The organism is Sulfurospirillum oryzae, assembly GCF_025770725.1.
GTDB lineage: Bacteria > Campylobacterota > Campylobacteria > Campylobacterales > Sulfurospirillaceae > Sulfurospirillum > Sulfurospirillum oryzae.
Window position 1 is genome coordinate 1 of the sequence record NZ_JANZKZ010000004.1, and the last position, 213820, is coordinate 213820.

Consider the following 213820-nt stretch of genomic DNA (forward strand, 5'->3'; position numbering starts at 1 on the left):
AATTGTTTCGTTGCAGGCATCCATGTTGGAATACAGCCTAAATGGGTACAAAGCCCTATCATGACAGCATAGTGTTTATTGCCCGCTACAATGTCACGTTTCTCGTTCTTAGGCATATCCGCACTTTTTCTCAAGATGAAAATAGGCTTGCCCCTCCATTGGATCGTTTGCACTTCTCCTTCTTTCATTGGAGAGAGATCAACGGTGATGAATCCAGCAGACTGTACACTTGGAAGTGGATCCCAAGTCTTTTTCATAGCGCCAAGGGCTATGACCCCACCTGCCGCTGCAAAACCGCCGAATGCCATGCCTATAAAGTCTCTTCTGCTTGTTTCAACAGCCATTCTTTGTTCCTTTCGTGTAGTTTAATTTGTAACCATTTTATCGCATCATTTATTAAGAATCTATGACACACGTCAATTATATATTTGTTGCAATTTTATTTTTTATTAAAAATGTTGATATAAATAAAGTTTGATAATTTATATTTTCATATTTTGTTCCATTGTACACTATTTTTATATTGGCTGAGATTAACAATTGTAAGTAAAGCAGGTTTGTTTAAAAAAAAATAGTCTAATATATTTGCATTAAAGTTTGATAATGCGCAGAAATAAAATATTTTTCTTGATTAAGTGGTATAATTATCCAAAGGAGATAATATCAGACATGGAAGCAGATCATAAAGTATTTTCTCAGCGTAAAATAACAAAAAATTATCGCTCTGTTACAGGATCTTTCCCAAGTGTAAAAAATAAATCCTCTATAGCTTTTGAGTCACTTCTGGAAAGAAGTCTCTTCTTGACGCTAGAATTTGACAACTCAGTAGAAACTTACATAGAACAGCCACAACTTAAAATTGATTATGATGGTAGTATACGAACATACAGTGCTGATTGCCTCATTAAATATTGCAAAGATACTTTGAAAAAAGAGACTATCGTTGAAGTGAAATATCTTACTGAAATCAATAAAGACAAAGAAAAATTTGAACAAAAGTTTAAAAGTATTCAAGCATCCGTAGAATATATGGGAATGGAATTTATACTCTACACTGATGAAACTTTTCCAAAAAGTTATATTGAAAATCTTGACTTCTTATATCGCTATAAAACACAATCATTAGATACTAGAAATGATGAAAAAATTTTGGATTTTGCAAAAGAACCTATGACTGCTTTTCAATTAGCTAACTTGATTGCTCAATCCAAGATGGAATATTTGCAAGTTGCAAATGCTATTTGGAGCCTAGTGTCCAATGGAAAATTATGCACAGATTTTTATCAAGATGAATTGACTATGAATTCACTAGTTTGGATAAATCATGAACGTTATTAGCTTTAAAATTGGCACAAGCGTGTTTCATCAAGATAAACTTTACACGATTAAAGCATATCCATCATTTAATGAAGTGCTTTTGAAATCTGTTGAAAAGCCTTATAAAGAGTGCATTGTTAAGGTGAATACACTTATCAAAGAATCGAAAAATGCAACTTCAAAGGTTGAGCATCTAGTTGATTTGGATGACAAAGAATACAAAAAGGCACTAGAGCGATATCATATTATAAAACCACTACTTGATATTGAAAAACGATCAACCCAAGATATACAAACAGTTGCCGATAAACATAGCAAAGGGGTGGCTACTATTTATCGATGGCTAGAGAAATATGAAACCTATGGAACAGTGAGTTCATTGGCAACTGCATATAAAAATTGTGGTGGAAAATTGAAAGGACGCCTAGATAAATCTGTTGAGGCAATTATTGAGTCTGTGTTTGAAGATTTTTATTTGGATGAGCAACAATATCCTATTTCAGTTATCTATCAAAAAATAGTTGAAAAGTGTCGCTATGCCAATCAAACTCCACCTACTGATAATACTATTCGTACACGTCTAAAAAAAATACATCCAAAATTAGTTGCCAAATATCGTAAAAATGTTAGTGTGCGCGATACAAGAGGAATGCCTGGAAAATTCCCAAAAGTCAAAATGCCCTTGGATATTATCCAGATCGATCACACAAAAGTTGATGTTATGCTCGTAGATGAAATTACAAGAGAAACGATTGGCAGACCTAATATTACGGTTGCAATTGATGTTTATAGCCGAATGATTTACGGTTTTTATATTTCATTAGAATCAATTAATTTTTTTAGTGTAGGACAATGCTTACTGAATGCGATTTTACCCAAAGAAGATCTTCTGCATTACCACAACATTCAAGGAGAATGGCCAGTGTATGGCTTGCCTCGCAAAGTACACATGGATAATGCCAAAGAGTTTCGTTCAACCTCATTAGAGAAGTTTTGTCAAGAATACAGCATCGAAAATCAATACCGACCTGTAGCACATCCTGAATACGGTGGTATGATTGAACGTGTGATTGAAACACATATGAAAGCAGTGCATCAATTACCAGGAACCACATTCTCTAACATAAAACAAAAAGGTACCTATGATTCTGAATATCATGCAAGCATGACAATTCAAGAACTAGAGCAATGGTATCTTGACTTTGTGATTAATATTTATCATAAAACCGAACACAGCTCGCTTGGAATGAGCCCTGAGGAAAAGTTCTATCAAGCGTTTTTAGGTGTGGGTGATGGAACAATTCCATTTTTGCCATCAGCCCCTGCAAATACAATAAAGCTTCGCATGGCTCTTTTACCAGCTTTTGAGCGCACCGTTCAGAAAAATGGCATTACCATTGATTACATTACGTATTTTTCTGAAACACTTCGGAAGTGGATTGTTCCTTCGGAATATAAAAAACTCTCTGCTAAAATTCACACAAAATCTGTCATGTGCCGAAGAGATCCTAGAGATATTAGTAAATTATATGTGTATGATCCAGATATTAATGATTATATTATTGTCCCCTATAGTGATATTCGAAAACCAGCAATCAATTTATCAGAGCTTCGAAAATCTATTGCTGATGCAAAAAAAGAAGTGATAGGGCGAGAACTAGAGATGCATGATATTTTTAGAAGTTACGAAAGATTGAGCACCTATGTTGAAAAAGCAAAACGCGAAAAGCGTTCTACACTAAGGCGCAATAGTTCAAAGCAACATACGAAAAAGATACTTGAGTACGAAGAGAAAATCTTGAAAAAAGAGCCAATATCTCGTGATGAAAAGCTGATTATTCAAGAAATAGATGATGATGATGATAGAGAAGGGTATGATTATTACCCTGTGGATGAAGTATTATGAGTAGTCGACGTCTCACAAAAGCGGCCCTAAGCTATTTAGAAAAAAGTGATGCAGAAAGAGTAGCATATTGTAAAAAAGACCAGTGGATTACTTATGCTTCGGCAATGAAACTTCTTGAAATATTAGAAGATAAGTTTCATGAACCAAGTCAATTGAGAAATGAAGGCTTATTGGTCTATAGTGATTATAATAATGGTAAAACAGCTATTTTAAAAAAATTTTATACTAAGCATAAAGCCTCCTTTGAAACAATAAATGCTAAAGAAGAGTCAGTACATGAAATTCCAATTATCTATTTTGAAGCCCCATCCATACCCGATGAAGGTAGACTCTACTCTCTCATCCTCGATGAATTATGTGTTCCACATAAAGTCAGTGAAAAAGCTATGGAAAAAGCGCGCTTAGTAGAACATTATCTGCGTAAACTTAATACAAAAATGATATTAATTGATGAAATTCATAGCGCATTAACAGGCAACCTCAATAAACAACGAACATTTATCAATGATTTAAAACACATTAGCAATAAACTCTCTCTTGCTATTATTCTTGCAGGAACACGCGATGCTTTTTCTGCTTTAACAATTAATGATGAAATTGCATCGCGCTTCCCATCAGTAGAGCTACCTCGTTGGAGCAATAATAGAAAATTTCGTTCATTTCTTGCTTCGTATGAGAGTTGTTTACCGCTTAAAGAAGCATCAAATATAGCCGATAATCTACCTTTAGTGGATATTATTTACCAAGAATCAGAAGGATTAATTGGTAAGACTGTCAATTTAATGAAAAAAGCAGCTGTAAAAGCGATTAAATCGGGTCGCGAAAGAATAACTGCTGCTGAGATTGAGTATTTGCCAAAATTATGAGACGTAAGGGATGGGTTGATGGGTATGATTGCTTAATCATTCCTCATCCTTATCCTGATGAACTGTTAAGTTCATGGTTAACACGAACGGCTTTCGCTCATGGCTATTCTCTAACAACCTTTCTTTCTTTGTTTATCAAACATGATGGCAGTGCACTTAGTCGTATAGACTTAGATTTTAATGACACTAAGGCATTGATAAGCCAGCTTGCCTCCAAATGCCACTTGAATGTGCAAACACTCCAGTCATTAAGCCTACGCAGCGAAGAAGGGTATCTTTTTGAGGGAGATAGTGCTACGCTGTATCCGCCCAAGCAAATTCGAAAACTCAAAGATAAACGAACGCATTATGGACTGATGTTTTGTCCAAAATGTTTAGCTGAAGATTCCCAACCGTATTGGCGTAAGCAATGGCGGTATCTTTTTTATAATGCTTGCCCAAAGCATCGTGTATTTTTAATGGATCGTTGTTGGGTGTGTTATGAACGAGTTCGTTTTTCAAAAATGAAACCATCGGAAGAGATAGTGTATTGCAGCAGGTGTGAGCATGATCTCAGACAAACGCTAACGCACCCTATAAGTATGGAACAATCTTTTGGTATACAAGCGATTGAATGGTTTGAACAAGGATTAAAAGAGGGGTATTTTGAGATTAACAATACAAAAATATCCTCTTTATTTGTCTTTCATGTCTATAATCTACTTTATTACAAAATAGCTTCATTGAAAGATGCGCTGCGTTTTGAGGCATTTCCTATGATTGATGCCTATAATCAATTGTATTCAAAAGAAGCGCATTATCATTCAAAAAAAGCGACTTTGATTTATAAAAATTTTTATCTTACAGCTATGATTCACCAGCTATTTCAAAACTTCCCAATAAACTTAATACAATTTGCAAAAGACAATAACTTAACACATCGAGATTTCTTACACAGCACAAAGATAGCTCCTTTTTGGTTTAAAGAAGCAATCGATCAATCTATCCCTTTACAAGATACGGTTGGCAGAATTATCAGTGAAAATGAAGTCAAAGGTGCAATCAAATACCTTAAAAGTATCGGAAAAAATATAAATCAGAAAAATGTAGCGGATATTTTAGGCTGCCATTTTACGCTTCATAAACAGTTTGTGGCGTTGTATAAAACTATGGCATTGCGATATGGGAGAATATGAATATTCATCAAAGTATAATGTTTCTTTTGTAATAATCCAAAACACTTATTTCATTTCTATAATTATTATGTATATAGAAGAGAATTAAAAAAAGCAATACTCTTAAATGGATTAGGACAAATCAAAGTTGGTTTGATAAAAGTAAAGAAAGTAATCTACTAATTGCTACTATGTGTGAAATTATGTATTAATTTCTATGTTAAGAATTCAAATAATACAATATATTTTTAAACTACATTTATGAGTCAAAAAAGGGTAAGATATAAAATGATATTTAACAAAATATCCTTTTCAGGACATGAGAAATTTGATTGTAAAGCTTCTTGGCTTTGTTTAGCATATCGCGATGTAAATGTCATACAAGGACATATAGAAACTGCTATTGAGTTAACAGGGATAGGTAGCAATAAAGTTAAATCCTTACGTCAATGGGTACATAAATTAGGGTTATTTGATGGTGGAAAGTTTAATGAATTAGCAGTCCTTATTTTTTCTCAAGATCCTTATCTTGAAAAAGTTGATTCTCTTTGGATTTTGCATACATTTTTGACGCAGAATATTGAAAAGGCAACTCTGTATCATCTTTTTTTTAATCAATTCTTTTTCACAACATTTACAAAAGATTCTCTTCAATTAAAATTAGAAAAGTGGTGTAGTGAGCATCAAATAAGAATGTCTGTAACTACGCTAGAAAGTGATATAACTATTCTGACAAAGATGTATCTCAAAAATAATGATAAAGACCAATTTTCAGCAAGTCTATTTCATGATTTAAATATTCTTCACAAAGTAGATAATGAATACATCGTAAATTTAAAAAATCCAGCTCTCTTATCTGATAAAGCATTTTTATTTATTTTTTGTTATTTCATTCGGTATCATAAAGGTAGCACAATTTCTGTAAAAGATTTACAATTTGGACAGAATAGTTTACAAAACACTTTATGCTTGACAGAAGAAAAACTATTAGAAAAATTAACCAAGTTGAGTGTTCTTACAGATAATCAAATTGTGTATCAAGAAGCAGCAGGGATAAAACAAATTTACATTCATCATTTACCAACGCTCCAAGAAGCACTTGCAAATGTTTATGGCAAGGAAGTTGCGTGAAATATTCTGAAATTTTCAACATAGCATCAAATTTCCGAAGATCAACAAATATACTGTATGATACGAATTGTGACTCATATATTTTATCTACTTCTTCTGTTGAGGCGCTACGCAGAATCTTCATAGGTAGTGCATCGAGTTCTATCGCAATTACTGGTCCTTTTGGATCTGGTAAATCATCACTATTGCTTTTTCTTGAGGCACTTCTTTCTAAAAAAACTGAGCATGCAGTTTGTATTCAAAAGCTACATAATAAAGAACCTGAGATATATAAACATTATCAAGATCTTGTTGGAACTCATGTCAAAGGTTTTTTGACTATTAAACTGATCGGTGAACATCTATCTTTCAAAAAAATTTTCATTGCTGCTTTATATGCAAAAAAAGAGTTAAAAGCCACACATCAATTTATCAAGACAAATGAAGAAATATCATTTCTTTCTTTACTTGAAATTTTTAATGATGAAGTTATCAAGCTTGGATATAGTGGAATCTCAATTTTCATTGACGAACTTGGAAAAATTATTGAATATGCTTCTGAAAAATATCTTGATTCAGATATTCACGCTTTACAAGATTTAGCAGAGTTTGCAAATAAGCATAAAAATTATCGTCTAGTAGTTGCATTGCATAAGAGTTTTAAAGACTACGTACAAAATACGTCCAGTATATCGTTTACAGAGTGGGACAAAATTCAAGGACGTTTTGAAAATATTGTTTTTCAAGATGATTTTTATGAGCTTATGCATATTTTTGAAGAGGCAATTACTGTCACTAATAATGCAGCCATTACAAGTATTCAAGCGCATGTTCTTAAACTCTTTAAAGATTACAAAAAGCATGTTTCACATAAAAGTATTCCTGTCAACGAAGTATCATTACAAAAGCTAGCACCATTGCACCCATTTACGGCACTTGCGCTTTTTCATATATTCTCTAAATATTTTCAGAATCAACGTTCAGTTTTCTCATTTTTGTCAGCTCAAGAGCCTTATTCATTTCAAAACTTTATTTCCGAAGAACAAACAGAGTCATCTCTTTATACATTACCGATGCTCTTTGATTATATCAATTATTTATTGAATGCCTATCGCGTCAACATGATTGATCAAGAGTCCTGGAATTTGGCTAATGAGTATCTTGATAGTGCAAATATTTTAACAAATACACAGAAGAATATTATCAAGTCTATTGCACTTGTTTCTGCTTTTAAACTAGAACATCTAATTCAACTTGATGATTACTCTTTACCGTTAGCTTTACCAGGTTCACAGAATGTACAAGAGTCTATTCACGCATTATTAGACAAGGGTTTAATACTTCATAAATTGGCTACTAATGCCTATGCTCTAATTGAAGAAACAAGTATTGACATTAATACTGACCTTGCAGCAATTATAAAAGGACAAATCAAAACGGATTTCGAGGCTGAGATTAATAAGTTGATTCATGAAGACAAAGTCTTGGCTAAACGTTTTTATATCAATACAGGAACGGCAAAGTTTTTTACAAAAAAATTTATAGAAACAGATCTTACAAAAAGCCTCACTGATACTTTTGAGTTAATATATGTAAGTACTGATGTATCAGAAAACCAACTTATAGAAGCAAGCAAAAAAAATCCCACAAGTATTTATATTCCATTACCACTAACTCGACAGCTAAAAAGCATTATTGAACAATCAATAGCGATTGAGACGATGTTAAAACGCAAAGATGTACAATCAAATCAACTAGTTCGTAAAATTTTGCACAACATGCTCCACACAAATAAAAATGAAATAGATAAGATTCTAGAAATCAAAGAGCAAATGTATTTTAGCGGAAGAGTACATCCTTTTACATCAGAACTGCTACAAAAAAGTATTTCTGATATCCTTGAAAAAGCTTATATAAATATGCCAGTCATCATTAATGATCTTGTGAATACTATTAATCGTGAACTGTCTGTACCACCTGGTGTCAAAATGCTCTTTAAGCATATGCTAGAGTGTGAAAATGACGCTGATTTAGGTATAGATAAAACGCCACCAGAAAAGGCCATTTATTTATCGGTAATGAAAAGATCTGGTCTCCATTTATTCAACGTGAAAAATCAAAAATGGGAATTTTTTAATCCAGATCAATGTAATTTCGCACCATCTTGGCAAATGCTCATGAATCAGATGAAAAAGAGTCAGACCCTTAGCGTGGTAACACTGATCAATACATTGACTGAAAGTCCATTTGGCTTGAATGATGATGCTGCAAAGTTTGTTGTCTTTTTATTTTTAATTGTCAATGAATCGCGTATCCATTTTTTTAGAGAAAATACTTATCAATTTGATTTCGATATTGACCAAGTAATGGATATTTGGAAAAATACAAAACTTTATACTGTTCGATGGTATGAACTTTCGAAAGATGAAGAAGCAATTTTTGCACAATATATTTGCATCTTTGATCAATACTTTGATGCAAGTTATTCTAGGCAAAATATCAAGTTTGTCTTCCAAAAGCTCTTTACAAAACTTAACATGCTTCCAAAATACTGCCATCAAACTCAAAAGCTTTCTGATAATGCAATTAAGCTGAGATCTAGCATACTTTCTTCAAAAGAGCCTCATGTATTATTTTTTGAGCTATTCCCAAAGGCTATTGGATTTGATTCCCTTACAAGTGCCAATGTAGGTGAGTTTACTGATTCTTTTAAGCAAGCATTCAATGAAATCGTTTTCTCGTATAAATCAATGGTTCTGGAGCTTGAACAAACAATGGTAAGTGTCTTCAATTTTGCTAGTAAACATTACCCTTTTGAGAATGAACTTGACCATATTTTAGAGAAATATTTGAAACAAAATGATGATAAAAATATAAATGATATTTCACGTATATCTAAATCCGCAAATGATTTAGTTTCATTTCTCAATGGGATATCGCTTGTGTTAATGCATAAAAAAATAGATGATGCATTTGATAATGATGTCCGAGATTTGAAGCGAAAGATTAAATCATTTGCTCAACATATCCTTTCAAAACTTGATATTATTGAATTAATGAATGAACGACAGGTAGATGTTAAAAAACTAACAGTCTCTGCTCTCAATAGTGAAAATAATATGGTGGTTTCTGTGGATAATAAAAAGATATTAGAGCTAAGCCAGCACGCAGAAAATATTTTATACAATTTCCCACATAATCTATCAAAAGATGAAAAGCTTTATTTAATTGCATTACTCGCAGAAGAAGCTTCAAAGGAAAATAATGAATAGGATTCGGCATATTCTGTCTATATCAGGAGGAAAAGATAGTGCAGCGTTAGCATTTCATCTAAGAGACACTCGCCCTAATATTGAATTTGAATATGTTTTTTTTGATACAGGAGAAGAACTTCCTGAAACCTATGCTTATCTTGAAAAATTAGAACGTGCATTAGGTATTACAGTAAAAAAAATTTATCCAAAAAAAAGTTTTAGTGACCTTTTAAAACAATACAATGGATTTTTACCATCACCAACAGAGCGATGGTGTACACGTAATTTAAAACTAGAAGCATTAATTGACTATGTCAAAGAAGGTACAATCTATAATTATATAGGTATTCGAGCAGATGAGAATCGAACTGGACTTGTGCCCCATCGAGAAAATTTTTATACGGTCACACCATTTGTTGAAGATGGAATAACATTAAATGACGTCAAACGTATTCTTCATGAAAATGGTGTAGGATTACCTGAGTATTATACACCTGAATATGATAAAAAATTTGATATTTCCTATAATCGAACACGTTCTGGTTGTTATTTTTGTTTCTTTATGCGCCAAATTGAATGGGTATGGTTACTTGAAAAACATCCTGAAAAATATTGGGATGCTGCTAATTTTGAAAAAAATGGATACACATGGATTCGAGACATGTCTCTTGAAGAATTTGCAAAACCAGAAAATATAGATCGAGTTAAAGAGTCATATAAAAAATATGAAGAATATAAAAAAAGCCACAAGATAAAAAATGGCACCATGATGGAAGAGATGGCATTCTTAGCACGTCATGATAAAGATTTAGATGATTTTGAAAATGATCAATTTTGTAGCATGTGCGCGCTCTAGAAAGTAGTAAAATGTCTATTGAAAGACTTAAAGAACTTGCAATTTCTTTGAAATTAGATTGCCAAGAAAAAGAAAGCGGCATTACTCAGTTTTGGATTCAGGCAGGTTATTCTTTTATTGAATTAAAACATCTTTATAGTTATTTAGATAGTCTGTACGATATTTCCGATGATAGAGAATTTATCAATAAAAATGAATATTGTATCAGTCTCAAATATATTTTTAGATCATGGCATGCTAAAGGTAATAGAACTGATTTGAATGTAATTTCATCGATTATTACTTGTGTTTTTTTAAGAGTATGGCTTAACTCTTCATTTCATATGACTGAAATATCACATCCAGTTATTGAAGATGAGTTATATGGGGTAGAACTCATCCCATCTCAACCTTTTCATTGTGTATTGAATATAGAGAATAAGACTCATTTCAAGTTTCTCGAAAATCTTATAGTTAATTTTTTTATCTTGAATCAATCATTTTATTTTTTTACAGGATGTTTATTAAATATTAGCGATGAAATTAGTTATTCAAATGAAATATTAGATGAGTGGTTAAAATTAATTAATAAAAATAAGAATATTTTTTATTCATGTAATTCAAGGACTAATCCTAAATGGCTCTTTTATAAGGATGGCAAATATTCAATTATCAAAAGTAAAGAGTTGGTAACATCTTTGCAAATCATTCTCAAAGAATATAATATTGTGATTATCGAAGGAATCAATGGCTTACTATTTGTTGGAGATAATATTAATAATATTATCTATCATAAAGAGTACAAAAAAGCTTTGAGTTTACTTCACCGACTAGAAGAAAAACATGAGCATTCAACAATTGTAGCGTTAGACAATTTTTCCATACTCCTTGGGATTGAAAACATTGTTATCTTTAAAAATGATGGTTCATTAAAAAACTTCCTCGAAGAAAAAGAGTTACTGAAGGAACGACATAATAATGAAACCAAACTACTCTTTAGTGAATATGAAATTTCTATCAAAATCGATTCTCAAGAAGACACAGAAGAATTTGAAAATTTAATTCTTGATCTGCTAAAAAAGGAAAAATACATTTATTGGGCCAGGAAAGTTTCTCCTACAAATCAGCCAGACAATGGACGAGATATATTATGTAAATTCAATCCTATTTATAACAGTGAACATTTTATACAGGATAGTCCTACATTAAAATATGAAAAGATGATAGTTCAATGTAAAACCATTTTCAGAAAAAGTAAAAAACAGAGTATAGGTAAAACAGATGTAGATGTTGCTGATACAATTTTTGAATATAAACCTAAAGGATATATGTTAGTCACGAATACGCAAATAACAGCACGATTAACAGAATACTTAGAAACTATAGCTACAAGAGAAGGTATATATATCGACTGGTGGAATAAAGAAGATATTGAAGAACGAATAATGCAATATCCTGAATTAATACAAAAATATAATAACATTCTTATTGGAAAGAGGAGGTTATAGGTGGGATTAGCTCATTTTTTTAGACTTTTAGCAGCTTATGCGCCAACCTCTCAAAATAAAGCTGCCTACGATGAACATGTCTCAAAATATGCAAAACGTTTAGGTGTTGAAGAAATTAACATTGATAATGGTCTTTTTCCCAAACTCTTCCAAACATTTGCTATTCAGCCATGCTCAATCATCCTTTCTGGCTCTGCAGGAGATGGGAAAACCTATCTGTTGAGAAAACTTTTTGAACAAATTAGTGGTAATATGGACACTTGGGGGAATACTTACATTCCAGAAGCTGTCTATAATGAGTACAGCATTAAATTCATCAAAGATTTTACAGAGATTGAAAAAGAAGACAAGCAAGTAGTCCTTGAAGGGCTTTATCACTCGATATTGGGGAATTCTAAACAGCTTTATATTATTGCTGCAAATGATGGAATATTAACAGATACGTTGCGTGAAGCTATTCATGTTGAGAATGTTCAGCATTTTGGAGAGCTTTTAACACTAATCGAAAAACATATTGATGAAACGCATACTCTCGATGGGAATTTAATTCTGCTTGATCTTAGCCAAACATCTTCAGCAAAGAACTTTAAACTACTGCTCAACGCAATTTTGGATATGGCCGATCGCTATGAATGCAATTGCCCAAGCCTATCTAATCCAGCAATCTTTTGTCCCATTCATGCGAATATTGCATTACTCAAAAAAGAACATATTCAAAAGCAGCTACTGACCATTATTCGAAGCTGTGATCTCAACTATAATCACATCACATTACGTAAGCTCTTTATGCTCATTGCTAACATGATCCTTGGATACAAGGGTGAACAACGGGTGTTTTTAAGTTGCGAAGAAGCAATTGTACACTATGCAGAGCAATCTAATAGAGTTGATGCTTCCTTTTACAACAACATCTTTGGTGATAATCTTTCCCGAAGTAAGCAAGAAAAAAGCCCTTTCAAAGAGCTACTTGAGCTTCGCATAGGTTACGAAACAACCAATAATATCGATAATTTTATTCTGTATGGAGACATTCAAGCTCCTGAGTTGCATACACAAAGATTGACAAATCCATTTTTTGATTTCAACATATTTAATACGATCAAAGATAAGTACCTTGAAGAGGGAGATAATACAAAAATCCACGAATATCTTCTCTTTTTACGCCGACATCTTTTTTTCAACTTTGATGAAAAAATTCTCTGGAATGGTGTGACTATCAATGTTAATGAGCTTATGACCTATAAGTATGCCGAAGAGTTTTATATTAGTGTTATCACGCCACTTAAAAAAAAACAAAGCGTTTCAAAGCACATTATTAAAGAACTCGCTCTCGGGTTAAATCGAATTTTCCTAGGCGAACTTTTAAGTAGAGAAGGGAGTGATCGGCTTTATATTGGCTCATCATTGACAAGTGCTATGTCAAAGCTCTCATCCGAAGTCATTGCTCGTATAGAGTTTAACCAGCGGCATTTGAACCAGGGGCTTCATCTGAATATTGTCGAGGGGTTTGATGAAGAGTATTGCACAGTTAATCTAGAAATAGAATTTGCTGGAGAACGCATCGCATCTCTAGATCTTGACCTACATATGTTTGAATTTTTACGACGTATAGCAGATGGAATCCTTCCCACAAGTTTCTCTGCAGAGTACTATGAGCGCGTGTTGACATTTAAATCACAATTGGTGAACTATATGCTGCAGACACAAGAGCCAGACAATATTTTTAACCTCTTTATGCTCAATGACACTGAGGGAACATTGCAGTTTAATGAAATTCAAGTGGAGGGTGTCTATGTTCGAGAAAGCTAAATACTTAAAGTCATACGGCATCAAAACACCTTTTCTGCAAGAGTTAATATGGTTTCATCGCATTAACGACGACCAAGACAAAGAACTGCTTACCTTGGAATTTTTAAATGTGTGCGCTAATCATGCCAAAGAAGGCAGGCTATTTGATAAAGAGCTTACTACCGTCAATTACCGTAAAGATATTCAGCTTAGAACGATTCTTTACAATTTTCCTGAACTCGAAAGTATTCACAAAACCCCAGGAGATGATGCTATCAAATGGGAACACATCATATCCTGCTTACAGAATAAACTTGAGAAGCCGTTTGATTATAGTTATTTACGCAAACGATTTGATTCAATCGAAACATTTGTTTTCTCCGTATTGTTACTTCGTAAAGCGTCGTTAGGCATTAGCACATCAAGACGATGGACAAGTAAATTCCTTTTTCCCTTCTCTTTCGATACCTTATTTGTAGATATTGATAACCGTAAAGAGACTTTTTCTATGGATCGGCGTTTCTTCTCAAGAGGTGGAGAAGTGTTATACCTTATGGTGAGTAGAGGCAAAAATATTGATGAGTTAAAAACTTATATGAAACGTATTTTTGAAAACCCTTCACAAAACAAGCGATGGAATGCACTTACAACAGCTTTTAGAAGTGAAGAAGAAACCGTTAAAGAGCCTGTAAGGTTAGGCTTTTTACAGCTTAACTCTCATGAGATATACGATCAACTTGTGGATGATTTGATTACATTATTCAAGTCAAATATTCCAAATAACGATCTTTTCTACCATTTCGCATCTATCGCATCATTTTACATGGTACATTTTATTTTGACCGTTGCCGCACAGAACCTCAAAAGCAGTCTGATTCAAAATGAAATCCATAAAGTTGTTTATCCTATAGAATTACTCGCCCCTAGAAGCGATCATGTTCGTCGAGCATCACGTCAAATCTATAAAATCAATGAAGAGCTACCCTTAAAAATCTTAGAACTTGTACTCACCAATTATTTCCAAGAGATAGCCAATGTCGATGACAAAGATATCCTTCTGAAAATGCTTGATAATGATCTCAACTATGTAAACGAAGACAATCAATATACCGCTGATATTAACCTCGATGAACTCTTTAAACATATCTGGAACACTATTTCCCAAAAAGCCAAAAATGATCTTTTGCCAATTCATCGTGTACTTTTAAAAGGTGCAGGACTTGCAAGTGCTAAAAAGACTAACAGCTATCGTTATCTTGCGAATGATGAATGGTTGAAAACTCTGGTGCTCATTAATGTTTCGGAACGCATTCCATTTCATCAGTTTATTGATATTCTTTATGAGAAATATGGGTTCATTATCTCAAACAAGCACTCTTCACTTCTTATCGAAGCATATTCAGACAATGACTTCAAAAAAAATGAATTAAGACTTTTCGAACGCCTTCGCGCTCTTGGGTTACTCGAAAGTAAATCGGATGGATATGCTTATGTCTTAAACCGCCATGGAAGGAATCTGTCAGAATGAATCTCATAGCTAAATATATCTCCGAAAAAATTCTATCAGAAAGCTATTCTTCTACAGATGAACAAACGAGAGGGATGTTTCGTCTTTCTCTTTATGCTAAACATGTTATTGAGGATATTCTAAATTATTATCATGTAAATCATAACAATCATATTCTATTTTTGCTTGATAATGAATTTGGATTTACCCATCAACACAATTTTGCTATCCATGTTAATCGTGATGTTATGGCGCAATATCGAAATGAAAATCTCAAAGAACATCAAATTAATCTTGAAAAGATTAGATATCTCGTGTTCGTACCTTTTGAAGATGTTGATACTCTTCTCGACATTGATACAATCACACCTGATGATATTGCTAGAAATTTTGAATCTATCATTTCGGCCATTGATCTACCTTTCCTGGATCGCCATAGCAAAATAAAACTCCAAAAAGTTGCTAAAGTATTTTTAAAAGAGGTTGATGAACTTGATCCATTTCAAATGGAGAGTTTTACACAAACTACTCTTTGTCATTTAAATAATGGCAATCCTATAGAAGATGCGATGGGACTTTCACTCAATATTTTGAATGCATTTAAGTGTCACAAATTTTTTGTAAGTCTCAAAAAAAATGACTCTGTGCAAGAAGTTAAAAAGCTTGCGCAATCTTTTAAAACGTTATCTGCTGGATTAGCTAAACGTGTTGGCAATAAAACACTTGATACAGAAATATTGCTCAGCAAAAGAGATGAAAACCGTGAAGAGTTTGATCATCTTAAGGTGCTAGATGCAGCAAAGTATGAACTCATAAATAAATTTATTGTAGCAGATTACAAAGAACTGTTACATCGAAAAGCTGAGTTTAGCCAGCTTGACTGGCAAGAAGATTATGTTTATCGCCTTTTTGAAAAAACTCTATCAGATACGTCCAAAGCACTAGGCGCTGAAACCGTAGATTTGCTTGGGGCACTAGACATTGATTTGCATGAACATGAAAAAAATAGTCTGTTCCAATATGATGCACTCAAGGCGAGTGAGAGATTAAATCTACGCGATATTCTTGAGCCTATTTATAAAAAATATAAAGGCTACATTGAAAGCAATAAAGCATTGCGCAACAAGTGGGATAAATTTCTTTATCCATCGCAAACGAAATCAGATCATTTTATATTGGGTTTACTTGACACAATCAAAAAGCTCAAAGCGGATGTAGAAAATATTGATCATATTGAAGTAACGTTAAAGCAGACACAAACTGCTGCAATCGTACGAAACTACACCAAATATGCGATTGATTATCTACATAAACGTTATGCAATTTTAAACAGGGTATCCCAAAAAATACACTTTGATTTTAAATTTATTATAGATATTGATGAACGTCTTACAAAGCAAAAACTTTCTGCAGAGGATAAAAAATTTCGTAAAGGAAGTCTATCTAGAGCTTCTAATGAACTGCATTTTATCGTCTATGCTAAAAATGCTACTGGTGAAACTTTAAAAGAGCGAAAGTTGATTTGGAGCTATGATCCCAATACTCTCTTAAACGGTTACAAGGAAGACGTAGAAGCTATTCAAGATCATTTAAAAAATAAAAAGCTTTATTCCAATATCGTTTATCGTGCGAGTAGTTCCGAAAAAGGAGAGAAGAAACCACTTTCGCTCTATGATTTTTCTTCGCTAGAAACCCGAGGCAATGTCTCTGGATACCGTCTTTTTTCAAAGAAAAATGATCTCGGAATTTCTAGCAAAGACATTGCGTTATCAGCGCAAAAGCTACTTGATAGTGATTCATTTAACCAGTTTCAAACACTTTTTACTGCGTATATGAAGCAGTATGCATGGCTTCTAAAAGAACTAGATATCCTCTCTACCGTGGAAAAATCAGTCTTTGATTTTAATGGCGTTGAAAAGCTTAGCCAAGCTTACATTGCACTTTGTCATTTCCTTTATGACAATAGTAATCATGACGTATTTAAGTCTAATGTCATTGAACCTTTTTTGACTCTATTAACCATACGCGTTGGGCAAGAAGATACGGTACTTATTCCTGCTTATCACCCCTTACGACTCATTTCATATTTTGTTAAGCTCAAATATACCTTTGATTTTGTAGATAACTACATTACATCTGCAGAGACACCACTGATCAAAGAAGACTTGTTTTTCAATGATCTTGAGCAAAGTTTTATTACACCTTACTATCCTGAAGTCTTTCGCCTCTTTGATGTTGAGGGTAATGAACAGAGCATATTACATATCTCAGAAGCATATGATGACTATACCATCCTAGAGCCTGTTCAAAACTTCTTAAATAGCGGGCAAAGTGCAGATCCTTCTTCTCAGAGTGCGATATTAAGTAAAGTCATCGAAAACTATTTAGAACTTAACCAGCACAAGCAAAGCAGTTTAAAAGTTCTACTTCACGCCGTTAATAACTATGACTTCCCTGTGAAGTTTATGAAAAAATTGATGTCTCTTGATTTTACATCCCAAGAAAACAACTTTGAAATCTACCTGAATGATGTTGATGCAACGCATATTCGAAAAATGTACCGAGCATTTTTAGTAAATCAAAATAACCAAGATGCGGAAGAAGCACTTGAATACAATGAAGTCTCTTTCTTATCCAATATCAGGCTAAATGCTTTTGATCAAAGCTTCAAGCAACTAGATACCGTTAATGACCAACTGAATATTGCATTTTTGAATGACTTTGTGTCGTCCAAAGCAAAAATCGAATTTAGAAAACAATTACTTGAAAAACCTTATTCACTGTTTGACTTTCACCCTACAATGTGGTCAAAAAGAAAATATATGACGCAACAAGAGAGCAGTGTAGGCAAATATCTTGTCTCACCAGCCAAAAGTGAACTGACTAGTTCCTTTTATAATTTGCTCTATCTCACTATGAGTACGCATCGAGATGATTATACAAATAAGGTTCCCACGCTAAAAGTGGACAGACAGCATAAAAGTCTTCATTCCGACTTAGAAGCGATTCATAAGCGCACGGACTGGGTAGTAAACCTGGATGCCTTGTTGGATAAGAAAATTCTTGAGGAATTTGGTGCCAATGTCATTAAATACCGCAAGGCACGACATATCAATCGTAACCTTGTTATCTCCTCCAAGGCAAATACCATTCTACTTGAAAATCATCTCATGAAAAAATTCAAAGATTTTCATGTGCGTGAAGATATCGTCAAAACGACTGTCGAAAACATCATCAAATCAGCAAATGAATTATCTGGTGATGTCTTACTTAAAGCCATTGGAAAAGGATGTTTTGCCAATGAAATGCTTGGTCTTGTTTTGACTAAAACCATACTTGAAGGGTGTTCTGAAAATCAAAATATCCTTATCCTTATTGATGATTATGCTGATTGGTTTTTGTCGAGCATTAGCTCAGAAGAAAAGCTACTAATAGCACAGAATAATGTCCTGGCAGATATTCTTGCGATTACTCCAATCTTTGAGGGAGAAAGACTTAAGACCATTTATATTGATGTCGTTGAATCCAAGTTCTGTAGTGAAAGTAGTCGTGCACAAATGGCAAAAAAATCACTTCAGCAAACAAAAGATTCTTATACTCTTTTTAACAAAGTGTTTGAAGATAATACTTATGCCGATAGAGAATATTGGATTGCAAAAATTTCCGACTTAATTGTTGAAAACCATCATAAAAGTTTTGTTGGTAATTTAACATCAGAAGATATACGTAATGCAATACGTACTGACAAATCAATCAAATTCATTGTTCGAGGTATGTCATTTGTATGTGTGTATGATTACGAGGAAAATTATCAGCCTGAAACTGGTATAGAGAATGTTACACAATATATAATAGGATCTAAATCCATTGTAAAAATGATTGAAGAACTGCCACAGTTTAATCATATGTTGCCTGATATAACATTGCCAACTTATAAATTGCAAATGAAACAAATATCTTTTGAGATGAGTTCATGTGAAAATTCTTTGCAAGACACAATTATTGAAACAAGTGTCCCATTAAGCGAAACAAAATCTGAAATTAAGCAGATTACAACAGAAACTGTAATTGTAGATACAAAAAATAAAGATGATATAACCATAAGATATACTGAAGAAAAAGCGGCAAAAGAAGTTGCGGAACATGCAGAAGGCGCAACTGTAAGTACAGCAGTCAAACAGGTAGTTATGCACCATGGTTATCGAGCTAAAATTCTACGATATCTATTTACACCTAATGCAGTGCGGATTTCTCTTGAGCCAGAATTAGGCTGGAATGAGAATATTTTCTACAAAATGAGTAATGATTTTCTTGCTGTCAAAATGCTCAAGCTACTGCGTGTAGAAGTTGTACCTGGTTCCTATGAGTTAGTATTTTTACGAAAAGAGCGACAAGTAATTTTCTATGAAGAATGCCTCAAAGATAGGGAATTGAGTGATGGGGCCGGTAATACGAAGATTCTGCTCGGACGTAATGAAAAAGATAATGAAGTCGTTTACTACAATCTTGATAGTGAAGACCCACACGCACTTATTGGAGGTATGACGAAAAGTGGTAAGAGTGTGCTACTTAATATTTTCATTGTTGATTTAATTCAAACTAATACGCCTGACGAATTACGCTTGATATTGGTTGATCCAAAACAAGTTGAATTCACTCGATATAGGGGTATTCCATACCTCGATGATGATGGAATCATCATCAAAAAGGAGCTTGCTATTGTAAAGCTACATACCCTTGTTGATGAGATGGAAAGACGCTATTCGCTTTTTGCAGAAGCTGGTGTCAATGAAATCAATAAATATAATAGAAAAGTTGATACGAAGATACCAAGAATTGTCCTTATTTTCGATGAATTTGCTGATTGGATGCTTGATGATGAATTTAAAAAAGAGGCTAGTAGTGCCGTTCAAAGTTTGTCTGGGAAAGCAAGAGCTGCAGGTATTCACCTAATTGTTAGTACACAACGTCCTGACAACTCTGTTGTTGTACCTATTCTGCGAGCGAACTTAGGTGCAAAATTTGCATTACGTGTGGATAGTGAAAAGAACTCAGCTATCATTCTTGATGAACCAGGAGCAGAAAAACTACTCGGCTATGGTCATATGATTGCTAAATTTGCTGGGCAAAAACAATATATCCAAACAGCATTTATATCTGATGAGCTCATAGACTCCGTTCTAAAGAGTGTCATAACTTGTGAAAAAAAATGATACAACTAACATTATGACTCTATGTGCCTTAGCCATGCAGAAAGCTAAGCTGTCACTTGGAACACATTATTTGCGATTCCAATAAAAGATAAAAGGACTTTTTCATCAAATCCATTATATAGATGAAAAGAAATATGAGAGAAGATCCTCAAATGAATTAATGATAAGTGAACCTAGCTAGCGCATTATTTTAGCTTTAAAATTATCACGAATAAAATAGTGTTTATTAGTATATAACTAAATTTGAATCGTGAAAATCTTTATACCTTTAGCCTCTCCACTATAACCTAGAGCATTGGTGATAAAGCGTTTATCATCATGGCGAGTATAGTCATACGAGGTATGGTTATGTCCATAAATCCAAAGATTGGCACGCATCGTTTGAATCAACTCTTCTGCATTAAAACAGAAAAATGATGTGGTAGGATTCTTCTCCCATCTTGGTGTTTGATGTTTCATATCAATGCTTGGATTGTAATGACTAATCATGACATCACAGTGTTGATGGATACTTTCTAGTTTGGCATATTCTTCTTTATAGAGTTCATCGAAATAATCAATCTTCATGTGTTTCTTATCATTGATAGCTTCACCCCAAAGATCTTGTAAGAAAGCTTCAATATCACCATAGTAATAGGCTAAGGCTTGCATGGCTTTAAGAGCGTGTAGGTTTTTTTGAACGTAAGCACTGTTGTACCAACCCATAGCACCACCAAAGGTGATTCCCTCTAAAGTCACAGTGGTACCATCCAAGACAATAAAACCATTCTTGCGATAGGCTTCTTTGGCAGCTTCTGCTTTTTGAAGTCCACCTTTTGTATATGTGGTGATATATTCATGTCCAATGAGATAATAGTCATGATTGCCTAAGACCAGAATAATATCTTGATAAAATGCTTCTTTGAGATATTTGAGGATAAGAACATTTTGTTCAATACTGTGTCCAATATCTCCTGCTAGGATTAAATAATTTCCTTTTGGTTTAAATGTACGCCAAAAACCAATGACGGCATCTTTGGAAGGAAAAAAGGTAGGACTTTGTGTACGAGGGTAGCCAAACCAGCTATCAAAATGGGTGTCACTGAGAATATCAATTTTCATGAGAAGTCATTTCCTTATCTAAGCTGCCTAGCAGAGCTTTAAAGGCATAAATCGTGTGTGTTCCACACCAACATTCACACAGCGCTCATCTTCATTAATTTTAGAGTGAATATGCCCATGGTAGTTTAAATCACAGTGGCACCAATCAAACAGAGTTTCTAAAACTGCTTTTCTCTCATTTTCAATCTCTTTGGCATACACATCGTGATAAAAGCAAGGGTAATGAGAGAATAAAATACGTTTGCCTTGAAAGTCTTGAATCCAACAGATACAGGAATCCAAAAGTTCTTGAGAGAAAGTATCGTGTAAGCGTTGTTCAATCACCTGTTTTTCTTCCAAAGGGATATCAAGTATAATCGAATCAATCACTATTTCAAAACCATGTTCTTTTAAAAATGCTGTACTTTTTTTAAAATCATGATTGCCTTTTAAGAGGGTAATCTTTCCTTTAAGCACTTTGGCATAATCCCAGCCTTTGGACTTAAATGCAAAATCACCTAAATGCCACACGTCATCTTCATCAGCGACAACACTGTTCCATAAATCAATCATCATTTCATCATCAATACTTTCACGTAAGGGTTCATAGAGTTTAATATTGTCATGACCAAAATGGGTATCTGCAATAATGAATAGTGACACAACGTTACCTTTAAAATAGACGAAATGAATTAGCAGTTATTGTAACGAGGATATGATGAGGGCAATATTAACCTTAAATTTGTGATAGTTGGTTTTTAATATGTCTAGCTAAAAATTCTTTAGTGTAGTGTTTTTTATTTCATCTAAATTTATCATACTGTATTGGAATACTAGCGAACTCTATGGGGATAGTTGAAAAAGATTTTTTTATTTTATTATAAAGAGCTTGTATGGTAATTAGTGCATCTATTTTATCAATTTTAAAAACTAAATAAATTTTTGGACGGGGTATCATATCTATATATTTTTGATTATTTTGCAAAGTAAACAAATTTGGTAATGTTGTATATAAATCTACAGTGTTAGCTATAATATCCATCAAATCATTTTCAAATCTTTTTCCAATAGGAATACCGTGACAATGATACTCCCCATTCAAAATTTCAACAAAAATAATAAACGCTGAATCATTGATATCATGTATATTATCTATATCAAAATAATCCATTAGCGAGTTATTTTTTGCTGTTAATCTACCAATTCCATCAACAACTCTATATCCATTTTTATTATATGAATGGTGATAATTGGCAAAAGATGCTTTCATTACTTCATGATATTTATACATATATAATTACTTTATTTGAAATTATTTATTGTTAGATATTGTGTCCATTATTTTTATTGAAATATCGTAAAAAGGGGATGATAAATCTTGTAATATATCATCGACTTTTTCTAAGATAGCAAGTGAATTGAATTCTTCATTAAATGGCATTTTATTTAGTTCAATTAGCTTGGCCGCCTCTTGGGGATTTGATCTTATTATTAATTCTAAATATTTTATAATTTCTAAACTATGAGTTGTTATAACAACATTAACACCACTTTTTGCAAGATTATATAAAGTATCAACCAACAATACTTGCCATTCAGGGTGTAAATGTGCCTCTGGCTCATCGATAATTAAAAAAGAATTCTTTTTTATTATTTCATTTCTAATTAGCATACTAATTAGTCCCAAGTTAGCAACGCCCATTGCTGCAAGACCAATTGCTATTTTGTGGGAATTTTGATCTTCAAAAATAATAGTATTATTAAATTTTTCAATACTTACTTTACCTTGAATTCTTTTTTCAATTTCATTAGCTATCTTTTCAATTTCAGGATCATTACCTTTTAAAATAAACTCACCGTCTATATACTTATATAAATCATCAATATACTTCGGATATCCTTTTAATTTTTGATTGAAAAAACTAAAATAAGTATTTTTTACAAGTCCTTGTTTGATTTTTGTATAGACGGGTGAATCAAGATAAACAATATTGTTTAAAGATTGAATATTATCAAGCAAATCTGAACTGATTTTAAAATAAAAACGATCATTATATAATTTAATATTTCCTATGGTGGATAAATCAAATTCTATAGGTTGATCAAAATTATAATTTTGTAGAGCTTTTAATGATGTTACTTGGAAATTATTGAGAAAATTATCTTTTAAATTTTCTTCTATGTATTTGATTAAAACTTCTTTTGGACCTGTAAAAATTGATTTTATTGTATATAAGGAATCATTAATTCTTCCAGTAATATGTTGAACTTTATTAAATTTTGTTTTAGTATTTTTTAAGCTATCTTCATATTCTCTAAATGTATCAATAAATTGTGTAACTGTTTCATTATATATTTTATCTTTTGATAGTTCTAATTGAGAAAATGTATTTTGCTGCATTACATTATCTACTAAAATACTTAAATCTGATAATATAACTTTCAATGATGATATTGTTTTGAAATCTTTATTTGTATTCAAAATATCAGCCATTGCATTAAGACTTTCTGACAGAATATTATAACTTTTCTCTAATGAAGATGAGATGTGTTTAATATTCAGAGACGATAAAATACTATATAAACTTTTGGTGGAAAAAGTTTTTCCAGAATCATTAGGACCAGCAATAATTGTAAATGGCTTTACAGGTAACTGTAATTTCTGAATCTTTCCAAAGTTACTAATGTTGAAATCAAAATTCAAAATATACCCTTTAAATAACTTCATTTAGCTGTTTGCGGAAATTATAACATGTTTTCTTTAATTCTTAATGCGAGAAATAGCATTAATATTTTCATATGTATAAGATGTTAAAAGAAGTGTAAAGTATGGCAGTTTTTAGATTGAAAGTTTCAAATTGAAGTTTAAATTATATTTTAATCTTGACTACTTTAGTTTTGAAAATTTAGCTTCAAATCAAAAGATATGAAAAATTCTCAATAGCATTAATTTAAATTAGATGAACTAATAATCAATTTTATCACTTGATTGAATCTAAGATGCGATTGACAATTTCTGTAGCTTTTTCTTGATTGTGGTTTGAGCCAATACCCATCACCCATTTATCAATTTCATAACGGTCAAAAAGGAGTTTACCTTTTTTATAGTAGTGAACATCTTCTATGAATGCACTGTCTTTTAGCGAATAAATTCTATCTTTTGAATAACCAAGATAGGTGCTTAGTTCATTAACATTTAGCCATCGTTTTTGCGTAGCACTATCCAAACGCTGTTCAATGATAGTTAATTTTTCAAGTATTTGAGGTAGAAGTTCGAGATTTTCTAAAGAGATATTCACAGGGTACCCTTGTATTTGTCATAGCTTACTGAGGACGCCAACTACCCATTTCATTTTATCTGCGTCCGTTAGATTGAGATTTTTTTCATGATTTTTTGTTTTAAATTTGAATCCATTTGTCCCAGAATAAAGCTCTTTCATTTGATTTATGGTCATATCTTCATCTACAAAATGATGCAATAACCTCTCAAAGATTTCTTGTCCCAAAGGCTTTTCTGAAGAGATAACCCATGTGCTTGTTGGTGCATTGTTTTCTAACTCCAATAAGCCAATATATTTTGACTTATAGTGGAAGAGCGCGGTGATATATTGACGTGCTCTTCCTAATAACATACATTTTGGATTGACTCGGCTATCTTCTTTATAGACTAAAGTCATTGCTTGCACATTGTTCGTTACTAAGTTTTGAATTGTATTTTGAGTGCGCATATAAGAAATGTATTGGTTAAATTCAGCAAAATTGTCTATAGGTTCAGTGGTTTTTATAAACTCTTCTCCTTTTGTAGAAACTCGTGTTTTGCGGATTTTTTTCTTTTTTCCTTCTTCTGATGCATTGAGGCTTTGATCAGTTGTTTCACCTTCTAAGATTTCTTCTATAAGTTTTAATTTGGCAATTAAAACTTCCTTTTCAATTTTTTCGGTTGACATTTCAACATTCATCAAACTGCTGCACTTTTTTTTTCTTTTAGCAGTAATGGAACGTTGTTTATATTTTTTATTTCCATCTTCTGATTCTAAACGATCGGTTGTTTCTGCAGGTACATCAACAGGCATAGTTGGAACATTGTCTAAGTCTGTGGCATCTAGTTTATATGTATCTTCATAATAATAAGTAGTGAATTTTGAAAAACCGATGGGTGAAGTATCGTCTGTAATTTCATGAACGTAGTGGTAATGTTGCCCTTCATAATAAAAAATGGAAACTCGTGTAGAAATGAGAAACTTGCCTTTATAGGGGAATTTAGCTTTAATAGGAATTGTCGTAACTTCACTTGTTGGATTTTTATCCAGAAATGTTTTGATATAGGTATTAAGAAAAGTGCCCATGCTATCAAATGACTCAATGGCATCTTCTTGACACAAGAAACGATGTATAAAAGGTGCATCTTGGTCAGAAACATGATGTGGAAGAGTGATAGATGCATCTTGTGGGTTATCATCATAGCTAAGATATAAATTATCCAAGTCACATCGAAATGTTGCTTCTCTAAGCAACGTAGAACGATAGTAATAATAAATGGCAATCGCATAATGTGGGATAATCAGATGAATAGCACCAAGTTTGATATGATAACAACTAATCTTTTTTGCATCATCTAAATATGGTTGATAATGCCAGCCTAAAAGCTGGCCAATGAGTGGTTTCTCAAGTATATCACCAAGTTTAACATTATAGGAGTCGTTTGCTAGTTGAGGCTCAATGGGGTAATCATTTTCTTCAATAAATATATTTTTTTTGGATTTTCGTTCTTTCTCGAGTTTGCCCGCTTTATAAGCTTGATGAAATTTGTAATGCGTGAAAAAAATTTCAGGTGACATGGGTACGTGAAATAAAGAATTTTTTGTAATATTTTTAACCACTACATTAAAACAGCTATTGCCTATATTTTCTTTTAGGTCAGGTTTGAGATTGATAGGCATTAAAAACATAAAAGAATCATTCGGTTCATCCATCATAAAATGCGGAATAATTCTTTTAGTTTTTCCCATGTTTTATAAGTCCATTCTCAAACTTTATTACGTTTGTTATCAAACTTTGTTGGTCATTCTCAAACTTTATTTCTTTTTACAAAAAATTTTGATATACACATGTAAAATATCCAATGCTGCGGGTGTGATTCCGCTAATTTCACTGGCTGCAAAAAGTGTTGGAGGATTGAAGCGTTGCAACTTCTCCACGACTTCGTTACTGAGCCCTGAGATTGAGCTAAAATCCATCATTGGAGGAATCTTAACATTGATCATCTCTTTCATCGTGTCTATTTGATCTTTTTGTTTTTCAATATAATTTTTATACTTCGCTTCAATCAAAATTTGCTCTTTGGCGTCTTCGCTAAATTCTGTTACTAGTGGCGCTAATTTTTCCAGTTTTTCTACGGTAAATTCTGAACGTGCAACAATCTTTTGAAGCGTTACTTTATCGGTGATCTTCTCTTCACCAATATTGGCTAAAAAGGCGTTGTTTTCATTGGATGGTGTCAGCGTTGTCTCTTCAAGATAGGCAAGCCCCTCATTTAACTGCATCTGTTTTTTCACCACACGTTCATGGGTTTGCTCATCAATCAGACCAATTTTATAGCCGTACGGCGTGAGTCTTAAGTCTGCATTGTCCTCGCGTAAAAGCAGACGATACTCGGCACGACTTGTAAACATACGGTATGGCTCTTTTGTCCCTTTAGTGACCAAATCGTCAATCAAAACACCAATGTAGGCTTCATCACGTCTTAAAATCAAAGGCTCTTCATCTCTAAGAGAAAGTGATGCGTTAATGCCTGCCATCAAACCTTGTGCCGCAGCTTCTTCATAGCCAGTGGTTCCATTGATTTGACCAGCGCAATACAAACCTGAGACTTTTTTGGTCTCAAGCGTATGTTTCAGCTCGGTGGGATCAACATAATCGTACTCGATAGCATAACCAAAGCGGACAATCTTTGCATTTTCCATTCCCTCAACGGAGTGGATCATGCCAAGCTGTGTATCGGTTGGAAGAGAGGTGCTAAAGCCATTGATGTAGTATTCGGTAGCTTCTCTTGTTTGAGGCTCAACAAAAAGATGGTGGCGTTCTTTGTCTCGGAAACGGTTGATTTTATCTTCAATGCTAGGGCAATAACGTGGCCCTATGCCCTCAATCTGTCCTGTAAAAAGGGGCGCTCTGTGAAAGTTACTTTCGATGATGGTGTGGGTCTCTTCATTGGTATAAGCGATGTAACAAGGAAGTTGGAAAGGTTTAAATGTCGATCGGTCGGTTCTAAAACTAAACGGCAGAGGATTCTCGTCACCTGGTTGAAGCTCCATTTTGGAAAAATCAATGGTTTTGGCATCAATTCTTGCACAGGTGCCTGTTTTAAGGCGACCCATTGTGATGCCTAGCGATTTAATGGATGCGGAGAGTTTGACGGAAGGAAATTCTCCCACGCGACCTGATTCATGCTTGTATTCACCAATGTGAATGAGCCCTCGTAAAAAAGTTCCTGTGGTGATAATAATTTTTTGTGCATGGTAATGGTTTCCCATCGCGGTAATAACACCGGTTACTTTGCCTTCTTCAGTGAGAATCTCTTCGGCAACTTCTTGCGCGACACTCAGATTTTCAGTGTTTAAAACGACGGTGCGCATGTAGATGCGGTATCTGTCCATATCAATTTGTGCGCGGCTACCACGAACAGCAGGGCCTTTTGAGAGATTAAGCGTGCGAAACTGAATACCCGCAGCATCGGTTGCAAGTGCCATCTGCCCGCCAAGAGCGTCAAGTTCTTTGACCAAGTGTCCTTTGGCAAGACCACCAATAGCAGGGTTGCAGCTAGCCGCCCCAATTTGTTCCGCTAAAATAGAGATAAGAAGGGTTTTATGTCCCAACCTTGCGGACGCCAAAGAGGCTTCAATACCTGCGTGTCCACCACCAATTACAATAACATCATATTTCATAATACTAATACCTTCAATACATACTATAGTTTTTATCATTATACTACGAATTGACTGTATATTAAATTGAGAAAATAAAACTAAATAAATGGACATTGGCGCAAAACAAGGCGCATTAAATCTTTACATGTAAAAGCTTTTTTGTCATTTGATTATTTATTAGCCTCCTTATTTTAATCGAACTGTGATACCATTATTTCAAAATTTTTCTTCCGTTTAGGAGAAGGTGATGATCAAATTAAACTGTGATGCTGGCGAGAGCTTTGGCTCTTGGAAAATGGGGCTTGATGAAGCCATAATGCCTTATGTTGATATGGCGAATTTTGCCTGTGGCTTTCATGCGGGAGATCCTGTGATTATGGATAGGTCGATTAAATTAGCCCTAAAACACGGCGTTACCATTGGCGCACACCCTGCGTATCCTGATTTGGTGGGCTTTGGTAGACGCAGCATGGTCTGTTCTCTTGAAGAGGTTGAAACAATGGTCATTTACCAAATTGGCGCACTTCAAGCTTTTGTGGCGGCAAATGATGCAACGCTTTCGTATGTCAAACCTCATGGAGGGCTTTACAATGACATGATGAAAGATGAGCGCATTTTCAAAGCGGTAGCAACGGCAGTTGCACGTTTGAACCCAAAACTTAAACTGATGATTCTTTCCATGGTCGACACCTCAAAGCAAGAAGCGATTGCCAAAGAGCTTGGTTTGGAGCTGATCTATGAAGTCTTTGCAGATAGAGCGTATGATGAGAGCGGTTTATTGGTTCCACGTACTCAAAAAGGGGCTGTGTTGCATGATGTGGAGGCGGTCATTGAGCGGTTAAAATTGCTTCAAAAAGAGGGTGTTCTTGAGACCATTTCGGGTAAAAAGATCGCACTTCGTGCCGATACCTTGTGTGTGCATGGCGATAATGAAGAAGCCGTTAAAATGGTAGAAACTCTTAGGAAAAGCATGTGAGCCGCGTTTATAAAATTGCCTCAGAGTCGTCCGTTATTGTCTATTTTGGAAGTACCATAGAGCCTGCTATTTCGCAAGAGGTGCAAAAAAGTTATCTGGCTTTAAAAGCGGAAAAGTGTGACGGTTTTTTTGAGATTATTCCCTCTTACGCATCACTGATGGTTAGTTATGATGTGATTCAATTTGATTTTGACGGGGTGTGTGAGAAAATTGAGAAGATCATCCATCATGCCGAAGAAATCACGATGAGTGAGCCTAAAATCATTACGATTCCGACCTATTATGGACTTGAAGTTGGGCTGGATTTAGAGCTTCTCTCACAAGAGAAAAACCTGAGTGTGGAAGAGATTATCGCTTTACATGTAAAAGGGTTGTACAGTGTTTATGCCATTGGGTTTGCGCCTGGTTTTGCGTATCTTGGCGAAATCGATGAGCGTTTAGCCACTTCAAGACTCGCTAGCCCAAGGAAATCTGTTCCCAAAGGGAGTGTTTCCATTGCAGACAGACAAACAGCCGTCTATCCAACCCAAAGCCCTGGAGGATGGAAGGTGTTGGGGCGTACACCCACAGCCATGTTTGATGCCTCTTATGATGGACTTTCCCTTTTACATGTAGGCGATCATGTGAAATTTGAACCGATCTGTAAAGAGGAATTTTTAAGACTAGGAGGCACGTTATGAGTAGAGGCTTCTTCGTCGAAAATGGTGGTGTTCAAAGCTGTATCCAAGATGCGGGGCGCAGAGGTTTTAGCGATATTGGTCTTACCCAAAGTGGGGCTATGGATGAGATGGCATTTGGTTATGCCAACTTTTTAGTCGGTAATGATTTTAATACCCCAGCCATTGAAATAGCGTTGGGAGGAACAGTGCTCAAAGCACAAAGCGATATGTGCATTGCCATTTGCGGCGCAACGATGCATCCAAAGCTCAATGGTCACACCATTAGTTTGTGGCAAATCCATCAACTTCAAAAAGGTGATACACTCTCTTTTGGCTATGCCAGTGAAGGGCAGTTTGCTTACCTCTCCGTTGCGGGAGGTTTTCAAACGCCACATCTTTACGGTAGTTTTTCAACCAGTGTCAAAGAGGGGCTGGGTGGCATTGAAGGAAGAAAGCTCAAAGCGGGCGACCAACTTCCTACTTCTGGGGCGCGTTGTCCAAGGGATAGACGTAAACTTGAAAAACAGCATATACCACACTATCCGGATGAAATAACCTTGCGTTTAGTGAAAGGCTACCAAGAAGCTATGTTTGACAGCAAAGCACAAGAGACATTTTTTAACAGTGTTTACACCTTTAAAGGTGAGGGTGATCGTATGGGGTATCGTTTGAGTGGAGGAAAAGTAGCTCCCAGTGCAAGCGGAATTCTCTCTGAGCCTATTTGCTATGGGGCGGTGCAAATCCCAAGTCATGGTGAGCCGATTGTGCTTTTAAAAGAGCGCCAAACCATTGGGGGTTACCCTAAAATTGGCTCCGTTATTGGTGTGGATTGTTTCAAACTCGCGCAACTTCGAGCAGGCGGACGTGTTCGTTTCAAAGAGATAAGTCTTGAAGAAGCAAGGGCGATAACACTTGCTTTTTATCGCTTTTTTGGACAGAAGGGAGTGTAGAAACACTCCCTTTTATCAGGTTCTAAAGTTTTCTAAAACCCTGTTAAGTTTTTCGGTCAAGTCACTGAGGTGTTCTGTTGCACTACTGACTTCTTCCATACTGCGTGTATTACTAATCGTGATGGTATTGATCTCTTCAATCTTTTTCACGATGGCATCAACTTTAGTCCCTGTTTGAATATAATCTTTGACAGTGTTTTCACTTGAAATCGTGGCATTATCCATAATGACCGCTGTTTCATTGATATTTTTCTCCACTTCTGAAGCAATTTTTGTAAGGGTTTCCATGCTTTTAGAATTGGCGTTCATGTGATCACTCGCATCGTTGATAGCTTGGACGATGACATTAATGGTTGCATTGATCTCGGTAAGGCTTTTTTGGGTACGTTCAGCCAAATTTCTCACTTCATCCGCAACAACGGCAAAACCACGTCCATGTTCTCCCGCACGCGCTGCTTCGATAGCGGCATTAAGGGCTAAAAGATTGGTCTGGTCGGCAATATCGGAGATAACAGTTAAAACCCCTTTGACTTGGTCAGCGTCAGTGCTTAATTGGGCTATTTGGCGTGCTAATTCTCCTTCGGTATGTGCGCTGGATTGAACTTGGTCAGCCATTTTTATAATTTGATTTTTTGCATTAATCAGTTTTGAATGTGCTTCAGCAATCTCTTCTTCTGACTTTTTAGCTTTTTGAAGTGAGAGTGAAAGCTCTTCTTTGATACTTCGTGACATGGTATTGGTCTCATAAACAATAGACGATGTGTTTTCCGCACGTTTTCCTACTTCAAGAGCCGTAGAACTCAGCTCATTGGCTACCGAAGCATTTTCATGGCTGGACGATTTTGCCATGCTAACGGTGTTGCGCACTTTATCGATAAAGAGGTTAAATGCCACAGATGCAAGACCTATTTCATCGCCACTGAGAACATCCATTTTTTTGGTGAGGTCACCATCGCCACTGGCGAGATTGTCAGCTCGTGCTTTGAGTTCTTTAACCGGATCAATAACGGCTTTTTTCAAGGTTATAACCAACATTGCCATGATAAGTATAGTGATGATGGACATGGTAATAATAAGCTTTATTAACACATATTGTGCTTCATGTACAGCTGACTTGACGGCATCTAATCTTTTTGCAATGAGGACTTCACCAATGCGGTTGCCTTCAAAGCCTTTGATCTCTTGTCGAACAATAAAAAAGTTTGGTGTTGAAAAAGCGTGACCTTGACTTCCTAAATCTAAATCTTTTATTTCGTTAAAAAGAGCCATGTCGGTATCCGCTTTAGGCTGAGATAACGCAGTCTCTTTGGCTAAAAGCGCATCTTTGGCATCGGCACTGAGATTGAGGTGTTTTTTGTCCGTTAAAAAAATGACACGAGCATCAAGATCGTGTTTAGCCGTTTTGACAATGTCATCAAAACCAAGTATAAACTCTACTGAACCTAGATACTCTCCACCGTCGTTCAACACAGGGGCAAGACCGCGCGCTGACATACCAGCCACACCCATTTCAATGGCATACATAGGTGCTTTGGTCTCTTTAACTTTTTTGATACTTGGTCTAAAAGAAGAGAGGTCATCGCCAAATTTATTCGGGCTCCATTGGCGCAAGAAGCTTTTAATGTCTTTTGTATGAATATGAATCTGAGGGTTTTTGCTTTCAGCATAAGTCGTGAAAGATTTGACAATTTCATTGAGCCCTTTGAGCGCCGATTTACGATCACCTGTCTCTAAAGCATTGAGTACATTGTCATTGCTTCCCAAGACGATTGCATTGGTAAGACAGACCTCTTTTTTGGTTTCCATTTGGTTAGTAATATAAACGTCTAGGTTTATTTTCTCTTTATCGTAAACATTGTTTTCAATGTCTTTGATACTCAAGTAAGAAGAAAAAAGTATCAGTATAAAGCCAATTACAAGTCCTCCAAAAAGAGGAATGTAAATTTTCTGCGAAATTGTCCAGTTGCCCATCGTCAAATCTCCTAGTATCGTTTTAAATGATTATACTAAATCCACTCTATTTAAGTTGAATATTTCAAAAATATTCTCTCATTATAAGTAATTTAATTCTTGAAATACATACTACCAAGAAAAAAAGGGGAAAAAAGGGGGAAAATGAGAAGTATGTAATCACAACAGGTCAAATATAAGGGGTTATGAAAGAAGTCTAATCCTAAAAGCGTTATAATAAAACATAAGAAATGTAAAAAGGTTATGTATGTTTACAGGGCTCATTCGAGAATTTGCAGAAGTTGTGAGTTATAGCAATAATATTTTAACGCTTAAAGCGGCATATAAACCCAAGATTGGCGATAGCATCGCGGTAAATGGGGCATGCTTAACGGTGACGCATCTTTCATCCAGCGGATTTAGTGTGGAACTTTCCTTAGAAACAAGAGAATTGCTGGCACTTGAAAATCTTAATGGTAAAGTGCATATTGAGCCTGCCCTTGCGCTTGGAGATCGTCTTGATGGGCATATTGTACAAGGTCATGTGGATTGCGTAGGTGTGATACAAAGTTTTAACCAACGTGAAAATGGGCTTGATATCGAAGTTGGCATTCCTGAAAAATTTATCACGTTTGTGATTCCAAAAGGAAGCATTACCATTGATGGTGTGAGTTTGACGGTGAATGATGTCAGCAAAAAGAGTTTTCGTTTGACGATCATTCCACACACATTAGAAAAAACGCTGATAGGCGAGTATAAAATTGGGCGTAGGGTCAATGTTGAGACCGATATGTTTGCACGTTACCTTTACCACATGTTTCACAAAAAAGATGCGTTGGACTGGAATGGGGTTGATCGTATTATGGCGCTTTATTGATGCAGCATTTTTTTACCAACCGTTTTGGAGGCGTGAGCCAACCACCCTTTGACAGCCTCAATTTAGGATTACATGTAAACGACACGGCTTTACATGTAAAGGAAAATAGAGAGCGCCTTAAAGCGCAATTGGGTGTTTCCAAACTGGTCTTTATGGATCAAATTCATAGTGATAAAATCGTTTTGATTGAAACAGGCTATGAAACGCCAGAGTGTGACGCCATGATTTCCAATGTTCCTGATGTGGCGTTAGCGGTAATGGTGGCGGATTGTATTCCTATTTTATTTTACGATGGGGTGCATCAAGCTATTGGTGTGGCGCATGCGGGGCGTGTTGGAACACGCTTACATGTAGGGCAAAAAACGGCTCAGGCGATGTGTGAAACGTTTGGCTCATCTTTGGATGAGATGAAAATTTGGATGGGTCCTTCGATCCATTCATGCTGTTATGAGGTAGGCGTTGAGGCGACACTGGGGTTTGAAAAATTCTTACATGTAAAAGAAGGAAAGTACTTTTTGGATTTGCAAAATTATAACCGTGAAGCCTTTTTAGCTCTTGGCATTAAGCCAGAAAACCTTACGATTTCGGATGTATGTACGTGTTGTGATGCGGATTATTTTTCGTATCGCAGAGAAAAACAGACGGGACGTTTTACAGGAGTCATTGTTTTATGATACACAAGGGATTATCGCACTATCAGAGTGTGCAAAAGAGTGTTAAAGAGTTAGACAATAGCCATATCTTGGAAAAAATTATGGAAAAAGCGGCGATCTATGACATTGTTTTTTTACAAAATCGTTCTTTGATGGAAACGATTGTGAATTCGCCAGAGAAAAAAGTGGATGAACAGGTGATACTTCACATTGAAAAGCTCCTCTTGTGGCTTGTTCAGACGCAAGAGGAAGCGAAATTAAGCTAGATTACTTTGCGCCACAACCACATTTGTGCTCAGGTGTTGCGCTCTCTTTAAGGGCACACAATGCTGCTTCATAGTTAGGTTCTTCTGTAATTTCAGGACAGATCTCTTTGTAAACAACTTTACCGCTTTTGTTAACGACAAAAATAGCTCTTGCACTTAAACCTTTAAGTGGACCATCTACAATTAAAACACCATAAGCGTTTGCAACAGCTCTTTCTCTAAAGTCACTACCTACTTGTAGGTTCTCGATGCCCTCAGTGGTACAAAAACGTCCCATTGCAAAAGGAAGGTCCATAGAAACAACGGTGACTGTTGCGTTAGGAATGGCAGCAGCTTTTGTGTTAAATGTACGGGTCTCTTGCGCACAAACCGCTGTATCGAGTGAAGGTACAATAACGATAACTTGAGCTTTATCACTTGCTCCACCGACACTAATTTCACTTAAATCTTTTGCAACGACTTTAACACTTGGTGCGTTGTCTCCTACATTGATTTCACTGCCTGCGAGTGTAACAAGATTGCCTTTGAGGTTGGTTGTTGCCATGTCTGTCCTTTTTTATAGAAAATATACAAAAATTATAGCCAACTCGGATAAATTATGTCTTAATTAAAATGGTTAATCCCAAAACTTTTATTGCAAAATAACTTGAACTTGGTTGCGACCATTTCGTTTGGCGCGGTAGAGCGCTTCGTCGGATCGTTTAATGATGTCAAAAACCTCTTTGTCATTTTTGTGAAGACTGCTGATCCCAATACTTACGGTGATGGGAGGGAGATTTTTACCATTGCATATCATCGTCGTTTTTTCAATGCGATCACGAATTGTTTCGGCAAGGGTTGCTGCCCCTTCTAAAGTGGTATTTTGAATACAAATACAAAATTCTTCGCCACCTACACGTCCAAAAATATCGCTTTGTCGGATGATTTCTTTGACGTTTTTACAAAAAGACTTGAGCACTTCATCTCCTATTGGATGACCGTAGGTATCATTGACATGTTTGAAAAGATCGATGTCTAAAGAAAGAACATGAAGTTCCATGTTGTTACGTTTGGATGTATGAAAGTATTGTGTTGCCATAAGTAAAAAGTGTCTTCGGTTGTCTATTTTTGTCAGTTCATCGGTGTTGGCAAGCTCTTTAAGTTTGGTGTTCAAAAGACTAAGCTCGTGAGTCCGATCTTGGACTTCGTGTTCTAAGGTTTCATTAAAATGCTGAATTTCTTGGGTATGAGAGAGCAATTTTTTATTGAGGCGTTGAATGTAAGCCATAAAAAACAGAGCACTCATAAACGTGATAAAGAGCCCTAAAAAGAGATATTTATATTGTACCATAACATCTTTGAACGTAAAAGGTGACTGCTCATAAGGGTAGATATTAAACTCTTTGAGGATGGTGTGTACTTTAGAGTAATCCAAAGGTGTTTTGAGACGAAATGCTTGGTTGCTTTTAGGCGATGTAGAGAGTTTTAAAAGGGTACTCAGTACTTCATTGGTTAGGTATTCGGAGGTGTGGGGTATTTTGGCTAAAACCCATTCGGGGTAGAGTTCGGTGCTTGTCAAAAAAGGAAAATTAGGGTGTTGTTTAGCACCTAAAACTTTGACATCACGAAGTTGCAAAAGCCCTTCATCTTGCATTTTTTCTAAAACATCCGTTCGAATAATACCGGCATCAACGCGTCCTTCTAAAACAGCTTTTACAACATTATAGTGCGTATCTAAAAAAGTAATATGCTTGATGAGTGAAGGATCATTTAACTCTTTGACTCCTAAGAGATAACCGCCAAAGGAATGTGGCGAAACAGCACCAATTTTTTTACCTTTAAGATCACTATAATTTTGAATTTCTTTGGCACTTGCTTTGGTGAAAATAACGCTACCGTACTCACTATAATAGTGGTCTTTGTAGCGAGGGCTCAGTGTAGCAATACGGCTTAAGCCATAAGATTGTTCGAGTTGGATGGCATAAACAGGGTTTGTAATGATAAATTCGATTTCGCCTTTTTCAATGCTTTTTTGCATCTCTTCAAAACTTAAAGGCACAACACTAAATTGATGGGAAGGGAAGAGGGTACTTAAGTAATCTGCACTGTCACTCCACGTTTTTGGGATAACATCACTCTCTTCACGGCTGGCTAACATACCAATTTTGACCATGTCTTTCGCAAAATGGAGTGGATCGATAAACCCTTTTAAGTCGTAACCATTTTTTAAAAGACCACTTATTTTATAAGCATTAGCAATCTCATCAAATTTTTTAGCTTCAATCACTCCAAAAGGTTTTTCTTCATCTAAAGCAAATTTTTTAAGGGTTTCACCTTCGTAAATAAGCGCCTCAAGGCTTTTATTTTGAGTATTGTACTTTTCATAAATAAGCTGTGCCGTTTCGGGGATGTGCTCAAACGCCCACTCCCACCCCTGCTTAGTCGCTGTGTAAAAGCGTTTGGCTCGCTCTTTATGCAAAGAAATTTCATTTTCAGACGTAAAAAGAATATCGCTGTAAAAATCAAAACCATAATCTCTAGGGTTTAAAATGGTATGTGCAATGTGGCGCGAACTAAGTACAAAAGGCTCATTGGAGATATAACATGACATAGCATCGACTTTGCGGTTGATAAGGTCGTTAAGATTATAAGAAGGTGGTTGCAAAAAAATGTCCTCTTTTTGTACCCCATGACTTATGAGCATGGATAAAATAGCAACAGAACTAGACTCTTCTAAACTCATCATGATAGTACGATTGTAAAGATCTTTGGGGGTACTAATGGTAGGATTTGTGGTGATTAAAACAGAAGGAGAGTGCTGAAAAATTGCCATAAGGGCAACTATGGGTTTATGATTGCTACGGTCAATAATCAAAGATGATTTGCCAACACCATAGGTACTTTCTTGGGAGAGAACAGCTTCTACGACATTGGTTCCTTTTTGAAACTCTTTGATGGTGACATTAAGATCAAGCTCTTCGTAAAACCCTCTCTCTTTAGCAATATAAAACCCTGCTGCTTGGAATTGGTGAAACCATGTCAGTTGCACGGAGACGGGTTCAAGGGTATGATGTGCAACGAGTGTTGTCAAACAAAGGAAAAAAAAGATCAGTACTCGCATTTGGTACCTCTTTTAAAACATAATCGAATGAATTCTATCATAATGTCACACAAAAGATTGATAGGATTGTATGTTTTTTTACATGTAATGTTAAAGATGTACATCCTTTTTGTAACAGGTTTCAAAATGGGATTTTATTTTATCTAGAATGAGCGGATTGAGTTGATACTCATTTCCCATTTTTTGAAGTAAATTTGCTACTTCAAGATTGCCTTTAAAACTATTTTCATCAGCATTTTGAAGTAAGGTTTGTAATTTATGAGCGATCACCAAAATAGACGCTTCCAAAGGGATGGTTTCGTTACCATTTAAAGAGGGACACTCTTCTTGTTTTAAGGTTTTGTGATAAGCAAAAATGATTTGAACAATACGTTCAAACCCTTTAATTTGTCGCAAAATGATGTGTGCATCAAAACCTTGACGTCTTATTCTCACCTTTTCATCATCGCTCAAAGATATGTTTTTACCCATGATGGCATCGGGGATTCTAAGTTTACCAAGGTCATGCAATAAAGCAGCAAGTTCTATTTGCTCTTGTTCCCTAAGCGGCAAGTTGCATAACTCTGCCATGGTACGCGCTAAAGAAGCAACGATGGGCGTATGAGGTTGCGCTTCGCTTTCTTTTGCATCGACAATTTTGGCAAACATACCGGCAATGCTTTTAAGAAAATCAAATGGAACCGTTTCAATTTCTCCGTGTTCAATCCACTCACTAAAATAGTAGTGAATAGGATCAGCTTCTAAATAGTACCAAAATGTATCAGTAGCGGAAATTTCGCTAAAAGCTTGGGTTATTTTTGGTGCAAACATGGATGGCGTATATTTTTGAATCGTGGAGCGAATATACTCTTTTTCATGTGTCAAATGTGCTCCAAATTGTGATCTCATGGCATCAATGCGGTCACTGATAAAAATGAGATTGGCTGAGAGCTTAATGTCCTCGTCAATTTGGGGTAAAAATTGTTCCCAATGGGTATGATGAAATGCAATAACATCAGCAAATTCTTGGTACAGAGGGACACCTTGGAGTACGCTTGCTCCTTTGGCACAATGAATTTGTGAATCTTCCCAGTCAAGATGGCTGATAATTGAGTGATGCGCAACATCTGAGCTGACCCCACAATCATGGAGCATTGCCATAAGAATTAATTTATCCAGTTTGGATTGTCGCCAGCCAAGTTTTTTAGCGATTTCGCAGGCGATATATGCCACGCGTTTACCATGCATTGTATCATCTATGCCAACATAATCGAGTGCTTCTGAGAGTGCGTAGGTGACTTCTCTTAAGTTAATTTGATACAGCATGAGAACCTCCTTTTGAAAATCCTTTTGCTTAGTGAAATTATAGAGCTATTCTGTTGCAATGGCGTTATATTTGTTATAATCACGCTTCATAAAAAGGATGCCAATGCACGTTTATTTTTTATTAGTACTGTGTGTACTCTTTTGGTCTGCCAATTTTGTCATCGGACGCTTTGTCGCAGGTGCGATTGAGCCGTGGGAATTAGCGTTTTTCAGGTGGCTTGGCGTCTTCATTGTAACGCTTCCTTTTTTGCTTTTACATGTAAATAAAATCTGGAGTGCGTTGAAAAACCACTTTGGTATTTTAGTACTGCTTTCTGCTCTTGGTATTGCAGCATTTAACACGCTTTTATATATTGGGCTCCAAAAAACGACAGCGACCAATGCACTTTTGATTAACTCATCTATTCCGATCATTATTTTATTTCTCTCTTTTATCATCTTAAAGACGACAATCACTGCCCGTCAGATTGTTGGCATTGTACTCTCTACATTAGGCGTTGTTTTTTTAGTCCTGAAAGGCGATGTATCGAGTCTTCTTTCTCTGAGTTTTAACCAAGGCGATTTCTGGGTTATTGCTTCATCCTTGTGTTGGGCAAGTTACAGTGTTCTGGTCAAATTTAGACCTTCAAGCTTGAGTAGTTTTGAATTTTTTATAACGACCGTAAGCTTAGGCGTGCTTATGCTTTTGCCTTTTTATGTAGCACAAGGTTATACGTTGGAGCGTGAAGTGATGATCGTAACGAATCACTCATGGGTTATTGCGTATGTTGTGCTTGTCACTTCTATTCTTTGTTACTATTTATGGCATAAAGGAATTGCACATATAGGGGCCGATAAAACAGGGCAATTTACCCATCTTATGCCACTCTTCGGAAGTTTTTTAGCTTATATCTTTTTAGGAGAGCGGCTGGAGTGGTACCATTTGGGTGGTATCGTGCTTATTGGTGGAGGAATTTATCTCTGTTTATTTGTAAAGAAGAAAATTACTGTGCATTTATAGGAATTTCAGGGTTTGGTTTGCCAATGTGAAAACCTTGCGCATAATCAATCCCGATCTCTTTAACACAAGCAAGGACTTCTTCTGAATGGACATACTCAGCAATCGTTTTGATATTGAGCTCTTTGGCAAAGCTTACAATGGTTTTCGCGATAATCTTTGTCTCTTCGTTCTGATGGATATTTTTAATTAAACTACCATCGATTTTAATGTAATCAACTCTCAGTTCTGTTAAACGCTCAAAATTAGAGTATCCAGATCCAAAATCGTCAATGGCAATTTTTGCACCATAGGACTTGACTTGGTCAATAAACTTGGCAATCGCTTCGTAATTTTCAATACCATCACTCTCTAAAATTTCAAAAATAACCCATGGTCCTACACTAAATTCTTCAAGTTTTTCGATGATGAATGTGGTGGTAACGAGGTTTGTCATATCAAGGTAGGAGAGGTTGATCGAAAAGCCATTGGAAGAGATTTGAAATGTCTCAAATGCTTTTTGAATAAGCGACATCGAGAGCTTTGAGTAAATTTTTGAGTGTTTGGCAACATCTAAAAATTCTGCAGGTAGGTAGTAACTGCCATTTTCTTTTTTGATGCGCATCAGCGTTTCAAATTTTTCGATTTCATTGGTGTGCAAGTTAAGAATGGGTTGGAAAAAAGGAACAACATAGTCTTTTGCAAGCGCTTCTTTAAGCGTATGGTTCATCATCATATTGTGATGATACTCAGCTTCTTTATGGCTGCTTTTATCGTAGACCATGTACGGTAAACGTTTATTTTTTGCCTCTTTGCACGCAATGGAAGCGAGCTTTAAAAGGTTTTTCTTACCTTGAAATGCTCCAATGGAGAGTGTCGTGTCCACTTCGACATCATCGCAAATAATGCGATCTTTTGTAATTTTCATCGAGATTTTTTTGAGGTACTTTTTTAAATTATAATCATTAAAGGGCACGCGAATCAAAATAGCGTAAACATCAGCTTCGAACTTATAAAGTGTGGCATCCACGGGAGGAAGATTATTGGAAAGCCACTCGCCAATGGTTTTAAGAAATTTATCGCCAAAGTTATGCCCGTAAAAATTATTGGTGTTTTGAAACGAGTCTATATTGATAATAATGAGTGTTGAATCAATGTTAGGATCAAGTTTTTTTTTGTCTTGGAGAAGTTTTAGGCGGTTTGGAAGGCGTGTATTGAGGTCGATGTAGAGGTTTGTCCGCAGTTCATTCTTAAGTTTAGTATTGCTGTGGAGTACTTTGGTAACAAAGAAGAGACATAGAACCACAAGTGCTGTAAGTAAGATATAAGCAACAATAATATGATGATACCAGATAGCAAGATAGATGGGACATAATGAGAGCGCGAGGAAAAGTCCCGCTTTAACATAGAGCTTTTGACTATTCTCCACTACCTTCCCTTCATCCATAAATGCTTACAATTACATGTAGGGGTGGCACTTTAGCACAAAGGTTTTGAAAAAAAAATTAAGGGCACTTTATTATCAGGTTCATCACAAAAAAGTCACGCTATAATGTTTTCTAAGATGTAACTTTAGATGAAAGATTAATATGAGCAAAAAATGTTGCGATCACTGCCACCTAGAATACGAAACTTCGATGTTATTGCAAGATACAACTTTCGAAACTCCTAAATTTTTTTGCTGCAAAGGGTGTCAAGGTGTCTATCATCTCTTGAAAGAGGAAGGACTCGATACCTTTTATAAAAAAATGGGTGATATTACCTTAGATCCTCCCAAAACAAATCTAGATGACACCAGCCGTTTTGATTTAGAGGGGTTTGTCTCCAAGTATGTGAAAAAAAACAAAGAAGGTTTAAGCGAGATTGCGTTGATTATTGAAGGGATTCATTGTAGTGCATGTGTGTGGCTTAATGAAAAGGTGCTTTCCAAACAAGAGGGCATTGTTGAAGTAAACATCAACTACACAAATCATAAAGCTAAGATTGTTTGGGATGAATCCATCATAAAACTCTCAGGAATTATTGAAACAATTCGTAGCATTGGGTATAACGCGTATCCGTATGATCCTAAAAGCGGTGAAGAGAGAGCTACGGCACAACGCAGGGAGTATTACTCCAAATTGCTTGTAGGTATCTTTGCCACGATGAACGTTATGTGGATTGCTATCGCACAATATGCGGGTTATTTTACAGGTATGCAGAGCAACATCAAAAGTATTCTCAACTTTGCCGAGTTTATTTTGGCGACACCCACACTCTTTTACACAGGTTCGGTCTATTTTAAAGGGGCATACTATGGCATCAAACATCGCTATGTAACGATGGACTTTTTGGTTGCCACAGGTGCTACACTTACGTACGTATTCTCCCTCTATGCTATGTTTACTAGAAGTGCTGAGGTTTATTTTGATTCGGTGACGATGATTATTACCTTTGTTTTTGCTGGCAAGTATTTAGAAGTTTTAACCAAGAAAAAAGCGGTCGATACGCTCGATGCCTTTGGAAGTTCTATGCCGACGGAAGTGACTATTATCAAAGGTGATGAGAAGATACTTAGCAGTGTTGAGTCGGTTGAAATTGGTGAAATGATCGAGGTAAAAGCAGGGGATAAAGTCGCCATTGATGGTGTGATTGTCGAAGGAGAAGGTTCGTTTGACCTTTCTCGCTTAAATGGCGAATCTATTCCCGTTTTAGCCCAAAAAGGCGATAAAATTCTCAGTGGTTCGATCTGTTTAGACAGCGTGATTCGCTATCAAGCGACCAATACATTCTCTTCTTCCATGCTCTCCAAACTCGTTTCATTGCTTGAAGATGCCATGAATAAAAAACCAAAAATCGAAAAACTTGCCAATCAAATTTCAGGTTATTTTTCCAGAACCATTTTACTATTAGCTTTGTCGACATTGATCTATTGGTTCTACCAGAGTGGTTCATTTGAAACGGGGTTGATTATTGCCATTTCAGTCATCGTTATCGCCTGTCCTTGTGCGCTCAGTCTTGCAACGCCGGTAGCAACCATTGTTGGGCTTGGTTTGGCAGCAAAGCGCGGTATTTTATTTAAAGAGGCAGGATTTTTGGAGAGCATGGCAAAATGCAATACACTTGTGCTTGATAAAACAGGAACGATCACCAAAGGAAAGCCTGAAGTAACCGCACATGAGTATGGAGACAGTTTTGATCATTCATTGCTTTATGCGCTTGTGAATTCGTCTAATCATCCGATAAGCCAAGGCATTGTCTCTTTTTTAAAAGAGAACGAAACATCTTTACATGTAAAGAGCTTAGAGCAGATCAAAACCATTGAAGCTAAGGGCGTGAGAGCTCTTTTTGAAGGGCATCAACTCATTGGCGGTAATGCTAAAATGATGCATGAAGCGGGCATTGATGTCAAGGTGCCAGAACACTTTACTTCGCTCAGTCACTACTTTTTTGCAATGGATGGTAAGCTTGTAGCTATTTTTGGATTGAAAGATAGCCTCAAAGAGGGTGCGAAAGAGCATTTAGCAGACATTAGAAAGCTAGGAATTGAGATCGTGATGCTCAGCGGTGATCATCAAAGCGTTACCCAAGAGATTGCAAAAGAAGCAGGTATAAAGATTTATGAGGCGGCACTTTTACCGCATGAAAAAGCTGAATATATCGAAGCATTGCGCGAGAAGGGTAAAAAAGTGGTTATGGCAGGCGATGGCATTAACGATACGTTAGCACTCTCTCAAAGTGAAATTGCCATAGCCATGGGAAGTGGCGCGGATGTTGCGGTGGACGTAAGCGATGTAGTGCTCACAAACGATAGTATCAAAAGCTTGTATGAAGCATTTGTCATTTCCCGCAAGAGTTTGCGTGTGGTCAAAGAGAATCTCATGTTTTCTTTACTCTACAATGTTATTACCATTCCTTTGGCAATGAGTGGGCATGTCATTCCTCTTTTTGCAGCACTCTCGATGTCTCTTAGTTCGTTGGTGGTCGTAGGCAATTCAATGCGTATTAAAAATGTTTTAAAAAGGTCGTAGAGATATGGATGGTTGGCTTGTTGCGATGATGTTGGGGGCTTCAACACTGCTTGGAGCATTTGGTCTATGGGCATTGCTTTGGGGAATTCGAAGTGGGCAATTTGATGATCATAAGAAATTTTTAGATGGTGCACAGTTTGACAGCGAAGAAGCGTTGAATGATGCGGTGGTGATGGAGCGTAAAAAAGCGGAAATTTTAAAACAGAAAGAAAAAAGAGAGACGGGATATGCTCCACCTGACTAAGTCAATATTCTGCCTCGAAGAGGCAAGCTTTAGCGCCTCAGCGGCTAGCGTAGTTTTTAGAGCTTTGCTTTAAAAGCGTGTAAAAATAAGGCAGACGGGATACGCCCCGCCTGATTATATAGATAGCTACAAGAACTTTGCCCTTGTAGCGTGTAATAATGATAGGTTTATTTATATGAAGCGATTGTTGCAGATACAGCTTTAAGATCTTCATCACTTAAACCACTAGCGATTGGTTTCATAACACCTTTCATCGCTGCACCATAACTGCCATCTTTATAACCAACGACTGCTGCGCTAATTTTAGCCGCGTCCCAACCTGCAATGATTTGAGATTTGTTCAATGCTGCTTTAGATGCTTTTTCGCCATGGCAAGAAAAACATTTTGATTGGTAGATCGCTGCGCCATCGGCTGCCATCAAACTAGATACTGCTGCAATTGCTAAAATTGTGCATATTTTTTTCATATAGATACCCCTTTTTGAGTTGTGTGGGAAAATTATAACTAACCATACTTTAACCCCGCTTAGGTTTCCTTTGGTCGCTCAAAGTTCTATTTTCATTTCGGTAAAACTTGGATATAATCCAATTCATCTTATATTTTCAGGGGCTCATTTGTTTCGCGGTATCGTTGTTTTTCTTTGTACATTTGTGACACTTTTTGGAGCAACGCATAGTGTGTGTGTAACGGAAAGATCTGATACACAAAAAGCAAAAGAGGCGATTGAGACGATTCTAATCGCAGAGCCAACCAATACTGAATGCATGCTTCAACTTGCAAATATTTACCTTAAACTTGGCAAAATTGCTCAAGGTTTTGAACTTTTAGTAGATGCTTATTCGATCGATCCACACAATGTTCAAAATAGTCGCATCGCAACCGTTCTTCCTTTTGCGCTCAAAGTCTCCAACTTGAAGCTTCAAGCCAGTAAAACCAACGATAAAGAGACATGGAATAAATTAGGCGATGGTTATTTTGAAATGGGTATTTTTAATGAAGCTTCTGCGATGTATAAAAAAAGCCTTTTAGTGGATGAACTCCAACACATGGTACGCCTTAAACGAGCCCTCGCACTCCAAAAAAATGCACAAATCTATACCGCCATTGAAGAGGTTCAAATCGTACTTCTCAAAGAACCAACACACCTTTATGCTAATTATTACATGGGAAAATTCTTAGCGTATGATTTGCGAAATCGCGCGGAAGCAAAAGCTTTTTTTGTGAAAGCCAAAGTCTCTTTAATAGCACAAAAAGATGCGTTTGGTTACCTCGAATATACCAATTTACTGAGCGATATTACCAAAGAGATCGGAGAATAGGTGCAAAAAGCAATTTTCTTAGATCGTGATGGTGTGATCAATGTTGATAAAGCCTATGTGTCAAAGATCGAAGATTTTGAGTTTTGCGAAGGTGTTTTTGAGGCGTTGAGACATTTCCAATCTTTAGGGTATTTGCTCATTATTGTCACCAATCAATCCGGTATTGGACGAGGTTACTATAATGAAGAAGATTTCCAACAGTTAATGTCGTGGATGCGCCAAGAACTTTTACATGTAAACATTAAAATCGATGCTATCTACCACTGTCCTCACGCGCCTGAGGCAAATTGTGCATGTCGCAAACCCAGAAGCGGTATGTTTCAAGAGGCGATTAAAGAGTTTGGCATTGACGTAACTGCTTCGTGGATGATTGGTGATAAAAAAAGTGACATAGAAGCGGCATTTGGTGCGGGTATTGAAAAGACAATTTTCCTTGGCAATGCGCAAAACAGTGGGGCTAAATATTGCGTTAATTTTCTTTTGGATACAATAAACCTTATCAAAAAATAGGGTTTACCATGCATTATACCGAAACAAATTTCAATCATAAAAGTATTTTAATTACCGGTGGAGCGGGGTTTATTGGCAGCAATCTCGCTTTTTACTTTCAAGAAAATTATCCTACATGTAAAGTCGTTGTCTTTGACATTTTTAGAAGTGAAGCCACCTTTTCCAATGGCAATCTGAAAAGCTTTGGGCATTTTAAAAACCTCCTTGGCTTTAAGGGTGAAGTGATCAGCGGCGACATCAATGATGAAGAAGCGCTCAAAAAACTCTCTTCATACCACTTTGACTATATTTTTCATGAGGCCGCGATTTCTGATACAACGGTTTTAGATCAAGGTATTATGGTTAAAACCAATGTGAATGCGTTTAAAAATATCTTAGAACTTGCCCAAAAAAGCAATGCTGTTGTGGTGTATGCTTCAAGTGCTGCCACATACGGCGATGCTGCTTCTCCGCAACGTGTTGGATATGAACAACCTCAAAACGTCTATGGTTTTAGCAAACTTGCCATGGATCATTTAGCTCGTGAATTTTGTGCTCAAAACCCTACCATGAGCGTGATAGGACTGCGTTACTTCAATGTCTATGGACCAAGAGAGTACTTCAAAAATACAACGGCTTCGATGGTTTTACAACTCGGTCTTCAGATTTTAAGCGGTAAAACACCGCGACTTTTTTACGGCTCTGATAAAATTGTACGTGATTTTATTTACATTGATGATGTCATTCAGGCGAATATTAAAGCCTCAGTTTCAGGCAAAAGCGGTGTTTACAATGTAGGAACAGGCAAGCCACGAAGTTTTCAAGACATTGCCGACATCTTGCAAAAAGAGTTAGGCACAAGTTTAGGTACGGCTTATTTTACCAATCCGTACAGTGCCTATCAAATGCACACTGAGGCAGATATTTCTCTTACATGTAAAGCGTTAGGCTATGCGCCAAATGTTTCATTGGAAGAGGGCATTAGGGCGTATGTTCCTGAAATTAAACGTATTTTTAAAAGCGAAGTAAAACATGGATAGATTAAGAGCGTATCAGCCGTCCATTTTGGTCATTGGCGATTTGATGTTAGATCACTACTTGTGGGGAAAATGCGAGCGCATTTCGCCTGAAGCTCCTGTGCAGGTCATTGATGTTCAAAGAGAAAGCACGGTACTTGGCGGGGCTGGCAATGTGGTCAATAACCTTTTAAGTTTGGGTGCAAAAGTCAGTGTTTTAAGCGTTGTGGGCAATGATGAAAACGGCAAAGAGCTTCTGTGCATGCTTGAGACTTTAGGAGCTGATGCCAAAGGCATTGTCAAGCAAGAAGGTCGAAAAACAAGCAAGAAAAGCCGTGTCATAGCCTCACATCAGCAAGTGGTACGCTATGACAGCGAATCCAAAGATGACATCACAGAAACTTCAGCAAACGCTCTTTTGGCACAATGCGTTGCGTACATTCCCAAAGTAGATGTCATTTTACTCTCCGATTATGGCAAAGGGGTTTTAACAACAACCTTTACACGTAACGTGATTGAGTTGGCTAAAAAGTATCAAAAGCCCATTTTGGTTGATCCAAAAGGGGATGACTACCGAAAGTACAGTGGAGCAACACTCATTACACCCAATAAAAAAGAGGCGAGTATCGCTACAAAAATAGCCATTAAAGACGATGAAAGTCTGCAAAGAGCAGGGAATTTACTCAAAGAGAGTTTGGGGCTTGAGTACGCCATTATTACGCTCTCCGAAGATGGCATGGCGATTTTTGGTGAGCATTTTCTTAAAATGCCAACCGTTGCACGCGAAGTCTACGATGTCACGGGCGCAGGAGACACGGTTTTAGCAAGCCTTGGTTATGGTCTCTCGTGTGGTCTTAGTATGCAAGAAGCTGCCTCTTTTGCCAATTCTGCCGCAGCGGTTGTGGTTGGAAAACTTGGCAGTGCTACCGTAACTTTAGATGAAGTTGATGCGTACGAGCATAGTTTAAGAGCGGCTACAGCGGAGAGTAAAATCAAAACAAAACAAGAGATGTTGCATCTTTTGCAAACCAAAAAAAATCAAAAAATTGTCTTTACCAATGGCTGTTTTGACATTTTACATGTAGGGCATGTGAAGTATCTTGAAATAGCCAAAAGTTTTGGCGATATACTTATTGTTGGGCTTAATGCCGATGATTCAATTAAGCGTCTTAAAGGTGAAAGTCGCCCCATCAACCCATTGGATGATCGAGCATATATTTTAGCCAGTTTAGAATCGGTCAGCTTTGTTGTCCCTTTTGAGGAAGATACACCCTTTGAACTTATCTCTGCCATTAAACCCGACATCTTGGTCAAGGGTGCCGATTATGAAGGTAAAGAGGTTGTGGGAAGTAACATTGCCAAAGAGGTACGTTTAGTTGAGTTTGTAGAGGGCAAAAGTACCACAAAGATCATAGAAAAGGTACAACAAAAATGATGGAAATGATAAAGCGTGAGATGCTCTCACATCAATTGGTTATCGCTAAAACAATAGAGAGTTTACAAAGTCATATCTATACGGCATCTATTATTGCAACGGAAGCGCTTAAAAATGGGCATAAAATCCTTTTGTGTGGTAATGGCGGTAGTGCCGCAGATGCGCAACACATTGCCGCAGAACTCAGTGGTCGTTACAAGAGCGAGAGGCGAGGGCTTGCAGGGATTGCGTTGACCACTGATACATCGGTTCTTACCGCTGTTGGCAATGACTTTGGATTTGACCGTATTTTTGATCGTCAGGTGGAAGCTCTTGCGCGTGAAGGAGATGTCTTAATTGGCATATCGACCAGCGGACACAGTAAAAACGTTGTACGCGCACTCAGTCTTGCTCGTAACATGGGATGCAAAACAATAGGTCTGAGTGGTCGCGATGGTGGCGTGATGAATGAATTTTGCGATATTAATATTGTCGTTCCCAGTGACGATACGCCTCGGATTCAAGAGATGCACATTATGATCGGGCATATTTTGTGTCAAGCGGTTGATGACGCTCTAACAGGGAAATAACTTCTTCTGCTTTCATGCCCCTCATACATTCATGTGTTTTGATGGGGCACTCTCTTTTCATGCAAGGCGCACAGATAAGATCGTGTGAAAGAACAGTGCTGTTTGGATTTTGCCAAGGAGATGTCTCTTTATACCGTGTTGGTCCAAACAGAGCAACCGTTGGGATCTGATATGCAGCAGCCACATGCATTGGTCCACTGTCATTCGTAACAAAGAGACTCAGTCCTGCAATGTTTTGAATTAGCTCTTGAATCGTTGTTTTGCCAGCTTTGTTGGTGACATTGGTAATTTTATTTTTTTTGAGCTGCTCTTCAACTTCTTTTGCAATATCCATTTCATTGGGTCCACCAAAAATGACAATATCATAGCGATCTGCAAAATGAATAGCTACTTTTGCGAACTCTTCAGGATACCACCGCTTGGCGCTTCCGTACGTTGCCCCTGGATTAATCCCCAGTGTTGGTTTGCCAAAGTGAAAAGGTATTTGGTAAAGTTTTAAAGGAAGAGGCTTTGTCTTTACATGTAAAGATTTAGCTATAAATTGGGTATATTTTTCAACTTGATGACCCGTAAACATATTTTTTGTATAGTGAAATTTCTTTTTTGCAGAAATACACCATAACAAGAAAGACGATGTCAATGAACTTCTAAAACTAATCGCTTTATCAAAAGTACCCAACGTATGTGCTAGGGTGTAAAGCCAGTAAAACCGAAAGAATGCTTTTTTACTCTCATCTATAATGCAACGCGAAACTTTTGGATGACTCTTGAGCGCCTCGGTGGAAACAAATGAGCCAAACAGTGTAATATCTGCATCTGGATAGTGTTCGATGATATTTTCAATGGCAGGCGTTGTCATGATAGCATCGCCTAGCCATGTGGGAAGTTCAATAAAAAGTCTCATTTGATGCGTTTGTAGTGTTTTTTACTCAGCTCTAACCCAAACAAGTTTTCTAACGTGAGCATCATTCGGTGTTTTTTCTCTTTGCTTGTCAAAACATGATTTTTATCTGCTTGAAAAACACCTTTTTCTTTAGGCAACCACTCTTGTACAATCTTGGGATGCGTGCCTGTGAATTCTTGGATGATACGACCATCAATGTCTGCATAGTTAATGGTCTTATGCCCTTTGTTCCAGTATTGTTGAACTTTTTCACTTTTTAGATTCATCTGAGCTTCGCTTCTTACCCATCCATAATGGTATATTTTTGCGCCACACTCTACTGCTTTAGGGTATCTGCCTATTTTATTTTTATCTAAAACAAGCCAAAAAAGCCCATCGGGAGCATAGCTACGGATTGAATTTTTGATAATTCTAGGAGCTTTTCGGTACCAAGCAGGGCTCCACAGATAGCTATTGGCATTGCCATAAAAATGATAGTAATCAAAAACGATCGCTTCAACATCTGCGTCATCTTTATATTTTTTCATACATTCGTAAATTTTATCTAAATCATCTTCGTGAACAACTTCATCACCTTCAAGGTAAAAAGCCCAATCGCCTGTGCAATTAAATTGAGCTATCATTTTTTGTTGACCGTAAACATAACCACGATCTTTCATGTGATTGTTCCATTGAGATTCTATAATTCTTATTTTAGGGCTATCAATCGCTTGGATGATTTTGAGCGTATTGTCTTCACTTGCTCCAACATTGACAACAAATTCATCGATAATAGGCAAAATAGATTTAATGGATTCTACAAAAGGGTACCCTAGTATCTCGCCATTTTTGATAAAGGTAAATGCGCTAACTTTCATTATGTGACCTTTTGATGTATTTATCGATTCCATTGTTGCACCAAACAAGCTTTTGCTCAATAGTATTTTTTAAAATTGCATCATTTTGAGGAAGGCTGGCTCTCGTATTTTCTTTATGATAAAGATGATAGGCAATTGCATTAAAACGTATATCGTGTCTTTTGATGCCACTATGAAGGAGCCTGAGGGCAAATTCACTATCTTCTCTTCCCCACCCAACAAAGTCCTCATTAAACCCATTAATTGCAAGGCAATCCTCTTTAAAAAAGGCTAAGTTACAAGTCTTAATACCTTTGAGATGGTTTTTATGTGTTGAAAACAATGAGCTTAAAAACTTCGAATGGAGCGTGTTTTTGCGGTTTTTAATCCCTTGTGAGAAAAAATTTAAGGCGAGCTTCTTTGCCTGAAATATTTTCTGTGTCATGTGCTTTTCAACTAAAACGCGTGTTCCTTGCGTGAAAAAACCTTTTTGAGCAAAAGAGAGATGATCTTGAATAAAGTTTTGATGCAAGCAGATGTCCCCATCAATTAAAATAATATACTCACCGTTTGCTTTTGCAATAGCTCTGTTTCTACTCATGGAAGCGCGAAACCCAAGATCTTCTTGCCACGAATGGATAATATGCAGAGTAGGATTTTCATGTGCAAATTTTTCGATAACTTTTTTTGTTTTTTCAGAACTTCCATCATCGGCTATAATGATTTCATCGGGTAAAAGTGTTTGTGTCGTGCAACTCAGAAGAACCTGTTGCAGTGCTTCTTCCCAGTTGTAGGTTGTAATGATAAGGCTACACGTCATCGTTTGTTATTCTCATAGAGCTTGATATATTTGTAAAAGGTACCATTGGCATTTGAGATCGAAATGACAAGTCCTTCATAGCCATTTAAAAATCCTTTTTTTAAAAAATAAAATTTTATAAACGTAAAGAAGGCTCTTACAACAGCTTGCAAAGGAGATGCTCTCTTCTTACCTTTTTTATCTTGTGCCCAAAGAGTGGAATATTTCTGCATTTTATCGATTAACTCATCAGCACTTTTAAAAGAGTAGTGTTCCAATTCGTTATTGAGCTTTTTAATTTTTAAACCATTGTTCAAAAGGCTTTCATGCACTAAATCATCACTGAATTTTGTGCTTTGTTTATGAAAAATACGTTTCACAAAGTCATTATCCCAGCCACAGCATTGCATTTTTTTGGTGCCGTAAAAATTAGATCTCTTGATCGCATAAATGATGTTTTTGTCAAATTTTATGGATTGTATTTCATTTATTAAGGCAGGTGTTGCAATTTCATCACTATCTATGGAAAAAATCCAATCATTCTGGGCATACTGAATGGCAAGATTTTTTAAGGGGCCAAAGCCAATAAATTCATGTTTAACTATTTTAACATTAGGATATTGCTGTGCAATTTTTAAAGTGTCATCGGTTGAACCATTATCTAAAATGATAATCTCATCAAATGATTGAAGTGCTTCAAGACATTTCTTGATATGCTCCTCAGAATTCTTTGTGAGTATCGTAACGCTTATTTTAACCATTTTTGAACTTCTTGAAAAATAATGTTTGGATGGATGATCGCTAAACAGTCACTTTGTCCATGTTTATCATCACATCCTGCTTTTCCACAAGGAACACAAGGCATATTGGCTTGAAAAATAGTAATAGCTCCGTAGGTATAAAAAGGTGGAATCCCTATATCATACGTTCCCGTTTGATTATCCCACGGTGCCCACATGGAAGTAAGGGTTGGACCAAAAATAGCAAAGATACGTTTATTCTGGGCTGCTGCAATATGCATATTGAGTGTATCCATCCCAATATAAGCTTGAGAAAGGTGTGAAAGAGCAATGTACTCATGTAAAGACGTTTGTCCTATAAAGTTGTAGATATTAGTAAGGTTTGGAAGGCTTTGGGAAATTTCTTCATCAATGGGCGTTTTCCCTCCTGTAACAATGATGGCAATATTTAAACTATTTAAAAGTTCTAGAAGAGTGTTGCGAATTTTGCTGTTGAGCATTTTGTATTTATATTGAGCAGATGGGTGAAAAATAATGAAATTTTTAATGTTTTTTTTGTGCAATAAATTTTCTATATTTTTGACATCTTCTTCTTTGGGAATAGCGGTTATTTCTAATTTAGAGTGGTTAATTTTTAGCAAATCAAGGGGTGTAGTGTTGTTCGTAATAATATGCTTTGAAGTATCCAAAAAATAGTGTTGCGTTAATAAAAGTTTTTTCCACCATGATTTTTTGGCATCTTTTTCAATAGCAGCAATAGAATAGCTCGCTCCAAATGCAGCATATAAAACACTTCGATCACTGGATGTCAAACTAATGGCTAAATCATACTTTTTAAAGATTGATTTTATTAAGAAAAATTCTTTTTTGAGCCTTTGTATAACTGAGAATTTTCGCCAAGAATATTTATAAAGATGGATAGCATGGATATGCTCCAACGTCTTGGCAATTCCTAGAGTATCATCATTAATCAATAAATCAATTTCTGCCTTTTCATAATGGTGATATAAGGCATTTATTAAAGGAGAGCTTAAAAAAACATCTCCATTTGATCTTTGGATAACAACTAAGATTTTAGACTTTTTCACCGGAAAAGTCCTTGTAAAGAATGGCACTAAAATAAACAAATAATAGTGCTGTATGATGACCTAAAAGGTAGCTATCACTGAGCATAATGGTTAAAAATAAAATGGGGAGCGCAAGTCTTAATGGAGAGAGTGAATCATTTGATTTAAAAAATGATTGTATTTGCATATAAAAAATTGAAAGCATTAGCATAAGACCTACAATACCCGTTTGTGCTAAGACAAGCAAGTACATATTGTGAGGATTAACTGTAGGAAGGGCATTTGGCGATCTTTTGGTATTAACTTTTTCATATTCTTTAGGAAAATCACCTGTTCCAGCACCAAAAATAGGGTTTTCTTTGATAATTTGTAAGGTATTTATTGCAAACGTCATTCGTAGTCCAACACTGGTATTTGGATTTTTATCAATCATCTGAATGTCATTGAGTCCTTCATGAATTCGTGTGTTAAATAAGGTACTTGAAGAGTATGCTATAAAAAAAATGGCAGGTAAAACAACAAGGATCAAAAGTATTGATTTTAAAATATTTTTTTTAAAATACAAGATAAAAGCTAAAGATAATATGACAAAAAAGCCAATTTGTCCGGCCCTACCACCTGTTATAAAAATATTGATGGTCATAGTTGTTAAAAATAATAAAGATATTATTTTAGAAAAGTTGTTTTTATAGTTTTTGACGAAAAATATAAAGTAAATTAACAAAAAAATACTGAATGCCAAAAATGGATTGTATGAAATATGGCTCATAAAAGGCGTTGGATTTAGCATGGTAGAACTTTGAAAAGCTGGAATAATTCCAAACCAAATAAGATACGACAATACTTCTGATATGCTTATGGCTGAGAGGAATGCGATAATATAATATTGGATGTGCTCTTTTTTAACAATAGTAATGAAAATAAGAGGAAGCAACATACGCCATTCTTTACTAACGATATGAAGTCCCCATTTTAAATCTTCACTCCACAATAATCCGATAAGATGTATTATGAAAAAGGCTAAAAAAGCATGTGAAATTTTATTGTGCTGGATGATGGTAAATTTTTCTTTGAACTTTCCTTCTCCTAACCATAGAAGCATGATGCACCCTATAACAGCTGTTCCAATGGAAACGGATAAAGGAAATGTGAATCCTAATAAGATCAAAAGGTAGCTATTGATTGTTGGAATTTTTGTTTGAAATGATGAAAAATTATGAATCGTCACTTGTAGCATTCCTCGTATTGATTTTTCCATCTGCGGTGAAACCAAAACCATTCATCTGGTTTGTTTTCAATAATCTGTTGTGTTATATTGGCTTGTGCTTGAATACTATTGATGAGAGATTGTTCGCTATCATCAATAGGTGGTAGAATTGGATTGTAAAAGGTTAAATCAAAGTGCTCATGATCTTGGGTTGTAATAAATGCAGGGATAATAATACAGTCTGTTTTTTTTGCAAATTGAGCAGCTGCTGGGGTATGTCTTACCAGTTTCCCAAAAAAAGGAACAAGCACTCCCTCATTTTCAGAAGTATTCTGATCGACAAGTAAGCCTACACTTCCACCGTTTTTAAGAGCTTTGAGAATGCTTCGCATGGCACCTTTTTTATCTAAAAGCGTTACATTGAAGCGTTGCCTATTTTTTTCTAGAATGGCATTCATTACTTTAGAGTCTAATTCTCTTCCAATAATGCTGATTGGCCCGAATTTTGCGCCTACCGCTAAGGACATAATCTCCCAGTTGCCATAATGTGCAGTTTGAAAAATGACCCCTTTTTTGAGTTTTAAAGCTTCAACATAGATGTGCTCATTGTGAAAAGTCACTTTTTGAAGTAACTTCTCTTTTGAGATGGTTTGATTTTCTATAAAATCTTTGAGCAAGTAAAGTAAATTTTTATAACACTGCTTGATAATCTCTATTTTTTGCTCTTCACTCATGCGATCTTCAAAAGCAAGATCTAAATTTACTTTGGCAATTTTGGTGTGTTTTTTATCAACTAAATAGCCAATGGCTGCAAAAAGATTAATCAAAAATGTCAATAAAGGTTTTGGTAGTTTGGTCACGAAGAGTTTAAACAACCAAAAAGCTGATAGATAAAAATAATCTAACACGGGAGTAGTTCCTTTGCTAATGCAATAATTTTTTGAGGATCAATTTGTCGAATACAAAGATCATATTTGTTGATATCTCGTGCATTTATAGCTTTTTCACAATTTATTGTCAAATTAATAGCCGTTGTAACGGTGTTGCGCTCACTTGGAGTTGGACCAAAAATAGTAATACTAGGGCGACCTAATGCCCACGCCATATGCGTTGGACCACTGTCTGCACCTATGACAAGTTGGCTATTTTTAATGATAACTTTGAGTTCATTCAAACTCATTTTTGGAAGCATCGTTGCGTTGGTATGACCGCAAATAAACTGTGCATCGTTTCTCTCTTCTTCACTCCCCCAAACAATAAAACTTTTTACATGTAAAGCATTGAGGATGGTTACAAAATGCTCTTTGGGATAAACTTTACTTTTCCACGACGAACCTGTAATGACAAGAAGTGTTGGCGTGATGTCACTTATATGTGTTGAAAACAAAAAAGGCTCTTTGGCTTGAATGTCGGGTACCTCAATGCTCAGAGCTTTACATGTAAGCTTGAGATTACGCATAATGACATTTTCTTCATAAGGAACGTAAAAAGTACTGCTATAAAACAAAGAAGCAAGAGGTTCCCGAAGACTTTGTTTATCAAAACCAACACAGTTTGGGCTTAAAATTCTAGCGACAAGGGCAGATTTGATTAATCCTTGCAAGTCCAAAACAACGTCATAGTGATTTTGCTTTGAGATCGTTTTGAGCTTTTGATACTCTTTGAAAAAATGAATTTTATTATTTTTAAGATGAAGGGGATAAATGGTGTGGATATGAGGGTTGTTTTCTAAGATGCCGACAAATTTTTCTTCCACAAACCAATCAATCTGCGCATCTGGAATGTTTTTTTTGATGTATTGCAAAACGATCATAGCGTGAATAATATCACCCAGTGCCGATAGTTTTACAATCGCAATTTTCATTCCGTATCATCCCTTTTTAAATGAGTTAAGTTATAATTTTAACTAAATGTGACTTAAAGGCTGTTCAATGATCTGTGTGTTCGATATAGAGACCATCCCTGATACCAAGCTAATTCGTAATGTTTTGCATCTTGAAGGAGAAGATCTCGAGGTTTCTCTTTTAGCGCAAAAGGAGCAAGAAGAGAAGAGTGGTAGTAGTTTTTTACCGCTTTCATTTCATAAAATTGTGGCAATTTCGGCTGTTATTGCCGATGATTTTGGTATGTTTCGCAAGGTCAGTAGTATCGATGGTGCGAATGAGCATGAAATGATCAAGAACTTTCTAGGATTCATCAACAAACACAATCCTAAGCTGGTGAGTTTTAACGGACGTAGCTTTGATATGCCTCTTTTGATGCTTCGTGCCATGCAATACAACCTTACATGTAACGCCTATTTTGAAGTGGAAAACAAAGAGTTGGGTAAAAACAAGTGGGAAAATTACCGCGCTCGTTACTCAGACCGTTTTCATGTTGATTTGTTGGACCATTTATGTGAATTTGGTGCGGTACGAGGTATGAAATTAGACCATGTCTGCTCGATGGTAGGACTTCCTGGCAAATACGATGTCCATGGCGATCAGGTACTGGAGCTTTACTATGCAGGTGAGATTGATGCCATCAAGGAGTATTGTGAGAGCGATGTGCTGAACACTTATTGGCTATTTTTGAAGTATGAACTCTTAAAAGGCAACCTCATTATAGAGGATTATCAGCGCTCTTTAGCTACAATGCAGGAAAATTTGCGAGTCGAGAAGTCTTATACGGACGTCTTTGGCATCGCAATTGAAGAAGAATTATACAAGGAGAACCATTGAAAACGATATTTAGAGAGTATGACATCAGAGGTATCTACGAAAAAGAGCTTAACGAGCAAACGGTTAAATTAATTGGGTATTTTTTAGGAAAACAGATAGCTAAAGTAGGTAAAACGGTTGCCATCGGTTATGACGCACGTTCGCATTCACCGATTTTATGTGAGTATCTTACAAGCGGACTTAACAAAGCGGGTTGTAAAGTGCTTACAATGGGTCTTGTCGCAACACCTGTAAATTATTTTAGTAACTTTCAAGATTTTAATGGCGTGAACCCGAATGCTTCGATTATGATCACAGGTTCTCACAACCCAAGTGAATACAATGGTTTTAAAATCACCATCGATAAAAAACCGTTTTTTGGCGAAGATATTTACGCTCTTGGTCGAGAAATTATGCAAAATTATGAGCTAGAGATCGAAGATGATTTAAGTTCAACTTTTATTAATGCAAAAGAGCGCTATATTGCTTATCTTATCAAAGAGTTTGACCATCTTAAAGGCTTCAATCAGCCGTTTGTCTATGACTGTGGAAATGGCGTAGCAGGCGTTGTGGTACAAGATGTTTTCAAGGCTCTAGGCTTTACATGTAAAGGTTTGTACACCGATCCTGATGGCACATTCCCAAATCATCACCCAGACCCAACGGTAGAGAAAAATCTTAAAGATATTAAAAAAGAGCTTGAGGGCGAGTATGCGCTTGGGTTTGCTTATGATGGCGATGCTGATAGGTTGGCGTTTTTGACCAAACACAACAATGTCAAGGGTGACATCATGGCGATTCTTTTCTCAAGTGCTATGAAAAATCCAACCGTCATTGGCGAAGTGAAATGTTCTCAAGTGATGTACGATGAAATCAATAAGCGTGGCAAGGCGATTATGTACAAAACAGGACACAGTAACCTTAAAGTGATGATCGCTAAAACCAATGCTGATTTTGCAGCGGAAGTCAGTGGTCACCTCTTCTTTAATGACCGTTATTTTGGCTATGACGATGCGATTTACGCAACACTTCGTATGATTGAAATGGTGAAAAATGGTTTGGACGTGGATGCTGAAATCGCCAAACTTCCTGTCGTTTACTCTACCGAAGAGCTTAAAGTAGAAACCAACGAAAATGACAAGTTTCCTCTGGTTGAAAAAGTCAAAGAGCTTTTGAAAAACCCTCCAAAAGATTTTCCTGCCATCAAAGAGATTGTCGATGTCGATGGTGTTAGGGTTATCTTTAACGATGGTTGGGGTTTAGTGCGAGCAAGTAATACAACACCCGTTTTAGTCACACGTTTTGAATCAACGAATGCGGATAACGCGAAATTGTATGAGAAAAAACTGAACGAACTGATCGCGTACGCTAAAGCAGAGCTTCACTAACATGAAAGGCATCATCCTAGCAGGTGGAAGCGGAACGAGGCTTTATCCTGTAACACAAACGATCAGCAAACAACTCTTGCCGATTTACGATAAGCCGATGATCTATTATCCCTTGTCTGTTTTGATGCTAGCGGGAATTCGTGAAATTTTAATTATCTCTACACCTCAAGACATTGGTAAATTTGAGGCCCTTTTAGGAGATGGTTCACACTGGGGATTAACGCTTTCGTATAAAATTCAGCCAAGTCCCGATGGATTGGCACAAGCGTTTCTTTTAGGTGAAGAATTCATTGGAGATGATAGTGTTTGTTTGATCTTGGGTGATAATATCTTCTACGGTCAAGGCTTTACGCCATTGCTTCAAAGCTCAGCCAAACTTGAAAAAGGTGCAATTGTTTTTGGGTATCAGGTCAAAGACCCTCAGCGTTTTGGTGTGGTTGAGTTTGATGAGAATCAAAAAGCGATTAGCATTGAAGAAAAGCCTAAAAACCCCAAATCTAATTTTGCGGTAACGGGGCTTTATTTTTACGACAACAGCGTCATTGAGATTGCTAAAAATGTCAAGCCTTCAGAGCGAGGCGAGCTTGAAATTACAACGGTAAATGAGGCATACCTTAAACGAGGCGATTTACATGTAGAGGTTTTAGGGCGTGGTTTTGCTTGGCTGGATACTGGAACACATGATAGTTTGATTGAAGCGGGAATGTTCGTACAAACGATTGAAAAACGACAAGGTTATAAGATAGCTTGTTTGGAAGAGATCGCTTACAATTATGGCTGGATTACCAAAGAGCAAGTGCTAGAAATTGCAAAACCACTCAGTAAAAACGGTTATGGCGAATACCTCAAGGATTTGGTGAAATGAGTAAAAAACATATTTTAGTTACTGGCTGTGCAGGATTTATCGGCTCAAATTTTGTGCCGTACTTCTTAGAACAATACCCTGATTACCATCTGGTCAATCTTGATCTCTTAACGTATGCTGGTAATTTAGAAAATCTGTGCGAAGTTGAAAACAACGAGCGTTATACGTTTGTTCAAGGCGACATTTGCGATCGAACTTTAGTTGAATCCATCTTTGAAGATTATAATATTAGAGGCGTGATTCACTTTGCGGCCGAATCGCATGTGGATAACTCCATTAAAAATCCAGGTGTTTTTATAGAAACGAATGTTAATGGAACGTTCACACTTCTTGATGTCGCCTACAAGTATTGGATGGAAAAACCTTTTGTACTTTTAGAAGGGTATGAAGAGTGCCGTTTTCATCATATTTCCACCGATGAGGTCTATGGAACGCTTGGAGCTACGGGGCTTTTTACAGAGAGCACTTGCTATGCGCCAAATTCTCCTTATTCGGCGAGTAAAGCGGGAAGCGATATGATTGTCAGGGCGTATCATCACACGTATGGCATGAATACCGTCATTACCAACTGTTCCAACAACTATGGACCAAAACAGCATGATGAAAAACTTATCCCTACCATTATTCGCAAAGCACTTAGTCATCAAAAAATTCCTATATATGGTGATGGTAAAAATATTCGTGATTGGCTCTATGTCTTAGATCATTGCAAGGGAATTGATCTTGTTTATCATGAGGGACTTTCTGGTGAGACGTATAATATTGGTGGACGAAATGAGAGAGATAATCTCTATATCGCGCATAAAATTTGTGAAATACTCGACACCCTCAAGCCTAAAAGAAGTTCATATAAAGAGTTAATTACATTTGTGGAAGATAGAGCGGGTCATGATAGACGTTATGCCATTGACGCCACAAAAATTGAGACAAAACTTGGTTGGGCTGCTGAAGAGAATTTTGAGAGTGGCATACTTAAAACCATTGAATGGTATTTGGAAAAATATAGGACAGACGTATAAATGAAGCGTTTGATTGTTCTTTGGTTAATGCTTGCAAGTATGATGTTCGCGGCAAAGCCTGAACTTATGCTACTGCAAGAGTGGCAAGGGCAAGATGTTTCTGGATGGCTTATGAGTGAAAAAATGGATGGAGTAAGAGCTTATTGGGATGGACAAAAACTCATCTCTAGAAGCGGGGTTGAACTCTCTCCACCTGCTTGGTTTATTGAAGGGTTTCCTCCTTTTGCAGTTGATGGTGAATTATGGAGTAAGCGAGGAGATTTTGAGAATATTATCTCGATTGTCAAGAAAAAAGAACCTCATGAGGGGTGGAAAAATATTGCTTTTTATGCGTTTGACGTTCCCCATGAAACTGGTGGTTTGATCCAACGATTAATCAAACTTGAATACTATTTAAAACTCAATCAGGCTAATTATTTAAAAGTTGCTAAACAGATTACATGTAAAGATGAAGAGCATTTAAAAAGTTTTTTACAAGAGATCGAAAAAGGTGGTGGAGAGGGTGTTGTTGTTCGCAATCCTGACACAAAATACGTTGCAAAGCGTGATCCCGCATCTTTAAAAATTAAGAGCTTTCAAGATGCAGAGTGTGAAGTGCTTGAGCATCATAAAGGCGAAGGTAAATACAAAAACAGCTTTGGTTCGCTTACATGTAAAAACGATGAGGGTGTTATGTTTGATATAGGTTCTGGTTTTAGCGAAGCTGAACGTAAAAATCCTCCTTCTATTGGTTCGAAAATTACGTATAAATTTCAAGAAATAACCAAAGGCGGTAAGCCGCGATTCCCTGTTTATATGAGATTAAAAGAAGAGATTTAGGATAAAAATGATGGATAAAATAGCAATTATTGGACTAGGTTATGTGGGGCTTCCTTTAGCAGTAGAATTTTCAAAAAAATATTCTGTTGTTGGATTTGATATTTTTCAAGCACGTATTGATGAGCTTAAAAAGGGTCACGACAGAACATTGGAATTAACCACAGAAGAACTACAAGAATCCATCACCCAAGGTATCCACTTTAGCACTAACCTTGACGATCTTAGTAGTTGCACTATCTTTATCGTCACGGTACCTACGCCTATTGATGCGAGTAATCGTCCTGATCTTACACCACTGGTAAAAGCGAGTGAAACCGTGGGAAAAGTACTAAAAAAAGATGACATTGTCATTTACGAAAGTACGGTTTACCCTGGTGTCACCGAAGAGGTGTGTGTGCCTGTGCTTGAGCGTGTTTCAGGGTTTGTTTTCAATCGAGATTTTTTTGCGGGGTATTCGCCAGAACGTATCAATCCTGGGGACAAAAAGCATACGGTTAAAAATATTTTAAAAGTCACTTCGGGGTCTACACCTCAAGTTGCTGATAAAGTAGATGCCTTGTATCGCAGTATCATTCTTGCAGGAACGCATAAAGCTTCATCGATTAAAGTTGCAGAAGCGAGCAAAGTCATAGAAAACACTCAAAGAGACGTCAATATTGCCTTGATTAATGAATTGGCTCTTATTTTCAATACCATGGGCATTGATACGGGTGAAGTTATTGAAGCTGCGGCTACGAAGTGGAATTTTATTAAGCTCAAACCGGGTCTTGTGGGTGGGCATTGTATTGGGGTCGATCCTTACTACCTCACCTATAAGGCAGAAGAGCTCGGTTATAAGCCCAATCTCATTTTGGGTGCGCGCCAGATCAATAATGGCATGGGTAAATACATAGCCGATAAAACCATCAAATTGATGATCGAACACGATACAAAAATTAAAGATGCGAATGTTCTCATTTTAGGTCTTACCTTTAAAGAAGACTGCCCTGATATTCGCAATACAAAAGTTATTGATATTATAGAAGAGTTGAAATCATTTAAATGCCATGTTGATATTTACGATCCATGGGTTGATAAGGCTGAAGCAAAGCTTCATTATGGTTTTGAGCTTATTGATAACCCTTTTGAAAACGATAAAAAATATGATTCTATTGTTGTTGCTGTGGGGCATAGTCAGTTTGTTTCGCTGGGCACAGAAGATTATGCAAAGTTAAGCAGTGTTATCATTGATGTTAAAGGGATTGTCAAAAATCCTACTTGGAGGCTTTAAAAATGAAAAATTTTGCATTAATAGGTGCCGCTGGTTACATAGCGCCGAGACATATGAAAGCAATTAAAGATACTGGACATGATCTTGTATGTGCTTTAGATAAAAATGATAGTGTAGGTATTATTGATAGTTATTTTCCAAATGCTAGTTTTTTTACAGAATTTGAGAGGTTCGATCGTTTTGTAGATAAGTGGCATAGAGAAAAAGATAAAAAAATTGAATATGTAGCAATTGCAACACCCAATTACCTTCATGATTCCCATATCCGTTTTGCCTTGCGTAATGGTGCGCATGCAATTTGTGAAAAGCCATTAGTCCTTAATCCTCACAATATTGATCAGCTCAAAATAATTGAAGAAGAAAGTGGCAAAAAAGTTTATAATATTTTACAACTCAGGCTTCATGATTCTATTATTGCGCTGAAAGAAAAGATTAGTCAAGAATTAGCCTCTACCCCAAATAAAATATATGATATTGACTTAACCTATCTTACAAGTCGAGGTCAATGGTATTTTACAAGTTGGAAAGGGGATGCGACTAAAAGTGGTGAAATAGCTACTAATATTGGTGTGCATTTTTTTGATATGCTCTCTTGGATATTTGGACCTATTGAAGAAAATATTGTACATCTCAAACAAGCTGATACTAATGCTGGTTTTATGAAGCTCAAAAACGCAAATGTTAGATGGTTTTTGAGTGTCAATTATGACTATATCCCTGAAGAAGTTAAAGCGAGTGGTAAACGAACATTTCGAAGTATTTTAGTTGATGGTAAAGAATTAGAATTTAGTGAAGGTTTTACAGAACTTCATACCATGAGCTATAAGCATATTTTAGAAGGTGGCGGGTTTGGTTTAGAAGAAGCACGTAATTCTATCAATATTGTTTCAACTATTCGAAGATTAGAACCATTAGGTCTTAAAGGTGAATACCATCCATTTGCTTACAAGGTGTTACATTAATGGAAACTATCTCTTATTTTGTACATGAATCAAGTTATCTTGATAAAAATATTGCTATTGGGAAGAATACAAAGATTTGGCATTTTTCGCATATATTAAATGGCTCAAGCATAGGGGAAAATTGCTCTTTTGGACAAAATTGTGTAGTTGGTCCAAATGTTAGTATTGGCAATGGTGTCAAAGTACAAAACAATGTTTCTATTTATGAAGGTGTAGAAATAGAAGATGATGTTTTTTTAGGTCCATCTATGGTTTTTACTAATGTAATTAACCCTAGAGCATTTATTGTACGCCGTAATGAATTTAAAAAAACGCTATTAAAAAAAGGTTGTTCAATTGGTGCTAATGCAACAATTATTTGCGGTATAAGTATTGGAGAATTTGCTTTAATTGGAAGTGGCTCTGTTGTAAATAAAGATGTCAAACCCTATGCTCTTATGGTTGGTGTGCCAGCAAGACAAATTGGTTGGGTAAGTAAGTCTGGAAATACTTTAAAATTTGATGAGCATGGAGAAGCAATTGACATATTTGAAGGTAGTAGATATAAGATAATAGATGATAAAATATATAATTTAGATGAAAAGGACGTATATGCAGTCTAAATTTGCAAATATTTATTTTTACCCAACAGCAAATGTGTCAGAAAATTCAGAAATTGGGGTTGGCTCAAAAATATGGCAAAATGTTCAAGTTCGAGAAGGCGCTATTATTGGCAAAAATTGCAATATAAGCAAAGATGTTTATATAGACTTTAATGTTTCGATTGGAAATAACTGTAAAATACAAAATGGTGTTTCAATATTTCATGGAGTTACTATTGAAGATGACGTTTTTGTTGGCCCCAATGCAGTATTTACGAATGATAAAGTACCAAGATCTTTTAACTTAGAATGGAGTGTTGTTCCAACTTTGGTTAAACATGGTTCGAGTATTGGAGCAAACGCAACTATTGTATGTGGTATTACTATTGGCGAATATGCAATGGTAGGCGCAGGATCAGTTGTGACAAAAGATGTTAAGCCATATACTTTAGTTTTAGGAAATCCCGCAAAATTTTATTCTTACATTGATAAAATGGGAAATAAAATAGAATATGATCCATTGGATAAATGATGAGACCTTCTATTCAAAATAATGTTGTTTTGGTAACGGGTGGTGCAGGATTTATTGGTAGTCATCTTGTAGACCGACTTATTCTTGAAGGTGCGAAAGAGATTATTGTTGTAGATAATTTATTTTTGGGCAATGAGGATAATATAAAGAATGCTTTATCTAAAGGTGTCATTTTTTATAAAGATGATATTGAAATTACCTCATCACTTGATTATATCTTTGAGCGACATGAAATCGATATTGTGTTTAATTGTGCGACAAAAGCATTAAATTATTCTTTTGTAAACCCAAAAAATGCATTTGACACAAATGTAAATGGAATATTAAATCTTTTAGAGCATCAACGAAAAAAACATTTTAAGACACTAGTACATTTTTCTACTTCAGAAGTTTATGGATCTGCTATTTATGAACCGATGGATGAACAACATCCTTTAAATCCAACAACAACATATGCGGCAGGCAAGGCAGCAGCTGATATTGCTTTAAAAAGTTGGGTCAATATGTTCAACCTTGATGCATTTATTGTTCGTCCATTTAATAATTATGGACCAAGGCAAAATCATAAAGGATACCTTGCGGGGGTTATTCCGATAACTGCATATAGAATTTTGAAAGGGATATCACCAGAAATACATGGTACAGGACTTCAAAGCAGAGATTTTATTTATGTGCTTGATACAGTTGATGCAATTATTAAGCTTTATCCTTTAATGAAAACAGCTGATAGCATCAATATTTCAACTGATGGGCAAATTTCGATGAAAGATATTATCTATAAGATAGCTAATCTAATGGAATATAAAGGTGAAATTTTAAACAAACCTGCGCGTGGAGCAGATGTTGAATGTCATAATGCAAGTAATGAAAAAATAAAATCAATGATCAATTATCAATTAACGTCATTTGATGATGGAATGGTTGCTACCCTACAATGGTACAAGGAAAATATAAAATGATTAAATTAATTAAACCTTATATCTCATATGACGAGGTTCAAGATAACTTTAGAGAAATATTTGAAAGTGGTTGGTTTACTAAAGGCAAATTTGTTGAGCAATTTAGAGAAGAAATTAAAAAATATACGGGCGCAAAGCACGTATATTTAGCAACTTCTGCTACAACTGCATTAACAATGGCTTTGAAAGCAGTAAATATAAAAAATGGCGATGAAGTGATTGTTTCTGATTTTTCGTTTCCTGCAACAGCAAATGTTGTAGAAGATTTAGGAGCTATACCTATTTTTGCAGATGTGAGTTTAGAAACTTTTAATATGCTTTCTAAAGAATTGGAATCTAAAATTACACCAAGAACAAAAGCGGTAATATTTGTAGATGCACTTGGTAATCCAAGTGGTATTCACAAAATCAAAGAAATTTGTAAAAAGCATAGTGTTCCACTTATAGAGGATGGTGCATGTGCAATAGGAAGCAGTGAATTTGGTATTAAATGCGGTGGGGATATTGCTGATATTACATGCTTTAGCTTTCATCCAAGAAAACTTTTAACTACTGGCGAAGGTGGCGCTATAACGTTTAACGATGAAAAGTATGTAGATTTTTTTGAAGTAAAGCTCAATCATGGTGCTAAAGTTGAAAATGGAAAATTTGATTTTATAGATTTTGGTTATAATTATAGGCTTTCGGAGCTACAAGCTGTTATGGGAATAAAGCAAGTCAAAAAGCTTGATATTATTGTTAAATCTCGTAATACTATTAGGAATGAATATATACAAGCGCTTGAACCATTGGGGTTTGAGGTTCAGCAAGTAACTGATGGGATAGTTTATAATGTTCAATCTTTAGTTTTTAAAGTGCCAAAAGAAATAAATAGAAATCAGTTAATAGATTATCTAAAAGAAAATGGGATTGAAAGCACAATAGGTACCTATTGCCTTAGCGGAACAACTTATTATGCAAATAAATATAATAATGTTCAGCCTAATGCTGAATATTTAGAATTAAACGCCATAACTTTACCATGCTATGATGATGTAAATATTCGTTTTATCACATCTAGAATAAGAGAATTTGTAAATGCTTAGAAATTTCTTTTTACTATTGTTTGAAAAAAGAGATGAAATAAAGAAAAAATTCAAAAGAGTCTTGCCAATTGGGGATTATATTAGCGATAGATGGGAAAAAGCTCAGTATTGTGGTTTTGGAGAATTTACAAGCATTTATGATAGTAGTCTTGTTTTAGGTAATGTAAAAGTTGGTAAAAATTGTTGGATTGGTCCATTTACAATTTTGGATGGTTCTGGCGGTTCTTTATTAATTGGAGATAATTGTAATATCTCTGCGGGTACGCATATCTATACACATGATACTGTTGACAAGGTATTGTATGGACATGAAGTTAAAAAATTAGATACCACAATAGGAAATAATGTTTATATTGGTCCGAATGTGGTTGTGATAAAAGGAATTACAATTGGCGACAATGTTATTATTGGTGCCAATAGTTTTGTGAATAAAGATATACCAAGCTATTCCAAGGCATTTGGGACGCCCATAAAAATAATAAGTAGTATTAAAAAATGAATGAAGATTTAAATACAAATTTAATGGTATGCTCTAAATGTATTTATGATGAAAGAGTTTCGTATATAAAATTTGACGAAAATGGAGTATGTAATTATTGTCATCAACTTGAGATGTTAAAAAATGAATATGGTACTGGACAAAACAAAGGTGAAGAGAAATTCCTCAAGATTCTTGATCAAATAAAAAGAGATGGAAAAAATAAAAAATATGATTGTATTATAGGTGTTAGTGGAGGCACAGATTCATCGTATATGTTATATTTAGCGAAACAATGGGGATTACGACCATTAGCTGTGCATTATGATAATACATGGAATAGTGCTATTGCAACAGAGAATATCAGAAAAGTGCTCAAGGCACTTGATATAGATTTATATACACATGTTATTGACAATAAAGAAGCGGATGATATATTTAGATCATTTTTTTTTGCTGATGTATCTGAAATAGAAGCTTCTACTGATTTGGCTCTTGCTGAGGTTATGTATAGGGCAGCATGGAAGTACAAAGTCAAATATGTATTAGAAGGTCATTCATTTATTACTGAAGGGATTACTCCAGTTGGACGAAATTATTTTGATGGGAAATATATAAAATCTATTCACAAAATATTTGGTAAATTACCAATGAAATCTTATCCTCTTATGACGTTGAGCCGATTTTTATTTTGGGTAGTTTTTGCAAAAATTCAAAAAATTAGACCGTTTTGGTATATAAATTATAATAAAGAAGATGCACGGATATTTTTAGAAAAAAAATATAAATGGAAATACTATGGAGGACATCATTTAGAAAATAGAATGACAGCTTTTTTTCATAGTATTTATCTACCCCAAAAGTTTAATACAGATATGCGAAATAATACTTTATCTGCACTTGTCAGAAATGGTCAAATAAGCAGAATTGAAGCATGGAATGAATACATCAAGCCACCACATATTGAAAAAGACCTCGTAGAGTATTTTAAAAAAAGATTAGAATTAACAGATGAATGCTATAACGAGATTATGGCTAGAAAACCTAAGTCTTGGAATGAATATCCTACCTATAAAAGGATATTTGAATTCCTTAGACCTCTTTTTAAAGTTTTAGCAAATGCCAACTTAGTTCCTATGAGCTTTTATTTGAAATACTGTTTTCCAATGCCAAAGGGTGATAAAAAATGATTACAATTGTAGATTATGGTATGGGGAATCTTGGATCTATAAAAAACATGTTTAAATATATTGGAATTCAATCTACGATAGAAAGTGACGTTGATAGAATTAAGAACGCTTCAAAAATACTTTTACCAGGTGTTGGTTCTTTTGATACTGCTATGAAAAAAATCAATGAGGGTAGTTTACGAGAAGTATTGAATGACAAGGCATTAAAGGAAAAAGTACCTATTCTTGGAATTTGTTTAGGTATGCAACTTTTGACAGAGGAAAGTGAAGAAGGAAGGCTTGATGGACTGGGTTGGATAGCTGCAAAGGCTATGAACTTTAAAGATAGAATCGACATAAAATATCGAATTCCTCATATGGGTTGGAATGTGGTCAAAAAATCAAATCCAAGCTTATTGACAAATGGTTTTGAAAATTTCGATGAACCTAGATTTTATTTTGTACATTCATATTTTGTAAAAGTTGAAGATGAAAATCACTCGATATTAAAAACACATTATGGCGTAGAATTTGATAGCGCTATACAAAAAGAGAATATTTATGGTGCACAGTTCCATCCTGAGAAAAGTCATAAGTTTGGTATGAAACTTTTTGAAAATTTTGCAAGGATATAAAATGTTGCGAACTAGAGTGATACCATGTCTACTTTTGAAAAATGAAAGCCTTATAAAAACAGTAAAGTTTAAGGAGTACAATTACATAGGCGACCCTGTAAATACAGTGAGAATATTTAACGAATTAGAAGTTGATGAATTGATGTTTTTAGATATATTTGCTTCCAAGGAAAATAGAAGTATTAATTTTAAAATTCTTAAAGATATTGCAAATGAGTGTTTTATGCCTCTTAGCTATGGCGGGAATATAAAGAGCCTTGAGGATGCTAAAAGGATTTTTGAGATTGGTTTTGAAAAAGTTGTAATTAATTCAAATGCTTTTAATAATCCAAAGCTTATCGAAGAAATAGCACGATATTTTGGTGTTCAAAGTGTTGTAGGTTCAATAGATGTTAAAAAAACTTTTTTTGGTCATCTAAAGATGTACTCATGCCATGGGAGAAAAAAACAAAATATATCTATTCTTGAATGGGTTAAACAGCTAGAAAACGCTGGTATTGGAGAACTACTGATCACGTCAATTGATAGAGAAGGTAGTTGGGAAGGATATGATATTGATTTAATCAAAAGTATCTCTGAATCTGTACAAGTCCCCGTTATTGCCAATGGAGGCTGTGGTAACATTGAGCATATCAAAGAGATTGTTCACAAAACCAATGTTTCTGCCTGTGCTGTTGGTAGTATGGTCGTTTATCAAAAAAAAGGAATGGGTGTTTTGATTAATTTTCCTATTGCTGAAGATATAGTAAAACTATGAAAATGAAAAAGTTGAAAATTTTTATGGGACTTTCGAACCCAGCAGGTTATTTTACAAAGTTACAAGTGGGGTTTAATGAATTAGGGTTAGATTCTTTTGTATTGGATGTGAGCAATGATGTTTTTCAATACCAAAAACAATATAGCATATATGTAAAAATTTTAAAAAAATGTTTTATACAACGCACAAAAGGTCAATTATTTTATAAATTTTTTTTTGTTCTGATTTATAAATTGTTGCTACTTCCTTTTTTTATTTTTTCTTTATTTAGATTCAATGTATTCATTTTTGGGACAAATAAAACGTTTTTTCGTTTTGTGGATTTGCCAATTCTTAAGTTATTTAATAAAAAGATCATTTTTGTTTATTTTGGCTCTGACTCTCGGCCTCCTTATATGAGTGGTATTGATTTAAATATTAAAAAATCCTCATTGCAAACGTTAGTTCAAGAAGCTAAAAGACTTAAAGCAAAAATTATAAAAGTTGAAAAATATGCTGATATAATCATTAACAATCCAGCATCTGGACAATTCCATGAAAAAAATTTTATCAACTGGATGTGTATCGGTATGCCGACTGATATAGTTAAACTTACAGAGACATATAATGATTCTAATAAAATCATTATTGTTCATGCCCCTTCACGACCTATTACCAAGGGTAGTAATACATTTCGTGAAATTATTCAAAAATTGCAAAAGCAATATGATATTGATTACATTGAATTAGTTAATTGCCCTAATAATCGTGTTATTGAAGCTCTTCAAAAGTGTGATTTTATTCTTGATGAGGTGTATAGTGATGTGCCATTAGGCGGATTATCGACAGAAGCTGCTGCTTTTCAAAAAGTATCAATCGTTACAGGTTACTACTCATCTTTTCTAAGCAAAGATATCCCTAGTAAAAATTATTTGCTACCGTCGATTTATAATGAACCCGAACAACTTGAATCAGATATATTGTATTTAATACAAAATATAGAGATCAGGAAGCAATTAGGAGAAGCTACATATCAATATATCAATCAAAATTGGTCTTCTCTTGCAATAGCAAAAAAATTTATAATGCTTATCAATAAAGATTTTCCTCAAGAATGGATTTATCAAACAGAGAAAAATGAGTATATTTTTGGTTATGGTATTTCAAAAGACCAATTGAAAATAATTTATAAAGAAATAATTGATAATTATGGTATTGAAGGATTTTTTTTACAACATAATGATGCAATTCAAAGAAAAATTTTGGATTTTTTAAGTGATTAAATTTTTTCCAAGACAATATTTTGATTTAAGAGCTATTTTAAAAATGAATAGTTGAATTTTAGTATACAGAATTACTGAATGTTTTTTGACATTCAAAAGCTCTAAAAAATAGATATAGCATAATTATTTTGAATAGATTTTAGATATTCTTCGTAAGGCTTATGTTGTATTGAATTTAGAATTAAGTGAAAATAGCACATGGTATTTTTAAAAATTATATGAAAGTTAATCAAATAGCTATATGATAAAAATATTTTTAAATTCAAGTTTTATATATATGATTGGAGCTCTAAGTAGAGGTGTGACAATTTTATTAGTTCCTCTATATACAAGATTTTTTTCTCCGGCAGAATATGGAATTATAGAAATTTTTGCAGTTCTAGGAAGTTTTGTGAGTCTAACTGTAGCTTTGGAAATATCTCAGGCAGTAGCTAGATTTTATCATGAAATTCTTGATATAAAAGAGAAAATAAGTTACGTTTCTACTGCTTTAATATTTAGCTTTTTAGCTTACATGAGTTATCTGTTATTTTCATTTATATTTGCGGATTATTTAGTGATTCTTTTTTTGGATAATATTTCATATAAAAATATTTTTTACTTTGCAAATATTGCAATTGTGACATCAGGACTTTTTTACTTTTTACAAAATCAACTAAAGTGGCAAATGCAAGCAACAGATTTTGTCATCTCAGGAATAATACAACTTTTTTCAACAGCTGGTATTACAATATATTTATTGGCTATATATAACATGGGATTGCAAGCAGTTTTTTTAGGACAAATACTTGGTAACTTACTTAGTATGTTATGGTCTTGGTATAATGCACGTGAGAATTATTATTTAATTTTCAGTTTAAAGCACCTGCATAAAATGTTATCTTTTTCATTTCCTTTGATCTTCTCAAGTATCGCAGTATTTGTAGCTTTATATGTTGATAGAATACTTATCAGAGAAATACTTGGACTTGAAAAGCTCGGCATCTATGGTGTAGCATACAGATTCGCATCAATTGTAGGTATCCTTTTAGTTGGTGTTAATAGTTCTTTGACACCGCTTATATACAAACATTATAATGAAGATTCTACTCCATTTAATATATCTAAAATATTTAATATTTTTTCTCTATGTGCATTATTGCTTATTTCATGTAGCTTACTTTTTTCAAAAGAGATAATTTTTTTATTTACTACTGAGAAGTATTATTCAGCTATGGTTCTTATCACACCTTTAATAATATCTTTATTTTTTAGTAATATGTATGTATTTACTCCTGGACTCAGCTTATTTAAAAAGACAAAATTAATAGCTTTTATATCTATCCTGAGTGCATTTATTAATGTTATACTCAACTATATATTTATTTATTTTCTAGATTTGTATGGTGCGACAATTGGTGGGATGATAGGCTCTATCATAATATTTATTATACATATGAAGTTTAGTCAAAAATATTATATGATACCTTTTGATTGGAACCGTATAATGTTTTGTTTTTTTCTTACATGTGTTGGGGGATATTCAATGCAAATTATATTTGATAAAATTACTATGCTTAATATACTTTTAAAAATAGGGTATCTTGTATTATTTGGCACAGCAATAAATTATTTATTATTAAAAACTTTGCCTTTTAAAAGAATTTATAACATAATGAAAGAGTGGATAAAGTGAAAATCTTATTTATTACATTTTTCTTTCCACCGTATAAAACAGTTGCTTCTCTTAGAACTGGTAAAACAGCTAAAATATTATTTAAAATGGGTTACGATATTAAAATAGTATCTGCCAAAAATAATGATATAAAAGAAGAATTAGCGATACAAGTTCCAAGAGATGCTTTGTACCAAACTGATTGGTTTGATATGGATAATTTTGTATTACAGCTTCTTGGAAAAGGCAATAAATCGGTTCTTAGGGATACTTTGCACAAAGGAGATAAACAAACTATTAAAAGTTTTCTTTTAAAGCTTTTTTTTCGCATATATACTTTTTTTGCTTATACTCCTGACAAATATATAGGATGGTATAAACCTGCTATCCAAGAATCTGAATCTATTTGTAAAACATGGAAACCTGATATTATTTATGCTTCTGGTATGCCATTTACATCATTGATGGTAGCTGCTTCATTGAGTAAAAAGTATTCTATTCCCTTTGTTGCAGAACTTCGTGATCTTTGGGCAGATAATCATTATTCGAAACAGTATTTTTTTGGAAAATGGTTAGAAGGGAGGACGCTTCAAAAAGCATCTGCTATTATTAGTGTTTCACAACCTTTAGTTGAACGATTGTATACCAAGTATAAAATCCCTTGCTATGAAATACGAAATGCATTTGATGAGGAAGATTTTATTATCGAAAAAGAACAATGCACTCAAAATCATAAAATAGTTATACTTTATACGGGGATGTTATATGCTGGAAAGCAAGATCCAACTATTCTATTTCAAGCAATTGCAAGTGATCAATATTTAAAAGACAATGTAGAGTGTAAATTTTATGGCAATGCTTTAGACTGGGTTAACGATGTTGCTTTACGCTATGGACTTGCTAATGTCGTCGAAGTACATAGCCCTATAGAAAGATCAGAAGTCTTGAAATTACAGAAAAATTCTGATATTTTATTACTCTTGACATGGAATGACCCAAAAGAAAAAGGTGTATTCACGGGGAAATTGTTTGAGTATATTGGTAGTGCAAAACCAATTTTAGCTATTGGTGCGATGGATGATGTTGCCACCTCTGTCATTAAAGATAATGGATTTGGATTGGCTTCAAATGATATATCACAAATTGTAAATTTTATAAAAAATATTAAAAATGACCAATGTGTAGAAAAAATAAATAATGCCTACCAAAACAATAGAATGGCATTTGAACGTAATCTTCAAGTTAGTAAGCTTTCCCAAGTATTTGAGTCTATTTTATCAAAATGAGAAAATGAATGATTAAAAAAATTTGTATCGTAGTTAGTAGTGACATGACAGTAAAATCTTTTTTGCTAAAACATATAGAACTATTATCTCGTTCATATGAGATTTATATTGTAATGAATAGTAATGTAGATATTGCAAATCTTTATGGTGTAAATTGTAAATCCTACTATATCCCAATTGAAAGAAAAATTAGTTTTATAAAGGATATTACAAGTATAAAAAAACTATATAATTTTTTTAAGATAGAAAAATTTGATTTAGTTCTATCTGTTACACCTAAAGCAGGTCTGTTGGCTATGATTGCGTCTTTTTTTGTGAGCGTAAAACATAGAGTACATTTCTTTACAGGGCAAGTGTGGGTAACAAAAATAGGAGTATTTCGGCTCATTTTGAAAAATATTGATCGAGGGATATTTTTATTAAGTACGCATGTGCTTATAGATAGTATATCGCAAAGAATTTTTTTAATGAAAGAAAAGGTAGTTTCATCTAATAAATCATCTGTTCTATTGTATGGTTCAATTTCAGGCGTGGATACCAAAAAGTTTATACAAAACAATGACATAAGAAAAGAATTAAGACAAAAGTATCATATTTTAGAGGATGATATTGTTTTTATATTTATGGGTAGGCTAAATTTAGACAAAGGTGTTTTGGATCTCTATAATGCTTTCAGAAAATTAATTCTTGAACATAAGAATATTAAGTTATTTATTGTTGGTCAAGATGAGGAAAATCTTGAAAAATGCATCGCAGATTTAGTTCAGAATAATAGTGTTTTTAGGATTGATCATGTATTAAATCCTGAAATTATTTTGAATGTTGCAGATATCTTAATATTGCCTAGTTATAGGGAAGGTTTTGGGACTATTGTGATTGAAGCTGCTTCTATGGAAATTCCTTGTATTGGCTCTGATATTTATGGATTGAGTGATGCTATTCAGGACAATGTAACAGGTCTACTGCACAAAAAAGGTAATGTTGAAGATATTCGATTAAAATGTGAATATTTGATTCAGAATAGACATAAAATTAAAGAATTTGGTGTAAATGCACAACAGAGGGTTGATAAGTGCTTTCAAGATATTCAATTATCAAATGAATTAAAAAAATATATTGATGGATTATAATGTTGAAAAGAATATTTGATGTTTTATTGGCATTTATTTTGATATTATTTTTGTGCCCAATCTATATTCTTGTGAGTTTACTTATTTTTATGGCTATAGGAAGACCTATTATTTTTCGACAACTCCGTCCAGGTTACAAAGGAAAAATATTTTGTATTTATAAATTTTGTACCATGACTAATGAAAAAAATAACGATGGAGAACTATTACCTGATGAAAAAAGATTAAAAGGTATAGGTAAATTGATAAGAAGCACAAGTTTGGATGAACTACCTCAGCTTTTTAATGTTTTAAAAGGCGATATGAGTTTTGTAGGGCCTAGGCCTCTTCTTGTTGAGTATCTACCATTTTATAATGATGAACAAAAAAGAAGGCATGATGTTATGCCTGGTATTACTGGGTGGGCACAAGTGAATGGTCGAAATGCTATTTCTTGGGAAGAAAAATTTAATTATGATGTGTGGTATGTTGATAACCAATCATTTTTACTTGATATGAAAATACTCTGGATGACATTTTTGAAAGTTTTAAAAAGAAGCGGTGTTTCCTCTGGTTCATCTGTAACAATGGAAAAATTTAAAGGTTCTAAATAAGTGAAAAGTATTTATATTTATGGTGCAAGTGGACATGGCCTTGTTGTCGCAGATATTGCAAAAGCAAATGGTTATACCAATATTATATTTATAGATGATGGTGATAATGCATACCAAACATTCGAAGAAATAAAAAATAAAAATGATATACCTTTAGCTCTAGGAATTGGTTCAAATAAAATAAGAAAATCTATTTATAAAAAAGCTATACAGTATGGTTTTGATGTTATAACACTTGTTCACCCAAGTGCGATAATCTCAACTAGCACTAAGATTGATGCAGGGACTGTTGTGATGCCAAATGTTGTCGTTAATGCTTGCTCCTCAATTGGGAAAGGAGTTATTTTAAATACAGCATGTGTGATTGATCATGAAAATATTATAGAAGATTTTGTACATATATCACCAAATGTAGCTCTTGCTGGGAATGTTATTGTAAATTCAAATACTCATATTGGGATTGGTACATCGGTTATTCAAGGTCTAATCATAGGCGAAAATTGTATAATTGGCGCTGGATCTGTAGTTGTAAAAAATATTGCAAAGAATTATCTAGCTTATGGTAATCCATGCATCGCTATCAAGGAAATCAATGAATAATAAAATTTTTCTCTCACCTCCACATATGTGTGGCAACGAATTAAAATATATTGAAAAAGTTTTTGAAAGTAATTACATAGCTCCACTTGGCGAATATGTAAATAAATTTGAAGAAAGTATCAAACATTATACGGGTGCACCATATGCTCTTGCATTATCTAGTGGTACCGCTGCGTTGCATCTTGCGCTAAGAATCTTAGGAATAAAAGATGGGGATGATGTCTTAGCATCGACTTTTACCTTTATTGGTTCGATTAATGCCATCCTTTATGAACGAGCAACCCCTGTTTTTATAGATAGTGATCAAGAAAGTTGGAATTTATCTCCTAGATTGTTAGAAGAGTATTTATCAACAGCTGTGAAAAAACCCAAAGCTTTAATTCTGACACATCTTTATGGGCAGTGTGCAGATATTAAAAAAATATCAGAAATTTGTCAACAATACGAAATTTATTTGATTGAAGATGCGGCAGAGTCTTTAGGTGCAACTTATGACAACAAACATACTGGTTCATTTGGAGATTTTGGGATTTATAGTTTTAATGGCAACAAAATTATTACAACCAGTGGTGGAGGAATGCTAGTAAGCCATAAAAAAGAGTGGATTGAAAAAGCAAAATTTTATAGTACGCAAGCAAAAGAACCTTTCATTCATTACGAGCACTTGGAATATGGATATAATTATCGTATGAGTAATGTGTTGGCAGCAATCGGTGTGGCACAGATGGAAGTAATAGAACAGAGGGTTAATCAAAAAAGAACAATCTTTAATTGGTATAAAAAATATCTTGGTAATGTTGATGAGATTCAGTTGATGCCTGAATTAGAAGGAAGTAGAGGGAATAGATGGCTTACCACAGTCACGTTTGAAAAAACAAATTTTAATAAAATCATGGAAGCTTTAGCATCTATCAATGTGGAATCTCGCCCTTTATGGAAGCCAATGCATATGCAACCACTTTTCAAAGATGTAAAATGCTTAGTTGATGGTACAAGTGCGAGACTATTTCAGTCTGGATTGTGTTTGGCGAGTGGAACGTTTATGATAGAAGAAAATGTAAAAAATATTTGTAATATTATTAAAAATAATTTGGATATATGAAATGAGAGTATTTGATAAAAGAATTTTAAATCTTTTTGTGATTATTGCTCTTTCATTTGTAACGTTTGCATGGACATTTTGGATTTTTCATGAAGAAATGGCTTATAAATTTATAGGTATTGTTACTGCTGTTCGTATTATTGCTTCAACATTGCTTTTTAAAGATTATTCTCTTTCGTGGTCAAAAGTGACTCAAAAGACTTTTTTACTGAAAAGTTTTGTCTATATTGTGGCATTTTGTGTTTATGCCCCTTTGTATTATGGTCATTTGCGTCTTTCATTTATGCTTTCTGAGCTTTTTTTGTATTTATTTGCCATAAATTTTTCTATGTATTTATACTATTTGCTTGTCAATCGAAGCCGAATGCAAAAGGATAAAGTTTTAGTTATTTATGGTGCTGGGAAAGCAGGATTGAAATTAGAGGAAGAGTATCGTGATAGTGTCTATAAAATCCGTTATTTTGTTGATGATGACAAAAGGCTTCAAAAGCGAAGCATTGACAGTGTTCGTATTATTTCAAAAGATGAGTTAAAAGAAAAGCTTGGTACCAATAAATATGATCTACTTTTAATAGCCATTCCTTCGGCATCGCCTACTTGTATCAATGCAATATATGAAGAATTAAAACCCTATTTTTATGAGATTAAAATTCTTCCTTCTTTGGATGCCATTTTATCTGATACCTTTTTGTCGAATCAACTTAAAGAGATTACGGTTGAAGATCTATTGGCACGTCACCCGAAAGATCTTGATAAAGTCAAAATTTCACAGTTTATTGCAGATAAAACTATTATGATAACAGGAGCTGGAGGTAGCATTGGCAGCGAGATTGTACGTCAATGCCTTAAATATGGTGCTAAAAAACTTATCTTGATTGATCATAGTGAATTTAACCTGTATCAATTGATGGAAGAGTTAAAAAGTGACAAGCTTACGCCTATCATGCAAAGTGTTTTGAATGAACAGCTGATGGATAAAATTTTAGAAACGCATAAGCCAGAAATTGTTGTTCATGCGGCAGCTTATAAACATGTGCCGCTTGTAGAAGCTAATGTTGAAGAGGGTATTTTAAATAATGTTTTAGGGACAAAAATTTGTATCGATCTTTCCATTAAGCATGAGGTGGAAAAGTTTATCTTAATTTCAACCGACAAAGCAGTACGCCCGACCAATGTGATGGGCGCAACGAAGCGTGTTTGTGAGCTTTATGCCCAAAATGTAGATGCAAAAGAGACGAGAATCGTTGCAGTCCGTTTTGGTAATGTTCTAGGAAGTAGTGGTTCAGTCATACCAAAGTTTAAGGAGCAAATTGAGAAAGGTGGACCTATTACGGTGACGCATCCTGAAATGACACGCTACTTCATGTTAATTCCTGAAGCTTGCGAATTGGTATTGCAAGCAGGTGCTATTGGTAGCAATGGTGAACTTTTTATTTTGGATATGGGCGAGCCTGTTAAAATCGTTGATCTTGCTCAAAAAATGATAGATTTATCCAAAAAGAAAGATGTCGCGATTGAATTTACAGGGCTTAGGCCTGGCGAAAAATTATATGAAGAATTGCTGATTAATGAGAGTGATAAAAAAACAGCGTATGATTCTATTGTGGTGGCACACCAGACACGGTATGACGTCGTAAAATTGGAAAAAGATATAGAAGAACTCTTTACATGTAAAGAAAAAATAGCTAAATTACAAGAGATTGTTCCTGAGTTCAACCATAATAAAGCATAAGGTATCCCGTGAATAAATCAAGTATTTTTCAAACGACTGTTATCTATATCATTGTTGCATTTCTTTTTAGCTTTGTAGTCAGACTAATTTGGGTTTATCAATTTAGTGATTTTGAAAGTTTTAAATTTGCAGGTCAGTTTATGATCAATACCAATGATGGATATTATTGGGCTGAGGGTGCTAGAGATTTATTAAGTGGTATTACCAAACAGCATGATCTTTCGCCAATCACCCAATCAACATCATGGTTTACCTATGTAGTTGCTAAGATACTTCCAATACCCTTTGAAACCATTATCTTGTATATGCCTGCAATTTTAGGTTCCTTGATTGTTGTTCCAATCATCCTTATTGCCTTTAATTTGCGAATGCTGGAAGTGGGTTTTTTAGCTGCACTTCTTGCGTCTATTGCGGTGAGCTATTACAATCGTACAATGGTAGGCTATTATGATACGGATATGCTGATCATTGTTTTTCCAACACTGCTACTTTGGTCATTAATTTTAGCATTGCGGACGAAAGAAGAGAAATATCTTTTAATCACTGCTTTAGAGATTATTGCTTATCGCTGGTGGTACCCTCAAAGTTATTCGTTGGAGTTTTCTTACTTTGGGTTGATCTTGGTATATGTGCTTATTTCTGATCGCAAGAGCATTTTTAATTTTAAACTCTTGTCCATTATGCTCTTTGCAATGATGGGGTTACCCAATAGTATTCGTTTTATAGGTGTTGTTTTGGTTTATGCAGCATTTAAGCAAAAAAAGTGGGATAAATATCTTTGGTATATCTTTGGGATTGCTGTAGGATTGTTTTTTATCTCAGGTGGGTTAAATCCAATATGGGAACAGCTTAAAAGCTATGTTTTTAGAGATGCCATTGATGTCAATGATGCTTTATCCTTACATTTTTTCGCTGTAATGCAAACAGTACGCGAGGCAGGACAAATTGATTTTGTAACATTTGCAGAACGGATTAGTGGGCATGTTGTCACTTTTATATTCTCACTTGCTGGATATGTTTTAATGGTCAAAAAATATCCAGCGATGCTACTAGGGGTACCTCTTTTAGGGCTTGGCTTTCTAGCGTTGTGGGGAGGACTTCGTTTTACTATTTACGCCGTACCTGTGTGTGCTTTAGGCATTGCGTATCTACTTTTTACATGGAGTGCCTATATTTCACAGCTTTTTGTGAATGAGAAGCTAGGAGGTATTGTTAAGTCAAGTTTTGTCATTCTTGCAAGCTTGGGTGTTTTATACCCAAATCTTTTACATGTAATCGAGTATCGTGTTCCAACTGTTTTTAATAAAGCTGAAGTTGAGCAGTTAGATAGACTTAAAAGTGGCATAGATCGTGAAGATTATATTGTCTCATGGTGGGATTATGGTTATCCGATTCGCTATTACAGCGATGCCAAAACGTTGATTGATGGTGGCAAACATAGTGGAGATGTCAATTTCCCTGTGAGTTTTATGTTAACCAATTCACAAGAGAGTGCGGCGCGGTTAGCAAGGCTTGAGGTTGAGTATACGGAAAAAGCATTTGTAGAAGCAGAACAAAATGAGACAAAGCCTAAAAGTGAACAGAAAAAGATTATCAATAACACAGCTCAAATGACTTTAGATTACGGTTTTAAAGATGCCAATGATTTTTTAGAAGCGCTTCAAACACCTCTATCTTTACCTGATAAAACGCGTGATATTTATTTTTATCTTCCTTATCGAATGCTGAGTATTTTCCCGACAGTTGCACAATTTAGCAATATGGATGTCATGACTGGCAAGACTGTTCGCCAGCCATTTTTCTTTCAAACGAATCAATTTAAAGACAGTGGTTCAAAGCTCGATTTCAGCAGTGGTGTTGTTTTGGATAAAACAAAAGGGATGCTCAAAATTGGCAATCAAGAAGTCCCTGTGAAAAACTTTATACAAACTGCCTATACCCCTGAGTTTAAATTTGTGAAAGAGCAAAATATTGTTCATCCCGATGGACTTTTTTCAATCATCTATATGCAAGCCTATAATACCTTTCTCATTCTCGATGAAGCAATGTTTAATTCGACCTATGTTCAACTTTTTGTGTTAGAAAATTATGATGCACGATTTTTTGAACCGATTAGTTTAGAGGCTTATGCTAAAGTGTATCGGCTCAAAATTTAGTTACAATACGGAAAAAAGAAAAGGTACACCACTATGGTCATTCGTGAAATTCAGCAGTTTGCTGAGGTTAGGTCAAGAGCAAGGGCTTATTTGTGTTATCTTTTTACACGCAATATTCCAAATCGTATGCCTGAACCAAACCTTGATGTTATTACAACAAGTCTTGATAAAATTGTTCATGAAGTTGAAGAATTTGAAGCGCTTTATCTACTTAATCACAGTGGTGAACAAGTTATCAATAACATCACCGATGACCCCCATAAAAAAGGTGGTTTAGGTCAAAACCGTAGTTCAAAATCTTATTATTATCGTGCAGTGCGCGAAAAGCGTTGTGTTTTGAGCGATCCTTATCCTTCAACATTAACCAATGATTTGACTGTTACAGCATCATATCCAATTTATGATGAACAAGGTAGTTTGAAATTTGTTGCATGTATTGATGTTTCATTAGAGCATGTTCTTAAAATCGCACATCCATCTTCTTTACAATCTGCATTTGGGAAAACTTCACAAGTAATCTATACGATTTTTTCACTCTCTTTGCTTGCCATTGCGTTATTATTACTTTTTAACGGTATGCGAAGTCTTTTCATGCACGGACTTCAATTTGATCTTTTAGATATAAAGGCGATGTTTGAATCAACCATTTTAATTACCCTCTCTTTAGCCATTTTTGATCTGGTTAAAACGATCTTTGAAGAAGAAGTTTTAGGTCGTAATGAGAGGGATGAAAGTGGTGGCATGCATAAAACGATGGTGCGTTTCTTGGGTTCTATTATTATTGCCCTTGCGATTGAAGCGTTGATGCTGGTCTTTAAATTTGCTATTATTGATGCAGCGCATATCTTGTATGCAGTTTATCTAATTGGCGGTGTAACATTACTGCTCTTTGGATTGGCTTTTTATCTTAAATCAATACCCCAAAAGAGAGATTCATGATAGGTTTGGTTGATTATAATATGGGTAATCTTAGAAGCGTTACAAATGCTTTTGAGAAACTTGGTGTTGCTATTGAAATTGTTAAAAATGCAGAGGATGTATCAAAATTTGATAAGATTATTTTACCAGGAGTCGGTGCTTTCAAAGATGCGATGGATTGTTTACATGAACGTGGTCTTGATGATGCCGTTAAGGCGTTTGCAGCTTCGGGAAAACCACTTTTAGGCATTTGCCTCGGAATGCAACTTCTCTTTGAGAGTAGTGTTGAATTTGGTCAGAGTCAAGGGTTAGGGTTGATTGAAGGGGAGATCGTTAGGTTTGATACATCGCGCTTTCCTCAGCGTTTAAAGGTTCCACACATGGGTTGGAATGAGCTTTTTATAGCCAAAGATTCCCCTCTTTTTAAAGGGATGCCAAAGTCGTTTTATCTCTATTTTGTCCATAGCTTTCATGCTCAGTGTGACGAAAAATATATTATTGGGAAAACACTCTATGGGTATGAATTCCCCAGTGCGGTGCAAAAGGAAAATGTGTTTGGATTCCAACCGCATCCTGAAAAATCACATGCAAATGGATTAGCAATTTTAAAGAATTTTGTGGAGTTATAATGGATATTTTACCAGCAATCGATCTAAAAGATGGCAAAGCAGTACGTCTTACTAAAGGGCTTATGGAGAGTGCAAAGATTTACTCTAATGAGCCTTGGGAAGTAGCCAAAGTATTTGAAGAAATGGGTTCATCTTGGGTTCATTTGGTAGATTTAAACGGTGCTTTTGCGGGGGAGCCTAAAAATCTTGAGCAAATTGAAAAGATTCGCAAAAATTGCAATCTCAAAATCGAGTTAGGGGGTGGTATTCGTGATGAAGAGACCATTCGCCGTTATGTGGATTTAGGGATTGATCGTGTTATTTTAGGCTCAATTGCGTTGAAAAATCCAGCGTTTGTGAAAGAAATGGCTCAAAAATATCGTGTTGTGGTTGGCATTGATGCTATTGATGGTTATGTTGCCGTAGAAGGTTGGGCTGAGAAATCAACCATGCACGCGACTGATCTTGCGCGTGCCTTTGCTGATGTAGGCGTAGAAGCGATCATTTGTACCGATGTTGGACGAGATGGAATGCTGAGTGGTGTTAATCTTGATTTTACGCTCTCAATTGCGGAGGCTTCAGGGATTGCCACGATTGCAAGTGGAGGATTAAAAAATTTGGACGATATTATAACGTTGAAACAGAGCCATAAGGTAGCTGGTGTCATCGTGGGAAAAGCATTTTACGAGGGGAATTTAGATTTACGCGAAGCGTTTGCGTTTGTGGCTAACGAAACGCTTTAAACTAAGTTCAAAGGAAACTTGGTTAGAATTTAACCAATAGCAATAACTTAAACGATAAAAGGAGTGACATTGAAGCTGCTTGTAGTAGATGATAGCTCGACAATGCGCCGTATTATTAAAAACACATTACAGAGATTAGGTTTTAATGACGTTTTAGAAGCTGAGCATGGTGTCGAAGCTTGGCAAATTATGGAAAGAACGCCTGATATTAATGTGCTTATTACCGATTGGAACATGCCTGAGATGAATGGTTTAGATTTGGTTCGAAAAGTAAGAGCTGAGAAAAAATATGAGAGTATGCCTATTATTATGGTAACAACTGAAGGTGGTAAAGCCGAGGTTATTACAGCACTTAAAGCAGGTGTCAATAACTATATTGTTAAACCTTTTACACCGCAAGTCTTAAAAGAAAAACTCGAGGATGTTTTAGGTTAATTTGAATGGAAAAAACCTATAACGAACTTCATATAACTCCTAGTAGTGACTATCCACTTTTTCTTGATTTTATTATGAGCCTCAGCGATGAGGCTATTGAAGAAGCGGAAGGCAGCATTATTTTACGTAGTGAAGATAACTTAGAAATGCTTTGTTTTGGGGTGGAGGCTTTTGCAAAAGAGCTTTCTTTAGCTCTTGGTAAAGAGATTCATGCTGAGACTAAACTTTTGGTCAAAGAGAATGAAGATTGGATCGCACAGTATAGAAACTCTGTTCAACCTTTACATGTAAATGATTTTTACATTCATCCAAGTTGGGTAGAAGGTGTTGAGGGCAAAAAGAATATTATTATTGATCCCGCATTAGCTTTTGGCTCTGGACATCATGAAACAACGTATGGTTGTTTGCTTTTGTTGCAAAAATATATCAATAAAGATGCAAGCCTTTTGGACGTTGGTTGTGGAAGCGGAATTCTATCGATCGCGGCACGAAAATGTGGAGCGATTGTTGATTTATGCGATACGGATGAGCAAGCAACTGGGAGTGCCATCGAAAACTTTAAACTCAATCGTGAAAATTTTAATCGTATCTGGACAGGTTCGGTTCAAAAAAGAGAACAAGAGTATGATGTTGTTGTTGCTAATATCATCGCAGATGTACTCATTATGCTAGCCAGCGACTTGCAAAAAGCAGTGAAAGAAGGAGGATTGCTCATTCTTTCTGGTATTTTAGACAAGTATGTTGATAAGGTAGAACAGAAGTTTTCTTCGATGAAATTGGTCGAAAAGTATCAAAAAGAGGAGTGGTTTACACTCGTGTTACAAAGGAATTAGATGAGTCAGAACAATCAAGATAACAATAAAAACGATAAAAAAAACTTTTTCAATCAAAACCCACTTTTAATGTTTGCTATTTTTTCCATTATTGTTATCGTTTTATTTAAAAATTTTACTTCAGTATCTGATGCTGGAATTGGTGCAAATTTTGGCGCACAAAATAGTACAACTAAAAATATTAGCTATTATGAACTTAAAGAGCTGATTAAAAATAATCAAATCAATTATGTTGCTATTGGACAAACAACGATCAAAGCATTTTCGCCAGAAGGTGCTCAAAAAACAGTTTATATTGTGAAAAAAGTAGGCGAAGATAGTACTTTTATTCCTTTAATGGATGAGAAAAAAGTAGGATATGGCGGTTATAATGAATCCAATATCTTGACAGAAATTCTTTTTTCATGGGTTCTTCCTGTTTTTGTGTTTTTTGGTATTTGGATGTTTTTGGCAAACAAAATGCAAAAAAATATGGGCGGTGGCATCCTTGGAATGGGAAGTAGCAAAAAGTTGGTCAATTCTGAAAAACCTAAAGTTAAATTTGAAGATGTAGCGGGTGTTGAAGAAGCCAAAGAAGAGGTCAAAGAGATCGTTGATTTCCTCAAATTCCCTGATCGTTATATGAACTTGGGTGCTAAAATTCCTAAAGGCGTTCTTTTAGTAGGCCCTCCAGGTACGGGTAAAACGTTGCTGGCTAAAGCCGTTGCGGGTGAGGCAAGCGTACCTTTCTTCTCTGTATCAGGTTCTAGTTTTATTGAAATGTTTGTAGGTGTTGGAGCAAGTCGGGTAAGAGACTTGTTTGAAAATGCCAAAAAAGAGGCACCTGCTATTGTATTTATTGATGAGATTGATGCTATTGGTAAAAGTAGAGCAGCGAATGGCATGATGGGCGGTAATGATGAGCGAGAGCAAACCCTCAATCAGCTTCTTGCTGAGATGGATGGTTTTAGTTCTGATAAATCACCTGTTATTGTTCTTGCAGCTACGAATAGACCAGAAGTTTTAGATGCAGCGCTTTTGCGCCCAGGGCGTTTTGATAGACAAGTTTTGGTTGATAAACCAGATTTTCAAGGTAGAAAAGACATTTTAAAAGTTCACAGCGCGGACATTAAGTTGGGTAAAAATATCGACCTTGAAGAGATTGCACGTTTAACAGCTGGGCTTGCTGGAGCTGATCTTGCTAATATTATTAACGAAGCGGCACTTTTAGGTGGACGTAAAAATAAAGAGTATGTTGAGCAAATTGATCTTGTTGATGCTGTTGAGCGAGCTATTGCAGGCTTAGAGAAAAAAAGTCGACGTATCAATCCTGAAGAAAAACGTATTGTGGCATACCATGAGAGTGGTCACGCACTGATTGCCGAAACAACCACAGGCGCAAAGAGAGTCTCTAAAGTTTCGATTATTCCAAGAGGTTTAGCCGCGCTTGGTTATACCCTCAACACGCCAGAAGAGAATAAATTTTTAATGCAAAAGCATGAACTTATTGCTGAAGTCGATGTTCTTTTAGGCGGACGTGCTGCCGAAGAGGTGTTTTTAGGTGAAATTTCAACGGGTGCAGGCAATGACCTTGAGCGTGCAACGGATATTATTAAAGCTATGGTCAGCATTTATGGCATGAGTGATGTTGCAGGTTTAATGGTGCTTGAAAAACAGCGTAATACGTTCTTAAATGGCGGCACTACAAAAGACTATAGTGAAAAAATGGCTGAAAAGCTGGATGAGCATATTAAAGAGACATTGCAAGCGCGTTATGTGATTGTTAAAGAGCGTTTGGAAGAGTATCGTGAGTGTATTGAACGCATTGTGGCAAAACTCAGTGAGTATGAAACCATTGATGGGGTTCAGTTGCGTGAAGTCATTGAGGCGTATGAGGCAGAGTCTAATATTCCTTCAAAACTCAAAGCGGCACTTGTTAAACATGAGCCAAAAATTACAGAAGAACAGTCCAATAACAATGCGTAATCACTCTTATACTTCAACACAGATTATTGCAAAAGAAGGATGGAACCATAGTGTCTTGGCATTTATGGTTTTTTTGCTTGCGTATGCACTCTCTTTTTTACCATGGCTCTTCTTTATCATTTTCGTAGGGACTCTTTTTGGTTATCGAAACCCTGAACGTATTGCTGAAGAAGATGACAAACGCTCTCTTCTTGCTCCTATGGATGGCAAAATCATTGATATTTCAAAAATAAGTTTGAATGACGGTACCGAAGCATTACGCATTGTGATTCGAAAATCATTTTTCGATGTCGGCGTATTAAGAGCACCCATTGATCTGGATATCGTGAATGTTAAAAATCGCTTTGGACTTTTTATTTCCTCTTCTTCTCATTTATTTGAAAGCTTATGTGAACGAAAAGGTGTTACATGTAAAAGTGAATTTGCACCGATTAAACTTGTCATGAGTGCGGGTTTATGGGCGCATAAGATTACACTGTTTCAAAAAGCCAGTACTTTTAAGTCTGGCGAACGATTGGGTTTTTTAAGAGATGGCGAAGTAGCACTTTTACTTCCCTTGGATACACGCGTAAAAGTTTCACTTAATGATGATGTAAAAGCTGGAAATAGCATTTTAGGCTATCTTTCATATAAGGATAAAGATGACAAATAACAGTGGCAATAAACTTCAATTGATCTATATTTTTCCCAATCTCTTTACAGCAGCAAGTGCTTTTTTAGGGGTGATTAGCATTATAGCTTCAACAAATGGAGAATTTGAGAATGCAGCTGTTTATATTTTGCTCTCTTTAATTTTTGATGGTCTTGACGGAAGAGTTGCACGTATGACAAATGCGACGAGTAAATTTGGTGCTGAGTTTGATTCTTTAGCAGATATTGTTGCTTTTGGGGTCGCTCCTGCCATGCTTTTTTACTTTAGTGTAGGTCACATGTATGGAAAATTAGGTTCTTTATTATGCGCTATGTATGTTGTTTTTGGCGCTATTCGGTTGGCACGCTTTAATGTAATGATTGGTGTCTCTGAGCCTTCAGTATTTATCGGTGTTCCTATCCCTACCGCGGCTGTTGTTGTCTCTATGTGGATTTTGTTCTATCGTGAGCATGCCTTTTTTCAAGGCTTTGAATGGATTATGCTCTTAGGTATGGGGTTAATCTCTCTTTTAATGGTGAGTAATATTCGCTATCCAAGCTTTAAAAAGATCGATATGAAAAAAGGGCACATCATTAAAGTCTTAGTTTCTTTAGTCATTGTTTTTTCTTTTTTATATATTTATCCTATTAAAGCGGGTACATTTTTAATTACAGCCTATTTGGCTTATGGGCTGATTCGTGGTATCTATAATTTTGTCGTTGCAAAATCTCATAAAAATTTAGTATAATACGACCACTTTGAGGGGAGAAACTTCTTTACCTCAAAGTATTTTGAATAAAGGAGAAGCGATGAACAGCGTAGATATCGGCATTATGAAATCTATAAAAATTTTACCCAAGATAGAGATCAAAAACGCTCTCCTGCAAAACCTCCTCTCCCTCTAATCCTTTTTTTCATTTATAACTTTTTTTTCAAATAAAATCCATAAGGAATAAACACTATGAATAACAATAAAATTATAATTTTTGATACCACATTACGTGATGGAGAACAGAGCCCAGGGGCATCTATGAATACTGAAGAGAAGATTCAGATTGCATTGCAGTTACAAAAGTTAGGCGTTGATGTCATTGAGGCAGGTTTCGCCGCGGCAAGTCCAGGCGATTTTGATGCCATTGCACGTATTGCAGAAGCGGTGACAAAAAGTCGTATTTGCTCCCTTGCGCGCGCACTAGATCGTGACATTAAAGCAGCAGGAGAGGCTGTTTCAAAAGCAAAAATGAACCGTATTCATACTTTCATTGCAACCAGTCCGATTCACATGCAGTACAAGCTTAAAATGACACCTGATCAAGTCATCAAAAAAGCAGTTGAAGCTGTTCAGTATGCTAAAACATTTTGTGATGATGTCGAGTTTAGCTGTGAAGATGCTGGACGTAGCGAAGTGAGTTTCATGAAAGAAGTTTTAGATGCCGTCATCAATGCGGGAGCTACAACGCTAAATATCCCAGATACGGTTGGGTACCGCTTACCAACGGAAATGGGGGCTATTATTAAGTCTTTGCATGATTTTGTAGGAGATCGTGCGATTATTTCCGTACACAATCATAACGATTTAGGTCTTGCTGTTGCAAACTCTTTGGCATGTATTGAAAACGGTGCGCGTCAAGTTGAGTGTACGATCAATGGATTGGGTGAACGTGCAGGAAATGCCGCTTTAGAAGAGATCGTTATGGCACTTCGTACGCGCAAAGATCATTTTAATGGTTATGAGACAAACATTAACATTAAAGAGATTTATCCAACCAGTAAATTGGTCTCTTCCATTACAGGTATTGAGCCTCAACCAAACAAAGCTATCGTCGGTAAAAACGCTTTTTCTCATGAAAGTGGTATTCATCAAGACGGTGTTCTTAAACATACAGAAACGTATGAGATTATGAGTGCGAAAGACATTGGACTTGATAAAAATTCGATTGTACTTGGAAAACATTCAGGCCGTCATGCCTTTAAAGACAAGCTTAATACTTTGGGCTATGAGCTTAAAGATGAAGAAATTAACGAAGCCTTTGATCGTTTTAAAATTTTAGCAGATCAGAAAAAAGAGATTTTTGATGACGACTTACGTGCATTGGTTGCCGAAGAGATTACAAAAATTCCTCAAATTTTTGACTTGGTGAGATTGCAACTCTCTGATTGTGCGCCAGGCGGTGTTCCGAGTGCTGCTGTGACTATTTTACATGAGGGTAAAGAGATAACCGATGCAGCTATTGGTAATGGAACAATGGATGCCATCTTTAAAGTGATTGATCGTGTGTGTGGTGTGAGTGGTGAGTTAAAAGACTATAAAGTGGACGCTGTCTCACAAGGTAAAGATGCGATGGCAAGAGTGCTTGTTAAAGTCGTATTTGATGAGAGTAAACCTGCGATTATGGGACATGGTCTCAGCGTCGATACAATGCTTGCTACGGCTAAAGCGTATATTGGTGCGCTGAATAGTTACATGTCAATGAAAGAGCGTTTGAGATCGGTTAAAACAAACGAAGAAGAGGGTATATAACCTCTTTATCATCTTTACATGTAAAGGCAAAAAACCTTTACATGTAAAACTACTTTACAAGTGCAAAGCTAAAATATTGTGAGATAAAACCAATATTGCCAATCGTTCGATACTGGGCATTTGCCGCTTCAAAATTTCCTACTTCTTGATACAATAATCCAAGAGCATATTTACTTTCAACATTGCTAGGATCGGTCAGCTTCGAGAGCTCTAAAAGAGCGATAGCATTATCGCTATGTTCTGCGCCAATGGCAGCTACAGAAGCTAAGAAGATTGTGTGTGTGTCTTTCTTTTGAAAATCATCCATCAGTTTATTGTAAAGGGTAAATGCCTCTTCAAAATTGTTGGTGTAGATTTCCATATAGGCAAGAGTCTGCATAATCGAAGGAATATCCACACGTTCTTCTTCCATCTTTTTTCGAACACTATCGCGTTTTTGATGCAATAATCCACCAATTTGAAGGAGCCTAATGTATTGTTCTTTAACAATCTTAGGTCCATAGTAAAAGGCATCGTAATCAAGTGGGAGATGGTTGAACTCGATCTGAATGGCTTTGGCATAATTTTTAATATCTTGTTTTTGATGCTTGATGTTAAAAGCTATGATATTGGCGATAATATCTTTAGGCAGCAAAGCTTGAAGCTTTTGTGTACCCAGACGGTACATACGCTCGTTCCCCAATTTCTGTGCTGCTATGATGTTGAGCATAAGGCTAAGAGGGCTGTCTTCTTTTTCTTGTTCCAGCCAACGCGTGAGTGAAAATTGGTTACCATCGGTGAGATGGATGAGTGAGCCGTAAAGATTGTCTTTTTCTAGAGTTGTATTTTTACTCAAGCTCTCTTTAACATCTTCAGAAAGTTTGGTGATGTCCTTTCCTATCAAATTACCACTCATAAGTGCAAACACACCTGCGAGATAATTGTTACTATCAAGGTGGTAACTTTTTGAGAAGTGTTTATAGGCTGCGGCATAATCACCCATTTGGGCATACGTTAGCGCTAAATTGTAGTGTAAAATAGAGTGGTTTTTGTACTCTTCAACCATTTTTAAGAAGATATCATTGGCTTCATAGACATGAAAATCAAGCGCTTTTTTAATCCCTTTACTAATGGCGATATTGACTTTAGAAATGGTCGAACTGGCTTTCAGATAAGAAAGTGCAGGTCCTATTTCATCAATAAAGATGTTCATACTTCCTTTTCTAATGTAGTCAATGGTTTGTTTGGCATCAAAGACTTTATAAGGTGCATAGTAAAAGATAAGGCTATAGGTATTTTCATCATCAAAAAAGAGCTCTTTTTCAAATTCAATTTGTGCTTTATCGACATCGAACAATGAAGGTTTAAGGATAGCTTTCATTTTATAAATGGGTTTGGCATCGGTGTCTCGCACTTTATAGACTTCTCCCATTAAAGAAGCTGTATTGCCAAGGTTTCCAAGTTTATTTTCAACCATAGCCAGTGCCATTTTAATTTTAGGATTTTCACGATCATTTTGAAGAGCTTTGAGTAAAGAAGCTTTGGCTTTATGGTATTCACCCAGTTTGGCATGCAATAGTCCAAGGGTGAATTGATCGCTCTCTTTTTCAATCTTTTCAAGTGTTGAGAGTGCATACGCGTTATAGTTAAGAGAAGCTAGAATTTTTGAAGAGAGATAGTCTTGATCTTCTTTGTAATAGTCAGTTACTGGGTGTGTTATAGCGCTAAGTGCCTCGAAATAAAAATCTTTGTAGTAGTGAACAAGACCTACATAATAGGAGTAGAGGGGGGCATTGCTCTCTTCGGGGAGATAGGCAAAGGCAAGGTCTATGTAATAGTTAAAAAGCTTATCGTCTTTCATCTCAAGCGCACAGACTGCGGCATTGATCGCACTAATGCAGCGGTGTTCTTTGTTTTGTATGGCTTTTTTAAATGCTTCTAGCGCTTCAGAAAAATTTTGCTCTTTGAGTTTTGCGACGCCGATATTGTAGTAAGAGATAGCCTCATTAAAGGTGGCAATCTTTTCATAGATTTTAAGGGCATCATCTTTGTTGCCTTTTTCATACAACAGATGCGCCTTTTTAATCATGCCTTCCAATTTTGAGGGTGAGAACTGCTCTTTAGTAACAGGTTTTTCAACAGCTTTTTCAACGACAATAGGCTCAGGCGTTTTATGTTTATTTTTAATGATGACAACAATTGCAATGATAATACCAAGAAGAAGTACGGCACCAAGAACCAAAAAGATGAGTAATTTCTTCTTGGATTTGATTTTTTGTTCATCATCTACTGTTTGCGCAGCCGAAGCAGCCGCTGTTTCCTCAGCATTTTCTTCCTCTATGGGCGCAAATCCCTCTTCCGTAGTGGCTAAGGGATCGGCTTCGAGTATGACGACTGCTTCTTCTGCCATGTTACATGTACTTTTTCAAAACTTCAGGGATAGCAATGCTGCCATCTTCCATTTGGTAGTTTTCCATAATAGCAATCAGCGTTCGACCGACTGCCAAAGAGGAACCATTGAGGGTGTGAACCAAACGGTTTTTACCGTCATCTTTAAATCTGATTTTAGCGCGTCTTGCTTGGAAGTCGAACGTGTTAGAGACCGAGCTAATTTCGCGGTATCTGTTTTGACCTGGCAGCCAGACTTCAAGATCAACGGTTTTGGCTGCACTAAAACCAAGGTCTCCTCCGCAGAGCATCAAATGACGATGAGGAAGTCCTAAAGAGGTTAGAAGATCTGAAGCACAAGAGAGCATCTCTTCAAAGACGGTTTCGCTCTGCTCTGGCGTGGTGATGCACACCAGCTCAACCTTGTCAAATTGGTGTTGGCGAATCATACCGCGTGTATCTTTACCTGCACTGCCTGCCTCTTTTCTAAAACATGCTGAATAAGCCGTCATTTTTAGAGGGAGTTCTTCTTTGGTTAAAATCTCATCTCTGAAAAGATTGGTCACAGGCACTTCAGCGGTGGGGATTAAGAAGAGATCCTCACCATCAATTTTGAAAAGATCATCTTCAAATTTAGGAAGCTGTCCTGTTCCCATAAGGGTTTCACGGTTCACGATGTAAGGAACGGCAACCTCTTGGAATCCTCGTTTAGTGTTAAAATCAAGCATATAGTTAATAAGAGCTCGCTCTAACTTTGCGGCTTCATTTTTCAAAACACTGAAACGGCTTTTTGCAAGCTTTACGCCACGCTCAAAGTCGATCCAGTTTTGTTTAATGTCAATATCCCAGTGCTCTTTTGGGGTAAATGAAAAAGTTTTAGGCTCAAGAACACGCTTTAACTCAACATTGTCATTCTCATCTTCACCATCCGGTACAAGAGAGGATGGCATATTGGGGATGATGGTTGCGAGTGCTTCTAATTTTTCTTCTAAGCCCCTTACAATTTCAGTTGACTCTGCTATTTTTTCTTTATTTAAAGAGAGTTCTGCTTTAAGGGCACCCACATCTTTACCTTCTTTGGCATAAACACCAAAGAGTTTACTTTTAGTATTTTGTTCTGCTTGAAGTGGCTCTAAAACAAGACGTGCACTTTTAAGTTCCAATGAAATGGCACGAAGTTCTTCCAACAGAGATTCATCTACTTTTTTCTTTCTAAGGCTTTGTGCCACATTTTCAAAATCATTTTGTATCAGTTTAATATCTAACATACTTTCCCTTAGCGATAAATTCCAACGAGATCACGAATGAGGCGCATCTTTTCAGTGGCGATTTTACGAGCCTTGCTTGCCCCTTCATCTAAAATAGCCAACACTTCATCTTTATGTTCTAAATAGTACGCTCTTTTTTCACGAGCAGGTGCAAAATAGTCCCAAATAAGACCGTTCAGGTACGCTTTAAAGTGACCGTACCCTTCGCCACCTTTTTTGTAACGCGCCTCTAATGCAACTACTTCGTCCTTTTCCAAAAAGAGTTTAGCCAGTGCATAAACATTACATGTAGAGAAATCTTTTGGCTCTTCCATCGGTGTAGAGTCAGTCACGATGCGAGAAGTTGCTTTTTTGAGCTCTTTATCGGTGCAGAAAATGTCGATGGTGTTGCCATAGCTTTTACTCATTTTTGCGCCATCAAGTCCAGGAACCGTTGCAACATTTTCATCCACTTTGAACTCGGGTACTTTAAAAATTTCACCAAAGTCATTGTTGAATTTAATCGCAATATCACGCGTAATTTCAACATGTTGAATCTGGTCTTTTCCCACAGGAATGACTTCTGAGTCATAAAGTAGAATGTCTGCTGCCATCAAAACAGGATACGAAAATAAAGAGTGATTGGCAGCAATTCCTTTAGCCACTTTGTCTTTGTAGCTGTGGGCTCGCTCAAGCAAACCCATAGGTGTATAACCTGAAAGTACCCAGTAAAGCTCTAAAACTTCTTTGACATCAGACTGTGCCCAGAACGTTACTTTGGTGTGGTCGATGCCCAAAGAGAGAAAGTTGATTGCGGCGTCAAGCGTATTGCTTTTAAGTGCCTCGCCATCTTTTAAAGAGGTGAGGGCATGATAATTTGCAATGAAGATAAAAAGATCGCTCTTTTCTTGAAGATCGATCATCTGTTTGATCGCGCCAAAATAGTTACCTATGTGAAGCGCACCAGAGGGTTGAATGCCTGTTAATACTCTCATAAACCTGTCCTACTCTTTATCTTTTTTCTCTTTTAAACTCAGTAATACAATTAAATCACGCACGATTTCACTCACATTTCGATCTTCAACATCAATGATGATGTCAGCTTTGGCTTCATAAAGTGAAGATCGCTCTTCAAACAAAGCTTTCGCTTTTGCCTCATCAGTCAGAAGTGGGCGTTTAGCCAGTTTGAGATCGGCATTTTCATGCTCGCGAAGACGTTTTAAAATGCCTTCAAATGAGGAGCGAAGGTAGACAATCGTTCCGATTCTGTCCATATTGTCAACTTTGAAAAAGCCACCGCCTGTTGAGATGATGGCATTTTTAACATTTTTTTCCAGCCATTTAGCGGTTTTTTTCTCTAACTTACGAAAGTAGGCTTCACCCTCAATTTCAAAGATAGCTTTGATTTTTCGGTTTTCCATACTTTCGATGAGATCATCGGTATCAAGACCAAAACGTTTGGTCTTTTTGATAAGTGCTCTAGCAATGGTACCTTTGCCAACGCCCATAAAGCCGATAAAGACGATATTTTTATTCTTAGGATTCAGCACCGTTCTCTTCCTGTTCGTTATCTCTCTCACCTTTTGCACGTGGGTAGAGCAAAATGGGTGAACCCTCTAAACTGAAGTTTTCGCGCAATTTATTAGCAAGGTAGCGTTTGTAACTAAAGTGCAAAGAGCGAGGTTTGTTCATAACCAACGCAATGCGAGGAGGTTTGGTTAAGTATTGTGTTGCAAAATAGATTTTGACAATTTTTGAGTGATCGCTTGGGATCTGATGTCTAATGGTCGCCTCTTTAATAATCTCATTGAGCTGACGGGTTGGAAGATGCTGCGAGTAGTTAGCATAGACTTCCAAGATCATATCTTTGATTTTAGAGACACGTTGTTTGCTCTTAGCAGAGACAGTAATGAGAGGTGCGTAAGAGAGAAACTTAAAGCGGTGTCTCACTTCTGCGGTGATTTTTTCATAATCATCCATGGCATTATCCCATTTGTTAAGCACAATGATACAGGCCAAATGGTTCTCTTCAACAAGTCCTGCGATACGTTCATCGAGTTCTAAAAATGGTTCGCTGGTGTCTAAAACAAGCAACGCGATGTTGGCACGCTCCAGCATCTCTTTGGTTCGCATAAGTGCGAATTTCTCGATGCCCTCAATCTTTCCACGACGACGAAGTCCAGCGGTGTCGACAAAGTTGATGACTTTATCTTCATATTCGATGCTCTCATCCACTGGATCAATGGTTGTACCAGCAACGCTGCTGACAACGGCTCTTTGTTTGCCAACAAGGGCATTTAGAAGTGAGCTTTTACCGACATTGACACGTCCGATGATAGCGACATTGATTTGATTGGTTTCAACTTCTTCTACCACTTCAGGGATGACGTCTTCATCTTCCTCGGCAAATTCATCTTCATCTTCCCAGTCATCTTCAAATTCGTCACTCTCTTCATTTTCTTCTTCGCTTACGGGAAGTGTAGAGCTTTCAGGTGCGGGTAAAAATTCACCGATCCATTCCAAAAGAGCACTCACGCCTCGGTTATGAGAAACGGAGATTGGGAAGACATGTTCTGCGCCAAATTCATCGAATTCCCAAGCGCGTTCCATCTCTTTATCGTTGTCAATTTTGTTGATGACCAAAGCGATCGGTTTTTTGCGTGCTTGAAGTGCATAAAAAATCTTTTTCTCTTCATCACTTGGAAGCATTTTGCCATCAACGACCATGATGATAATATCTGCTTTTTTAGACGCTTCCATCGACATGTTGTGAACATTTTCAAAAAGTTCTGTCGATTTGTCGAGTCCGCCAGTGTCTAAAAGAAGGCAAGGTTTTTCGGTGATATAGACTTTGTGTGTTTTAATATCGCGGGTTGTTCCACTAAAATCAGATGTAATCGCAATGCGCTGTTTCGCGATGCGATTAAAAAGAGAGCTCTTCCCCACATTGGGTAGCCCGATAATTGCTATTTTTTTCATAGTAACCTTTATTGCATAATTAGATTGATTATACTGTTTATTTGCTGTTATTTTGGTAAACTCTCACCATAAAGGCTCTGTTATGGAAAAACCAGAGGCCACGTTTAAGCTATAAACATCAACGGATTTTAACACAGAATTGATTAAGATTTCGTATTTATGGCGTTGAATGGAGCTATTTTGAGACAGTTTATAAGTGGGATAAACAGAGGCGTTTTGTTTATGCTGCTCTCTTCGTTTAGTTTTGCGTTTGATGGTGCTTTTGCCAAGGTCCTGTCTTCAGGGATGGATTCGGTTGAAGTGGTCTTTTTTCGCAATGGACTGACTATGATTTTTGTAGCCCTAAGCATTTTCAAACTTCCCATCAAACAAGTGGGCGGAAGACCTTGGTTGCTGCTTTTTCGTGCTCTCATTGGCTTCGCTTCCATGCTCGTTTTTTTCTACAATATCGCTCATATTCCTTTGGCGGATGCCATCACATTTTCGAGAACAGCGCCGATTTTTACCGCTATTTTGGCTTTTTTCTTTTTGAAAGAAAAAATTGGCTGGAAAGGTTGGGTGGCTGTTTTCATTGGTTTTTTAGGCATTGTTTTTGTGATGAAACCCGATGGAATCATGCTTTCCAAAACAGATTTTTTAGGGCTTTGTAGTGGCTTGGGTGCAGCGTTAGCGTATACGAGTGTTAGAGAGCTCAATAAAGTGTATGACACGCGTGTTATTGTTTTAGCTTTTGTTTCTACGGGCACTATTTTCCCTGCTTTTTTTATGATTTTGAGTGAATTTTTCCATACGCCTATGTTTGATTTTATGTTGGGACATTTTGTTTTACCGCAAGGTATTCAGTGGCTTTATATTGTTTTAATGGGACTCTCTGGTGCGATTGGACAGGTCTATATGACCAAAGCATTTGCGACCACCAAAGCGGGGATTGTAGGGGCGGCTGGGTATTCGATTATCTTCTTTTCGCTGATTATCGGTATTGTTTTAGGCGATGGTTTACCTGATATTGTTGGACTATTTGGTATACTCTTAGTCGTTCTTAGTGGAATTATTGTAGCAAAGGAGAAAGAGTGATTTTAATAGCAGGACCTTGTGTCATTGAAAGTAGAGACAACCTCTTTAGGGTTGCAGAAAAATTGATGAGCTATCACGAAGATAACACCCTAGATTTTTATTTTAAATCAAGTTTTGATAAAGCAAATCGCACCAGTATTGACAGCTTTAGAGGTCCTGGTATGGACGAGGGCTTAAAGCTTTTGGATGAGGTGAGAACGCAGTTTGGTTACAAACTTTTAACGGACATTCACGACTACACCCAAGCAAAGCCTGTAGGCGAAGTGGTGGACGTGCTTCAAATCCCAGCCTTTTTGTGTCGTCAAACCGATCTTTTGGTCGCGGCCGCAGAGACCAAATGTGTTGTTAACATCAAAAAAGGGCAGTTTTTAAATCCTGCTGATATGCGCTATTCGGTTAAAAAAGTTTTGGATACCAGAGGTGTCAATGAAGAGGGTTACGAAGCTGCGAAGAAGGCAGGCGTATGGTTGACGGAACGTGGCAGTACATTTGGCTACGGCAATTTAGTCGTCGATGCTCGTAGTTTTGTCATCATGCGTGAGTTTGCACCCGTCGTTTTTGATGCAACCCATTCAGTGCAAATGCCTGGAACTGAGGGTGGCAAAAGTGGTGGAAAACGTGAGTTTGTACGCCCCCTTTCGCGCTCTGCCGCAGCTGTAGGCGTGGATGGTTTCTTCTTTGAAACCCATTTCAATCCATGCGAAGCACTTTGCGATGGTCCAAATATGCTTGATTTAGATGATTTAGGTTTAGCAATCAAAGATATTAAAGCGATTCAAGACAGCTTAAAGGCATAAAATGCAACTGATCCCAACACGCAACATTCTTCTTAATCGTGGAGATGCGGAGCAAAAAAGAGCGGAAATTAGGGAATATTTTCTTAAAACCTATACGGTGTATGAGAAGCTCTTTGAGTTGATGAAGGACGAAGAGAGTTACTACCTCACAGCAGATCCTTTGCGCCATCCTCTTGTTTTTTATTTTGGTCATACCGCGACCTTTTTTATCAATAAACTGGTTCTTGCCAAGCTAATTGATAAGCGCATCAATCCAATTTATGAGTCGATTTTTGCGATTGGTGTGGATGAGATGAGTTGGGACGATCTCAACCAAGCCCATTACAAATGGCCACGTATTTCTGAAATTCGCGCTTACCGTGAGCACGTGAAAACGAAAATCTTAGAGCTTATTGACACGTTACCTCTTGTTATGCCCATTTCATGGGAAAGCCCTTTTTGGGCGATTATGATGGGCATTGAGCATGAGCGTATTCATCTTGAAACTTCCTCTGTTCTTATTCGTCAATTGCCGCTTGAGTATGTGTTGCCGAGCGATTTTTGGAAAGTCTGTCCTCTTGATACCCCTGTTGTTGAAAATCAATTATTACATGTAAAAGGCGCAACACTTCGTTTGGAGAAAAAAAGAGACGATGCGCTGTACGGCTGGGATAACGAATACGGTTTACATGTAAAAGAAGTTAAAGACTTCAAAGCGTCGAAATTCCTTGTCTCAAATGCCGAGTTTTTGGGCTTTGTTGAAGAGGGTGGTTATGAAAATGAAGCTTTCTGGAATGAAGAGGGGTGGAAGTGGAAAAGCTATAAAAATGCGACCATGCCGCTGTTCTGGCGCAAGAATGCTGAGGGTTATAAACTGCGACTAATGGCTGAAGAGATCGCGATGCCGTGGAGTTGGCCAGTGGAGATCAACTACCTTGAAGCCAAAGCGTTTTGTAACTGGAAAAGTCACAAAACAGGCAAACCTATTCGCCTCCCTAGCGAAGAAGAGTGGTATGTTCTAAGAGATTTACATGTAAAGGTTGACGAGCCGTTTTGGGATAGAGCGCCTGCCAATATCAACCTTGAATATTTTGCTTCCAGTGTGCCTGTTGATACCTTTGCCTTTGGCGATTTTTATGATGTTATTGGTAATGTATGGCAGTGGACTGAAACGCCTATTAATGGATTTGACGGTTTTAGTGTGCATCCGCTTTACGATGATTTTTCAGTTCCTACGTTTGATGATAGGCATAATATCATCAAGGGTGGCTCGTGGATTAGCACGGGAAATGAGATCATACGAGCTTCCCGTTACGCGTTTCGTCGTCACTTTTACCAACATGCAGGGTTTCGTTATATCGAATCAGATGAGCCTGTTGAAACCCATTCGGTTTTTTATGAGACAGACTTTGCACTCTCTCAAATCTGCGATGCCCATTTTGGAGAAATCGAAAAGAACTATTATGAGAAAATGGCTGAGTTTTGTATTGCTCTTGGCGGTGCAAAAAGCAGAGCCCTTGAGGTTGGTTGTGGTGCAGGTAGGGGAACATTTGCGCTTGCGCGTCATTTTGAAATGGTACATGGCATCGAATTTACCGCGCGAGTAGTCAGACTTGCAACTAACTTTAAAGAGAGTGGTAAACTCAAATATGCTCCAAAAGTTGAGGGCGAACTTGCCTCTTTTGTCGAGCGGAATTTAAGTGATTTTGGCATCAATCCAAAGGTTCAAAAAGTAGAGTTTTGGCAAGCCGATCCGCACAATATGAAGCCTTATTTTGACGGATATGATCTTATCTTAGCCAACGATGTCTTGGATACCTTGTACGATCCAGCTCTGTTTTTAGAGAAAATCAAAGAGCGTTTGAACCCTCAAGGATTTTTAGTCATTGCCAGTAGCTATGACTGGAATGAAGCTAAAACACCACGTGCCAAATGGCTCGGGGGCTTTAAGAAAAATGGCGAAAAATACAGCACGTATGATGCTTTAAACGAGCATTTGGCACCCTTTTTTGATTTACATGTAAAGCCTGTGGAAATGAATTTGAGTATCCATGAAAGTGAACGAAAAAAGTTTGTTAAATCTTTACATGTAAGTGTATGGAAGAAAAAGTAAAATGTCACACGATTATTAGATAATTATATTATAATACAAACTTTATTTTTCCATAAGAAAAAGGAGTGTGTATTGTGACTCAAGAAATTCAACACATTAAAAGTATTGTTGCCGACCCAACGCCATTAGGGCTTTTTGGTTTGGCTATGGTGACGCTTGTCGCTTCATCACAAAAACTGGGCATAACATCAGGTTTGTCTCTCATCTTGCCTTGGGCTATTTTTTTGGGAGCATTTGTTCAGTTGATTGCTTGTTTATTTGACTTTAAACACAACAATATTTTTGGTGCGACTGCCTTTGGAGCGTATGCCTTTTTTTGGTTTGGTGTGGCGTTTTCTTGGATGATTAAGATGGGTCTTTTTGGCGAAGTTCTTACGTCACAAGCCGATGGCAAACAGCTTGGTTTTGCGTTCATTGGGTATCTCATTTTTACGCTTTTTATGACGATTGGTGCGGTAGAGACCAACAAGGTTTTACTCGCAATTTTTGTTCTGATTGACCTTCTCTTTTTGGGACTGGTTGGCGATGTTTTTGGCTGGTCTCATAGTGCTCATACGCTAGCAGCGTATGCAGAACTAGGCATTGCTCTTCTTTCTTTTTATGGCTCAGGTGCCATTCTTCTGAATAAACATTTTGGTAAACCATTTTTACCGATTGGGAAGCCTTTAGGTATCTTTAAATAGTCTATACTGTCCTTCTAATCAAATTGTAACGAAAAATAGTGTATTATTAAGAAACATTTGATTGAAGGATAGTTATGAATATTATTGAAGGAAAACTCTCCCTTAGCGGCAATGAAAAAGTGGCAATTATTAACAGCCGATTTAACCATATCATTACAGATCGTTTGGTAGAGGGTGCAAAAGATGCATTTATTCGTCACGGTGGCGATGAAAAAAACTTAGACCTTATCTTAGTTCCGGGGGCTTACGAGATTCCTTTAGCCCTCGATAAAATTTTAAGCAGCGGCAAGTACGACGCAGTATGCTGTGTGGGCGCTGTTATTCGTGGAAGCACTCCGCATTTTGATTATGTTGCGGCAGAAGCAACCAAAGGTGTGGCAAACACAGCACTTAAATATCAAAAACCAGTCACATTTGGTGTTTTAACCACTGATAACATCGAACAAGCGATAGAGCGTGCAGGAAGCAAAGCGGGTAACAAAGGCTTTGAAGCTATGACAGGGTTAATCGAACTTATTAGCCTTTATAAAAATTTATAAGGAACTGTTTTGGCAACACGACATCAAGCAAGAGAGAGTATTATCACGCTTTTATATGCCGAGGACATTGGTAATGCAGGCATTGAAAAATTTATAGATGAACTTTTTGAAGAGAAAAAAATTCGCAATCAACAAAAAGAGTTTGCATTAGGACTTTACCGCGGCGTCAAAGAGCATTTAAGCATTATAGATGAAGCGATCAACCTTCATCTTAAAGAGTGGAACCTTAGTGAAATTGGAACGCTTGAGCGTGCTATTTTACGACTGGGCGCGTATGAAGTTTTGTATTCAGAACTTGATAATGCAGTGATTATTAACGAAGCGATTGAGCTTGCTAAGAAACTGTGTAATGAGACTAGCCCTAAGTTTATCAACGGCGTCTTGGACGCTATTTGTAAAGATGGGGAAAGCAAATAATGAAGCTCTGCGTTGCGCTTGATTTGCCGAGTAAAGAAGAAAATATTGCACTTATTATGAAGCTTAAAAGCGAAGATGTCTGGCTTAAAGTGGGGCTTCGCTCTTTCATTCGTGATGGAGAAGCACTTCTTAAAGAGATTAAAGCGATCAATCCCAATTTTAAAATCTTTTTAGATCTTAAAATCCATGACATCCCAAACACAATGGCAGATGCCGCAGAATCGATGGTCAGCCTTGGCGTTGATATGTTCAACGTTCACGCATCAAGCGGTGTTAAGGCAATGCGTATGGTTATGGATCGTGTCAATACTTTTTCTAATCCTCCTATTGTCTTAGCTGTAACAGCATTGACAAGCTTTGATAACGCCTCTTTTGAAGCGATTTATAAAACACCGATTGCGCAAAAAGCGGTTGATTTTGCTAAAGATGCTTATGCGAGTGGGTTACATGGCGTTGTCTGTTCAGTTTATGAGAGTTTAGACATTAAAGCGCATACGGCGTCTTCATTTTTAACGCTGACGCCAGGCATTCGCCCTTTTGGCGAGAGCAGTAATGACCAAGAAAGAGTTGCTGATCTTGCAACTGCAAAAGCACAACACTCTGATTTTATCGTTGTTGGAAGACCGATTTATCATAGCAGTGATCCGCTAGGTGTTGTAAAGAAAATTATCGAAAATATTTAGTTACTTAGAGGGGAAAATGTTTCAAAAGATTCTAATAGGTACGGTGTTGTTTTTTGCCTTTTGTCTGGTTACGTTTTTCTTTTTTATCAAGGTGATTGATTTTAATGAGTACAAGCCCCGTATTCACAAAGCTGTAAAAGAAAGTACGGGGTATGACGTTGTTATTCGTGGAGATGTAGCACTCTCCCTCTCTCCTTTTGGTGTTAGTTTTTCTGATATCGAAATCACCAATCCAACCTGTCGTTCTGAAATGCCTTTTGCCAAAATAGGTAGCTTTGATGTGGCACTCGACATGCCAGCATTACTCAAAAAAGAGATCAAAGTAAAACAGCTCTCTCTTGATAGTCTTGATCTTACCATTGCCAAAAATAAAGAGGGCAAATTCAATTATGAATTGGCTTCAACGCCTTCAAAAGTAGTGGATAAAAAGAGCAAAGAGAGTAATACAACACTTGAAAAAGAAGAAGGTTTTTCTCTAGCCAATATCAAAAAAATGAAGTTTAGCAATGCAAATGTCACTTATGCAGAAGATAATGTGAGTTCGAAGATGACATTTGAAAAGATTGACTTTGACATGAATGACATTAACTACGATTTAACAAAAAATAAATTACAGGGGCTCTCTTTTATTGCAGAAACCCATATTGATAAAATTCAGTACAGTGGTTCTTATGCCGTACAAGACATTGCAATGACATTAGAGATGAAAAATGCTGTTGCCGTGGCTGAAAACCTCAAATATACGCTCTTTGATACCCCAATTCAAGGAAGTGGAAAATTTGATGTCAGTGGAAAGCAGCCAAAAATTTCCATTAAAAGTAAAATCGTCGGTTTGAAATTAGCAAGTCTCTCAAAAGCACTTTGGAATAAAGAGATGCTTGAAGGTAATGCCAATGGTGATTTCAAACTTTCTTTTTTTGTTGGGGATTCCACTACTTTTAAAAGTACGCTTAATGGATTTGTACAGCTTTTTGGAGAAGGAATCACACTCAAAGGTTATGATATTGACAAAATTGCTCTTGTTGTTGACCCTTTTCAAAAAACAAAAGGTATAAGCCTAAACACACTTATAACGGGAACTGTTGAAGCTTTTAAAGGTGGAAATACACTGATTAAAGAAGCCAATACAAAAGTTGATCTAGGGTATTCTGAAATGAAATTGAGTGATGTCGCGTTAAGTACCCAGACAAATAGAATTGCTACTAAGGGTGCTATTAATATCGTTGAAGACAAATTGATTGATGTCAAAGTGGCGCTTTTAGATGAAAAAGGATGCGCGTCAGTAGAGCAAAAATTTAGTGGAACGCTCGCTAAGCCTTCACTTAAAATGGATGAAGCTACGGTTACAACACTGAGTAATGTCGTGCTTTCTTTTACAACAAAATCAAAATCAACCCATACACCTTCTAAACAAAATGATGAAAATTGCCCTGTTTTCTATGATGGAGTCATTAAGCATCCTCCCTTTATACCACCTGTAAGTACGCCTACAACAGCGGAATAAATTTTGCTTTTTTAGATCAAATACTGATCTAAAAGGAGTACCCGATGCATTTTATAGAAGGTGTTAAGCTCGTTGTAATGCTAAAAGATAAGATCGAAGAGGCGAAAAAAACAGATCAAACGTCTGTTCCAAAACTTCAAAAACTACTTGAAAAGCTTTTAAAATCGCAAGATGCGGCTTATATTTAATCGATAAACGGCTTAAGAAAATTCTCTTAAGCCGTTTATTATCTACTTTTGATATACTTGCACTCTACTTTTTACTTGGACAGATGGGTGAGCGGCTGAAACCACATCCCTGCTAAGGATGCGTCGGGGTAACCTGACCGAGGGTTCAAATCCCTCTCTGTCCGCCACAAACTCCCTATTTTAGGGACTTCCAAAGCACTTTTTCAAAAACTCAAAATCCCTCTACCTAGGCAATTAAAATATTATAAATCTTTTCATTCATTTCTTCAATATCAACATAATAATTTTTATCGTAAAAAAAACCTAACTCAGAAACAATAGTCATATAAAGATGTTTTTTATCATATTTAAAAGGTATTTCTAAAAGTTTTGCAATTAATACTAATTTTGTCTTTGACGCTTTTTTCATAAGATCTTTAAAATCACAAAAACCTATCATAATAACCACACCTTTATTCAAATTGAAAAAAATCTAATTAATTCTTTGATTGTCTTTTTATCATTAATCCAAAGTGGTAAATCTTTTAAATCATCACGTTGATAATTAAATTTTAAAAACAATCCCGTATTAGTTATCTTATAACTAATACAATCATCCATTGTATAGCCGTTAGTAAGAGGCAAATTATCATCAAAATATAACTCTAATAATTCTTCACAACCATCATCATCTGTTTCGATACTATTTATTTGTACATCGACACCATATTTTTTTCCATAGGTTTTAAGATCTTTAATTATTTTGTTAATTTGAATTAAATCCATTCTAGACCCCTTATTTGTTTTATAAATATATTATAGTATAACATTACTAAATTTATTCTTAATTTAAATATACTATAGTATAATATTTCTGAAATTTGATAAAGGAAAACTATGACAATAACATACCAAGAAATAGCAGAGATGATAGACCAATCAAAACAAAACATAGCACAACTAAAAGCCAAACAACCAAAAAAGCTAGAACTATATAAGCTAGGTGCACTTTGTAAAAAATATGACATCACCGAGGATGATCTAGTTAGAATACTTGACATCAAAAATAAAGAAAAAAATACCATTTCACACACCTAAGAATAAATTGCAATTGACCTATCAAATTTATCAAAATGACTGTCAAGATACGAAACATAAACTTCATAAACCATTTGAACATTTGAATGACCAAGATATTGAGCCAATTCAGCAGGGCTACAAAGCTTTCTATAAAGCATATTTGTAGCGAATGTATGACGTGTGTCGTATATTCTTCGATAGGGAAGTTTTAAAGACTCCAAGAGCGGTTTCCACCAATACGTGCAAAAGACATGGCTATCACGATAAGGTCTATCGTATTGATTTGTTAAAACGTATTTAGTATTACCATTTTCTAGCATTTTAACGATGTACGGATACAAAGAGTCAAGAATAGGTATAGTTCGTTTAGAGCCGAATGTTTTAGGTGTACCCTCACCAAAACGAGAACGTGTGGACTTAATGGTAATCGTTCTTTTTTTGAGATCAATTTCATTACGTTTAAGAGCCAATATCTCACCCGTACGCATACCAGCATAAAAGCCCATTGCAAGGTAATAAACAAAGTTAAAATTTAAGTCTTTTGAAGCGTCCAAAATCATTTTTACTTCGTCAGCACTAAAAGGGTGAATGCGAGGTGCTTTATACTTTGGAAACTTTACATGTATCATTGGATTTTTTTGAATAACTTCATCATGCAATGCGACGTCTAGAATGCCCTTTAAAACGCTTAAATAGTTTCGCTTGGACTTATTCCCTACATCATTGATTTGTTTATACCAGAGCTTAATATCAGAAGCATGGAGGTTTTGAATATCCATATTTTCAAAAGCCTTGAAACGAGTTTCTACAATCCCTTTGTTTTTATCAAGGTAAGACGGTTTCCATTCATCCTCATTGAGTTGAATATAGAGGTTTGCGTATTTTTGGAAAGTCATTTATTTATTCTCTTTTAAAAATTCTTCAAAACTAATCTTTTGAACTGGTAACCCAAAATGAGATAAAATCATATTTGAATGAATTATTGAATTAAATTCCAATTCTCTCTCATTCATGTTTCTACCCATTTCTTTTTTAAATCTATTTTGGTTTGCTAAATTCATAGCAAAGACTTTGGAAAAAAGTTCAATTACATCTTTATTAATTTTTTTCATTTTATGCTCCTATTTATCAAGAATAAAATATATTTGAGTAGAAAAATCAATACCTTTAACATATAAAAAAAACTGATTAAATAAAAATCGTAAATAAGACTTATAAACATCTTCAACAAAAAGATAATTATCGTATGGACTTAAATATCTAATTCCGTAAACTTTAATTTTTTTCATTTTATGCTCCTAAAAAATCAAAAATTGTAGATTGGCGATTATGTTCAATAACCATTTCAGGTTCAGGGATAGATTCAGCTTGTTTAGGTGCTTTTCGATTCTTATTATCTGCTATTCTTTTTTCTTCAGAGAGAGAAATCAACATAGCAAAATGATCGTCCGCTGGTTTAGGATTAGCTTCGAGGTATGCTTGAAAATTTGCAAATTGATCTAGATAAGGATTAGTATTTGTTTCGATAACGTTAGTTGAAAAATCATTAAGTGATTGAAGTTGACCATTGATAAGACCTCGTTTAATGCATTCATTTTGAACAAGTCCATAATGTTGAAGATTGCAAGTTTCAGGATTAAGAGAGTAGTGATACTGTAAAAGTTCATAATTTTTATAATGTGCTATTGGTTTTGGATAGAATTCAATTTTTTGACCTTTAACATTAAAAAAATCAATTTTAATAGATTTTTCATGTTGTCTAAGAACAAATTTATCTCTAAATTTCATTGTATTTGGAAGTTTAAGCTCTTTCATTTCGCCAAACTCATGGACGAGTGCGCCATCTTGAAACATTTGATAAAGTCCTCGATTATACATAAGCGTTTTACCGAGTTTTGTATCTTCAAATTTGAAATAATCATCTTCGGCAGACCATTCGCACATAGAATTGATTTTAAGATCAGAGAGGTAAAGCCAATCGTTTTCAAGTGGGTAAACTTTGTTATATACCCATTGAGGAACAAGCGTATGTGACATAGTAAAGCGTTTAATGCCATATTTTATATACCATGCTTGCAATTCGTCTATCTGTTCTTGATTTTTGATATTCATAAATGACTTAGTGACGTATTTAAGAATATATCCGACTGGATTAGAAATAGTCCATTGGAAACCATTCCATTCACCATTTGACAACTGTTCAAGAGATAGTCTAGTTTTATCCTGAGTATAATTCATAGGAGCCGAAAAATACTTTTTAAATTTTTTTTGAAGAGCTGAAAGATAAGAATGATGAATATAGAGCAATCCATGAAAATGAGGGTTACCACTTTCCATAGGCTCAGTACCAAGAACATAACCACAATTATGATCTTTACGCATTTTTTGCATAGTATTGCATTTCATAAAACCATCAAATTGCCAACGTAAAATCATATATAAATCATGAACATCAAAAAACTCTCTACGCAAAGCTTTTGTTTTAAGATAACCATATTTATCATTTTCAGGAAGCTTTTTTAAATGCTCTTTGACATCTTCATCAAATTTTGAATAATCACCAATAATAAGACGTTGTATCCAACCATCAAGAGTAATCGTAAGAAAAACAGGCATTACATCAGTATTTGTCATCATTTGTTGTAAAGTATTAACTTTATTAACAAGTTGTGCATAGTAACGCTCAGAGATATTTGCAGACATTGAAACATCACGTAAACTTTTTACTGTACCGTTTGAAGTTATAAAATGATTGTTATCCAAATAACTTCTTTGATTGTCAATTTTTCGTTGACAATTTTCTACATCATAAAAACCAAGACCATATTTCATAATAAGCACCTTTTTAAAAAACTCGGGAAATGTTTGTTAAGTTGACAAGAGAGCTTCGCTCATGCGGTGCGGTGGCTCCTCTTCGCTCATGCTCGGAAAGTCATTTAACACTCTTTTTTTAGCTGTTTAGGAAGGAGTATCGAAATGAGTTTTTCCTCTTTACAGCACCTTACGTTCTCATCGTTTTGCAGGTTGTAACGGTTGGTACTGTTACGCTGCGCTAGTCCACACGCTCACCATGAGACTTAATAGATTAAGTCTCGTTCGCTTCTATCTGCGATGCTTTTCGTTCTAAAATAGAAAGGCGTAAGTCAACCCTGCGGCAACCACACAAAGCACCATCAACTTTACGATCACAATTATCAAGTAAATCAAAAAGAATAGAGTTATCTCTCTCTAGTTTTTCGATTCTTTGAAGCAAAAAAAAGTCAACACAATCTTTTAAATATTTTTGTAAAAATAAGAAAAATTTACGTTTCATGTAAGCACCTTTAATTAGAATTTTTTATTGTTGATTTTGAGCGAGTAGTACCGTCCGTAGTATCAAAATCCCTTGTAAGTCCAAAGCTATTTAAGACCGACTGATGGATAAGAAGATTGACATAGAAAGAGCGTTTTGTGACTGGTTGCGTAGAAACCACGAAAAAAACTTGTCTTTCACAAAGCGTTTTAAATTGATCTAAAGAGAGTATTTGAGTGCCAACGTAATAGACATTATCCATCACAAAAACCCTAAACATGTGTTGAGCTTCTATGTTAGAGTAAGGCTCTTTAACATATTCATTGTAAGTTGAGTCCTCATTAATCAAATTGCCACGAGCACCCTTCACAGAGTTTGGAGACGGTAAGGAGAGATCATCGGACATTGTTTGATTGGTTTCTTTTGTAGTATTGTGTTCTATTGGTATTGGAGCTTTTCCAAGACCGCCAAAAAGCTTATGAAAAGTAAAACCCAAAGAGAGCAAAGCTACCAAAACAAGACCAATTAAAATGTAGATATATTTTTTCCAATAAGACTTTTTAACCTCAGGCGCACGACCACCGTCACCGCTAACGTAGAGCATGAAAGGATTAAAGTCTTGACCGCTTTTATCTTTAATCGTTTTTTGTTTTTTATACTTGATCTTGTCACGTCCACCCGTGATGATGTTTTTACCCTCAGAGTCGTAAAGATCAAAGATAATGTCGTTCGCAGGATCAGCCTTGAGCGAATACTCAGGTGAGATGTAGAGCTCGAAATCAATACCGAGATACTTATCATGAATTTTATCAAGGCTTTGAGTCATAAGAAGAAAATCACATGGACCATAATGTCGCTGAAGTGAGAAGAAATTCGAGATCAGTTCACATGTTTCTAAATTTGCTTGAGCAGTTGAGAAAGTAGAAAGTCCAAATTGACACTCATCATAAATAAAAAGCGTTGGAGTACGTTCACTCTCAACCTTATCACGCTCTTTCATTTGATCGCTAAAAAGAACAGTAAGATCGTCTTTATTCCAATATTTATCTTGATGAATGATCTCTAAATCAGAGTTACCCGAAAACTCTTTGAAAAGTGCAGGTTTGAAACCGCCTACGTTAGTTATAAGACGCTTATAGATTGTATGGCGTGGTACTTTGCCATTAACAGAGTCAACAAGTTCAAAAAGGAAATGAATAGAGGTTAAGCTCTTTCCACTTCCTTGACCACCTATAAGAACTCTAATCATGACTAATTACCATACGTCCAAAATTGCACCATTTTTCTTTTTAGCCAGTTTGCAGACATAAAAGCAAAATAAGTAGACAACAGACTAAACGCTTTTAACTTCATTAAAAACCAACAAATAGTAGGCGTCATAAAAGAGCTAACATCAACATGATTTAAAGCAAAATTTGCGACGCCATTCATAACAGCAATCAAAAGAGCAGTATAAACAGTAAAGAAAGCCAACTTAACACCTTTTTTACCAAGAAGCTTTAATAAAAAGTCGGTAAGTGCAGTAAAAAATCCCATTAAAAAAATTGGCATGAAAACCCCTTAATCTTTTAAAAATGCTTTAAGACCAAGAACATAGATGAAAGCCATAAAAATATTTGAAATCGTTGTAAATGGAATAATGTCTAAAGCCTCTTGCGGAGGGAAAACAAACGTTTTACCAGCAACTCTAAATTCAGCCGTTTGGCAATAACATTCACCGCCATAATTATTAAAATTAAGGTTAAGTTTGTTGGACTCAAACCATGAATCATCAGGCATTAAATCAGAAAGTTCAAATTTTGTGTCATTTACGTCAGGAACTTTAAAAGAATCGTTATTGTCAAACAAACCTTTGATTTTATCAAGCGTAGTGTTCGTGGTATTCAAATCATCATGAAGTTTATCAACGCCTTTTGCCGTAGCATTTGTGTCTTTTTTAATCTTTTCTAAAATATCATTCGTTGGTTTCATATCAGTGCCATTTATATCTTTGATGGCATCTTTAATTTCACCAAGCTTATCAGTGATCGCTTTACCTTGAGCGTTTACTGCACCCGTTGTACCATCAACAGCCTTTTTAACATCAACCGTTGCACCGAGTTGAGCAGTAACGTCTAAAGCATTTTTATCTACCCATTTGCCCATCATATTACGCCACTGAGTTTGTCCTTTAAACTCATCATCCATAAGCTTATAACGGGCATCGGCTTTATCGTTTCCCTCTTTAATTTTATTGAGAATTGAGTCAAAGGTATAACCTTGTTCTTTGAGACTCGTATTAATAGTTTTTAGATCAACACCCAATTCTCTCAATGCAGTATTAGAGTCTTTTTGACCATTTTCTATCTGCTTAAGAGCATTAACAACATCTGCTTGAGAAGGATTTGGAACAACTGTACCATTAAGATCAGTTGGTGAAGTTGTCGTTGTATTAGTATCTGGTATCTTAGTACCATTGGTATCGGTTGGAGTTGTATTGTTATAATCTTGTGGATTATTGTTTAAAGGGTCATAATAAATAAAAACGCTAGAGCCATCATCACAAGTAGCACGTTGTTTTTTATAGGTGTATTGACCTTGTGTCGAATAATAAGCAACACCTTTCAAAACAGGTGTGTATGTACTTCCATGAGCATTACACGCACATGCAGCGCGAGAACCAAAAGTGCCAAAAGGCATACAGTCAAAACACTTACCCGTAGTAACATCATTAAATTGTGAAGCAACAGGGTCACAGTTTGGATTATTTGGATCAACCGTTTTGGGGACGCAAGTATTAGTAGCAGTATCGAGCTTTTCATCTGCGCTACATGTAGGAATAAGAGAAGGACAATTTGAAGAATCAACAACATAAAGTAATTCCTCAGTCATTTGATAAATTTGTCCATTAACATTTCTTAAGAAAGTCACGTATGGATAAGTATTACCATAATTTGTCATGCATAAATTAGGATTAGTTGAATTTTGTGATTGAGAACAACGACCAGAAGATAAATAACATGAACCATTATAATTATAATAATTGGCAAAAGAACACGATACCATAAGCATTAAAGCTAAGATTATTTTTTTCATTTTGAAATCCATACAAGCTCAATTTCAAGAGCTTTGAGAAAGTTTGGAATATCAAGAACTATGAAAGTCATTTGATAACCTTTACTTCGATGAAAAGCGTTAAGGTAGTACGTACGGTATTCGTTGAGTCATACGAAAAAATATAGTTTAAAACAGGAATATCACCAAGTAAAGGAACTTTAGAAGTAGACTTTACATCTTGTGCAGAAGTTAAGCCACCAATGGAAACGCTACCGCCATCTTTAACATTAAAATTACCTGCAATAGACTTTTTTTTGGTTTCGATAAGACCGTCACTATCTTGCTTTTTAAGTGTCTCATTTGTAAGTACAACATTTAAAAGGATTAGACCATTTTTTTGAATTTTAGGAGAGACTTCGATTGTGAGACCAAGTTCTTTTTGAATATAGGTATTGCGTACAGCCATCGTGGTCGTAGAGTCCAAAGAGGAAGTTTTAACACTAATAGTGTCACCCACATTGAGCTTCGTTTTTTCACCGTTAGAGACAACGACATAAGGCTCGCTCATAATTTTTAGATAATCTTGTTTTTCAAGATCACTTAAAACGCCCTCAAAATCAGCACTAAAGAGTTTATCAAATGTCAATTTTTTAAAGTCAGTAACACCCGACAAACTAAGCTTTGAAGAAAGAGAGGGATTGAAGCCTACATTTTTTATTTTTTCATTATTGATTTCAATTATTTTCATAGTAAGTTCAACGTTTGAAAAGTTCTTTTCATCAGCGATCTTATGCTCTTTTTCATCAACAACATAAAAGCCATCGTATTCGTTAAGAAAAAGACCTTTTGACTCAATGATCGCTTTAAATGTAGAGAACAAAACATCAGGGCTAATGTCTTGAATGACAAAATAATCAGCACTCATATTTTTAACATCTTGAGAGATAAGAATATTTTTATTGCACTCTTGCGATACCATAGTGGCAAGATCGCGGAGTCCAAAATTTGTAGGAGCGATTTCAATAGCATAAACGCTCAAGCATAGAGAAATAAAGAGGATAAATGTTTTCATCTGAAATACTTTTCAATAGCTTTACGAACAAGGTAAACGGGTAAAATAGCTTCAATAATGACGGTAAAACCAATGTCTAGAACATAATCAGCGGGCAGGCATGAAGTCATACCAAAATGGATAATATCAATCATAAGAAAAAACCTATACAAACCAAACCTAAAACAGTAAGACCAATAAATGCACTTAGATAATTAAAATCCTGATTAGAAAGTCCTAGAGTATTGTTTGATTGTGTTTTTTGACAACGACCAGATGTTATGTTGTATTCGTAATCAGGGAAAATGTCATCACCTAGATTTTTGGTAGCAGTAGAAACAGTAACACCAGTGTCGCTCAGAACATAATAAAGAGTGCCACTTTTATAGTAAAAGCTTTTTACACAGACGCTTGATGGTTGATAAAGATAATCAGCGAAAAGGAAATTAGAGCATAAGAAAAGTATTAAAGATAGATTTTTCATTTTAAGCACCTTTTTGGGAAAAAAGAGGAGAGCATTATCTCCTCTTTATCAAACTCAAAATGAAATGAGAGTTACCAATAGAAAGCTTGCACAATAAAAGGGTGCTAACTACCAAATAGTAAGCCGTAAAATCAATTTGAGTTATCATGACTAGCCACGTTGTAAGACTTGTTTAATCTTATTCCACGTGATAGGAGCAATAAAAATTGCAACCAAAGAAGTGATAACACCACCAATCATTGCTACGATAGCAACAAGAGCAGTATTAACATCCGTTAACCACGTAGGGTCAGCCGCAAAAGCACCCGTAGAAAGAACAGAAGCAACGACCACACCAGTGGCAACTTTAGAAGAAACACCGCTCTCTTGTTTAGGAGCTTCAAAACTGTGAGACTGAATTTTCATGTGAAAATCCTTGTATTTTGTACGTAGGTCTTACATCCGAAGAAAGCCAAGATTTAATTTAAAACTAAAGGCACTAATTGTGATTCTTCTCTTTTTATAGAACGATGAGAACCATCAGTTGCGGTAAAAATATCAGGAACAACAACATCAGGATAAAAGTGCTTAAAATCATCGTCTATCTCTTTCACGTTTTGAAATTCAACGGGGATAATAAAAGAAGTATGAGCCACTATTTTTCCATCGTCCATGACATCAATAGATAAAATTCTACGATGTGATGTTCTCAACAATTTGGCGATCTTAAAGCGCAAAACACAAAAATCAAACTCTGAAAGTAATTGAACGTTTGTTGATTTACTCATGGTTGGTAATCGTGAAAAAAGTTTAAAAGACATAAAAACTCCTTAAGACGCTTTTTGTTGTGTAGGCGTTGGATTTTTAGGCTCTAACATTGCGTTAATTTCAGTTATGAGATCACCCGCTTTTTTCGTAATGGCAACAATGTAATAATCTTTTTGTTGTTGTGGGAATTTACCTTTGCACGTAAAGGCAATGCCATTATTTTGAAGCTTCACTATTTTTTCAGCAAGAGTCTCGATCTCACTTTCGCTCTCACCGCTGATCTCAAAATTAATAGACTCATCGAGAGCGATTTCTTCATTAACTTCATAGAAAGAAGTTGTGCATAGTTTCAATTTATAAGATGGCTTTTCAGCGTTTTTATTTAACTCTTTCATCTGCTCCAATGTCATGAAAGAGCCTTGCATTGTATATTCTGTTAAGGAGTACGTTAAATCAAAGCCGTTTAAGATATAGTTGCTTTCGACTGGAGTAGCACCAACAACGTATTTTAAATCTTTGTTTTTTTCTAGTTTTGGCAATTCTTCCAAAAGCTCTTTTGCGCTGATATTCGCAAATGCATAGTATTTCATGGATCGTTCATCTTTTTTTGTATAGGGCTTTTGAAACACACCTACATAGAAAGGTAACATCATACCTTTTGCAAAATACTCCTTAAGAGCCATATTAAGCTTTACAGCCTCAGTGCGATTTTCACATTTAACCACTACATCAATAAGAGAGATAATGGAAAAAAGAGGATTTTTAGCACTACGTTCAATATTTTCAGTAGTGATAACAACATGATCTTTGTAAGGGTAACGTGTACCAACTGAATGAATTTGAGGCTTACGGAGTAGAACTTCTGCTTGGTAAGCTTGTTTGAGGAAATGAGGGAATACTTTAGTTTCTTGCATGATAAGCACCTTTTTTATAGTTTTTTTAGCACCATTTAACAAGCTGAGGGAGTAGGTGCTAACGAACTCCCGAGCTAAGATCAATAAAGACCTTGGTATTTGAAAAGATAAATTTTCAGATAACAAGGGCTTCAAATTGAATTAAGGCAAAATTGCCTAAAAACGATATAATTAAACTATGGTTTAAAATTTATAGCCATAACAACCACGAAATACTCAAAACATAAACCATAGTTTAGTTTTATGAAGAGATTATACTAAAGTATAGTTTAGTTTGTCAAGGGAAAATGATTGAATAATAAAGAATTAGCACAATTTATTGATATAAGCGAGCAGGCACTATATAAATGGAGAAAAGAACGTCCAAATTTATATAAAATTGCTATGTTTTATAAAGATCAACTAAACAATAGTTTAGGTGACATTGATGATAAAACTAAACTATTATTGACATATTTTGAGAAATTAAATGAAAAAGAAAAAGAATATTTTTTAAGTGAAATGCATACAAGAATTTTGAAAAAAGAACTTGACGAAAAATAAAAACAGAAGGTGCTGAAATAATGACTGCAACAGAGATTGGAAAACTTTTTAATAAAACTTCTAGGCAAATTAATGACATTTTTCAAGAACTGCATTGGATAGAAAAAAATAAAAATGGTTGGGTAATAACAGAGAGCGGAAAATCTAATGGAGCAATCCAAATCAATTACAGAGGAAGTTTATCTGTACAATGGGATGAGAAAATTCAAACAAATATACTTCTCAAAAAATTAATTGAACCCAAAGAAGAAAAAGAAGAAAAAGATTTTAGAGAAAGATATCCTGCAACACATAGAACAAAAGACGGGCATTTTGTCCGCTCAAAAGCTGAAATGATTATTGATGATTGGTTATATAGCGAAAATATAGTACATGCTTATGAAAAGATGTTGCCTATTCAAGAGAATGTATATTCGGATTTTTATTTGCCACAAGGGAAAGTATACATAGAGTTTTGGGGACTTGAAAACGATCAAAAATATAACGCTAGAAAAGAGCAAAAAAAAGAAATCTACAAAAAACATAATGTAAATTTGATTGAGCTTACAGACAAAGAAATAGCAAAATTAGATGATGTATTACCACGGATGCTTATTAAATATGGAATAAATATAATATAAAAGGACATATATGAGATTTATTAGTACGCTACTTATCATAGTAGGTTTGTGTTTTTCACCAGCATTTGCAAAAGGAAGTAGTGGCTCTCATAAATCTTCATCTTCAAAAAGCCACTCATCAAGTAAAAGCTCATCAAGTAAATCATATTCAGATGTTTCAGTCAAAGGTTATACAAAAAAAGACGGGACTCATGTATCTGCATACAAACGAACAAGTCCAAATAGTAGTAAATCTGATAACTACAGTACCAAGGGTAATGTAAATCCTTATACTGGAAAAAAAGGTACTAAAAACCCATAATAATTCATTTGGAATATATTGAATAAGGAATTGAATGTTTAAAAAATTAATAATTGCTTCTATGCTTGTTTCATTGCCACTTGTTGCAACAGAGAGTATTGGTATAGTTACTAAGGTTACTGATGGCGATACATTGCATGTAATGATAGGTAAGAAAGAAGAAAAGGTAAGAATACTCTATATAGATACACCAGAGAAGTATAGTGGCTCAAAGCTTGATAAAGACGCAAAAAAAGCAGGTATATCTGCTAATGATGAACAAGAGCTAGGAAAGTTAGCAAGTGGCTATGCTTCTAAGTTTTTTCAAAATGGCGATAAGGTTGTCATTGAGTCAGAAAAGAAAGATCAATATGGTCGTTTACTTGCAACTGTAAATAAAAATGGAGTTAATTATTCAAAACAAATCATCAAAGATGGTTATGCATGTATCTATAAAAAAGCTTCTTATCCTGGAGAACTTGAAAAAGCTTTGAAAAGTGCTAAAGATGAGAAAAAAGGTCTTTGGTCTATTAATTATGATGTTATGAATAAGTTATGCAAATAAAAGCAAATATGACTAATAACATACAATTCGTTACAATCTACAAAAAGAAAATTAAGGAGTAAATATAATTTACTCCTTTTGAAAACTTAGTTATCTTAATATAATTTCCAATTATTTTGAATCCATTGTTTAACATTAGATTGACTACGTATCTCAGAAGGTAAATGCTTCTTTATCATAGTTTCAATTTTTAAACATGAACTTTTATCTTTAAATCCCCATAATTCAGCAAGCTTATTTATTAAATAACGAACTTCATAAAGTTCATTACGATTAAAAAGAGTACTGTCAGGCTCACCTGAAATTTTTGGGTCATCACCAGGTATTGCAGTTTTAGAGTATGTGTATTGTAAATCACTTGCATTAATTTGAATAGCCATTAAAAATCCTTTATAATGTTTGTTATGAGTAAAAACTCAATTTAAAATTAGAAGTGCAAAAAAGCACTTCTAACAACTTAAAACTTAGTTCGACAAATTTTTTCATTATCCCTTTGGTGGGAATGGATCATTTCCATAAGAATTTCTGTCTCTGATTTGTCCATTTTTACCATGGATAAATAACTCAGAATGTTGATTCTGAGCAATTTGCCTTGCTACATCTATACACTCACTTTGAGTATTGCAAACGGCAGTAAACTTTTCATTTCCTGCACCTTTAACTCCCCATTTGTTCCCGTGTGGAACAACATGTTGATTTGCCATTAATATCCTTTTTATTATAAGATAATGGCAAATATTTTCTCAAAGAAGTATGATAAATGTTAATAGCATCGCTCCATTTTTAAGCTATTTTAAAGTTAACAATCAATATACTGTGACTTCATTTTCATTTTACCATCAGAAGTCACTCGAAAAAATATTTACCTGCCCTCAAAAACTGAGAACTGTTCCGAGTATATTATAAAAACAGTTAATTGTCAATTAAAAAAATACAAAAATTTATTATTTAACAAAAAAAGAACTATATCTGTTAAATAACTACACAAATTTAAAAGAAATTAACTTCTTAAAATTTATTCCTTTGCACTATAATAGAATTAGAAAAAATAAATTCCTATTTTTTACACATAAATTACTAATAAGAAAAAGGCACAAAAAGGATACGTTTTATTCAAATCCCTCTCTGTCCGCCACCAACACTTATTGAACCATTCTTTAAAAATCTAAACTCTCTTGTATGCATTTTGTATATAAATTGGATTAAAATTCATTATTGGCAATAAAAAAATATTGGTTTTAGACAGAACTTCAATAAGCCTATCTAAATTTTCTTATGCATAATTCATCAAAAAACTCCTTTATCTCTTCTTATATATCTTGACATCCATATCTGAATAGGATTACAATTTTCTTGTAGGAAACTTTCAAAAGGAGGCTATCATGTTAGTGACAAGATTCAATCCATCAAAAGAGTTCCAAGAGTTTGAAAATCAGTTTTTTAAGCTCTTTCCAACAACAGACGTAAGTGGAATTTCTACTTTTAAACCGGCAGTCAGTACAAGAGAAGATGATTCTGCATATCACATTGAAGTTGACCTTCCTGGTATAAAAAAGGAAAATATTCATGTAGATGTAAAAGATCATCAGATTATTATTTCAGGTGAGAGAAAGTTTAAAAAGGAACGCACAGAAAAAGACTACTATATGGTAGAAAGCAGTTATGGTAAATTTGAAAGAAGTTTTTCATTGCCAGAAAGTGTTGATATTGAAAAAATTGAGGCTCATGGTCAGGATGGAGTCCTTGAAATTACGTTACCAAAAACGAAAATAGAAAAAAAAGAAGTTAAAAAAATAAAAGTTACCAGTAAAAAAATGGATGCGATTCCTTTTGATACTCCATGATTTACAAGAAGAGGGGCGAGAAGTTTTCTTGCCCTTTATAATAAATTAAATAGCCTTATAGATTTTTATTGTGTATATCTCTCTTCAGTCATAGTATATCTGATATCAGTATTTTAAGCGTTTTAATTTATAGGAATGAGGTTAAAATGAAAAAAAGTCTAATTTTTTTAATATTTTCTTTGGTGTATGCAGATACAGCTTCATTTGTTTTAGAAAATGATGCTATTGTAGGGCAAGATCATCACTATACCAATGGTATGTATTATACTTGGATGAGTGAGAACAATGCTAATTTCCCTGATGTGTTAGGCTTTATTGATTTAGGGCAAAAAAATGTTGCATTTTCTATTTCTCATGCCATATTTACTCCGCATAATAAAGACATTAGTAGTAAGGATTTAAACGATTTACCTTATGCTGGTTATTTAGATTTCAATTTTTTGACATATAAGTCTTCGGCTAATTTTTTTCATGAACTTGGTCTTAATATGGGTATGGTTGGACCATCAACCCAAGCCGAAACGCTTCAAAAAAGTTTTCATTCTCTGATTGGTCACGATAAGCCAAAAGGGTGGGATAATCAGCTTGATGATGAATTCATGTATGGAATTTCATATAATATTGGTTACAAAACAGATCCTATTGCGCTACAAGATTTAAGTTTTGATTTGACAACCAATATAAGAGCAGATTTGGGTAATTTTTATACAGGTGCTCTTATTGGAGCAACCGCTAGACTCAGTAGTTTTCCTATGCATAGTTTTAGCACCATAGGTAATTTTATAGGAGCAAATGAGAGCTCACTTCTCAATTATGAAAAGGTAAAAAACTTCAATTGGGCTTTGTCATTAGGTGTGTTTTATAATACTTTTGAGACTTACTATTTGATTGATGAGGCGATAGATCAAGGGTATAATTTATCAAAAACAGACTATATGTTTGGTGAGAAGCTTGCTTTGGATTTTTTCTATGATTCTTTTAAACTCTCTTTTTATGTCAAGGCAATTAATATTGACAATAAAGACTCTTCGTCTAATAATGAAAAAACGGGCGGAATTAGTTTTGTTTGGAAATGGGATTAATTTAACTCGATAGATACTCTGCTTATTGGACTCTAATAATCTTTAATGCCATAAATATAAGCTAAATTAAGCTAAAATCGCACACAAGAGACGCTTAAAACGAAGTTTTTATGGGGTTTCATTAGAAAGCGTGGATTAAAATTTTCGATTTTTGTCTATCGGTTACATAAATTCCCTCTATTCATGGTATTCTAAATTGAGTCTCTTTAAAGATATTATCAATAAGCGAAAGTTGAACTATGTGGTTAAAACTTTATACCAATTTTATAACAACGCATTACAAAGCAGTCTTGTTAGCGGTAACAATTATAACGGGCATTTTTGGCTATTACTCACAATATTTAAGTATCGATGCATCTGCTGAGACATTATTGCTTGAAAATGATCAAGCTTTAAAACTGACACGCGAAGTGCATGGACGTTACATCAGCCCTGATTATTTGGTTGTCTCTTTTAGTCCTAAAGACGACATGCTCTCCGATAAAACACTTTCAACCATTAAAAGCCTTAAAGAGTCTTTGCTTAAAGTCAAAGGTGTTGAGAGCATCACCTCCATCTTAGATGTTCCTCTTTTAGAGAGCCCTCCAAAACCTATTCAAGAAGTGATTGGCAATGTTCAAACACTTGAATCTCCTAATATTGATAAATCTTTGGTACAAAAAGAGCTTACAACCAGTCCTCTGTATTCGCAAAATCTTGTCAGCAGTGATTTTAAAACAACAGCGATTATCGTCAATCTTATAGATGATCCAAAGTACACGGAACTCCTTACTAATCGCAATAAATTTATTCTTTTAGAACAAGAGAGAGAACTCACGAAAGATGAAAAAGCGCAATATGAAAATGCTAAATTAGTTTTTAAAGCGTACCGTGACAGTACCCGTGATGATACGCACCGCCTTATTGAAAATGTAAGAGCAACATTAAAACCCTATAAAGGTGAGGGCGACCTCTTTTTAGGTGGGGTCTTGATGATTGCGGATGATATGATCAGTTTTGTTAAAAATGACATTGCTATCTATGGTGTTGCTATTTTGGTCGTTATGCTGGTCATTTTATGGATTATCTTTAGGGAAATACGTTTTGTAGTTATACCTATTCTTGTTTCCATTAGTGCAGTTATTATTACCACGGGTATTAATGCCCTGATCGGCTTAGAGATAACCGTTATTTCCTCAAATTATGTTGCGATGCAGCTGATTACCACGCTTTCATTGGTGATTCATCTCATTGTTTGCTATCGCGAGGAGTACACACTTTTTCCTGATGTTTCTCAAAAAGAGCTTTTAGGCATTGTATTTGAGCGCATGGGTGTTCCTTCTATCTTTATCATTTTAACCTCCGTCGCTGGATTTGGTTCTTTGATGACCTGTAACATCGTGCCGATTATTGACCTTGGTAATATGATGAACATCGGTGTGACCATGTCATTGCTGGTAACGTATACACTTTTCCCTGCGATGATGATGCTTTTGAAAAAAGAACCGCCTATTATGGCGTTTGACAAAGCATTTACCCTCAATGAATCATTTGCCAAAATTGTAGAACACCATAGCAGGCTTATTCTTGGCGTGGTTCTGTCACTTGCGATCTTTAGTGTTTTAGGGGCATCGCGTCTGGTCGTTGAAAATAGTTTTATTAACTATTTTAAAGAGAATACTGAGATTTATAAAGGTATGAAAAAGATTGATAACAATCTTGGCGGCACAACACCTTTAGAAATTGTGGTTAAATTCCCAAAAGTAGAAGCACTTGCAAAAAATGATACCGCTACGGCAGTCGATAGTTTTGAAGACGAGTTTAACCAAGGGGGCAATGATGCGAAGTATTGGTTTACAGCTCAAAAAATGGAGACGATTTTAAAAGTACATGATTACTTGCTCTCCTTGCCAGAAGTAGGCAATGTCTCTTCTTTGGGAACACTCTCCAAAGTAGGGCGCATCATCAAACAAGGTAAAGATTTTGACAATTTTGAATTAGCGCTCATGTATAATGAACTCTCTCCTGAGTTCAAAAAAATTCTGATTTCACCGTATGTCAACATTGAGCATGATGAAGCGCGTTTTGTGGTAAGGGTTGTGGATTCAAAAAAAGATCTTAGACGCAATGAATTACTTCAAACCATTCAAACGGAACTTCATACCAAAGTGGGTCTTGAGACTGAAGATTATAACCTTGTCGGCATGATGGTCTTGTATAACAACATGCTCCAGTCACTTTTTTCATCGCAAATTTCAACATTGGGGCTTGCGGTACTTTCATTGGGAGGCATGTTCCTCTTTTTATTCCGCTCGCTTAAAATTGCCATTCTTGCGATGACGGTTAACATGGTTCCTATCAGCGTTATCTTTGGTATTATGGGCTTTGCAAACATTCCACTCGATATGATGAGCATTACGATTGCTTCCATCGCACTAGGTATTACGGTTGACAATACAATCCACTACTATTACCGTTTCAGGGAAGAATTGAAAATCGATGGTGATTACATCGCCTCGATGCACAGGGCACACGGTACGATTGCGTTTGGTATGTTCTACTACTCTCTTGCAACCATCGTAGGCTTCTTGGTTATGGTGACGTCTAATTTTATTCCAACATTGATCTTCGGACTTTTAACCGTGATCGTTTTGATCGTAGCGATTGTGTCAGACCTTCTTTTCTCTCCTTTCTTGGTCGTCTTTTTCAAACCATTTGGAAAAGGCAATAAGAACAAAAAATCGGATCTTTTGTAAATCAAACACTCACTGCCCAGCTTCTCTTGTTGTTGGGCAGTGCTTTTTCTAGAATCCGCTGAAAAGAAGTTTGAGACTAAAGCCAATGAGACCGACTCCGATGACTTTTTGCACAACGAAAAGGTAAGGGAAAAGCTTTAACGCTCTTTTGTTGCCAAAAATAAGCGTTACAATCATGTCCCACACCAGCAACAACGTTATCATCCACAGGGCATAAAAAATCTTTACATGTAAAACAGTTTCAGGCTTGATAATCGTAAAAAGAAGCGAGAAGTAAAAGAGAATGTTTTTAGGATTGAGCAGAGCTGACAAAAGCCCTTGAACAAAGAGTTTAAACGCCATTTTGCTTTTTACATGTAAAGTATTTTCAAGCGTTGGTTTGGGCGCAAAAAGCAGTAAAAAACCAAGGTAAAGTAAAAAAAGTGCCCCACCGATTTCGATGAAAGAAAGAAGCCTTGGGTATTGGCTTAAATACGCATGTCCCATGTATGCCAAAGTGATGTAAAGCGCGTTTCCACTGGCAATGCCCACACAACTCCACCACGCTTTTTGATACCCATGCGTTAAGGCGTTTTTGATGATGAGAAAAAAGTCTTGACCAGGGCTGAGAAGTGCTAGAAAATAGATGGAGGTAAGGGTAAAAAACTCTAAGCCAAACATGTAACTCCTTTTTGCATGGAAGCATAAAGGAAACGGGAAAAAAGTTATTGTATAAAATTGACTTGGTACTCTTTGGGTGTGAGAGCGGTGTGACGCTTGAAAAAGCGGTGGAAGTGGCTTTGGTCTACAAAACCGCAGTATTGAGCACATAGCGCAAGTGAGGTACCTTCTTGGAGCAATTTCTTCGCGTGGTTGATGCGTACGTCCAGCGCGTAGTGTTTAGGTGTGCAACCATAAGCTTGTTTGAAATGGCGTGTCAGTACAAAAGGGTTTACTCCAAAGCGTTTGGCGAGCTCATTTAAACACAGCGGTTCATCGACGCGGTTTTCCAAAAAATGTGCCACATTATTGAGCGTGGCGTCTACTTGTGTGGTTTCATTTTGCTTGGTATAGAGCCAAAAAAACTTTTCTAACCACACCTCCAATGCTTTTACATGTAAAGATGAATATCCCTCAATAAGCGCTTTAATAATACGCGTAAATGCTTCAAATAACGCTTTGTGAAAAATGAGAGGTGATGTTAGTGGTAGAAGTGTGGTAGCTTCTTTAAAATGTCTTTCTTGGATATGCGCGCAAAAGTCAGCGTCAAGGTAAACCATAACATAACTGCGTTTGCTCTCTTTGATAGGGTTGCACGAATGTTGCGTATAGGGTGGAATGATGGCAAGAGCGCCTTGCTCTAAAAAAAACGAACCGTTTGGTGTTTGAAAACAGGTTTGACCTTCTAGCATAAAGCCGATGGAAAGGGTAGGGTGTGCATGCGTCTCGTAAGCGCGCGTACTTTGCAGCGTTTGACGTATCTGCACAAAAGGTGCTTCCTTGTAACCTGTCGTTGTTGTTTTTGACGTATTCATGTTGGTATTGTAATATAATAATCAAAATGATGGCAAGGAGAAAAATATGCATAAACTCTTTTTTATCGTAACAATCATCGTTGCAACTTCTGCACTCTATGCTTTAGATTTGGTGCGCGAAAGTGAGCTTCAAAATGAGTGCGATCACAACAATGGTGTGGCATGTTTACAATTAGGAACGATGTACCATCTAGGTGATGGTGTCGCTACCAATTTTAGGAAAGCGAAAGAGCTCTACACTCAATCATGCAGTTTAGGCGTTGCTAAAGGCTGTTCAAGTCTTGGATTTATGTATGAAAATGGGCATGCTGGTACAAACTATGCTAAGGCGGCTGAACTGTATGAAAAAGCTTGTGTGCTTGGTGATGCCTTTGCATGTGAAAGCTTGGCTGTTTTGTATGAAAATGGTAAAGGTGTGAGTGAAGATTTGCAACAAGCAGTCAATTACTATGATCGCGCGTGCAGTGGTGGGGCAGCAAGCAGTTGCGCTCATCTTGCTTTGCTGTACGAGCAAGATGAAAATTATGTCAGTGCTGCGATTTACCATCAAAATGGGTGTGATGCGGGCGATGCAAAAGAGTGTTCGCGCATAGGGACAATGTACTACTATGGACAAGGCGTAAGCCAAAGAGAAGAGCAAGCTGCCAAGCTTTTTAAAAAAGCGTGTGAGTTAGGTGATGAAATAGCGTGCAAAAACTATGAGCTCATTAAGAAGAGCTACTATATCGAATAAGCCAAATATTTTATGACACGTAAACATGTAAATTGGCATGCACAAGACTCGCAAGAGATTTTGGAAGCTTTACATGTAAACGAATATGAGGGCTTATCTTCGGATGAAATTGGAAAACGTCGATCACAGTATGGCGCCAATATTTTGAGTAAAAAACAAGAAGAGTCGGCTTTAAAACTCTTCTTGCTTCAGTTTCACCAACCCCTTGTTTACATTCTTCTTCTAGCGTGTGTCATTATGGCGCTTTTAGAAGAGTGGATGGATACAGGGGTTATCTTTGCCGTTGTCTTTATCAATGCGATCATTGGTTACATGCAAGAGTCCAAAGCGCGTAAAGCCATTGAAGCACTCGTCAGACTGAGCCGTAGCAATGTGATGGTTCTTCGTGATGGTAAAAAGTTTCTGCTTGAATCTTCCTTGATTGTTGTTGGCGACATCGTACTGCTTTACTCCGGCGATAAAATTCCTGCGGATGTCAAACTTCTGCACTCCAAAGAGCTTAAAGTTGATGAGTCTTTACTGACGGGCGAGTCACTTTCTGTTGAAAAAAGCGTGGGCGTAGTGCATGCTGATACCCCTTTAGCCGATCGTGTCAATATGCTTTTTGCCTCAACACTGGTGACCTATGGACAGGGAATGGGTGTTGTGGTCAGTGTGGGAGATGAGAGCCAACTTGGCAAGATCAACGCAATGATTTCACAAGCGGATGTCCTCCAAACACCTCTTACGAAAAAGCTTGCCTTTTTTTCTAAACGCATACTTTATGGTATTTTAGCGATGGCAGGAGTGGCGTTTGTCATTGGTATTATTCGTGGAGAAGAGCTGGTCATCACTTTTTTAGCGTCCGTTTCGATGGCGGTAGGGGTTATTCCCGAGGGATTGCCTGCTGCGATGACCATCATTCTCGCGATCGGGGTGGTAAAAATGGCACGTAAAAATGCCATCATCCGCAAGCTTCCCGCCGTAGAAACACTGGGGAGTACGACGGTTATTTGCACCGATAAAACAGGCACTCTTACCCAGAATGCAATGACAGTTACTGAAATCATGGCGGGTGAAAAAGCTTATACACTCAGTGGTAATGGGTATGATCCCAATGGTGAGATTTTAGAAGAGGGTATGCCCGTTACACTCCAGAAAACGACGCCACTTTATGAAGTGTTAGTGTGTGGTGTGCTGTGCAATACTTCGCATCATGTGAATGTGGAGGGTGTTTATACGATAGAAGGTGACCCAACGGAGGGGGCGCTTATTGTCTCTGCACTCAAAGCGGGCATCAAAGAGGAGCTGTTGAGCCAAGAGTTTGAACACGTCGATACGCTTTCCTTCGAGTCAGAACATCAGTATATGGCGTCAGGTTATAGCACGTATGGTGGCGCATCTTACCCTGTTTATGTTAAAGGCTCAGTAGAAAAAATCTTAGAGCGATGCGATGTTTACATGGATGCACAAGGAGCACTCTTAACGATTGATAAAGAGGGTATTTTAGCCCATGCAAATGCAATGGCAAGCAAAGGACTACGCATTTTAGCCTTTGCAAAAGTGCATCTAAAAGAAAAAACCAATCAACTTGGGCACCATCACTTGCAAAGCGGGCTTATTTTTTTAGGTCTTCAAGGGATGATCGACCCACCGCGTTTAGGTGTTATCGAAGCGCTTCAAAGTTGCTATCATGCTGGTATTTTGGTCAAGATGATCACAGGAGATCATAGCATAACCGCTTTGTCTATCGCACATTCCATTGGGTTAAAAACGGATGAAGAAACGCCTGTTTTAACCGGCAAAGAGATGGATGCTCTGAGCGATGAATCATTAGCGGCGCTGATTGAAAAGGTCAATGTCTATGCTCGCATCGCACCTGAGCAAAAATTGCGTCTGGTCAAAGCACTTCAATCACTTTCTCATATCGTCGCCATGACAGGGGATGGGGTCAATGACGCTCCTGCTCTTCGCCAAGCTAACATTGGAATCGCTATGGGCATAGCAGGTACCGAAGTTGCCAAAGAGTCCGCCGATATGATCTTGACAGATGATAACTTCGCTACACTCGAAGATGCCATCGAAGAGGGACGTGTGGTCTATGACAACATCATTAAGTTTATCACATGGGTACTTCCTTCCAACATGGGCGAGGGGCTTATCGTCATTTTTGCGATTATTTCGGGGATGACACTGCCGATATTGCCGTTGCAAATACTCTGGATCAATATGGCAACCGATAGCGTTTTAGGCATCATGCTCGCGTATGAGCCTAAAGAGAAAAACTTGATGGATCGACCACCGCGCAATGCTTCTGAGCCTATTTTAACCGGAGTGCTTATTTTTAAAGTCTTTTTGGTGGGTACGATACTGTTCATCAACGCTCTTTGCGCATTTTACTATGTGCAAGATTTGGGTATGAGTGAAGAAGTGGCGCGCACCTTAGTGGTCAACATCTTTGTTTTTGGCGAGATGTTCTATCTTTTCAACTGCCGCTCTTTGACCTACTCTATGTTCCAAATAGGCTTTTTTAGCAACCCTTATCTTCTCTATGGTGTTGTGAGTATTATCGTTTTTGAACTACTTTTCATCTATGCACCTTTTATGAACGTGATGTTTAAAAGTGCACCTCTAGGCGCTTTAGAGTGGGGTATGACGTTGGCTTCAAGCCTTGTCGTTTACGTTGTCATCGAGTTTGAAAAAAGATTTACAAGTAAAAGGCGTTTACAAAAAATAAGTTAGAGATTTTTAGCGTGATTTTCAAAGCGAAAGTGCGCTTGCGTCATCTGATGGCGGTAAGCAAACATGGCATCCATATCTCTTTTCACAAACCAAAAAAAGAGTCTTTGTAAAAAAGGAATGGGTGGCGCTAGCGTGATGGTCTCTTCCATACGCGTGCGATTTTCACTTTCTGCTCTAAAACGTCGTTCATGCCTAAATGAAGCAAATGGACCTTTTAACATCACATCAACAATACTATGAGGGCAGTTCTTCTCAAGTGCCATTTCCCATCGTGTTGTGATTCCAAATTTTTTAATGTCGAGTACGACGCTATTAGGTTCCATCTTCACAATGTTCACTTTTATAGAAGGTGGCGTGATGAGCGGAAGGTTGTGTGTATCGGTATGAAATGCACACACCTCTTGAATCGAGGCATCTAAAACGCATGTATAGTGAAGGGTAAAATATTTCATTGGCTCAGTCTTGCATCGTACAGATATGAAGCGATCTCTTGAAGCGTCTCTTTATCATACCCAAGCGAAGGCATCAACCCATGTTTTTTAATAGCTTCTGGCATTAAAGTTGTTTTGGTATTGGGTTGTGCGATCCAATTCACCATAAATGCCACAAATTTTTCTTTGGTATCAAACATTTTTTTATAGGCATGTTGTACTTCCTGAATGGCGGGGGCAGAATTGGGTGAAGTGATGGCATGACATGTCACACAGTTGCCATTAAAAAGTGTTTCACCCAGTGATGCGGCACTAAGAGAAAAAGAAAAAAAGGCAAGTAAAAGTAATTTTTTCATGGGTTAACTTTAGTTTAATTTATGGCATCATTGTATCAAAAGTCATTTGTTAACAGCTTTGATGTAAGTCATAAGCTTTTACATGTAAAGTAAAATAGTTTAAAAATTCCCCAAAGGATCGATCATGCAAAAGGTTTTGTGTTCTTTAGTACTGCTTTTTTCTTTTACATTTGCCGCTGGCAATGTCGAGTCAGTAACCCTTGCCAAGTCCGACAAAAGTTGGGATGGCTCAAATTTGCCTGCATATCCCAAAGAAGCGCCTGAGATTTCAGTTTTGAAGATCACCATTCCTGCACATACGGAGCTTCCACTTCACAAACATCCTATCATCAATGCGGGGTATATGGTAAAAGGCTCACTTAAAGTTGTGACGGATGAGAACAAAACATTGCATCTTAAAGCGGGTGACGCGCTCATCGAAGTGGTGGACAAGTGGCATTATGGTGTGAATGAGGGCGATGAACCCGTTGAGATTGTCGTCTTTTATGCGGGAACAAAAGCGAGCGCTTATTCCATTAAAAAATAGTTTTGTTATAATGTGAAAAATCTCCTAAGGAGTGCAAAATGGATACAGAACTGCAAACGCTTCAAAAGTTTTACAATATCGTCATTGAGTTTTTGACCCATTACAGTTTCCAGCTTTTAGGTGCGTTTATTATTGTCATCATCGGATGGTTTGCAGCGAAATATGTTTATGCGCTTTTGATGCGGGTGTTTGAGCGAAACCACTTTGATATTACGCTCTCTAAGTTTGTCGCAAGCGTTGTCAAAATGCTTATTTTTGCCGCGATGATTGTGATAGCACTTGGTAAAGTGGGCATATCTATCGCTCCTTTTGTCGCTGCCATTGGTGCGGTTTCTTTGACAGCAGGTTTGGCACTTCAAGGCAGTGTTTCAAACTATGCTGCAGGTGTTTTGCTCATCATCTCTCGTCCGTTTAAAGTCGGTGATACGCTTTCCATTAGCGGTTTTTACGGTGTGGTGGAAGAGATAAAACTCTCCTATACTGTGCTTCGCAATGAAGATGAAGAGCTCATCACGATTCCTAACAAAAAGATGATCGGTGACGTACTGGTAAACTCTTTTGATGTGCGTGTTGTGGAGTCTGGCATTGGTGTGGCGTATGAGGAAGACCCTGCTAAAGCGATAGCGCTCATCAAAGAGGTGTTATCGAGCTTTAAAGACGTTTCAAAAGAGCATAAACCCGTTGTGGGTATCGCAAAATTTGGTGATAGTTCCATCGAGCTTGGACTTCGTTACTGGGTTCCGACCAAGAGTTATTTTAAGACGCAATATGAGGTCAATCTGGCACTTTATAACATTTTACATGTAAACAATATCAGCATTCCGTACCCTCAAAGAGAAGTGCGCATTTTAGGAGAAAAAGTTTGATTCCAAAGAAGTATGAGTTTATAACGTTTGCCTTTTTTATGTCATTGTTTATGACTTTGTTAATGTCGTTTGTCATTACACTAATTAATGTTGGATTTAGTGAAGCTTTTTTCTTTCAATGGTTTGGAGCATTTTGGCGAGCTTACATTATCGCATTTCCTGCGGTTTTAACCGTTGTACCACTCGTTCGAAAACTCGTGAAAAAGTTGGTTGCAGAGCATTGATTCAATAGACTTCTTTCATAACCTATTAAAGCAAGAGTATTGAGACATAGCACATCACTTTTTTAAAGTAAAAACATTGCCATAGCTTCGGCTATGACTCAATTTTTACTTTAAAAAATTAACGCACTCTGTTCAAACTCTTTATGCTTCAAAGGTTATGAAAGAAGTCTAATGTTTAAAAAATTCGATGAGTCCCATCACGATCTCGAAACCAATAAGTCCTATGATGATCCATTCTAAAAATTCACTGTGCTTTTGGTTGAAAAGATCCAGTGACATACTAATGTCTTCTTTGAGGTGAGTGAGCTTATGCTCGACAATCTCGAAGCGATCTTTGAGCTCTAGGATGGAGGAGAGTCTGTTGTAGAGCTTTTCTGCTTCTTCATTATCCCATAAGATGTTGGGTTTGTCTAAGAGCAATAGATCGCTTACCATACCATGTTGAATGCTCATCAAACTCCGTGCAAATTCGATAAGCTTGGAGCGTTTCAAAAGCGAGTAACTTTGGGTAAGATCAAGGAGTTGTTGGCTTTTCTCAAAATGTACGTTGAGATCTTGCTCATACTTCTCTAAGCCCACGCTTTGGGAGACGACAAGAGCGATGATAACGAGAAAAAGCGAAAGTGGCTCTTTGAGGATGATTTGCTCATTGTTCACTTTACATGTAACCTCTAAATCTGGCTCAATGAGAATCGGATAATCTTGGAAAATGGTGTTTTGCTCAAAAGAGTCAGCGTCTTTTATACCTAGTTTCAAGAGGGCTTTGTAAATGGCTTCCTTTTCCCAGTTGATGAAGGTGAGGACATTGAATTGGGTATAGATTAAAAACGTTTCGCGGTATTGCCAATAAAATGCTTTTTCGATGCCTTTTTTTAACGAGCAGTCCAGTCGTGTTTCTATTTCATGTTTAACAAAAGGGGTGGGAAGAGAAATCGAAACAAGTGAAAACGATGCAGCCATAGGAACTCCTTATGCAAAATCATTTTATATTGCATAGTATACATCCAAATCAAAACTAAAGCATTACATGTAAAGAAGTGTTAACAAATTCATGCTAATATTAACGCAATAAATTAAGAAAGTTCTTGTAGGACTTTCCAGATAATTTCTAAGGATGCCAATGCGTTTGAGGTTTATAGGGTGTATGGTTCTTGGCATGATAAGCGTGCTTGTGGCAGAAGATGATCCGTTAGATACAAGGTCCCTTTTGCCAAAACAGCAAGCGACGTTTGTAACATGCGCAACGACCGATCTTACCAAGTCTTTAGGACTTTGGGATGTGGTTATGGCGGCACTGTGTAACAACCCGCAAACGAAAATTGCGTGGCAAACATCGCTTTATCAGGCTTCTTTAGTCGGTGTTAGCCGCTCTGCGTACTTGCCAACACTCAGTGCTACAGGTTCTGTTCTTAAAAGTGAAAGCAGTGAAACAAAAAGTGGCAATCAAGAAAACATAGGTGTTACACTCTCCTATTTACTCTATGATTTTGGAAAGCGTGATGCGACGTATGACAATGCAAGAGCCCTTTTAGATGTGGCACTTTTTTCGGAAAATGGCACGATTCAGAGCGTTTTTCTCTCTGCTATTCAAGCCTACTACACACTTTTTGGCTCAAATGCCTCATTGGAAGCAAGTCTCGAAGCTGAACGTTCCGCAATGGAAAGTCTTAATGCGGCAAAAACACGTTATAGTGTAGGAACTGCCACACCTGCTGATACCCTGCAAGCCCAAACTGCCTATTCACAAGCGATGCTCAATCGCATTCAAGCAGAAGGTAGTGTCAAGAGCGCACAAGGAGAACTCGCAAGCGTTTTAGGACTGATGCCAGATACCACCATTGGGTTGCAAAATCCACAGCTCTCTATTCCCAGTGATACGTTTGAAAAAAACATAAAAGCATTGATGGAAGAGGCTCAAAAACTTCGACCTGATTTGATGGCGGCGAGTGCTAAGATCAAAGCAGCAGAAGCCAATGTCAAAGCCGCCAAAGCGGATAATATGCCTACCTTTTCACTCTCAGCGACGTCAGGACACACCGATACCGTGTTTAATACATCACAGAGAACGTCTAGCATTGGGCTTTATGTGAGCATTCCTATTTTTACAGGTTATAACACAAAGTATAAAGTGCAAGCGGCACAGCAACAGCTCAAAATCAACGAAGCAGAGTATGAAAAACTCTCCCAAGATGCTAGTTTAGAAGTGTATAAAACGTATCAGACCTTGGTGAGTGAAACCCAAGCCACACGCACCAGTAGCGACCTTGTAGCCAGTGCGCAAGCTTCGTATGACTTAGCTCTTGGCAGGTACAAAGCGGGTGTGGGAACCATACTCGATCTTCTAAGCGCGCAAAGCGCACTGGCGAGTGCCAAACAACAACATATCCAATCACTTTATAACTGGTACATTACCAAAGCAAGCCTTGCTAAAGCGATGGGCTCGCTTGATTTTTCAACGATAAAAGGACAACCATGACCCTCTTAAAAAAGATACTTTTTCATAAATTGAGCATTTTTATTGCACTCATAGCACTCAGTGCTGGCGGTTACATGGTATGGAAAGAGTACACCAAAGTGCCATTGGAAGCAAAGTATAAATTTCATACACTTGAAAATGGCGACATTACACAAAGTGTTGCTGCCAATGGAACACTCAACCCTTTGGTTTTGGTAACCGTAGGTACGCAAGTCTCCGGTAAAGTCATTAAGCTTTATGTGGATTTTAATGACCGTGTTGAAGAAGGACAGATTTTAGCCGAACTTGATCCGGCTCTTTTAGATGCACAAGTTGCACAAAGTGCCGCCAGTGTCAAAAGCGCTGAAGCCTCTTTGGAACTTGCTATGGCAAATGAAAAAAGATCACGTGGGCTTTTTACTAAAGAGTACATTTCTAAGCAAGATTTGGACTCTTCTGTGCAAGCACTCAAATCCGCTCGCGCCGCATTAGACCTTGCGCGTGCCCAGTCTCAAAAAGACCGTACCAATCAAGGCTATACGATTATTCGCTCCCCCGTCTCTGGTGTCGTAGTGGATCGCCAAATCGATGTAGGACAAACAGTGGCAGCAAGCTTGCAAGCACCTGTACTTTTTAAAATTGCGCAAGATCTTAGAGAAATGCAGATTGACTCAAACTTCGCAGAAGCAGACATTGGTCGTATCAAAGTGGGGCAAAATGTCAACTTTGCCGTTGATGCCTTTCCCAATAACTCCTTTAGTGGTGTTGTCAAACAAGTGAGACTCAACGCCACAACAGTTTCAAACGTTGTTACATACGATGTCGTCGTCACCCTTAAAAACCCTGATGAAATACTAGCCCCTGGTATGACAGCGTATGTGAATGTTATTCTTGCCGAGAAGAAAAATATTTTGGTTGTACCTAATGCGGCATTACGCTATAAACCAACTGAACTTCAGGCAAAAAATGGGGCACAAAATAATAGTATGAAAGCTAAAAAAGAGAAAAAAGAGACAAATTCGGCGATACTTTACGTGTTTGAAAATGGCGAGCCAAAACCTGTCAAGGTGACCACTGGTATTACCGATAACCGTTTTACAGAAATTATCTCAGATGGATTGAAAGTAGGCGATAAAATTATTCTTGAAGAGACAAAATCTACTGCAAAAGCAACCGCAGCAGGTAGTCCAATGGGAAGACCGTTTTAATGAACGAAGTTATCAAAATTACGCAGTTAACAAAAAACTACTACACCGATGCGGGTGAAGTATGCGTGCTTAAAGGCGTTGATATTACCATTCACAGTGGCGAATTTGTTGCCATTATGGGACCTTCGGGGTCTGGTAAATCAACTTTTATGAACATCCTAGGCTGCCTTGATAAAGCAACTTCGGGCGAATACTTTTTAAATCAAACCAAGACAACCTCTTTGAGTAAAAATGATCTTGCAACGCTTCGCAACCAAGTCATAGGCTTTGTCTTTCAAGGCTTCAACCTCTTGCCACGTAAAAGCCTTATTGATAATGTAGCTCTTCCTTTAGTCTATGCGGGGATAAGCTCTGCTGAACGAAAAATAAGAGCCAAAGAGATGCTTAAAAGCGTGGGGTTGGAAGCCTTTGGAACATACCTTCCAACGCATATTTCAGGCGGTCAGCAACAACGTGTTGCCATTGCACGTGCGCTTGTCAATAACCCAAAACTTATTTTAGCGGATGAGCCTACGGGAAATCTTGATACCAAAACAAGCCAAGAGATCATGCAGCTTTTTAGTGAGCTCAATGAAAAAGAGGGCATTACAATCGTATTGGTCACGCATGAGCCAGATATTGCGGCGTATGCGAAACGACTGGTAAATTTTGTGGATGGCAAAATACAACACGATGGACCAACGGCACGTATGATGGAGAAGGCACAATGACATTTATAATGCTAGCAGAAGCATGGAGTGCTATGGGGGCTAATAGGCTTCGTACATTTTTAACGATGCTTGGAATGGTCATTGGCGTGGGTGCGGTTATCTTGATGTCTTCCATTGGTGCTGGAACGCAAGCAAAAGTCAAAGAGTCCATCGCTTCGATGGGAAGTAATCTTTTTATTGTTCTTGCGGGTTCTATGACTTCTGGAGGGGTTCGTATCGGAAGTGGAGGGGTTCAGACTTTGACGATTAGCGATGCAACGGCGATGGAAGAGATCGATAGCATTTCAGCAACAGCACCTGTTTCTTCAGGTTCTGCTCAAATGGTTTATCAGTCTGCAAACTGGAATAGCCAAGTGACAGGCACGACACCATCCTTTTTTCTAATACGTGATTGGGCACTTGAGAGTGGACATCCTTTTATGGATTCGGATGTAAGAGGTGCGACCAGAGTGGTTGTTTTGGGTAAGACGATTGCCCAAAATCTTTTTGGAGATGAAGAGCCTGTGGGTAAAACCATTCGTATCAAAAACAGTCCTTATATTGTGGTGGGTGTGCTTGCCAAAAAAGGGCAAAGTTTAGATGGTAGAGATCAAGACGATACCGCGATGGTTCCAATCACCACAGCACAAACCAAACTTTTTGGTAGCCAGTTTAAAGGTACGGTACGGTTTATCATGGTGCAAGGGCGCTCTGAAGATACGATGGATAAGGCAGAAAAAGAGATGACACAGCTTCTTCGCCAACGCCATAAATTGCGTGATAGTGTGGAAGATGACTTTACGATTCGCAACCTCACAGCCCTTGCCAATACAGCAGAAGAGACAACCAAAGCCATGTCTTTGATGCTCGCAGCCATTGCGTCTATTTCGCTCTTGGTTGGGGGCATTGGCATTATGAACATCATGCTGGTTTCTGTTACGGAGCGTACACGTGAGATTGGTATTCGTATCGCTATTGGTGCGAAACAAAATCATATTTTATTGCAGTTTTTACTCGAAGCGTTGATGATTTCCATCATCGGTTGTTTTATTGGTGTGTGTGTGGGCGTTGGTGGGGCGTATACGGTGTCGTACTTTTTCCCCATTAGTGTGGTGATTACGCAAAATTCCATCATCATCTCTTTCTTGGTTGCAACAGGCGTTGGCGTCTTTTTTGGCTTCTACCCCGCACGAAAAGCGGCAAATTTAGAGCCTATTGAGGCGTTGAGGTATCAGTAATTGCGCTATAATTCTTCAAAATTAACATAGGAATGTCAATGAAATTACTTTTAATTGGTGCTGGCAATATGGGTGGAGCAATGCTTCAAGGGTTACATGTAAAAGATATTACAGTGGTTGAAGCGTATCCACCGCGCGTTAAAGAGCTCCAAGAACTCTATCCTACGATTAAAATTGTGCAAGAAATTCCTTCATTAGAAGGCTACATTGTCATTCTTGCGGTTAAACCTCAGTCCTTTGGAACTTTGACGACTAAAGGCATTGCGGAGGGCGTTATTTCAATTATGGCTGGGGTTAGTTTAGAAAAACTAAAAGCAGGCATTATGGCAAAGCATTACATTCGCTCTATGCCAAATATGGCAGCTCTTGTACGAAAATCGGCAACCTCTTTGTGCGGTGACGTTGCTTTAAAAGAGGACGCGATGGATGTTTTAAGCTCAATTGGCCGCTGTTTTTGGCTAGAGAGTGAAAAAGAGCTTGACATTGCCACTGGACTTTCAGGTTCAGCTCCAGCGTGGATTGCCTTGGTCGCAGAAGCTTTGAGTGATGGCGCGGTCAATCTTGGAATGAAAAGAGAGATTACCTATCAATACATTGCAACGCTCTTTGAGGGAGTGGGTGAAGTGCTAAAAACAGAGCATCCTGCACTTTTAAAAGATAAAGTCATGTCACCTGCTGGAACAACTGCCGCAGGTTATGCAAAACTTGAAGAGGGCAAGGTAAGAGATAGTTTCATCAAAGCGATGGAAGCATCGTATGAGAGAGCAAAGGGTTTTTCAAAGTAGAAGAAGCTTAAGGGCTTGTCATAAGACAAGTCCTTAAGCGATTTTATGTGCTTTTTTCTTGGTTGAGGCTGTTTTCTTTGTATTTTTAGAAGGGACAGTTGCTTTCTTAGCACTTCTTGTTTCTGTAATATCCGGTAAAACATCTTCAAAAATCGTCTTCACGTCATTCCATCGGTGTTCGGAGTTAAGCATAACGACTAAAATATCTTTATCATCTTTTTTAGCTCTAGCAATCAAACATGGACCTGCTTTTTGTGTGTATCCTGTTTTGATGCCTACAGCGTACTTATAATTGTTAAGAAGTTTGTTATGGGTATAAGCGGCATAGCCTCTTTTGGTATTAAGTGCTTGAAAATCATGGCGTTTCAGCTTTGCCATATCGTTAAACGCGTTGTTCTTGATAGCATATTCACTAAGGGTTAAAAGATCAAGTGCGGTAGAGTAATGATGGCCAAAATTACTACTGTCAAAACCACAAGGATTCGTAAAGTTAGTGTTTTTCATGCCAATTGCTTTTGCTTTGCGATTCATCATTCCTACAAATTTATCGACATCTCCATCGCCTAAATAAACGCCTATACTCATGGCTGCATCATTGGCGGACATAACCATGGCAGCTTTTACAAGATCTCGAAGGTAAAATTTTTCACCTACTCTAAGCCCTGCTTTTGTCGGTTCGACTTGAATCATCTCTCGTGTGATGGTGACGACATCGTTCATTCTGCCACTTTCAATAGCAAGGACAGCTGTCATAATTTTGGTTAAACTAGCGGGTTGATTGATTTTTTGTTCATCTTTTGCAAAAATAAGTTGTTTACTATTGAGATCTTTAGCAATGATAGAGTCTGTGTTACGTTTGATACGGTCAGCTGTCTCTTTGTCAAGATAGGCTGCGCTAAGGGAACTGGTTACGATACATACGCCGCAGAAAAGCGATAAAAGTTTTTGGGTCATGCTGCTCTTTTTTAGGAATTGATTTTTTCCATTTTAGTGAAAGTTTCTTAAAAATTTCCTTTTAAAATGGCTAAAATAGCCACTTTGCTTCAAATGATGAAAAATTAAACATAAAGCGTTATAACGCTTAAGGTAATAACGTTATAATGCTTCCAATATTTTAATGCAGATCTATCGTTATATACTTAAACTACATAAGGAAGAGAGATGGAAGGGATTGCCTCTGGTGTGATCAGCTTTGACAAGCCAGTTCTTTTAGAAAAAAGGATTAAATTGCTAGAAGCTATTGCAGAAACTGGCTCTATTAGCAGTGCTGCCAAAAGAGTAGGGCTTAGTTATAAAGCAGCATGGGAAGCTGTTGATACGATGAATAATCTTTCTCATAATCCTTTAGTTGTTCGTGTAACAGGCGGTAGTGGAGGTGGTGGAACGACGCTAACACCCTTGGGGGAAGAAGTGGTTGCTAATTATTCCGTTTTAAAAAAAGAGTATGAGAGGTTTTTAAATCGGCTTTCTACTATGGGCAACTTTGAAATGAACAGTTTAAAACACATACAAAGGATTGCAATGCAGATAAGCGCACGTAACCAGCTGATGGGAAAAATCGGCGAGATCAAACAAGCAAAGGTCAATGCAGAGGTAAGCGTTGTGCTCAAAAGTGGTGTTATCCTTGTCTCGACCATTACCAACAGTGCGGTGGAAGAGTTAGGATTAGAAATTGGTGATGAAGTGGTTGGCATCATCAAAGCATCTTCTGTTTTGATTTCCAATGTGATTGACATCGCAACCAGCGCTCGCAATAAGCTTGTGGGTGTTGTCACCGACATTAAGTTAGGCGAAGTGAATGCGACGGTAAGTGTGGACATTGGTCAAAACGATGTGATCATTGCAACCATAACAAGCGAGTCGGTTAGAAGTTTAGGGCTAACGGTTGGAACACGCGTGTGTGCCATTATCAAATCCAGCAGTATATTAATCGGAAAATAAAAGGAGCTTCCATGTTAAAAGTATTGATTGCCAGCGTCGTATTATCAGTTTCTCTTCTTGCAGGAGAGATTAGTGTTGCGGTTGCCGCCAATTTGAGTGACGTCATCGAGGTTTTTAAAGCAGAGTTTGCCAAAACAAACCCAAATACTAAAGTCAACACTGTTTTGGGTGCGAGTGGTAAATTTACAACACAAATTAAAAGTGGTGCACCGTTTGATCTTTTTTTAAGTGCCGACATGGGTTTTCCTGAGAACCTTTACGCTGAGAAAATCGCGGTGACAAAACCGGTTGTTTATGCCAGTGGTGCTTTAGCGATGGTGAGTATGAAAGGATTTGATTTAAGTAAAGGTATTGCCGTATTGGATGATCCTAAAGTAGAGAAAATCGCAATTGCAAATCCAAAAACAGCACCTTATGGAGCGGCAAGTATTGAAGCGTTTAAAAATGCAAAATTGTTTGAAAAAGTTGAACCAAAACTTGTTCAAGGCGATAGCATTTCTCAGGCATTACAATTTTCCATTACAGCCGCAGATGTAGGCTTTGTTAATGCTTCCGCTTTTTACAGCGATAAAATGAAAGAGTACAAAAAAGGGGTTCAATGGGTGGATGTTGATCCAAAACTTTATACACCTATTGCTCAAGGAATTGTTCTTTTAAAACAAGCGGAAAACAATGCAGAAGCCAAAGCGTTTTATGACTTTGTTTTAAGTGCTAAAGCCAAATCGATCTTTAAGAGCTACGGATACTTGGTCAATGAATAGACTAAGGGCTGTTGTTACAGAAATAGAAGGAGAGCAGAACCTGCACATCATTACTTTTGACTGTGCAGGGAGTTCACTTAAAATGATGGGACTTGATCTGCCCAAAGGTTTACATCTCAATAGTCATGTCATCCTTGGTATCAAGCCTTCCCATGTGGCGATTGCTAAACATCTTAGTGGAGAGCTGAGTTATTCTAACCAGCTTCAAGCAACCATTGCAAGCATTGAAAATGGAAAATTACTGAGCAATATTCTTTTACATGTAAAAGAGAGTGACGTTCAAAGTTTCATCACGCTCTCTTCATCAAAACGAATGAATTTACAAGTAGGTGAGCAAGTAACCCTTCTTATAAAAGCAAGTGAACTTTTTGTTTTGGAGGTGCTGGATGCTTGAAAAGCTAATGGGACTTGAATTTACACCTTTTTTAATTTCGTTTAAACTTGCGTCCATTACCACTGCCATTTTATTTTTTATTTCGCTTTTTATAGCGTGGAATTTATCGCAAAGCAAGTCACGACTCAAGCCTATTTTTGAAGCCATTACCGCCCTTCCGATCGTTTTGCCCCCTTCAGTTTTAGGTTTTTACATTCTCTATGCGCTTTCATTTCACTCTCCCATTGGACGCTTTTTTCAAGATGTGTTTGGGGTCAAATTGGTTTTTAACTTCACAGGTTTAGTGGTAGCAAGCTGTTTTTATTCGCTTCCTTTTATGGTTCAGCCCTTGCAGAGTGGCTTTGAAGCATTACCAAAAAATATGCTTGAAGCGTCGTATATTGCTGGTAAAAGTAAACTCAAAACACTTTTTTGTGTGGCACTTCCTAACATTAAACCTGCTTTGATGACGGCGGTAATTATCACTTTTGCTCATACCGTAGGAGAATTTGGTGTGGTTTTGATGGTGGGTGGAAGTATTCCTGGCGAGACAAAGGTCGCCTCTGTGGCTATTTATGAAATGGTGGAGATTATGGATTATACCAGCGCTCATATTTACAGTGCCATTATGGTTAGTATCAGCTTTTGCGTGCTTTTAGGTGTTTATATTTTTAATCGCAAACAGAGCCATCATGTAGGAGGCATTGCATGATCGAAATTGATGTTCAAAAAGAGCTTCTAGGCTCTCTTGGCAAAATGGACTTACATGTAAAGCTTTCGATTGAAAAAGAGAGTTTTGTAGCACTTTCAGGTCAAAGTGGCAGTGGAAAAACAACACTTCTTCGCATTTTAGCAGGACTAGAGCGTGCACAAGGCGAGATAAAAGTCGATGATGAGGTCTGGTTAGATGGTTCTCACTCCTTGCCACCCCAACAACGAGGCATTGGATTTGTGTTTCAAGACTATGCGCTTTTCCCCAATATGAGTGTTTTAGAAAATTTGCTTTTTGTGCGTAAAGACAAAGAACTTGCTCGTCAACTTTTGGATTTGACTGAGCTAGTAGAGTTGGCACACAGAAAACCTGCGACACTCTCAGGTGGGCAAAAACAGCGTGTGAGTTTGTGTCGTGCGATGATGAACAGACCTAAACTTCTTTTAATGGATGAACCTCTCTCCGCACTCGATCCCTTGATGCGAAATAAGCTCCAACATGAGATTTTAACGCTTCACAAAGCGTTTGGGACAACGACCATTATGGTGAGCCATGATCCGAGTGAAATTTATCGTTTAAGTTCGCGTGTGGTGGTGCTTTCACAAGGCAAAGTGATGCAAGATGGCGATGCTAAAAGTGTGCTTCTTCGTACGCAAGGAAGTCAAAAGTTTTCGTTTGAGGGAGAGCTTTTAGATATTGTAAAAGTGGATGTGATTTACATCGCGATCATTTCTATTGGTCAGCAGATCGTTGAAGTGGTGTTGGATGCGAGTGAAGCTAGAGATTTACATGTAGGCGATGTGGTGAGCATTGGAACCAAAGCGTTTGCTCCTATCATCCAAAAGCTCAGGTAAGGACAAAAAATGAAAAAAATAGTCTGCTTCATGGCAATTGCTCTTTTGTGCAACGCTTTTGCGGATGATCTTAAAATTGCCGTTGGTGCTGGGTACAAAAAACCAGTCGTGGAAGTTTTAAAAGTTTATGAAGAGATGACGCATAGCAAGATAGATGCGATGTATGGCAATATGGCGCAAATCTTTGCCCAAGCTAAACAGACAGAAATTGCGCTCATCATTGCCGATAAAAAGTTTCTAGAGAAGCAAAAAGAGCTTAGTTTTACCAACTATCAAAAAATAGGGGATGGCATTGCTGTTATTGCATACACTAAGGGTGTTAGGTTTGATGGAATTGAAGATATCACAAAAGAGAGCATTAAAACCATTGCGATGCCAGAAGCTAAAAAAGCGATTTACGGTGATGCGGGTATGGAGTTTTTGCACAATGCAAAGCTTTATGATGCGCTAAAAGAAAAACTCTTAATCGTAGCAACTGTGCCTCAGGTAAGCTCTTACGTGAGTACGCATGAGGTGGATGTGGGCATTATGAACCTTACCGCAGCGCTTGATAGCATCGATAAGATCGGTGGATACATCAAAATCCCTCAAGAGTACTACACCAAAATTGAGATCGTCTCAGGAAGTTTAAAAGCATGTGAAGCTGATAAGGCGTGTCAAAACTTTATCGCTTTTTTACAAACACCCAAAGCTAAGGAAATTTTTACGAAATATGGGCTTTGAGATGGTGCAGATTTGGCACCCCTTGGTGTTAAGCCTTAAAACATTGAGTGTTGTTGCTTTGCTTTTAGTGGTTATAGGAATTCCTTTAGCCTATTTTCTTTCAAAAGAGAATCTCAAGTACAAATGGTTTATGGAAACTTTAGTAACGCTTCCTTTGGTCTTTCCGCCCATTGCTATTGGCTTTTTACTGTTGCTTCTTTTAGGAAAGCATGGTTGGCTTGGAAGTTATCTTAATCCTCTTGGTATACGCTTTATTTTTGACTTTAATGGGCTTGTTTTAGCGGGTTTTGTTGCCGCTTTGCCGCTCATGGTCAAACCCTTACAATCTGCGATTGAACTTTTTCCAAAAACCATCAAAGAAGCAGCGTATATCAGCGGTAAAAGTGGATTGCATACCCTTGTTTTTATTATTTTGCCTTCCATCAAAAAAAGTGTGATGGCGGCACTTCTTATCGCTTCTGCGAGAGCACTTGGCGAGGTCGGCATTACGTTGATGCTAGGTGGCAATATCGTAGGGAAAACAGACACCATCTCTTTAGCTATTTACAATGCTGTTTTCGATGGCGATTATCCTTTGGCACTGCTTTTATGTACGATTTTAATTGTTATCTCTTTGGCTGTTTTTACAGCACTTCATTTTTTTCAAAAAAATGAAAATTTACTTTAGCTTATTTTTGTTACAATATTTTTAAATAATAAAGGCTTTCGCATGATGGACATGATACGTGAAGATATAGGGCTTATCGATATGACCACTGTTGGGTTGGAGATTGGTCATTTGCAAGGTAAAATTACCTTTGCACCCAAGCGAGCACTTGTTTTATGCGGTGCAGAACTGGTTGAAGAGATTTGCCTAAAGATGAACCTTCAAGTCAAGCGTTTTAAAAGTAGTGGCGATAAACTGGAAGCAGATGAGCTCATTTTAGAAGCCTATGGGGATGCGGAGCATCTGCATTATGTCTGGAAAGTATGCCAAAATATCTTAGAGTACTCCTGTGGGATTGCCACGAAAACACATGAAATGCTCACTCTTGCAAGAGCCGAAAATCCTCATGTTGAACTGCTGACAACCCGTAAAATTTTCCCGCGCACCAAAGAGCTCGCTTTAAAAGCAATTTATGCAGGCGGAGGCGCACATCACCGTTTAGGGCTGTATGATTCGGTTCTCATTTTTAAACAGCACCGTGTTTTTTTTGAAAATGATGCCGCATTTGAAGCACAATTTTTAAAAATGAAGCGTAAATTTTTGGAGAAGAAAATCATCGTTGAAGTTGAAAATTGTGAAGAAGCTCTCTATTTTGCAAACCTTGGTGCAGATATTTTGCAATGTGAAAAAATGACTCCAGAACAGTTGCAAAACTGCATTTATGAAGTGCGTAAAAGTTCTCCAGCAGTGCTCTTTTCTGCAACCGGTGGTGTTGGCGAAAAAAATATTGCAGAGTATGCCAAAGCAGGAGCTGATTTTATTGTAACGTCCTCTCCTTATCATGCGAAGCCAGCAGAGATTCGTGTTGTGATTGAGCGAGTGTAATGCAGACCATAGAGCAGATTTATACCGCTGAGGTTGAAGAAAAAAAGTCGACATTTTTAGCGTATCTTTGCCCAATGAGTGCATTTGAATCTTTACATGTAAAGCTCAAAAATGAACATCCCAAAGCAGCACACATCGTTTGGGCAAAGCGTTTTTATAATGAGTACCGCCAAGTGGTGGAAAATAATTCAGACGATGGTGAACCAAAAGGTACGTCTGGTCCACCCGTGCTTAATGTAATGCGCGGTGTTGAGCTCATTGAAGCGGGGCTTTTGATCGTGCGTTATTTTGGAGGTATAAAGCTTGGAACGGGTGGGTTGGTGCGAGCCTATGGAAGCAGTGCCAAAGAGGTCATTGCGCACGCTAAACTTGTCCCTTTTGTCTTTAAAGAGGTTCTTACATGTAAAACTGAGTATCCGCGCGTACCACGCTTTGAGCACTATACGTCAACACACAATGTAACGATTGTTAAAAGAGAATTTGAAAGCGATGGTGTGGTGTGGCAGTTAGAGGTGAGCGAAGAAGAGAAAGCGCAGTTTATGCTCTTCGCCCAGCCTTTTGAAAGAGATGGTTTTAAACTTTTATAGCTCGATTGCTTCAACATCAATCGAAAGGTTAACATTCTCATCAACGGTCATGCCGCCACCTTCAAGGATTTTGTTCCATGTCAGACCAAAATCTTTACGGTTAAGCTTGCCCTCTAATGTAAACCCAACTCTCTGATGCCCTTGAAAATCTTTAATGACACCATGAACCTTACTCTCTAAGACAATATCTTTGGTGACGCCATGAATGGTAAGTTTTCCATACACTTTGCCATCTTTCATTGAAGTCATGACAAAGTCAACCGTTTTAAACTTGTCAGCATCAAAAAAGTCGCTACTTCTTAGATGATCATCACGTTTAGTAATCCCTGTATCAATGGATGAAGCTTCAATTTTAGCACTGAGTTTATTGAAAACTTTTTTATCGGTGTCAAAGTCGATGTCAGCAGTGTAGGTGTTAAAGTTACCCTTTACGTTGGAGATCATCATGTGTTTGACTGAAAAACCAATGTTGGAGTGCGTGTTGTCGATAACAAACTCTTTCGCCTCTGCAAAAGAGAAAAGAAGAGCCAATGCCATAAGCGGTTTGTAGAGGTGTTTCATGTGTTATTCCTTTCCTAAATAGATAGGAAAAGTATAGTCGTACGTCGCTTATGGCTCTTAGATTATGTAAAAGTAATGTTTTAGTTTAAGAGAGTTTTTTGTGCGTATTCAAGCAGTTGGAAAGTACCAGCACTGCAAATTCCTGCAATCACACCCGCAAGCATGTCATCCCCGATAACACCCCAACCACCTTTCACATTTTGGTCAATTCTGCCAATTAAAGAGGGTTTCCAAATATCAAAAAGACGAAAAAATGCAAAGCTAAGGACAATTTGGACAAGTGTTCCTGAGCTTAGAATGAGTGCGATCCATACACCAACGACTTCGTCGATAACAATGCGTTTATCATCGTGTTCACCGCCATTGGCTTCATAAGCATTGATCTGTTTAATGCCCATAATCGTAAAGAGAATACTCAAAAGTACGAGCGTTTCCATAGAAACATACTGAATAATAAGTGCTCCTACAATAACAGCAAGCAGTGAACCCGCCGTTCCAGGAGCTTTAGGGGAGAGCCCTGTGTATAAAAAAGTCAAAAAAGCATTTGGCATAAGTGTCCTAAGTGAGTGAAGTTGTTTGATGTAAGCGCATCAGTTCAAGGTAAAAATCGCGTTCATCGTGTGTTTCTAAAAGTCCGCTATTAGGAAAAATAGCATCGTAAATTTTGCCAATATTGGCAAAACGATGTTTAAAGAGCTCACTCAAAAGAAGAGCTGAGATGTCTTTACGCATAAAAATGGCAGGAGGTAGCATACCTGCTTTTAATATTTCGAGTAAAGATTCTGCATGGTATTTGATATGATGATGTCCTCCATGCGGACAAGTGTTTGTACTTACCAAGGTCTTACATTCGTTACAATAGACAAACTCAGTGATAATTTCGATGTCAATATCCAAATCTTCGTAATGGTCCAAAATAGACTTCATCTCATTTTTATCGTAGTAAGCACCAATACCACTATGGTGTTGACCAAGTACAAGTTTGTTACACCCTAGATTTGAAGCACAAATAGCATCTAAAACAGCATTTTTATAACTGGTAAAGAGATAGGTGTTTTCAAAAGGAACGATGACCACTCTATTTTTTGGTAAATAGTTGTCGACAAAATATTGCAAAGCTTTCAAACGCAGATCATAAGAGAGGATATCTTGTTTGTAAGGTTTGAGCATAAAAATGACCAGCATATCGCACTTCTCAAGCGTAATACGAATAACGCGCTCATGCGCTCTATGAAAAGGTTTTGCGTTCATCATCATGGCAGAGACATTTTTTGCACCCAGTTGTGCTTTGGCATCGGCGATTTTATTTTTGACATTTTTAACATCATCAAATTGGAGTTCATACTCTCCACAAACCGCAATGTCACCAAGGCGTTTAAGAAATGTTTGCGTCTCAGGATTGGAGATGTCATACGTTCCAAAAATTTGCTCGATGCGTTTTTTCTTATCCACTTCAAAGACTTCATCGACAATAATAGTGCCTTTGATCTTGCCATCGACCATAAAATCAAGCGGCTCACCTTTGTAGGCGGTGGTGAGTACTTCTCTGTTTTTCTCACCCGCAGGTGCAATAATGAAAGGGAAGGGAAAAGGTTTTCCTTTGTAGTATCCACTCTCCTCAACCTCTTTGGCTTCTGCTTTATTCATCAGTTTATCTACAGGGTATAAAATGCCTTCTTTGGCAAGGCCAAGAGTTGCTATGAATTCTTTATCTAAAAAGAGTTGTCGGTTATTTTTTCTTGTTGATTCCATATTTCTTCCTTTTTTCCCATAGACTTTTGCGCGATATTCCTAATTTTTTTGAGAGTTCTGTGTCTGGAAATTTATTTTGGAAATTGAAAATGACATATTTAACATAATCATCAATACACAAAATATCACCTTGGTCTAATATCTTACTATCAGTGTTGATTTCGATTTTTGTAAAGTCACTCTCTTCGTTAGGATCAGTGCTACAAATAATAGCACGTTTACCTTCCAAGATGTTATAGACTTTTAGCTTTTCGCTTTTTTTAAGATTTTGAAGGTCAATAATGTAGAGTAATTCCTCACTTCCCGCACGTGCGATTTTCTCATACGCATTGCCTTGCGTTAAAGAGATAAACGTAAATGTTTCATTTTGAGACTGTGCGTAGTTAAAGACAAGGGCATCAGCGTGTTTTTGAAAATTGGTTTTGATTAAAATAGGAAATTTTGTTTTTTTATCAAGAGGCTCTAAATTAGCGCTGCTAAAAAGATTTTTGACATACTCTTTATACGTTTCATTCTCTTTTTTGAGGTTTTTAAAGTCACTTAAATGCTGAAGCTTACGAATCAATTCTTCAATCATAAAAGGCTTTTGGATGTAATCACACGCTCCTGCTTTAATCGGATTGGTGACGGTGTCATTACTGATATACGAAATCATCAAAATGATGATAGAAGAGCGGTGTTTTTCGATAACAGGGTAAAAATTTTGTCCTGAAATGTTGGTAGAGAGGAGTATGGCATCGTATTTTTCATCTTTGAGAGCATCTTTGATACTGGTAGCGATTTCACATAAATGTCCAATTTCCATCAACTTGGAGGCGATACTTTGTGCGAGGTAAATCTCGTTTTCAACGATTAAAATCTTCATACATTCTTCCAATCATAATATTTTAATGTAGTCGTTGCACTAACGGCAACACCTTCTTGTCGTCCGACAAAGCCTAATTTTTCTGTTGTGGTTGCTTTTACGTTCAGATGGATGGGAGAGATTGCCATAATGTCAGCAAGACAGAATCGTATTTTGTCTTTAAACGCACTCAAGCGCGGAAATTCTGCCATGATGGTAAGATCGCAATGTGTGATCTCAAATCCCACTTTTGCCAAAAAGGAACACACCTCCCTTAGAAGTAATTTTGAATCAATATTTTTATAACGTTGGTCATTATCGGGGAAAAGCTCTCCAATATCGCCCGCTCCAGCAGCTCCCAAAAGAGCATCGATGAGAGCGTGAATGGCTACATCACCATCAGAGTGCGCTTTAAAGCCTATGGTATCGTGAACTTGAACACCTCCAAGCATCATCACTTTACCTTCCTCATAAGCGTGGACATCAAAACCTTGTCCTGTAAAATGAGAAGAAGAGGGGGCTTTGAGACAGGGAATGTCGTTTATATCTTCTTTACATGTAAGCTTTTTGGCTTCAGGGTTGCCAAGCACATAAGCAACTTTGCCTCCCATCGCTTTGATAGCACTGCTATCATCGGTGTAAAGTGTTGATGTGTTCAGTGCCTTTTTCAATATATCGGTACGCGAGAGTTGAGGTGTTTGAATGAGTTTGACTTGATCGCGATTAATCGTCGTGCCTTCATAAACGACTGTATCGACAACGCTCAGATAAGGAACAACAATATCATTGTTTTCCATCTCAGATAAGATTCTCACAAGCATCTCTTGGTCGATACACGGACGCGCTATGTCACTTACCAGTACATACGGTGTCTTTACATGTAAAAGGGCATTGGCAAGAGATTCTTGTCTGGTAGCACCACCCTCTACAAAAGTGATTGTATCGCTAAACTTTCCAGCATAAAAATGTTCATCAGGTGTTGTTGTCACAATAATTTGCTTAAACGGAAAAAGCTGTTGGAGATTTTGAGTTGCAAAAAGCCATAACGGAGTATCATCAATGCGAAGCCACTGCTTTTTGACACGTTGGTTAAAGCGCGTTGAACTACCAGCCCCTAACATTACAAGCGCTAAATCGGGCAAACTTTGTCCTTTTTTCTGAAGTGTTACAATATTATACATTTTGAAAGCTTTTTTTTATCTTTTTTGTGTTAAATTCCGTGATCACTTAAGCATAGAGGTTGAAAAAATGTTAAATAAAGATGCAGTTTTAAGCGCGTTAGGTGGCGTTAAATACCCAGGTTTTGAGAAAGATATTGTGACATTTGGTTTTGTTAAAAATATCGATATTTCAGATAATAATGTTTATATAGAAGTTGAGATTGTCTCCTCAAGCAAAGAGGTTGCTGACGAATTAAAAGGTTCTATTGAAAAAGCTATCAAAGCAATTGGTGCAGCACGTGTTGACATCGTTGTAAAGCAACCTAAGGCTCCGGTTGAGAAAAGCAACTCACAATCAGGCAAAAACATGGCTCCGCACATCAAAAACTTTGTGATGGTAAGCTCAGGAAAAGGCGGTGTTGGTAAAACAACAACAACGGTTAACTTGGCGATTTCCCTTGCAAGTCAAGGTAAAAAAGTGGGGCTTTTAGATGCTGATATCTATGGACCAAACGTGCCTCGTATGATGGGTGTGGTTGATACGCATCCTGAAATTGTTGGACAAAAAGTAAAACCAATCCTTGCTTATGGCGTTGAGATGATGAGTATGGGCTCTTTGATGGAAAACGGTCAGTCACTCATCTGGCGTGGTGCGATGGTTATGAAAGCAATCGAGCAACTTCTTCGCGATATTTTGTGGAGTGACTTGGATGTTCTTTTCATCGACATGCCTCCAGGAACGGGTGACGCACAGTTGACACTCGCTCAAAGTGTTCCTGTGACTGCGGGTATTTGTGTCACAACGCCTCAACAAGTAGCGCTTGATGATACCGAGCGAAGCCTTGATATGTTCCAAAAACTTCACATCCCCATCGCTGGAATTATGGAAAATATGAGCGGTTTTATCTGCCCTGAGACTAATAAAGAGTATGATATTTTTGGAAAAGGAACCACCAAGCCTTTAGCTGAAAAGTTCGAAACAATTGTTATCGGCGAGATTCCTATAGAGCCTGCAGTTCGTGAAGGTGGTGACGCTGGAAAACCAGTGAGCTTCTTCCATCCTGAGAGTGAAACAGCAAAACGCTACCAAGCATCTGCTCGTAAACTTTGGGAGTGTATTGAAAAAGTAAATGAAGAGGGTGGCGCAAACAACGAGGCAATACAGCCTACAATGGGTGTTAATGGTGCACCAAGTGCTTGTTCAAGTATGAAAAAGTAAGGACTTAAAGGAGACGATATGGCATTACGCGTAACAATTGATGAAGCAGATTTTAAAACATTAGTCAAAGAGATTGAAGCACAAGAGGGATACCGTAAACCGATTGGTTTTGGTATCGCTAGAGTTGATCGTGGACAATTAAGCCCTGAAAAAATTTTACAAGCAACTTTCCCTGTTGTTAACTGGAATGAAAACTTTGGAAGTGCGGCTATTATGATAGCCGCACTTCAAGCCAGTGACGTTGAGGTGGATTTTTCAAGCAGCGAATTTGTCTATGATGTGAAAAAGAAGTTTGTTAAAAATGCGATGAATGCATTTACCCCGTATCTAAACCAAGCGATTGGCGAAGCCCATAAAAATGTTCAAGTGATTAAAACACTTGATTGGATCGCACAAACGGAGAAACTCAAAAAAGATTATCGAATTGTTTTCTTATTTGAAGATGATGCGCCTCTTAGCCCCGAAGCAGTTTATTTGAAACTTTATGCGCTCTCAAGTGGAAAAGCTCCGATTCGATCCTTAAACCTCTCTGGTGCGTTTGGCGTGTTGGAAAATGTTGCGTGGTCAATGGGACAGCCTATAGAGCTTGCATGGCTGAGAATGCACGAAGTTGAAATGAAACTTTTGGGTGAGTATCCGATTATTGAATCCGTCGATAAATTCCCACGTTTCTTATCGCATATTATTCCAGCCGACAATACGCGTATCTTAGACGCAAGTAAAGTACGTATGGGTGCGCAACTTCACGCGGGTACAACCATTATGCCGGGTGCGAGTTATGTGAACTTCAATGCAGGTACAACAGGTGCGGTGATGGTCGAAGGTCGTATTAGCTCTTCCGTTGTGGTAGGCAAAGGAAGCGATGTAGGTGGGGGTGCTAGTATTTTAGGTGTGCTTAGTGGAACCAATGGCAACCCTGTCAGCATTGGTGAAAACACACTGCTTGGCGCAAATTCGGTTACGGGTATTCCTTTGGGGGATGCGTGTATCGTAGATGCAGGTATTGCGATTTTAGAGGGTACAAAAATCGGGGTGCATGCAGGAGAACTTACTAAAATTATTGAAGCAAATCCAAAAGCAAAACTCAAAAAGCCAGGTAAAGAAGAATTACTTTTCTTTAAAGGTTTAGAGCTCTCAGGACTGGATGGTGTTCATTTCCGCCAAAATAGCGTTAATGGTATGATTATGGCAACACGCAGTAAACGCGAAATCAAGCTTAACAGCGAACTACATTAATATTTTTCAAGGAAGGATTTTTTAATCCTTCCTTGAAATCAAAGCGTTATTAAACTCTTCTGCCCATCTGAGTGAAACTTTTTCATACGTTTTATTGGCGACAGGGTCATCTTTTAAAATCCAATTTCCACATGTTGCGCATTTAGTAGCATAAGTTTCGAGTTGCGCTAAATCCATAGAATCTATCTCTATAAGTCGAGCCTTGCATTCTGCAATGGAGCATTTAAGCGAGCTATTCACAAAGAACTCCTTGTTTGGATATTTTGGTTCATTGTATCACAGCAAAAAAAGCTATTATGTGTAAATTATAAGCAAATAAGGCAGTTACGTCCACTCTCTTTGGCTTTATATAGAGCATCATCTGCGATTTTGATAATCTCCTGAGGTGTTTTTCCTTTAGCAGATAGGGCTACACCGATACTAACGGAAAGACGCTCTTTCTTTACCGTGGTTGATGACTGAAGCTCTTTGGGTGCTTTTTCAGGACGATTTTTATCGCGAATGGCAAAACCTCTTCTAAAAATATGTTCTCTTACTTCTTCAAGAGCCATAATACACTCTTCTTTTTTCTTTCCGTTGAAAAGAATCGTAAATTCTTCACCACCGTAGCGATATACTTTACCACCGTTTTTCACATGAGTCAGCTCTTTAGCGACCAGTTTTAAAACATCATCTCCTATATCATGCCCAAACTTATCGTTAAATTTTTTAAAAAAGTCAATATCGACCATGGCTATAATGTAGTGTGAGCCTAAGCGTAAAAAACGCTCCTCTAGAGCTCTTCGTGAGGGGACATTGGTTAGCGTGTCAATGTAAGCCATCCGATACGCATCGTGAACGAGTGCTGCTATGGCGATCCATGAGGCGACAAGGCAGAAGAGAACAAAATGGTTACTCTCTTGTAAAAATAGGAGTGGAACCATCTGCGCAAAAAGCATCCAAAAGGGAGCTTTTTGACTTTGGATTTCAAAGAGAAGGGAGATTAAAAAGACAAAAAGTAATGAAATAATCGCAATAATCAAAATAAAATCGCTTGCCTTTGAAAGCCCTTGAAGGCTTACATGTAAAATAGGCGTATCAAGTGCTTGCAAAAGTGCGGGTGAAAAGTATTTTAAACCAGCGTAGCCAATACCAAGAATTATCAACCCAATACTCGTACGAAGTGTTCCAAAAGAACTAAAAAGCCCCCTTTCTTGCAACGCATAAATCAAAAGATAACCAAGGGCCGTGATTAAAGGAGCGATATGCCAAAAGGCTTGGACGCTTAGTTTTGTAAACAGAGTGTTGGGGAAGGCTAAACAGAGTGTAAAAAAAAGTGGGAAGAGAAGCAAAACAAAGAGTTTGCTTTTGTTAAAATAAATGCTTAGAACTATGGCAATAATAAGAAAAACAAAAGTGCTTTGCCAGATGAAGTAGTAAGCATAAGTGGGGATAAGTCCAAATTTTATAACGAAAAGAGTTGAAAAGATCATCCCTAAACAGAGTGCATGAAAAGTAGAGAGAGAGTCTTTGAGTCGTTGCATTCCGTTTCGTTTCCTATTTTTTTGCGATTATAGCAAAATTAACTCATAATCCCATAAATCTCCCATAAGCGGTGCTTGAAGATGAGGTTTGCCTAAAAGTAATTTTACCACTTCAGTACTTTGAATTGAGGCAGCAAAGCACACTGTAAAAGAAGGGTTTCCTACTTTTTTTTCGACACCATCACCTTTTTGTGAGTAGAGAGGCTCAAGCAAAGCAGAAGTTGAAAACTGACTACTGTACCCAGCAATAGCGCCATGGACAAAAGGTTTTTGCTTATCATAGCAGAGTCTCGCAAGAAGGCATTTTAGATCAGGATTGTCAAGCGCATCAACGACAACATCGGCTTCTTTGATAAGATTTTCATCTGTTTTTGGGTCAAAAAAAGTTGTAATACTTCTTACATGTAAAGCAGGATTGATTTCTTCAAGTTTCTCTTTCAGTACTTCTGCTTTAAAGCATCCTAGTGTTTTAGGCGATGAAAAATTTTGACGATTCATATTATGTTCTTCGAAAACATCACCATCACACAAAATAAGATTCCCCACACCGATGCGCGTTAGCATTTCAGAAACAAAACCACCTAAGCCTCCACATCCGATGATAAGCACGGTAGAATGAAAAAGTCGGTATTGTTCCCCCGTGGAAATGGTCTTTTGATTGCGTTTGTATCGAAGCGGTAAAATATCATGTTTCAAAGCCATCTCTTCAACTTCTCTAAAGTTACATGTAAAGGTTTTCATTGCTTCAAACGTCGTTGTAAGTGGTAAGAAACCTTCGCCCAGATGACTTTTTAAAAAATCTAAAAGTTCCATAAGGACTCCTTTTCGGTGTATAATATTCTTGGTTTTATTTTATTTTTTAAAGGAATAACATGCATATTATACTCAATGCTTTTTCATTTTTGCGCGAGAAACTGAAAGTTCAAGGTATCGCGCATATTGAAGCGCCATACGAAGTGGTTCAAGGTATGCGTGTTAAAGAACTTATAGATAGCTTGGGGTTTCAAAACAATGAAGTAGAAGCAGTGTTTGTCAATCATACTGTCGTTCCCAAAGAGACGATTTTACAAGAGGGCGATAGAGTTGCTCTTCTCCCTCCAGGTACGCCTGGTTCTTACAGGTTACTCTCAGGGCTCAAAGAGCATTAATCAACCACCACCAATTTTTGGGAAGAGGGCGATTTCGTCGCCCTCTTTTAAATGATAAGATGGATCAACATGTCGTCCATTGACCATTAAAACACCCAGTGGCGATACACCCTCAAGCTCTAGCGCATCTACAACCATTTGTGCGGTTGTTCCTTTAGCATACTCTATTTTTTCATCCTTAAATCGACCATCTCGATATTGGGCAAAAAGCTTAACAGTGACCGTCATCATTAAAAATTCCAGAACTCATCAATCTCTTCACCGCTAAAGTCCCAGATAGCATTGTGAGGAGGAAGTGTTTCGTATTTCATAAACTCTGGTAATCTGTCATCTGCTTTACCAAGACCTGCTTTGATGTTAAATTCATGCTCTGTTTTAAGAATGGTTTTACCCAAATTAACAACATCGTCAATTGTGAGGCTACAACCAAAACGTGCATTGATCATATCAACGAGTGCTGGTAGACATTTTGGATCATCGAGTGCTGGGAACGCAACGAAGATACACATACCAGTACTATCTACCGCTGCAGTTGCAATTTGAAGGTTGCGCGCAAGTTCAACTTGTCCCTCTTTTTTGAGTGGATCAACATAACCACCACTGTTAAGAATGTTGGTAGCAACCGCATAACCTGAAGTATGGTCTGCTCCCATCGTTGAAGTCGCATACGTAATGCCTTGACCTTTAACAGCGCGTGGTTCATACGCAGGAATACCTTGACCTTTAACGGTTGGAACGTGTGTTAAACCATAAATTTTACCTAAAACATGTGTACCGCTTCCGATAATACGACCTATTGGTGTTCCTTGTGGCAAATCTTTTGATAAAAGCTCATACGCTTTTTCACCATCGCCATAAGCGACAATGCCAGCATCAACTGCAAGACCAAGTGTAACGCTCGCTTCAATAGAATCAACACCCAAATCATCCATAAGACCATCGATTTTTGCAATCATATCTAGATCTTTGATACCAAAGTTAGATCCAAGAGCCCAAATGGTCTCATACTCAAAACCTGATGTGAGGTAGTTGCCATCTTTGTCATTATAGACTTGTGAACATTGAATAACACAGCCTGCATGACAGCCATGGGTTGTTTTTCCACCTCTTGCTTTAATGGTTTCTGCCATTGTCTCACCACAGATGTTTTCAGCAAATTCCCAATTACCTTCTCTAAAGTTATGAGTTGGAAGACCACCTGCCTCATTAAGGATATTAACAAGAACGTTGGTACCAAATGCTGGTAAGCCTTGTCCACTGATTGGGTTTTCTTGAAGTGCTTTAGTGAAAATTTTACTTGCTTCTTTGAATTTCTCAGGATCAGCAATGGTTACTTCTTTATAATCTGCTGCATCAACAGTGATACATTTGATTTTTTTAGAACCCATAACAGCACCTAAACCACCACGTCCGTGACTTCTTAGCTTTCCACCAGGGTCTTTAACAGAGATGTTAGCAAGGTTCATACGCATTTCACCAACACGACCTATCGTCATCACTGCAACTTTTTTGTCATATTTTGCTGCCATTGCGTCCAATACGGCATAGTTGTCTTTACCAACGAGTTCTGGAACTTCAATGAATTCGACGTTGTTTTTAGTGACATGTAATTGATAAAAAGCGTTCTTTTTAGGCATACCTTCAATGATAAGCGCTTTTACACCTAGCTTTGACATAATTTGTGCACTGGTTCCACCAACGTTTGACTCTTTGATACCACCTGTTAATGGGCTTTTTGCTCCACACGAATTACGACCGCTATTAGAAGCAGATGTTCCTGAAAGAAGACCTGGTGCAAAAACAAGTTTATTATTTGGTCCCAATGGGTGACACTCTGGATCAACCTCTTTCGCAACAATAGTCGATGTTAATGCACGACCACCAAGTCCCATCCATTCTGTTGGAACTTCTTCAATTTTAAAACTAAGATTTGTCATGTTGACACGATAAATTAAATCAGCCATTTTAACTCCTTACATTTTGGTTATAAAGCCATAATATATCAAGTATATAGCATGAAAATAGCAAAGTCAAAGAAAGATTTTAAAACAAAAACATGCTTTTTTTGCATATCTTTTTTTACACACTTTAAAAAAATGTATTAAAATAAAGTAGTGGTTTTAAGCCACTACTTTTGAGGTTTGAGAGATTGAAGTTCGATGATACGAAGAATAATTGCAGAGTAGTATGGAATACTCTGAATTAAAAGAGTAAATGCAAAAACATAAATTTCAGTGATACGCGTAAAGTTTGTAAAGTAAAGCGCAAAGAATGAGATGGTAAGCAAAGTCGCTAAAATCATCTCATGACGAATAGGGCTTTTGTTGACTTTTTTAGTGTTGCCACCTTTTTCAGTACGTTTGAAAGGAAGTCCGTCTTTAACAAAACCATCGTAAACTGCTTTAAAAATAACAAGTTGCAAACTCATAGATGCAATCGCGCTTAACATGGTCTCTTTGACACTCATCTTCACTCTGGTGTGATACAAGATAAACGCATGCAAAATGTTGACCAAAAATGCGACTAAAATAGGAAGCGTAAGGGGTAGCGTTGGGATCGTTACACCTACAAAGATAATGAATGGAACCCAGAAAATATTTAAAAAGGCAGTTAAGGCACCAAAGGCATCGGAGAGCCAGAAGAACCAACCCGCCACAAAGTGATATTTTTGGTAAGGTGTTAAGGTTTTGGATGAAGGCATAAAATGACGCCAGTGACGTTTTAAAATCTGAATCGCACCATACGCCCAGCGATGACGTTGCGTACGGAAAGCTTCAACCGTATCTGGAAGTAGTCCCCAACCGTAGCGTCTATTTGTATAGTGCGCAGTGTAACCTGCTTCAAAAAGACGAAGTCCAAGCTCTGAGTCTTCAACAATGGTATAGGTTGTCCAGTCTCCTACTTCATGCATAGCAGAAAGTCTTGCCATAAGCATTGTTCCATGGGCTACGATGGCATTTTCTTCGTTTCGCTCAACCATACCGATGTCAAAGAAACCTGCATATTCTGCATTCATCGCTTGTTTGATGAGTGATTCTTTACCATCGCGGTGATCTTGTGGTGCTTGCACAAGAGCCACTTTAGGATCATCAAAAAGTGGAACAAGATCAACCAGCCAGTTTTCACCCACGATGTAATCCGCATCAATAACGGCTAAGATTTCGGCTTTTTCATTGGTATATTTAAGCGCTTCATTAAGAGCACCTGCTTTAAAGCCTTTACATGTAATGTTCAAGAAGACAAATTTTTCACCCAGTTTTTGACAATGTTCTTCAATAGGCTTCCAGTAAAACTCTTCAGGTGTGTTGTTGATAACGACCAAAACTTCATAATTGGTATATTTCATACGAGCTAAAGAGTCTAGTGTTTCAATGAGAACATGCGGTTGCTCTTTGTACGCAGGAACATGAATAGAGACAAATGGCACATGATCTGATTTGAGATTAAGTGGTGCTAAACGCTCAGGTGCGATTCCTAATGTACATTTAAAGAGTTCATTGATTTTAGCAAGCGTGATAATGACCAAAGGAAGCATCAAGATGATTCCCATCGTCCACATAATCCACATACCAAAGTTCATGTAATAGATAAAGGGATACGTCGCTGCCATTGCAATACCAAAGCCCATCGCTTGAGCTGCTGCTGCATACGTGATGGCATGGGCAAAGTTTACGCGTTGATTTCTCAAACCAAAGAATGTCAGCAGAATTCCAAAGAAAACGGAGCCTGCCATCTGATAACGCCAGAGTGGATTGATAATAGTTTGTTTAATAAAGTGAAATTTGGGTTGCTTATTGGTATCAAAAAGACCCCAGTACGGTCCAACACTTCCTTCGTGCACGCCTTTCCATGGTTGATCAAACGCTTCAACGATATTATACGTCCACTTTTCAGCCTTAGCCATCTCCAAAAAGCCTGTAATTGCGGCAATTTGATTGGTGAGTGTTGCTTCCGCTTTCTCGTTATTATAACCACTGCTTGGCCAACCAAACTCCCCGATGGTAATTGGTTTTTTAGGATACATTTTAGCAATGGCATCGTATTTTTCTTTCGCAAACGCCAAAGTTTGCTCTATTGGCACTTTTTCCCAATACGGCAAGATGTGCACACAAATAAAATCAACATGGCGCGCTAGTTCAGTATTGGTAAGCCAAACGTGTTGAACTTCCGCTGTTGTTACGGGAATACGTGTACGCTTAGAAACACGGTCAATATATTCATAGAGTTCATCAGGGGTCAAATCTGCACGTAAAAGAACCTCGTTTCCTACGATAATGGAAGAAATTCTAGGGCTGTACAGTTTGATCAATTCAAAGAGTGTTTCTATCTCAGCTTCATTGGCACCTTTATCTCCTGAGAGCCAAAGACCGACATCGACTTTAAGTTTAGTATCTTTTACATTTTCCAAAACATGTTTGGCATCAGAGATGGCGTAAGTTCGCACTTTTCGTGCAATCTGCGCGATTGTTTTCATGTCTTCTGCAATCTCAGCATCGCTCTTAAGGGCTTTCTCAAATCCACTGAATGGTGTGTAAGAAAGAGACTCGAGTTTTTCACCAATTTGAGGTGAAAGGACGATTTGGTCGCCGGATCTTGTCCATATAAGTATTTGAACAAGGGATGTGATAACGAGGGAAAGTAGAATATATTTGAAGTATTTCAACCGTATGCTCCGAAAAAAATTTCATAACTTTAGCAACTATAACGCTATTTCATAACGAATCGGGTGATTTTACAACAACTTTGTTTAAAAAAATGAAGCACTATACTTTACATGTAAATGTTTTCTCTTTGAAGAAGCTTTTTGGGATCGTAAAGCAATGTTAGGCAAATGCGTTTTACAACGTTTTTGACGTACTCTAAGCGAACTCTTTATCTTTTCAAGGGTTACGAAAGAAGTCTAATGTTATAATCCGCGAAAAAAGAAAGAGTATACATGGTCGAAGTGAACAACCTAACGATGCGTTTTGCGCATCAGCTTTTATTTGAAAATATCAATCTAAAACTTGATAAAGGTAAGCGTTATGGGCTTATTGGTGCGAATGGTGCGGGTAAAACAACCTTTTTGAAAATTTTATCACGTCAGATTGAGCCAACGAGTGGCAACATTTCTATTGAAAATGGATTACGTGTCGGTGTTTTAAATCAAAATCAATATGCGTTTGAAGAGTTTACACTGAAAGATGCCGTAATGTATGGCAATAAACGTCTTTTTGATGCCATTAAAGAGAAAGAGCATCTCTATGCTACAGGCGATTTTTCTGACGATAAAGTGAACGATCGTTTGGCGGAGCTTGAAATCATCTGTGCGGAAGAAGATCCAACCTATGAAGTGGACGTTAATATCGAAAAGATTTTAGCATCCTTAGGCTTTCCTGTTAGTGCGCAGGATAGTTTGATGAGTGAACTAACCGGTGGCGATAAATTTAAGATTTTGCTCGCCCAAGTGCTTTACCCCAAACCTGATGTTCTTTTTCTCGATGAGCCTACCAACAACCTAGACCTTGAGGCGATCTCTTGGTTAGAAGAACAACTTATTCGTCATGAAGGAACGATGGTTGTTATCTCGCACGATAGACACTTCCTCAACTCCGTTGTCACCAATATCTTAGATGTTGATTTTAAGAAAATCCGTGAATTTACGGGTAACTATGATGAATGGTATATGGCAGCGAATTTGATTGCAAAACAGCAAGAGATGGACAGAGATAAAAAACTCAAAGAGAAAGAAGAGCTAGAAGCTTTCGTTCGTCGTTTCTCTGCTAATGCATCTAAAGCAAAACAAGCGACTTCACGCCAAAAAAGACTTGAAAAACTTGACATTGCAGACATCCAAACTTCTTCACGTAGAGACCCAAGTATCGTTTTTCGTATGGGACGTGACATCGGCAATGAAGTTTTAGAAGTTGAAGGCATTGAAAAAAGCTATGGTGATCAAAAAGTACTTCACAACATCAGTTTTAAAGTTGAAAAAGGCGAAAAGATTGCACTTATCGGACACAACGGTGTGGGTAAAACAACTCTGTGCAACATCCTTATGGAGCAACTCGCTTCCGATACAGGCACTGTTAAATGGGGTGCTACGATTATCCCAAGTTACTTCCCTCAAAATACAACCGATATGATTACGGGCGATTCTCAGCTGTTTGAGTGGTTGCAACAGTACGATGAGAAAAAAGATTTGGATGAAATTAGGAAGTGTTTAGGTCGTATGCTTTTCTCAGGCGAAGAGCAAAAGAAAAGTGTCTCTCAACTTAGCGGTGGCGAAAAACACCGTATGATGCTCTCTAAAATGATGCTTCAAAAAGGTAACTTCTTAGTGCTTGATGAGCCAGATAACCATCTTGACCTTGAAGCGATTATTGCTCTTGGAGAGGGTCTGTTTAAATTTGCAGGTAATGTCATTTGTGTTACTCACGATAGAGAGCTTATTGACGCGTTTGCAAACCGCATCATTGAGTTGCATCCTGATGGAACGATGATAGATTTTAAAGGTGATTATGAAGCCTTTAGAGAGACGTATGGCAGATAATAAGCCTCTCTTTTCCATTGGTTCTGCTTTAGACAAAGAAGAGGGATGGCGTTTTGAGGAAGAGAAGTCTTCCTCTCCTTCTTTGGAGATCAAACTTCCTTGTAAACATTTTTTAGTGCAAAAAATGGAAAAACGTCAAGGTAAGCCTGTTTCGATTGTCGGTCCTTTTTTTCTTGAAAAAGAAGCGCTTGCAAAACTTTGTTCACTTTTGAAAAAAAAGCTTGGTAGTGGTGGTAGATGTAAAGAGGAGTGGCTTGAGTTTCAAGGCGAATGCCGAGAAAAGCTTAAGACGCTTTTAGTGAGTGAAGGATTTCGATTTAAGGGATAATTATGAGCTATGTACTAGGCGCTCTTTTACCTATTTGTTTGATTATCGTGGCAGGCTATGCGTTTAAGCATGCTAGTTTTCCTTCGGTTGATTTTTGGCCTAAAATGGACAAGTTCACCTACTATGTTTTAATGCCTTGTTTATTGGTCTATGAACTAGCAGTTGCTAAAATTGATTTGACTTATACGGTTAACCTTGTTCTGACATCTCTTGGCGGAATTTTTCTGATTTTAGTGATTTTAATCCTTCTTAACATGATTCTTCATTTTGAAAATAGGGCGTTTACCTCTATTGTTCAAGGAGGAATTCGTTTTAATACCTATGTTCTTTTAGCCTTGGTTAATGCTATTTATGGCGATAAAGGCTTAGTTTTAGCTGCCATTGTCATAGCCTTTGCTATTCCGTTTATCAATATTCTCTGTATTTCTGTTTTTGCAATTTTTTTACGCGATGGTAAATTTTCGTTACGCTCTTTTTTCAAAACAATTGTGAAAAATCCTTTGATTGGCGCTTGTGTTATTGGTGGACTTATCAATGCGAGTGGTATTCCAATGCCTCTTTTTATTTTAAAAAGCATCTCGATTATTAGCCATGCCGCTTTGCCTATGGGACTTTTATCGGTAGGCGTAGGGTTGGAGCTTAAATATTTGAAGCATGCTAAAAAAGAGTTGGTTGTCTCAACCGTTGCCAAGCTTATTTTATTCCCAATGATCGCCTATGGTTTAGGTCTTTTGTTTGGGCTTAATGGCATCAGCTTGAGCATCGCTATTATTTTTGCTTCGATGCCAACGGCTACTTCTTCGCATATTTTGGCACGTGAACTTGGAGGCGATGTCTCATTAATGGCTTCCATTACAACACTTGAGACATTAGCATGCGTGGGGACACTTTTTTTAATCGTTCCGCTTTTATAGACTAAAATCCATTTTAAAACGTTCTATCTCAGCACTTTTACCAACCACAACTAAAATATCACCAGCATCAAGTTTATGGTCATGCCCTTCGGTACTGAAGATAAACTCTTTTTTGAGCTCTTTATCGTGCAGACCAATTAAAAGCATATTGTAGTTTTGTGTTGGATAGCAGGTTTGTAACATAAGTCCATTGAGAGGCGAGTGCGCACTAATGGTGATCTGCTCCATATTAATGTCTTCTTCTCCAAAAATCGTAGCATCAATGACTTGCATGACTTCAGGTTGCGTAATGAGTTTATAGATTCTTTTCCCACAAATCTGATAGGGATCTAAAATGGTACTTGCTCCTGCAATTTCAAGTTTATGAATCGCATCTTTGGTATGTGTGGTTGCAATAATCTCTACTTTTGGGTCTAAGGAACGAATAGAAAGGGTTAAAAAGACATTTTGCACATCTTCTTCAAAGAGTGTAAATACAAATTTGACATCTTCACCAATACCTAGACTTAACAGTGTATCATCATCGCTGTAATCCGCCACCAATAATTCAAATCCAAGTTTTTTAGCCTTAGGAAGTAAGGTGGGATCATTATCGATACAGATAAATGCGTGCCCTTGTGCTTGAAGTCGTGCGCCGATCTCAATGGCTGAACGGCTAAATCCAAAAAGAAGTATTTTGTTTTCTCTCATTTTATACTCCTTTTATCATTGAGTTTGCGAAGGACATTGATATGGTGTTTTCTTCCCATGATAATAAGCATATCGTGGCTTTGAAGCTCAAAATTGGCAGCAGGATTGAAGTAAAAAGGAGTACGTTCTTCTTTGCGCAACACCCCAAAAAGAAGTAGTCTTTTCTCTTTAAGCCCTAGTGATCCAATAGGCTTGTTGACAAAACATGAGTGCTCATGAATAGAGATAATGTCAAATATAACCCCGGTATTCTCTGTGAGCATTTCATCAAGAGCGGCATAAGAGATAGGTTGATCAATATATTGAGCACCCATGACGCCAATTGTTTCATCGGCGCTAAAAGCGTAATTTGCGCCTGCTAAAAAATACTTTTTTTTATGAGTGTTTTTAATGACGCGAGCGATAATAATAATTTGCTTACTTAAACTTCGAGCTGTTAGTGTGATAAAAACATTAAGTTCATCGCTGTTGGTTGCACAAATAATCTGTGCGGCGCGTTTACCCACGCCCAGCGAGCCTAGGATTCTACTTTTTGATGCATCTGCAACAATGCCGATAAGTCCTCTTTGTTGTGCGAGTTTGATTTTTGATTCGTCATTATCAATAATAACAAGCTTATAGCCATCTTCATGGAGCATTTTAGCCACCACTTCGCCGACTCTTCCGTAACCGCAAATAACAATGTAATCTTCAAGCTTTTCCACATCAGCAAAAATGCGACTCTCTTTAAGTTCAATGAGTTTGCTTTGAAAGGAGGAGACAATGATGGATGTTAAAAAGGCAAGAATGGCAACACCTAAAATAATGAGGATCATAGCGACAATCATGCCCTCTGTGGTCACAGGGACAATGTCGCCATAACCAACCGTTCCCATCGTTACAATTGCCCAATAGACAGCATCAAAAAGAGTGTTGATCTTAGGATTTTGGTGTGTTTCAAAGATATAGATAGCAGAGCTTCCTGTAAAAATGACAAAACTTGCAAAGGTTGCTAAGGTAAAGAGCTCAAATTTCTTTTCGGTGATGATTTCCGTAAATGTTTTCATGCTCCTTGCATAGCGAAAGAGTTTAAAAATCCTAAAGAGAAGAAAAATCCTTAAAAAACGTAAAGGTCGGTAACTTGGTAGAATAGCCAAAAGATCGATGATAGCCAGAGGAGAGAAAATGTATGCTAACTTTTTCTTTACAATGGCAAACAGTGTGCGTCTGAGTGAAAAAGGTAAGTCATTGTTGGTTGCTTGTTCATAGTGTTCTAAGAATATTTTATGGCTATCTGAATAGATCCAAAAGCGAAGTAAGTATTCAATAACAAAAACAATCAAAGAAAACTGAACGAACATATCAAGATAAGCATGTCCCTCAGGATTTTTAACTTCGTAAAGTAAGAAAAGAACACTAAAAACAACAAGCAGAACCATGAAAATATCGAAATAGAATTTGAGTTTAGAGTGTTGTGCTTCTAAAAGTGCCTTGCAAAATTCTTTTGAGCGATGATACTTTGGGGATGCATCTAAAAAATAGGCAAATCGAACAAGAAGGGTCGTAATATAGCCCATTTTAAACCTTTGAAAAAGTATAAAAAAGCCTTTACATGTAAAGGCTAATAACCTGCTTTTTTCAGCAGTGCAGCGATCTCTCCCACTTCAGGAAAGCGTTCTATGGGTGTGCCAATTTTTTCCGTTTTGGAAAAAATAACAATATCGTCAACGACAACATCAAAAAATCCGCCCGTTTTTGGGGAAAGGGTTGTTTTGGCATTTGGATAGGCACTTAAAATTTCATCTTTCACACGGAAAGCTCGTGGCATATATCCTCAACGTGTACAATAATAGATAACAACGTTCATCATTTTTCCTTAGGTTTCTTTGGTATGTTCCGTTTCTTCTACAAAGAGGGTTGCATTCATGCAGGCATCATAAAGTTGTTCGGCGTTAAAGCAAGGGTAATGTCCAAGTGCTTTAATGGTCGTTTCCATGTCACATGAATGATTCATCTGCGTTGCAATATAGAGCAATTCACCTAAAAATCCTTCATGGGTGAGAAGGGCTTTTTTAATCTCATCATCCAGATGGACATTAGCTAAAAATTCTTCCATTGAGATATTGAGGTATGCGTCAATTAAAGAGAGACTTCCTGTTAAAAAGGCTTTATTGGCAAGCTCAGCTTTATTGCACGCAAGGGCTAACTCTTCCATTGTTTTGGCTCGAAATTTGACATTATTAAAAAGTTCATCTCCAAAAGGACGATGGTGTGGTTCTCCATACAAAAAGAGCCCGAGCCATGAAAGAATTTTTTGCGGTCCCAAAAGAGTCACCATCTGTTTAATAGATGTTATCTTTTGTTTGAAATGGTAAGCCCCAGAATTGACATGGCGTAAAAGGTTATAGACAAGATCAGGACATGTTGCAAATTTGTTGGATATATAAGTGACATCGTTGTTTTCTTGAATGCAATTGATAAGTCGAATCGCATTGATGGTGTTAGGTTCAATCTTTTGGCCACTCAAAATAATAGGTTTCTCAAAAAAGTAGCCTTGAAAAAAGAGAAAATCGAGTTTAGTACACACTTCATACTCTTCGTGAGTTTCAATTTTTTCAGCAAGAAGAGGGATATTATATTTTTTGAGTTTATGAATGGCAGCTTCTAGCTGGGGAATTCCAATGGCTTGAATGTCTACTTTGATCATTTCAGTGTAAGGGAAAAGTGGTTCATAGTGTTGTATTATCAAATCACTGCAATCAAAATCATCAAGAGAGAAACGATAGCCCAAAGAGTGTAAATATTTAACGCGCTCATACAGCGCTAAAGAGACTTTAGTGTGCTCTAAGATTTCAAAGCCAAAATACTCTTTTGGAAGTAGTAAAACAGCATCGCTAAACAGCATCGTTTCATCAACATTGATATACCCCATCTTGTGTCCGATGATAGGTGTAAGACCTATATTGTGAATGAGGTTAACGATGACGCGAGCGGTCGCTTTGGCATTGTCTTGAAATGTCGCAACATTGTTAATTTCGCAGGAACGGTAAAGAAGTTCATACCCAAAGCATACACCCTCTTTATCAAAAATAGGTTGTCTACCAACGTAGGTACTCACAAAGCGCTCCTTTTTTATTATGGTATAGAGTTCCGCAAGAACTCTTGATACGTTTTTGAAGCAAAGCTTCAAAAAACTACGTTAACACTGAGTTTTCTTCGGCAGAAAGCCCATGCACCTTTGGTACTTAGAGTTCTTTTCAATTGAGTTTTGAAAGAGCTCTTATTGTCTAACAGAAAAGGCTATTTTTTACTTTTTTTCTCATCTTCAAACTTGATATTGATCATGCCACAAAACTTTTTATCTTTGTAATAGTGTACCATGTATGTGGTTTCATCTTTATCAATTGCATACGTTTTAACAAAATCTTTTGGTTCAACTTTAATACCACCTTCACTCACAACACCCTGTTTTGAAAAACCGATGATGTTAATGCGGTAGCCATTGATTGGGTCAATTTGAAAACTGTTTTTAGCACTAATCAGTGAACCAATTTTTGCTGTTGTTTTCTTTCCATCAATGAGGAGTCCTACTTCATTCAAAGAGTGTTCAAACTCAATAAAATCAGGTTTAAGCGTAGAAACAAGAATGTTTCCATTCATGATTTTGTATTCATCTTTCTCTTTAACAACTGCAATTAAAGGATTGTTACTGCTGTAAACTAATTTATCTTTACTCATTGGAAAAAATTTAATATAAGGTTTTAGCGTTGAAAGATCTAACATGATTTTGGTAGGAGGAATTTCCAACATACCCTCATCGTGAAGAAGTTTTTTGATGTTCTCTTCTGTGAGATCAAATGAGCGTGAATATTTAATATTCATCACGTTCATAAATTTTTCAATGGTTTTGAGTTGATAAAAGACTTTTTGAGAAAGGTTGGTAATATTTTTACTGGTTTCAATCGCAAAAGCAGGCTTGTTGTTTTGGATGGAAAAGAAAGTTAAGCTTTGTTGCATCGCTTTGTCTTGCGTTTTTGTATTGGTATTTTTAACGTTAAACTCATGCACATCTTCAATCAGCCCAACGTTGGTCTCTTGATTGACTTTTGTAGCAATATCTGCAAGATTTCCGTATTTTGCATTAGGAATTTGTTGCTGATCAATGATGGTTGCTTGTCCCCAGGCTTTTTGATTAAAGTTTTTATCGATATTTTTATCTCGGTAAAAGCCTTGACCATCGTGCAAGTTCAAAGTGAGATCTACTTTAGGGTTCAAAATAAGCTTTTTTACCTCAGAAACAGTATCAAAATCTTTATCTTTGGTTTCAATTTTGGCAAATTTACGGTTCATATCACCATTGATGCCACGAGAGTTTTTGACAATGCTGTCAAAGTTAAGGTTTGGAACGATCCAAAGGTTACCACTTTCAATTTTGTAATACCTTGATAAAAGCATCGGTGCAAAGTAGCCTCCAGGTTCATCACCATGAATTCCTCCCACAATTAAAAGGGTACTTCCCTCTTTGCCGCTCTCTTTCTTAATCAGAGAGTAATGTAAATTAGCGCTAAACGCATACGTTGAGAGTAAAAAACAGAAACCTAGGAACACTTTTTTCATTCGTTATCTTTAATAAGTATTTTTTAAAATTTTTCCAAAGATATTAGCAAAAGGGAGATTAAACTATGCCCAAAAATAGAGTTATGAGCGTAACTTATCTTGTAGTATGGTAACAAAATTTTCAAAACTTGGTAGATTAAGATGCGATTCGCGCTGTTTGATTCCCCACATGGACTCAGGAAAGTGTGAATCTTCCTCAAAACGTGCCATGATATGGATATGAAGATGCGGTACATAGTTACCAAACATCGCAATATTGATCTTTTTAGGGTTATAGTAAAAACGCATTGTTTCTTCAACAATGAGCATGGCTTTTAAAATGGCTTCTTGCGTTTCTTTATCGCAATCACTGAGCTCTTTGTAGGGATGCTGGGTAAAGATTTTCACCCAAGGAATGAGAGCATTTTCTTTTTCAATGTAAAAGTATTCATTTTCATAAAGTTTTTCTGACATTATTTCTCCTTAAAACGGTGTTTATAAGTACACTTTTGGCATAAATTTTCAACAGCGTGATGACGTTTAAATCCCTCTATAATGGCTTTTGTTCGAGAGGTATTTAAAATATCACCCAGTGAGCTTACATGTAAATCTCCTAGTTCAATGACACCATCTTTATCAAGACAGCACGGAACAACTTTCCCATTGCTCAAAATCCCAATGTGTGAACTAAGCCCTTGGCATGTACCATCGCTTTCATGTTGCAAATGAAGGCTTGGCCACTCAAAATAGTCATCAAAATGGAGCAGAATTTTTTCGCCCAATCGGATGGAACGAGGTTTTTGCTCATAAATCGTCTTTACATGTAAAGGTGTGTGAAAGATATTTTCTAAATAAGAAAAGAGTTTTTTATTGAACGTTTCTTCACTGTGAGCTTCGTCCATATTCCATAAACGCAGATTGATGAAAAGGTCTTTGTTATGCTCCACTTTCAACGCACATAGCTTCATAATAGGTTCCATATAGGCTTCAAATGAGAGTGGCAGGGCGTTTTTATTGTAGCTATTGAGTGAAATGTTGATCTGTTTGATGGCAGGATGGAGGAGGGTATGAAGATCATGTTTGCTCAAATAATAACCGCTGGTTGTGAGCATGACTTTAAAATTCTTTTTACATGTAAGATCCAAATACTCTTTCAAATTGGAAAGTGTGAGTGCATCACCGCCTATATGGTAGGCAATCTCTTTAGTATAAGGTGTTAATTCATCCAACACATGTTCAAAAAAAGAAAGTGACATGCTCTGTGTTGGAAGTGTTTTAGGCGGGCAGAAACTGCATGCGAGCCCACAAATATTGGTGAGCTCGACATAGACGCGGTAAAATTTCATCATTCTCTTTAAAAATCAGTTTTGAGCTCAGTTGCATCAACCATAGAGGCTTGAAATCGTTTGCTGCAATTACGACCACTGTCTTTAGCATTGTAAAGGGCGATGTCTGCAAACTTCACACACTTCCACAGTGAATCAGAATCGTTAGGGAAGATTGATGCACCGACACTAAGTGTTTTGTAGAAGCTTGCTCCATTGTGAGCTTGTATAGGTGATTTTTCAAAAGCAAGACGTATTTTTTCTGCTATTGCAAGCACCATCGCTTCTTCACATTCGTAGAGTAAGACCAAAAATTCCTCGCCGCCAAAACGGAAAGCAGTATCGGATTCGCGGATGTTTTCTTTCAGTACTTGTGCGAGTACTTTGATTGCCTTATCGCCTACATCGTGTCCATAAGTGTCATTGACCATTTTAAACCAGTCAATGTCGATCATCAAGATGCCATAAGCAATGCCATTGCGTTTTGCTTGAGAGAGTGCTTTTTCGATGTATTCATCCAAATATTTACGGTTATAAAGCTCTGTGAGAGCATCGGTTGTTGAGGAGACTTTTAAAATCTCTGTCAAGTTTTTGCTGACTAATTCTGGACGCGCAGCATCAATATAGTTTTGAATTTTTGGCAATTTTTCTTTGATTTGGGCAAGTTCTTCTTGGGATTTTGCCCATATTGTAAGCAAGAGTTCAAAATCGCTGGTGATCAAATAAGGGATACACAAGTGGAAAGCAGATGTGGCACACAATCCACAAATATCACGAAATTGCTCTGAATTGACGGTTTGTTTAGTGCGTAGTGCGCGACAGTTTAGATTGATCGTGCGTTTTTTGGAAGAAGCATCAAACACAATGCTCGGATGAATATCATTTTTCCCTGATTCAATCAAGATAAAATCTTGAAGTCCCACATCATTTTGTAAAATAGAACCAATTCGTTTATAAACTTGTTCTTTGTCTTCATCAAATTCAATGGTACGTTTGAATTGGTAAATGTCAGAGAGTTCATGCACAATGCTTTGCGTCTCAAGCAGAAGATCGGGTTGATGGTTAGGCGAAAGTGCCAAAAACTTTTTAACAGTAACTTCAATATCTTTCAGCGTGTCTTCAAGTTTATCGAGCAATGAGTTGAGCCAAAATTTAACATCTTGGTACTCTTTATCATTGCTAGAACAACGTACACGTCTAACATACTCGCCTTCTTGGGCTTTTTTCATAACAAATTTAATAGAATGGAAAAGCTCCATAAGAGGCTGCATAGAGCGGTTAATAATGACAAAAACCAACAACATGATAATAATCGAAATTCCCAAGATCGTTAATGAGGTTAGGATACCATTGGTACGTACTTCACCAATATCAAAAACGATGCTAATAGCCCCTAATACATCACCTTCTTTAGCATTATGGCACTGCATACAGTTGGGTATTCCATGCTCTTTGGCAATATAAGGCGTTGTAACGCGTAATTTTGCACTATGCGCATTCTCTTCGCTCTGTTGTTGTACTTGACCACTTTTCAAAGCTTGTTCGTCAATGCCATCGCGCATGACTTCGTTATTCAACCCTTTGCCAAACTGATTGACAACCGATTCACTACGTACGATCCAAAGGGCATCGACTCCTTTGGCGGTACTAATCTTTTTAAGGAAAAACTCTCTTTGGTCCATTGTGCCACTAAGCATGTGAGCACTAAGGCCATCTTGTACTAAGTTAGAAATGATTTGCGCTTTTTCCTCCGCATTTTTGATTCCAATATTTCGGATTGAAAGTGCGGAAATTACCATTAAGATCATAAAAGAGATAAAAATGGTTCCTACAATGACCAAAGAGAGCTTTTTTTGCATTACGCTTCCTTACATGTAATTATTCTACAGTGACACTTTTCGCTAAATTTCGTGGCATATCAACATCGTTTCCAAGGCGAATAGAAATTTCTAAAGCAAGAAGTTGCGTGATGAGCATCATTTCAAAAAATTCGCCCATCATGTGATCATGGGATTTTGTTTTAATGAAATCATCGGCTAACTCAAATGGTTCTGGACTGATGATCAGCAGGGTAGAATCTCTAGCTCCTAGCTCTTCGACGTTGCTTTTCATTTTATCGTACAGAAGATTTTTAGGCATTAAGGCAATGGTGAAGAGTTCACTGTCCGCAAGGGCTATTGGGCCATGTTTCATCTCGCCTGCAGGGTAGCCTTCCGCATGAAGATAACTGATCTCTTTGAGCTTTAAAGCTCCTTCTAGTGCGAGCGGATAGAAAAGATCGCGACCAATAAAAAAGAAACCGTGTCCGTGCAAATAACGCTTGGAGAGGCGGCGAATTTTTTCATGGGTTGTTTCATTGACTTTTAGAACAAGAGGTATATGTAAAAGCGCTGCAATTTCACTTTGGAGTGTTGTTGCATCGATGTTTCCTTTTCGCTCGCCAATAAAAAGCGTTAAAAGCCAAAGGGTAATCACTTGCGTTGCAAAGGCTTTCGTGCTTGCCACACCTTTTTCAATGCCAGCACGCGTCAAAATAGTCATATCGGCAGTTCGCACGATGGAAGAGTTGTCTACGTTACAAATGGCAAGTGTTTGCATGCCGCCACGTTTTGCCATTTTAAGGGCTTCAAGCGTGTCTGCCGTTTCACCACTTTGCGAGATCACAATAAAAAGTGTTTTAGCATCTAAAAGAGGCTCTTTATAGCGAAATTCACTGGCAATTTCTACATTGCATCGAATCTTCGCCAAGCGCTCGAACATATAACAAGCACTTAAGGCCGCATGATAACTCGTACCGCATGCGCAGATTTTAATGGCGTCAATATTTTTAAGATCAAGTGAGGTGAGTTCATCTAAGACAACAGAGTTACCTTTGATGCGACCCATTAGTGTTTCACCAACAACCAAAGATTGCTCGTAAATCTCTTTTTCCATGAAATAACGATACCCATCTTTTTGAGCAGAGAGTTTATCTTGTGTGAGTGCTTTAAAATCAAGATGCTGTGGTACAAAGTTTTTAAGAAGGGTAATCTCTTGATTTTTTGCCCAACCGTATTCGCCGTCTTCTAGATAAACAACCTCTTTAACAAGCCCTATGAGTGGTGCATCAGAAGAGCTAAAAAAGACTTCGCCATCATTGCTTTTGCCAAGGAGTAGAGGAACGGCATTTTTAGCAAAGAAGATGACATCGGGTTCTTTTTTGCTAATTAGTAAGATGGCATAAGCGCCATGCAAAGAGGTGATGGTTTTTTCAAATGCTTTAAAACTGTCACCTAATTCTCTTACATTTTTTTCAAAAAGGTGAACGGCAACTTCGGTATCGGTCTGGCTTAAAAATTTCACACCATCTTTTAAAAGTTCATCTTTGATCTCTTTGTAGTTTTCGATGATGCCATTGTGGATGATATAAGAAAATTCACCCCAATGAGGATGTGCATTCGCTTCGGTTGGTTTGCCATGCGTTGCCCATCTTGTATGTCCGATGCCTACACCAAAACCAGATGAAGTAAAGTTTTCGACTTTATGGTCTAAGTTAGTGAGTTTGCCTGTGGCTTTAAATGAGGTGATGTCGCCATCTTTAAGTACAGCAATACCTGCTGAATCATATCCTCTGTATTCAAGTTCTTTTAGCCCACTGATCAAAAAATTGCGTTTTTCTTTGGTTCCAATATAGCCAACAATTCCACACATAAACGTTACCTTTTTAGTAAAAATAATCTAAAATATTTTCTCCATTGTTGCATAACCCGACTGTTTTTTCGATTAAAAGTAGGTTTCTCGTCCTGTTCTTAATGGTTTGGATTTTTGCCATCGCGATATCAATGCCATGTTCGTCAAACACACTCATCATGTATGCCATAAGTCCGTGTTGATTTTTAGTATTGACATGCATAAGCGCATACGACTTGGAGTGTTCGCAGTTGATGTCGATTTCACCTTTGAGAATAGTTGGTTTTTTGAGTGTCACCTTCTTGCTCATATCAAAGGAGTTGTCGATAAGTTCACGGATAAGTTCAATATCGTTTTCAGTGACTTTTTCATTAAAATCAATTTGGAAGAATTTCTTGCCATCAAAAAGTTTGTAAATATCCATCTGAACAAGATCAAGATAAGAGAGTTTCCCTAAAAGGTAACCGATGTTAAAGCTCCTACCTCGAATAACCGTGATGCTCAGGTGCGAGTCGTTGCTGATCTTATAGCTGTAATGATCATCTCGGGTCTCGTCAGCTTCTTTGACAATGCGAACAATCGCACTTGGTTTTTGTTTGAGGAAAAAGAAGTTGGATTGTACTGAGAGTGTTTTTTTCTGAAGTGATTTAGAAAGTGCTAAAAATTCAGGACTTTTTTTAAGACTATTCTCTTTACGAAGGCGTTTGGTTGTCTCATCAATGAGCTCTTCTTTATCGAACATATCAAGACTATAGTTGTAAAACTCGCGAAGCAGTTTTGAGATAAATCCGGTGTAGATATTGTCGTTTACCGCATTGGTATCGGCATACGTGAGAATGTAAAGCATTTTTAAAATCTGTGGGCTTTGAAGTTTGGAGATAAATGCCAAAATCACTTTTTCATCGTAGATGTCTTCACGGTTTGCGGTGTTACTCATAAGGGTATGGTACTTGATAAGCACAATTCCCGTTTCAATGGCTTGTTCTGAAAACTGTAATTTCATAGCGTAAGCTCTAAATATTTTTGCTCCAAGTTCGCTGTGGTCGCCTTTTCTGCCTTTGCCAATGTCATGAATAAACGCGACTAATTTCATTAAAGCGCGTCCTTCAGGGCAGAGGTCATCAAAAAGCGACTTGATAAACGGCTCTTTGATGTTTTCTAGGTGATAGAGCGTATGTAAGGAGTGGATGTCCACAGGCAATTTGTGATAACCATCAAACTGTGCAAGGTTGAGAATTTGGCGAAACGGTTTGATGAGTTGTTGTAAAAGCGATGCTTCATAGAGTAGGCTAAAAAGTGTATAAAGATTTGGTTGGAACAAAAGCGCACGGAACTGTTTGTAGATTTTCTTTGAGTTATGCGATGTGTAATGGCAATTTTTGATGTAACTCACATAGCTGATGTCAAAACTAAGCTTGGGGTCGTCAAACTGCTGGAGTTGCTCTAGGACAACGCTGAGGCTTGGACTTGGCATTTTCAAAGAGGCAACGACACAGTTATCAGCAACATATAGCCCTTTTTCAATACGTCCTTTTTTGAGTTCGCTCAAACGTGTTGGATGGCTCAAAATGGAAGCGGTAAGTTTGCGCATAAAGATTTTACATGTAACGTCAATCGTGTGCATTGAGGCCATCGTACGAGAGGCGAGTTGCATCTGCGCATTTTTTAAAACTTTGTTTTGAAAGCCTAGTTTTTGTGCAACCTCAGGAATGAACTCTAGGTTAAGAACATCTTGCTTCTTTTTGGCGCTTAGATGAAGAGCCGAACGTACACGGTATAAAAATTCTAAAGAGCTTCGAAATTCTTTGTACTCTTCTTCATTGATAATCTCAGGCACGCGGTCTCTAATGCGAATGCTTCCAAAGAGGATTTTGCAAATCCATGAAAGGGTATTGGCGTCTCTTAGCCCTCCGACACCTTCTTTGATGTTAGGCTCCATGCTCATAGGGTGTTTGGCACGGCGTTCTTCATTGGCTCTTACGATTTGGGAAATGACCTCTCTTTTTTGCCATTTTTGAATCTTGAGCAGTTCTCGCTCTGTCTCCATCCATAAAAGCTTTGATCCGCATAAAAAACGAGATTCAAGCATGGCGGTTTTGATGGTCAGATCTTCATTGCTAGCGGGGACTAACTCTTCCAGTTTGTGAGTACGGTGCCCTAACTTCATGCCCGCATCCCAAGCGAGGTAAAGCATAGACTGGATGAGGGGCTCGATGTTATAGCCAGGCACAGCTTTGTAAACAACCATCAGGTCAATGTCGGAATAAACACATAACTCTTCTCTGCCATAACTTCCCATGCCAACGAGTACCACGGGGATGGAGTTGACAAAAGGCATGTAGTTGCCAAAGTATTTTCGCAGCGTGTATTTGTAAATAAGAATGATAAATTGGTCAATTTTTTTGGCATGTTTAACAAGGAAGTCTTTACCTTGATTTTCGACAAAAATCTCATTGAGTGAGCCAAGATAGCTCTTAATATGCTCTTTAATCAGCTTTGATATTTCAAAATCATCGGCGTTTTTGTCAATAAGGTCTTCAATAATTTCTTCGATTTCCATTATTTTTCCTAGTTTCATGTTTCTGTAAGTTATAATACTAAAAAAGTGCTTGGTTATAACCAAAATAAGTGATGAAGTTGTGACCATAGAGCTTTACATGTAAAGGAAAAAAATGATGCAAAAACCCTATCTAAGAGCTTTCCCTGACGCGAATGGTTACTTTGGAAAATTTGGTGGAGCGTTTTTACCACCAGAGCTTGTAGAGCAGTTTAAAAAGATTGAAGAGGCGTACTTGACCATCGGCAATTCGCACAATTTCATTCGAGAACTTCGCGATATTCGCAAACATTATCAAGGTCGTCCCACACCGGTGTATTATGCCAAACGTCTTAGTGAACATGTAGGAGGGGCACGTATTTACCTTAAGCGTGAAGATTTGAATCACACGGGAGCACACAAGCTCAACCATTGTATGGGCGAAGCTCTTTTAGCCAAATATTTAGGCAAGAAAAAACTTATCGCTGAAACGGGAGCTGGGCAACACGGCGTGGCACTGGCTACTGCAGCGGCGTACTTTGGCTTAGAATGCGAGATTCACATGGGTGAAGTTGACATCGCTAAAGAGCATCCAAACGTGGTTCGTATGCGTGTTTTAGGTGCAAAAGTGGTACCTGTGAGTTTTGGCGCTCGTACCCTTAAAGAAGCGGTAGATTCAGCGTTTGAGGCTTACCTTAAAGATCCCGAAAACAGCATTTATTGCATCGGCTCTGTCGTAGGGCCGCACCCTTTTCCTAAAATGGTACGTGACTTTCAAAGTGTCGTAGGCATTGAAGCTAGAGAGCAATTTTTAGAGATGACAGGAAACCTTCCTGACAACTTGGTCGCCTGTGTCGGTGGCGGTAGTAACGCTATGGGACTTTTCTCTGCCTTCATTGACGATCCATGTGAAATGTACGGCGTCGAACCCGGTGGTAAAGGGACAAAGCTGGGTGAGCATGCGGCAAGCTTAACTTATGGAAGTGAAGGTATATTGCATGGTTTTAACTCCATTATGCTTAAAAATGACAAAGGCGAGCCAGCAGCCGTTCATTCCGTGGCAAGTGGCTTAGACTACCCATCCGTTGGACCTGAACACGCTTATCTCAATTCGATTGCTCGTACAAAAGTGGGCATTGCTAATGATGCAGAAACCATTCAAGCCTTTTACGATCTTAGCCATTATGAAGGCATCATCCCAGCCCTTGAAAGTGCCCATGCTGTGGCATTTGCTATGAAACTCGCCAAAGAAAAACCGTATGAGTCCATCTTGGTGAATCTCAGTGGAAGAGGTGATAAAGACATTGATTTTGTGGTCGCCAATTATAAGCCTGAGGATTACATGTAAAGATTATTGGAATGGAAGAGTATAGGTAAAAATGTATTCTTCCTCATGCCTTTGATTTTATAAAAAAGGTCAATCATGTTACGAACTATTTTAAGTATCTTTGTAGTGATAATAAGCGTGAGCGCTTATGCTAATGAGCCAGAAATCATCAATGGGCACATTCTCCCTCCTGAGCCTGATCCAAAAATAAATAATGCAACCCTCTTGGGAATAGACAGTAATCACAATGGTGTTAGAGATGATGTTGAGAGAAAAATATTAACCACCTATACTAAACCTGTACAAGCAGAACTAATGCTCTTCCAGGCAAGAGCGCATCAAGAGATGCTTCATGATCCCGTAGGATCTGCCATAGCCTCTCAAAAGAAAATACAACGAGTAGGCGATTGTAGTATGTATCTAATGGATAAGGGTATAGATATTGCAGAACGCGTAGAGTTCACTAAAAAAGCAATGTACAATACCAAAGCAAGGGTAAAGGCTTATCGTGATTACAATATGGCTTTAAGCGGAGGCGTCTACGGGAGTGGACCGGCTGATTGGACTGAAAAAGCATGTGACTTTGATGTAAAAGCCCTCTTGAAGACACAACCATAAAAACTTTTACATCTTTGCATTACATTGAGAAGTGGCAAATTGCGAGATAATTATTGACAAAAAAGTACGATAATCGTATAATTTTAATAAAAAAGGAGCCTCCAGTGAAAGCAAAAGAAATCGCTTCTATCTTTGGTGTTCCTCAATCTACGTTAAATGAATGGAAAAAAGAGGGTCATTCCAAAAAAGTACTCGCTGATTTTTTGACGAACGTCGATAAAGAATCTATCTTAAACTTATACAAATCAGCAACAGCTTACGATATGCTCGTATCAACGGTTAATACCTCTATTGGCAATGAGAATAAGCACCTTGGCGCTCATGATATTAAAAAGCTTCTTATGGGAAAAATTCCCCAAAATCCTCTAGAAAAATACGCCTTGGACATTATCAAAACGGAAGCTCTCAAAGTTGAGATAGAAGATTTTGCGAGCCACTTTAAAATACCAATGAAAAAAGTGAATAAAGTGCTCAATGATGGATACTAAAACAAATACTTTCATCCTTGAGACGTATGCTAAGCAAATTAAAGCACTGAATGATCTCATCAGTGAGTGCAAAGAATTGCTACCGCATAACGATCTCTCTTTGATACGATTCGGCGGGGGAACGGCATTAGCGATTTATCATTTTCAACATCGGAAAAGTTTTGATATTGATCTCTTCGTGACCGATCCGCAAATACTAAGTTACCTGAGTCCAAAACATTGGTTGGAAGACTCTTATTTGTTTAATACTGCAAAGTATATTGACCTCGCCAATCACATCAGGCTGCTTACAAAAGAAAATATCAAAATTGACATTTTAGTATCGCAAGATTTTATAGGCCATGCTATCATCGATGATAGTCAAGCTTTTTTCCATGAGAGTATTTATGTTGAAAGTTTGGAAGATATTTTGGCGAAGAAAATCGTCTATCGAAAAGATCAAAACAAATCCAGAGATATTATTGACCTCAGTGTTGCACTTTATCATGATGCCTCTATTTTTGAGAAGCTTTTAAACTCCGGTGCCGTTACGCTGCAAGATTTACACGACTTACATGATGCACTGACGAGACTCGATACTCAAAAGTATTTAGATGAAATTGATCTTGTTGAGCCTATAGAATTTTACATAGATATTTCAAAAAATGCACCAGCATCCATTAAACAAGCTATTGGCAAAATCATTTAACCTCTCTTTATAAAAAAAATTGCTAAAATCTCCTCTTATTTCTTTCTGAAAGTAACGCAATGACTCTTATCGAAAAGTTAGAAAACAACGAGCGACTAAGCCTTGAAGATGGCATAGCGCTCTACGATCTTGATCTTTTTACGTTGGGTAAATACGCCAACCAAAGACGAAGAAATCTTCACGGTAACAAAGTTTTTTTCAATGTCAACCGACATATTAACCCTACCAACATCTGCAAAGACATCTGCAAATTTTGCGCTTTTAGTGCCAACCGAAAAAATCCAAACCCATACACAATGACACACGAAGAGATTTTATCTATTTTGGATAACTCGGTTAAAAACAATCATATTACCGAAGTGCATGTGGTTTCTGCTCACAACCCCGCAACGGGACTTGAGTGGTATTTGGAGATTTTCTCGAAGATTAAAGCGCGTTTTCCCTCTTTACATGTAAAGGCGTTGACGGCTGCTGAGATCAATTTTTTGGCAACGGAGTATCACCTAAGCTTTGATGAGGTCATTGATAAGATGATCGAGTATGGTGTGGATTCGATGCCCGGAGGTGGTGCTGAGATTTTTGATGAAGGTGTGCGTGAGTACGTTTGCAAAGGTAAAGTAAGCTCAACTGAATGGTTGCAGATTCATGAATTGTGGCATAAAAGGGGACGTGAATCCAATGCAACAATGCTTTTTGGGCATGTCGAAAAGCGTGAACATCGCATCGACCATATTCTTCGTCTTCGTGACTTACAAGATCGCACGAATGGTTTTAATGCGTTCATTCCTCTTGTCTATCAACGTGACAATAACTATTTACAGGTAGATGATTTTTTAAGCTCTACCGAAATTCTCAAAACCTTTGCCATCAGCCGTTTGATGCTCGACAACATCAACCACATCAAAGCGTACTGGGCGACGTCAACGATTAATCTCGCTCTTGTTGCTATGGAATATGGTGCGGACGACCTTGATGGCACCATAGAAGCCGAAGCGATTCAATCGGCTGCGGGTGCGAACAGCGCTAAAGGACTTGGGTTGCAAAGTATTTTAGAGCTCATCGAAACGAGTGGCTTTACACCGGTTGAACGCGATAGTTTATACAACGAACTCAAGGCATATTGATGAATTTTTGCAAAATTCTTGATACGCTTTCAAAGCAAAGCTTTGAAAACTACGTTAACACTGGGTTTTCTTCGGCAGAAAGCCCACGCACCCTTGGTGCTTTAATTTCTTACAAAGGATAAACCTTGGATTTTTTCAAACTTGAAAAAAATGGTACAACTGTCAAAACTGAGCTTACAGCTGGGTTTACGACATTTTTGACCATGATGTACATCGTACCTGTCAATGCTATTATTATGAGCAAAACAGGTATGCCAATGGAGGCATTGATCACTGCGACGGCATTGATCACTATTTTTTCATCCATTCTCAATGGTCTTTGGGCAAATACGCCTATTGCCATGAGCGTTGGTATGGGACTTAATGCATACTTTACGTTTGGTTTGGTTTTGGGTATGAAAGTGCCTTGGCAAACAGCTCTTGGCGTTGTTTTCCTCTCAGGTCTTCTTTTCCTCATCCTCTCTTTAACCCCACTTCGGGTTTGGATTATGCGTAGTGTTCCTACCGATCTGAGACGTGCGATTAGTGCGGGTATTGGTTCTTTTATTGCGTTTATTGGGCTAAAAAGTATGGGGATGGTCATCGCTAATCCTGCGGTTTTAGTCGGTGTAGGCAATTTTAAAAACCCAAGTGTATTGCTGGGCGTTTTAGGGCTTGTTTTAGTCTTTGCTTTTTATTCATGGAAGCTTAAAGGTGCGTTCATTTTATCGGTAGTAACAACGGCGATTGTGGCATGGATTGCAGGTATTGCTCCGTATCCAACAGAGTTTTTCTCTCTTCCAGCTTCGGTCAGTCCCATTGCTTTTGAGCTTGATATTAAAGGGGCATTAACACTCTCTCTTTTCCCTGTCATTATTACGTTTTTGATTACCGATTTGTTTGACTCGTTGGGGACTCTTGCGGGTGTTGGGTATCGTGCTGGTTTGTTTAAAGATGATGGAAAAGAGCTTCAAAAAACATTGGAAGTAGATGCCTTGGCAAGTACCATGTGTGCGGTTGTAGGTGTTTCTACAACGACTGCATTTATCGAAAGTGCGGCAGGTGTCGAAGAGGGCGGAAGAACGGGTTTAACTGCGGTGGTAACCGGTCTTTGTTTTATCCTCACACTGTTTATGATGCCTTTGTTTAAAGCCATTCCTGAAAATGCGATCTATCCTGTTTTGGTGATGGTCGGTGTTTTGATGTTTGGGGAACTTTCTCATATCAATTTTAAAGACACAGCCATTGCGGTTTCAACCTTTTTGATTGTAATCATGATGCCTTTAACCTTTTCAATTACGAATGGTTTGGCATTTGGTTTGATCTCGTATGTACTGATCAAACTCATCAAAAAAGAGTTTAAAGATATTAACTTTGGTATTTTGTTTCTGACGTTTGTCAGTTTAATCGTATTTATCGTACAAGAAGGACATTAATTTGCGTTATTACAGTTATGAAGAATTTAAAGTTGACGTCAATCATTTGGCGAAAGAGATCAAGCCCTATAATCCAGATGTTATTTTAGCGGTTGCTCGTGGTGGTATGACGTTAGGTCATTTTTTAGCAGAAGCCTTAGAGATGAGAGCGCTTTACTCCATCAATTCGATTCACTATGAAGAGACACACAAGCTTGATACCATCAATATTTTTAATATCCCAGATTTGAGCAAAGCAAAGCGTGTTGTCATTGTTGATGATATCATTGACAGTGGGGAGACGATGATTGAGATTGAGCGTGTTTTAGGTGAAAAATATCCGGAAGTGGATTTTAAAATTGCTTCGGTATTTTACAAAGAAAAAGCGCTGCTTCGCCCTGATTTTGCAGCCCGTGAAGCAACGGAATGGATAGAGTTTTTCTGGGATTTTCAGATTGACTCCGACAAATAGACTTGGGGGCGAAAGCTCCCTTGTTCATTTTCTTTCCCACCATCAACTTCTTATTATTTATACCTGCACGATTTTGACACTTTGTACTCTGTATGCGGTACAGCCTATTCAACCCCTTTTTGAAAAAGAGTTTAGCCTAAGCCGTTTTGAGGCGGTCATCTTTACGACGGTCATCATGCTTCCTTTAGGATTCGCACCGATCTTTTATGGCTACATCTTAGAGACTTTTTCGTCTAAACTCTTTTTGAGAAATGCTGTCTTGATGTTAGGCATTTTGGAACTTTGTTTTTCATGGAGCGACACGTATCCGGTACTTTTAGCCATAAGGGCATTGCAAGGGCTTCTCATTCCAGCGGTTCTCACCTCTTTGATGAGCTACATCAGCTTCATAACGCCTAAAGATAAAGTACAACAAGCCATAGGCTATTACATTGGTGCGACCATTTTGGGTGGTTTTATTGGGCGTTTGTTTTCGGGCTTGCTCAGTGATTTTTTTGGTTGGAGACTCTTTTTTGTTCTTTTAGGCATTGCGCTTATCGTTATGTTTGGAGCACTTAGTTTTTTAAGCGAAGAGGTGAAAGTGGACTTTGTGAAGCCTAAACTTTCACAAATCATGGATGTGATCAAGAACAAAACTTTTTTTAATATTTATATGATGATGTTTTTCATTTTTTTTGTATTCCAAGCACTGCTCAATTTCATTCCTTTTCAGCTTAAAAATCTAAGCTCTTCTATGGGGTATGGAAAAGTAGGTATGATGTACGCGGGCTATATCATCGGTTTTATTATCTCCATTCGTATTTTATGGATGATCCGTCTTTTTGGAAATGAGACAAGAACGATTATCTTTGGAATACTCATTTACATTGCGGGTTTGCAGATTTTTCATGTTAATGATTATATGATGATGTTTGGTGGCATGTTTGTCTTTTGCGCAGGCTTCTTTATTATTCACTCGGTTGCTTCGGGGCTTATTAGCAAACTAGCGCATGAAAAGCGTGCCATTTCCAATGGTCTGTATCTCTCCTTTTACTATGCGGGAGGAACCATTGGAACATTTGCACCGGGTGTTTTTTATCACTATTTAGGCTGGCATTTTTTCTTAGCATTATTGGCGCTTACCGTTATTGCTACACTTTATTTTGCACTTCAACTGCAACAATCACTGAAAAAATAATCTTTACATGTAAAGCTTTAGATGAGTGCAATCGGCTCATCTTGGAACTGAGCCATAATCTCTTTGATCTCATCCATACACGCTAAAAAGGCGTCGACAAGCTCAGGGTCAAAATGCTTCCCTTTTTCGCTAACGAGATATTCAACGGCGCGTTCTAAACTCCAAGGCTCTTTGTAGGGACGTTTTGAAGTTAAGGCATCAAAAACATCCGCTATGGCAACAATACGCCCAGCGAGAGGAATGTCATACCCTTTAATGCCATAAGGATAACCTGTCCCATCATAGCGTTCATGATGTGTCAATGCCACAATACGCGCTGTTTGAAGCAGTGAAGATTGGTGTTTTCCTATAATCTCTGCACCATGAATGGGGTGAGCTTTGACGATCGCCCACTCTTCAGGACTTAGGGCACTCTCTTTTTTCAAAATATGATCAGGAGTACCAATTTTACCAATGTCATGCATTGGGGCAGAGAGAAAAAGAAGTTCTGTTCGAACATTGTCCAAGCCAATTTTCTGAGCAATGATTTTTGTATAAGCACTCATACGCAAGATATGTGTGCCTGTTTCGTTGTCTTTGTACTCAGCCGCGCGTCCTAGTTGGCGGATAACTTCCATACGCGTAAGCACGATCTCTTCTGTTCGTTCTTCGAGTTTTTGTTCTAGGTTTCTTTGGTATTGAAGCAGCATAATTTGTGTATTGACGCGTGCTAAAACGATGGATGCGTGCACAGGTTTTGTAATGTAATCTACCGCGCCAATACCAAGACCTTCCGCTTCGTCTTCATAATCATTTAAAGCGGTGACAAAAATAATGGGGATATTGCGTGTGAGTGGATCGTTTTTAAGTTTTTTACACACTTCATAACCACTCATGATAGGCATCATAATATCGAGCAAGATGAGATCGGGAATGTCTCCAGAGGCAATAAGATTTAGAGCTTTTACTCCACTGTTCGCAACTTTGACTTTATAAAAAGGCTTGAGGATTTCACTCAGTAGCATGATGTTTTCAGGCGTATCATCGACAATTAGAATTGTTTCCATAGTAGTTAGTCTGCCTTTTTGTGTGAAATTTCTTGAAGAAGCGGTTCTATAAGGCTTATGGCGTAGTCAAACTCAAATGCTTTTATCTGCTCAAAAGCTTCCAATAATCGCCCATCCGTCGCTTGTATCAGGATCATAGCATCATCAAGTGCGGTCGCATCAGAACTTTTGAGTTTTATGATAAGGTTTTGTAGCGTTTCAAGGTCTATGTTTGAGGCTGTGGTAAAAGGCTCGGGTTGTGCCGAAAGCGCTTGAATAATAGCACTTAAAGAGCGAATTTTTATGTCAATAGCTTCAAGCAATGGAGCATCATTGGCAATAGGATGAACCAAAAGTTCGGCTTGCCCCGCTAATGAAGAGAGCTCTTCCATTCCAAGGGTTCCCGCAATTCCTTTTAAGGTATGACACAGTCGTTTTGCCCCTTGTAAATCATTTTCAACGACAAGGTTTCGATACTTTTGTATAAAATGTACTTGATCTTTCGCAAAGGCTTTGAGTAATTGGCGATAGAGTTTTACATTGCCTCCCAGTCGTGCAATGGCATTGAGACTATTAATGCCCTCAAGCGCAAAAGTCTCAGAGGAAGGTGCGATCACAGATACTGTTTTATGGCAAAAATGTGCAATCTCATGAAGGAGTTTTTGTGCATCCACAGGCTTAGGAATATACCCATCCATTCCAGCAGCATAACATTTCTCTTCATCGCCTTTCATAACATTAGCCGTCATTGCAACGATTGGAAGTGTTAAATTGAGCTCTTCTCTTATTTTGTGGGTCGCTTCAAAACCATCTAAAATAGGCATTTGGCAATCCATCAAAATCAGATCAGGCAAAGGGTTTTGTTTAAGCCAATCAAGCGCTTCTTGCCCATTATTGGTAACCAAAACATGAATGCCAGCTTTGTTTAGAATTTCACAGGCTACTTCTTGATTGCTTTCATTATCTTCTACGAGCAGAACGGTAATGCCTTCAAGTGATTGAATCATTTGAGTGTCATGCGCATGATGCAAAGGATCGACCAAGCGTGTGTGCCCATACAGACCAATCAATGTATCAAAAAGCGTTGAGGCGGTGATAGGTTTAACCAATATGGCATAAGGTTGGTTGAGCCCAATTTTGGCAGTCAACTCCTCTTTATCATAAGCGGTCACCATCATAATCGAGGCAATTTGATGTTCAAAACGTTGCTCAATCAGTTGGAAGAGAGTGATGCCATCCATCCCTTCCATTTTCCAGTCAATAATGGCAACGTCGGCTTGAAACCCCTTGTTTAAGAGTTCTAGTGCGTCTTTAGCGCTTTTACATGTAACGCATCCAACCCCAAAATGAGAGAGGATTTCGGAGAAAATTTCGAGTGCTGTTTCGTTGTCATCGACAACTAAAACTTTGAGGGCACGTGTTAACAATGTCTTGACGGGTGCTGTATAGGTGGTGTCAATATGCAAAGGAATTTCAAACCAAAAGGTACTGCCTTCGCCATACGTACTTTTACATTGGAGGTCGCCTCCCATCATCATGACTAACCCTTGTGCAATGGTAAGACCTAAGCCCGTACCTCCATAATTGCGGGTGGTTGACATATCGGCTTGTGAGAAAGCATTAAAAAGGTACGCTTGCTGTTCTTCTGTAATACCAATGCCCGTATCTTTGATTTCAAAGCGAATTTTTTGAATGCCGTTATGCTCATCTAGCGCTTTAAGACGTATGAGCACTTCCCCTTTTGTAGTGAATTTGACGGCATTGGCTAGAAGATTGAGTAGAACTTGCTTGAGACGCAATGGATCGCCATTATAACGATGGGCTGTCACATTGCCAATATCAATCAGTAGTTCCAACCCTTTTTGTTGTGCGCGCATACTGATAAGATCGGTTGCCGAAACAATGAGCTCTTCGAGTTGAAAGGGAATGGATTCGAGTTGAATTTTATTGGCTTCAATTTTCGAAAAATCCAAAATATCGTTGATGATGTCTAAAAGATGGTGCGCTGCCTCAGCGACTTTGGTAAGGTAATGGCGCTCTTTTTCGGGCAATTCCTTACGTAAAATAAGTTCGGTCATTCCGATAATCGTGTTCATAGGTGTGCGAATTTCATGGCTCATATTGGCAAGAAATTGGCTTTTGGCTTGGTGTGCATAGGCTGTTTTTGTCATGGCAATTTTGAGCTCTTCCGCCGTTTTTTGTAGTTGCTTATTGGTAAGTATGACTTCAGCTTCTGCGAGTTTTCGTTTTTTTATTTCTCGTTTTAGTGTCATAAGCCACAAGCTAAACCCAAGCACAATTAAAAACCCAATCCCAACAATCTTCATGATTAAGGTGTAGTCTATCTTTTCTTGGATTTCAACTTTGATATATTTTTTATATAACGCGTCTTTTTCTTCTTCACTGATTGTATCGATGCCTTGATTGATTTTTGACAACAGTGAGGCATCTTTGAGTGCCATAACAAGTTCCAATTGATCTTTTAAGATACCGACTATCTTGATGTTTGAAAGCCCACTATTTTGCAGGGCATAGCCTATAATAGGCGCCATCTCCAAAAAAAGATCTGCCTTTTTATGCTCAATAGCAATCAGCCCCTCTTGCGTTGTTTGCACCACATAGGTTCTAATACTTGGATAGTAGCGTTGTAAATAGTGCTGTACGGATGAGTCTGCACCTACGGCAACGAGCAGGTCTTGTTGTTTCACTTCAGCAAGGTCGGTGATGAGATTATTTGATTTAAGTCCTGCTAATACAAGGTTAAATTTTAAAAAGGGTCTGGTGGTTATCTCATGAGGGGAAACATCAAGAGAAATCAAGCCGGGAATGATTTCAAAGGCACCAGCATCGTAATCTTGGATGACGGTACTCCAATTTTCACGAAAGCTATAGGTAAACTCAAGCCCCGTTTTGTTTTCTAAGAGATGCAGATAATCTGCGATCATGCCACTGATATGCTGGTTTTGTATAAACACAAGAGGTTCCCATGAACTTTGGCTGTATAGGAGTGTTCGTTTGGGGGAAGAATTTTCGTCTAAAGAGGAGGCAAGTCCAGAGATAGGGGAAAAAAGCAGTGTACACATTAACGTTAGAAAAAAAAGAACCCATCTTCTCATCATTGGTAAACCTTTTGAGTCACGCTAATGTTTAGTATAACGCGATATTCTTTAATCCTATTTGAATTAAGAGCCCCATAAATTAAATTAGTTTTTATAAAATTATTTAGAAACATAACTTAAAAAAATAGGCTTAATTTGAGTGCTTTTAAAGAGGTTGTGTAACAAAAAGTAGCATTAAACAGTATGCACAAAATAGCCAAAATACCAATAAAACAACAAATGTCTTTTATATTGCTTAGGTGTTCCTAAAAGTGCTACGATATGTCTTATTACAGCTAAAGGAGAGTGAATAAAATGGAAAATGCTTCGAAATTTCGATGGATATCCTTGTTACCGATTTTCGTTACTCTTGGTATTGCTCTGTCTCCAACGCCTTCTGGACTTGAGCAACATGCTTGGTATTTTTTTGCTATTTTTGCAGGAACCATAGCGGCACTTGTTATGGAGTCCTTCACCTTTGCAGCGGTTGGTCTTATGGGTGCGACCATTGTTACCGTTTTTGCCCCGTGGGTACTTTTCAGTGCGAAAGAACTCGCCAACCCGAAATTCAAAGCGCCAGAGCAAGCGATTAAATGGATGCTGACGGGCTGGAGCAGTACAACAGTTTGGCTTGTGTTTGCAGCCTTCACCTTTGCGCTTGGCTATGAAAAATCAGGACTAGGGCGACGTATCGCTTTGGTGTTGGTTAAACTGATGGGGCGAAGAACGCTTCTTCTTGGTTACGCAGTCATGCTCTCTGATGCCCTTATTGCACCGTTTACCTCTTCCAATACCGCACGAAGCGGAGGAATTATTTTCCCAATTGTGCGCAATTTACCACCTTTGTATGACTCAAAACCAAACGATCCATCATCGCGAAAAATAGGTGGGTATGTTATGTGGGTTGCTTTTGCAACAACAGCGGTTACAAGCTCAATGTTTTTGACGGCTTTGGCTCCCAACTTGTTGTGTGTCGAGATTATCAAAAAAATTACGAAGGTTGAGATTTCGTGGACAGACTGGTTTTTTGCTGCCGCACCTTTTGGTATCGTGATGTTACTTTTACTTCCACTCTTGATTTATTGGGTCTATCCTCCAGAAATTAAAGAAGGTGATGCTGTGCCTCAATGGGCGGCGAGTGAGTTGGAAAAAATGGGCAAGATTACACTGAATGAAATCATGCTTGGGCTCATTGTTTTTACAGCGATTTTGTTTTGGATATTTGGCGCAGCCATTATCAATGCAACCACAGTAGCTCTTGTTGCTATTACCTTTATGATCATCCTTAAAATTGTAAAATGGGACGACATTGCGGGCAATAAAACGGCTTGGAACACTATTATCTTACTCGCTTTTCTCGTTTCAATGGCAGAGGGTCTTTCACGCACGGGCTTTATTCATTGGTTTGACAATGGCGTAGCGTCTTACATGCAAGGATTTTCACCGATTGTTGCAATGTATGTTCTTGTAGCAATTTATTTCTTCTCACATTATATGTTTGCCAGTACAACACCGCATGCGACAGCAATGATGCCGGTTATGCTTGCTGTTGGTATGAGTGTGCCTGGAATGCCAATCAAAGAATTTGCACTACTTCTTGCTATGACACACGGTATTATGGGTGTTATTACGCCGTATGCCACAGGTCCAGCGCCTCTTTATTATGGTGCAGGTTATATTACAGGTAAAGATTTTTGGAAGCTTGGTTTTATCTTTGGAACTATATTTATCGTTGCATTGTTAGGGCTCAGTGCTCCAGTTATGCTGGCAATGCGATAAATAAATATTTACTCCGTCGTCTTGAGCTTGTATTTACGCTCAGGGCGACCTACTGAGCCATACAGTGAGTCTACTTCCACTTTGTGTTCTGAAACCAAATACTCCAAATATCTACGTGCAGTTGTACGGTTAATGCCTAGTGTTTCAGCGATTTCGCTTGCAGAAAAAAAAGATTCACTTTGATGTAAGGCACTTAAAATTTTCTCTAGCGTAATGCCATCAACGCCTTTTGGCAATCCTACATGTAAAGGTTTTTCCGAAGGTAGCGTTTTGTTAAACAAAGCATCGACTTTGCTCTGTGAAAGCTCCTCTTGGGAGATGACCTTCTCTTTGTAGTCATAAAATTTTTGCAAAGAGGATTGAAATCGGTAAAACATAATGGGCTTAATAAGATAGTCAAAAACGCCATACCGTAAAGACTTTTCTAATGATGCCATCTCTTTCGCGGCGGTAATGAGGATAACATCGGTGTGGAGAGCATTGCTTCGCATCCAGCTTAAAAAATCAATTCCATTACCATCGGGAAAATAGACATCTAAAAGAAGCAAATCAGGGCTCATGAATCCGATATACTCTTTAAGTTCGCTGATGCTGTTTGCGATGGCAACCACTTCAAAGTTGGCTATTTTTTCAACCATGCTTTGGTGTAAAAGCGCGATTCTTGGATCGTCTTCAGCAATCAAAACTTTAATCATTATGGCTTCCTTTAGGAATATGAATGCTCGCAATAGTACCATATTTTCCTTTGCCAAAGGAGACAAATCCCCCTAGCCACTCTAAGGTGCTTTTCACAAAAAAGAGACCGTACCCGCTGTGAAGTTCACCTTTAGTGGTGAAGCCTTTCTCAAAGATTTTTTCTTGCAGTGTCTCATCAATTCCCAAACCAGAGTCTTCTATTTCAAAAATCAGGTCATTACCAATATCGGTGACAAAGAGTGTGACCTCTTTTTTCTCTGATATCTCAGCGGCATCGATGGCATTGTTGATGATATTGCCCAAAATGGTTAAAAGATGTTTGGAGATGGAAGGATCAATGTTTTCTTGAAGAAAACTGTTTTCATCCAGAATAATTTTAACCCCTTTGTCAAAGGCGAAGTAGTATTTCCCAATAAAAATTGAAGCGACAAGTGGATCATGAATAACACTTTGAAACTGCTCGATAATTTTTTCATCGGGTAGATGGTTTTCACTAATGAGAGCAATAGCTTTGTCGTATTCGCCGATTTGAATGTGCCCAGAGATGAGGTGCAGAAGGTTAGAGAATTCATGTTTTTTCTCTCTAAGCCTCTCTGAGTACTGTTTAACACGGGTTAACTCCCACACGAGCGCATCCATCTCCTCTTTTTTTCGACAACTTGCGACCATGCCAACGGTCTTACTTTCATGTGTGACAGGTGAAAAATTACAGACATAATCAACACCATCGACCTCAAGGGGGACATCTTTCATCTCGTTACATGTAAAAAGGTATTTTTGCAAAGTAAGAGGCGGATGTTTGGTGTTTTCGTCCAGATGAAAATAACTTTGCGCTACTTCGTTACAAAGTGTTATTTCACCTTGGGTGTTGGTCGCGATGATCGCCTCTTTGACAGCATTTAAAATTGCATCTTTTTCAAGGAAAAGGCGGCTGATTTCACGGGGTTCATAGCCTAAGAGTGAGTTTTTGATTTTTCGTGAAAGGATAAACGCCATGATAACAGTTAAAAACATTGCACCATAGAGATAGATAAGAAACTGGTGATACCGCTCTGAAATGATCTCTTGGATGTTCTCTTCCAAATACCCCACCGAGACAACGCCAATAATGTCGCCATTTTTTCCAAAAATAGGAGATTTTCCTCGGATGGAAGGGCCTAGTGTTCCTGTGGCTTTTGAGGTGTAGTAGAGTCCTTCCTCAAGTGCTTTTCTGTTGTCTTCACCCATCATAGACTCTCCAACAAGCTCCTTTGTTGGGTGGGTAAAGCGAATAGAATTTTTATCGCCAATGACAATAAACCTCGCATCAATAGAGGCTTGAAGTGGATTAATAATACGCATCAAACGACTCTCTGGGTCTTTTTGTTCCACCAATTCGATAACTTCAGGCATTAAAGAGATGGTCTTTGAAATGGCAAGGGCTCGTTGACCTATCTGCTCTTCCATGATCTCTTTTAAAATATGTCCCAAAAAAAGGCTAAAAGTAAGTAAGGTTACTAAAACAAGTAAGGTTGAAAATAGGAGTAATTTAAGCAATAATCCTTCGTTGGCGAAAGATAATTTTTTGAATGTCTGCATAGGGTTATGATTCCTCTTTGTCTCTCTTGATAAGAAACTATTTTTGCGTTTCAAAATATAACATAATTTTAAGCATATTATGCACAAAATGCCCATAATTAGCCACATTTGAGCTTCCATTGTCTTAGTTGTTCTTAATGAAAAAAAAGGTATCATTGTCATGACTTACAAAGATCATTTAATGGATGTTAAATGCAATGGTTTAAAGGCTTCTTACCTGTAATAGCATCACTTTTTATAGGTAGTTTGGGAGCCATACTTTTCTCGTTTATCAAAGTACCATTGCCATGGCTTTTGGGTGCTATTGTAGCCATTGCCATTGCGAGTCGTTTCCCCAAAATTCCCCTTCGTTCCCCTAAAGTATTTTCCGCTCCTGCAAGAGCTGTTCTTGGTATTACCATTGGGAGTGCTTTTAACCCTACGATCTTGCACTATTTAGGTGATTATATCTCCAGTCTGGTTCTGATTTTGCCGTTTGTTATTTTGGTGACATTTTGCGGAATGCTGTACTATTGGAAGTGGCTCAAATTTGATAAAATGAGTGCTTATTTTAGCTCTATGCCAGGAGGGCTTTTGGAGATGGTAACCCTTGCTGAAGCGATGGGTGCGAATGTCTATAAAGTCACGCTCACCCAATCCGCAAGACTTTTGTTTATCGTTTTTACACTCCCTTTTGTGATTCAATACATCTCTCATATTTCGCTGGATGGAAGAGCCGGTATTACGCAGCCTTTTTTAAACAGTGATCCTCATGATATGCTTATTTTAATCGTGTGTGCAGCGACTGGTTGGTGGGGAGCGCTAAAACTCAAAATTCCTGGCGGCACAATGATAGGGCCTATGATTTTAGGCGCACTTGTCTATGGTTCAGGACTTGTGCATTCACGCCCTCCCAATGAAATTTTAAAATTGATCCAATTGATTTTAGGCTCAACTATTGGTTTTGTCTTTGTGGGCGTTACCTATAAGGAAATCACCAAAGTTTTGGGGCAGACATTTGGGTATTACATTGTCTTAATGCTTGTGTCCACGTTCTTTGTTACTGTGGTTGCGTATATAACGGAGTTTCCGCTTCTGTCTATTTTACTGGCCTTTTCACCAGGTGGTCAGTCTGAGATGAATCTAATAGCCATCATTGTAGGGGCAAACTTGCCTTATGTAGCGCTTCATCACATTGTGCGAATGTTGCTGGTGATGAGTGTCGCTCCTATGTTTGTAAGATACCTTCGAAAAAAAGAGGATCGATGAGTTTTCTCTTCTCTGAAGTGCCAAGTACGAGCAGTGTGCGGCGGCAAAAAGTAAGGGATTTTTTACAGAGTGTTGATCTGGAAATGTCAGAGGATGTGGAAATTTTTGTGGTCGCCAAAGAAGATGATCGCATTGTTGCTTGTGGCGGGCTTAGTGGGAAGGTGCTTAAAAATATTGCGATTGATGAGTCAGTAAGAGGCGAGGGTTTGGCGCTTAGTCTGATGAGTGAGTTGCTAAAAGTGGCATTTAGAGAAGGCAGACATGATCTGTTTTTATTTACCAAACCAGATTACGAGGAGGTTTTTGAGTCGTGCGGGTTTAAGTATATTGAGCAAGCAAATCATCAAGTCATTTTGATGGAGAACAGCTATAATATCGATCTGTATAAAAAAAGATTGCGTAAGTATAAACATAGTGGTGATGTAGTAGGCAGCATTGTCATGAACTGCAATCCTTTTACCTTAGGACATCGCTATTTGGTGGAACAAGCGTGTGCAAACTCGCATTGGGTGCATCTGTTTGTGGTGAAGGAAGATGCTTCCTTTTTTACTTTTAAAGATCGCTATCGCCTTATTTGTGAAGGCTTGGAAGATCTTGAAAACCTCACGATACATGAGGGTTCGGACTATATTATCTCTAAAGCGACGTTTCCGACCTATTTTATTAAGGATAAACGCCAGATCGACTCGCTCTATACCGAGCTTGATCTTAACATCTTTAGAAATCATCTCGCTCCACAATTGGGCATTACGCACCGTTTTGTGGGCGTTGAACCTTTATGTGCCGTGACAAATGAGTATAATCAACAGATGAAAAAACTGCTCACACGCCCTAGTGAGTTTCCCCCTATTGAGGTGGTGGAGTTAGGACGCATTGAGTACGGTGGTGAGCCAATTTCGGCTTCGAGAGTCAGAAAATTGATGCAGCAAAATCGTTTGGAAGAGATCATACCGCTGGTTCCTCCTGTAACGTATGCGTTGATTGAGAAAATGATGTCTAAAGAGGAAGTAAAATGAGCAAAAAATTAGAGACTGCGCACGCAGGAACATTGGAGTCGAGCGATGCGTTTGTTCGCGTGATTCCGATGGATGAAAAAGGAATCGTCATAGAATTAGAGAGTAGTGTCGAAGAGATTTATGGCGATGCGATAAGAGCACTGATTTTAGAAACGGCTAAAGCGATGAATGTTGATGGCATTAAACTGCTTGTTCAAGACAAAGGAGCTTTAGACTATGTGATTAAGGCGCGTGTTCAAACGGCTATTTTAAGAGCTTCTGGCGATGTTAAACCTGATTGGAGTGTGTTATCATGAAACAAAAACTACGAAGAAGTATGCTCTTTGTACCAGGCTCTAACACGGGCATGGTGTGCAATGCCTTTATCTATAAACCCGATACCGTGATGTTTGACCTTGAAGACTCTGTAGCACTGAGCGAAAAAGACTCGGCACGTATGATGGTTTTTCATGCGCTACAGCATTTTACGTACAAAAACATCGAAACAGCAGTGCGCGTTAACCCTCTTAATTCGCCTTTTGGTCTTTTGGACTTAGAAGCGGTGATACGAGCAGGTGTGGATATTATTCGCCTTCCAAAAACCGATACGGTTGATGATGTTTTAGAGATGGAGCAAGAGATCGCAGACATTGAAAATCGCCTAGGGCACGGAAAAAAGACGATGCTTTTGGCAGCCATAGAGAGTGCTCTTGGCGTGGTCAATGCCGTGGATATTGCGAGGTGTTCTAAACGTTTGATGGGTATTGCTTTGGGTGCGGAAGACTTTGTGCGTGACCTTCATACGCAACGCACCAAAGAGGGAAATGAGCTGATGGCGGCACGTAACCAAATCTTACTTGCGGCGCGCGCGGCAAAAATCGGCGCATTTGACTCTGTCTTTTCCGATGTTAAAGACAAAGAGGGTTTTATGCACGAAGTTGAATACATCAAGGGGCTTGGTTTTGATGGAAAATCTTTGATTAATCCAACACAAATCCCATGGCTTCACAATGCTTTTGCGCCAAGCAAAAAAGACATTAACTGGGCAATAGAAGTCTTAGAAGCCGCCAAAGATGCGAAAGAGCGAGGACTAGGTGTTATCTCTTTAGATGGTAAAATGGTGGATGCTCCTGTTATTTTAAGAGCGGAGTGGATTATGGATTTAGCACGTGCGTCTGGTGTTTTAGGAGAAGATCAATGAAAGATATGCAAAAACAGTTTAAAACTGAAAATTTAACCTCTGTCAATGCGCCTTTTTTTACATGTAAAGAAAAAGTTAAAGGCGAAGACCGTAGAACAAAGCTGTGCGAAAGCATTGAAGACGCCATCAAACGCTCAGGACTAAAAGATGGTATGACCATTTCGTTTCACCATGCGTTTCGTGGAGGCGATCTGCTGATCAACAATGTGATGAATGTTATCGCTAAAATGGGCTTTAAAAACCTGACTTTGGCTTCTAGTTCTTTAGCTTCCGTGCATGACCCTGTGATCGAGCATATCAAAAATGGCGTTGTGACACAGATCTATACTTCAGGACTTCGCAGTAAATTGGGCGATGCGATCTCTAAGGGACTCATGGAAAAACCGGTACAAATTCACTCGCACGGCGGACGTGTGCATCTGCTACAAACAGGCGAGCTCAAAATAGATGTTGCGTTTTTAGGTGTGCCTGTATGCGACGCATTTGGTAATGCCAATGGTTATTCTGGTCGTTCAAAATGCGGTTCTCTTGGCTACGCGAAGATTGATGCGCAATACGCAGATTATGTCATTGTTCTGACCGAATCTTTAGAAGAGTACCCCAACGTTCCTGCAAGCCTCCATCAAGATCAAGTTGATGCGGTGGTTGTTGTCGATGAGGTGGGCGATCCTTCAAAAATTGGCGCAGGTGAAACGCGTATGACGACCAATCCAAAAGAGCTTTTGCTTGCCAGCCATACAGCCAAACTCATCGAACATTCGGGTCTTTTTAAAGAGGGCTTTAGCATTCAAACCGGCTCAGGTGGGGCTTCTTTGGCGACAACGGTTTATTTAAGCGAAAAGATGGAAGAAAAAGGCATTACGGCTAGCTTTGGACTAGGAGGCATTACCGGCACAATGGTCTATATGCTCAAACGTGGTCTTATTAAAACACTTTTGGACGTTCAGAGTTTTGATGAATTTGCCGCTAAATCGCTTGGTGAAAATAAAAACCATATCGAAATTAGTGCGAACGAATACGCCAATCCAAGCTCAAAAGGTGCTGCAACCAAACAACTTGATATTGTTGTTTTAAGTGCTCTTGAGGTTGACCTTGACTTCAACGTTAACGTCATCACTGGCTCAAAAGGACTCCTTAGAGGCGCTTCTGGCGGACACAGTGACACAGCCGCGGACGCAAAGCTTTCCATCATCGTAGCCCCACTTACACGTGGACGCATTCCAACGGTGACGAAAAGAGTCAATACCATCGTCACACCTGGTTGTAGCGTGGATGTCGTTGTCACCGATCAAGGTATCGCGGTCAATCCTAAAAATATAGAGCTTAAAGAGCGATTGAAAAAAGCTGGGCTTCAAATTGTCGAGATGCAAGAACTTTATGAGCGGGCGATTGCGTTGTGTGGCGAGCCTGCTGAACTTAAATATACAGACAAAGTGGTTGCGGTGATTCGTTACCGTGATGGCTCAATCATTGACGTGGTGAGACAACTCGCGTAAATGATAGGCAAACCAACGACGCTTGATGCTATTTTAAAAGCGAAGGAGGAGCGTGCTTTCAAGCAAAAAGAGCTTTTAAGCCGCTTCCCCAAAGCTTCTCTTATTTCTCTTTCCATTAACATTCCAAGTGCCATCAAACTCTCGCATGAAGCGGTGGTTGTGCATGAGTGCGCACATCAAAGTATTGTCTCTGTGTTAAAACAAGAAGGCGTTGAATTACTCTTTTGTGAGTCCAAAATAGCTCCCACAGGCGCAGAATCTCTCTTTACATGTAAAAGTGATGCCAACGCACTTAAAGCGCTTACATGTAAGATTGAAAACAGCCATCCCTTGGGGCGTTTGATGGATATTGATGTGCTGGATTTTACAGGCAACATTCTCTCTCGCCATGAACTAGGACTCGCAAAGCGTCGATGTCTCATCTGCGAAGAAGAGGCGCATCGTTGCGCAAGAGAGCAAAAACATTCGTATGCGGAGTTAACGGCGCAGATAAAGAAGATGGTCGATGAACATGCTTTTGCCCAGTCTATCGCTTTATGGTGTGAGCGCGCGATGAAAACCGAAGTGGAGCTCACCCCAAAACCTGGTCTTGTTGATTGCTCAAACAGTGGTGCGCATCACGACATGGATATTCAGACTTTTTATGCAAGCATTGGCGCCATTAAGCCTTTTATTGCGGATTTTGTGCGAAGTGCCAAAGCGTACGCGCATGAAGACCCAAAGCAAAGTTTTGTGAGGCTTCGCCAGATTGGCATCGCGTGTGAAAAAGCGATGTTTGAAGCAACCCAAGGGGTGAACACCCACAAAGGAATGATCTTCTGCTTGGCGGTTTTATGCGGTGCTCTTGGTCGCCTTAAAGAAAGCAAACAGAACGTTACATGTAAAAGTTTACAAACGCAAATGCGCTCCCTTTGTCACAATTTGGTCGAAGAAGATCTTTTACATGTAAAGCCAAACAGTGCAGGAGCGCGGTTTTTTTATGAAACGGGAAGTGCTGGCATTCGCGGCATCGCGCAGAGTGGTTTTTCAACGGTTTTTGAAAATGCACTTCCTTTTTTTCGCCAACAAAAAGTTCTAGAAGGTGAGGAAGTAGCGCTTAAAAAAACACTGCTTTTACTCATTTCTATTTTAGATGATAGTACGCTTTGGTCGAGGGGTGGTATAGAGGGATTGCATTATGCTAAAACAGAAGCGCATAAACTCTTACATGTAAAAGCTAAGATGGAAAATTTAGATACGCTTTTAGAAAAATTTGATGCTGATATGACTCACAAAAACCTCTCGCCTGGAGGCAGTGCCGATCTGCTTGCTATCACATGGTTAATCGCTGAAATTCTAGAATTTTAGTAACCTTTCTCTCTTTTGCCTTCTTGAAAAATAATGAAAAAATTATTTAATAAGCTTGGTTGCGTTAGCATACATGCCGCAACATCAATTATTTAAAACTGGGTTAACACTATGAGCGAATGCAATCTTTTGGATGTATTGTCAAACAAAAAAGTGCTTTGTGTCGAAGATGAAGCGTGCATTTTGAACAATATTATGGAGTCATTAGAGCTTTTTTTTGGCAAAGTTGTTGGGGTAAAAGATGGTTTAGAAGCGCTAGATGAAGCCAAAAGCAATCTTTACGATGTCATTATGCTTGACATCTCCATTCCCCACATTGATGGGCTTGAAGTGGTGAAAAGAATCCGTGAGTTTGATAAAAAAGTACCTATTATTATTCTTTCAGCCCATACGGAACAAGAGTATTTATGGCGGGCAGTTGAACTTAAAATCACACGTTATTTGGTAAAACCTTATGATAAAAGCATGCTTATTAAGGCGTTAGAAGATGTGGCGTTAGAGATAATGGGGCATACCCCTTTGTTTCAAATAACATCTGAGTGTAAGTATGATTTTTGTAAAAAGACTATTTTCCATCAATCAGAAGTCATTCATCTTTCCAAGAGCGAAAGCAGACTTTTAGAGTACTTCTTAAAACGCCCCAATCAAACGGTTACCTATGAACAGCTTTTTGATTACATGTGGGAGTTTGAACAGCCTAGCAAAGAGGCACTAAAGTCCATTGTTAAAGAGCTTCGCAAAAAAATAGATAATAACTTTATCAAAAACCTTTACGGTGTTGGGTATCTGTGTGAAATATAATTTCAAGGTTATCATCGCATTTTTTGTACTACTTTATGCGGTCATAACGTTACTGTTTTTCAATTTTTACCGAGAACTTGCCATGAAAGATGCGAGGCAAGAGGGTATTTATATCTTAGACACGATGAATGCGATTCGTGATTATGTCTCGACTGTGCAAAGACCTCTCATTGAAGAGTTGAAAGCAAAAAAAATGCTTGTGGAAGATTTTTTTGATCCAAGGCTTTTATCATCGTCTTATATTACGCGTGAGATTTACAATATCCAGCTTGCTCGAAATACCATTAACTATAGATACAAATTGGTTGCCACCAATCCTTTAAACCCTGATCACGTGGGAAATACGTTTGAAAATGAGATTTTGGAAACATTAAAAGAGGGTACAACCAAAGAGTTTTCAAGCATTATTAAAGAGGACAATAAAGCCTACTTTTTCGTAGGACTTCCAATTCGCAACAGCCAAGAGTCCTGTTTGCAGTGCCATACGACAACAAACGCTCCTAAAGCAATGATGGATCAGTATCATCATATTCCTACTTTTGAGAGTAAAGTTGGGGATGTAATCGCGATGCTTTCATTAAAAATCCCCGTTTACAGCATCTTAACCTACCATATTAAAGAGTTTGTGGTGGGTGGCTCTGTTATGTTTATTGTCTTTGTCATTTTTATCTTATTTATCTATAAAATTTACAAAAATGATTTACGGCTCAAAGAGAATACCAATATGCTCATGATGAGCCAAAACCGATTGGCTTCTATGGGTGAAATGATCGGCAATATTTCGCATCAATGGCGACAACCCTTGGCGCAAATTGGGGCTATCTTGATCAATCTGGAACTCCACAGCGATAGGGATAAACTCACCAAAGAGAAGCTCACACAAAAGATAGCCGAAGCCAATGAACAGCTTGCTTTTATGTCTCATACCATTGATGATTTTAAAAATTTCTTTGTCCCAAATACTACTAAAAAGGAGTTTAGCGCACAAGAGGTGATTCATCAATCGAAAAAACTGTTAAGCGCATCGCTTGAAAAGTATGTGATTGATGTAAGTATAGACATTCAAGATAATTTTACACGAGCTGGGCATGCAAATGAGATCGTGCAAGTACTCATTAATATCATGAACAACGCCAAAGAGGCTTTTTTGACCCATAATATCAACGATAGACACATTAAAATCACCGCTTTTTTAGAAAATGGAATTCCCGTTATAACGATTGAAAATAATGCAGGTTGTATTGATGAAAAAATTATTGCTAAAATTTTTGATCCTTATTTTACGACCAAAGAGTCTAGTAGTGGTTTGGGACTTTATATGAGTAAGATGATTATCGAAAAAAACAACGCGATGCTTAGTGTTAAAAATCTAAAAAACGGTGTTATCTTTACAATTATTTTTTAGTTTTTTCATTTAACACTATTTTAATACTTCCCCCTTTTCCCCCCTTTTTTAGTGATAGTATTCTTCTTAAGGCATTATTGCTGGTTGATCTTTAAATGATTTAAGCATTATTTATCAGTTTGTGCGCTGATCAATAGGCTTATTTGATTTGGGATTCAATTTTTCAAAGGAGGAAACATGAAAAATTGGGACAAAGTGTTACTTGGTTTATTCATGGGTATGAGTTTCTTTGCCGTCGGTGCGAATGCCGAAGGTATGGAAGGCATGCAAATGAGTAAGGAAGCAAGAGAGATCATTGCTCATCCTAAGGGGACAAAGGAGAGTAGAGGCGTTGTCTCCTTGCAAGACTACATTGTAGAAGAGCAGGCTATGTATGACTGGCTCTTTAAGAACCATCCTATTTTTACCAAATACGGTGGAAAAACGGTAGGCAAACTTGATGTTGCCGATCGTGGTAAAGAGTGGCTTGAAGAAGGTCATGGTAAAGACTTCTCCAAAGCCAGTAAACGAGGTCCTGATAGTGAGAGTTCAATGATGTATAGGGTTGCTAGAAGTTCGACATTAAGCTACCCGAACAAATTCATTGGACCTGAAAAATGTGGTGAGTGTCATGCTGCACAATATGAGACTTGGAGCAGATCACGACACGCAACAACCATTCGTTTCCCAGGTGAACACCCAGAGGTAAACAACAAATTGAACGAACCTGTTTTCGACAAAGATACAGCGTCTATTTTACCACAAGGTATTACTCCTGACGTTATTTATTGTACAGTCGGGCACATGAGAACTAAATTTGGTTTCTTCGATGCATGGTTACTTAGAGGTACTTACCATGTTGAAGGGGGTCTTCTTAAAAATGGTACAGGTCAAATCACTGCAGGTGCAAACCAATGGCAGAGAACTTGGGCGTTGAACCTAACGCCAGAAGTTGCACAAAAAATCAAAAAATGGATTCCTGAGTTTCCTGTAACTTTGGCTGAGTATGGTGACAATGGTGGCTATGTAAGAGGCCTTGCTTCGTATGCGGCTAAATACAAAAAATCAATGGCATTCCAAGCTTCAACTTCATATTGTGAAGTATGTCACCCTTGGAAATTTGATTTTAAAAACCAAAACGAATTCTTTGCAGCATTGGGTAATGCGAAAGAGTTACAAAAACACACTATCTCAAAAGGTATCTCTTGTGAAGAGTGTCATGGTGCTGGTGGTCACTTAGAGGGCGGTTCAGGTCTTTTAATCTCAAACTGTGAACGTTGTCATCAACGCTTTGGTTATAGCCCAGATTTAGCTAAAAATCCTGCGAATCTTGGTAAACCAGATTTATCACTCAGTTCTAAGTTCAAATCAGGCGGTCCTGGTTGTGGAACAGAGGGTTCACAATCATACTTTACAGCGCACTATGATAAAGGTATGAGATGTTCTACTTGCCATGATCCACACGATGTAACGGGCAATATGACGGGTGAAAAAGATGTTAAAGGTACCAACTACAATCCAAATGCTGGCTATTTGAGTTCATTCTATTCTAAACCAAAACTCAAAAAGAATTGTGGTGATTGTCATAAAGAACAAGCCTATATTCAGTCCAAAGCAGATACACACAGCAAAAATAGCTGTTCAACATGCCATATGCCATTTATGATGAGTTGTGAAAACTGGTATGCCGTTCAATTCCAAGATAATGCAGGTTTTGATGCAACAAGAAGATCACATATTTGGAAAATCGATGTCGATCCAAAACGCAAATCTATGGTTCGTGGTTCTGCATCTACGGGTGAAAGAGACTTTAAAGATTCTCACTTTGAAAGAAATGAGAAAGGTCGTAACTATGTAGATCTTATGTGGGCTTGTGCAAGAACTGGTTGGGCAGATCAAGATCAAGTTAATGCAAAAGGTTGTCATAGTCCTGTGATCTCTGAACTTAAAGAGACACTTCACTTCAAAAACCAAAAACAAGCTTACGATGAAGTCATGGGCTGGCAAACTCCTATAAAAGAGAAAGTCACACAGGCAAAAGTCGGTATCCAAGGTCTATATGCAATGCTTGAAGTCAAAAAACTCTCACCATCTGATAAAACCAGAGTGTACGAGTTGATTGAAAAAGCGCAGCAAACAGTAGATCTTCTTGAAAAAGATGGTTCTTGGGGTATGCACGGATTCAAATACTCTAAACAAAGAATTGATGCTGCTGTTGAGTATGTCAATGAAGCACAAAGAATTGTTGGTAAAAACGTCAAGTAGAGGTGTTGCACTTTTCTAAAGTGTGACTTTAAAGTGGGCTATGGTTTCATAGCCCACTCATATCATATATAAGGGTATTAAGATGAGAAGTAAAAAAATTTCTATAGGATTATTTGTATTTATTTGTTTGGTTTCTGGGGCATACGCTGGTGAGCTAAAAACACAAGTACAAAAAGAGTCATATAGCATTGGTGTGTCCACTGGAAGTTATATTTCAAATCAACTTTTTGAACAGTCTGAAATGGGTGCAAAAACAGACGTAGATGCTGTTATTGAAGGCGTTATTGATGCACTTAAAAAACAACAGAAGCTTACAGATGACGAAGTTATCACCCATCTTAATAACCGAGCAGAAGTTCTGAATAAAGTGAGTCAAGAGCGTTTTAAACAGGCATTGGACAAAAATATTGATGAAGGCAAAAAATACCTTGCACAAAATGCAAAAAATAAAAATGTTAAAACAACAAAATCGGGATTGCAATATGAAGTGCTCGCTTTAGGATCAGGAGAAAAGCCTAAAAAAGAGAGCATCGTACTTATGAACTATAAAGCCTATTTGGTTAATGGTAAGGTTTTTGATAGCACCTACGAGCGTAAAGAGCCAGCGCATCTTTCAATGGTCAATATTGTTGATGGATTGCAAGAGGGATTGATGTTGATGCCTGAGGGGTCTAAATATAAGTTGGTCATTCCAAGTGACCTTGCGTATGGTAATGCAGATATGCAAGAAATCCCTGGAGGTTCGACAGTTGTTTTTGAGGTAGAGTTGACAAAGGTACTAAAGCCAGGTGAACTTGCCAATAGTGCAAAACCACTGAGCGAAGAGGAAATGAAGCAAGCACACGGTGGTATTGAGAAAAAGAAACTGTAACGCTTGCGTATTCATCTACATGAAATTGGAGGAGAAGATGGAAAATGACGGGAAAAGAAGAGCCTTTCTAAAAGTTTTAGGTCTTGGTTCGGTTACGCTAGGGGGTGCTGGGTACACTCTTATGGCTGACGCTACACAGGAGCCTTCAAAAGCAAAACCTCACTATGGGATGATTTTTGATCAAAACAAATGTGTCGGTTGTACGGATTGTGAAGTCGCCTGTAAAAAAGTCAATGCAGTTCCTGCAGGGCAAGCAAGACTCTTTGTTGAAAACAAAACAGATCCTGCTACACCCATGGAAAAGAAATATGTGCGTGTTTCATGCCAACAGTGTGAAGATGCACCGTGTGTTAAAGTATGTCCAAGTAAAGCGTGCCATCGAGATAGCAAAACGGGTATTGTTACGATGAATCCCGATGACTGTATTGCTTGTAAGTACTGCATTGTCGCATGCCCTTATGATGTTCGTTTCATCAATCATAAGACAAAAGCGGCGGAGAACTGTAATTTTTGTTTAAATACGAATTTAGCAAAAGGAAAAGAGCCAGGTTGTGTGGAAGCTTGCAAATACAAGGCGCTTGTTTTTGGTGATTTAAACGATGAAAATTCTTACATCAATCAAATCTTACATGTAAAAGATTCTGTTCGTATGAAACCAACGTATGGAACAAAACCGAGTTTACGATACATACCTGTTGTAAAGGTGGGGGTATAATCATGAATGGTGCAATTAATTTTACACACGGGTTTTCTCATGGTGTTGAGTGGGGTTGGCCAATTGCGGTTTATCTTCTGCTTGCAGGTATTTCAGGTGGGGCATTGATTGTTGCTTTAATGGTTCGTTATTATAAAAAACAACATGAGGATACACCCTTACTTAAGGCGGCCTCTTTGGTTTCATTTGCAACCATCGCGTTTGGTATGGTCTTTTTGGTGGGTGATCTTGAAAAACCACTCTATTTTTGGAAAATTCTGATCAACTATAACTTCACATCGGTTATGTCGATAGGTGTTTTAGCTATTTCAATCTATATTCCTTTAACACTGGTTATGTGCCTTTATATGTTTGAGAAAGAAATTTCTATTGTGTTGGCGAAAAAGAACACACTTGTAAGTTATTTTGCCATGATTATGAGTATTTTGACACGATTTCGACCATTAATTGAAGTCTTGAGCGTTGTTTTTGCTGTGATTATTTGTGCTTATACAGGTTTTTTGATCTCTGTTTTAGTTCGTTTTCCGATTCTCAATACAGCGATTTTACCAGCTCTCTTTGTGGTTTCTGGTCTTTCTGCGGGAACGGCATCAGCAAGCATGGTCGCTTCTTGGTTATTTAAAGAAGACACTCATTCAAGTGATCTTAAAACGCTTCATACGATTGAATGGCCTGTTATGGCAATTGAGATTATGCTCATTGCGATGCTGTTTGTCTCCTTGCTTGTTGGCAATGAGTTTCAAAAAACAACGACAGTTGCTTTTCAAAGTGGTGTGTATGCCAACCTCTTTTGGTTTGGTGTCATGGGGCTTGGTTTTGGTATCCCGCTTGTGCTAAACTTTGCGTTGGGTAAAAAAATTGCCTCTTCGCATATAGCATTTTACCTCTCAGGAATGGCGAGTGTTGTAGGCGTTTTATGTCTGCGAATGTTTATTATTTACGCAGGACAAACGTTTGGCATCTGATTTTTAACACGCGTTTTAAGCAAAGCTTGAAACGCTACGCTAACGCTGAATTTTCCTCAGCGGAAGGCTCACGCACCCTTGGGGGCTAGTTTTATTTTGTAGTAAAGGTTTAGCATGAAGTTCATACACATTTTGGAAAAATTCTTTTTTTCGTACACGTTTATCCTCTTTATGCTGTTTATTTTAGGTTTGGGTGCAGGCGTTGCAACTTTTGTTGAGAGTGCTTATGACACGCAGAGCGCTAAAGTAATCGTTTATGATGCTCTATGGTATGAAGCCGTCATGCTTTCACTTACCATTTCATTGATCGGTATGATCTATAAAGGCAGGATGTGGAAAAAGCTTGGTGCTTTTACGCTGCATCTTGCTTTTGTTGTGATTCTTCTTGGCGCAGGGTTAACACGTTATTTGGGTTATGAGGGTGTAACACACATTCGTGAAGGCATGAGCGAAAACGAGATGCTCAGTGTTAAGCCTTATCTTCAAATTAAAACCGACAAAAGTTTTTTTGAATATCCTTTGGCTTTAGGGCAAATAGGAAACAATAACTTTAAATTCAAAGAGATCATTGCTGGCAAAGAGTTTACTGTTCAGTACAAAGCGTTTCATGCAGGCGCAAAAGGAGAACTTGGAACACTCATCATCGAAGCTTCTTATGATGGTAAACTCAAAACGGTTAAAATAGAAGGCGGAGCGGGATGGATCGAGCCTCCAACGGTTCTACGTTTTGATAATGTAGAGATCGAACTCTCTTGGGGTTCCAAAGTGGTAGAACTTCCTTTTGCTCTCAAACTCATTGACTTTCAACTCGAACGCTATGCAGGTTCACAAAGTCCTTCCTCGTATGCAAGTGAAATTGAAGTCATAGACAAGAGCGAAAACAAGGTATTCCCTTATAAAATCTACATGAACCATCCTTTGACATACAAAGGGTATAAATTTTTTCAATCTTCGTATGATACCGACGAAAAAGGTACGATTTTAGAAGTGAATAAAGACCCTGGCAAATGGCCGACGTATTTTGGTTATTTTCTTTTATGCGTAGGATTTATTGGAAACTTTTTTACCAAAGGAAGTCGCTTTTTAAAGCTAAGGGCCTTTTTGCAAAAAAGTAGTCTCTCTATGATGCTTCCATTACTCTTATGCTCAACAACGTTTGTTAGGGCAGATCAATCAGCGTATATTGAGCAATTTAGAAAAAATTCGTTTGAACATGCCAATAAAAATTTTAGTGAACTTTTAGTGCAAGATTACATGGGAAGAATTAAACCCATTAGCACAGAAGCCATTGAAATTGTCAATAAAATAGCAGGGAAAAGCTCCCTTTTTGGCTTAAGTGCCGAGCAGATCGTTTTGGGCATGACGACCAATCCATCGTTATGGCAAGAGATGAAGATTATCAAGCTCTCCAATGAGAGTATTAAAAAAGTTTTGAATTTAAAGAGTGATACGGAGTATGTTAGTTTTGCCGAGATGTTTGATGATGAAGGCTATTATAAGCTTGCTAAAGAAGTTGGTACTGCCAACCAAAAAGCACAATCAAGACGTACCACGTTTGATAATGACGTCATTAAGCTTGATGAAAAGCTCAATGTGGCGTATTTAGCTTTAAAAGGGGTCTTTTTTAAATTTATCCCTATTCCAAAAGATCCTAGCAATAAATGGGTTGATCCAAATGAGGCGTTTTCAAATGACTTTATAAGCAGTGATACGAAAAAACTTTTAAATCAATATCTGGTGGGGTTGCAAGAAGGCATTGAAAAAAATAGTTGGTCCAATGCCGATAACGCACTCAATGCTTTAAAAGAGAGTCAACGCGAAACAAGCATGACACCTCTACCTAGTCTTTCTCAAACAAAAGCTGAGGTACTATCTAATCACCTTGCCTTGTTCCAAAAACTGATCTCTTTTTATTTTATTGTGGGGTTGGTCTCTTTTGTGGTGGCTATGTTTTTCATCTTTTTAGGAAAAAGCAACCATACATTAGAGCGTACCATCCTCTATGTTTTTATCGCCGGTTTTGGAGTACACACGCTAGCTTTAGCGCTTAGATGGTACATCTCAGGGCATGCACCATGGAGTGATTCATACGAATCCCTCGTTTACATTGGTTGGTCAGCAAGTTTAGCAGGGGTTGTTGTTTTTAGAAAATCAATTCTGACCTTATCGGCAGCAGCCATATTAGCAGGCATTGCGATGCTGGTTGCACACATGAGTTTTGTTAATCCTCAAATTACCAATCTGGTTCCTGTTTTAAAATCATACTGGCTTACCGTACACGTTTCTGTCATTACCGCAAGTTATGGCTTTTTAGGGCTAGGAGCACTGCTTGGCTTGATCTCTTTGGGATTAATGATCTTTAAACAAAAGCGTAATCAAGAGCGCGTCAATAACCAAATAAGACATATTACGGCGATTAATGAAATAAGCCTTATTATAGGGCTTTCCATGCTTACAGTTGGAAACTTCTTTGGAGGAATTTGGGCAAATGAGTCGTGGGGACGATACTGGGGTTGGGATCCAAAAGAGACGTGGTCTTTTGTTTCCATTATTGTTTATGCGTTTATTTTGCACTTGAGGTTTATTCCTAAATTGAACTCTGTGTTTGTCTTTTCAGTGGCATCATTGCTTGGTTTTTCTTCTATTATAATGACATACTTCGGCGTCAATTTTTACCTCACAGGTATGCACTCTTACGCAGCTTCTGGCGAGCACCCTAGTGTTCCTAGCTTTGTTTACTATACGCTATTTTTAGTTTTGAGCGTATGTGCATTGGCGTATAGAGGGCGAGACGTTAAAACGATTTGATAATTTACATGTAAAGGATAAAAATGAAAAAAGAACTCTTAATGTTAATAGCGTGTGCGGTTATGGCAAACGCAGGATTTATTAAAGAAGGAATGGAAGCGCAAGAGAGTGGCGACCATAAAAAATTGATTGAGATTTATGACAAAGCGTGCAGTGAAGGAAAAGCATCAGGATGCTATAACCTTGCAGTTTTGTATGTTGAAGGTACGGGCAATGTTGCGCAAGACTATGACAAAGCTATTAAACTTTACACCAAAGCATGCGATGACAACTTTGCTTCAGCATGCCATAATTTAGGTCTTTTGTATGCAGGTGGCATTGGCGTGAAGCAAGATTTTGCGAAAGCGAGTGAACTCTATACCAAAGCGTGTGCTGAAAATGAAGGTTGTACCAATTTAGGTCTTTTATATGCCAATGGTGCAGGTGTCAAACAAGACTATGCGAAAGCGATTGAGCTTTATACCAAAGCGTGCAAGAATGAAGATTTGATGGGGTGCAATAACTTAGGTTTCCTTTATGCTGGAGGCAAAGGGGTTACTCAAGATTATAAAAAAGCGAGTGAATACTACCAAAAAACATGTGACGGTGATATCGCTGTTGGGTGTGACAATCTTGGACTTTTATATGCAACAGGTAAAGGGGTTGTTCAAGATTATAAAAAATCGAGCCAATTTTATGAAAAGGCTTGCAAAAGTGGGTATGAGCAAGGGTGCAATAACCTTGGGATTTTATATGCCGAGGGAAAAGGTGTCAGTGCGGACAATGCCAAAGCTAAAGAGCTTTTTAAAAGCAGTTGCGACAAAGGTCTAAAAATTGCGTGTGAAAACGCTCAACTACTCGAGACAATTACCAAATAATAAACTTTACATGTAAAAGGGATCACAATGGTTTTTCGAGTTATTTTAACGCTACTTTGTTTATGGAATCTTGCAAATGCGGAGATGTTTCAAAGTGTTCCAGAGGCGAATGCAACGCTCATTCAATCAGGCAAAGATAAGTACTCATGTCCTAATTGCGGCATGCACTTGGTCAAGTTTTACAAAACAAGCCATGCACACGAAAATCATCAGTATTGCTCCATTCACTGTTTGTATGAAGCAACACTTGGCGTGATTCCTGAAGATGCTAAAGTGGTCGATACCATTACGTTGGAGCTGATTGATGTCAAAAAAGCGTTTTATGTTGTTGGCAGCAAAGTCAAAGGTACGATGACGCGTACGAGTAGTTACGCCTTTGGAAGTGAAAAAGATGCACTCACTTTTGTTTCTGACAATGGTGGCAAGGTGATGAGTTTTAAAGAAGCGTATGCCATAGCAGCAGAAGATTTCCCTAAAGATTTTGCAAAACCGGTAGCTAAAGTAGAAAAAATAGACACTCCATCAGATGCGAAATGCCCTGTATGCGGGATGTTTGTTGCTAAGTATCCCCAATGGGTTGCGATGGCTGATGGCGAGAAAAAGTTTTACTTTGATGGCGTTAAAGACATGATGAAGTACTATTTCTCTCAAAAATTAAGTGCTGAAAAGCTTTATGTGAGCGATTATTATAAGCTCTCAAAATTGCAAGCCCAAAAAGCCTTTTATGTGATGGGCTCAAATGTGTACGGGCCAATGGGTAGCGAACTCATTCCTTTTGCTACGCAAGAAGAGGCACAAAATTTTGCACGCGATCATAATGGTCAAAAGATCATTGGCTTTGATGACATTACCGAAAAAATGGTCAAAGACTTATGAGGTTTTTAACCATGCTCGCTGCCTTCTTTGCCATCTTTTACCTTGTCATTGTGGTGCATGCGTTTAGTTATCCTCGTCAACAACAAGCTGAAGATATTGAAGCACTCTCTTTACATGTAAAAGATACCAAGCTCTCATTGAGCTTTCCAACAAACGAATACCAAAGGTTTGTGTATGCCCAGTAAAAACTTTGTAGAGTATGCTATTTTATTGCTCTTTAAAGACAGAAATGACCATCTTTTTAGCTTTTTAATCTTCTCGTTTATTGTTTTTATCCTCAGTTCGGTGCTTTTTGTCTCTGATTCGTTGCAGTATGATTTGATTAAAAGTATCAAGTCACAGCCTCAAATTGTCGTGGAAAATACAAGGGCAGGGCGCGCTTATGAGATGCACGATGGTTACATCTATGACATCTCTAGAATCACAGGGGTAAGCAGTGTCGAAGGCGCTGTCGATGGCTATTACTACTTTGGGCAAAAGCGTCTTTGGTTTCATATCATTGGCGATCCAAACTTGGCAAAAGATGAGATGCTCATCGGTCAAGGGGTACAAAAAGCGATGGCGGAGCTTTACTATGAAGATGTCTTTCACTTTTTAACCGAAGAGCGCATGATTAAAGTAAAAATCAACAAAATTGCCCCTAAAGGCACAAACATTATCTCTAACGATGCGATCTACCTAAATCCAAATACTGCAAGAGCTGTTTTGGGCATGGAGGTGGATGAGTACTCCAAGCTTTATGTAACCGTTCCAAATCCAAATGAAGTCGGTGAAATTGCACTTAAAATTGTTGAGATTTACCCTACCGCTAAGGCAACCTCACAAGCCGATGCCATAGGCGCAGTGCATCATCTTTACTACTACAAAGGTGGTATTTTTATGATTCTCTACGTGATTTCAATGGTTTCGTTTTTCATTCTTCTTAAAAATCAGATCAGTTTAGTGTATGGCGAAAAGAAAAAAGAGATAGCGATTTTACGTAGCCTTGGTTTTTGCATCAAAGACATCATCGCGCTTAAATTTATCCAAAATATTGTTGTCTCAGTGAGTGCTTACCTGCTAGGAATTGCGCTTGCTTATGTGTATGTTTTTATGGCAAATGCGCCTTTTCTTCGCAATATCTTTTTAGGAAGTGAGCTTGAAAACAGCATTTCGCTCACGCCTGTCATCGACCTCAATTTGCTCTTTCTTATCTTCATTTTTGGTGTCATTCCTTTTTTAGCCTTTGTGATTTTGCCGGCGTGGAAAATTGCCATTAGCGATATGAGCGAGGCGGTGAAATAATGAAAAAAATACGCATACAAAATCTTCATAAACTCTATAATCCCAACAAACCAAATGCCTTTCATGCTCTCAAAAATATCTCTTTTGATGTTGAAGATGGCGAAATGGTTATTTTAAAAGGGGTAAGTGGCAGTGGAAAAAGCACACTTCTCTCTCTCATTGGGGGGCTTAGTAAACCAACCGAAGGCGAGATTTTGATTAACGAGCACAACATTGCTAAGTTGCCTGACATTATGAGTTCTGCTTTTCGTCACAAAGAGATAGGGTTTATTTTCCAATCGTTCAATCTTTTGGAAGGGTTGAGTGTCTATCAGAACGTTTTAGCACCACTATCATTGACGCATCTAAGCCAAGAAGAAGTGCAAGAAAAAGTAAATCATGCGATGGCATTAGCCAATATAGAGCATAAAAAAGAGCAAAAAGTCAGTAGCCTCAGTGGTGGTGAAAAGCAACGCTGCGCCATAGCTAGAGCGGTTGTGATGGAGCCAGAGATTATTTTAGCCGATGAACCAACGGCGAATTTAGATAAAGAGAACGCTTTGATTTTTATTGAAATTCTCAAAAAATTTAAAGCACTTCACAAAACCGTCATTATCGCTACGCACGATGTTTTGTTCGATGAACTTGAATGTATCGACAGATATGTTCATATAAGAGACGGAGAAATCATTTAATGTCTATTTTTTTGTCAAATGAAATCATTGTCTTTCTTTTGATAGAGTTGATTTTAATCGTTTTGATGGCGATTTCTCAGTTTAACATCATCACCATTTTACGCCATTGGGACTTTAACGCTACGACAACATTGCAGTATCGTTTGGAGAAAAAGAACTATCTGATTAACACCATTCTCTATTTTGCGGTTGCTTGCAAAGTGATTTTATTTCTCTTTTTTATTCAATCGCTCAATGCCCTAGCAGGCATCGTGCCAGGTGCGATGTGCTCGGCAGGCGTTGTGGGCTCAAACCATTATGGCAACGCGCTTTTACTCTTAAAATTACTGCTTATTTTTGGCTTTGGACTGTGGCTAATCATCAATAAACTTGACCTCTCTTTCATCACTTTTCCCTACTTAAAGCGCAAATATCTTCTCTTTACGCTTTTATTTGTAGGAGCATTGGTTGAGTTTGTACTTGAAATACTCTACTTCTCAAACATTCCGCTCACCGTACCCGTCTTTTGTTGTTCGGTTGTTTTTCAAGCGCCCAAGCTTCCTTTTGGCTACACACAAACCATGCTGGTTACCTTTTTCTATATGCTTTTGAGCGTTATTGTCCTTTTTAACTCTCTAAAACACACGATGGCAAGCTTTACATGTAACCTTATTTTTCTATTCATCGCTTATTATGCTATTACCTATTTTTTCGGACTTTACATCTACGAAATGCCCAATCACAAATGCCCATACTGCATGCTTCAAAAAGAGTACTATTACATCGGTTATCTGATTTGGGGCTCTCTTTTTCTGGGTATCTTCTTTGGTATCATGCCTTTTTTAATCGAGCGCATTACACAAAAATCGTACGTTTATTTGCTCAAATACTCTTCCATCTGCCTCATCATCACAGCACTTCTTTGTAGCTTTTACGTCATACGCTACTACCTGATGACAGGGGTGTTCCTATGATGAAGTCTTCTTTCGCCACCTTTTTATTACTGGGGGTAATTGCCTTGCTTGTTGTGAGCATGGACATCAGCGAGACACGTGTGTTGGTGCGACACGGAAACATCAACAAAGAGCCTTTGGAGATTGTTCTTGAGAAGTATATCTGCACAGAGAGTAGGGTACCCATCGTCGAACTGTTTAACTCCGCCCAAGCGATCTTACCAAACGGAGATACCTACTTTTTTAATGATGTTGGCAATGTTTTGCTCTGGTTAGGTCGTCAAAAAAACAGAGATGAGATCGTCGTGTGGGTCTACGCCCAAGATACAGAACGCTACGTTTTAGCACAAAGCGCATGGTACTCACGCGTGGAAATCACCCCCATGGGATACGGCTTTGGAGCCTACGAATACCGTGTCTATGGACAGTCTGACTACTACTTCAATGAAGTACAACTCTTCGCACTACGTGGCGAAACACTACTCAATCCTATGATCAATTCGTTATTGGCAAATAATAAAATTTAGTCTTCAAAATTTTAAAGACAAGGCTCAACTTTTAAGATAAATATCTTTACATGTAAAGGTAAAAAAGATCATTTTGCATTACAATTTTTTACCCTTTATCTTCATACTCAAAACATCTTAATTTTAAAACAACACAAAAATTGATACAATAATCGATATTGACTCTATTTGGGGTATAAACCTATACTTTTAAGTATGTATTGGATGGAAAAACTCCTTAAAGTCGGAGTATTTGAGGAAAAAAGACACATGGTATTAATGATAGACAATTACGACAGTTTTACGTATAACATTGTGCAGTACTGCTTAGAGCTTGGCGCCGATCTTAAAGTCATCCGCAATGATGAGCTAAGTATTGAAGAGATCGAGGCGTTGCACCCCGAGAAGATTATTATCTCTCCAGGCCCTGCGACACCTAATGAAGCAGGCGTAAGCCTTGAAGTCATTAAGCATTTTGGTGGAAAGATTCCCATTTTGGGCATTTGTTTAGGGCATCAAGCCATTGGGCAAGCCTTTGGGGGCAAAGTCGTTCGTGCAAAGCGCATGATGCACGGTAAAACGTCTATCACTAAACAACTTCACAACAGTTGCCTTTTTGAGGGACTTCCTGAAACATTTACGACTACAAGGTACCATTCGTTGACAGTAGAGCAAGAAGGATTACCCGATGTTGTTGTTCCCACAGCGTACAGTACGGACGATCATGAGATTATGGCGTTAGAGATTAAAGGTAAACAAATTTACGGCGTGCAGTTTCACCCAGAATCTATTTTGAGTGAGCATGGTCATGCAATTTTAAATAACTTCCTAAAACTATGAGAGAAAGACTTTTTTTACTTCTTATTCTTGTGCTCAGTTGTGCCTTATTGACGTATGGTGCGCAAAGTATCTCTATTAGCCACGATGAAGCCAATATCTTTTTTAATGGCACCAATCTCATTCATTACCTTGCCGTGTACTCAACACAGCTTTTTGGGCAAAATGACTTTGCGCTTCGGTTACCTTTTATTCTGATCCATCTAGCTTCTATTGTTTTGTTGTATAAGATTGGCAAACTTTTTTTAAAAAAACGGATTGACCGCATTTTTTCTGTTGCGCTTTATGCCTTTTTACCAGGAGTCAACGGCGTAGCTCTTTTGGTTAACAGCGGCATCGTTGTAATCTTTTTTAGTCTTTTATTTACCTATCTTTATCTCAAAGAGTACAAAGTCGCTTCTCAATTAGTACTTATCGTCTGCCTTTTCATCGATAACTCATTTGCTATTTTTTATATTGCGTTATTTGTCTATGCTCTTATGAAACGTAAAACCGACCTGCTTATTTTGACGCTGATTTTATTTAGTGCTTCGATGTATCTGTATGGATTTGACACAGGTGGAAAACCTAAGGGTTATTTTATAGATACACTGGGTATCTATGCCATTGTTTTTTCTCCGCTTCTCTTTTTGTACTTTGTGTATGCGATGTACCGCATTCTTATTAAAGAAGAAAAGAATCTTCTATGGTATATCTCTTTCTTTTCTTTAGTTGTTTCATTGCTTCTTTCATTGCGACAAAAACTTTTACTTGAAGATTTTGCTCCGTTCGTTGTTCTTTCTGTTCCCTTAATGGTCAAAGTCTTTTTCAACAGCTATCGCGTAAGACTTCCCGCTTTCCGTAAACTACATACGCTCTTTTTTGGGCTAGTGTTGATCTCATTAGTCATCAGCACAGCATTGAGTAGTTTCAATAAGCCTCTTTACGCTTTCATGCAAGATCCATCAAAACATTTTGCTATCAATTACCACATTGCAGAAGAGTTGGCGAATGCACTGAAAGCAAAAGGGATTAACAAAGTAGTGATGAAAGATGATAAAATGGCTCTCAGACTTAAATTCTATAACATTGAACGTGGTGGAGTTTATAAACTTACAACTCAAAAAGAGATAGAAGAGGGGTATGAGCAGATCGATATTGCTTATTATGGCAAAGTCGTCAAAGCCTTCTATATCTATCGTATTAGTTAAAAGAGGACAAAATGAAAAAAGCGTTTACGATGCTTGAACTGGTGTTTGTTATTGTCGTCGTAGGCATTTTATCTTATTTTGTTTCCACAGGTTTTCAACGCAACCCCCTGCGCGAAGCCGCCGATCAGTTAGTCACTCATATCCGCTACACCCAACACCTTGCTATGATAGATGATAGGTTTGACCCAAATGATAATGATTGGTATAAAGAAAGATGGCAAATTCGTTTTGCTAATACAGCTGGTAGTGATAATGAATGGGCTTATACTATTTATTCTGAAACAGCTGTAGGGGGCCCTGATGGGGTACCAAATGAAAGTGAAATGGCTATAAACCCTCTTGATAGAACTAAGCGGCTAACTGGTGGATATAGTGCTGGAACAGTAGCATATAGTGATGCAAAAGCAAGTAAAGAATTAAATTTGGGACATAAGTATGGAGTTAAAGATATTTATATAGATCCTACAAGTGGCTGTTATGTTAATGCGGGTGCTGGGAATAGAGCGATTTCATTTGATACACTTGGTCGACCGCTATATAATCATGCAAATTCTCTAACTGCTATGTATAATGATAATGCCAATATAAGATTAGTACAAACACAATGTAGAATACAAATATGTTTAACCAATCCTTGTACTGCAGCTACTAATGAGAACAAAATTACAATAGCAATTGAGCCAGAAACAGGTTATACACACATTTTATAATCCTTCTTTGTATTTAACCTTATTTTAAGGTGTATGGATATATAATTTCGTCCTCGTTTGAGAGAACGGGGTTAAAGAGAAGCACCCAAAGTAGGGGATTTGCTTCAAGTTCATTACCATTTTAACAATGTCA

Annotated in this window: 208 protein-coding genes and 1 tRNA gene; 133 read left to right on the plus strand and 76 right to left on the minus strand. The window is 37.5% G+C overall.

Features of this window, described 5'->3' with window-relative positions:
- Window positions 1-344: twin-arginine translocation signal domain-containing protein (locus tag N0B29_RS10190; RefSeq protein ID WP_263833618.1), on the minus strand; the 344-nt coding region annotated here is incomplete at its 3' end.
- Window positions 345-669: 325 nt separating this feature from the next.
- Between N0B29_RS10190 and N0B29_RS10195 the strand changes: the two genes are divergently transcribed.
- The 11 genes from N0B29_RS10195 (at window position 670) to N0B29_RS10245 (ending at window position 20458) form a co-directional block, all read left to right on the plus strand.
- Entirely contained in the window at window positions 670-1338 is a 669-nt protein-coding gene (locus tag N0B29_RS10195) for a TnsA endonuclease N-terminal domain-containing protein (protein WP_263833619.1), read from the plus strand.
- A complete protein-coding gene (locus tag N0B29_RS10200; protein WP_263833620.1) occupies window positions 1325-3223 on the plus strand; it encodes a TnsB C-terminal domain-containing protein in 1899 nt (632 codons plus the stop codon). The genes N0B29_RS10195 and N0B29_RS10200 overlap by 14 nt, the downstream gene beginning before the upstream one ends.
- Complete coding sequence (locus N0B29_RS10205) at window positions 3220-4089, plus strand: TniB family NTP-binding protein (protein ID WP_263833621.1); 870 nt, start codon at window positions 3220-3222, stop codon at window positions 4087-4089. The genes N0B29_RS10200 and N0B29_RS10205 overlap by 4 nt, the downstream gene beginning before the upstream one ends.
- Complete coding sequence (locus tag N0B29_RS10210; protein WP_263833622.1) at window positions 4086-5264, plus strand: TniQ family protein; 1179 nt, start codon at window positions 4086-4088, stop codon at window positions 5262-5264. Before N0B29_RS10205 ends, N0B29_RS10210 begins: the two co-directional genes overlap by 4 nt.
- 267 nt (window positions 5265-5531) lie before the next feature.
- Entirely contained in the window at window positions 5532-6374 is an 843-nt protein-coding gene (locus tag N0B29_RS10215; protein ID WP_263833623.1) for a DUF4007 family protein, read from the plus strand.
- Entirely contained in the window at window positions 6371-9625 is a 3255-nt protein-coding gene (locus tag N0B29_RS10220) for a DUF6079 family protein (RefSeq protein ID WP_263833624.1), read from the plus strand. The genes N0B29_RS10215 and N0B29_RS10220 overlap by 4 nt, the downstream gene beginning before the upstream one ends.
- Complete coding sequence (locus N0B29_RS10225; protein ID WP_263833625.1) at window positions 9618-10463, plus strand: phosphoadenosine phosphosulfate reductase family protein; 846 nt, start codon at window positions 9618-9620, stop codon at window positions 10461-10463. Before N0B29_RS10220 ends, N0B29_RS10225 begins: the two co-directional genes overlap by 8 nt.
- An 11-nt stretch (window positions 10464-10474) precedes the next feature.
- Window positions 10475-11950: a restriction endonuclease gene (locus tag N0B29_RS10230; RefSeq protein WP_263833626.1), complete on the plus strand. Its 1476-nt coding sequence runs from the start codon at window positions 10475-10477 to the stop codon at window positions 11948-11950.
- Window positions 11951-13759, plus strand: coding sequence for a hypothetical protein (locus N0B29_RS10235; RefSeq protein WP_263833627.1), 1809 nt, complete (start codon window positions 11951-11953; stop codon window positions 13757-13759).
- On the plus strand, window positions 13743-15266 hold the full coding sequence (locus tag N0B29_RS10240; RefSeq protein WP_263833628.1) for a hypothetical protein: 1524 nt from the start codon (window positions 13743-13745) through the stop codon (window positions 15264-15266). The genes N0B29_RS10235 and N0B29_RS10240 overlap by 17 nt, the downstream gene beginning before the upstream one ends.
- Window positions 15263-20458: an FtsK/SpoIIIE domain-containing protein gene (locus N0B29_RS10245; protein WP_263833629.1), complete on the plus strand. Its 5196-nt coding sequence runs from the start codon at window positions 15263-15265 to the stop codon at window positions 20456-20458. The genes N0B29_RS10240 and N0B29_RS10245 overlap by 4 nt, the downstream gene beginning before the upstream one ends.
- A 237-nt stretch (window positions 20459-20695) precedes the next feature.
- On the opposite strand, the gene N0B29_RS10250 is transcribed toward N0B29_RS10245, so the two are convergent.
- From N0B29_RS10250 to mnmG, 7 genes are all read right to left on the minus strand, one after another.
- Entirely contained in the window at window positions 20696-21559 is an 864-nt protein-coding gene (locus N0B29_RS10250; RefSeq protein WP_263833630.1) for a metallophosphoesterase, read from the minus strand.
- Window positions 21560-21586: 27 nt separating this feature from the next.
- Entirely contained in the window at window positions 21587-22201 is a 615-nt protein-coding gene (locus tag N0B29_RS10255) for a metallophosphoesterase family protein (RefSeq protein WP_263833631.1), read from the minus strand.
- A gap of 139 nt (window positions 22202-22340) precedes the next feature.
- Complete coding sequence (locus tag N0B29_RS10260) at window positions 22341-22829, minus strand: hypothetical protein (protein WP_263833632.1); 489 nt, start codon at window positions 22827-22829, stop codon at window positions 22341-22343.
- Window positions 22830-22850: 21 nt separating this feature from the next.
- On the minus strand, window positions 22851-24242 hold the full coding sequence (locus tag N0B29_RS10265) for an AAA family ATPase (RefSeq protein ID WP_263833633.1): 1392 nt from the start codon (window positions 24240-24242) through the stop codon (window positions 22851-22853).
- A gap of 277 nt (window positions 24243-24519) precedes the next feature.
- Entirely contained in the window at window positions 24520-24837 is a 318-nt protein-coding gene (locus N0B29_RS10270; protein WP_263833634.1) for a helix-turn-helix domain-containing protein, read from the minus strand.
- Between the two features lie 18 nt (window positions 24838-24855).
- Complete coding sequence (locus N0B29_RS10275) at window positions 24856-26547, minus strand: hypothetical protein (protein WP_263833635.1); 1692 nt, start codon at window positions 26545-26547, stop codon at window positions 24856-24858.
- Window positions 26548-26613: 66 nt separating this feature from the next.
- On the minus strand, window positions 26614-28482 hold the full coding sequence (gene mnmG, locus N0B29_RS10280) for a tRNA uridine-5-carboxymethylaminomethyl(34) synthesis enzyme MnmG (protein WP_263833636.1): 1869 nt from the start codon (window positions 28480-28482) through the stop codon (window positions 26614-26616).
- Window positions 28483-28711: 229 nt separating this feature from the next.
- Here mnmG and N0B29_RS10285 point away from each other — a divergent pair, with 229 nt between their 5' ends.
- Genes N0B29_RS10285 through N0B29_RS10295 form a run of 3 tightly spaced genes read left to right on the plus strand, consistent with a single transcriptional unit; the run spans window position 28712 to window position 31049 of the window.
- Entirely contained in the window at window positions 28712-29440 is a 729-nt protein-coding gene (locus N0B29_RS10285) for a 5-oxoprolinase subunit PxpA (RefSeq protein WP_263833637.1), read from the plus strand.
- Complete coding sequence (gene pxpB, locus N0B29_RS10290) at window positions 29437-30120, plus strand: 5-oxoprolinase subunit PxpB (RefSeq protein ID WP_263833638.1); 684 nt, start codon at window positions 29437-29439, stop codon at window positions 30118-30120. The genes N0B29_RS10285 and pxpB overlap by 4 nt, the downstream gene beginning before the upstream one ends.
- A complete protein-coding gene (locus N0B29_RS10295; RefSeq protein ID WP_263833639.1) occupies window positions 30117-31049 on the plus strand; it encodes a 5-oxoprolinase subunit C family protein in 933 nt (310 codons plus the stop codon). The genes pxpB and N0B29_RS10295 overlap by 4 nt, the downstream gene beginning before the upstream one ends.
- 15 nt (window positions 31050-31064) lie before the next feature.
- Here N0B29_RS10295 and N0B29_RS10300 read toward each other — a convergent pair whose 3' ends face one another.
- Window positions 31065-33020, minus strand: coding sequence for a methyl-accepting chemotaxis protein (locus N0B29_RS10300; protein WP_263833640.1), 1956 nt, complete (start codon window positions 33018-33020; stop codon window positions 31065-31067).
- A 247-nt stretch (window positions 33021-33267) separates the two neighbouring features.
- Between N0B29_RS10300 and N0B29_RS10305 the strand changes: the two genes are divergently transcribed.
- The 3 genes from N0B29_RS10305 to N0B29_RS10315 are packed head-to-tail and all read left to right on the plus strand — an operon-like array spanning window position 33268 to window position 34795.
- A complete protein-coding gene (locus tag N0B29_RS10305; RefSeq protein ID WP_263833641.1) occupies window positions 33268-33876 on the plus strand; it encodes a riboflavin synthase in 609 nt (202 codons plus the stop codon).
- Window positions 33876-34550 (plus strand): peptidoglycan editing factor PgeF, encoded by a 675-nt coding sequence (gene pgeF, locus N0B29_RS10310; RefSeq protein WP_263833642.1) that lies wholly within the window; start codon window positions 33876-33878, stop codon window positions 34548-34550. Before N0B29_RS10305 ends, pgeF begins: the two co-directional genes overlap by 1 nt.
- Window positions 34547-34795, plus strand: a complete 249-nt coding sequence (locus N0B29_RS10315) for a hypothetical protein (protein WP_263833643.1) — start codon at window positions 34547-34549, stop codon at window positions 34793-34795. The genes pgeF and N0B29_RS10315 overlap by 4 nt, the downstream gene beginning before the upstream one ends.
- A 1-nt stretch (window position 34796) precedes the next feature.
- Here N0B29_RS10315 and tpx read toward each other — a convergent pair whose 3' ends face one another.
- The 3 genes from tpx to N0B29_RS10330 all read right to left on the minus strand — a co-directional run bounded on the left by tpx (window position 34797) and on the right by N0B29_RS10330 (window position 39200).
- Window positions 34797-35339: a thiol peroxidase gene (gene tpx, locus N0B29_RS10320; RefSeq protein WP_263833644.1), complete on the minus strand. Its 543-nt coding sequence runs from the start codon at window positions 35337-35339 to the stop codon at window positions 34797-34799.
- Window positions 35340-35426: 87 nt separating this feature from the next.
- Entirely contained in the window at window positions 35427-37895 is a 2469-nt protein-coding gene (locus tag N0B29_RS10325) for a diguanylate cyclase (protein ID WP_263833645.1), read from the minus strand.
- A gap of 90 nt (window positions 37896-37985) precedes the next feature.
- Window positions 37986-39200: an HD-GYP domain-containing protein gene (locus N0B29_RS10330; protein ID WP_263833646.1), complete on the minus strand. Its 1215-nt coding sequence runs from the start codon at window positions 39198-39200 to the stop codon at window positions 37986-37988.
- Window positions 39201-39303: 103 nt separating this feature from the next.
- Here N0B29_RS10330 and N0B29_RS10335 point away from each other — a divergent pair, with 103 nt between their 5' ends.
- Window positions 39304-40200 carry a DMT family transporter gene (locus N0B29_RS10335; protein ID WP_263833647.1) on the plus strand — a complete coding sequence of 299 codons (897 nt, stop codon included), beginning with the start codon at window positions 39304-39306 and terminating at the stop codon, window positions 40198-40200.
- Here the strand turns inward: N0B29_RS10335 and N0B29_RS10340 are convergent.
- Entirely contained in the window at window positions 40184-41605 is a 1422-nt protein-coding gene (locus tag N0B29_RS10340) for an EAL domain-containing protein (RefSeq protein WP_263833648.1), read from the minus strand. The genes N0B29_RS10335 and N0B29_RS10340 overlap by 17 nt on opposite strands.
- Window positions 41606-41765: 160 nt before the next feature.
- Between N0B29_RS10340 and N0B29_RS10345 the strand changes: the two genes are divergently transcribed.
- Both N0B29_RS10345 and ccoS read left to right on the plus strand, forming a co-directional pair.
- The gene (locus N0B29_RS10345) at window positions 41766-44186 is read left to right on the plus strand and encodes a heavy metal translocating P-type ATPase (RefSeq protein ID WP_263833649.1); all 2421 of its coding nucleotides are present in this window, start codon (window positions 41766-41768) and stop codon (window positions 44184-44186) included.
- A 4-nt stretch (window positions 44187-44190) separates the two neighbouring features.
- Window positions 44191-44430, plus strand: coding sequence for a cbb3-type cytochrome oxidase assembly protein CcoS (gene ccoS, locus N0B29_RS10350; RefSeq protein ID WP_263833650.1), 240 nt, complete (start codon window positions 44191-44193; stop codon window positions 44428-44430).
- 167 nt (window positions 44431-44597) lie between these two features.
- Here ccoS and N0B29_RS10355 read toward each other — a convergent pair whose 3' ends face one another.
- Window positions 44598-44897 carry a c-type cytochrome gene (locus tag N0B29_RS10355; RefSeq protein WP_263833651.1) on the minus strand — a complete coding sequence of 100 codons (300 nt, stop codon included), beginning with the start codon at window positions 44895-44897 and terminating at the stop codon, window positions 44598-44600.
- Between the two features lie 148 nt (window positions 44898-45045).
- On the opposite strand from N0B29_RS10355, the gene N0B29_RS10360 reads away from it, so the two are divergent.
- Genes N0B29_RS10360 through gmhA form a run of 5 tightly spaced genes read left to right on the plus strand, consistent with a single transcriptional unit; the run spans window position 45046 to window position 49259 of the window.
- Window positions 45046-45750, plus strand: a complete 705-nt coding sequence (locus tag N0B29_RS10360) for a tetratricopeptide repeat protein (RefSeq protein WP_263833652.1) — start codon at window positions 45046-45048, stop codon at window positions 45748-45750.
- Complete coding sequence (gmhB, locus tag N0B29_RS10365) at window positions 45751-46260, plus strand: D-glycero-beta-D-manno-heptose 1,7-bisphosphate 7-phosphatase (protein ID WP_263833653.1); 510 nt, start codon at window positions 45751-45753, stop codon at window positions 46258-46260.
- An 8-nt stretch (window positions 46261-46268) separates the two neighbouring features.
- Window positions 46269-47279, plus strand: coding sequence for an ADP-glyceromanno-heptose 6-epimerase (rfaD, locus tag N0B29_RS10370; RefSeq protein ID WP_263833654.1), 1011 nt, complete (start codon window positions 46269-46271; stop codon window positions 47277-47279).
- Window positions 47272-48690: a D-glycero-beta-D-manno-heptose-7-phosphate kinase gene (rfaE1, locus tag N0B29_RS10375; RefSeq protein WP_263833655.1), complete on the plus strand. Its 1419-nt coding sequence runs from the start codon at window positions 47272-47274 to the stop codon at window positions 48688-48690. The genes rfaD and rfaE1 overlap by 8 nt, the downstream gene beginning before the upstream one ends.
- Window positions 48687-49259 carry a D-sedoheptulose 7-phosphate isomerase gene (gene gmhA, locus N0B29_RS10380; protein ID WP_263833656.1) on the plus strand — a complete coding sequence of 191 codons (573 nt, stop codon included), beginning with the start codon at window positions 48687-48689 and terminating at the stop codon, window positions 49257-49259. The genes rfaE1 and gmhA overlap by 4 nt, the downstream gene beginning before the upstream one ends.
- On the opposite strand, the gene waaF is transcribed toward gmhA, so the two are convergent.
- Genes waaF through waaC form a run of 8 tightly spaced genes read right to left on the minus strand, consistent with a single transcriptional unit; the run spans window position 49204 to window position 56676 of the window.
- Window positions 49204-50163: a lipopolysaccharide heptosyltransferase II gene (gene waaF, locus N0B29_RS10385; protein WP_263833657.1), complete on the minus strand. Its 960-nt coding sequence runs from the start codon at window positions 50161-50163 to the stop codon at window positions 49204-49206. The two genes, gmhA and waaF, sit on opposite strands and share 56 nt — an antisense overlap.
- Complete coding sequence (locus N0B29_RS10390) at window positions 50160-51020, minus strand: glycosyltransferase (protein ID WP_263833658.1); 861 nt, start codon at window positions 51018-51020, stop codon at window positions 50160-50162. The genes waaF and N0B29_RS10390 overlap by 4 nt, the downstream gene beginning before the upstream one ends.
- The gene (locus N0B29_RS10395) at window positions 51010-51819 is read right to left on the minus strand and encodes a glycosyltransferase family 2 protein (RefSeq protein ID WP_263833659.1); all 810 of its coding nucleotides are present in this window, start codon (window positions 51817-51819) and stop codon (window positions 51010-51012) included. Before N0B29_RS10395 ends, N0B29_RS10390 begins: the two co-directional genes overlap by 11 nt.
- Complete coding sequence (locus tag N0B29_RS10400) at window positions 51816-52559, minus strand: glycosyltransferase family 2 protein (protein WP_263833660.1); 744 nt, start codon at window positions 52557-52559, stop codon at window positions 51816-51818. The genes N0B29_RS10395 and N0B29_RS10400 overlap by 4 nt, the downstream gene beginning before the upstream one ends.
- Window positions 52547-53626, minus strand: coding sequence for a glycosyltransferase family 9 protein (locus N0B29_RS10405; RefSeq protein WP_263833661.1), 1080 nt, complete (start codon window positions 53624-53626; stop codon window positions 52547-52549). Before N0B29_RS10405 ends, N0B29_RS10400 begins: the two co-directional genes overlap by 13 nt.
- The gene (locus tag N0B29_RS10410) at window positions 53613-54863 is read right to left on the minus strand and encodes an O-antigen ligase family protein (RefSeq protein WP_263833662.1); all 1251 of its coding nucleotides are present in this window, start codon (window positions 54861-54863) and stop codon (window positions 53613-53615) included. The genes N0B29_RS10405 and N0B29_RS10410 overlap by 14 nt, the downstream gene beginning before the upstream one ends.
- The gene (locus tag N0B29_RS10415) at window positions 54830-55720 is read right to left on the minus strand and encodes a lipid A biosynthesis lauroyl acyltransferase (RefSeq protein WP_263833663.1); all 891 of its coding nucleotides are present in this window, start codon (window positions 55718-55720) and stop codon (window positions 54830-54832) included. The genes N0B29_RS10410 and N0B29_RS10415 overlap by 34 nt, the downstream gene beginning before the upstream one ends.
- Entirely contained in the window at window positions 55714-56676 is a 963-nt protein-coding gene (waaC, locus tag N0B29_RS10420; protein ID WP_263833664.1) for a lipopolysaccharide heptosyltransferase I, read from the minus strand. The genes N0B29_RS10415 and waaC overlap by 7 nt, the downstream gene beginning before the upstream one ends.
- Before the next feature lie 67 nt (window positions 56677-56743).
- Here waaC and N0B29_RS10425 point away from each other — a divergent pair, with 67 nt between their 5' ends.
- From N0B29_RS10425 to N0B29_RS10585, 33 genes are all read left to right on the plus strand, one after another.
- The gene (locus tag N0B29_RS10425) at window positions 56744-57532 is read left to right on the plus strand and encodes a 3'-5' exonuclease (protein WP_263833665.1); all 789 of its coding nucleotides are present in this window, start codon (window positions 56744-56746) and stop codon (window positions 57530-57532) included.
- Window positions 57529-58899 carry a phosphomannomutase/phosphoglucomutase gene (locus tag N0B29_RS10430; protein WP_263833666.1) on the plus strand — a complete coding sequence of 457 codons (1371 nt, stop codon included), beginning with the start codon at window positions 57529-57531 and terminating at the stop codon, window positions 58897-58899. The genes N0B29_RS10425 and N0B29_RS10430 overlap by 4 nt, the downstream gene beginning before the upstream one ends.
- A gap of 1 nt (window position 58900) precedes the next feature.
- Window positions 58901-59764: a glucose-1-phosphate thymidylyltransferase RfbA gene (rfbA, locus tag N0B29_RS10435; protein ID WP_263833667.1), complete on the plus strand. Its 864-nt coding sequence runs from the start codon at window positions 58901-58903 to the stop codon at window positions 59762-59764.
- The gene (gene rfbB, locus N0B29_RS10440; protein ID WP_263833668.1) at window positions 59761-60783 is read left to right on the plus strand and encodes a dTDP-glucose 4,6-dehydratase; all 1023 of its coding nucleotides are present in this window, start codon (window positions 59761-59763) and stop codon (window positions 60781-60783) included. The genes rfbA and rfbB overlap by 4 nt, the downstream gene beginning before the upstream one ends.
- Window positions 60784-61602, plus strand: coding sequence for a DNA ligase (locus tag N0B29_RS10445; RefSeq protein ID WP_263833669.1), 819 nt, complete (start codon window positions 60784-60786; stop codon window positions 61600-61602).
- Window positions 61603-61609: 7 nt separating this feature from the next.
- Window positions 61610-62872: a nucleotide sugar dehydrogenase gene (locus N0B29_RS10450; RefSeq protein ID WP_263833670.1), complete on the plus strand. Its 1263-nt coding sequence runs from the start codon at window positions 61610-61612 to the stop codon at window positions 62870-62872.
- A gap of 2 nt (window positions 62873-62874) precedes the next feature.
- The gene (locus tag N0B29_RS10455) at window positions 62875-63834 is read left to right on the plus strand and encodes a Gfo/Idh/MocA family oxidoreductase (protein ID WP_263833671.1); all 960 of its coding nucleotides are present in this window, start codon (window positions 62875-62877) and stop codon (window positions 63832-63834) included.
- Window positions 63834-64436, plus strand: a complete 603-nt coding sequence (locus tag N0B29_RS10460; protein WP_318526705.1) for an acyltransferase — start codon at window positions 63834-63836, stop codon at window positions 64434-64436. Before N0B29_RS10455 ends, N0B29_RS10460 begins: the two co-directional genes overlap by 1 nt.
- Window positions 64426-64947, plus strand: coding sequence for an acyltransferase (locus N0B29_RS10465; RefSeq protein WP_263833672.1), 522 nt, complete (start codon window positions 64426-64428; stop codon window positions 64945-64947). Before N0B29_RS10460 ends, N0B29_RS10465 begins: the two co-directional genes overlap by 11 nt.
- Complete coding sequence (locus tag N0B29_RS10470; RefSeq protein ID WP_263833673.1) at window positions 64947-65906, plus strand: SDR family NAD(P)-dependent oxidoreductase; 960 nt, start codon at window positions 64947-64949, stop codon at window positions 65904-65906. The genes N0B29_RS10465 and N0B29_RS10470 overlap by 1 nt, the downstream gene beginning before the upstream one ends.
- Entirely contained in the window at window positions 65903-66991 is a 1089-nt protein-coding gene (locus N0B29_RS10475) for a DegT/DnrJ/EryC1/StrS family aminotransferase (RefSeq protein ID WP_263833674.1), read from the plus strand. The genes N0B29_RS10470 and N0B29_RS10475 overlap by 4 nt, the downstream gene beginning before the upstream one ends.
- Window positions 66984-67490, plus strand: a complete 507-nt coding sequence (locus tag N0B29_RS10480; protein WP_263833675.1) for an acyltransferase — start codon at window positions 66984-66986, stop codon at window positions 67488-67490. Before N0B29_RS10475 ends, N0B29_RS10480 begins: the two co-directional genes overlap by 8 nt.
- The gene (locus N0B29_RS10485) at window positions 67487-68659 is read left to right on the plus strand and encodes an N-acetyl sugar amidotransferase (protein ID WP_263833676.1); all 1173 of its coding nucleotides are present in this window, start codon (window positions 67487-67489) and stop codon (window positions 68657-68659) included. Before N0B29_RS10480 ends, N0B29_RS10485 begins: the two co-directional genes overlap by 4 nt.
- Complete coding sequence (hisH, locus tag N0B29_RS10490) at window positions 68656-69273, plus strand: imidazole glycerol phosphate synthase subunit HisH (RefSeq protein ID WP_263833677.1); 618 nt, start codon at window positions 68656-68658, stop codon at window positions 69271-69273. The genes N0B29_RS10485 and hisH (N0B29_RS10490) overlap by 4 nt, the downstream gene beginning before the upstream one ends.
- A gap of 1 nt (window position 69274) precedes the next feature.
- Entirely contained in the window at window positions 69275-70030 is a 756-nt protein-coding gene (locus tag N0B29_RS10495) for an AglZ/HisF2 family acetamidino modification protein (protein WP_263833678.1), read from the plus strand.
- Between the two features lie 11 nt (window positions 70031-70041).
- Window positions 70042-71292 carry a glycosyltransferase gene (locus N0B29_RS10500; protein WP_263833679.1) on the plus strand — a complete coding sequence of 417 codons (1251 nt, stop codon included), beginning with the start codon at window positions 70042-70044 and terminating at the stop codon, window positions 71290-71292.
- Window positions 71293-71533: 241 nt separating this feature from the next.
- Window positions 71534-72967, plus strand: coding sequence for an oligosaccharide flippase family protein (locus tag N0B29_RS10505; RefSeq protein ID WP_263833680.1), 1434 nt, complete (start codon window positions 71534-71536; stop codon window positions 72965-72967).
- Window positions 72964-74232 (plus strand): glycosyltransferase, encoded by a 1269-nt coding sequence (locus N0B29_RS10510; RefSeq protein ID WP_263833681.1) that lies wholly within the window; start codon window positions 72964-72966, stop codon window positions 74230-74232. Before N0B29_RS10505 ends, N0B29_RS10510 begins: the two co-directional genes overlap by 4 nt.
- A gap of 8 nt (window positions 74233-74240) precedes the next feature.
- Entirely contained in the window at window positions 74241-75362 is a 1122-nt protein-coding gene (locus N0B29_RS10515; RefSeq protein ID WP_263833682.1) for a glycosyltransferase, read from the plus strand.
- Entirely contained in the window at window positions 75362-75955 is a 594-nt protein-coding gene (locus tag N0B29_RS10520) for a sugar transferase (protein WP_263833683.1), read from the plus strand. Before N0B29_RS10515 ends, N0B29_RS10520 begins: the two co-directional genes overlap by 1 nt.
- On the plus strand, window positions 75956-76555 hold the full coding sequence (locus tag N0B29_RS10525; RefSeq protein WP_263833684.1) for an acetyltransferase: 600 nt from the start codon (window positions 75956-75958) through the stop codon (window positions 76553-76555).
- Window positions 76548-77657 carry an aminotransferase class V-fold PLP-dependent enzyme gene (locus N0B29_RS10530; RefSeq protein WP_263833685.1) on the plus strand — a complete coding sequence of 370 codons (1110 nt, stop codon included), beginning with the start codon at window positions 76548-76550 and terminating at the stop codon, window positions 77655-77657. The genes N0B29_RS10525 and N0B29_RS10530 overlap by 8 nt, the downstream gene beginning before the upstream one ends.
- 1 nt (window position 77658) lies before the next feature.
- Window positions 77659-79389, plus strand: a complete 1731-nt coding sequence (gene pglF, locus N0B29_RS10535) for a UDP-N-acetylglucosamine 4,6-dehydratase (configuration-retaining) (RefSeq protein ID WP_263833686.1) — start codon at window positions 77659-77661, stop codon at window positions 79387-79389.
- Window positions 79390-79397: 8 nt separating this feature from the next.
- On the plus strand, window positions 79398-81545 hold the full coding sequence (locus N0B29_RS10540) for an STT3 domain-containing protein (RefSeq protein WP_263833687.1): 2148 nt from the start codon (window positions 79398-79400) through the stop codon (window positions 81543-81545).
- 33 nt (window positions 81546-81578) lie between these two features.
- Complete coding sequence (locus N0B29_RS10545) at window positions 81579-82484, plus strand: PDC sensor domain-containing protein (RefSeq protein ID WP_263833688.1); 906 nt, start codon at window positions 81579-81581, stop codon at window positions 82482-82484.
- The gene (gene hisH, locus N0B29_RS10550; protein ID WP_263833689.1) at window positions 82481-83092 is read left to right on the plus strand and encodes an imidazole glycerol phosphate synthase subunit HisH; all 612 of its coding nucleotides are present in this window, start codon (window positions 82481-82483) and stop codon (window positions 83090-83092) included. The genes N0B29_RS10545 and hisH (N0B29_RS10550) overlap by 4 nt, the downstream gene beginning before the upstream one ends.
- On the plus strand, window positions 83092-83814 hold the full coding sequence (gene hisA / locus N0B29_RS10555) for a 1-(5-phosphoribosyl)-5-[(5-phosphoribosylamino)methylideneamino]imidazole-4-carboxamide isomerase (protein ID WP_263833690.1): 723 nt from the start codon (window positions 83092-83094) through the stop codon (window positions 83812-83814). The genes hisH (N0B29_RS10550) and hisA overlap by 1 nt, the downstream gene beginning before the upstream one ends.
- Before the next feature lie 69 nt (window positions 83815-83883).
- Window positions 83884-84249 carry a chemotaxis response regulator CheY gene (locus N0B29_RS10560; RefSeq protein ID WP_041960196.1) on the plus strand — a complete coding sequence of 122 codons (366 nt, stop codon included), beginning with the start codon at window positions 83884-83886 and terminating at the stop codon, window positions 84247-84249.
- Between the two features lie 5 nt (window positions 84250-84254).
- Window positions 84255-85082 (plus strand): 50S ribosomal protein L11 methyltransferase, encoded by an 828-nt coding sequence (locus tag N0B29_RS10565; RefSeq protein WP_263833691.1) that lies wholly within the window; start codon window positions 84255-84257, stop codon window positions 85080-85082.
- Window positions 85083-87047: an ATP-dependent zinc metalloprotease FtsH gene (ftsH, locus tag N0B29_RS10570; protein WP_263833692.1), complete on the plus strand. Its 1965-nt coding sequence runs from the start codon at window positions 85083-85085 to the stop codon at window positions 87045-87047. It begins immediately after the preceding gene.
- Window positions 87040-87699: a phosphatidylserine decarboxylase gene (locus N0B29_RS10575; RefSeq protein WP_263833693.1), complete on the plus strand. Its 660-nt coding sequence runs from the start codon at window positions 87040-87042 to the stop codon at window positions 87697-87699. The genes ftsH and N0B29_RS10575 overlap by 8 nt, the downstream gene beginning before the upstream one ends.
- Entirely contained in the window at window positions 87689-88426 is a 738-nt protein-coding gene (gene pssA / locus N0B29_RS10580) for a CDP-diacylglycerol--serine O-phosphatidyltransferase (RefSeq protein ID WP_263833694.1), read from the plus strand. Before N0B29_RS10575 ends, pssA begins: the two co-directional genes overlap by 11 nt.
- Window positions 88427-88639: 213 nt before the next feature.
- Complete coding sequence (locus N0B29_RS10585) at window positions 88640-90199, plus strand: 2-isopropylmalate synthase (RefSeq protein ID WP_263833695.1); 1560 nt, start codon at window positions 88640-88642, stop codon at window positions 90197-90199.
- A 49-nt stretch (window positions 90200-90248) separates the two neighbouring features.
- On the opposite strand, the gene N0B29_RS10590 is transcribed toward N0B29_RS10585, so the two are convergent.
- From N0B29_RS10590 to der, 5 genes are read right to left on the minus strand one after another with little or no spacing between them, the layout of a single operon-like run.
- Window positions 90249-92588, minus strand: coding sequence for a tetratricopeptide repeat protein (locus N0B29_RS10590; protein ID WP_263833696.1), 2340 nt, complete (start codon window positions 92586-92588; stop codon window positions 90249-90251).
- Window position 92589: 1 nt separating this feature from the next.
- Window positions 92590-93834: a serine--tRNA ligase gene (gene serS, locus N0B29_RS10595; protein WP_263833697.1), complete on the minus strand. Its 1245-nt coding sequence runs from the start codon at window positions 93832-93834 to the stop codon at window positions 92590-92592.
- Window positions 93835-93842: 8 nt separating this feature from the next.
- Window positions 93843-94808: a tryptophan--tRNA ligase gene (gene trpS, locus N0B29_RS10600; protein ID WP_263833698.1), complete on the minus strand. Its 966-nt coding sequence runs from the start codon at window positions 94806-94808 to the stop codon at window positions 93843-93845.
- A 9-nt stretch (window positions 94809-94817) separates the two neighbouring features.
- Window positions 94818-95321 (minus strand): shikimate kinase, encoded by a 504-nt coding sequence (locus N0B29_RS10605; RefSeq protein WP_263833822.1) that lies wholly within the window; start codon window positions 95319-95321, stop codon window positions 94818-94820.
- A gap of 28 nt (window positions 95322-95349) precedes the next feature.
- Window positions 95350-96792 (minus strand): ribosome biogenesis GTPase Der, encoded by a 1443-nt coding sequence (gene der, locus N0B29_RS10610; RefSeq protein ID WP_263833699.1) that lies wholly within the window; start codon window positions 96790-96792, stop codon window positions 95350-95352.
- Between the two features lie 180 nt (window positions 96793-96972).
- Between der and N0B29_RS10615 the strand changes: the two genes are divergently transcribed.
- The 10 genes from N0B29_RS10615 to N0B29_RS10660 all read left to right on the plus strand — a co-directional run bounded on the left by N0B29_RS10615 (window position 96973) and on the right by N0B29_RS10660 (window position 104936).
- Complete coding sequence (locus N0B29_RS10615) at window positions 96973-97866, plus strand: DMT family transporter (protein WP_438874164.1); 894 nt, start codon at window positions 96973-96975, stop codon at window positions 97864-97866.
- The gene (gene kdsA, locus N0B29_RS10620; protein WP_263833701.1) at window positions 97863-98663 is read left to right on the plus strand and encodes a 3-deoxy-8-phosphooctulonate synthase; all 801 of its coding nucleotides are present in this window, start codon (window positions 97863-97865) and stop codon (window positions 98661-98663) included. The genes N0B29_RS10615 and kdsA overlap by 4 nt, the downstream gene beginning before the upstream one ends.
- 1 nt (window position 98664) lies before the next feature.
- Window positions 98665-100755 carry a 5-histidylcysteine sulfoxide synthase gene (gene ovoA, locus N0B29_RS10625; RefSeq protein ID WP_263833702.1) on the plus strand — a complete coding sequence of 697 codons (2091 nt, stop codon included), beginning with the start codon at window positions 98665-98667 and terminating at the stop codon, window positions 100753-100755.
- 74 nt (window positions 100756-100829) lie between these two features.
- Entirely contained in the window at window positions 100830-101438 is a 609-nt protein-coding gene (locus N0B29_RS10630; RefSeq protein WP_263833703.1) for an acetate uptake transporter, read from the plus strand.
- 74 nt (window positions 101439-101512) lie between these two features.
- Window positions 101513-101977: a 6,7-dimethyl-8-ribityllumazine synthase gene (ribH, locus tag N0B29_RS10635; protein WP_263833704.1), complete on the plus strand. Its 465-nt coding sequence runs from the start codon at window positions 101513-101515 to the stop codon at window positions 101975-101977.
- A 9-nt stretch (window positions 101978-101986) separates the two neighbouring features.
- The gene (nusB, locus tag N0B29_RS10640) at window positions 101987-102394 is read left to right on the plus strand and encodes a transcription antitermination factor NusB (protein ID WP_263833705.1); all 408 of its coding nucleotides are present in this window, start codon (window positions 101987-101989) and stop codon (window positions 102392-102394) included.
- Window positions 102394-103077, plus strand: a complete 684-nt coding sequence (gene pyrF / locus N0B29_RS10645) for an orotidine-5'-phosphate decarboxylase (protein WP_263833706.1) — start codon at window positions 102394-102396, stop codon at window positions 103075-103077. The genes nusB and pyrF overlap by 1 nt, the downstream gene beginning before the upstream one ends.
- A 16-nt stretch (window positions 103078-103093) precedes the next feature.
- Window positions 103094-104581: an AsmA family protein gene (locus tag N0B29_RS10650; RefSeq protein WP_263833707.1), complete on the plus strand. Its 1488-nt coding sequence runs from the start codon at window positions 103094-103096 to the stop codon at window positions 104579-104581.
- A gap of 44 nt (window positions 104582-104625) precedes the next feature.
- Window positions 104626-104769, plus strand: coding sequence for a hypothetical protein (locus N0B29_RS10655; protein ID WP_263833708.1), 144 nt, complete (start codon window positions 104626-104628; stop codon window positions 104767-104769).
- A 77-nt stretch (window positions 104770-104846) separates the two neighbouring features.
- Window positions 104847-104936 (plus strand) — tRNA-Ser (locus tag N0B29_RS10660).
- A gap of 59 nt (window positions 104937-104995) precedes the next feature.
- Here the strand turns inward: N0B29_RS10660 and N0B29_RS10665 are convergent.
- Entirely contained in the window at window positions 104996-105208 is a 213-nt protein-coding gene (locus N0B29_RS10665; RefSeq protein WP_263833709.1) for a hypothetical protein, read from the minus strand.
- Between the two features lie 17 nt (window positions 105209-105225).
- Window positions 105226-105534 carry a hypothetical protein gene (locus N0B29_RS10670; protein WP_263833710.1) on the minus strand — a complete coding sequence of 103 codons (309 nt, stop codon included), beginning with the start codon at window positions 105532-105534 and terminating at the stop codon, window positions 105226-105228.
- Between the two features lie 111 nt (window positions 105535-105645).
- Between N0B29_RS10670 and N0B29_RS10675 the strand changes: the two genes are divergently transcribed.
- Window positions 105646-105846, plus strand: coding sequence for a helix-turn-helix domain-containing protein (locus tag N0B29_RS10675; RefSeq protein ID WP_263833711.1), 201 nt, complete (start codon window positions 105646-105648; stop codon window positions 105844-105846).
- Here N0B29_RS10675 and N0B29_RS10680 read toward each other — a convergent pair.
- From N0B29_RS10680 to N0B29_RS10745, 14 genes are all read right to left on the minus strand, one after another.
- Complete coding sequence (locus N0B29_RS10680) at window positions 105843-106724, minus strand: site-specific integrase (protein WP_263833712.1); 882 nt, start codon at window positions 106722-106724, stop codon at window positions 105843-105845. The two genes, N0B29_RS10675 and N0B29_RS10680, sit on opposite strands and share 4 nt — an antisense overlap.
- Complete coding sequence (locus N0B29_RS10685; protein WP_263833713.1) at window positions 106725-106940, minus strand: hypothetical protein; 216 nt, start codon at window positions 106938-106940, stop codon at window positions 106725-106727.
- Between the two features lie 9 nt (window positions 106941-106949).
- Window positions 106950-107117 carry a hypothetical protein gene (locus N0B29_RS10690; RefSeq protein WP_263833714.1) on the minus strand — a complete coding sequence of 56 codons (168 nt, stop codon included), beginning with the start codon at window positions 107115-107117 and terminating at the stop codon, window positions 106950-106952.
- Between the two features lies 1 nt (window position 107118).
- The gene (locus N0B29_RS10695; protein WP_263833715.1) at window positions 107119-108660 is read right to left on the minus strand and encodes a hypothetical protein; all 1542 of its coding nucleotides are present in this window, start codon (window positions 108658-108660) and stop codon (window positions 107119-107121) included.
- 253 nt (window positions 108661-108913) lie between these two features.
- The gene (locus N0B29_RS10700; protein WP_263833716.1) at window positions 108914-109141 is read right to left on the minus strand and encodes a hypothetical protein; all 228 of its coding nucleotides are present in this window, start codon (window positions 109139-109141) and stop codon (window positions 108914-108916) included.
- A gap of 10 nt (window positions 109142-109151) precedes the next feature.
- Window positions 109152-110369 (minus strand): zonular occludens toxin domain-containing protein, encoded by a 1218-nt coding sequence (locus N0B29_RS10705; RefSeq protein ID WP_263833717.1) that lies wholly within the window; start codon window positions 110367-110369, stop codon window positions 109152-109154.
- Between the two features lie 2 nt (window positions 110370-110371).
- Entirely contained in the window at window positions 110372-110671 is a 300-nt protein-coding gene (locus N0B29_RS10710; RefSeq protein ID WP_263833718.1) for a hypothetical protein, read from the minus strand.
- Between the two features lie 9 nt (window positions 110672-110680).
- Window positions 110681-111991, minus strand: a complete 1311-nt coding sequence (locus N0B29_RS10715; RefSeq protein ID WP_263833719.1) for a hypothetical protein — start codon at window positions 111989-111991, stop codon at window positions 110681-110683.
- Window positions 111992-112262: 271 nt separating this feature from the next.
- Window positions 112263-113228 (minus strand): type II secretion system protein GspD, encoded by a 966-nt coding sequence (locus N0B29_RS10720; protein WP_263833720.1) that lies wholly within the window; start codon window positions 113226-113228, stop codon window positions 112263-112265.
- Window positions 113225-113362, minus strand: coding sequence for a hypothetical protein (locus N0B29_RS10725; RefSeq protein ID WP_263833721.1), 138 nt, complete (start codon window positions 113360-113362; stop codon window positions 113225-113227). The genes N0B29_RS10720 and N0B29_RS10725 overlap by 4 nt, the downstream gene beginning before the upstream one ends.
- Window positions 113359-113691, minus strand: a complete 333-nt coding sequence (locus N0B29_RS10730) for a hypothetical protein (RefSeq protein WP_263833722.1) — start codon at window positions 113689-113691, stop codon at window positions 113359-113361. Before N0B29_RS10730 ends, N0B29_RS10725 begins: the two co-directional genes overlap by 4 nt.
- A gap of 150 nt (window positions 113692-113841) precedes the next feature.
- Window positions 113842-114096, minus strand: a complete 255-nt coding sequence (locus tag N0B29_RS10735; protein WP_263833723.1) for a hypothetical protein — start codon at window positions 114094-114096, stop codon at window positions 113842-113844.
- A 53-nt stretch (window positions 114097-114149) separates the two neighbouring features.
- On the minus strand, window positions 114150-114491 hold the full coding sequence (locus N0B29_RS10740; protein WP_263833724.1) for a hypothetical protein: 342 nt from the start codon (window positions 114489-114491) through the stop codon (window positions 114150-114152).
- A gap of 9 nt (window positions 114492-114500) precedes the next feature.
- The gene (locus N0B29_RS10745; protein WP_263833725.1) at window positions 114501-115352 is read right to left on the minus strand and encodes a hypothetical protein; all 852 of its coding nucleotides are present in this window, start codon (window positions 115350-115352) and stop codon (window positions 114501-114503) included.
- Between the two features lie 291 nt (window positions 115353-115643).
- On the opposite strand from N0B29_RS10745, the gene N0B29_RS10750 reads away from it, so the two are divergent.
- Genes N0B29_RS10750 through N0B29_RS10765 form a run of 4 tightly spaced genes read left to right on the plus strand, consistent with a single transcriptional unit; the run spans window position 115644 to window position 117360 of the window.
- A complete protein-coding gene (locus tag N0B29_RS10750) occupies window positions 115644-115895 on the plus strand; it encodes a hypothetical protein (RefSeq protein ID WP_263833726.1) in 252 nt (83 codons plus the stop codon).
- A gap of 20 nt (window positions 115896-115915) precedes the next feature.
- Window positions 115916-116515 (plus strand): hypothetical protein, encoded by a 600-nt coding sequence (locus N0B29_RS10755; RefSeq protein ID WP_263833727.1) that lies wholly within the window; start codon window positions 115916-115918, stop codon window positions 116513-116515.
- Between the two features lie 10 nt (window positions 116516-116525).
- Window positions 116526-116816, plus strand: a complete 291-nt coding sequence (locus tag N0B29_RS10760) for a hypothetical protein (RefSeq protein WP_263833728.1) — start codon at window positions 116526-116528, stop codon at window positions 116814-116816.
- 34 nt (window positions 116817-116850) lie between these two features.
- Window positions 116851-117360, plus strand: a complete 510-nt coding sequence (locus N0B29_RS10765) for a thermonuclease family protein (RefSeq protein WP_263833729.1) — start codon at window positions 116851-116853, stop codon at window positions 117358-117360.
- Between the two features lie 95 nt (window positions 117361-117455).
- Here the strand turns inward: N0B29_RS10765 and N0B29_RS10770 are convergent, their stop codons facing one another.
- Window positions 117456-117740 (minus strand): hypothetical protein, encoded by a 285-nt coding sequence (locus tag N0B29_RS10770; RefSeq protein WP_263833730.1) that lies wholly within the window; start codon window positions 117738-117740, stop codon window positions 117456-117458.
- Window positions 117741-117845: 105 nt separating this feature from the next.
- On the minus strand, window positions 117846-118064 hold the full coding sequence (locus N0B29_RS10775; protein ID WP_263833731.1) for a DUF2188 domain-containing protein: 219 nt from the start codon (window positions 118062-118064) through the stop codon (window positions 117846-117848).
- A 678-nt stretch (window positions 118065-118742) separates the two neighbouring features.
- Between N0B29_RS10775 and N0B29_RS10780 the strand changes: the two genes are divergently transcribed.
- From N0B29_RS10780 to N0B29_RS10790, 3 genes are all read left to right on the plus strand, one after another.
- Entirely contained in the window at window positions 118743-119204 is a 462-nt protein-coding gene (locus N0B29_RS10780; RefSeq protein ID WP_263833732.1) for an Hsp20/alpha crystallin family protein, read from the plus strand.
- A gap of 146 nt (window positions 119205-119350) precedes the next feature.
- Window positions 119351-120286 (plus strand): lipid A deacylase LpxR family protein, encoded by a 936-nt coding sequence (locus N0B29_RS10785; protein WP_263833733.1) that lies wholly within the window; start codon window positions 119351-119353, stop codon window positions 120284-120286.
- Between the two features lie 239 nt (window positions 120287-120525).
- Complete coding sequence (locus tag N0B29_RS10790) at window positions 120526-123021, plus strand: efflux RND transporter permease subunit (protein WP_263833734.1); 2496 nt, start codon at window positions 120526-120528, stop codon at window positions 123019-123021.
- Window positions 123022-123069: 48 nt separating this feature from the next.
- Here N0B29_RS10790 and N0B29_RS10795 read toward each other — a convergent pair whose 3' ends face one another.
- Entirely contained in the window at window positions 123070-123681 is a 612-nt protein-coding gene (locus N0B29_RS10795; protein ID WP_263833735.1) for a LysE family translocator, read from the minus strand.
- 44 nt (window positions 123682-123725) lie between these two features.
- On the minus strand, window positions 123726-124487 hold the full coding sequence (locus tag N0B29_RS10800) for an AraC family transcriptional regulator (protein ID WP_263833736.1): 762 nt from the start codon (window positions 124485-124487) through the stop codon (window positions 123726-123728).
- Window positions 124488-124581: 94 nt separating this feature from the next.
- Here N0B29_RS10800 and N0B29_RS10805 point away from each other — a divergent pair, with 94 nt between their 5' ends.
- Both N0B29_RS10805 and N0B29_RS10810 read left to right on the plus strand, forming a co-directional pair.
- The gene (locus N0B29_RS10805; RefSeq protein WP_263833737.1) at window positions 124582-125268 is read left to right on the plus strand and encodes a tetratricopeptide repeat protein; all 687 of its coding nucleotides are present in this window, start codon (window positions 124582-124584) and stop codon (window positions 125266-125268) included.
- 12 nt (window positions 125269-125280) lie between these two features.
- On the plus strand, window positions 125281-127989 hold the full coding sequence (locus N0B29_RS10810) for a cation-translocating P-type ATPase (protein WP_263833738.1): 2709 nt from the start codon (window positions 125281-125283) through the stop codon (window positions 127987-127989).
- Here the strand turns inward: N0B29_RS10810 and N0B29_RS10815 are convergent.
- Both N0B29_RS10815 and N0B29_RS10820 read right to left on the minus strand, forming a co-directional pair.
- Window positions 127986-128441 carry an SRPBCC family protein gene (locus tag N0B29_RS10815; protein ID WP_263833739.1) on the minus strand — a complete coding sequence of 152 codons (456 nt, stop codon included), beginning with the start codon at window positions 128439-128441 and terminating at the stop codon, window positions 127986-127988. The two genes, N0B29_RS10810 and N0B29_RS10815, sit on opposite strands and share 4 nt — an antisense overlap.
- Window positions 128438-128776 carry a c-type cytochrome gene (locus tag N0B29_RS10820; RefSeq protein WP_263833740.1) on the minus strand — a complete coding sequence of 113 codons (339 nt, stop codon included), beginning with the start codon at window positions 128774-128776 and terminating at the stop codon, window positions 128438-128440. Before N0B29_RS10820 ends, N0B29_RS10815 begins: the two co-directional genes overlap by 4 nt.
- Before the next feature lie 124 nt (window positions 128777-128900).
- Here N0B29_RS10820 and N0B29_RS10825 point away from each other — a divergent pair, with 124 nt between their 5' ends.
- From N0B29_RS10825 to N0B29_RS10835, 3 genes are read left to right on the plus strand one after another with little or no spacing between them, the layout of a single operon-like run.
- Window positions 128901-129302, plus strand: coding sequence for a cupin domain-containing protein (locus tag N0B29_RS10825; RefSeq protein WP_263833741.1), 402 nt, complete (start codon window positions 128901-128903; stop codon window positions 129300-129302).
- A gap of 38 nt (window positions 129303-129340) precedes the next feature.
- Window positions 129341-130168: a mechanosensitive ion channel family protein gene (locus N0B29_RS10830; protein ID WP_263833742.1), complete on the plus strand. Its 828-nt coding sequence runs from the start codon at window positions 129341-129343 to the stop codon at window positions 130166-130168.
- On the plus strand, window positions 130165-130392 hold the full coding sequence (locus N0B29_RS10835) for a DUF2798 domain-containing protein (protein ID WP_263833743.1): 228 nt from the start codon (window positions 130165-130167) through the stop codon (window positions 130390-130392). Before N0B29_RS10830 ends, N0B29_RS10835 begins: the two co-directional genes overlap by 4 nt.
- Window positions 130393-130560: 168 nt before the next feature.
- Here N0B29_RS10835 and N0B29_RS10840 read toward each other — a convergent pair whose 3' ends face one another.
- Complete coding sequence (locus tag N0B29_RS10840; protein ID WP_263833744.1) at window positions 130561-131352, minus strand: RMD1 family protein; 792 nt, start codon at window positions 131350-131352, stop codon at window positions 130561-130563.
- A 160-nt stretch (window positions 131353-131512) separates the two neighbouring features.
- On the opposite strand from N0B29_RS10840, the gene N0B29_RS10845 reads away from it, so the two are divergent.
- From N0B29_RS10845 to proC, 5 genes are read left to right on the plus strand one after another with little or no spacing between them, the layout of a single operon-like run.
- Window positions 131513-132868: a TolC family protein gene (locus N0B29_RS10845; protein WP_263833745.1), complete on the plus strand. Its 1356-nt coding sequence runs from the start codon at window positions 131513-131515 to the stop codon at window positions 132866-132868.
- Entirely contained in the window at window positions 132865-134055 is a 1191-nt protein-coding gene (locus N0B29_RS10850) for an efflux RND transporter periplasmic adaptor subunit (protein WP_263833746.1), read from the plus strand. The genes N0B29_RS10845 and N0B29_RS10850 overlap by 4 nt, the downstream gene beginning before the upstream one ends.
- Window positions 134055-134765: an ABC transporter ATP-binding protein gene (locus tag N0B29_RS10855; RefSeq protein WP_263833747.1), complete on the plus strand. Its 711-nt coding sequence runs from the start codon at window positions 134055-134057 to the stop codon at window positions 134763-134765. Before N0B29_RS10850 ends, N0B29_RS10855 begins: the two co-directional genes overlap by 1 nt.
- Entirely contained in the window at window positions 134762-135982 is a 1221-nt protein-coding gene (locus tag N0B29_RS10860) for an ABC transporter permease (RefSeq protein ID WP_263833748.1), read from the plus strand. The genes N0B29_RS10855 and N0B29_RS10860 overlap by 4 nt, the downstream gene beginning before the upstream one ends.
- A gap of 38 nt (window positions 135983-136020) precedes the next feature.
- A complete protein-coding gene (gene proC / locus N0B29_RS10865) occupies window positions 136021-136767 on the plus strand; it encodes a pyrroline-5-carboxylate reductase (protein ID WP_263833749.1) in 747 nt (248 codons plus the stop codon).
- Between the two features lie 33 nt (window positions 136768-136800).
- On the opposite strand, the gene N0B29_RS10870 is transcribed toward proC, so the two are convergent.
- Window positions 136801-137721, minus strand: coding sequence for a D-alanyl-D-alanine carboxypeptidase family protein (locus tag N0B29_RS10870; RefSeq protein ID WP_263833750.1), 921 nt, complete (start codon window positions 137719-137721; stop codon window positions 136801-136803).
- Window positions 137722-137928: 207 nt separating this feature from the next.
- Here N0B29_RS10870 and N0B29_RS10875 point away from each other — a divergent pair, with 207 nt between their 5' ends.
- Genes N0B29_RS10875 through N0B29_RS10915 form a run of 9 tightly spaced genes read left to right on the plus strand, consistent with a single transcriptional unit; the run spans window position 137929 to window position 144249 of the window.
- Window positions 137929-138708 (plus strand): TOBE domain-containing protein, encoded by a 780-nt coding sequence (locus N0B29_RS10875; RefSeq protein WP_263833751.1) that lies wholly within the window; start codon window positions 137929-137931, stop codon window positions 138706-138708.
- 11 nt (window positions 138709-138719) lie between these two features.
- Window positions 138720-139469, plus strand: coding sequence for a molybdate ABC transporter substrate-binding protein (gene modA, locus N0B29_RS10880; protein ID WP_263833752.1), 750 nt, complete (start codon window positions 138720-138722; stop codon window positions 139467-139469).
- Window positions 139462-139863, plus strand: coding sequence for a TOBE domain-containing protein (locus N0B29_RS10885; RefSeq protein WP_263833753.1), 402 nt, complete (start codon window positions 139462-139464; stop codon window positions 139861-139863). Before modA (N0B29_RS10880) ends, N0B29_RS10885 begins: the two co-directional genes overlap by 8 nt.
- Window positions 139856-140554: a molybdate ABC transporter permease subunit gene (gene modB, locus N0B29_RS10890; RefSeq protein ID WP_263833754.1), complete on the plus strand. Its 699-nt coding sequence runs from the start codon at window positions 139856-139858 to the stop codon at window positions 140552-140554. The genes N0B29_RS10885 and modB (N0B29_RS10890) overlap by 8 nt, the downstream gene beginning before the upstream one ends.
- Window positions 140551-141408: an ABC transporter ATP-binding protein gene (locus N0B29_RS10895; RefSeq protein ID WP_263833755.1), complete on the plus strand. Its 858-nt coding sequence runs from the start codon at window positions 140551-140553 to the stop codon at window positions 141406-141408. Before modB (N0B29_RS10890) ends, N0B29_RS10895 begins: the two co-directional genes overlap by 4 nt.
- Window positions 141409-141417: 9 nt before the next feature.
- The gene (modA, locus tag N0B29_RS10900) at window positions 141418-142131 is read left to right on the plus strand and encodes a molybdate ABC transporter substrate-binding protein (protein WP_263833756.1); all 714 of its coding nucleotides are present in this window, start codon (window positions 141418-141420) and stop codon (window positions 142129-142131) included.
- Between the two features lies 1 nt (window position 142132).
- On the plus strand, window positions 142133-142798 hold the full coding sequence (gene modB / locus N0B29_RS10905; protein WP_263833757.1) for a molybdate ABC transporter permease subunit: 666 nt from the start codon (window positions 142133-142135) through the stop codon (window positions 142796-142798).
- 42 nt (window positions 142799-142840) lie between these two features.
- Window positions 142841-143662 (plus strand): ModD protein, encoded by an 822-nt coding sequence (gene modD, locus N0B29_RS10910; RefSeq protein WP_263833758.1) that lies wholly within the window; start codon window positions 142841-142843, stop codon window positions 143660-143662.
- A complete protein-coding gene (locus tag N0B29_RS10915; RefSeq protein ID WP_263833759.1) occupies window positions 143662-144249 on the plus strand; it encodes an IMPACT family protein in 588 nt (195 codons plus the stop codon). The genes modD and N0B29_RS10915 overlap by 1 nt, the downstream gene beginning before the upstream one ends.
- On the opposite strand, the gene N0B29_RS10920 is transcribed toward N0B29_RS10915, so the two are convergent.
- The 5 genes from N0B29_RS10920 to N0B29_RS10940 form a co-directional block, all read right to left on the minus strand.
- Complete coding sequence (locus N0B29_RS10920; protein WP_263833760.1) at window positions 144244-144810, minus strand: YceI family protein; 567 nt, start codon at window positions 144808-144810, stop codon at window positions 144244-144246. The genes N0B29_RS10915 and N0B29_RS10920 overlap by 6 nt on opposite strands.
- Window positions 144811-144890: 80 nt before the next feature.
- Window positions 144891-145361: a phosphatidylglycerophosphatase A family protein gene (locus N0B29_RS10925; protein ID WP_263833761.1), complete on the minus strand. Its 471-nt coding sequence runs from the start codon at window positions 145359-145361 to the stop codon at window positions 144891-144893.
- A gap of 7 nt (window positions 145362-145368) precedes the next feature.
- The gene (locus N0B29_RS10930) at window positions 145369-146562 is read right to left on the minus strand and encodes a sulfate adenylyltransferase (RefSeq protein WP_263833762.1); all 1194 of its coding nucleotides are present in this window, start codon (window positions 146560-146562) and stop codon (window positions 145369-145371) included.
- Entirely contained in the window at window positions 146540-147427 is an 888-nt protein-coding gene (locus N0B29_RS10935; protein ID WP_263833763.1) for a response regulator, read from the minus strand. The genes N0B29_RS10930 and N0B29_RS10935 overlap by 23 nt, the downstream gene beginning before the upstream one ends.
- Window positions 147424-148548 (minus strand): bifunctional 2-C-methyl-D-erythritol 4-phosphate cytidylyltransferase/2-C-methyl-D-erythritol 2,4-cyclodiphosphate synthase, encoded by a 1125-nt coding sequence (locus N0B29_RS10940; RefSeq protein WP_263833823.1) that lies wholly within the window; start codon window positions 148546-148548, stop codon window positions 147424-147426. The genes N0B29_RS10935 and N0B29_RS10940 overlap by 4 nt, the downstream gene beginning before the upstream one ends.
- Window positions 148549-148654: 106 nt before the next feature.
- On the opposite strand from N0B29_RS10940, the gene N0B29_RS10945 reads away from it, so the two are divergent.
- Window positions 148655-149785, plus strand: a complete 1131-nt coding sequence (locus tag N0B29_RS10945) for an Mrp/NBP35 family ATP-binding protein (protein ID WP_263833764.1) — start codon at window positions 148655-148657, stop codon at window positions 149783-149785.
- Window positions 149786-149803: 18 nt separating this feature from the next.
- A complete protein-coding gene (locus N0B29_RS10950) occupies window positions 149804-151021 on the plus strand; it encodes a tetrahydrodipicolinate N-succinyltransferase N-terminal domain-containing protein (protein ID WP_263833765.1) in 1218 nt (405 codons plus the stop codon).
- Window positions 151022-151042: 21 nt separating this feature from the next.
- Here the strand turns inward: N0B29_RS10950 and N0B29_RS10955 are convergent, their stop codons facing one another.
- The 3 genes from N0B29_RS10955 to N0B29_RS10965 form a co-directional block, all read right to left on the minus strand.
- Complete coding sequence (locus N0B29_RS10955) at window positions 151043-151261, minus strand: hypothetical protein (RefSeq protein WP_263833766.1); 219 nt, start codon at window positions 151259-151261, stop codon at window positions 151043-151045.
- 65 nt (window positions 151262-151326) lie between these two features.
- Entirely contained in the window at window positions 151327-152544 is a 1218-nt protein-coding gene (locus N0B29_RS10960; protein ID WP_263833767.1) for a GGDEF domain-containing protein, read from the minus strand.
- A gap of 27 nt (window positions 152545-152571) precedes the next feature.
- Window positions 152572-153357 (minus strand): HesA/MoeB/ThiF family protein, encoded by a 786-nt coding sequence (locus N0B29_RS10965; RefSeq protein WP_263833768.1) that lies wholly within the window; start codon window positions 153355-153357, stop codon window positions 152572-152574.
- 59 nt (window positions 153358-153416) lie between these two features.
- Between N0B29_RS10965 and N0B29_RS10970 the strand changes: the two genes are divergently transcribed.
- Window positions 153417-153692 carry a MoaD/ThiS family protein gene (locus tag N0B29_RS10970; protein WP_263833769.1) on the plus strand — a complete coding sequence of 92 codons (276 nt, stop codon included), beginning with the start codon at window positions 153417-153419 and terminating at the stop codon, window positions 153690-153692.
- Here the strand turns inward: N0B29_RS10970 and N0B29_RS10975 are convergent, their stop codons facing one another.
- The 3 genes from N0B29_RS10975 to N0B29_RS10985 form a co-directional block, all read right to left on the minus strand.
- A complete protein-coding gene (locus N0B29_RS10975) occupies window positions 153693-153923 on the minus strand; it encodes a MoaD/ThiS family protein (protein WP_263833770.1) in 231 nt (76 codons plus the stop codon).
- The gene (locus N0B29_RS10980; RefSeq protein WP_263833771.1) at window positions 153923-155656 is read right to left on the minus strand and encodes an aldehyde ferredoxin oxidoreductase C-terminal domain-containing protein; all 1734 of its coding nucleotides are present in this window, start codon (window positions 155654-155656) and stop codon (window positions 153923-153925) included. Before N0B29_RS10980 ends, N0B29_RS10975 begins: the two co-directional genes overlap by 1 nt.
- A gap of 164 nt (window positions 155657-155820) precedes the next feature.
- Window positions 155821-158355, minus strand: coding sequence for a glycosyltransferase family 2 protein (locus N0B29_RS10985; protein WP_263833772.1), 2535 nt, complete (start codon window positions 158353-158355; stop codon window positions 155821-155823).
- A 273-nt stretch (window positions 158356-158628) separates the two neighbouring features.
- Here N0B29_RS10985 and N0B29_RS10990 point away from each other — a divergent pair, with 273 nt between their 5' ends.
- From N0B29_RS10990 to N0B29_RS11000, 3 genes are read left to right on the plus strand one after another with little or no spacing between them, the layout of a single operon-like run.
- Window positions 158629-160224: an ABC-F family ATP-binding cassette domain-containing protein gene (locus tag N0B29_RS10990; protein WP_263833773.1), complete on the plus strand. Its 1596-nt coding sequence runs from the start codon at window positions 158629-158631 to the stop codon at window positions 160222-160224.
- Window positions 160193-160552 (plus strand): SUI1 family translation initiation factor, encoded by a 360-nt coding sequence (locus N0B29_RS10995; RefSeq protein ID WP_263833774.1) that lies wholly within the window; start codon window positions 160193-160195, stop codon window positions 160550-160552. Before N0B29_RS10990 ends, N0B29_RS10995 begins: the two co-directional genes overlap by 32 nt.
- Before the next feature lie 2 nt (window positions 160553-160554).
- Window positions 160555-161466, plus strand: coding sequence for an AEC family transporter (locus tag N0B29_RS11000; protein ID WP_263833775.1), 912 nt, complete (start codon window positions 160555-160557; stop codon window positions 161464-161466).
- On the opposite strand, the gene N0B29_RS11005 is transcribed toward N0B29_RS11000, so the two are convergent.
- The 10 genes from N0B29_RS11005 to N0B29_RS11050 all read right to left on the minus strand — a co-directional run bounded on the left by N0B29_RS11005 (window position 161461) and on the right by N0B29_RS11050 (window position 174285).
- A complete protein-coding gene (locus N0B29_RS11005; RefSeq protein WP_263833776.1) occupies window positions 161461-162156 on the minus strand; it encodes a potassium channel family protein in 696 nt (231 codons plus the stop codon). The genes N0B29_RS11000 and N0B29_RS11005 overlap by 6 nt on opposite strands.
- Window positions 162153-163712, minus strand: a complete 1560-nt coding sequence (locus N0B29_RS11010) for a potassium channel protein (protein ID WP_263833777.1) — start codon at window positions 163710-163712, stop codon at window positions 162153-162155. Before N0B29_RS11010 ends, N0B29_RS11005 begins: the two co-directional genes overlap by 4 nt.
- 44 nt (window positions 163713-163756) lie before the next feature.
- Window positions 163757-163963 (minus strand): Rdx family protein, encoded by a 207-nt coding sequence (locus N0B29_RS11015; RefSeq protein WP_263833778.1) that lies wholly within the window; start codon window positions 163961-163963, stop codon window positions 163757-163759.
- A gap of 48 nt (window positions 163964-164011) precedes the next feature.
- Complete coding sequence (locus N0B29_RS11020) at window positions 164012-165253, minus strand: EAL and HDOD domain-containing protein (RefSeq protein WP_263833779.1); 1242 nt, start codon at window positions 165251-165253, stop codon at window positions 164012-164014.
- A gap of 182 nt (window positions 165254-165435) precedes the next feature.
- Window positions 165436-166752: a M99 family carboxypeptidase catalytic domain-containing protein gene (locus tag N0B29_RS11025; protein ID WP_263833780.1), complete on the minus strand. Its 1317-nt coding sequence runs from the start codon at window positions 166750-166752 to the stop codon at window positions 165436-165438.
- Between the two features lie 81 nt (window positions 166753-166833).
- Complete coding sequence (locus N0B29_RS11030) at window positions 166834-167205, minus strand: HIT family protein (RefSeq protein ID WP_263833781.1); 372 nt, start codon at window positions 167203-167205, stop codon at window positions 166834-166836.
- A complete protein-coding gene (locus N0B29_RS11035; protein ID WP_263833782.1) occupies window positions 167205-168077 on the minus strand; it encodes a radical SAM/SPASM domain-containing protein in 873 nt (290 codons plus the stop codon). Before N0B29_RS11035 ends, N0B29_RS11030 begins: the two co-directional genes overlap by 1 nt.
- An 8-nt stretch (window positions 168078-168085) precedes the next feature.
- A complete protein-coding gene (locus N0B29_RS11040; protein WP_263833783.1) occupies window positions 168086-169915 on the minus strand; it encodes a GGDEF domain-containing protein in 1830 nt (609 codons plus the stop codon).
- Window positions 169916-169934: 19 nt separating this feature from the next.
- Complete coding sequence (gene glmS / locus N0B29_RS11045) at window positions 169935-171746, minus strand: glutamine--fructose-6-phosphate transaminase (isomerizing) (protein WP_263833784.1); 1812 nt, start codon at window positions 171744-171746, stop codon at window positions 169935-169937.
- 13 nt (window positions 171747-171759) lie between these two features.
- Window positions 171760-174285 carry a [protein-PII] uridylyltransferase family protein gene (locus tag N0B29_RS11050; protein WP_263833785.1) on the minus strand — a complete coding sequence of 842 codons (2526 nt, stop codon included), beginning with the start codon at window positions 174283-174285 and terminating at the stop codon, window positions 171760-171762.
- A gap of 115 nt (window positions 174286-174400) precedes the next feature.
- On the opposite strand from N0B29_RS11050, the gene trpB reads away from it, so the two are divergent.
- The 8 genes from trpB to N0B29_RS11090 all read left to right on the plus strand — a co-directional run bounded on the left by trpB (window position 174401) and on the right by N0B29_RS11090 (window position 181549).
- Window positions 174401-175609 (plus strand): tryptophan synthase subunit beta, encoded by a 1209-nt coding sequence (gene trpB, locus N0B29_RS11055; protein ID WP_263833824.1) that lies wholly within the window; start codon window positions 174401-174403, stop codon window positions 175607-175609.
- Between the two features lie 75 nt (window positions 175610-175684).
- Window positions 175685-176206: an Rpn family recombination-promoting nuclease/putative transposase gene (locus N0B29_RS11060; RefSeq protein ID WP_263833786.1), complete on the plus strand. Its 522-nt coding sequence runs from the start codon at window positions 175685-175687 to the stop codon at window positions 176204-176206.
- A gap of 104 nt (window positions 176207-176310) precedes the next feature.
- Window positions 176311-176694, plus strand: coding sequence for a hypothetical protein (locus N0B29_RS11065; protein WP_263833787.1), 384 nt, complete (start codon window positions 176311-176313; stop codon window positions 176692-176694).
- On the plus strand, window positions 176681-177382 hold the full coding sequence (locus N0B29_RS11070) for a nucleotidyl transferase AbiEii/AbiGii toxin family protein (RefSeq protein ID WP_263833788.1): 702 nt from the start codon (window positions 176681-176683) through the stop codon (window positions 177380-177382). Before N0B29_RS11065 ends, N0B29_RS11070 begins: the two co-directional genes overlap by 14 nt.
- 59 nt (window positions 177383-177441) lie before the next feature.
- A complete protein-coding gene (mqnE, locus tag N0B29_RS11075) occupies window positions 177442-178506 on the plus strand; it encodes an aminofutalosine synthase MqnE (RefSeq protein WP_263833789.1) in 1065 nt (354 codons plus the stop codon).
- Between the two features lie 125 nt (window positions 178507-178631).
- Window positions 178632-179921: an NCS2 family permease gene (locus tag N0B29_RS11080; RefSeq protein WP_263833790.1), complete on the plus strand. Its 1290-nt coding sequence runs from the start codon at window positions 178632-178634 to the stop codon at window positions 179919-179921.
- 1 nt (window position 179922) lies between these two features.
- Window positions 179923-180372 carry a phosphoribosyltransferase gene (locus tag N0B29_RS11085; RefSeq protein WP_263833791.1) on the plus strand — a complete coding sequence of 150 codons (450 nt, stop codon included), beginning with the start codon at window positions 179923-179925 and terminating at the stop codon, window positions 180370-180372.
- The gene (locus N0B29_RS11090) at window positions 180356-181549 is read left to right on the plus strand and encodes an MFS transporter (RefSeq protein ID WP_263833792.1); all 1194 of its coding nucleotides are present in this window, start codon (window positions 180356-180358) and stop codon (window positions 181547-181549) included. The genes N0B29_RS11085 and N0B29_RS11090 overlap by 17 nt, the downstream gene beginning before the upstream one ends.
- A gap of 17 nt (window positions 181550-181566) precedes the next feature.
- Here N0B29_RS11090 and N0B29_RS11095 read toward each other — a convergent pair whose 3' ends face one another.
- Window positions 181567-182595 (minus strand): response regulator, encoded by a 1029-nt coding sequence (locus tag N0B29_RS11095; protein WP_263833793.1) that lies wholly within the window; start codon window positions 182593-182595, stop codon window positions 181567-181569.
- A 5-nt stretch (window positions 182596-182600) separates the two neighbouring features.
- On the minus strand, window positions 182601-185693 hold the full coding sequence (locus N0B29_RS11100) for a hybrid sensor histidine kinase/response regulator (protein WP_263833794.1): 3093 nt from the start codon (window positions 185691-185693) through the stop codon (window positions 182601-182603).
- A gap of 294 nt (window positions 185694-185987) precedes the next feature.
- On the opposite strand from N0B29_RS11100, the gene N0B29_RS11105 reads away from it, so the two are divergent.
- Window positions 185988-187451, plus strand: a complete 1464-nt coding sequence (locus N0B29_RS11105; protein WP_263833795.1) for an anion permease — start codon at window positions 185988-185990, stop codon at window positions 187449-187451.
- Window positions 187452-187459: 8 nt separating this feature from the next.
- Here the strand turns inward: N0B29_RS11105 and N0B29_RS11110 are convergent, their stop codons facing one another.
- Window positions 187460-188146, minus strand: coding sequence for a response regulator (locus N0B29_RS11110; RefSeq protein ID WP_263833796.1), 687 nt, complete (start codon window positions 188144-188146; stop codon window positions 187460-187462).
- Window positions 188139-189593, minus strand: coding sequence for an ATP-binding protein (locus tag N0B29_RS11115; protein WP_263833797.1), 1455 nt, complete (start codon window positions 189591-189593; stop codon window positions 188139-188141). Before N0B29_RS11115 ends, N0B29_RS11110 begins: the two co-directional genes overlap by 8 nt.
- 324 nt (window positions 189594-189917) lie before the next feature.
- On the opposite strand from N0B29_RS11115, the gene N0B29_RS11120 reads away from it, so the two are divergent.
- The 23 genes from N0B29_RS11120 (at window position 189918) to N0B29_RS11230 (ending at window position 213687) form a co-directional block, all read left to right on the plus strand.
- Window positions 189918-190973 (plus strand): AbrB family transcriptional regulator, encoded by a 1056-nt coding sequence (locus N0B29_RS11120; RefSeq protein ID WP_263833798.1) that lies wholly within the window; start codon window positions 189918-189920, stop codon window positions 190971-190973.
- Window positions 190970-191989, plus strand: a complete 1020-nt coding sequence (gene citC, locus N0B29_RS11125; protein WP_263833799.1) for a [citrate (pro-3S)-lyase] ligase — start codon at window positions 190970-190972, stop codon at window positions 191987-191989. The genes N0B29_RS11120 and citC overlap by 4 nt, the downstream gene beginning before the upstream one ends.
- Complete coding sequence (citD, locus tag N0B29_RS11130; protein WP_263833800.1) at window positions 191986-192285, plus strand: citrate lyase acyl carrier protein; 300 nt, start codon at window positions 191986-191988, stop codon at window positions 192283-192285. The genes citC and citD overlap by 4 nt, the downstream gene beginning before the upstream one ends.
- On the plus strand, window positions 192282-193169 hold the full coding sequence (locus N0B29_RS11135; protein WP_263833801.1) for an aldolase/citrate lyase family protein: 888 nt from the start codon (window positions 192282-192284) through the stop codon (window positions 193167-193169). Before citD ends, N0B29_RS11135 begins: the two co-directional genes overlap by 4 nt.
- The gene (gene citF, locus N0B29_RS11140; protein ID WP_263833802.1) at window positions 193166-194665 is read left to right on the plus strand and encodes a citrate lyase subunit alpha; all 1500 of its coding nucleotides are present in this window, start codon (window positions 193166-193168) and stop codon (window positions 194663-194665) included. The genes N0B29_RS11135 and citF overlap by 4 nt, the downstream gene beginning before the upstream one ends.
- Window positions 194666-196012 carry a triphosphoribosyl-dephospho-CoA synthase CitG gene (gene citG / locus N0B29_RS11145; RefSeq protein ID WP_263833803.1) on the plus strand — a complete coding sequence of 449 codons (1347 nt, stop codon included), beginning with the start codon at window positions 194666-194668 and terminating at the stop codon, window positions 196010-196012.
- Between the two features lie 111 nt (window positions 196013-196123).
- Window positions 196124-196813 (plus strand): response regulator transcription factor, encoded by a 690-nt coding sequence (locus N0B29_RS11150; RefSeq protein ID WP_263833804.1) that lies wholly within the window; start codon window positions 196124-196126, stop codon window positions 196811-196813.
- Window positions 196803-198218: an ATP-binding protein gene (locus tag N0B29_RS11155; protein WP_263833805.1), complete on the plus strand. Its 1416-nt coding sequence runs from the start codon at window positions 196803-196805 to the stop codon at window positions 198216-198218. Before N0B29_RS11150 ends, N0B29_RS11155 begins: the two co-directional genes overlap by 11 nt.
- A 177-nt stretch (window positions 198219-198395) precedes the next feature.
- Window positions 198396-200462: a cytochrome C gene (locus N0B29_RS11160; RefSeq protein ID WP_263833806.1), complete on the plus strand. Its 2067-nt coding sequence runs from the start codon at window positions 198396-198398 to the stop codon at window positions 200460-200462.
- Between the two features lie 82 nt (window positions 200463-200544).
- Window positions 200545-201333: an FKBP-type peptidyl-prolyl cis-trans isomerase gene (locus tag N0B29_RS11165; protein ID WP_263833807.1), complete on the plus strand. Its 789-nt coding sequence runs from the start codon at window positions 200545-200547 to the stop codon at window positions 201331-201333.
- A gap of 37 nt (window positions 201334-201370) precedes the next feature.
- Window positions 201371-202048 (plus strand): 4Fe-4S dicluster domain-containing protein, encoded by a 678-nt coding sequence (locus N0B29_RS11170; protein ID WP_263833808.1) that lies wholly within the window; start codon window positions 201371-201373, stop codon window positions 202046-202048.
- Between the two features lie 2 nt (window positions 202049-202050).
- Window positions 202051-203013, plus strand: coding sequence for an NrfD/PsrC family molybdoenzyme membrane anchor subunit (nrfD, locus tag N0B29_RS11175; RefSeq protein WP_263833809.1), 963 nt, complete (start codon window positions 202051-202053; stop codon window positions 203011-203013).
- A gap of 114 nt (window positions 203014-203127) precedes the next feature.
- A complete protein-coding gene (locus tag N0B29_RS11180; RefSeq protein ID WP_263833810.1) occupies window positions 203128-205821 on the plus strand; it encodes a cytochrome c biogenesis protein in 2694 nt (897 codons plus the stop codon).
- Between the two features lie 23 nt (window positions 205822-205844).
- A complete protein-coding gene (locus tag N0B29_RS11185) occupies window positions 205845-206678 on the plus strand; it encodes a tetratricopeptide repeat protein (RefSeq protein ID WP_263833811.1) in 834 nt (277 codons plus the stop codon).
- A 27-nt stretch (window positions 206679-206705) separates the two neighbouring features.
- Window positions 206706-207554, plus strand: a complete 849-nt coding sequence (locus N0B29_RS11190; protein ID WP_263833812.1) for a nitrous oxide reductase accessory protein NosL — start codon at window positions 206706-206708, stop codon at window positions 207552-207554.
- A complete protein-coding gene (locus tag N0B29_RS11195) occupies window positions 207551-207739 on the plus strand; it encodes a hypothetical protein (protein ID WP_263833813.1) in 189 nt (62 codons plus the stop codon). Before N0B29_RS11190 ends, N0B29_RS11195 begins: the two co-directional genes overlap by 4 nt.
- Complete coding sequence (locus N0B29_RS11200; RefSeq protein ID WP_263833814.1) at window positions 207729-208838, plus strand: ABC transporter permease; 1110 nt, start codon at window positions 207729-207731, stop codon at window positions 208836-208838. The genes N0B29_RS11195 and N0B29_RS11200 overlap by 11 nt, the downstream gene beginning before the upstream one ends.
- Window positions 208838-209512, plus strand: a complete 675-nt coding sequence (locus tag N0B29_RS11205) for an ABC transporter ATP-binding protein (protein ID WP_263833815.1) — start codon at window positions 208838-208840, stop codon at window positions 209510-209512. The genes N0B29_RS11200 and N0B29_RS11205 overlap by 1 nt, the downstream gene beginning before the upstream one ends.
- Complete coding sequence (locus N0B29_RS11210) at window positions 209512-210465, plus strand: hypothetical protein (RefSeq protein ID WP_263833816.1); 954 nt, start codon at window positions 209512-209514, stop codon at window positions 210463-210465. The genes N0B29_RS11205 and N0B29_RS11210 overlap by 1 nt, the downstream gene beginning before the upstream one ends.
- Window positions 210462-210971, plus strand: coding sequence for a hypothetical protein (locus N0B29_RS11215; RefSeq protein ID WP_263833817.1), 510 nt, complete (start codon window positions 210462-210464; stop codon window positions 210969-210971). Before N0B29_RS11210 ends, N0B29_RS11215 begins: the two co-directional genes overlap by 4 nt.
- A gap of 249 nt (window positions 210972-211220) precedes the next feature.
- A complete protein-coding gene (locus N0B29_RS11220) occupies window positions 211221-211790 on the plus strand; it encodes an aminodeoxychorismate/anthranilate synthase component II (RefSeq protein WP_263833818.1) in 570 nt (189 codons plus the stop codon).
- Window positions 211787-212977 (plus strand): ArnT family glycosyltransferase, encoded by a 1191-nt coding sequence (locus N0B29_RS11225; RefSeq protein ID WP_263833819.1) that lies wholly within the window; start codon window positions 211787-211789, stop codon window positions 212975-212977. Before N0B29_RS11220 ends, N0B29_RS11225 begins: the two co-directional genes overlap by 4 nt.
- 11 nt (window positions 212978-212988) lie before the next feature.
- A complete protein-coding gene (locus tag N0B29_RS11230; protein WP_263833820.1) occupies window positions 212989-213687 on the plus strand; it encodes a pilus assembly FimT family protein in 699 nt (232 codons plus the stop codon).
- Window positions 213688-213820: the final 133 nt, after the last annotated feature.

What these genes read in the sequence shown, in the direction of transcription:
- N0B29_RS10325 (WP_263833645.1), bottom strand. Translation starts at nt 37,895, where the DNA reads ATGCGAGTACTGATCTTTTTTTTCCTTTGTTTGACAACACTCGTTGCA.
- ovoA (WP_263833702.1), top strand. Translation starts at nt 98,665, where the DNA reads ATGCAACTGATCCCAACACGCAACATTCTTCTTAATCGTGGAGATGCG.
- N0B29_RS10455 (WP_263833671.1), top strand. Translation starts at nt 62,875, where the DNA reads ATGAAAAATTTTGCATTAATAGGTGCCGCTGGTTACATAGCGCCGAGA.
- N0B29_RS10260 (WP_263833632.1), bottom strand. Translation starts at nt 22,829, where the DNA reads ATGTATAAATATCATGAAGTAATGAAAGCATCTTTTGCCAATTATCAC.
- N0B29_RS10970 (WP_263833769.1), top strand. Translation starts at nt 153,417, where the DNA reads ATGCATATTATACTCAATGCTTTTTCATTTTTGCGCGAGAAACTGAAA.
- hisA (WP_263833690.1), top strand. Translation starts at nt 83,092, where the DNA reads ATGGATATTTTACCAGCAATCGATCTAAAAGATGGCAAAGCAGTACGT.
- N0B29_RS10475 (WP_263833674.1), top strand. Translation starts at nt 65,903, where the DNA reads ATGATTAAATTAATTAAACCTTATATCTCATATGACGAGGTTCAAGAT.
- rfaE1 (WP_263833655.1), top strand. Translation starts at nt 47,272, where the DNA reads ATGGATAGATTAAGAGCGTATCAGCCGTCCATTTTGGTCATTGGCGAT.
- N0B29_RS11060 (WP_263833786.1), top strand. Translation starts at nt 175,685, where the DNA reads ATGTTACGAACTATTTTAAGTATCTTTGTAGTGATAATAAGCGTGAGC.
- N0B29_RS10725 (WP_263833721.1), bottom strand. Translation starts at nt 113,362, where the DNA reads ATGATTGATATTATCCATTTTGGTATGACTTCATGCCTGCCCGCTGAT.
- N0B29_RS10400 (WP_263833660.1), bottom strand. Translation starts at nt 52,559, where the DNA reads ATGGTTAAAATAAGCGTTACGATACTCACAAAGAATTCTGAGGAGCAT.
- N0B29_RS10195 (WP_263833619.1), top strand. Translation starts at nt 670, where the DNA reads ATGGAAGCAGATCATAAAGTATTTTCTCAGCGTAAAATAACAAAAAAT.
- N0B29_RS10810 (WP_263833738.1), top strand. Translation starts at nt 125,281, where the DNA reads ATGACACGTAAACATGTAAATTGGCATGCACAAGACTCGCAAGAGATT.
- ftsH (WP_263833692.1), top strand. Translation starts at nt 85,083, where the DNA reads ATGAGTCAGAACAATCAAGATAACAATAAAAACGATAAAAAAAACTTT.
- N0B29_RS10830 (WP_263833742.1), top strand. Translation starts at nt 129,341, where the DNA reads ATGGATACAGAACTGCAAACGCTTCAAAAGTTTTACAATATCGTCATT.
- serS (WP_263833697.1), bottom strand. Translation starts at nt 93,834, where the DNA reads ATGTTAGATATTAAACTGATACAAAATGATTTTGAAAATGTGGCACAA.
- N0B29_RS10545 (WP_263833688.1), top strand. Translation starts at nt 81,579, where the DNA reads ATGGTCATTCGTGAAATTCAGCAGTTTGCTGAGGTTAGGTCAAGAGCA.
- N0B29_RS10965 (WP_263833768.1), bottom strand. Translation starts at nt 153,357, where the DNA reads ATGGAACTTTTAGATTTTTTAAAAAGTCATCTGGGCGAAGGTTTCTTA.
- N0B29_RS11195 (WP_263833813.1), top strand. Translation starts at nt 207,551, where the DNA reads ATGAGGTTTTTAACCATGCTCGCTGCCTTCTTTGCCATCTTTTACCTT.
- ribH (WP_263833704.1), top strand. Translation starts at nt 101,513, where the DNA reads ATGAATATTATTGAAGGAAAACTCTCCCTTAGCGGCAATGAAAAAGTG.
- N0B29_RS11000 (WP_263833775.1), top strand. Translation starts at nt 160,555, where the DNA reads ATGAGCTATGTACTAGGCGCTCTTTTACCTATTTGTTTGATTATCGTG.
- pyrF (WP_263833706.1), top strand. Translation starts at nt 102,394, where the DNA reads ATGAAGCTCTGCGTTGCGCTTGATTTGCCGAGTAAAGAAGAAAATATT.
- N0B29_RS10785 (WP_263833733.1), top strand. Translation starts at nt 119,351, where the DNA reads ATGAAAAAAAGTCTAATTTTTTTAATATTTTCTTTGGTGTATGCAGAT.
- N0B29_RS10700 (WP_263833716.1), bottom strand. Translation starts at nt 109,141, where the DNA reads ATGAAACGTAAATTTTTCTTATTTTTACAAAAATATTTAAAAGATTGT.
- N0B29_RS11210 (WP_263833816.1), top strand. Translation starts at nt 209,512, where the DNA reads ATGTCTATTTTTTTGTCAAATGAAATCATTGTCTTTCTTTTGATAGAG.
- citG (WP_263833803.1), top strand. Translation starts at nt 194,666, where the DNA reads ATGATAGGCAAACCAACGACGCTTGATGCTATTTTAAAAGCGAAGGAG.
- N0B29_RS10995 (WP_263833774.1), top strand. Translation starts at nt 160,193, where the DNA reads ATGAAGCCTTTAGAGAGACGTATGGCAGATAATAAGCCTCTCTTTTCC.
- gmhA (WP_263833656.1), top strand. Translation starts at nt 48,687, where the DNA reads ATGATGGAAATGATAAAGCGTGAGATGCTCTCACATCAATTGGTTATC.
- N0B29_RS10930 (WP_263833762.1), bottom strand. Translation starts at nt 146,562, where the DNA reads ATGGAATCAACAAGAAAAAATAACCGACAACTCTTTTTAGATAAAGAA.
- N0B29_RS10840 (WP_263833744.1), bottom strand. Translation starts at nt 131,352, where the DNA reads ATGGCTGCATCGTTTTCACTTGTTTCGATTTCTCTTCCCACCCCTTTT.
- N0B29_RS10945 (WP_263833764.1), top strand. Translation starts at nt 148,655, where the DNA reads ATGTTAAATAAAGATGCAGTTTTAAGCGCGTTAGGTGGCGTTAAATAC.
- N0B29_RS10820 (WP_263833740.1), bottom strand. Translation starts at nt 128,776, where the DNA reads ATGAAAAAATTACTTTTACTTGCCTTTTTTTCTTTTTCTCTTAGTGCC.
- N0B29_RS10410 (WP_263833662.1), bottom strand. Translation starts at nt 54,863, where the DNA reads ATGGAAAAATCAATACGAGGAATGCTACAAGTGACGATTCATAATTTT.
- trpB (WP_263833824.1), top strand. Translation starts at nt 174,401, where the DNA reads ATGCAAAAACCCTATCTAAGAGCTTTCCCTGACGCGAATGGTTACTTT.
- N0B29_RS11120 (WP_263833798.1), top strand. Translation starts at nt 189,918, where the DNA reads ATGCAATGGTTTAAAGGCTTCTTACCTGTAATAGCATCACTTTTTATA.
- N0B29_RS11190 (WP_263833812.1), top strand. Translation starts at nt 206,706, where the DNA reads ATGGTTTTTCGAGTTATTTTAACGCTACTTTGTTTATGGAATCTTGCA.
- N0B29_RS10245 (WP_263833629.1), top strand. Translation starts at nt 15,263, where the DNA reads ATGAATCTCATAGCTAAATATATCTCCGAAAAAATTCTATCAGAAAGC.
- N0B29_RS11200 (WP_263833814.1), top strand. Translation starts at nt 207,729, where the DNA reads ATGCCCAGTAAAAACTTTGTAGAGTATGCTATTTTATTGCTCTTTAAA.
- N0B29_RS10920 (WP_263833760.1), bottom strand. Translation starts at nt 144,810, where the DNA reads ATGAAACACCTCTACAAACCGCTTATGGCATTGGCTCTTCTTTTCTCT.
- N0B29_RS10915 (WP_263833759.1), top strand. Translation starts at nt 143,662, where the DNA reads ATGCAGACCATAGAGCAGATTTATACCGCTGAGGTTGAAGAAAAAAAG.
- N0B29_RS10515 (WP_263833682.1), top strand. Translation starts at nt 74,241, where the DNA reads ATGATTAAAAAAATTTGTATCGTAGTTAGTAGTGACATGACAGTAAAA.
- waaC (WP_263833664.1), bottom strand. Translation starts at nt 56,676, where the DNA reads ATGAAAATTGCGATTGTAAAACTATCGGCACTGGGTGATATTATTCAC.
- N0B29_RS11135 (WP_263833801.1), top strand. Translation starts at nt 192,282, where the DNA reads ATGAAACAAAAACTACGAAGAAGTATGCTCTTTGTACCAGGCTCTAAC.
- N0B29_RS11095 (WP_263833793.1), bottom strand. Translation starts at nt 182,595, where the DNA reads ATGGAAACAATTCTAATTGTCGATGATACGCCTGAAAACATCATGCTA.
- citC (WP_263833799.1), top strand. Translation starts at nt 190,970, where the DNA reads ATGAGTTTTCTCTTCTCTGAAGTGCCAAGTACGAGCAGTGTGCGGCGG.
- N0B29_RS10485 (WP_263833676.1), top strand. Translation starts at nt 67,487, where the DNA reads ATGAATGAAGATTTAAATACAAATTTAATGGTATGCTCTAAATGTATT.
- nrfD (WP_263833809.1), top strand. Translation starts at nt 202,051, where the DNA reads ATGAATGGTGCAATTAATTTTACACACGGGTTTTCTCATGGTGTTGAG.
- N0B29_RS10300 (WP_263833640.1), bottom strand. Translation starts at nt 33,020, where the DNA reads ATGGGCAACTGGACAATTTCGCAGAAAATTTACATTCCTCTTTTTGGA.
- trpS (WP_263833698.1), bottom strand. Translation starts at nt 94,808, where the DNA reads ATGAGAGTATTAACAGGCATTCAACCCTCTGGTGCGCTTCACATAGGT.
- N0B29_RS10845 (WP_263833745.1), top strand. Translation starts at nt 131,513, where the DNA reads ATGCGTTTGAGGTTTATAGGGTGTATGGTTCTTGGCATGATAAGCGTG.
- N0B29_RS10695 (WP_263833715.1), bottom strand. Translation starts at nt 108,660, where the DNA reads ATGAAATATGGTCTTGGTTTTTATGATGTAGAAAATTGTCAACGAAAA.
- modB (WP_263833754.1), top strand. Translation starts at nt 139,856, where the DNA reads ATGCTTGAAAAGCTAATGGGACTTGAATTTACACCTTTTTTAATTTCG.
- N0B29_RS10305 (WP_263833641.1), top strand. Translation starts at nt 33,268, where the DNA reads ATGTTTACAGGGCTCATTCGAGAATTTGCAGAAGTTGTGAGTTATAGC.
- N0B29_RS10330 (WP_263833646.1), bottom strand. Translation starts at nt 39,200, where the DNA reads ATGCTGTATCAAATTAACTTAAGAGAAGTCACCTACGCACTCTCAGAA.
- N0B29_RS10355 (WP_263833651.1), bottom strand. Translation starts at nt 44,897, where the DNA reads ATGAAAAAAATATGCACAATTTTAGCAATTGCAGCAGTATCTAGTTTG.
- N0B29_RS10760 (WP_263833728.1), top strand. Translation starts at nt 116,526, where the DNA reads ATGAGATTTATTAGTACGCTACTTATCATAGTAGGTTTGTGTTTTTCA.
- N0B29_RS10335 (WP_263833647.1), top strand. Translation starts at nt 39,304, where the DNA reads ATGCACGTTTATTTTTTATTAGTACTGTGTGTACTCTTTTGGTCTGCC.
- N0B29_RS10790 (WP_263833734.1), top strand. Translation starts at nt 120,526, where the DNA reads ATGTGGTTAAAACTTTATACCAATTTTATAACAACGCATTACAAAGCA.
- N0B29_RS10520 (WP_263833683.1), top strand. Translation starts at nt 75,362, where the DNA reads ATGTTGAAAAGAATATTTGATGTTTTATTGGCATTTATTTTGATATTA.
- N0B29_RS10250 (WP_263833630.1), bottom strand. Translation starts at nt 21,559, where the DNA reads ATGAAAATTGATATTCTCAGTGACACCCATTTTGATAGCTGGTTTGGC.
- N0B29_RS10230 (WP_263833626.1), top strand. Translation starts at nt 10,475, where the DNA reads ATGTCTATTGAAAGACTTAAAGAACTTGCAATTTCTTTGAAATTAGAT.
- N0B29_RS11205 (WP_263833815.1), top strand. Translation starts at nt 208,838, where the DNA reads ATGAAAAAAATACGCATACAAAATCTTCATAAACTCTATAATCCCAAC.
- N0B29_RS10240 (WP_263833628.1), top strand. Translation starts at nt 13,743, where the DNA reads ATGTTCGAGAAAGCTAAATACTTAAAGTCATACGGCATCAAAACACCT.
- proC (WP_263833749.1), top strand. Translation starts at nt 136,021, where the DNA reads ATGAAATTACTTTTAATTGGTGCTGGCAATATGGGTGGAGCAATGCTT.
- N0B29_RS10445 (WP_263833669.1), top strand. Translation starts at nt 60,784, where the DNA reads ATGAAGCGTTTGATTGTTCTTTGGTTAATGCTTGCAAGTATGATGTTC.
- ccoS (WP_263833650.1), top strand. Translation starts at nt 44,191, where the DNA reads ATGGATGGTTGGCTTGTTGCGATGATGTTGGGGGCTTCAACACTGCTT.
- N0B29_RS10655 (WP_263833708.1), top strand. Translation starts at nt 104,626, where the DNA reads ATGCATTTTATAGAAGGTGTTAAGCTCGTTGTAATGCTAAAAGATAAG.
- N0B29_RS10825 (WP_263833741.1), top strand. Translation starts at nt 128,901, where the DNA reads ATGCAAAAGGTTTTGTGTTCTTTAGTACTGCTTTTTTCTTTTACATTT.
- N0B29_RS10730 (WP_263833722.1), bottom strand. Translation starts at nt 113,691, where the DNA reads ATGAAAAATCTATCTTTAATACTTTTCTTATGCTCTAATTTCCTTTTC.
- N0B29_RS10780 (WP_263833732.1), top strand. Translation starts at nt 118,743, where the DNA reads ATGTTAGTGACAAGATTCAATCCATCAAAAGAGTTCCAAGAGTTTGAA.
- N0B29_RS10980 (WP_263833771.1), bottom strand. Translation starts at nt 155,656, where the DNA reads ATGGCTGATTTAATTTATCGTGTCAACATGACAAATCTTAGTTTTAAA.
- N0B29_RS10685 (WP_263833713.1), bottom strand. Translation starts at nt 106,940, where the DNA reads ATGAAAAAAATTAATAAAGATGTAATTGAACTTTTTTCCAAAGTCTTT.
- waaF (WP_263833657.1), bottom strand. Translation starts at nt 50,163, where the DNA reads ATGAGACTTTTTATTGAACTTCCCACATGGCTAGGCGATGCTATCATG.
- N0B29_RS11025 (WP_263833780.1), bottom strand. Translation starts at nt 166,752, where the DNA reads ATGAAAAAAGTGTTCCTAGGTTTCTGTTTTTTACTCTCAACGTATGCG.
- rfbA (WP_263833667.1), top strand. Translation starts at nt 58,901, where the DNA reads ATGAAAGGCATCATCCTAGCAGGTGGAAGCGGAACGAGGCTTTATCCT.
- N0B29_RS10670 (WP_263833710.1), bottom strand. Translation starts at nt 105,534, where the DNA reads ATGGATTTAATTCAAATTAACAAAATAATTAAAGATCTTAAAACCTAT.
- N0B29_RS11215 (WP_263833817.1), top strand. Translation starts at nt 210,462, where the DNA reads ATGATGAAGTCTTCTTTCGCCACCTTTTTATTACTGGGGGTAATTGCC.
- N0B29_RS10705 (WP_263833717.1), bottom strand. Translation starts at nt 110,369, where the DNA reads ATGATTAGAGTTCTTATAGGTGGTCAAGGAAGTGGAAAGAGCTTAACC.
- N0B29_RS11070 (WP_263833788.1), top strand. Translation starts at nt 176,681, where the DNA reads ATGATGGATACTAAAACAAATACTTTCATCCTTGAGACGTATGCTAAG.
- pglF (WP_263833686.1), top strand. Translation starts at nt 77,659, where the DNA reads ATGAGAGTATTTGATAAAAGAATTTTAAATCTTTTTGTGATTATTGCT.
- N0B29_RS10895 (WP_263833755.1), top strand. Translation starts at nt 140,551, where the DNA reads ATGATCGAAATTGATGTTCAAAAAGAGCTTCTAGGCTCTCTTGGCAAA.
- N0B29_RS10735 (WP_263833723.1), bottom strand. Translation starts at nt 114,096, where the DNA reads ATGAAAATTCAGTCTCACAGTTTTGAAGCTCCTAAACAAGAGAGCGGT.
- N0B29_RS10675 (WP_263833711.1), top strand. Translation starts at nt 105,646, where the DNA reads ATGACAATAACATACCAAGAAATAGCAGAGATGATAGACCAATCAAAA.
- N0B29_RS10775 (WP_263833731.1), bottom strand. Translation starts at nt 118,064, where the DNA reads ATGGCAAATCAACATGTTGTTCCACACGGGAACAAATGGGGAGTTAAA.
- glmS (WP_263833784.1), bottom strand. Translation starts at nt 171,746, where the DNA reads ATGTGTGGAATTGTTGGCTATATTGGAACCAAAGAAAAACGCAATTTT.
- tpx (WP_263833644.1), bottom strand. Translation starts at nt 35,339, where the DNA reads ATGGCAACAACCAACCTCAAAGGCAATCTTGTTACACTCGCAGGCAGT.
- modD (WP_263833758.1), top strand. Translation starts at nt 142,841, where the DNA reads ATGATGGACATGATACGTGAAGATATAGGGCTTATCGATATGACCACT.
- N0B29_RS10605 (WP_263833822.1), bottom strand. Translation starts at nt 95,321, where the DNA reads ATGGGCGTTGGCAAAGGTACCATTGCTAGAGCACTTATCAAAAAGACC.
- der (WP_263833699.1), bottom strand. Translation starts at nt 96,792, where the DNA reads ATGAAAAAAATAGCAATTATCGGGCTACCCAATGTGGGGAAGAGCTCT.
- modA (WP_263833752.1), top strand. Translation starts at nt 138,720, where the DNA reads ATGTTAAAAGTATTGATTGCCAGCGTCGTATTATCAGTTTCTCTTCTT.
- N0B29_RS10425 (WP_263833665.1), top strand. Translation starts at nt 56,744, where the DNA reads ATGATCTGTGTGTTCGATATAGAGACCATCCCTGATACCAAGCTAATT.
- N0B29_RS10345 (WP_263833649.1), top strand. Translation starts at nt 41,766, where the DNA reads ATGAGCAAAAAATGTTGCGATCACTGCCACCTAGAATACGAAACTTCG.
- mqnE (WP_263833789.1), top strand. Translation starts at nt 177,442, where the DNA reads ATGACTCTTATCGAAAAGTTAGAAAACAACGAGCGACTAAGCCTTGAA.
- N0B29_RS11040 (WP_263833783.1), bottom strand. Translation starts at nt 169,915, where the DNA reads ATGCAAAAAAAGCTCTCTTTGGTCATTGTAGGAACCATTTTTATCTCT.
- N0B29_RS11110 (WP_263833796.1), bottom strand. Translation starts at nt 188,146, where the DNA reads ATGATTAAAGTTTTGATTGCTGAAGACGATCCAAGAATCGCGCTTTTA.
- hisH (WP_263833677.1), top strand. Translation starts at nt 68,656, where the DNA reads ATGATTACAATTGTAGATTATGGTATGGGGAATCTTGGATCTATAAAA.
- rfbB (WP_263833668.1), top strand. Translation starts at nt 59,761, where the DNA reads ATGAGTAAAAAACATATTTTAGTTACTGGCTGTGCAGGATTTATCGGC.
- N0B29_RS10870 (WP_263833750.1), bottom strand. Translation starts at nt 137,721, where the DNA reads ATGACCCAAAAACTTTTATCGCTTTTCTGCGGCGTATGTATCGTAACC.
- N0B29_RS10590 (WP_263833696.1), bottom strand. Translation starts at nt 92,588, where the DNA reads ATGGCAGAAGAAGCAGTCGTCATACTCGAAGCCGATCCCTTAGCCACT.
- N0B29_RS10575 (WP_263833693.1), top strand. Translation starts at nt 87,040, where the DNA reads ATGCGTAATCACTCTTATACTTCAACACAGATTATTGCAAAAGAAGGA.
- N0B29_RS10715 (WP_263833719.1), bottom strand. Translation starts at nt 111,991, where the DNA reads ATGACTGAGGAATTACTTTATGTTGTTGATTCTTCAAATTGTCCTTCT.
- modA (WP_263833756.1), top strand. Translation starts at nt 141,418, where the DNA reads ATGAAAAAAATAGTCTGCTTCATGGCAATTGCTCTTTTGTGCAACGCT.
- N0B29_RS10960 (WP_263833767.1), bottom strand. Translation starts at nt 152,544, where the DNA reads ATGCAACGACTCAAAGACTCTCTCTCTACTTTTCATGCACTCTGTTTA.
- N0B29_RS10505 (WP_263833680.1), top strand. Translation starts at nt 71,534, where the DNA reads ATGATAAAAATATTTTTAAATTCAAGTTTTATATATATGATTGGAGCT.
- N0B29_RS10665 (WP_263833709.1), bottom strand. Translation starts at nt 105,208, where the DNA reads ATGATAGGTTTTTGTGATTTTAAAGATCTTATGAAAAAAGCGTCAAAG.
- N0B29_RS10795 (WP_263833735.1), bottom strand. Translation starts at nt 123,681, where the DNA reads ATGTTTGGCTTAGAGTTTTTTACCCTTACCTCCATCTATTTTCTAGCA.
- N0B29_RS11050 (WP_263833785.1), bottom strand. Translation starts at nt 174,285, where the DNA reads ATGGAAATCGAAGAAATTATTGAAGACCTTATTGACAAAAACGCCGAT.
- N0B29_RS11220 (WP_263833818.1), top strand. Translation starts at nt 211,221, where the DNA reads ATGGTATTAATGATAGACAATTACGACAGTTTTACGTATAACATTGTG.
- N0B29_RS11100 (WP_263833794.1), bottom strand. Translation starts at nt 185,693, where the DNA reads ATGATGAGAAGATGGGTTCTTTTTTTTCTAACGTTAATGTGTACACTG.
- N0B29_RS10530 (WP_263833685.1), top strand. Translation starts at nt 76,548, where the DNA reads ATGAATAATAAAATTTTTCTCTCACCTCCACATATGTGTGGCAACGAA.
- N0B29_RS10765 (WP_263833729.1), top strand. Translation starts at nt 116,851, where the DNA reads ATGTTTAAAAAATTAATAATTGCTTCTATGCTTGTTTCATTGCCACTT.
- mnmG (WP_263833636.1), bottom strand. Translation starts at nt 28,482, where the DNA reads ATGAAATATGATGTTATTGTAATTGGTGGTGGACACGCAGGTATTGAA.
- N0B29_RS10875 (WP_263833751.1), top strand. Translation starts at nt 137,929, where the DNA reads ATGGAAGGGATTGCCTCTGGTGTGATCAGCTTTGACAAGCCAGTTCTT.
- N0B29_RS11105 (WP_263833795.1), top strand. Translation starts at nt 185,988, where the DNA reads ATGGAAAATGCTTCGAAATTTCGATGGATATCCTTGTTACCGATTTTC.
- N0B29_RS10855 (WP_263833747.1), top strand. Translation starts at nt 134,055, where the DNA reads ATGAACGAAGTTATCAAAATTACGCAGTTAACAAAAAACTACTACACC.
- citD (WP_263833800.1), top strand. Translation starts at nt 191,986, where the DNA reads ATGAGCAAAAAATTAGAGACTGCGCACGCAGGAACATTGGAGTCGAGC.
- N0B29_RS10690 (WP_263833714.1), bottom strand. Translation starts at nt 107,117, where the DNA reads ATGAAAAAAATTAAAGTTTACGGAATTAGATATTTAAGTCCATACGAT.
- N0B29_RS11170 (WP_263833808.1), top strand. Translation starts at nt 201,371, where the DNA reads ATGGAAAATGACGGGAAAAGAAGAGCCTTTCTAAAAGTTTTAGGTCTT.
- N0B29_RS10740 (WP_263833724.1), bottom strand. Translation starts at nt 114,491, where the DNA reads ATGTCTTTTAAACTTTTTTCACGATTACCAACCATGAGTAAATCAACA.
- N0B29_RS10770 (WP_263833730.1), bottom strand. Translation starts at nt 117,740, where the DNA reads ATGGCTATTCAAATTAATGCAAGTGATTTACAATACACATACTCTAAA.
- N0B29_RS11165 (WP_263833807.1), top strand. Translation starts at nt 200,545, where the DNA reads ATGAGAAGTAAAAAAATTTCTATAGGATTATTTGTATTTATTTGTTTG.
- N0B29_RS11030 (WP_263833781.1), bottom strand. Translation starts at nt 167,205, where the DNA reads ATGTCAGAAAAACTTTATGAAAATGAATACTTTTACATTGAAAAAGAA.
- pssA (WP_263833694.1), top strand. Translation starts at nt 87,689, where the DNA reads ATGACAAATAACAGTGGCAATAAACTTCAATTGATCTATATTTTTCCC.
- pgeF (WP_263833642.1), top strand. Translation starts at nt 33,876, where the DNA reads ATGCAGCATTTTTTTACCAACCGTTTTGGAGGCGTGAGCCAACCACCC.
- N0B29_RS10755 (WP_263833727.1), top strand. Translation starts at nt 115,916, where the DNA reads ATGACTGCAACAGAGATTGGAAAACTTTTTAATAAAACTTCTAGGCAA.
- N0B29_RS10565 (WP_263833691.1), top strand. Translation starts at nt 84,255, where the DNA reads ATGGAAAAAACCTATAACGAACTTCATATAACTCCTAGTAGTGACTAT.
- N0B29_RS10225 (WP_263833625.1), top strand. Translation starts at nt 9,618, where the DNA reads ATGAATAGGATTCGGCATATTCTGTCTATATCAGGAGGAAAAGATAGT.
- N0B29_RS10215 (WP_263833623.1), top strand. Translation starts at nt 5,532, where the DNA reads ATGATATTTAACAAAATATCCTTTTCAGGACATGAGAAATTTGATTGT.
- N0B29_RS10285 (WP_263833637.1), top strand. Translation starts at nt 28,712, where the DNA reads ATGATCAAATTAAACTGTGATGCTGGCGAGAGCTTTGGCTCTTGGAAA.
- N0B29_RS11180 (WP_263833810.1), top strand. Translation starts at nt 203,128, where the DNA reads ATGAAGTTCATACACATTTTGGAAAAATTCTTTTTTTCGTACACGTTT.
- N0B29_RS11010 (WP_263833777.1), bottom strand. Translation starts at nt 163,712, where the DNA reads ATGGGCTATATTACGACCCTTCTTGTTCGATTTGCCTATTTTTTAGAT.
- N0B29_RS10680 (WP_263833712.1), bottom strand. Translation starts at nt 106,724, where the DNA reads ATGACTTTCCAAAAATACGCAAACCTCTATATTCAACTCAATGAGGAT.
- N0B29_RS10395 (WP_263833659.1), bottom strand. Translation starts at nt 51,819, where the DNA reads ATGACGTGTAGCCTTATCATTACAACCTACAACTGGGAAGAAGCACTG.
- N0B29_RS10990 (WP_263833773.1), top strand. Translation starts at nt 158,629, where the DNA reads ATGGTCGAAGTGAACAACCTAACGATGCGTTTTGCGCATCAGCTTTTA.
- N0B29_RS11225 (WP_263833819.1), top strand. Translation starts at nt 211,787, where the DNA reads ATGAGAGAAAGACTTTTTTTACTTCTTATTCTTGTGCTCAGTTGTGCC.
- N0B29_RS10745 (WP_263833725.1), bottom strand. Translation starts at nt 115,352, where the DNA reads ATGCAAGAAACTAAAGTATTCCCTCATTTCCTCAAACAAGCTTACCAA.
- N0B29_RS11185 (WP_263833811.1), top strand. Translation starts at nt 205,845, where the DNA reads ATGAAAAAAGAACTCTTAATGTTAATAGCGTGTGCGGTTATGGCAAAC.
- N0B29_RS10885 (WP_263833753.1), top strand. Translation starts at nt 139,462, where the DNA reads ATGAATAGACTAAGGGCTGTTGTTACAGAAATAGAAGGAGAGCAGAAC.
- N0B29_RS10720 (WP_263833720.1), bottom strand. Translation starts at nt 113,228, where the DNA reads ATGAAAACATTTATCCTCTTTATTTCTCTATGCTTGAGCGTTTATGCT.
- N0B29_RS10950 (WP_263833765.1), top strand. Translation starts at nt 149,804, where the DNA reads ATGGCATTACGCGTAACAATTGATGAAGCAGATTTTAAAACATTAGTC.
- N0B29_RS11015 (WP_263833778.1), bottom strand. Translation starts at nt 163,963, where the DNA reads ATGCCACGAGCTTTCCGTGTGAAAGATGAAATTTTAAGTGCCTATCCA.
- N0B29_RS10935 (WP_263833763.1), bottom strand. Translation starts at nt 147,427, where the DNA reads ATGAAGATTTTAATCGTTGAAAACGAGATTTACCTCGCACAAAGTATC.
- modB (WP_263833757.1), top strand. Translation starts at nt 142,133, where the DNA reads ATGGTGCAGATTTGGCACCCCTTGGTGTTAAGCCTTAAAACATTGAGT.
- N0B29_RS10860 (WP_263833748.1), top strand. Translation starts at nt 134,762, where the DNA reads ATGACATTTATAATGCTAGCAGAAGCATGGAGTGCTATGGGGGCTAAT.
- N0B29_RS10205 (WP_263833621.1), top strand. Translation starts at nt 3,220, where the DNA reads ATGAGTAGTCGACGTCTCACAAAAGCGGCCCTAAGCTATTTAGAAAAA.
- N0B29_RS10210 (WP_263833622.1), top strand. Translation starts at nt 4,086, where the DNA reads ATGAGACGTAAGGGATGGGTTGATGGGTATGATTGCTTAATCATTCCT.
- N0B29_RS10470 (WP_263833673.1), top strand. Translation starts at nt 64,947, where the DNA reads ATGAGACCTTCTATTCAAAATAATGTTGTTTTGGTAACGGGTGGTGCA.
- N0B29_RS11035 (WP_263833782.1), bottom strand. Translation starts at nt 168,077, where the DNA reads ATGAAATTTTACCGCGTCTATGTCGAGCTCACCAATATTTGTGGGCTC.
- N0B29_RS10495 (WP_263833678.1), top strand. Translation starts at nt 69,275, where the DNA reads ATGTTGCGAACTAGAGTGATACCATGTCTACTTTTGAAAAATGAAAGC.
- N0B29_RS10850 (WP_263833746.1), top strand. Translation starts at nt 132,865, where the DNA reads ATGACCCTCTTAAAAAAGATACTTTTTCATAAATTGAGCATTTTTATT.
- N0B29_RS11150 (WP_263833804.1), top strand. Translation starts at nt 196,124, where the DNA reads ATGAGCGAATGCAATCTTTTGGATGTATTGTCAAACAAAAAAGTGCTT.
- citF (WP_263833802.1), top strand. Translation starts at nt 193,166, where the DNA reads ATGAAAGATATGCAAAAACAGTTTAAAACTGAAAATTTAACCTCTGTC.
- rfaD (WP_263833654.1), top strand. Translation starts at nt 46,269, where the DNA reads ATGCATTATACCGAAACAAATTTCAATCATAAAAGTATTTTAATTACC.
- N0B29_RS10390 (WP_263833658.1), bottom strand. Translation starts at nt 51,020, where the DNA reads ATGAAAGTTAGCGCATTTACCTTTATCAAAAATGGCGAGATACTAGGG.
- N0B29_RS10200 (WP_263833620.1), top strand. Translation starts at nt 1,325, where the DNA reads ATGAACGTTATTAGCTTTAAAATTGGCACAAGCGTGTTTCATCAAGAT.
- N0B29_RS10450 (WP_263833670.1), top strand. Translation starts at nt 61,610, where the DNA reads ATGATGGATAAAATAGCAATTATTGGACTAGGTTATGTGGGGCTTCCT.
- N0B29_RS10815 (WP_263833739.1), bottom strand. Translation starts at nt 128,441, where the DNA reads ATGAAATATTTTACCCTTCACTATACATGCGTTTTAGATGCCTCGATT.
- N0B29_RS10465 (WP_263833672.1), top strand. Translation starts at nt 64,426, where the DNA reads ATGCAGTCTAAATTTGCAAATATTTATTTTTACCCAACAGCAAATGTG.
- N0B29_RS10585 (WP_263833695.1), top strand. Translation starts at nt 88,640, where the DNA reads ATGAATAACAATAAAATTATAATTTTTGATACCACATTACGTGATGGA.
- N0B29_RS10480 (WP_263833675.1), top strand. Translation starts at nt 66,984, where the DNA reads ATGCTTAGAAATTTCTTTTTACTATTGTTTGAAAAAAGAGATGAAATA.
- N0B29_RS11115 (WP_263833797.1), bottom strand. Translation starts at nt 189,593, where the DNA reads ATGGAAGAGCAGATAGGTCAACGAGCCCTTGCCATTTCAAAGACCATC.
- N0B29_RS10275 (WP_263833635.1), bottom strand. Translation starts at nt 26,547, where the DNA reads ATGGGAAAAACTAAAAGAATTATTCCGCATTTTATGATGGATGAACCG.
- N0B29_RS11230 (WP_263833820.1), top strand. Translation starts at nt 212,989, where the DNA reads ATGAAAAAAGCGTTTACGATGCTTGAACTGGTGTTTGTTATTGTCGTC.
- hisH (WP_263833689.1), top strand. Translation starts at nt 82,481, where the DNA reads ATGATAGGTTTGGTTGATTATAATATGGGTAATCTTAGAAGCGTTACA.
- N0B29_RS10460 (WP_318526705.1), top strand. Translation starts at nt 63,834, where the DNA reads ATGGAAACTATCTCTTATTTTGTACATGAATCAAGTTATCTTGATAAA.
- N0B29_RS11160 (WP_263833806.1), top strand. Translation starts at nt 198,396, where the DNA reads ATGAAAAATTGGGACAAAGTGTTACTTGGTTTATTCATGGGTATGAGT.
- N0B29_RS10975 (WP_263833770.1), bottom strand. Translation starts at nt 153,923, where the DNA reads ATGATGACGGTCACTGTTAAGCTTTTTGCCCAATATCGAGATGGTCGA.
- N0B29_RS11005 (WP_263833776.1), bottom strand. Translation starts at nt 162,156, where the DNA reads ATGAGAGAAAACAAAATACTTCTTTTTGGATTTAGCCGTTCAGCCATT.
- N0B29_RS10295 (WP_263833639.1), top strand. Translation starts at nt 30,117, where the DNA reads ATGAGTAGAGGCTTCTTCGTCGAAAATGGTGGTGTTCAAAGCTGTATC.
- N0B29_RS10315 (WP_263833643.1), top strand. Translation starts at nt 34,547, where the DNA reads ATGATACACAAGGGATTATCGCACTATCAGAGTGTGCAAAAGAGTGTT.
- N0B29_RS10925 (WP_263833761.1), bottom strand. Translation starts at nt 145,361, where the DNA reads ATGCCAAATGCTTTTTTGACTTTTTTATACACAGGGCTCTCCCCTAAA.
- N0B29_RS10710 (WP_263833718.1), bottom strand. Translation starts at nt 110,671, where the DNA reads ATGCCAATTTTTTTAATGGGATTTTTTACTGCACTTACCGACTTTTTA.
- N0B29_RS10805 (WP_263833737.1), top strand. Translation starts at nt 124,582, where the DNA reads ATGCATAAACTCTTTTTTATCGTAACAATCATCGTTGCAACTTCTGCA.
- N0B29_RS10650 (WP_263833707.1), top strand. Translation starts at nt 103,094, where the DNA reads ATGTTTCAAAAGATTCTAATAGGTACGGTGTTGTTTTTTGCCTTTTGT.